This window comes from Streptomyces sp. cg35, assembly GCF_050410835.1.
Lineage (GTDB): Bacteria > Actinomycetota > Actinomycetes > Streptomycetales > Streptomycetaceae > Streptomyces.
Genome location: NZ_CP191268.1, coordinates 3629488 through 3858157, shown reverse-complemented (window position 1 = coordinate 3858157; position 228670 = coordinate 3629488). Strand labels below are relative to the sequence as shown.

Sequence of the window (228670 nt, the reverse complement as noted above, 5' to 3'; positions counted from 1 at the left end):
TGGGGCTACGGCACCCGCAGCCAGCGGATCACCGACCTGATCAAGTCGAAGATCGACGGCGGCGGCAAGATCTCCACCGACGACATGCGCAGCATGCAGATGGACAACAGCAGCGAGATCGCCAAGCTCCTGGTGCCCAAGCTGCTCAAGCTCGACGTCAAGGACAAGTACGTCCGTGAGGCGCAGCAGCTCCTGGAGAACTGGGACTACACCCAGAACCCGGACTCGGCCGCGGCCGCGTACTTCAACTCGGTCTGGCGCAACATCCTGAAGCTCGCCTTCGGCAACAAGCTGCCCATGGAGCTGCGGGTCAAGGGGCAGTGCCTGAGCGTCACGCCGGTCGACAACTCGGGTCCGGCCGACGAGGACCGCAAGGTGCGCGAGTGCGGTCAGCGGGACGCGGACTCGGCGCAGCCGGACGGCGGCGACCGCTGGTTCGAGGTCGTCCGCAAGATCATCAACGACGAGGACAACGACTGGTGGAAGGCTCCGGCGACCCGCACCGACAAGGCCACCGTCAACCGTGACCAGCTGTTCGACCGGGCCATGGAGGACGCCCGCTGGGACCTGACGGCCAAGCTCGGCAAGGACATCGACACCTGGAGCTGGGGCCGCCTGCACAAGCTGGAGCTGAAGAACCAGACCCTCGGCACCGAGGGCCCGGGCTGGCTGCAGTACGTGCTCAACCGCGGCCCGTGGAAGCTCGGCGGCGGCGAGGCGGCGGTGAACGCGACCGGCTGGAACGCGGCGGGCGGCTACGGGGTCGACTGGGTGCCGTCGATGCGCATGGTGGTCAACCTGGCCGACCTCGACAAGTCCAAGTGGATCAACCTCACCGGCGCCTCGGGCCACACCTACAGCTCCCACTACACGGACCAGACCGACAAGTGGGTCCAGGGTGAGCTGCTGCCCTGGCACTTCACCGAGAAGGCCGTCTCCGACAACACGTCGGACACGCTGGTCCTCAAGCCGTAGGACAGCACAGCACTGAAAGGGGCCCCCATGCGCGTGGGGGCCCCTTTTCGCTTCTCCAGCGCTACCCGCGGGTCTACGTGAAGCGGTGGACTCCCGAGGGCGTCACGACGGCGTGCACGGCCTTGTCGTGCGCCTCCTCGGGGAGGTGTGCGACGACTTCGGTGTCATGGAGCAGCACGACGAGGGCGGCGGGCGCGCCGGCCGCCTCGAGCCGCGCGAGGACCCTGTCGTACGAGCCGCCGCCCCGGCCCAGCCGCATCCCGCGCGCGTCCACGGCGAGCCCGGGCAGCAGCACGACGTCCGCCGCCGTCACGGCACCGGGCCCGAGCCGCTCGCCGCCCGGCTCCAAGAGGGCCATCTTTCTCGCGTGTTGTACGCGGACGAGCGAGGAGGCCCCCTCGTACGTCCCCCAGTCCAGGTCGTTGTCGGGCAGCAGCACCGGCAGCAGGACCCGCACCCCACGCGCGCGGAGCGCGTCGAGCAGCAGCCCGGTCCCCGGTTCGCCGCCCACGGAGACGTACGCCGCCACGGTGCGGGCCGCCGCCACCTCCTCGACCTCGAAGGCCCGCTCGGCGAGAACTTTTTCCGTCTCCCGTGCGTCATCCATTGGCAACGCTTTCCTCACCGCGAGGAACTCCCGTCGCAATGTGCGCTTGTCAGGGTGGGCGCCACGCGGGTCACTTGTGTGCGGGCTCACAGTCGGCTCACAAACCTCTCCTAATCCACGCATATATGTGCCAACAAAGCGGACCCACAGATTCCGCCCATAGGCGCCGGATATGGTGACGGGCATGACTGACTCGCACACCAGGATCACCAAGGCTGTCATCCCTGCCGCGGGCCTCGGCACCCGGTTCCTGCCCGCCACCAAAGCCACTCCCAAAGAGATGCTTCCGGTGGTCGACAAGCCGGCGATCCAGTACGTGGTCGAAGAGGCCGCCTCAGCGGGTCTCGACGACGTCCTCATGATCACAGGCCGCAACAAGCGCCCCCTGGAGGACCACTTCGACCGCAACTACGAGCTGGAGTCCGCCCTTCAGAAGAAGGGCGACGCCAACCGCCTCGCCAAGGTCCAGGAGTCCAGCGACCTCGCGACCATGCACTACGTGCGCCAGGGCGACCCTAAGGGCCTCGGCCACGCGGTCCTGTGCGCGGCCCCGCACGTGGGGCACGAGCCCTTCGCGGTCCTCCTCGGCGACGACCTGATCGACCCGCGCGACCCGCTGCTCGCGCGCATGGTCGAGATCCAGGAGCGCCACGGCGGCAGCGTCATCGCCCTCATGGAGGTCGAGCCCTCGCAGATCCACCTCTACGGATGCGCCGCCGTCGAGGTCACCGAGGACGGCGACGTCGTCAAGGTCACCGACCTCGTGGAGAAGCCGGACCCGGCCGACGCCCCCTCCAACTACGCGATCATCGGCCGCTACGTCCTGGACCCCCACGTCTTCGACATACTGCGCAAGACCGAGCCGGGCCGCGGCGGCGAGATCCAGCTCACCGACGCCCTGCAGCAGCTCGCCGCGGACGAGAAGATCGGCGGCCCCGTGCACGGCGTCGTCTTCAAGGGCCGCCGCTATGACACCGGCGACCGCGGCGACTATCTGCGTGCCATTGTCAGACTCGCGTGCGAACGTGAGGACCTGGGACCGGACTTCCGGACCTGGCTTCGCAGTTACGTCACCGAGGAGATGTAGCACCTTGAGCAGCGCGACCACACCGTCCACCAGCCACGGCCAGCTCTGGTCGGTGGACGAGCACCTGGAGGACATCCTCAGCACCGTCCACCCGCTCGACCCCATCGAGCTGCAACTCCTCGACGCCCAGGGCTGCGTGCTCGTCGAGGACGTGACGGTGCCGGTCTCGCTGCCCCCGTTCGACAACAGCTCGATGGACGGGTACGCGGTGCGCGTCGCCGATGTCGCGGGCGCGAGCGAGGAGTTCCCCGCCGTCCTCACGGTGATCGGCGACGTCGCGGCCGGGCAGGGCGAGCAGCCCACCGTCGGTCCCGGCCAGGCCGCCCGCATCATGACCGGCGCCCCGCTCCCGCCCGGCGCCGAGGCCGTCGTCCCCGTGGAGTGGACCGACGGAGGGCTCGGCGCGGGCCCGGTCTCCTCGATGCCCGCCCACAGCACCGCCCCCGAAGGCGCCTCGGGAGAGGTCCGGGTCCACCGCCCCGCCGAGGCACGCGCGCACGTACGCGCGCAGGGCAGCGACGTCCAGGCCGGCGACCGCGCCCTCACCACCGGCACGGTGCTGGGCCCGCCGCAGATCGCGCTGCTCGCCGCCATCGGCCGCGGCACCGTCCGCGTACGCCCGCGCCCGCGCGTGGTCGTCATCTCCACCGGCAGCGAACTCGTCCAGCCCGGCGAGTCGTTGGCCCAGGGCCAGATCTACGACTCCAACAGCTTCGCCCTCACGGCCGCGGCCCGGGACGCCGGAGCCATCGCCTACCGGGTCGGTGCCGTCTCCGACGACGCCGAGACGCTCCGCTCCACCATCGAGGACCAGCTCATCCGCGCCGACCTCGTCGTCACGACCGGCGGCGTCAGCGTCGGCGCGTACGACGTCGTCAAGGAAGCCCTCTCCTCGATCGGCGACCCCGACGAGGAGGACGGCATCGGCGCGGGCAGCGGCGTCGAGTTCCGCAAGCTCGCCATGCAGCCCGGCAAGCCGCAGGGCTTCGGCTCCATCGGCCCCGACCACACCCCGCTGCTCGCCCTGCCGGGCAACCCGGTCTCCTCGTACGTCTCCTTCGAACTCTTCGTCCGGCCCGCGATCCGCGCCCTGATGGGCCTGCCCGGCGACTCCGTGCGGCGCCCCACCACGCGCGCGGTGCTGGCCACCGACAAGGCGCTGACCTCACCGGACGGGCGCCGCCAGTTCCTGCGGGGCGCGTACGACGCGGCGGCGGGCGAGATCGCACCCGTCGGCGGCTCCGGCTCGCACCTGATCGCGGCGCTCGCCCACGCGGACGCGCTCATCGTGGTGCCCGAGGACGTGACGTCGGTGGAGCCCGGCACCGAGGTCGACGTGGTCCTCCTGCGCTGAGCGCCGGTGAACAGGCGCTCACCGGTCCGGCTGTCCGGGGCTCGCGATACCGTGTCGCGCACAACAGTCCGGCGCGCCGCACCGCGCACGGCTCGGATCGGGAGCGCCACAGCACCATGAGCACTTCGCAGGACCGACTGACCCACATCGACGAGGCGGGCGCCGCCCGGATGGTCGACGTGTCGCAGAAGGACGTCACCGCGCGCACCGCCCGCGCCAGCGGTCGCGTCCTCGTCTCGCCGCGCGTGGTCGAACTGCTGCGCGGCGAGGGCGTGCCCAAGGGCGACGCTCTCGCGACGGCCCGTATCGCCGGGATCATGGGCGCCAAGCGCACCCCCGACCTGATCCCGCTCTGTCACCCGCTGGCCGTGTCCGGCGTGAAGCTGGACCTGTCCGTGGCCGACGACGCGGTGGAGATCCTCGCCACCGTGAAGACCACGGACCGTACGGGCGTCGAGATGGAGGCCCTCACGGCGGTCTCGGTCGCCGCGCTCACGGTCGTCGACATGATCAAGGCGGTCGACAAGGGAGCGGTCATCACGGACGTCCGCGTGGAGGAGAAGACGGGCGGCAAGTCGGGCGACTGGAGCCGGGCATGACTCCGGGCCGGCTCGCGCAGTTCCCCGCGCCCCCGCAGGGGCGCGCACCCGAAGGAGTCCGCGCATGAGCGGGAATTACCGCGCCCTCGTCGTCACCGCCTCCAACCGGGCCGCCGCCGGCGTCTACGAGGACAAGGGCGGGCCGCTCATCGCCGAAGGCCTCCAGAAGATGGGCTTCAGCGTGGAGGGCCCCCAGGTCGTGCCGGACGGCGCCCCCGTGGAGGCCGCGCTGCGGGCCGCGGTCGAGGCGGCGTACGACGTCGTCGTCACCACCGGCGGCACCGGCATCTCGCCCACCGACCGCACGCCCGAGGCGACGGCCCGCGTCATCGACACCCACGTACCGGGCATCCCCGAGGCCATCCGCGCGTACGGGCGCGAGAAAGTGCCCACCGCCGCGCTCTCGCGTGGCCTCGCCGGGGTCGCCGGGCGCACACTGATCGTGAACCTGCCGGGTTCGAGCGGCGGGGTGAAGGACGGCCTGGCCGTCCTGGAGCCGCTGCTGACCCACGCCGTCGACCAGATCCGCGGCGGCGACCACCCCAGACCCGATGCCCATGCCGCCGGGGGTGCGCACTGAACAGCCCATCCTGGCCCGTCGTCCTGGCGGAGGGCGATGTCGTCCTCCGCCCCATAAGGCTGCGCGACCAGCGCGCCTGGCGCGAGGTCAACCGCCGCAACCGCGACTGGCTGCGCCCCTGGGAGGCGACGATCCCGCCGCCCACGCCCAGCGGCCCGATCGCGCACCGCCCGACGTACCGTCAAATGGTGCGCCATCTGCGCTCGGAGGCGAACGCGGGCCGGATGCTGCCCTTCGTCATCGAGTACCAGGGCCGCCTCGTGGGCCAGCTGACGGTCGCCGGGATCACCTGGGGCTCGATGTGCTCGGGCCACGTCGGCTACTGGGTGGACCAGGGCGTGGCCGGGCGCGGAGTGATGCCCACGGCCGTCGCGCTCGCCGTCGACCACTGCTTCCGCACGGTGGGCCTGCACCGCATCGAGGTCTGCATTCGCCCGGAGAACGGGCCGAGCCGTCGCGTCGTGGAGAAACTCGGATTCCGCGAGGAGGGGCTGCGTCCACGGTATCTTCACATCGACGGTGGCTGGCGCGATCATCTCGTCTTCGCGCTCACCGCCGAGGAGGTCCCGGAAGGGCTCCTGAAGCGCTGGCGCCGCGAGCGGCCGGGCAACAGCGCAGGTCCGGGTGCTCCCAACGCCGTGGATCCCGGGGCGCCCTCGAAATAAAATAAATGTTCGAAATTGATCGGTGAACGACCGTCGGAGCCATTAAATTCGCGCCCCGGTCAGCCAGTTGATCGCACCAGTCGCAAAAAAAGCTCGAAATATCAGCCAGATCGTGCGACACACCGGCCCAATTGGCGGATGGCCTCACGCAAACCCCTCTACGGTGTGAGGCGTGAGCAGCAGCGGCCTCATCTACGCAGTCATCGTCGGGGCCTGGGCCGCCTACTTGGTGCCGATGTGGCTCCGTAGGCAGGACGAGCTGAACGAAGCCCGTCCGACGGAACGCTTCAGCACCGCCATCCGTCTTCTCTCCGGACGAGCGGGCATGGAGCGCCGGTACGCCAAGGACCTGCAGGCGCGCTCGCCCGAGACGGACGAGTGGCGCGGCGCCCCGGCCGACCCGGACGCGACCACCGACACGGTGGACGTCCGGGCCCTCGTCGCGCCCCCGGCCGGCGAGCGGGAACACCCGGAACCCGTCCACGAGCCCGAGCCCCGGCCCGCGCCCGAACCCGCGGCCCCGGCCAAGCCCCGCCCCCCGCGCGTCACTTCCGCGGAGGCACAGGCCCGTGCCCGGCGCTCCAAGGTGCTCGCGCGCCGCCGCCGCACGACCGTCCTCCTCTTCGCCGCCTTCACCGTCGGCGCCGTCGTGGCCGGGGTCGGCGGCGTCGCGTTCCTGTGGGCGCCCGCCGCGCCCGCGCTCCTGCTCAGTACGTACATCGTCTATCTGCGGGCCCAGGAGCGACGCCGCTTCGCCTACGTCATGGACCGCCGCCGCGCCGAGATCGCCGCGCAGCGCCTGCGGGACCGGCAGCCGCGCCGCCGCCAGCCCGCCGCGCAGCGCGCCGCCGCGGAGGACCCGGAGGAAGGCCCGGGCGCCGAGCCGGCCACCGACCCCGGCCTCGAGGCGCTCGCCGCCGACCGGCGCGCGCTCGTCGAGCAGACCGACCACGCGGAGTGGGTCGACCAGCAGCGCGAGCGGCAGCGCCGCCCGGGCCCCGGCGAGAGCTGGGACCCCGTCCCGGTACCGCTGCCCACCTACGTGACCGCGCCGGTCGCCCCCCGGGCCGGCGGCGGCGTCGACTACGGCGCCCCCGAGACCTGGAGCGCGGCCCGCTCCTCGGCGGCGGAGCAGTCCGCCGCCGAGGAGCGGCAGGAGCAGCCGGAACAGGAGCAGACGGCCGACGGCGGACGCAGCGACGCCCGCCGCGCCGCCTCCGCCCGGCGCTCCCGCGAGCGCGGCCGCACGCCGCTCTTCGACCAGTACGACGACGGCGCCGACGGCCGTCCGCGCGCCGCCAACGAGTGACCGGCTGACCAGCCAGGGAACGGATTTCCACGTACCCGGATCGGGATGCTAGAGTTTCACTCGTTGCAAGGGCCTGTGGCGCAGTCTGGTAGCGCACCTCGTTCGCATCGAGGGGGTCTGGGGTTCAAATCCCCACAGGTCCACCGCAATTGAGAACCCCGCCGGGAAACCGGCGGGGTTCTTGCTTTGCCCGGACGACCGCGGCCCGGGCCCGGGAGCGGACGGTTCCCCCCGGGGCCGGGGCGGCGCGACTAGCGCGACTGGAGCGGCTTGGCGAAGCAGCGGCTCAGGTTCTCGAAGCGGTAGTGGCCGAACTTGTCGCACGGCTCGTAGGCGCTCGACAGGTACAGCGCTATGGCCTCCGGCTGCTTCGTGCCCGTCTCCAGGACCATGCGGGTGCGGCCCGCCGCACGCGCGTCCTCCTCCAGGGCCGCGAGGATGCGCCGGGCCAGGCCCAGGCCGCGCGCCTCGGGTGTGACGTACATCCGCTTCAGCTCGGCGTCGCCGTCCGAGTAGTTCTCCTCGTTCTCGTCCTGCGCGCGCCAGCCGCCGGTCGCGAGCGGGGTGCCCGACGCGTCGTACGCGATCAGGTACAGGCCCTGCGGCGGGGTGAACATCGTCGGGTCGAGCGGGGTGACATCGCCCTCGTCGCCGTAGCGCTCCGCGTACTCGAGCTGGACGCGGTCGTTCAGCGCCACCGCGTCCGGGTGGCCGAAGGAGACGGGGCGCAGGGTGATCGCGGCGGCGGGCGCGGGTTGAATAGTCATGCGTCTGATCGTAACTCTATGCTTCAGGGTGCGGCTTACCTGTCAAGTGTGCCGGTACGGTGGCCCGGTGCTGACTGTGACCTCTGTGAACGTGAACGGGCTGCGAGCCGCCGCCAAGAAGGGCTTCGTGGAGTGGCTCGCCGAGACCTCCGCCGACGTGCTCTGCCTGCAGGAGGTGCGCGCCGAGCCGGAGCAGCTGCCCGCCGGGGTGCGGGAGCCCGAGGGCTGGCACGTCGTGCACGCCCCGGCCGCCGCCAAGGGCCGGGCCGGCGTCTCGCTGTACACGCGGCGCGAGCCGGAGCGGGTCCAGATCGGCTTCGGGTCGGCGGAGTTCGACGGCAGCGGCCGGTACGTCGAGGCCGACCTGCCCGGTGTCGTCGTCGCCAGCCTCTACCTGCCCTCCGGCGAGGTCGGGACCGAGCGCCAGGACGAGAAGATCCGCTTCATGGCCGAGTTCCTCGAATACCTGAAGGGGCTGCGCGCGCGGGCCGCCGCCGAGGGCCGCGAGGTCGTCGTCTGCGGCGACTGGAACATCGCCCACGCCGAGGCCGACCTCAAGAACTGGAAGGGCAACAAGAAGAACTCCGGCTTCCTGCCCGAGGAGCGGGAGTGGCTGAGCCAGGTCTTCGAGGCGGCGGACGGGGGCTACGTCGATGTCGTGCGGGCCCTGCATCCGGGCGTCGAGGGGCCGTACTCGTGGTGGTCGTACCGGGGGCGGGCCTTCGACAACGACGCAGGTTGGCGCATCGACTATCACGCCGCGACGCCCGGGCTCGCCGGTCGGGCGGTCAAGGGGTTCGTGGAGCGGGCCGCCACGCACGAGGAGCGGTGGTCGGATCACGCTCCTGTGACGGTCGTCTACGAGTAGGCGCGGAGTTCGGTCCGGGGCTTACGTCCCCTCGAGCACGGTGATGGCCGCCGCTCTCACGCTCACGAACCGGGCGGCGCTCCCAGTTTGCGGTCCAGGGCCATGGAGAGTTCCGCCTCCACGACCGACTTGGCCAGGGGGCGCAGGCGCTGGACGTCCTTCTCGGTGCCGTGCGCGAGGATCATCTCCGTGAAGAGCGTGGCCAGGGCGTCCGCGTGGTCGCGCACCCGGGCCCCCGCCGCGAGGACGTCCGCCAGGGGGATGCCCTCGCGCACCAGCGCCGCCGAGACCTCCAGGAGGCGGCGGCTGATGTGCACGATCTCCTCGCCGTCGGTGCCCAAGTAGCCCAGGTCCAGGGCGGCTTGGAGGTTCTCGGGGGTGACCTCCCCCGCGAAGTGGTCGGCCAGTTCCGTGGCGGAGAGGCGGACCGGGGTCTCCTCCGTGGGTTCGCCGAGGCCGAGGAGCTCGCCCACGTCGCGGCCGCGGTCGAAGGCCTCGGAGAGTTCGGCGATGCCGGTGAGGGTGTGGCCGCGGTCGAGGAGGGCGGCGATGGTGCGCAGGCGGGTCAGGTGGCTCTCGTCGTACCAGGCGATGCGGCCCTCGCGCCGGGGCGGCTTGATCAGGCCGCGTTCGCGGTAGAAGCGGACGGTGCGCACCGTGATGCCGGCCGCCCTGGCCAGCTCCGCCATGCGGAACTCGCGGTGCTCGTCGCCCCGGCCGCCTTCGTCTCCCGGTTCCGCCGCTTCTTTCGCCACGTCGGAAACCCTAGGGCAAGCATCGGGGGCCGAGGGATCCCGGTGCGGGGCGGTGGCCGGACGACCGGTGGCTGTACCGGCGGTAACTTTCCTCGGCACGACCCCTACCCATCAGTACGGTGCTGCTCTACCCTCCAATTGTGCCAGTGTTCACTGGCAGAGTCGCGCGGCAAGGGAGGCGCCGGGATGGCCGAGCAGGAGCACGAGCACGTACGGGTGGCGGTGATCGGGTCCGGCTTCGGCGGGCTGGGCGCGGCGGTCAGACTGCGCCGCGAGGGCGTCACCGACTTCGTGGTCCTGGAGCGGGCCGGCGCGGTCGGCGGCACCTGGCGCGACAACAGCTACCCGGGCTGCGCCTGCGACGTGCCGTCCCACCTCTACTCGTTCTCGTTCGCGCCGAACCCGGACTGGCCGCGCACCTTCTCCGGACAGGAGCGCATCCGGGAATACCTGGAGCACGTCGCCGACACCTTCCGGCTGCGGCCGCACATCCGCCTCGACTCCGAGGTGACGCAGCTGCGGTGGGACAACGACAGGCTGTGGTGGGAGATCGACACCGCGAGCGGCACCCTCACCGCCGATGTCGTCGTCTCCGCCACCGGGCCGCTGTCCGACCCGAAGACGCCGGACATCGCCGGGATCGACACCTTCCCCGGCAAGGTCTTCCACTCGGCGCAGTGGGACCACGACTACGACCTGCGCGGCAAGCGCGTCGCCATGATCGGCACCGGCGCCTCCGCCATCCAGATCGTGCCCGCCATCCAGAAGGAGGTCGGGCGGCTCACCCTCTTCCAGCGCACGCCTCCGTGGGTCATGCCGCGCGCCGACCGGAACATCACCAAGGCCGAGCGCTGGCTGCACCGCCAGCTGCCCTTCACCACTCAGGCGCGGCGCGGACTCCTGTGGGGCATCCGGGAGTTGCAGGTCCAGGCGTTCACCAAGCGGCCCGATGAGCTGGGCCTGGTGGAGAACCTCGCCAAGCGGAACATGCACCGGGCGATCAAGGACCCGGCGCTGCGCGCCAAGCTCACCCCGGACTACCGCATCGGCTGCAAGCGGATCCTGCTGTCGAACACGTACTATCCGGCGCTCGCCCAGCCGAACGTCGACGTCGTCGCGTCCGGGCTGAGCGAGATCCGCGGGAACACCCTCGTCGCCGCCGACGGCAGCGAGGCCGAGGTCGACGCGATCATCTTCGGTACCGGGTTCCACGTCACCGACATGCCGATCGCGCAGCGGGTCATCGGCGCGGAGGGCGTCAGCCTGGCGGAGAGCTGGAAGGGCGGCATGGCCGCGCTGCGCGGGGCGACCGCCGCCGGGTTCCCGAACTTCATGACGGTCATCGGGCCGAACACCGGACTCGGGAACTCCTCGATGATCCTGATGATCGAGTCCCAGCTGAACTATCTGGCCGACTACATGCGGCAGTTGAACGTGCTGGGCGGCCGCGTCGCCCTCACCCCGCGCGAGACCGCCGTCGCCGGCTGGAACAACCGCGTGCAGGACCGGATGAAGCGCACCGTGTGGAACACCGGTGGCTGCAACAGCTGGTACCTCGACGAGAACGGGGTCAACACCACCGTGTGGCCCGGCACCACGACCGAGTTCCGGCAGGCCACACGCCATGTGGACGTGGGGGAGTACGAGGTGGTCCGCGCTCCCGCCGGCCCGCCGGAGCCGCGTACCGGGCGGGGCAGGAAGAAGACGGTGGAGGCGAGCGCCGCATGAGCCGGCTGATGCACATGGCCACCGGGCCCTTCGCGCCGCCGGTCGCCGCCGAGGAGCTGACCGCCGTCTCGGCCGACGGGGCGCGGCTGCACGTCGAGGTGCACGGGCCCGCCGACAGCGGCGACGCGCCCGCCGTCGTGCTGTCGCACGGCTGGACCTGCTCGACGGCCTTCTGGGCCGCGCAGGTGCGCGCCCTCGCCACCGACCACCGCGTGATCGTGTACGACCAGCGGGGGCACGGCCGCAGCCCGGCCTCCGCCCGGCTGCCGTACACCGCGGACATGCTGGCCGACGATCTGGAGGCCGTGATCGGCGCGACGCTCGCGCCGGGCGAGCGGGCGGTGTTCGCCGGGCATTCCATGGGCGGCATGACGATGATGGCCTCGGCGGGCCGGCCGGTGTTCCGGGAGCACGCCGCCGCGGTGCTGCTGTGCAGCACGGGTAGTTCGGAACTCGTGGCCGAGGCGACGGTGGTGCCGCTGCTGCCCGCGGGCGCGCTGCGGACCCGGGTGACCCGCTCGGTCCTCGGCTCGAAGGCGCCGCTCGGCCCGGTCACGCCGGTGGCCAGGCGGATCCTGCGGTTCGCGACGATGGGCCCGGGATCGGCGCCCGGCAAGGTCGAGGCCTGCGCGCGGATCGTGCACGCGTGTCCGCGCGGGGTGCGGTACGGCTGGTCGCACGTACTGGAGAGTCTCCAACTGGACGCCAATGTGCCGGAGTTGGCGATGCCCGTGGCCGTCCTCGCCGGGACCGTGGACCGGATGACGCCCGTCGTGCACGCCCGGCGGATCGCCGCCGCGCTGCCGAACTGTGTGGGCCTGACCGAGCTGGCGGGCCTCGGTCACATGACGCCCGTCGAGGCGCCGGAGGCCGTCACGGCGAAGATCCGTGAACTGACCGGGGCATACCTGGAGTCGGAGCCCCCGTCGCAGTCGCAGTCGCAGTCGGATTCGGAGAAGGGAGCGGATGTCGCATGAGCAGGGTCAGCCTGGAGGGTCAGGTCGCGGTCGTCACGGGTGCGGCGCGCGGTGTGGGTGAGCTACTCGCCCGCAAGCTGTCGGCGCGCGGCGCGAAGATCGCGCTGGTCGGTCTGGAGCCGGACGAGCTGAAGCAGGTCGCGGGCCGGCTGCACGCCGACGCGGACTGGTGGCACGCCGACGTCACGGACCACGAGGCGATGGCGCGGGTCGCGCAGGAGGTGAAGGAGCGGTTCGGGAAGGTCGACATCGTCGTCGCGAACGCCGGTGTGGCGACGGGCGGCCCCTTCGTGGACTCGGACCCGGTCGCCTGGCGGCGCGTCATCGAGGTCAACCTCATCGGCTCGGCGGTGACCGCCCGCGCCTTCCTGCCCGTCCTCATGGAGTCGCGCGGCTACCTGCTGCAGATCGCCTCGCTCGCCGCGATCACGCCCGCGCCGATGATGACCGCGTACTGCGCGTCGAAGTCGGGCGTGGAGGCGTACGCGCACAGCCTGCGCGCCGAGGTCGGCTACAAGGGCGTACGCGTCGGCGTCGGTTACCTGTCCTGGACCGACACCGACATGGTGCGCGGCGCCGACCAGGACGACGTGATGCGCGAGCTGCGCCAGCGGCTGCCGTGGCCGTCGAACAAGACGTATCCGCTGGGCCCGGCCGTCGACCGGATCGTGGCGGGCATCGAGCGGCGCTCCTCGCACGTGTACGCGCAGTGGTGGCTGCGCGGCATGCAGGGCATCCGCGGACACCTGCCCGGGATCATCGGGGCCGTGGGGCAGCGCGAGATGCGGCGGTTCGAGCCGCGGCTCGGCAGCGTGTCGCGCGGTCTGGTGGGTGCGGGCGGTGCCGCCGATGAATCGGTACGCGGGGGCTGACCTGGGGTTTCGTCCGATGTGCACGGTCAGTCATTGATCGAAATGCGCCGAATGTCCATGCATGTCAGTCTGGTCGAGCCCGCATCCCCTCACCCACTACGGGAGTGAACAGCATGGGCATCATGGACCAGTTCAAGGACAAGGGCGAAGAGCTCTCCAACAAGGCCAAGGACGCCCTCGGCGGCGCCCAGGACGAGGCGAGCGAGCGCGCCTCGCAGGCCCAGGACGAGGCGAGTGAGCGCAGCTCGCAGGCCCCGGACCAGGCGAAGCAGGCCGCCCAGGACGCGCAGGACAAGTTCAACCAGGACTACGACGCCTGACGTCCGTCCGCAGGACTGATCGACCCCCGCCCGGGACGCCGGGCGGGGGTCGATTCCTGTTCCGGCCCCGGTGTTCCGGCCCCGGCCCCTCGAAGGGGCCGGGGCCGGCCGCCCTACCGGGGCGGCAGTCGGGGGCGTCGCCGGTCCGGTACGTCCGAGTGGTCCGGCGGGTTCTTCGCGCCCTGCTCCTTCAGCAGGTCGAGGGCGAGGTGCACCGCGTCGTCGAGCTGCGCGTGCCGGCCCTCCGCCCAGTCGAGCGGCGTGCGCAGCACCTCGATGTCGGGGTCGACGCCCCGGTTCTCGATCGACCAGCCGTACTCGGGGAACCACGCCGCGTTCATCGGCACCGTGATCACCGTGCCGTCGCCGAGCTTGTGCCGCCCGGTCATGCCGACGACCCCGCCCCAGGTGCGCTGGCCGACGACCGGGCCGAGCGCGAGCAGCTTGAAGGCCGCCGTGATCATGTCCCCGTCGGAGGACGTCGCCTCGTCGGCGAGCGCGACCACCGGTCCCCGGGGCGCGTTCGACGCGTACGACACCGCCTGGGCGTTGCGGGTCAGGTCCCAGCCGATGATCTTCCGGGTGAGCTTCTCGACGACCAGCTCGCTGATGTGGCCGCCCGCGTTGCCGCGGACGTCGACGATGAGCGCGGGCCGCGAGACCTCCATGCGCAGGTCCCGGTTGAACTGGGCCCAGCCGGACCCGCCCATGTCGGGGATGTGCAGATAGCCGCACTTGCCGTTGCTCAACTCCCGGACCACGGCCCGGCGTTTGGCCACCCAGTCCTGGTAGCGCAGCGGGCGCTCGTCGACGAGGGGGACCACGGCGACCCGGCGCGCGCGGCCCTCGCCCTCGGCGGGGGAGAAGGTGAGCTCGACGGTCGTGCCGCCCGCGCCGGCGAGCAGCGGGAACGGTCCGGCGACCGGGTCGACCGGGCGGCCGTCGACGTGCGTGAGGAACGCGCCCTCGCGGATGCCGGTGCCGGCCAGCGGGGAGCGGGCCCGGGAGTCGGACGAGTCGCCGGGCAGGATCCGGGCGAGCATCCAACCGCCCTCGCGGCAGAGGAAGTTGGCGCCGAGCAGGCCCTGGGCGCGCTGGTAGTGCGCGGGGCCCTCGTTGCGGCGGGCCGCGGAGACGTAGGCGTGCGAGGTGCCCAGTTCGCCGAGGACCTCGCGCAGCAGGTCCGCGAACTCGTCGGGGGACGCGACCCGTTCGACGAGCGGCCGGTACTGGGCGAGCACCCCCGACCAGTCGATGCCGCACATCGACGGCTCCCAGAAGTAGGCGCGGATGATCCGGCCCGCCTCGTCGAAGGCGCCGCGCCACTCGGCGGGCGGATCGGCCTCGTGCAGGATGCGGCGCAGGTCGATCCAGACGGTGGTGTCGTTGTCGCCGGCCTCGGTGGAGGGCACGGCGCGCAGCTCGCCCTCGTCGCCGACGACGAGCCGGGTGCCGTCGCCGCTGACCGCGAACCAGTCCATGTGGTCGACGAGCTGGGTCTTCTTGCCCTTGGCCAGGTTGAAGTGTTCGAGGGTCGGCTGGGACGAGGTGTCGGCCGGGTTCGCGAACGTCTCGCCGAGCGCGCCGGAGATCGGCCAGCGCAGCCAGACCAGGCCGCCGCCGGAGACCGGGTGCAGCGCGGAGTACTTGGAGGCCGCGACCGGGAAGGGCACCACGCGTTCGGCGAGGCCCTCGATCTCCACGGTCGGCGTGCCGTCGCCGGTGGCGTCCCTGTCGTCGACCGGGTCGAGGCCGCCCGCGGCGGTGCGCCCGTCCGGGGAGAGGGCGAACGGCGAGGAGGTCGCGGACGACAGGGGGACGAGATAGGGGCGGCAGCCCAGCGGGAAGGACAGATCGCCGGTGTGCACGTCGTAGACCGGGTCGAAGCCGCGCCACGACAGGAACGCGAGGTAGCGGCCGTCGCGGGTGAAGACCGGGTTCTCGTCCTCGAAGCGGCCGTTGGTGACGTCGACGATCGTGCGGTCCTTGATGCGGGCCATCTTGATCTGCCGCAGGGAGCGGCCGATGCCCGGGTGCGACCAGGTCAGCCAGGCGCCGTCGGGCGAGAAGGCGAGGTCGCGGACCGGGCCGTTCGTGGACCGGATCAGCTCGGTGACCTCGCCGTCCGACTCCTCCGTCGCGTCGATCAGCAGCAGCCGGCCGTCGTTCGAGGCGAGGGCCAGGCGCTCGCCGTCGGGGTCCGAGACCAGTTCCTGTACGCGGCCGAGGTCCCCGGAGGCGAGGCGGCGGGGCTCCCGGTCGCCGCTGGCCCGCGGCAGGTAGGCGATCTCGACGGTGTCCTCGCCCGCGGCGTCGGTGACGTACGCGACCTGTCCGCCGGAGCCGAGCATCTCGGGGAGGCGGACGCGGACGCCCGGGGTGTCGGTGATGGTGCGGGCCGGGCCGTCGCGGTGGGTCAGCCAGTACAGGCTGCCGCGCACCACGATCGCGCTGGCCCGGCCGGTCTCGTCCACGGAGAGGGCGTCGACGTGGTGGGCGGCCGGGACCTGGTAGCCGCGGCGGCCGGTGCGCGGGCCGCCGAGCCGGACCCGCAGCCTGCGCGGCACGGAGCCGGGGTCGAGCGAGTCGAGGATCCACAGCTCGCCCGCGCACTGGTAGACGACGCGGGTGCCGTCGGAGGAGGCGTGCCGGGCGTAGAAGGCGTCGTGGTCGGTGTGCCGGGTCAGGTCCGAGCCGTCGGGCAGGCAGGAGTAGACGTTGCCGATGCCCTCGTGGTCGGAGAGGAACGCGATGCGGCCGCCGACGAACATCGGGGCGTCGAGGTGTCCGTCCAGGTCGGCGAGGACGCGCCGGCCGTGCACCCACAGCCGGCCCTGGGCGCCGCCCCGGTAGCGCTTCCAGGCGGCCGGTTCGTGCGGCGGCGTCCCGGTCAGGAGCAGGGTCTGCCGCTCGCCGTCGATGTCCGCGACCTGGATGTCGGAGACCGGACCCCAGGGGAGCTTGCCGCCGGGGGAGCCGTCGGTCGGGACGCTGTAGGCGAAGGTGAAGTAGGAGAACGGCTCGCCGTGCGAGGCGACGGCGAGGATGTCCCCGTCGGGGGACCAGCCGCGCACCTGGGTGTCGACGCTGCCCCAGTACGTGAGCCGGCGCGCGGAGCCGCCGTCCACGGGCGCCAGGTAGATCTCCGGGTCCAGGCTGCGCCACGTCGTGTACGCGAGGTGCCGGCCGTCGGGCGAGAACCGTGGATGGCTGACCTTGGTGCGGTCGGCGGTGACCCGCCAGGCCCGCGCGGAGCCGTCGAGCGGGGCGACCCACAGATCGTCCTCGACCACGAAGCAGAGTCGCTCGCCGCTCAGGTGCGGGAATCGTAGGTAGGCCCGGGTCGTGTCTTCCTCAGTCACCACAGTCACCTCCTCATGCTTTTCCGTGATGACACCTCCGGCAACCGGGGCCCCGGAGATCCGCGGGACGCGACCGCGGGGCCGCATGTGGCGCACCCCACGTACGAAACGGTTTCGTTTCGTTAGGCGGCGGGGTATGTTCAGGGCGTACGAGACGGAGAGGCCAGGTGAGGATCATGGTCGCGGAGGCAACGACGCGTCGCAGCCGGATCACGCCCGAGCGCGAGGCCGAGCTGTACGGGGCCGTGCTCGACCTGCTCCGGGAGGTCGGTTACGACGCGCTGACGATGGATGCCGTCGCCGCCCGCACCCGGGCCAGCAAGGCGACGCTCTACCGCCAGTGGGGCGGCAAGGCCGAGCTGGTCGTGAAGGCGCTGCGGAGCCAGAAGCCGCAGTTCGACGAGATCGACACCGGGTCGCTCCGCGGCGACCTGCACGCGATGGTGCTCCGCGACGACGACTGTCACATGGAGCAGAACAGCGCGTTGATGCGCGGCCTGATGGTGGCCGTGCACGCCAACCCCGATCTGCTCGAGGCCTTCAAGGAATGGATCGTCGCACCCGAGCTGTCCGGTCTCGACCGGATGATGCAGCGGGCGGTGGACAGAGGCGAGGTCCGGGCCGACAACCCGGCGCTCGACTACATCATCCACATGCTGATCGGCGCGTTCGCCACGCGCACGCTCATCGACGAGCAGCCGCCCACCCAGGCGTACCTCGCCTCGTACATCGACGCTGTGGTCCTCCCCGCCCTCAGCTCCTGACCCCCCTTCCGCACCACCCAGTTCACCCCGCACACCTGACGCGACCGCTCACGTCGTCGGGCTGATCTTCCCTGCCCAGCATCAGCCAAGGCTGACCCTCGACCTGACCGGGAGTACGCCCTCGTGGCCACGTTCCTCTACAAACTCGGCAAGCTCGCCTTTCGCCGACGGCACTTCGTCGCCCTCATATGGGTGGCGCTGCTGACGCTCGCGGGCGTCGGCGCCGCCTCCGCGCCGACCGCCGCCTCCAGCTCCTTCTCGATCCCGGGCACCGAGGCCCAGAAGGCCTTCGACCTGCTCGACCAGCGCTTCCCCGGCTCGGCCGCGGACGGCGCCACCGCCCGTGTCGTCTTCAAGGCCCCGGCGGGCGAGAAGCTCACGGGCGCCGCGAACAAGGCGGACGTCGAGGACACCGTCGCCGCCCTCAAGTCCAGCTCGAAGCAGGTCGCCTCGGTCGCCGACCCGTACGTCGCGAAGACGGTGAGCAAGGACGGCACGATCGCCTACGCCTCGGCCTCGTACAAGGTCTCCTCGATGGAGCTGACCGACGACGACCGGGACGGGCTGCAGAAGGTCATCGACGAGGCCAAGAAGACCGGCCTGACCGTCGAGGTCGGCGGTGACGCGCTGCAGGCCATGCCGGAGACCGGCGCCACCGAGATCATCGGCATCGCGGTCGCGGCCGTCGTCCTGGTCGTCACCTTCGGCTCGCTGCTCGCGGCCGGGCTCCCGCTGCTGACCGCGCTGATCGGCGTCGGCATCGGCGTCTCGTCGATCACGGCGCTCGCCAACGCGCTCGACCTGGGCACCACCACCTCCACCCTGGCGATGATGATCGGCCTCGCGGTCGGCATCGACTACGCCCTGTTCATCGTCTCCCGCTACCGCGCCGAGCTCGCCGAGGGCCGCGAGCGCGAGGAGGCCGCCGGACGGGCGGTCGGCACCGCGGGCTCGGCCGTCGTCTTCGCCGGTCTGACCGTCGTCATCGCGCTGGTCGGCCTCGCCGTCGTCAACATCCCGATGCTGACGAAGATGGGCGTCGCCGCCGCCGGCACCGTCGCCATCGCGGTCCTCATCGCGCTGACCCTGATCCCGGCGCTGCTCGGCTACGCGGGCAAGCGCGTCCACGGCCGCAAGGCCCGCAAGGCGCTCGACTCCACCGAGAAGGCGGAGCCCAAGGTCAACATGGGCACCCGCTGGGCCCGCCTCGTGCTGCGCCGGCCGGTGCTGGTCCTGGCCGCGGGCATCGTCGGTCTCGGCGCGATCGCGATCCCGGTCGCCTCATTGGAGCTCGGCCTGCCCGACGACGGCGTCCAGCCCACCGACACCACCCAGCGCAAGGCGTACGACCTGCTCTCCGAGGGCTTCGGCCCGGGCTTCAACGGCCCGCTCATGACGGTCGTCGACGCCAAGGGCGCGGACGACCCGAAGGCCGCCGTCGACCGGGTCGTCACCACGATCAAGGACACGGACGGCGTCGCCGCGGTCACCCCGGCCACCTTCAACAAGGCCGGCGACACCGCCATCATCAACGTCGTCTCGAAGTACAAGCCGTCCTCCGTCGAGACCGAGGACGTCGTCCACGCCATCCGCGACGCGGGCCAGGACATCACGGCCGACACCGGCGCCGAGCTCGCGGTCACCGGCTCCACGGCCATGAACATCGACGTCTCGCAGAAGCTCAACGACGCGCTCGTGCCCTACCTGGCCCTCGTCGTCGGCCTGGCGTTCCTGCTCCTGATGGTCGTCTTCCGCTCGGTCCTCGTCCCGCTCAAGGCGGCCCTCGGCTTCCTGCTCTCGGTGCTCGCCGCGCTCGGCGCCGTCGTCGCCGTCTACCAGTGGGGCTGGCTCGGCTCGCTCTTCGGCGTCGAGCAGACCGGCCCGGTGATGTCGATGATGCCGATCTTCATGGTGGGCGTGGTCTTCGGCCTCGCGATGGACTACGAGGTGTTCCTCGTGACCCGGATGCGGGAGGCGTACGTCCACGGGGAGCGCCCGGCGCAGGCCATCGTCACCGGCTTCCGGCACGGGGCCCGGGTGGTCACGGCCGCGGCGATCATCATGATCGCGGTGTTCGCCGGCTTCATCGGAAGCTCCGAGCAGATGGTGAAGATGATCGGCTTCGGCCTCGCGATCGCCGTCTTCTTCGACGCGTTCGTCGTCCGCATGACGATCGTGCCCGCGGTGCTGGCGCTGCTCGGCAAGAAGGCCTGGTGGCTGCCGAAGTGGCTGGACCGCGCGCTGCCCAACGTGGACGTCGAGGGCGAGGGCCTCAACGCGGCCTCGGCCGACGGGCGCCCCGAGGAGGACCGGGAGCTCGTCAACGCCTGATCAGGGTGTGACCGTCGCCGGGGTGACGGCCGTGTACGTACGACGCAGGAAGCGGATCAGCGCCTTCACGTCGAACTGCACGACCGTCACCCCGTTCGGCTCTTCGGGCCCGTGGGCGTGGAACTCGATGACCGCCTGCACCCGCCCGCACGGCCAGATCCGCACGTCGCCGCCTGTCACCGGGGCGCGCAGCCCGCGCTCCAGCAGGTCGCGCGGAAAGATCCACTCGCCGGAGTCGGGAAGGGTGACGCGGACCCGCCCGTCGTAGCGCAGCACGACCGGCACGGCGCGGGCCGCGTCGGGGGAATCGGTGACGACGCGGGCGCGGGCGTACTGCTCCACGTACTGCTCGGCGGGGCTCATGTCATCCAATGTCCCATATGTCCGTCTGTACGGACCAGGTGTCATTGAACCCGAGGCGCTCTTGCAAGCCGTTCGCAACAAAGCACTATCATCGAACGGTTAACCAACTGCCCGAGCGCCGGAGAACCCTGCCATGCATGTACCCGACGGATTCATCAACGCCCCCGTGTCGGCGGCCGCCGGTGTCGTCGCCGCGGGTGCCGTCGCCGTCAGCCTGCGCGGCGCGCGCCGCGAGCTCGACGAGCGCACCGCGCCGCTGGCCGGCCTGGTCGCGGCGTTCATCTTCGCCGTCCAGATGCTCAACTTCCCCGTGGCGGCGGGCACCAGCGGCCATCTCCTGGGCGGAGCGCTGGCCGCGATATTGGTGGGCCCCTATACAGGGGTCCTCTGTGTGTCCGTGGTGCTCCTGATGCAGGGCGTGCTGTTCGCGGACGGCGGCCTGACCGCGCTCGGCGTGAACATCACGGACATGGCGATCACCACCACGGTCGTCGCCTACCTCGTCTTCCGCGGCCTGGTGAAGGTGCTGCCCCGCAGCCGCCGCTCGATCACCGTCGCGTCCTTCGTCGCCGCCCTGCTGTCCGTCCCGGCGGCCGCGGTCGTCTTCACCCTGGTCTACGCCATCGGGGGCACGACCGACGTCTCCATCGGCAAGGTCGCCACCGCGATGATCGGCGTGCACGTCCTGATCGGCATCGGCGAGGCCGTGATCACGGCGCTCACCGTCGGCGCGGTCGTCGCCGTGCGGCCCGACCTCGTCCACGGCGCGCGCGGCCTGACGCAGCCCCTCAAGCTGAAGGTCGGCGGTGAGCTGGTCGACGCCCCGGCCGCCGAGCCGGCCCCGGTCGCCGCCCGCTCGCACCGCAAGATCTGGATCACCGGCCTGGTCACGTCCCTCGTGCTCGCCGGGTTCGTCTCCTTCTACGCCTCGGCCAGCCCCGACGGCCTGGAGAAGGTCGCCCACGACAAGGGCATCGACCGGAAGACCGAGGCGCACGCCTCCGCCGACTCGCCGCTCGCCGACTACGGCGTCAAGGACGTCACCGACGCCCGCCTCTCCGGCGGCCTCGCCGGGATCATCGGCGTCGGCGTGACCGTCGTCGCCGGATCCGGCATCTTCTGGGCGCTGCGCAGGCGGCGGACGAGCGACGCGGCCTCCACCGAGGTCCGCGCACCGGAATCGGTCTGACATGGGCGCGGGACACGCGCACCGGCTCTACCGGCACGGGCACTCGCCCGTGCACGCCCTGCCGCCGCACACGAAACTGGCCGCGGTCTTCTGTTTCGTCGTGGTCGTGGTCTCCACCCCGCGTGAGGCGATGTGGGCGTTCGCGCTGTACGCCGTGCTCCTCGCGTCGGTCGCGTACCTGGCGCGGGTGCCCGCGGGGTACCTGCTCAAGCGGCTGCTGATCGAGGTGCCCTTCGTCGCCTTCGCCGTGCTGATGCCGTTCGTCGCGGAGGGCGAGCGGGTGCAGGTGCTCGGCCTCTCGCTGAGCGAGAGCGGTCTGTGGGGCGCGTGGAACGTGCTGGCCAAGGGCACGCTCGGGGTCGCCGCGTCGGTGCTCCTCGCCTCCACGACGGAGCTGCGGGAACTGCTCCTCGGACTCCAGCGCCTGAAGCTGCCCCCGCTCCTCGTCCAGATCGCCTCGTTCATGATCCGCTACGGGGACGTCATCACCGACGAGATGCGGCGGATGAGGATCGCGCGGGAGTCGCGCGGCTTCGAGGCCAGCGGCGTACGCCACTGGGGAGTCCTCGCCAAGTCGGCGGGGGCGCTGTTCATCCGCTCCTACGAGCGCGGTGAGCGCGTGCATCTGGCGATGGTCAGCCGGGGGTACGCGGGTTCCATGCCGGTGATCGACGAGGTGACGGCGTCGCGGGCCCAGTGGTCGTACGCGCTGGCCCTCCCGTGTGCCGCGCTCGTGGTGTGTCTGCTGGGATGGGTGCTGTGACTGCTTCTCTAGAGGTTTCCGGACTGGCCTTCGCCTATCCCGACGGGCACCAGGCCCTCTTCGGTGTCGACCTGACGATCGGGAAGGGCGAGCGGGTCGCCCTGCTCGGCCCGAACGGCGCGGGCAAGACGACCCTCGTCCTGCACCTGAACGGCATCCTGACCGGCGGCGCGGGCACCGTCACGGTCGCGGGCCTGCCGGTCGACAAGCGGCACATGGCCGAGATCCGGCGCAAGGTCGGCATCGTCTTCCAGGACCCCGACGACCAGCTGTTCATGCCGACGGTCCGCGAGGACGTCGCGTTCGGCCCCGCCGCGGCGGGCATGAAGGGCCCCGAGCTGGAGGCCCGGGTCCGCAAGGCGCTCGCGTCGGTCGGCATGGAGGAGTACGCGGACCGGCCCCCGCACCACCTCTCCTTCGGCCAGCGCAGGCGGGTGGCGGTCGCGACGGTCCTGGCGATGGAGCCCGAGATCCTCGTCCTGGACGAGCCCTCCTCCAACCTCGACCCGGCCTCCCGCCGTGAACTGGCCGACATCCTGCGGTCGCTGGACGTCACCGTCCTCATGGTCACGCACGACCTGCCGTACGCCCTCGAACTGTGCCCGCGCGCGGTGATCCTCAGCGAGGGCGTCATCGCGGCGGACGGCGGCACCGGCGCGCTGCTCATGGACGAGGACCTGATGCGGGCGCACCGCCTGGAGCTGCCGTTCGGCTTCGACCCGAAGTCCGTTGCGGGGAAGTCGGGTTGAGCCCGGCGGCGGCCGAGACCGTCAGCACCGCCCGGCTCGACCTGCTGCCGCTGCGCGTGGCGCACGCACGGGAGATGGCCGCCGTGCTGTCCGACCCGGCGCTCCACACGTTCATCGGCGGCGCCCCGGACACCCCGGACGCCCTGCGCGCCCGCTACGAGCGCCTCAGCGCGGGTTCCCCGGACCCCGGCGTCACCTGGCTGAACTGGGTGATCCGGCTGCGGGCCGACGGATGCCTGACGGGCACGGTCCAGGCGACGGTCGGCCGCCCCGCCGCAGAGCCCGCTGAGGTCGCCGAGATCGCCTGGGTGGTGGGCACCCCGTGGCAGGGCCGGGGCATCGCCGTCGAGGCGGCCCGCGGCCTCGTGGGCCTGCTGGACCGGCAGGGCGTGCGCTCGGTCGTCGCCCACATCCACCCCGACCACCACGCGTCCGCCGCCGTGGCCGCGGCGGCCGGGCTCACGCCGACCGGCGAGGTGCACGACGGCGAACTGCGGTGGAGCCGCCGCCTGGGCCGCTGAGGGGCCACTGAGGGGGCGCTGAGGGTGCCTCCCACCGCACACGAGCGGAATCAACCGGCATCGTTGCCTGTTGCACTCACCGTGGATACAGCAGTGAACGGCACGACCGCCCCCGGATTCGAAGGCGTCCGTCCCGCCTTCGCCCGCAATTTCGCGGAGGGCGGCGAGCGCGGCGCGGCCGTCGTCGTCTACCAGGACGGCCACAAGGTCGTCGACCTGTACGCGGGGACGCGCGACGTGGACGGCGGCGAGGCCTGGCAGCCCGGCACCGCCCAGATCATGCGCTCCGCCACCAAGGGCCTGGCCGCCGCCGCGCTGCTCCTGCTCCACCAGCGCGGGGAGCTCGACCTGGACGCGCCGGTCGGCGCGTACTGGCCCGAGTTCAAGGCACGGGGCAAGGAGGCCGCGCTCGTCCGGCACGTGCTCGCCCACCGCGCGGGCGTCCCCGCCCTGGACCGGCCGCTGACGCCGGCCGAGGCCGCCGACCCGGACCGCGGCGCCGCGGCCGTCGCCGCGCAGACCCCGGCCTGGGCCCCGGGCACCGAGCACGGCTACCACGCCCAGACGTACAGCTGGCTCACCGGCGAACTCGTGCGCCGGGTCACCGGACGCTCCCTCGGCGCGTACGTCGCGCAGGAACTGGCCGGGCCGGCCGCCGCGGACGTGTGGATCGGCCTGCCCGCGGCGCAGGCCCACCGGGCCGGCCGGGTCGGCCCCGTCGAGGCCCCGGCCGTGCCCGGCGGCCCGCGCTCGCGCCCCAAGCGGGCCCTCGTCGAGGCGTACACGGACCCGGCGTCCCTGACCCGGCGCGCCTTCGACTCGATCAGCCCGTCGCCGGACGAGAACGACCCGGGCTACCGCGCCGCCGAGCTCCCGGGCTCGAACGGCTTCGGCACGGCCGAGGGCCTGGCCCGCTTCTACGCCGCGCTGACCGGTGAAGTGGACGGCGGGACACGGCTGTTCACGCCGGAGACGGTCCGGCTGGCCCGCACGGAGGCCTCGTCGGGCCCCGACCGCGTCCTCGCCGTTCCCTCCCGCTTCGGCCTCGGCTACATGCTGCACGGCATCGCCTCCCCGCTGCTGACCCCGCACTCCTTCGGCCACCCGGGCCGCGGCGGCGCCCTCGGCTTCGCCGACCCGGAGACGGGCATCGCGTTCGGGTACGTGACCAACGGGATGCGCAAGGGCGTCACCGCCGATCCGCGCGCCCAGGCGCTGGTGAAGGCGGTACGGCAGGTGCTGAACTCCGGCTGACGGGCTACCGTCCCGGCATGAACCGCTTCGAGGGACACGGAGTACTGATCACGGGCGCGGGCCGCGGCATCGGCGCCGCCGTGGCCCACCGCCTCGCCGCGGAGGGAGCTCACGTCCTGATCACCGACATCGACGTGGCGTCCGCCGAGAAGGTGGCCGGGGAGATACGCGAACAGGGCGCCGTCGCCCGGGCGTTCTTCTGCGACGTGGGGGACCGGGCCGCCGTCGAGGCCGCCGTGGCCCACGCCGTCGAGGAGTTCGGCCGCCTCGACGTCCTCGTCAACAACGCCTACGCCTGCCATCCCGACGCCGACCTCTTCGAGGACGAGGACGACGAGGCGTGGGCCCGTGACCTGGACCTCTCCCTCACCGGCGCCTACCGCTGCTGCAAGGCCGCCCTCCCGCACCTCGTCGCGTCCGGCCGCGGGGCGGTCGTCAACATCGGCTCCGTCAACGGCGTCCAGGACTTCGGCAACCACGCCTACAGCGCCGCGAAGGCGGGCCTGATCTCACTGACCCGGACCCTCGCGGGGCACGCGGGCCCGCGCGGCGTGCGCGTCAACCTCGTCGCCCCCGGCACCGTGCGCACCCGCGCCTGGTCCGAGCGCGGCCGCAACCCGGACGCCGTACGGGAGTTGTACCCGCTCGGCCGGGTCGGGGAGCCGGCCGACATCGCGGCGGCGGTGGCCTTCCTGGCATCGCGGGACGCGGCCTGGGTGACCGGGGCCGTGCTGCCGGTGGACGGCGGGATCACGGCGGTCAACACCGGGTTCAGGCGGACCGCCCCGTAGGGGGCACACCGCTCAGCCCGCGTGCAGCATCAGCCCGATCCCGGCCACCATCACCGCCGCCGCGACCATCCGCGGCAGGCCGAACCGCTCCTTGAAGAAGACCGCCCCGATCGCCGCCCCCACGATGATCGACGACTCCCGCAGCGCGGAGATCGGGGCCAGGTCCGCCCGGGTCTGGGCCCACAGCACGAGCCCGTACGCCGACACGGACAGAGCCGCGCCCAACAGGCCGAGCGGGGCGAACGGCCGGATCCTCGTGACCAGTTCACCGCGCCAGCGGTACGCCGCGAACACCGGCACCACGAGCCCTTGGAGGACCATCAGCCAGGCGATGTACCCCGCCGCGGACCCGGAGGCGCGCACTCCGAGACCGTCCACCACCGTGTACGCGGCGATGGACACCCCCGTCGCGAGAGCCGCGCCGAGCGCCCGCCAGTCGGGCCGGCGCCCCGAGCCGCGCAGCCCCCACACCGCGAGCCCGGTGAGCCCCGCGCAGGACACCGCGACGCCCGCCGCCTGCCAGCCGCCGGGCACCTCGCCCGCGAACACCGCCGCGAGCACGGTCACCACGAGCGGCGCCGTGCCCCGTGCGATCGGATAGGCCTGGCCGAAGTCGCCCAGCCTGAACGACGTCATCAGCAGCACGAAGTAGCCGATGTGGATGACCGCCGACGCGATCAGGTACGGCCAGGCGCCCGCCGCCGGGACCGGCGAGAACAGCGCGATGGCGAGCCCGATGAGGGTGCCGCCGCCGGAGATGAGCGTGAAGGCGACGAGCTTGTCGGGGATGTGGTGCGCCAGCGCGTTCCACGACGCGTGCGTGACGGCGGCGAGCAGGACCGCCGCGGCGACTATCGGGGTCATTCCCGGACGTCCACGAGCGTGGCGCCCGCCTGCGCGGCGAGGTCCTCGGGCGCCATCGGGAAGACGGCGTACGGGGTGCCCGCCGCCGCCCACACGATGTCGTGCCCGAGCAGCGAACGGTCCGCGAGCACCCGGGTCCGGGTGAGGTGGCCGAAGGGTGGGACACCGCCGATCGCGTACCCGGTGAACTCCCGCACCACGTCCGCCTTGGCGCGGGTCACCTTCTGGGCGCCCAGCTCCCGCCGGACCAGCTCGACGTCCACCCGGGACGCGCCGTCCATGAGGACCAGCACCGGCACCCCGTCCGCCGCGAAGATCAACGACTTGCAGATGGCGCTCAGTTCGCAGCCGATCGCGTCCGCCGCCTCCTGCGCGGTGCGGGTCGCCTCCGGGAAGCGGCGTACCCGCGGCAGGAGTCCGGCCAGGCCGAGCTCGGTGACGGCCTCGGCGAACCGGGGATGTGCTGCGCTCTCGTCTGTCGTCATGAGCGGCACGCTAACGGTCGATGTACCGCCCAAGCGAACTGGTTTGCGGGGTCACCCTGCGCCGTTGAGGAGCATCTCCCGGACGATCGGGCCCGCCGAGTCGCCGCCGTGCCCGCCCTGCTGCACCACGGCCGCCGAAGCGAGATCGCCGCGCCAGGCCGTGAACCAGCCGTTGGGCTCCTTCTGCCCGTCGACCTCCGCCGAGCCGGTCTTCGCGCCCATGTCGGAACCGAGCCCGGACATCGGCTTCACCGCCGTGCCCGCGACCGCCGTGTAGTGCATCAGTTCCCGCAGATCCGCGACCGTCCTGCCGGACAGCGTCCGGGACGCCTTCGCGAGCGTGCGGTGGTCGAACTCCGGCGACACCAGGTACGGCTGGTGGAAGGTGCCCGACTTCACGGTCGCCGCGACCGACGCCATGTTCAGCGGGTTCATCCGCACGCCGCCCTGCCCGATCAGCGAGGCCGCCATCTGCGCCTGCGACTGCACCGGCACCGCGCCGTCGAAACTCGGCACGCCGATCGCCCAGTTGTCGAGGCCGAGACCGAAGACCTGCTGCGCCTGCTTGGTCAGCGAGTCGTCCTGCAGCTTCGGGGCCTGGCTGATGAAGGCCGTGTTGCAGGACGCGGCGAAGCTCGCCTTGAACGTGCCGTTCTTGATCTGGAACTTGTCGTCGTTCTGGAACTTCCAGTGCCCGTACGTGAAGTACTTCGGGCACGGGTGCTCCTTGTTCACGTCCGCGAGCCCCTTCTCCAGAAGCAGCGACGACGTGATGACCTTCATCGTGGAGCCGGGCGCGAGGGACCCCTGGAACGCGGTGTTGAAGCCGGGGCTGGAGTTGGCCACGCCGAGGATCTCGCCGGTCGACGGCCGGATCACCACGACCGAGGCCCGCTCCTTCGAGGCGACCTGCTTCTCGGCGGCGGCCTGCACGGCCGGGCTGATCGTGGTCCTCACCGTGCCCGGGGTGCCCTCGGAGAGCGTGAGCAGCGTCTTGTCGGGCAGCGCGTTCTTCTCGTCGCCCTTCGCGGACTCCTTGCGCGCGATGCGCAGTTCGACGCCGGCCGTGCCGCCCGCCTTCTTGCCGTACTTCTCGCGCAGCCCGTCGATGACCGTGCCGAGCGAGGGGTACTTCTTCGCGGTCAGCTCACCGCCCGAGCGGTCCACCGCCTTGACGGGCGGATCGCCCGCCTCACCGGTGACGAGCCGGTCCCCGTCCTTCAACTCCGGGTGCACGACCGACGGCTGCCACGAGACGAGGACCTTCCCGTCGCTCTTGCGGCGCACCGCCGTGAGCGAGGAGTCGTACGCGTACGGCTTGCTGAGCTTCTTCGCGTCGGCGCCCTTCTCCTCGTACGAGACCGTCGACGTGACGTGGAAGGGGACCTTGGCGCCGGCCCGCTTGCCCGGGGCCAGCTTCACGCCGGAGAGGTGGGCGTCCTCGGCCAGGGCGGTGAGCGCGGCCTGCGCGGCGCCCGGATCGTCCGTGTACGCGGCCGCCTTCGCCGGGGAGCCGGACTGCCAGGCCGTGAGGAACCGGTCCGCCGCGGTGCGCACCTCGGCGGCGGACGGCGGGCCCGACGGCACCTTCGGCTTCTCGTCCGCCGACGCCGACGACCCGTTGCCGCTGTCCATCAGGGCGTACGCGCCGACGCCCGCCCCGACGACGGCGACCACGACGGCCGCGCCGATCACCAGGGCATGGTTGTTCTGGCGCGCGGGAGCCTTGCGCTTGCCTCTGGTGCCCAACGTCGTCCTCCGGTGGTTCTGCGGGTGGCCCAGATTACGGGGTGCCCCAAGTCGCTTTCGTCGTAGGACAGAACGCCGTACAGGGCCCTGCGGTTTCGTTACGATCCGGCGCGCAACACGGACGCCACGATCGGGCCGGCCGCGTCGCCGCCGTGGCCGCCGCCCTCGACCATCGCGGCGGCCGCGACATCGCCGCGGTAGCCGGTGAACCAGGAGTTGGACACCGCCTGGCCGTCGACCTCCGCCGACCCGGTCTTCGCCCCGAAGTCACCCGTGAGACCGGACATGGCGCGCGTGGCGGTGCCGATGGACGAGGTCGCGGTCAGCCGCATCATCTGCTTCAGCTGGGCCACGGTCGAGGACGGCAGGCCCTGGGCGGTGGCCAGTTGCCGGTTGCCGAGCTTCGGCGCGACGAGGACCGGCTGCCGGAACGCACCGGTGATCGCGGTCGCCGTCACCGACGCCATGTTCAACGGGTTCATCGTCACCTTGCCCTGGCCGATCATCCCGGCCGGGCCGTCCGAGTCCTCGGTGACCGGTACGGAGCCGTCGTACGAGACGATCCCGGTCTGCCAGTCCTTGCCGAGGCCGAACCGGTTCTGCGCCTCGGCCGCGAACCGGTCCGGACCGAGGTCGTCGGAGAGACCGATGAAGGCGGTGTTGCAGGAGCGGGCGAAGCTGTCGGCCAGTGTCGCGCCCTCGTTGGGCGGCATGCCGGTGAGGTTGTGGAAGGTCTGGCTCAGCGCGACCTTCGAGGCGGGGCAGGGCGCCGCCCGGTTCATCGACGTGACACCGTTGTCGATGAGCGCCGCGGCGGTGATGATCTTCATCGTGGAGCCGGGGGCCACCTTGGCCTCGAACGCCGCGTTCCAGTCGCCGTACCCGTGGTTCGCGACCGCGAGCACCTCGCCCGTGGACGGTCTGACCGCCACCATGGCCGACTTGGAGAACTTCGTCACCGACTGCTCGGCCGCCGCCTGGGCGCTCGCGCTGATCGTCGTCTGCAGCCTGCCCGGCTTGCCCTTGGCGAGCGTGAGCAGCGTCTTCGCGGTCGTGGGGCCGTCGGCGCCCTCACGCCTGATGAACGTCTCGATGCCCGGCGAGCCGCCCGCCTCGTCCCCGTACCGGGAGCGCAGCGTCTCCAGGACAGGCCCGAGCGAGGGGTACTTCTTCGCCGTCAGGACGGTCCCGGCGCGGTCCACGGCCTCGATCGGCGGCACCGCCGACTCGCCCGTGACGAGCTCGTCGCCCTCCTTCAGGTCCGGGTGCAGCACGGACGGCCGCCAGCGGACCAGGGCCCGGCCGGTGGTGTCGCCGCGCACGACCGTCAGCGACGAGTCGTAGGAGAGGGTCCTACTGGCCTCACCGAACCGGACCGTGGCCTTGACCTTGAACGGGACCTTGCTGCCGCTCGGGGTGCCCGCCGTCAGGACGGTGCGCGTGATGTGCGCCTCGTCGTGCCAGCCGGCCAGCGCGGTCCGCGCGGCGCTCGCGTAGTTCGTGTACGACGCCGCCCCCGCCGCGTCGTTCTTCGCCCAGGCCGCCAGGAACTTCGCCGACGCCTCCTTGACCTCGCCGGCCGACGGCGGACCGGTTCTGCGGTGCTCCGCGTTCGACCCCGACAGTGACGAGCCGTCGCCCGACACCGCCGAGACGATGTTGTAGGCCCCGTATCCGGCACCGCCCACCATGACGGCGAACACCCCGCCGACGATGGCGACCTTGGCCCCCTTGCGCATGTGCGCCCCTCCCCAGGTTGACGGAAGGGACTGTAGGCATGTCAGGAGCGCCGGGTGAGGGGAGTTTTCCAGATGGTGCCCGAAGGTGTCCGAAGAGAGATCACAAATCCGGCCGAATGCACCCCGGTCCGTCGATGAGCCCGGCTAGACCCAGGTGTCCAGCCACATCCGCGACCGCCAGGAGTCGATCGGGATGGCGTGGCCCGTGTAGATCGGCCAGAAGTAGACGAAGTTCCAGGTGATCAGCAGGACCAGCACACCCGCGCCCGCCGCGCCGACCACCCGCCGCCGCTCGGACGATCCGGGGCGTCCGACGATCGCGCCCAGCATCATCGCCAGCGCCAGGCAGAGGAACGGCGCGAAGACGACCGCGTAGAAGTAGAAGATCGTCCGCTCCTGGTAGTTGAACCAGGGCAGATAGCCCGCCACGACGCCGCAGACGATCGCGCCCGCCCGCCAGTCGCGCTTGAAGAACCAGCGCCACAGGACGAACAGGAGCGCGAGACAGGCCGCCCACCACAGCAGCGGGGTGCCGAGGGCGAGCACCTCGCGGGCGCACTTGTCGGCCGCGTCCGCCGGGCAGCCCTCCCGGCCCGCCGACGGGGACTCGTAGAAGTACGAGACCGGGCGGCCGTCGACCATCCAGCTCCACGGGTTGGACTGGTAGGTGTGCGGGGAGCTGAGGTTGGTGTTGAAGACCCAGACCTCGTGCTCGTAGTGCCACAGGCTGCGCACCCAGTCCGGCAGCAGCGTGAAGTGGCCGCCCTTGCCCGCGGTCGCCGCCCAGTTGCGGAAGTAGCCGCCCGTGCCGTCGGAGGGGGAGAGGATCCAGCCCAGCCACGACAGCACGTACGTGCCGACCGCGACCGGCACCGTCGACACGAAGGCCGGCAGGACGTCCCGCTTCAGGACCGCCAGGTACGGGCGCCGCGCCCCCGCCACGCGCCGCGAACCGACGTCCCACAGGACCGACATGAGCGCGAACGCGGCCAGATAGATGAAGCCGTTCCACTTCGTGCCGGCCGCGAGGCCGAGGCATAGCCCCGCCAGCAGCCGCCACGGGCGCCACCCGAGCCGCAGCGTGTCCGCGATGTGCGCGTCGGGGCGGACCAGGCCGTGCTCGTCGACCGGGAGCGCCGCCGCCAGCCGCTCGCGGGCCCTGTCCCGGTCCACGACCAGGCAGCAGAAGGCCGCCAGGACGAAGAAGACGAGCACCGAGTCGAGCAGCGCGGTGCGGCTCATCACGAACGCGAGGCCGTCCACCATGAGCAGCGCCCCGGCCAGGCAGCCGAGGAACGTGGAGCGGAACAGCCGCCGCCCGATCCGGCACACCATGAGCACGCACAGCGTCCCCAGGACCGCCGTCATGAACCGCCAGCCGAACGGGTTGAAGCCGAAAAGCCACTCGCCGATCCCGATGACGTACTTGCCGACCGGCGGATGCACGACATACGACGCGTCCGTCGGAATCGCGACGTGGCCGTTCTTCTCCAGGATCAGGTCATTGGCGTTCTTGGCCCAATTCACCTCGTATCCGCGGTGGATGAGCGCCCACGCGTCCTTGGCGTAATACGTCTCGTCGAATATCACGGCCTTCGGGCTGCCGAGATTCCAGAAGCGCAGCACACCGGCGACGAGCGTGACGAGCAGCGGGCCGGCCCAGCCGAGGATCCGGTTCGCCTGTTCGGCGGTGAACCGGCCCAGGCCGAACGACGCCCACAGCCGCGAGGACGGCGCGGGATACGGCGGCACGAGACGCGTGCCCACGTCACCGCTTCTGTCCTGCGGCGGCCGGTACCCGAACCGGCGCAGGCCGCGCAGCCACGACGACGGCTGCCGCTCCCCGGCGGGGGCCTGCTCGGGCGGGGCGCTGGTCGGGGTCGGGTGGGACGACGACGCGGTACTTGTCACCGCGCCATCGTAGGGAACCGCGCTGTGCGAGTCCCGTGTGCGGGCCCGACTCGGCCGGACACGCGTCCCTGCGAGGATGGATCCGTGACAGGAAGCCCTGATTCCCCCCAGTCCGCCGGAACGCTCGTGCTCGCCGGTACGCCCATCGGCGCCATCTCCGACGCGCCGCCCCGGCTCGCCCAGGAGCTGGCCGTCGCCGATGTCGTCGCCGCCGAGGACACCCGGCGCATGAAGCGGCTCGCGCAGGCGCTCGGCGTGCACGTCGGCGGGCGCGTCGTGTCGTACTTCGAGGGCAACGAGGCCGCCCGCACCCCGGAGCTGGTCGAGGCCCTGACCGGCGGCGCGCGCGTGCTGCTCGTGACCGACGCCGGCATGCCGTCCGTCTCCGACCCGGGGTACCGGCTGGTCGCCGCCGCGGTCGAGCAGGACATCCGGGTCACCGCCGTCCCGGGCCCGTCCGCCGTGCTCACCGCGCTGGCGCTGTCCGGGCTGCCCGTCGACCGGTTCTGCTTCGAGGGGTTTTTGCCGCGCAAGGCCGGCGAGCGCCTGAGCCGTCTGAAGGAGGTCGCGGACGAGCGCCGCACCCTCGTCTACTTCGAGGCCCCGCACCGCCTGGACGACACCCTCGCCGCGATGACCGAGGCGTTCGGCGCGTCGCGCCGGGCCGCCGTGTGCCGGGAGCTGACCAAGACGTACGAGGAAGTGAAGCGCGGGCCGCTGGCGGAACTCGCCGAGTGGGCCGCCGAGGGCGTCCGGGGCGAGATCACCGTCGTCGTCGAGGGCGCCCCGGCGAAATCGGCCGAGAACATCACCCCCGACGAGCTGGTGCGCAGGGTGCGGGTGCGCGAGGAGGCGGGGGAGCGGCGCAAGGAGGCGATCGCCGCCGTCGCCGCCGATGCCGGGCTACCCAAGCGGGAGGTCTTCGATGCGGTGGTGGCGGCAAAGAATGCGGCCCGGAGCACCCCATAGGCGCGTAAAGGACTAACCTGAAAAGCAAAGCGAAGACCGGGTGCCGCGGCCATTTCGACAGGGAAATGCCAAATCGGCTCCAACAGTCGACAGGTCTTTTGCGCTCGGCCCGGCGGAGGCGTCCACTGGTTGAAGGGACGCACCCGTCCCCACGCTGCCTCCGGGCAGCGCTTGTCCAGCGGACAAGAGGAGCTGGCATGAGCGAGTTCGCGGTCTCCAAGACGGCCACCGGTGCGCAGGCGCCCCCGCTTCCGAATCGCAGCGCGGCGATATCCATCGCCCACGAGTCGTATTCGTTCGCCTGCATGCGGTGCGGGCACGGCTGGGAGCAGTCGTACGAGATAGAGCACCACGTCGACGGTGACGGTGCGGAGTTCGTGATGTACGTGGCGGACGGTGAGCACGTGCCGTCGCCCCTGACCCGGCCCACCTGCCTGAACTGCGGCGGCAACGTCGTGCGGATCATGCGGGCGGGGCAGGTGTCGTCGGTCTCCTCGGCCCTCGCGGCCTTCCACCAGCGGCGCGCGACGCCCCGCACCGGCTCCGAGGCCGGCGAGGGCGCGGACGGGCCGGAGCCGCGACACCACCACTGGCACCTGTCCGACCTGCTGCACCCCTTCGGCCACCACAAGAAGGAGGCGTGAGCGCGGCTTCGTAGGATCGGGGTCATGAGCCCCGAGCGTTCCAAGGACGTCACCCCGCCGCCGCTGCCCGCACCGCTCGCGGTGGAGGTCGCCGACTCGCACACCCACCTGGACATGCAGGCGGGCACCGTCGAGGAGGGCCTCGCCAAGGCGGCGTCGGTGGGCGTGACGACCGTGGTGCAGGTGGGCTGCGACCTCGCCGGCTCGCGCTGGGCGGCCGAGACCGCCGAGGCCCACCCGCAGGTGCACGCGACCGTCGCCCTGCACCCGAACGAGGCGCCCCGCATCGTGCACGGCGACCCCGACGGATGGTCCCGGCAGGGCGCCCGCGAGCCGCTCGGCGACGCCGGGCTCGACGAGGCGCTCGCCGAGATCGACCGGCTCGCCGCGCTGGCGCACGTCAAGGGCGTCGGCGAGACCGGCCTCGACCACTTCCGCACCGGCCCCGAGGGCAAGGCCGCCCAGGAGCGCTCCTTCCGCGCCCACATCGAGATCGCCAAGCGGCACGGCAAGGCGCTGGTCATCCACGACCGCGAGGCCCACAGCGATGTGCTACGCGTCCTGAAGGAGGAAGGCGCCCCCGAGCGCACCGTCTTCCACTGCTACTCCGGCGACGCCGAGATGGCCCAAGTCTGCGCACAGAACGGCTACTTCATGTCGTTCGCGGGCAACGTCACGTTCAAGAACGCCCAGCCGCTGCGCGACGCCCTCGCCGTCGCCCCGCTCGAACTGGTCCTCGTGGAGACCGACGCGCCCTTCCTGACCCCGGCCCCGTACCGCGGTCGGCCTAACGCCCCGTATCTCATTCCGATCACGCTGCGCGCCATGGCGGCGGTCAAGGACGTCACCGAGGAAGCCCTCGCGACATCGGTCTCGGCCAATACGGCCCGCGCTTTTGGTTACTGACCCATAACGGTCGAACCCGCTCACCTTCGGGCAGAGTCGCGACACTGAGTAGTCGCGCTGCTTTGGAGAGTGACGGGCGCTCCGCTAGGTTCTGCTCGCCCGATCCGCCCCCGCCCGGGGACCGGACCCCTGGAGCGCCTGGAGCGTCGTCGTGAGCAATTCGCCGTACGAGACGTACGAGGACACGTACGAGGACACGTACGGGACGTACCGGCCGTACGCCGGAGGCGCACCGTACGAGCCCTCCCCGCAGGGCCCGTACGAGAGCGCCGGTGACGCGCACGACACGTACCGGCCCGCGTACGAGCAGGCCTCGACCGCCGTCCGCGAGCACGCCGCGGCCGACACCGAACCCCGGCTGCCGCGCCAGACGCCCGCCGTCCAGGACCGCCGCGGCGGCCCCGCCGAGCCCGGCGGCCGGGCCGCCGCCCGCCGCGCCGCCCGCCGCAAGAAGTCCGAGCAGCGGCCCGAGGCGCTGCGCCGGCTGCTGCCGCAGGCCCTCGTCGTCGCGTTCCTCGCGGGCGGCACCTCCGCGTTCGTCGCCAACGACAAGGCCATCCACCTCAGCGTCGACGGCAAGGAACGCACTCTGCACACCTTCGCCGACGACGTCACCGAACTCCTCGCCGACGAGGGCGTCGACGTCGGCGCCCACGACGTCGTGGCGCCCGGCCGGCACGCCGCCCTGGCCAGCGGCGACGAGGTCGCCGTCCGCTACGGCCGACCCGTCCGCCTCACCCTCGACGGCCGCCGCCGCCAGGTGTGGACGACCGCCCGCACCGTCGACGGGGCGCTCAGACAGCTCGGGGTGCGGGGCGAGGGCGCCTACGTCTCCACGTCCCGCTCCCAGCGCATCGAGCGGCACGGCCTGGAGCTCGACGTGCGCACCGAGCGCAGCGTCACGGTCATGGCCGACGGGCACCGCCGCACCCTGCGCACGAACGCCGCGACCGTGCGCGAGGCCGTCGACGAGGCCGGGCTCACGCTGCGCGGCCAGGACACCACGTCCGTCCCGCTCGACAGCTTCCCGCGCGACGGGCAGACGATCACGGTGATGCGGGTGACCGGCACGAAGGAGACCCGCGAGGAGTCCATCCCGTTCGCCACCGAACGCACCCGGGACGCGTCCCTGTTCCAGGGCACCGAGGTCGTCACCCGGGCCGGCGAGCCCGGCATGCGGCGGGTCACGTACGCGCTGCGCACCGTCAACGGCGTCAAGCAGAAGCCGCGCCGCGTCAAGGCCGAGGTGGTGCGCGAGCCGCGCACCCAGCTGATCAGGGTCGGCACGAAGCCGATGCCCACGTCCGTCGCCGGCGCCGACTCCCTGAACTGGTCCTCGCTGGCCGCCTGCGAGTCCGGCGGCCGCCCGGGCGCGACCGACGCCACCGGCACCTACGGCGGCCTCTACCAGTTCGACACCGGGACCTGGCAGAGCCTCGGCGGCTCCGGCCGCCCCCAGGACGCCCCGGCCGCGGAGCAGACGTACCGCGCGAAGAAGCTGTACGTGCGCCGCGGCGCGAGCCCCTGGCCGCACTGCGGGCCGCGCCTGCACGGGTGACCCGGGGGCGAAGGCGCCCCGTACTCTTGAACGGTGAGCACCACTGACCCCCAAGGCCCCCTCCTCGGCGCGGCCGACATCCGCGAACTGGCCGCCGTCCTCGGCGTACGCCCCACCAAGCAGCGCGGCCAGAACTTCGTCATCGACGCCAACACGGTCCGCCGGATCGTCCGCACCGCGGAGGTCACCGAGGACGACGTGGTCGTCGAGGTCGGCCCGGGCCTCGGCTCGCTCACCCTGGCGCTGCTCGACGTGGCCCGGCACGTGACGGCCGTCGAGATCGACGACGTGCTCGCCGCCGCGCTGCCCGCCACCGTCGCCGCCCGCATCCCGGCCAAGAAGGACGCCTTCGGCCTGGTCAACTGCGACGCGATGCAGGTGACCGAGCTGCCGGGCCCGGACCCGACGGCCCTGGTCGCGAACCTCCCGTACAACGTCGCGGTGCCGGTCCTGCTGCACATGCTCGACACCTTCCCGACCATCGAGCGCACCCTCGTCATGGTCCAGGCGGAGGTCGCCGACCGGCTCGCCGCGGGGCCCGGCTCGCGGGTCTACGGCGTGCCGTCCGTGAAGGCCAACTGGTACGCCGAGGTCAAGCGGGCCGGCTCCATCGGCCGCAACGTCTTCTGGCCCGCGCCGAACGTCGACAGCGGCCTCGTCTCGCTGGTCCGCCGCAGCGAACCGATCGCCACCACCGCGTCCAAGGAAGAGGTCTTCGCGGTCGTCGACGCCGCGTTCGCCCAGCGCCGCAAGACGCTGCGCGCCGCGCTCGCCGGCTGGGCCGGATCGGCCGCCGCGGCCGAAGCGGCCCTGGTCGCGGCCGGAGTCTCGCCGCAGGCCCGCGGCGAGGCGCTGACGGTGGAGGAGTTCGCGCGGATCGCGGAGGCCAGGATCCCGGAAGCCACGACCCCGGAGGACACACAGCAGTGACGTCGGTGACCGTACGCGTACCGGCCAAGGTCAATGTCCAGCTCGCGGTGGGCGCCGCCCGCCCCGACGGCTTCCACGACCTGGCCAACGTCTTTCTCGCCGTGGGCCTGTACGACGAGGTGACGGTGGAGCCCGCGGACTCCCTCCGCCTCACCTGCACGGGCCCGGGCAGCGATCAGGTCCCCCTGGACCGGACGAACCTGGCCGCCCGCGCGGCGATCGCGCTGGCCGGACGGCACGGCCTCGGAGACCCGAAGGTCCGCATCCACATCGCCAAGGACATCCCCGTCGCCGGCGGCATGGCGGGCGGCTCCGCGGACGCGGCGGGCGCCCTGGTCGCCTGCGACGCCCTGTGGGGGACCGGCGCCTCGCGCGAGGAACTCCTCGACATCTGCGCCGAGCTGGGCAGCGACGTGCCGTTCAGCCTGGTCGGCGGGGCGGCGCTCGGCACCGGGCGCGGCGAGAAGCTCGAACTCCTCGACGTGGGCGGCCAGTTCTGGTGGGTGTTCGCGGCCGCGGACGGCGGTCTGTCCACGCCCGCCGTGTACCGGGAGTTCGACCGGCTGAGCCCCAGCGCCCCCGAGCCCGTCGCGTCCCCCGCCCTGCTGGAGGCGCTGCGCACCGGCGACGCGACGGCCCTCGCCGCGACCGTCACCAACGACCTGCAGCCCGCGGCCCTCTCCCTCTTCCCCGCCCTGAAGGCCACGCTCGACGCGGGCACGACGGCGGGCGCGCTGGCCGCGCTCGTCTCCGGCTCCGGGCCGACGACCGCGTTCCTCGCGGCGGACGAGGCGGGGGCCCGGCGGATCGCCGACTCCCTGGCCGCGTCCGGCACGTGCCGCAGCGTCCGCGTGGCGTCCTCCCCGGCGCCGGGCGCGACGCTGCTCTGACGCTTCAGACGCGCGTACTCAGCCCGGGCTGAGTACGCACACGCTGCCGGGGAGCCCGTCCGGCGCGGCACGCTGGCCCCATGAAGACCTCCGGACGCCGTCGCCGCCAAGTGCGCCGGGCGGCACTCCCGCTCGGCACGGTCGCCCTTGTCGGGCTCCACGCGGCGATGGTGCTGCGCGGCCACCCGCTGCCCCCGCCGTCGCTGGGCGCGGGCCAGGGCCGCGTCGTGCGTCCCCGGGAGGTCGCCCCGCTGGTCCGTCGGGTCTCGCGCCGCCGCCTTCGGGGGCGCGGGGAACTGCGCGACCGGCCGCACTCCACCCGCACCCGCCGAACCACCTGACCCCCACGGCGCGATGGCCACCCCACGACCCCGACTACGCTTGAAAGCCGGCCCACCCCCGGAGGGCCCCGCGCAGTCCCCCTGGCAGGAGCGAAATGGCAGTCAATCTGGTCAACGTCGAGAACGTCACGAAGGTCTACGGCACCCGTGCCCTGCTCGACGGCGTCTCCCTCGGCGTGTCCGAAGGCGACCGGATCGGCGTGGTCGGGCGCAACGGGGACGGGAAGACGACCCTGATCCGGATGCTCGCCAAGCTGGAGGAGTCCGACAGCGGCCGCGTCACGCACAGCGGCGGCCTGCGCCTGGGCGTGCTCACGCAGCACGACTCGCTCGACCCGGCGGCGACCGTCCGGCACGAGGTGATCGGCGACCTCGCCGACCACGAGTGGGCGGGCAACGCCAAGATCCGCGACGTGCTGACCGGCCTGTTCGGCGGGCTCGACATGCCGGGCTTCCCGCAGGGCCTGGACACCGTGATCGGTCCGCTCTCCGGCGGCGAGCGGCGCCGTATCGCGCTCGCCCAGCTGCTCATCGGCGACCCGGACCTGATCGTCCTCGACGAGCCGACCAACCACCTGGACGTCGAGGGCATCTCCTGGCTCGCCCGCCACCTCCAGGCCCGGCGCTCCGCGCTCGTCTGCGTCACCCACGACCGCTGGTTCCTCGACCAGGTCTGCACCCGCATGTGGGACGTGCAGAAGGGCGACGTCTACGAGTACGAGGGCGGCTACTCGGACTACGTGTTCGCCCGCGCCGAGCGGGAGCGGATCGCCGCGACCGAGGAGGCCAAGCGGCAGAACCTGATGCGCAAGGAGCTGGCCTGGCTGCGCCGCGGCGCCCCCGCCCGCACCTCCAAGCCGCGCTACCGCATCGAGGCCGCCAACGAACTGATCGCGGACGTGCCGCCGCCGCGCGACAAGAGCGAGCTGATGAAGTTCGCGAACGCCCGGCTCGGCAAGACCGTCTTCGACCTGGAGGACGTGACCGTCCAGGCCGGGCCGAAGGTGCTGCTCAAGCATCTGACCTGGCAGCTCGGCCCCGGCGACCGCATCGGCCTGGTCGGGGTGAACGGAGCGGGCAAGACGTCCCTGCTGCGCGCCCTCGCCGACGCCGCCCGCACCCAGGGCGACGAGCAGCCCGCCGCCGGGAAGATCGTCGTCGGCAAGACCGTCCGGCTCGCGTACCTCTCCCAGGACGTGACCGAACTGCCGGGCACGCTGCGGGTCCTGGAGGCCGTGCAGCAGATCCGCGACCGCGTCGACCTCGGCAAGGGCCGGGAGATGACCGCGGGCCAGCTGTGCGAGCAGTTCGGGTTCGGCAAGGAGAAGCAGTGGACGCCGGTCGGTGATCTCTCCGGCGGTGAGCGCCGCCGGCTCCAGCTGCTGCGCCTGCTCATGGACGAGCCGAACGTGCTCTTCCTCGACGAGCCCACGAACGACCTCGACATCGAGACCCTGACGCAGCTGGAGGACCTGCTCGACGGGTGGCCCGGCTCCATGGTGGTCATCTCCCACGACCGGTTCTTCATCGAGCGCACCACCGACAACACCTTCGCGCTGCTCGGCGACGGCACCCTGCGGATGCTGCCGCGCGGCATCGAGGAGTACCTGGAGCGCAGGCAGCGGATGATCGAGGCCGCCGCCCCGGCGCCCGCCCCGGTGCAGGAGGCGAAGTCCGGCCCGTCCGCCGCGGACGCCCGCGCCGCCAAGAAGGAACTGCAGAAGATCGAGCGGCAGATGGACAAGATCTCCGGCAAGGAGTCCACGCTGCACACCCAGATCGCCGATAACGCCACAGACTTCGAAAAAGTGGCCAAGCTGGACGCCCAGCTGCGTGAACTCGTCGCCGAGCGCGAGGAGTTGGAGATGCGCTGGCTGGAACTCGCCGACGATGCGTGAAGGGCGCGTGCAAGGCGCGTAACGGACGCATCACGGGCCGGTCCTCCCTTGGGAACAGGGGGCGGACCGGCCCTGTGCATGTGTGTGCAGAGTGATAGAAAGGGCCGCTGGGGGCGGCCTGAGCGCACCCTGTGACCGACTTGAGAACGTCCGGAAAACACCCAGGCGTGCCGGTACATCAGCAGTGAAGAGGGGGGAGCGCTGATGACTCAGCCGCCCAGCCAGCCGCCGTCCGGCGGCTTCGGAGCACCACAGGATCCGCAGGCGTCGCCGAGCCAGGAGCCGGCCGGGACCCCGCCTGCGCCGCAGACGCCCCCGCCGGCCGCTCCGCCGCAGACGCCCCCGGCGCCGCAGCCCGGTTACGGATACCCCCAGCAGCAGCCCGGTCCGTACCAGCAGCCGGGCCCGTACGGTCAGCCGCAGCAGCCCGGCCCCTACGGCCAGCCGCCCCAGCAGCCCGGCCCCTACGGCTACCCCCAGCAGCCGGGCCCGTACGCCCAGCAGCCCGGGCCCTACGGGCAGCAGCCGCCGTACGGCCACCCGCCGCAGCAGCCGCCGGCCCCGCCGGGCGGCGGCGGCATCAAGGGGAAGACCTGGGTGATCGCCGCGGCGGCGGTCGCCCTGCTGGTCGTCGCGGGCGGTGTCGTGTTCGCCGTGGTCGGCGGCGACGACGGCGACGACAAGAAGGACACCGCCGACAAGAAGAACAAGGACCCCAAGGCCACCGCGTCCGCCCCGGTCAACCCGGGCGACGGGCAGGGCGACGGCCACGCCGGCGAGGAGGACCTCAACGCGGGCCGCCAGGACGGCGAGGCGAAGGTCCTCTGGTACAAGACGGCCCCCAAGGTCAGCAGCGACGGCGCCGACGCCCCCGGCATGTGGATCACCGGCAAGGTCGCGGTGAAGGCCGCGTACAAGGAGGTCCTGGGGTACGACGTCGCGGACGGCAAGGTCAGCTGGCCCGCGATCAAGCTGCCCCAGAAGATCTGCTCCGTGACGAAGCAGCCGTCCGACGCCGGCAAGATCGTCGTCGCGTACATGAGCGGCACCAGCTCCCGCGCCCACTGCAACCAGATCCAGGAGATCGACCTGGCCACCGGCGCGAAGGGCTGGACGGCGAAGATCGCCGAGCGCGAGGACAAGGACGACTTCTTCGACGGCACCGGCTCCAGCATCTCGCTCACCTACGTCGGCGGCGACACCCTGATGGTCGGCCGCCAGATGTCGGGCCTCGCCCTGGACGCCAAGACCGGCACGAAGAAGAAGTACGTCGTCGAGCAGTACGGCTCCGACTGCTTCCCCAAGGCGTACACCGGCAACAAGGACAAGCTGCTCTCGGTGGCGTCCTGCGGAGCGGGCGGCGACAACGCGCACGAGGAGCTGCGCCAGCTCGACCCGCAGACCGGCAAGGCCCTGTGGACGAAGAAGTTCCCCAAGGACTGGTCGATCTCGAACGTGTACTCCGTCAGCCCGTTGGTCGTGTACAGCACCAACGAGGACGACAAGAAGTACAACATCGCCTCCTTCAAGAACAACAGCAGCTCCGTGCAGTCCGAGGTCGGCGTCGACGGCCTCGACACCGGCTGCGGCTCCACCTTCTCCTTCCTCTCCCGGAACCTGAACGGCTGCGAGGGCGTGACCGTGGACGCCTCCACGCTCTACATGCCGACGAAGGGCAAGACCGGCGGGGCGAACGAGGTCGTCGCGATCAGCCTCACCAGCGGCAAGGAGCGCTGGCGGGTCAAGTCGCCACAGGACCAGTCGCTGGTGCCGATCACGGTCGAGAACGGCGCCGTCGTCACGTACATGGAGGCGTCGTACGGCGGCGCCGCGGGACGCGTGCTGTCCATCCCGGTCTCGGGCTCGCACACGCCGAAGACGCTGCTGCAGAACCCGGAGGGCACGGCCGAGATCGAGAGCGGCTTCTACTCGAAGGACATCGCCTGGGCCGACGGGCGCTTCTACCTCTCCGTCACCAACCTGTCCGGCAGCGCCAAGGGCCAGCAGAAACTGATGCTGGCCTACGGCGACTGACGTCGCGCACCGCTCCCCCCTCCCGTCCCCTTCCTCAGGCCCCCGAGGTACCCACGCCATGACCCAGCCGCCCCAGCCTCCCCAGCCGCCGAACGAGCCCCCGCAGGACGCGTTCAGCAAGAAGCCGGAGTCCCCGGCGACCCCCGCTGCTCCGGCCGAGCCGCCCGCTGCTCCCGCCGCTCCGGCCGAGCCGCCCGCCGGCGGTTTCGGCGCGCCCACGCCGCCTCCGCCCGGCGGCTTCGGCGCCCCGCCGCCGCCCCCGCCGCAGGATGCCCCCGGCTACGGCTATCCGCAGACGCCGCCCCCGCCCCCGCAGGGCGCACCGGGCTACGGCTACCCGGGCCAGCAGCAGCCGCAGCAGCCGCCCACGCCCGCGTACGGCCAACAGCCGCACGGGCAGCAGCAGTTCGGGCAGCAGCCCTATGGGCAGCAGCAGTACGGCCAGCAGCAGTACGGGTACCCGCAGCCGCCCACCACGCCGATGGCCGCACCCGGCGGCGGTGGCGGCAAGAAGCCGTCGCCGATCGTGTGGATCGTCACCGCGGCCGTCGTGGTCATCGCCCTGATCGTCGGCGGCGGCATCTTCTACGCGAGCTCCTCCGACGACGGCAAGGACGACAAGAAGACCTCCGCCGACGGCAAGAAGGGCGGCGGCAACGGCAAGGACGGCTCCGGCTTCGGCGGCGACGGCCAGGAGAAGGTCCCGGCCACCACCGCCGCGAGCATCGCCTTCCAGCTGCCCGCGCCGAAGGTCGCCAAGGACAACGTCGACAGCGTCAAGGGCTCCTGGCTGACCGACAAGACGTACGCCAAGGCGGGCGTCAACGAGATCGTCGGCTACGACCCGGCGAGCGGCCAGAAGAACTGGACGCTGCCGCTGCCCGGCCAGACCTGCGGCGCGACGGCGGATGTCACCAAGGACGCCCGGGCCGCCGTCGTCACCGAGGACGCCAAGCGGCCCAAGGACGGCAGCCACCAGACGTGCAGCCAGGTCACGGTCTTCGACGTGAACACCGGCAAGAAGCTCTGGACGAAGTCCATCGGCTCCGGGTCCCAGGCCCGGACCTTCGAGGAACTCTCCTTCTCCGGCGACACGCTGGCGGTCGGCGGCGGCCTGCGCGGCGGCGCCGCCTTCGACATCGCGTCGGGCAAGATCCTCTGGCAGCCGCAGACCGGCACCTGCGAGGACGTCGGCTACCACGGCGGCGAGCAGCTGGTCGCGGTCCGCAAGTGCGGCGACTACGGCAGCGAGAAGTACGAGGTCCAGCTGCTGGACCCGAAGAGCGGCCGCCCGCAGTGGACGTACAAGCTCGCCACCGGCGTCACCAACGCCAAGGTCCTGTCCACCGATCCGGTGGTCTTCGGCGTCGGCACGGGTGACAACGCGGCGGGCACCATCACCGACATCTTCTCGCTCGACGCCAAGGGCAAGCTCGTCACGAAGATCGCCATCGACGACGAGAAGTACGACTTCGACTGCGAGGTCGGCATGACCGAGGGCTGCTCGAAGGTCGTCGTCGGCAACGGCCGCGTCTACCTGGCCACCCGTCAGCACGACGCGGGCGGCGACCTCGGGATGACCAACGAGATCGTCTCGTTCGACCTGAAGACGGGCCGCTCCACGGGCGACCGGGCCGACGGCGGCGACTACGAGATCTTCCCGTTCCGCATGGACGGCGGGAACATCCTCGCCTACAAGGACGGCCCGTACGACAAGGGCAGCCAGATCGTCACCATCGCCCCCGAGGGGATGAAGCAGACGACGCTGCTGGAGACCCCGGCCACGCAGTCGGTCAAGAGCGCGATCAGCAGCATGGTCCCGGGCAACTCCAGCTCCGAACTGCGCTACTCCAACGGCCGGCTGTACTTCGGCAAGGGCCTCATCAGCCCGCCGTACTCGGCCGACGAGAAGTCCTACACGGCCGTCGGCTTCGTCACGAAGTAGCCGACGAGGCCTGTCGCCCGTACGTTCCGGCCCCGCACCCCGCACAGGGGGCGCGGGGCCGGCGCCGTTGTGCGCCCCGGTGCCCCATCACGTCTGAAAGGCGGGGATTTCAGCATTCGGGGCCGCTTCTCACCGGTAGGGGGCGCGCAACGTCGAACAAGCGTGTAGCTTCCGGGGGATGAAGGAGGACGGGGAGTCGGGGGGCTCGCCTGTACCTGGGGGGCCCGGGAGTCCATGGAGGTTCCTGGGGCGATTTGGGGGGTTGGCTCAATGGGTGTGCGGCTCATGGTGGTCGACGACCACCGATTGCTGGCGGAGGCACTTGCCTCGGCCCTGAAGCTGCGCGGGCACCGCGTGCTCGCCGCGGCCGCGCCCGCCGCGGGCGCCGCCGAACTGGTCATCTCCCGGGCGCCGGAGGTCTGCCTCATCGGCACGGCGACACCGGCCGAGCCGGGCACCTTCGACCCGGTGGTCCGGATCAAGCGCGAGCGTCCACAAGTGGCGGTGGTGGTCCTCGGGCCGGTTCCCTCCCCGCGCGGGATCGCGGCGGCCTTCGCGGCCGGCGCCTCCGGTTACGTCCGTCATGACGAGCGCATCGAGGGCGTCGAGCGGGCCCTGATGAAGGCGCGGGCGGGCGAGGCGGCGGTGGCCCCGGCCCTGTTGCAGGGCGCCTTCAGCGAGTTGCTGAACCCCGCGGCGCAGCCGGACGACGAGGGGCAGCGGCTGCTGCAGATGCTCACCCCGCGCGAGGTGGAGGTCCTGGTCCGGGTCGCGGACGGCGAGGACACCCGGCTGATCGCGGCGGGCATGGGCATCGCGCCGAGCACGGCACGCACCCATGTGCAGCGGGTGCTGATGAAGCTGGGCGTCGGATCCCGCCTGGAAGCGGCGGCGCTCGCGGCGCGCACCGGTCTCCTCGACCGGGCCGGGCCGGTCAATCCGCCCGCGGAGTCGACCGATCCGGAATCCTGAGCTATAGTCGATCTTGCACGCGGCACTCCAACTCGGAGCAAGCGTCGTTGCGTTGGTGGTCCAAGGAAAGACGCCCCGCTTCCTGCGGGGAAATGCAGGTGCAAGGCCTGCCCGGCGCTCCACTCGAAGTCCCGTCCCGCATCAGCGGGGCGGGACTTCTGCGTTGCGGCGCGGCAGGTGACGGGCCGTGCGACAAGGGCCTGCGACGGGAAAGGGCCGGAACCCAGCGCCCGCAGGTGCTGGATTCCGGCCCCGGCCGGTCCGTCGCGCGTTACTCGGACTCGTCCGGAAGGGGCGGTGTGGGCGGCGCCGTCGGGCGCAGCTTCAGCCAGACCAGGAAGAACACTCCGAGGATCAGCATGCCGATGCCGGTCCACAGGTTGATGTTGATGTCCTGGGCCTTCTTGAGGTCGGCGTCGGACGCCGTGATGCCCGCGATCGTGACGATGATCCCGTACACCACGAAGAGTCCGCCGATGATGCGGCGCACGTCGAAGAGGCGGGCCGCCGTCGCCGACTTGGCCTCCAGCTCCTTCACCTCGTCCACGTGCTGGTTCGTGTGGTCGCTCATGTCGTGTACCTCGGGCCTCAGAAGGAGAACGGGATGTAGCAGATGACGGCGAGGACGATCGCGCCCCAGCCCAGCAGGGCCGGCTTGCGGTACCAGGCGTCGTCACCCTCGGCCGGCGGCTCTTCCATGCCCGGCGACTTGGTGCCGTACACGAGACCGGCCAGTTCCTCGGCGGGCTTGGACTTGGTGAACATCGTGACCACGAACATCACGACCGCGCCGACCACGAAGGCGACGATCGAGGAGACGAAGTTGGCGCCCTGGTCCGAGGGGATCGAGATGACGCCCTGCTTGTAGAACCAGAAGTAGTTGACCATGGCGGCCACGGTGCCGGACAGCAGGCCCCAGAAGCCGGCCGCGGCCGTGGTGCGCTTCCAGAACATGCCGATGATGAACACCACGAACAGCGGGACGTTGAAGAAGGAGAACAGTGTCTGCAGGTAGTTCATGATGTTGCTGAAGCTGCCCGCGATGAACGCGGTGCCCATGCCGATGAACACGCCGACGGCGGTGACCACGCGGCCGGTCGACAGGTAGTACTTGTCGCTCTGGCCCTTCTTGATGTACGCGGCCCAGATGTCGTTGGTGAACACCGTGTTGAACGACGAGATGTTGGCCGCCATACCGGCCATGAACGCCGCCAGCAGACCGGTCACCGCGACGCCCAGGACACCGTTGGGGAGCAGGTCGCGCATCAGGACCGGGATGGCGTCGTTGTACTGCAGGCCGTCCTTGGACTTGCCGAGCGAGGGCTCCATCACCAGGGCGATCAGGCCCGGGATCACGACGACCATCGGGATGAGGATCTTCGGGAACGCGGCGATCAGCGGGGTGCGCTTGGCGGCGGAGAGGTTCTTCGCGGACAGGGCGCGCTGCACCTCGGCGAAGTTCGTCGTCCAGTAGCCGAAGCTCATCACGAAGCCGAGGCCGAGGACGATGGTGAGCCAGTTCGCGCCGAGCGGGTTCGACGAGCCGATGCCCGTGCCTTCCCACGCGGTCATGAACGAGCCGCCGTGCGACTGCGACAGCGAGTCGGAGATGCCGTCCCAGCCGCCGACGCGCTTGAGGCCGACGATCGTCAGCGGGATCAGCGCGGCGAGGATCACGAAGAACTGCAGGACCTCGTTGTAGATCGCGGACGACAGGCCGCCGATCGTGATGTACGCGAGGACGAACAGGCCGGCGATGACGATCGCGAGCCACTGGGGCCAGCCGAGCAGCGCCTGGAGCACCAGCGCCATCGCGTACAGGTTGACGCCCGCGATCAGCACCGACGAGACGGCGAAGATGATCGAGGACAGCAGGTGCGAGGACGGGCCGAACCGGTGCAGCAGGAACTCGGGGACCGAGCGGACCTTGGACGAGTAGTAGAACGGCATCATGACCAGGCCGAGGAAGACCATGGCCGGGATGGCGCCGATCCAGTACCAGTGGACGGTATAGACGCCGTACTGCGCGCCGTTGGCCGCCATGCCGAGGATCTCGGTGGCGCCCAGGTTCGCGGCGACGAACGCGAGACCGGTGACCCAGGCGGGCAGGGAACGCCCGGACAGGAAGAAGTCGAGGCTGGTCTTCACGGAGCGGCGGGCGGCGAAGCCGATGCCCAGGACGACCACGAAGTAGATCGCGAGGATCGCGTAGTCGAGGCCGTTGGTGGGCAGCCGTAGCCCCTCGGCCAGGGTTGTCGAGGCTGACGCCAGTGTGGGGGACTGCATAGGAACTCGCTTCGTTGCGCGAACTGAATCAGACCGGAACCTACGCCTCCTACTTCAATAAGTGAACACTTCGCATGATGTTCTTTGTTTGATTGTGATCGATGGCTCGCTGGAGACCCGCGGAGCAGCACAGAAAGCGCACAGGCGACTCCCGCCCGTTCCTCTTGACGCAGCTGTTGCCTTATGCTTTGTTGTGTTTGGTTCTGTTTGTTTGGTGTGACGAGGAGCATCGGACGTGAAGAAGACGTCGACCCGGCTTGCCGACGGGCGCGAACTCATCTACTACGACTCGCGCGACGACGTCGTCCGGGACGCGGTCGACCGCCGCCCCCTCGACCGCACCGTCACCACGTCGGAGATCCGCCGCGACCCGCTGCTCGGGGACGCCGTCGCGATCGCCTCGCACCGTCAGGGCCGCACCTATCACCCGCCGGCCGACGAGTGCCCGCTGTGCCCGTCCGAGGGCGAGCGCCTCAGCGAGGTCCCCGACTCCTCGTACGACGTCGCGGTCTTCGAGAACCGCTTCCCCTCGCTCGCCGGCGACTCCGGCCGCTGCGAGGTCGTCTGCTTCACCTCCGACCACGACAAGTCCTTCGCGGACCTCAGCGAGGAGCAGGCCGGGCTCGTCCTGGAGGCCTGGACCGACCGCACCGCCGAGCTGTCCCACCTGGACTCCGTCGAGCAGGTCTTCTGCTTCGAGAACCGGGGCGCGGAGATCGGCGTGACCCTCGGCCACCCGCACGGACAGATCTACGGCTACCCCTTCACCACCCCGCGCACGGCCCTCATGCTGCGCTCGGCCGCCCAGCACAAGGAGCAGACCGGCGGGCGCAACCTCTTCGCGGACGTCGTGGAGAAGGAGCTCGCGGACGGTTCGCGGATCGTCCTGGAGGGCGAGCACTGGGTGGCCTTCGTGCCGTACGCGGCGCACTGGCCCTACGAGGTGCACCTCTACCCCAAGCGCCAGGTGCCCGACCTGCTCGGGCTCGACGACGCGGCGCGCACAGAGTTCCCCAAGATTTATCTGGAACTGTTGAGGCGCTTCGACCGGATCTTCGGTGAGGGTGAGCCGCCGACGCCGTACATCGCGGCGTGGCACCAGGCCCCGTTCGGTTCGCTGGAGGAGTTCGAGGGCGTCAACCGGGACGACTTCGCGCTCCACCTCGAGCTTTTCACCATCCGCCGCACTTCCGGCAAGCTGAAGTTCCTCGCGGGTTCCGAATCCGGCATGAGCGTGTTCATCAATGACGTGCCGCCGGAATCCGCGGCCGAGCGACTGCGAGAGGTAGCGAGCAAGTAATGGGCAAGTACCTGGTCACGGGTGGTGCGGGATACGTCGGCAGCGTCGTCGCCCAGCACCTTCTCGAGGCGGACCACGACGTCACCGTCCTCGACAACCTCTCCACCGGCTTCCGCGAGGGCGTCCCCGCCGGGGCGTCCTTCGTCGAGGGCGACATCCGCGACGCCGCCAAATGGCTCGACTCCTCGTACGACGCGGTGCTCCACTTCGCCGCGTTCTCGCAGGTCGGCGAGTCGGTCGTGAAGCCCGAGAAGTACTGGGACAACAACGTCGGCGGGACGATGGCGCTGCTGGGCGCCATGCGCGCCGCGGGCGTCGGCAAGCTCGTCTTCTCGTCGACGGCCGCCACGTACGGCGAACCGGTCGACACCCCGATCACCGAGACCGACCCGACCGCGCCGACCTCCCCCTACGGCGCCTCCAAGCTCGCCGTCGACCACATGATCACGGGCGAGGCGGCCGCGCACGGACTGGCTGCAGTGTCCCTTCGGTACTTCAACGTGGCGGGCGCGTACGGCAGTTGCGGTGAGCGGCACGACCCCGAGTCGCACCTCATCCCGCTCGTCCTCCAGGTCGCCCAGGGCCGCCGCGAGGCCATCTCCGTCTTCGGCGACGACTACCCGACGCCCGACGGCACCTGCATCCGCGACTACATCCACGTCGCGGACCTGGCCGAGGCGCACCTCCTCGCGGTCGAGGCCGCGCGGCCCGGCGAGCACCTGATCTGCAACCTCGGCAACGGCAACGGGTTCTCCGTCCGCGAGGTCATCGAGACCGTCCGCCAGGTCACCGGCCACCCGATCCCCGAGATCGTCGCCGCGCGCCGCGGCGGCGACCCGGCGGTCCTCGTGGCCTCCGCCGCCACCGCGCGCGAGCGCCTCGGCTGGAACCCGTCCCGCGCGGACCTCGCGGGAATCGTCGCCGACGCCTGGGCGTTCGCCCAGGCGCGCCAGCAGTAGCAGGGGTAGGGAGCCGACTGATGTCCGTCGCCGCGCAGTTCGCCGATCTGTACGGGTACGAGCCCGCCGGGGTGTGGGCGGCCCCCGGCCGCGTCAACCTCATCGGTGAGTACACCGACTTCAACGAGGGCTTCGTCATGCCGCTCGCGCTGCCGCACACCGCGGTCGCCGCGGTGGCCCGGCGCGAGGACGGCCGGCTGCGGCTGCACTCCGCCGACATCGACGCCCCCGTCGCCGAACTGCGCGTCGACGAGCTGACCCCGCTCAGCAAGTACGGCCAGGGCGGCTGGGCCGCGTACCCGGCCGGCGTCGTCTGGGCGCTGCGTGACGCGGGCCACGCGATCACCGGCGCGGACATCCACCTCGCGTCCACGGTGCCGACCGGCGCGGGCCTGTCGTCCTCGGCGGCCCTGGAGGTCGTGACGGCGTACGCGCTCGACGAGCTCTTCGCACTCGGCCTGAACCGGCAGGAACTGGCGGTCCTCGCGCAGCGCGCCGAGAACGTCTTCGTCGGCGTGCCCTGCGGCGTCATGGACCAGATGGCGTCCGCCTGCGCGACCGAGGGCCACGCGCTGCACCTGGACTGCCGCGACCTGTCGATCCGTCAGGTCCCCTTCGACCTGACCGAGCACGGCCTGCAGCTCCTCGTCGTCGACACCCGCGTCAAGCACGAGCTGGGCGACGGCGCGTACGCGGAGCGGCGCGCGGGCTGCGAGGAGGGCGCGCGCGTCCTCGGCGTCTCGCACCTGCGTGACGTCGCGTTCGACGAACTGGCCGACGCGCTCGGCAGGTTGGAGACGTCGGGCGTCGACGAGAAGGTCGTCCGCTACGTCCGGCACATCGTCTCCGACGACCACCGCGTGGAGCGGGTCATCGATCTGCTCGACGCCGGGGACGTGCGTGCCATCGGGCCCGTCCTCACCGAGGGCCACCTCTCGCTCCGCGACGACCTGCGCATCTCCTGCCCGGAGCTGGACCTGGTCGTCGCCACGGCCAACGCCTCCGGCGCGATCGGCGCCCGGATGACCGGCGGCGGCTTCGGCGGCTCGGCCGTGGTGCTGGTGGAGGCGGGCGACGCGGAGGCGGTCACCAAGTCCGTCCTCGCCGCCTTCGAGGACGCCGGGTTCACGGCGCCCCGGGTGTTCCCCGCGGTGCCGTCCCCGGGCGCCCGCCGGGTGTCCTGAACCAGGCGGTTCAGCTCAGCCGTTTCGTCAGCGTGAACTCCTTGACCCCCGGCGGGTAGTCCGGCACCACGGCGACCACGTCGTAGCCGTGCTGCCGGTAGAAGCCGGGGGCCTGGAAATCCCAGGTCTCCACACGGGAGTTGACGCAGCCGTGGTCCTCGCGGGCGATGCGCTCCGCCTCCGCGAGGAGCCGCGAGCCGAGGCCCGCGCCACGGTGCCGGCCGTCGACCCAGAGCAGGTCCACATGCAGCCAGGTCGCCCAGGTGTGGGCGTCCAGGCCGGCGGCCAGGGAGCCGTCCTCCGCCAGCGCCCAGACCTGCAGCGGGGTTTCGCGCTCGGCCGTGGTGCCGCGCAGGTCACGCAGTGCGGGGGAGGCCGCCGTGTTGGTCTCCTGGAGCAGTGACCGGAGAAGAAGGCGGCGCTCTTTGTCGACTTCTGTCTCAATGCGAAACATGAGACTCACCATAAACGCGCTGGACAGTCGTCCGTCGGCCAACGGGTAACCAGTTCTGCGAATTGCCTTCCCCTCCGGGCCCGCGGCCCTACTCTGAGGGACAACACCGGTGGGGGCCGGTGTTGATCAGGGGGCGAGACAGCCGGGTACGACGCCCGGAGTGGGGGTAGCAGTGAAGGCGCGGCGGCGGCCGTGCGGCTGTGATGACCCGCACCCCGGGCGCCGTACCCGCGTTGGTCTGTTCCCCGACAATGGGGTCTCCCCTGCTCTTCAGGAGCGTGGGGAAGGGGGTTTTCACGTGGTTCGTATCCGGGTTCTGGTCGTCGACGACCACCGCATCTTCGCCGAGTCCCTCGCCGCGGCGCTCGCCGCCGAGCCGGACGTCGACGTGTCGGCCGCGGGCAGCGGTCCGGCCGCCCTGCGTTCCCTGGACCGGGCGGCCGCCGAGGGGCGCAGATTCGATGTGCTGCTGGTCGACGCCGACCTGGGCGCGGCGTCCCTGCAGGGCATGCGCCCGCCGACCGTCGTGCCCGACGGTCCCGCGCAGGACGGGCTCGTCGACGGCATCTCGCTGGTGGCGGGCGTCCGTTCGGGCCAGCCCGCGGTGCGCACGGTGGTGCTCGCCGAGCGGGACGACCCGCGCCGCGCCGCACTCGCCCTGCAGGCGGGTGCCTCGGGGTGGGTCGCCAAGGACTGTTCCCTGTCGCGCCTGCTCACCGTCATACGGGGGGTGCTGCGCGACGAGACGCATCTGCCGCCGGCGCTGCTGACGGGGGTGCTGCGGGAGCTGACCGCGGCCCGCAAGCACCGGACCGAGTCGGAGCGGCTGGTCGAGTCCCTGACCCCGCGCGAGCGTGAGGTGCTGCGCTGCATGGTGGCCGGGCTCGGTCGCAAGGCCGTGGCCGAGCGGCTGTTCCTGTCGCCGCACACGGTGCGCACGCATATGCAGAACGTGCTGGGGAAGCTCGGGGTCCATTCGACGCTCGCCGCGGTCGCGCTCGCGCGCCGGGCGGGGGTCGGGCCTGTCGATCTCGAGGCCGCCAGCTGATTCCGCCGGGGTGATCCGGGCGGGCGGCTGCGGGTCTCGTCGTGGCTGGTCGCGCAGTTCCCCGCGCCCCTGAGACGCGCACGTCGTGCGGTGTTTCAGGGGCGCGGGCCTGTGTCGAGCGTCAGCCGGGGATGTTGTCGAACGGGGCCGTCAACTGGCGGAGCAGCGCCGCGAGTTCGCCGCGCTGCGTCCGCGAGAGCTCGGCCAGGATCGCCCGCTCCTGCGCGAGCAGACCCGCCAGGGCCTGGTCCGCGCGGTCCCGGCCCTCCTCGGTGAGCCGGACCAGGACGCCGCGGCGGTCACTGGGGTCCGGGAGGCGCTCGACGAGGCCCTTCTTGGTGAGCCGGTCGATGCGGTTGGTCATCGTGCCGGACGTCACCAGCGTCTGCGTCAGCAACTGCCCGGGGGAGAGCTGATACGGCTCCCCGGCGCGGCGCAGTGACGTCAGGACGTCGAACTCCCACGGCTCCAACTGGTGCTCGGAGAACGCGAGACGGCGGGCGCGGTCGAGATGACGCGCCAGCCTGCTGACCCGACTGAGCACCTCGAGGGGCTCCACGTCGAGGTCGGGGCGCTCCCGGCGCCACGCTGCGACCAGACGGTCGACCTCGTCCTCCATGGCGATCAGTGTAGAGGGTGTGTCGACATGAAGTCTCTTGATCTCAAGTCTCTTGACATCGAGATATGTGGTGGGGACCCTGATCCCATGAACACGACCTCGCCCACCTGGGACCCGCAGCAGTACCTCCGGCACGCCGACCACCGCGGCCGCCCCTACGTGGACCTGCTCGCCCGCGTCCCCGCCCTGCCCCGCGAACCGGCCCGCATCGCCGACCTGGGCTGCGGCCCCGGCAACGTCACGACGCTGCTCGCCGAGCGCTGGCCCACCGCGCACATCACCGGCTACGACAACTCGCCCGAGATGCTGGCCAGGGCCGAGCCGTACGCCGGACCCACGGCCGGCGGCGGCCGCCTCGACTTCGCGCACGCCGACCTGACGCACTGGACGCCCCCGCAGACGTACGACCTGATCGCGTCGAACGCCACGCTCCAGTGGGTCCCCGGGCACGCCGACGCCTTCCCGCGGCTCCTGGACGCCCTCGCGCCCGGCGGCACCCTCGCCTTCCAGGTGCCCGGCAACTTCGAGGCCCCCAGCCACGCCCTGATGCGCGAACTCGCCGGGACCGCGCCATGGCGGGCCCGGCTCGCGGGCCTGCTGCGGCACGCCGACGCGGTCCTCGCGCCCGCCGCGTACCTGGAGCGGCTCGCGGACCTCGGCTGCGCGGTGGACGCGTGGGAGACGACGTACCTGCATCTGCTGGCGGGCGCCGACCCGGTCCTGGACTGGGTGAAGGGCACCGGCCTGCGCCCCGTCCTCACCGCCCTCGCGGACGACCCGGAGGCACGCGACGCGTTCGTCGCCGCGTACCGCGACCTGCTCCGCGAGGCCTACCCGACGACACCGCACGGCACGGTGCTGCCGTTCCGGCGGATCTTCGTCGTGGCGGTGAAGCCCGCGTGACCGCGGCCCTGGACCAACCCCGTCGGTGACCTGCTGGAGCTCTCGGATCAGCTCTTGCGGTGCCCTATCAAGCGGGGCTTGGGCTCCAGGCCGTCCAGGCCGTGCCAGGCCAGGTTCACCAGGTGCGCCGCGACCTCCGCCTTCTTCGGCTTACGGGCGTCCAGCCACCACTGGCCGGTCAGCGCGACCATCCCGACCAGCGCCTGCGCGTACAGCGGGGCCAGCTTGGAGTCGAAGCCGCGGGCCTTGAACTCGCGGCCCAGGATGTCCTCGACCTGCGTGGCGATGTCGGAGATGAGCGAGGCGAAGGAGCCCGTGGACTGCGGGATGGGGGAGTCACGGACCAGGATGCGGAAGCCGTCCGTGTACTCCTCGATGTAGTCGAGGAGCGCGAAGGCCGCCTGCTCGCACAGCTCACGCGGGTGCCCGGCCGTCAGCGAGCTGGTGACCATGTCCAGGAGCTGGCGCATCTCGCGGTCCACGACGACCGCGTACAGGCCCTCCTTGCCGCCGAAGTGCTCGTACACCACCGGCTTGGAGACCCCGGCCCTGGCCGCGATCTCCTCCACCGACGTGCCCTCGAACCCCTTCGCGGCGAACAGCGTGCGACCGATCTCCAGCAACTGCTGCCGGCGCTCGGCCCCCGTCATCCGGGTACGGCGCGCACGCCGTGTCTTGTCGGGCCTGTCACTGCCCGCGTTGCTCGGGGTGCTTGAGTCGGTCGCCACGACTCCCATCATGCCGTGTTGACGTCACGCCGCGTCGGCGGCCTGCGGCTTGCGCCGGGAGGCGATCCGGTCCTTCGAGGGCCAGCGCACGTCATGCGCCCAGCCCAGCTGCTCGAACCAGCGGATCAGGCGCGCCGAGGAGTCGACCTGGCCGCGCATCACACCGTGCCGCGCCGACGTCGGGTCGGCGTGGTGCAGGTTGTGCCAGGACTCCCCGCAGGACAGCACCGCCAGCCACCACACGTTGCCCGAGCGGTCGCGGGACTTGAAGGGGCGCTTGCCGACCGCGTGGCAGATCGAGTTGATCGACCAGGTCACATGGTGCAGCAGGGCCACCCGCACGAGCGAGCCCCAGAAGAACGCCGTGAACGCGCCCCACCACGACATCGTCACCAGACCGCCGATCAGCGCGGGCAGGAACAGCGACAGGATCGTCCAGAAGACGAACTGACGGGAGACCGCGCGGATCGCCGGGTCCTTGATCAGATCCGGCGCGTACTTCTCCTGCGAGGTCTGCTCCTCGTCGAACATCCAGCCCACGTGCGCCCACCACAGGCCCTTCATCAGGGCCGGCACGGTCTCCCCGTAGCGCCACGGCGAGTGCGGGTCGCCCTCCGCGTCGGAGAACTTGTGGTGCTTGCGGTGGTCCGCGACCCAGCGCACCAGCGGACCCTCGACCGCCATCGAGCCCATGACCGCCAGCGCGATGCGCAGCGGCCGCTTCGCCTTGAAGGAACCGTGCGTGAAGTAGCGGTGGAAGCCGATCGTGATGCCGTGACAGCCGAGGTAGTAGAAGAACACCAGCAGGCCCAGGTCCAGCCAGCTGACCCCCCAGCCCCAGGCCAGCGGCACCGCCGCGACCAGCGCCAGGAACGGCACGGCGATGAACAGCAGCAGCGTGATCTGCTCCAGCGAGCGCTTCTGCTCACCGCCCAGCGTCGCCGACGGCAGCGCGCCGGACGGTGATCCGGACGCCGCCTCGGGGGCGTCTTCGATCACATCGGAACGTGTGGTCATAGGAGTCCCCTGTAAGTCGAGGGTTGAGAGGGTCTGAGACGGGTCAGGAGATCCACGGAGATCCGCGGACAGAAAGCCTTCGCCATGCCTACGGTTCCGTAACCTACGGCGTCGTAAGTATGGCAGCGTGCAGCCGGGCGGCAAGAGGCCCCGGGGCGTGCTGCAGGTGCAGGCACATATCCTTGGAAACGGTCGGACAGCGCGGTCCGCTCTGAATCTCCACCCGGGACTTCTACCCGGTTCCGGGGTTCCCTCCCTCCAGACGAGCTTCACCACTGCAAGGAGCCGCACCTGTGAGCAGTGCCGATCAGACCGCTACGAGCACCAGCCCCGAGCTGCGCGCCGACATTCGCCGCCTTGGTGACCTGCTGGGCGAGACCCTGGTCCGCCAGGAGGGTCCCGAACTGCTCGAGCTGGTCGAGAAGGTCCGCCAGCTGACCCGCGAGGACGGCGAGGCCGCCGCCGAGCTGCTGCGCGGCACCGAACTGGAGACCGCGGCCAAGCTGGTCCGCGCCTTCTCCACGTACTTCCACCTGGCCAACGTCACCGAGCAGGTGCACCGTGGCCGCGAGCTGCGCGCCAAGCGCGCCGCCGAGGGCGGCCTGCTCGCCCGCACCGCGGACCGCCTCAAGGACGCGGACCCGGACCACCTGCGCCAGACGGTCGAGCACCTGAACGTGCGCCCCGTCTTCACCGCGCACCCCACCGAGGCCGCCCGCCGCTCGGTACTGAACAAGCTCCGCCGCATCGCCGAGCTCCTGGAGACGCCGGTCCTGGAGACCGACCGCCGCCGCTACGACACCCGCCTCGCCGAGAACATCGACCTCGTGTGGCAGACCGACGAGCTGCGCGTGGTCCGCCCCGAGGTCACCGACGAGTCGCGCAACGCGATCTACTACCTGGACGAGCTGCACGCCGGCGCCGTCGGCGACGTCCTGGAGGACCTCACCGCCGAGCTGGAGCGCGTCGGCGTCAAGCTGCCCGAGGACTCCCGGCCGCTGACCTTCGGCACCTGGATCGGCGGCGACCGCGACGGCAACCCGAACGTCACCCCGCAGGTGACCTGGGACGTCCTGATCCTCCAGCACGAGCACGGCATCAACGACGCGCTCGACATGATCGACGAGCTGCGCGGCTTCCTCTCCAACTCCATCCGCTACACCGGCGCCACCGAGGAGCTGCTCACCTCGCTCCAGGCCGACCTGGAGCGGCTGCCCGAGATCAGCCCCCGCTACAAGCGGCTGAACGCCGAGGAGCCCTACCGGCTCAAGGCGACCGCGATCCGGCAGAAGCTGGAGAACACCAAGGACCGGCTGGCGAAGAACACCCCGCACGTCGACGGCCGCGACTACCTCGGCACCGCCGAGCTGCTGCACGACCTCACCCTCATCCAGACCTCGCTGCGCGAGCACCGCGGCGGCCTGTTCGCCGAAGGCCGGATGAACCGCACGATCCGGACCCTGGCCGCGTTCGGCCTCCAGCTCGCCACCATGGACGTACGCGAGCACGCCGACGCCCACCACCACACCCTCGGCCAGCTCTTCGACCGGCTCGGCGAGGAGTCCTGGCGCTACACCGACATGCCCCGCGACTACCGCGGCAAGCTGCTCGCCAAGGAACTCCGCTCCCGCCGCCCGCTGGCGCCCACCCCGGCGCCGCTGGACGCGGCCGGCGAGAAGACCCTCGGCGTCTTCCACACCATGAAGAAGGCCCTCGACGTGTTCGGGCCCGAGGTCATCGAGTCGTACATCATCTCGATGTGCCAGGGCGCCGACGACGTGTTCGCCGCCGCCGTCCTCGCCCGCGAGGCCGGCCTCATCGACCTGCACGCCGGCTGGGCCAAGATCGGCATCGTGCCGCTCCTGGAGACCACCGACGAGCTCAAGGCCGCCGACACGATCCTGGAGGACATGCTCTCCGACCCGTCCTACCGGCGCCTCGTCGCGCTGAACGGGGACGTCCAGGAGGTCATGCTCGGCTACTCCGACTCCTCCAAGTTCGGCGGCATCACCACCTCCCAGTGGGAGATCCACCGCGCCCAGCGCCGGCTGCGCGACGTCGCCCACCGCTACGGCGTCCGCCTGCGCCTCTTCCACGGCCGCGGCGGCACCGTCGGCCGCGGCGGCGGCCCCTCGCACGACGCGATCCTCGCCCAGCCCTGGGGAACCCTGGAGGGCGAGATCAAGGTCACCGAGCAGGGCGAGGTCATCTCCGACAAGTACCTCGTGCCGTCGCTGGCCCGGGAGAACCTGGAACTGACCGTCGCGGCCACCCTCCAGGCCTCCGCCCTGCACACCGCGCCGCGCCAGTCCGACGAGGCCCTGGCCCGCTGGGACGCCGCCATGGACGTGGCGAGCGACGCGGCCCACGCCGCCTACCGCAAGCTCGTCGAGGACCCCGACCTGCCCTCGTACTTCCTCGCGTCGACACCGGTGGACCAGCTCGCCGACCTCCACCTCGGCTCCCGGCCCTCCCGCCGCCCCGGCTCGGACGCCTCGCTCGACGGCCTGCGCGCCATCCCGTGGGTGTTCGGCTGGACCCAGTCCCGGCAGATCGTCCCCGGCTGGTTCGGCGTGGGCTCCGGCCTGAAGGCGCTGCGCGAGGCGGGCCTGGACAGCGTGCTCGACGAGATGCACGAACACTGGCACTTCTTCCAGAACTTCATCTCCAACGTCGAGATGACGCTCGCCAAGACCGACCTGCGGATCGCCCGGCACTACGTCGACACGCTCGTGCCCGACGAGCTCAAGCACGTCTTCGCCGACATCGAGGCCGAGCACGAGCTGACCGTGCGGGAGGTGCTGCGGGTCACCGGCGAGCGGGAACTCCTGGACGCCCACCCGGTGCTCAAGCAGACCTTCGACATCCGGGACGCCTACCTCGACCCGATCTCGTACCTCCAGGTCGCCCTGCTCAAGCGCCAGCGCGAAGAGGCCGCCGCGGGCCAGGACCCGGACCCGACCCTCGGCCGGGCCCTGCTGCTCACCGTGAACGGTGTCGCGGCCGGCCTGCGCAACACCGGCTGACCTAGAAGCCGACGGCGACGAAGGCCGCCGTCAGCACCACGAAACCGGCGCCTCCCGTGATCCACGCGAGGCGCCGGTTCCGCATTCCGCCCGCGACCACCACCGACGCCAGCAGCAGCGCCCCGCCCAACGGCACCCACGCATGCAGAAAACCGGCCGTGCCCGCGCGCACGGCCGACGTGGAACCCGGCTTGAGCACCACCGGGAAACGGGCACCCTTCTTCTCGCCGATCGAGCGGTCGATCGTCACGCTCGCGTGCCGCTCCGCGGTCGGCGACGCCGGCGAGAACGGGCCGGTGCAGACATCGTCCGTGCACCGCGTCACCGCCATCGTGCCGCGCTCCCGGCCCGTCGGGAACATCACGTGCTGCGCATCGCCCCACGACGACCACACGCCGACGACCAGCAGCAGCGCGGCGAGCGCCGCCGCGGCGACCTGACGGGAGACCGAGAGAGCAGAGACCGCAGACGACATGGCCGGGATCCTTGGCCATGACCCTGCGGATGGTCAACTCCCGCCAGGGAAAAGTCCGTACAGGTCAGGAGTTGTACGTCGACTGCGCCCGCTCCAGGCCCTCGATGACGAGCGCCTCCACCGCGTCGGCCGCACGGTCCACGAAGTAGTCCAGTTCCTTGCGCTCCGCCGACGCGAAGTCCTTCAGCACGAAGTCCGCGACCTGCATCCGCCCCGGCGGCCGGCCGATCCCGAACCGCACCCGGTGATAGTCGGACCCCAACGCCTTGGTGATCGACTTCAGACCGTTGTGCCCGTTGTCACCACCGCCCAGCTTCAGACGCAGCACCCCGTAGTCGATGTCCAGCTCGTCATGGACGGCCACGATGTGCGCCGTCGGCACCTTGTAGAAGTCGCGCAGCGCCGTCACCGGACCACCGGACACGTTCATGTACGACATCGGCTTGGCGAGGATCACACGACGGTTCGCGGGCCCCGGCGGACCGATACGGCCCTCCACCACCTGGGCCTGCCCCTTGGTCGCCCGCTTGAACTTGGCGCCCATCCGCCGCGCCAGCAGATCGGCCACCATGAAACCGACGTTGTGCCGGTTCATCGCGTACTCCGGACCGGGGTTGCCGAGCCCGGCGATCAGCCAGGGGGCGTTGTCGTCGGACATGCAGATTCCTTTACGCGCGTACGTACGGGACGTCGATACAGCGGTACGGGGTGGCGGGCCGTGCCCACCACCCCGTACGACAGCTCAGACGCTGAAGGCTCAGGCCTCCGCGGCCTCGTCGCCCTCGGCCTCGGCCGGGGCCTCCTCGGCCTGCGCGGTCAGGACCTGCAGGACCACGGCGTCCTCGTCGACGGCCAGCGTGGTGCCGGACGGCAGCGTGACGTCCTTGGCGTGCACGGCGTCACCGGCGTCCAGGCCCGCCACGGAGATCGTGACCGACTCCGGGATGTGCGTGGCCTCGGTCTCGACGGCCAGCGTGTTCAGGACGTGCTCGAGCAGGTTGGCGCCCGGCGCCAGCTCGCCCTCGACGACGATCGGGAGCTCGACGGTGACCTTCTCGCCACGCTTCACGAGAAGCAGGTCGACGTGCTCCAGGAAGCCCTTCAGCGGGTCGCGCTGCACGGCCTTCGGGATCGCCAGCTCGTTCTTGCCGTCGATGTCCAGGGACAGCAGGACGTTCGGGGTACGCAGGGCGAGCAGCAGCTCGTGGCCCGGAAGCGTGATGTGGACCGGGTCGCCACCGTGACCGTAGACAACGCCGGGAACCTTGTTCTCGCGACGGATGCGGCGGGCGGCGCCCTTGCCGAACTCGGTGCGGGACTCGGCGGCGAGCTTGACCTCGGACATGTGCTCTCAACTCCTCGTAGATCAGGGGAAAGGGTCACCCGGCCACGAACGGCCTGCTACGAAGAGCGCGTCGATAACGGACAGTCGCACAAAAAGTGCGGCCTCCCTCGCCGAGCAACTTGTCCAGTCTACTCGGCGAGGAAGGCCGCACCCAAATGGATCTTCTACGTCAGGATCAGGCTTCGCCCTCGAAGAGGCTGGTGACCGAGCCGTCCTCGAAGACCTCGCGCACCGCGGAGGCGATCGTCGGGGCGATCGACAGGACCGTGATCTTGTCGAGCTCCAGCTCGTTCGGCGTCGGCAGCGTGTTCGTGAACACGAACTCGCTCACCTTCGAGTTCTTCAGACGGTCCGCCGCCGGACCCGACAGCACACCGTGCGTCGCCGTCACGATGACGTCCTCGGCACCGTGCGCGAACAGGGCGTCCGCGGCGGCGCAGATCGTGCCACCGGTGTCGATCATGTCGTCGACCAGGACACAGACGCGGCCCTTCACGTCACCGACGACCTCGTGCACGGTCACCTGGTTGGCGACGTCCTTGTCACGGCGCTTGTGCACGATCGCCAGCGGCGCGCCGAGACGGTCGCACCAGCGGTCGGCGACACGGACCCGGCCGGCGTCGGGCGAGACCACGGTCAGCTTGTCGCGGTCCACCTTCGCGCCCACGTAGTCCGCCAGGATCGGCAGCGCGAACAGGTGGTCCACCGGGCCGTCGAAGAAGCCCTGGATCTGGTCCGTGTGCAGGTCGATCGCGAGGATCCGGTCCGCACCGGCCGTCTTCAGCAGGTCCGCGATCAGACGCGCCGAGATCGGTTCACGTCCGCGGTGCTTCTTGTCCTGCCGCGCGTAACCGTAGAACGGCACGATGACCGTGATGGAGCGGGCCGACGCGCGCTTCAGCGCGTCGATCATGATCAGCTGCTCCATGATCCACTTGTTGATCGGAGCCGTGTGGCTCTGGATCAGGAAGCAGTCGGCACCGCGAGCGGACTCCTGGTAGCGGACGTAGATCTCACCGTTGGCGAAATCGAAGGCTTTGGTCGGGACGATCCCGACACCGAGCTGGTGCGCGACCTCCTCGGCAAGCTCGGGGTGGGCGCGGCCTGAGAAGAGCATCAGCTTCTTCTCGCCCTGCGTCTTGATCCCGGTCACAGCACTAGTCTCCTCAGACGAGTTCGTCCGCCGCAGCTGCCCGCGCGTCCCTATAGCAGCGAGCCAGGCGAATCGTGTGCACCTATCACGGTACGCCGTGTCGGACGCACCTGTTTCCGGTCAGCCCTCACTGTCCGGATTCCGGGAGGCCGCCTCGGCCGCCTTCGCGGCCGCGCTCCCCGGACGCTTCCGGGCCACCCAACCCTCGATATTCCTTTGCTGGCCCCGGGCCACGGCCAGCGAACCGGCCGGCACATCCTTCGTGATCACGGAGCCCGCGGCGGTGTACGCACCGTCCCCGACCGTGACAGGCGCCACAAACATGTTGTCCGAACCGGTCCGGCAGTGCGACCCGATCGTGGAGTGATGCTTGTCCTTGCCGTCGTAGTTCACGAACACGCTGGCCGCACCGATGTTGGTGAAGTCACCGATCGTCGCGTCGCCCACATAGGACAGGTGCGGCACCTTCGTGCCCTCGCCGATCGTCGCGTTCTTCGTCTCGACGTACGTGCCGACCTTCGACTTCAGACCGAGACGAGTGCCGGGGCGAAGGTACGCGAACGGGCCGACACTGGCCTGCGGGCCGACCTCGGCACTGTCGGCCACCGTGTTGTCCACCCGGGCGCCGGCGCCCACCGTGGTGTCCGTGAGACGCGTATTGGGGCCCACGACGGCGCCCTCGCCGATGTGCGTCGCCCCGTTCAGCTGCGTGGACGGCAGCACCGTCGCGTCACGGTCGAAGGTCACCTCGACATCGAGGAACGTGCTGGCCGGGTCCACGATCGTGACGCCGTCGAGCATCGCGCGCTCGAGAAGACGGTCATTGAGGATCCGGCGGGCCTGCGCGAGCTGCACCCGGTTGTTGATACCGGCGATCTCCCGGTGGTCGCGGGCCACCGACGCACCGACCCGGTACCCGGCGGAACGCAGGATCCCCAGCACGTCCGTCAGGTACTCCTCGCCCTGACTGTTGTCCGTACGCACCTTCTTCAGCGCGTCGGCGAGCAGACGGCCGTCGAACGCGAAGACACCCGAGTTGATCTCGGTGATCGCGCGCTGCGCCTCGGTCGCGTCCTTGTGCTCGACGATCGCCGTCACCGCGCCGGAGCCGGTGTCGCGCACGATGCGGCCGTAGCCGGTGGCGTCCGGGACGTCGGCCGTCAGCACGGTCACCGCGTTGCCGTCGGCGGTGTGCGTGGCGGCGAGGTCGGTCAGCGTCTCCCCGGTGAGCAACGGCGTGTCACCGCACACCACGACGACGGTCCCGTCGAGGGTGCCGTCGGGGACCAGGCCCTCCAGGCCCATCCGCACGGCGTGGCCCGTGCCGTTCTGCTCGGCCTGTACGGCGGTGCGCGCCTCGGTGTCGATGACGGTCACATGCCCGGCGACCTTCTCGCGCTCGTGGCCGACGACCACGACGAGCTGCTCGGGGTTCAACTCCCGCGCGGCGGCCAGCACATGCCCGACCAGGGAGCGGCCGCAGAGATCGTGCAGGACTTTGGGCGTGGCCGACTTCATGCGGGTGCCCTCACCCGCTGCGAGAACGACGACGGCGGCCGGGCGGATGGCGCTCACGGGTGTGCCCTTCGGCTTCGAGTGGGGTGGACATCCGCAGGATACCGGGGCGTTCTGGGGTGGAAACGGGTGCGGGGCCCGGCGATGACCGGGCCCCGCACCACGAAGCTCCCCCGCCAGGACTCGAACCCGGACAAATGGCACCAAAAGCCACGGTGCTGCCAATTACACCACGGGGGAATGAAGCCGCCGAAAAGCGGACATTCCTTCAACTCGTCGAGTGAGCACCCAACACTATGCCGTACCAAGTGCCTTCCATGCGACGGTACAGCTCAGCGCTCCGGCGGACGTAGATGACCAGGCAGCCGTGATAGGCCGCCCGCGTGTTCTTCCGTACTGTTCGCGGATTGTGCCTCTTGAGCGTGGCCTTGCTGAACGCGCTCACGTCGACACCGACGACGTCGGCCCAGAACGCCTCGGCGGCGCGCACGTCGGCGGATTCGTGGATGCTCAGACGCAGCGTCAGGCGGTCGGGTGTGACTCCCAGGAGTGCGAGCCAGCGCACGAAAAGGCGGATCACGTCGGGGTCGCTGTTGATGAACTGCAGTGCTTCGCTGCGGCGGTAGGGCTTGCTCTTGGTGCCTTCCGCCCAGTAGAGCGCGACGCCGGTCAGGAACAGATCGCGCTCCGACAGGCGCCCCACGGCGTCGGCCGCGGCCTGCCTCGCCGCCCGGCGTTCCTGATCCTGGGCGGAGCGCAGTTCCGCCAGTCCTGCGTTCATCCGCGCGCGCTGTTCCTCCGGTGTGCAGCGCGGCTGCGGTTTCGGCAGGTCCCGTACCCACAAGGAGACCGAACTCTTCGAGCAGCCCAGCTCGGCCTTGATCTCGTTGTACGTCAGGCCCTGGCGGCGCAGCTCGCGGGCCCGCTCTCGTACGTCGTCCTTCGCCCTCGGGCGCCCGGTCCGCCCCGCGGACTTCCCTGTGGTCTCCGTCATACGCCAAGGCTTGTCCGGAATGCGGGTGTCCGGTGGGGAAAGGGGTGTGGCTCAGCAGTTCGAGGGATACCGGCCGGTTTCGCTTCTGTTCGATGACGGGCAGTGGTGTAGGCCAGTAAGCAAAACTCGCCGGAAAGCGGGCGGCGTGCGCCCGTAGGCTGGAGGCATGACCACGACGGGGGAAGTTCACCGAGCCACGGCCGGGGGGCCGTGGTGGTGGGAGCGGCGGCGTGCTGCCGTGCTGGATGTGGGGCTCGCGGCGGCGTCCGCCGTGGAGTGCGCGTTCGAGGGGGTGCCCTTCGCGCACAAGGCGGGGCTGCCGGCCTCGGTGGGGATCGTCTTCGGGGTGCTGACCGGCGCGACGCTGCTGCTGCGGCGGCGCTGGCCGATCGCCGTGGTGCTGGTCTCGGTCGCGGTGACGCCGGCGCAGATGGGCGTCATGCTCACCGTCGTCGGGCTGTACTCGCTGGCCGCGTCGGAGATGCCGCGGCGGATCATCGGGGCGCTGGCGGGGATGTCGTTCCTCGGCACGCTGATCGTCTCGGTGGTCCGGGCCCAGCAGGACATGGTGCACAGCGACCGGCTGCAGGTGGGGGGCTGGCTCGTCCCGTTCGTCGCCATCACCACGTCGCTGGGCGTGACCGCCCCGCCGCTGCTGCTCGGGCTGTACGTGGGCGCGCGGCGCCGCCTGATGGAGAGCCTGCGGGAGCGGAACGAGTCGCTGGAGCGGGAGCTGTCGCTGCTCGCGGAGCGGGCCGAGGAGCGGGCCGAGTGGGCGCGGGGCGAGGAGCGCACGCGGATCGCGCGGGAGATGCACGACGTGGTGGCGCACCGGGTGTCGCTGATGGTGGTGCACGCGGCGGCGTTGCAGGCGGTGGCGCGCAAGGACCCGGAGAAGGCGGTACGGAACGCGGCTCTGGTCGGGGACATGGGCCGTCAGGCGCTGACGGAGCTGAGAGAGATGCTGGGGGTGCTGCGGGCCGGGGAGCCGGTGCCGGAGCGCGGCAGAGCTGTCGAGGCGGTGCCGCTGGCGGCGGTGGGGGTCGCGGCGGCCGCGGCGGCGTCCCGGGCCGAGGCGGAGGCCGGGGCGGTGGACGCGGGGCCGAGCCTGGCGGAGCTGGACGAGCTGGTGGGGCAGTCCCGGGAGGCCGGGATGGTGGTGGAGATGATCGTGGAGGGGGAGACCCAGGGGTACGCCGCGGTGGTGGAGCAGACCGCGTACCGGGTGGTGCAGGAGGCGCTGACGAACGTGCACAAGCACGCGGCCGGCGCGAAGACGTATGTGCGGCTGGCGCATCGCGGGGCCGAGGTGGCGATGCAGGTGGAGAACGAGCGGCCGCCGGTGCCCGCGGACGCGTCCTCGGTGGGGCTGCCGTCCGGGGGGAACGGGCTGGTCGGGATGAAGGAGCGGGTCGCCGGGCTCGGCGGTGTGTTCGTGTCCGGGCCGACGGACGCCGGGGGTTTCCGGGTGTCGGCGGTGCTGCCGGCCGCGTAGGCCGTGCCCGGCGCATCCTGCCGCGAGCGGGAGGCGTGGGCCGCCCGGGCGTGGCCTGATCCGCCGGACGGGCCCTACACGGCCTGGAGGCGGGGTGGCTGGACGCCGGTGATCAGGGTTTCCAGGGCCTGGTCGATGTCGGGGCCGAGGTACCAGTCGCCGCTGTGGTCGAGGGCGTAGACGCGGCCCTCGGTGTCGATCGCGAGCAGGGCCTCCGTGCCGGACTCCGCGCCGAGCGGGCTCACCTCCGTGTCGAGGGCGCGGCCGAGGTCGCCGAGCGTGCGGGCCATGTGGAGTCCGTGCAGGGGGTCCAGGTGGGGCTGGGACGGGGCTATCCGGCGGCCGGGCCCGGTGGGCGTGAGGTGCAGGCCGCCGAATTCCGCCCAGGCCTCCACCGCTGCCGGGAAGACGGCGTGCCGGTGGCCGGCCGGGGAGACGTGGGTGCGCAGTGCGTCGGCCCAGAACTCGGCCTGCTTGATGTCCCAGCGCCCCGGCTGCCAGCCGGCGGCGCGCAGTGTGGAGTCGACGAGCGTGGTGAAGCGGGTGCTCGAAGTGCGGTCCGCGGAGGCGGAGTTCGGCATCAGTGCGGGGCCTCGCTGTCGGCTGCGTCGGTGGAGGGGTCTACTACGTGCACGCCGAAGTGGGCCGTCAGTGCGGCGCAGGCGCGACAGGGCCGGGCGAAGCCGCCGTGCAGCGGGTCGCCGTCCTCGCGGATCCGGCGGGTGGTGAGCTTGGCGTGCTTGAGGGCCTTGCGGGCCTCGCTCATCGTCATGGGTCTGCGCCGGGCGCGCTTCGACTTCTCGGTGCGCTCGGCGTCGGTGGCCGCGAGGTGGCGGGAGATGAGGATGACCTCGGCGCAGCGTCCGGTGAACCGGTCGCGCTGCGCGCTGGTGAGCGTGTCCAGGAAGTCCTGGACCAAAGGGTGGAGTTCGGGTGCCTGTTCGCCCCGGGCGGCGGTGGACGTGAGTGTGCTGCCGCGCACCGAGAGCGCGGCGGCGACGGCGGGCAGGATGCCGTCGCGGCGGCCGCGCAGTACAGGGACGTCGGCGGAATCGGCGGCGCTCCAGCCGACGCGTGGGTCGTGGCCGGACGGCGCGTCCGTGGGTGCGGGTGACTCTGCGGTACCGCTGTGCATGTGGTGCTTCCCCTCCTGCAATCCCCCAGGTTGCCTGGACAGAGTGCCAAACGGGGCGGCTGGTGCGGAAGCCGGTACCCGCTGACACGCCCGATCGTCACGGGGTGGTGACAGTGGGGTGACTGCTGGTCATGGAACCGGAGGGCCGGTGACCGGTGTCGTACAACCGCATAGGCTGTCGTTGTCCGCGATCGATACGTGTCAGAAATCGGACCGAGAGTTCGGATCACGGGTTCGGTACGGATCAGGAACCGTCAACAGCGCCGCAGGGGGCAACCGCCATGACGACAGGTCGGCTCGGGCAGCAAGCCGCGCCGCCGAACGCGGCCTATGCCGGGCAGGTAGTGAATTTCCCTGACCCGGTCCGCGCCGCCCGGCATCCGAGAGGGGTGCGGGTGGACGCCGACGGCTATCCGGACTTCTCGGCGTACGCGCGGGCCGCGGCCGAGATCGCGGAGCCTCCCGAGGGATTCGGCGTCGACGAGCTGCGGCTCACGGACTATGTGTCGGCGAACGCGGCGCTGGCCGCGTCCGGGCACGAACTGTGGGACACGATCCCGGCGGTGGCGACCCCGCACGGCTGGACCTGGCACCACGTGCGCGGCTCGCGCCGTCTGGAGCTGGTGCCCGTCGAGGTGAAGGCGTTGCTGCGCCACCACGGCGGTCTCGCGACGGCGGCGGTGGACCAGCACAAGCGGGGCACGCGCCCGCTGCAGGACACCCGGCCCGCGCACTTCGGGCTGCCGAAGTCGGCGGTGGCGGTGACCGAGCATCAGGTGCTCGGCGTGGAGGAGGACCTGGGGTACCGGTTGCCGGGCGCCTATCGGTCGTTCCTCAAGGCGGGCGGCGGCTGTGCGCCCGTCGGGGCCGCGCTGGACGCCGAGTTGGGCCTGCTGATCGACCAGCCGTTCTTCACGGTCCGCGACGAGGCCGCGGTCAACGACGTGGTCTACGTCAACAAGTGTCTGCGCGATCACCTGACCAAGGACTATCTGGCGGTCGGGTTCGTGCAGGGCGGCATTCTCGCGGTGAAGGTGCGGGGCGCGGCGATCGGTTCCGTGTGGTTCTGCGCGTACGACGACGCGCGGGACGGCGGTGACACGGCGGGCTGGTCGGCGGCCGAGCGCGTGGAGCGGCTGCTGCTGCCGTGCGGCGACGACTTCGATGTCTTCCTGTCCCGGCTGGCCGGCAATCCGCCGGAGTTGGAGACGGTGGCGAACCTGATGGTGGACGGCGGCTTCGCGACCGCGGTCCCGGTCTCGACGTACTCGGACGAGGGGTGAGGGTCCGATGGTGACGTTCGCGCAGGCGCAGGAGCGCGCCGAGGAATGGATCAACGGCGATGTGCCCGGCTACCAGCACCGTGAGGTGCGGGTGCGGGAGTTCGAGCTCGGTTTCGTGGTGTGGGCGGAGGACCGGGAGGCCGGTCCGGTGTCCGACGGCGGCCGCCAGCGGCTGGTGATCGCGCGGGACAGCGGTGAGGCCACGCTGTGGCCGTCGCTGCCCGTGGGCGAGGTGATCCGGCGGTACGAGGAGGAGTACGGGCTGCCGGACGGGCCCGCCGAGCCGGCGGCGCCGCAGCCGCCCGAGCGGGTGGATCTGAACCAGACGTCCTTCCTGCTGAGTCCGCCGGAGTGGCTGCAGGAAGCGGCGGACAAGCTGGGCATCCCCGACCGTCGTCCGTCGTCCTCGGCCGCGTCGCCGGCTGCCGCGGCGCCGGAGCCGGCCGACGAGCCGCAGGACGCCCCGCCGGCCGCGCCGGTGGGCGCGACGCCGTGGGCCGGTACGGACACGAACGGCGCGGGTGACGAGGAGGACCGTTCGGTGCCGCTGCCCGACACGGTGTTCTCGCCGCCGCTGTCGGAGGACGAGCCGCGCCCCGGTGTCCCCGCGGACGCGAAGACGGCCCTGATCTCGGGCGGCAGCCAGCTGCCGTCGACGACGGTGTCGCCCGCGCTGGACGAGCCCCCCGCGCCGCAGTACGGCTATCCGCAGGGCGGCCCGGCCGCGCCCGCGGGGCCCGACATGCCGCCGCCTCCGGTGGGTTCGGCCGGTGCGCCGTTGCCGCCGCCGGTGCCGGGTTCGGCGGTGCCGGGGACGCCTCCGCCGGGTGCGCCGCAGTACGGCTATCCGCAGGGTGGTCCGGCCGCGCCGGCGGGGCCCAGCACGCCGCCGCCTCCCGCGAGTTCGACGGGTGCGCCGCAGTACGGCTATCCGCAGGGTGGACCGGCCGCGCCCGCGGGGCCCACTACGCCGCCGCCTCCGGTGGGTTCGGCCGGTGCGCCGTTGCCGCCGCCGGTGCCGGGTTCGGCGGTGCCGGGCACGCCTCCGCCGGGTGCGCCGCAGTACCCGCAGGGCGGTCCGGGCACTCCGCCGCCCGCTCCCGGTGCCGGGGACATCGCGGACGTCGCGACCAGCAAGGCCCAGGGACCGCAGCGCGGCGGTGCCGGGCACACCCCGCCACCGCCGGGTGCTCCCGGTGCGCCTGGTGCGCCCGGTGCGCCCGCGGGCGGTTATGTCCCGACGCAGATGGTGTCGTCGCTCGGGCCCGACGGGCAGCCGCAGGTCCCGGGTGCTCCCGGGGCTCCCGGCGCGCCGCAGCCGCCCGGTGCTCCCGGTGCTCCCGGTGCGCCGCAGCCGCCCGGTGGTGACGCTGTGCACCACGCCGCGACGATGCTGTCCGGGCCGCCGGTCGGCGGTCCCGGTGGTCCCGGTGGGCAGGCCCCGCCGCCGCCCGGCCCGCCCGGTGCCCCGGGGGCTCCCGGCGCGCCCGCCGCGCCCAAGCCGCCCGCCGCGCCGCGGCCGCCCGGCAGCACGCCTCCGCCGCCCGGTGGCGTCCACCACGCCGCGACGATGCTCGCGGGCCCCGGCCCGGCCCAGGGTCCGCAGGGTCCCGCCGGTCCGCCGCCCCCGCCGCCCGGCGCGATGCCCCCGCCCATGCCGGGGCAGCAGATCCCGGGTGGTCCGCCCCCGGCCGGGTACGGCTATCCGCAGCAGGCCGGTCAGCCGACCGTCGGCCCCGGCTACCAGGCCGTGCTGCGCTACCGCGCGCCCGACGGCTCCGAGCAGCAGCTCATCCGGCGCTCCGCGCCCGGTGTGCCGCACCCGGAGTGGCAGATCTTCCACGAGCTGCGCGGCATGAACATCCCGCCGGACCAGGTCCTCGAACTCCACACGGAGCTGGAGTCCTGCGCGCTGCCGGGCGCCTACTGCTCCCGCATGATCCAGGAGCAGTGGCCGCAGGCACGGATCACGTCGATCGCGCCGTACGGCACCGATCACGCGTCCCGTCAGCAGGGCATGCAGCAACTCATCGCGCACCAGGGCGAGCTGCACCAGGTCGCCGACGGGCCCGCGCGCCCGGCGCCGGTCCGTGCGCCGCTGCCGCCCGCGCAGCCCGCGCCGCCGGTCCCGCCGGAGGGCATCGCGCAGGAGCTGGCCGCCGCGTTCGGGCCCGGGGTGTTCCGGTTCGACCAGCGGGCCGTGTCGCGGCAGGGCGTCCCGGACGTCGTGGCGCACACGCTCGTCGTGGCCGGGCTGCCCGCCGACTTCGGGCCGTTCTTCTGGGCGCAGGCCCAGCCGGGCCGCCCGGTGCCGACGCTGGCCGAGCTCGCGCAGGAGCGCGGGGTGCAGCCGTCCTCGGACGCGGGCTCGTACCTCGTGATGGGCAGCGACTTCGGCAAGGCGGTCTGCGTCCAGTACGGGACGGCGCACATCGTGGCCGTGCCGGTCGAGGGGGGTCCGGGCGGCGCCCCGGTGCCGCCGCAGTTCGTGAACAGCGGGCTGCCCGAGTTCGCGCGCTCGCTCGCCCTGCTCGGCCGGATGTGGCGGCTGCGCTACGGCCTGAACCAGGAGCAGGCGGGCCGCTGGACCGTCGACTTCCAGGCACAGCTGAACGCGATCGACCCGGCGGCGCTCGGCTCGCCCGAGACCTGGTGGTCGGTGCTGCTGGAGCAGATGTGGGACGGGCTGCTGTAGCCGCGTAGAGACGCGTGCCATCGGGGCGCTCGACCTGCGGTATCGGTCGGGCGCCCCGATCATGCGCTCATGGCGGGCACCCGGGCACAGGCGAAGGCGGCGCGGCGGCGGCGCTGGCCGCGGCGCGTCCTGCTGACCCTGCTCGTGGTCCTCCTGGTGCTCGTCGGGTACGGCACGGGCCTGTACTTCTGGGCGGGTTCACGGCTGCAGACCACCGGCGCGTTCACCGGATACGAGGGCCGTCCGACGGCAGGCCGGGGCACGGACTGGCTGCTCGTCGGCTCGGACTCGCGCGCGCACCTGACGCCCGAACAGCGCAAGGAACTCCACGTCGGCAACGACCAGGGCCTGAACACCGACACGATCATGGTCCTGCACTACGGGGCCGCCGGGCCGTATCTGATCTCCGTTCCGCGCGACTCGTACGTGCCGATCCCCGGCCACGGCAAGAACAAGATCAACGCGGCGTACGCGCTGGGCGGCGCCGAGCTGCTCACACGGACCGTCGAGCAGGCGACGGGGCTGCGCCTCGACCACTACGCGGAGATCGACTTCCTGGGCCTGGTGAACGTCGTCGACGCGCTTGGCGGCGTCACGCTGTGCGTACCGGACGGCGGCCTGCACGACGAGAAGTCCGGGGCCGACTTCGACGCGGGCTGCCAGCACATGGACGGTGTCCAGGCCCTGCAGTACGCGCGGGCCCGCTACTCCGACCCGCGGGGCGACCTCGGCCGGGTCGAGCGCCAGCGGCAGCTGGTCGACGCGATCGCCGACGAGGCGCTGAGCCCGGCCGTGCTGGTCCCGCCCTGGCGGCTGATCCCGTTCCTGAGCGCCTCGCTCGACGCGCTCACCGTCGACACCGGGACCGGGGTCGGCGCGCTGGCCGCGATGGGCCGGAAGGCGGCCGGTCTGTCCGGGACGGCGACGGTGCCGGTGGCGAGCGAGCCGTACGTGCCCGGGGTCGGGGACGTCGTGGAGTGGGACCCCGACGAGGCCGAGCAGCTCTTCGCGGCACTGCGCGACGACACCGCGATTCCGACTTTCGACAGCAATTGACGCATCCTTGACCGAGTAGGCCGGGCGGTGTGTCACGTGTGTCGCGTTATGGACGCTTCCGCTTGATCGAGAAAGATGTGCGCCAATCGCGCAGTACGTCGCGCCTCGCACGGCGCACGTCGCACGTCGTGTTTGTCGTCGTCGGGTTGGAGAGGGGTTCCAGATGAGCGGTGCAGGTGCATCGGCGTCGCCGCACGGTTTCGTCGTCGTACGAGGCCGTGGTTACCGCCCCGAGCAGGTGGAGGCCCTCGCGGCGGACCTGTCCGGGGCCCGCGACGACGCGTGGGAACGGGCCGCGCGGCTGACCGTCCTCGCCAAGGACATGGAGGCGGAGGCCGAGCGGCTGCGCGAGGCCGTCGCCCGGCTCGCCCCGCAGACGTACGAGACGCTCGGCCGGCGGGCGCAGTACTTGCTGGAGCTGGCCGAGGAGGAGGTCGCCGCCGTGCGGCACGCGGCGGCGAACGACGCCCACGCCGCGAACGAGGCCGCCGAGGCGGCGGGGCGTGCGGCGCGGGAGGCCGCGCAGGCGTACGCCGACGAGGTGCGCGACGAGGCCGAGGAGCGGGCCCGGCGCCGGGAGGACGAGGCGCGGGCCGCCGCCGACGAGATCCGGGTCGCCGCGCGGCGCGACGTGAAGGAGGCGCGGGGCGAGTCGCTCGCGGCGCTGCGCGAGACGCGGCGCCACGGTGAGGAGACCCTCGCGGGGCAGGCCAAGGAGCACGCCGAGCGGATCGAGGCGTTCGAGCGGGAGGCCGCCGAGCGGGAGTCCGCCGCGGACGAGCGGGAGGCGGCCGCCGTCGCCGCGGCCGAGGAGCGGCTGTCCGAGGCGAAGCGGGCGTTCGCCGAGGCGCAGGAGGCGGCCCGGCACGGGCAGGAGGACGCCGAGGCGACCGCGGCGGAGCTGCTGGCGCAGGCCCGGGCCCGGGAGGAGCGGGCCGCGCGGGAGACCGAGCGGGTGCTGCGGGAGCACGGGGAGGCCTGGGACGAGGTGCGGGCCCATATGGACCATGTGCGGAGTTCGCTGGCGGCCCTGACCGGGCGGGCCGCGGCGGAGTAGTCGTTCGGGTCGCGGGGCTCCGCCCCGGGCCCCGCTCCTCGGTCGCCGGAGGGGCTCATGCGTCGGCGGAAGCGCCCGGTGCGCGCACCTTTGCCGCCGGGGCGCGGAGCCGGTCGCGCTCGTCCGGCGTCAGCGGCCCGGTGAGCTCGTCGATCCGCCGCTCCACCTCCGCCGCGCTCCGGTCGACCAGGGAGCGGATCGTTCTCGTGCCCTGCGTGCCCGCGGCGCCGGAACCGCTCAGGCCGGTGTCCCGCCGGGCGGCAGGGGGCGCAGCCGGGTGACGGCCGACACCGGGACCGCGCCCGCCGGATGGTGCCGGCGCCGCTCATAGGGTGCGGTCAACTCCGCGATCCGTCGCGCCAGTTCGTCGGCCTCGCCGGGGGTCAGATGCAGTACGGCGTCGAGGGTCCGCGCGGTGACGCGGACCGACTGCCGAGGGTCGTCCCAGCGCAGCCGCCACGGCCGCACCCGCCCGCCGCTGTGCGAGGCCTCCTCGATAAGTCCGTGCCGGGCGAGCTGGCGCAGATGGAACGAGCACAGCCCCGAGCTGTACCCGAGACGGGTCGCCGCCTGCGAGGACGTGACGGTGCCGAGCTCGGCCAGCAGGTCGAGCAGGGCGACGCGGACGGGATGGTCGGGGAGCGGGCGGGCGGCCCGGCCCGTGGTCTCTTCGGTCAGATCTTCCTCGGTCACTTTGCAAAGGATGCTACTTTGCAAAGAGATTGGTCAAGTGTCGTCAGGAGACGAGGAGTTGGCGGGCGATGGGCGAGGGACTGCTGCCGGAGGTCGAGCGGGGCGCGGTGCGGCGCATCACGGTGGTCGGTGAGGAGGTGCTGCACCGCCGCTGCGCGCCGGTCGCCGACGCGGACTTCGGCACGCCCGGACTGGCCCGGCTGATCGACGACATGTTCGCCACGAACCATGTGGCGCACGGCGCGGGCATCGCCGCGAACCAGGTCGGTGTGGACCTGCAGGTGTTCGTGTGGGACATGGAGGACGACTGGGGCGTGCGGCACGTCGGCCACATCATGAACCCGGTGCTGGACGAGGAGCCCCTCGCAGGGCGCCGGCTCGTCGAGGAGCCGGAGGGCTGCCTGTCGGTCCCCGGCCCGCACAAGATGCTGGCGCGCGCCGATCACGCGGTCGTCCGGGGCCGGGACAAGGACGGCCGCGAGGTGGTCGTCGAGGGCCGCGGCTACTTCGCCCGCTGCCTCCAGCACGAGACGGACCATCTGCACGGCCGCCTCTACATCGACCGGCTCGGCAAGCGCGAACGCCGGGACGCCCTGCGGGAGATGGCGGAGCTGCGGGACGAGGTGTTCGCGCGGCGGGCGGCCGCGGCCGAGCGGCTCGGCAAGTGAACTCCCCGACCGCACCCGAGCAGGTCAGCAGGCTCGGGGCACGTCGTCACCGGCCCGTGCCGAGGTCCCGGGACCGCCGCGCGCCTTCCTGGCGTACGGCACCGGCCAGGATCCACTCCTCCACCGCCTCGTACTGCCGCCGCTGCTCCGCCGCCCGGCGGGGCGACGTCAGCACCGTGCCGAGCCAGCCGAAGAGGAAACCGAGCGGGATGGAGACCAGGCCCGTCGTGGTGAACGGGAACCAGTTGAAGTCCCGGCCGGGGAAGGCCGACGTGGGGGAGCCCGACACCAGGTTGGTGCCCGTCATCAGGATCAGGCACGCCGCCGTACCGCCCAGCAGCGTCCACATCAGGCCGGCCCGCGTGTAGCGGCGCCAGAAGAGGCTGTAGACCAGGGCGGGCGCCAGGGCCGACGCGCCCAGGCAGAAGGAGAGCGTGACCAGCGGCTGCAGGTTGCGGTGCTGGACCAGGGTGGCCAGGAGGATCGCGGGCACCCCGACCGCGAGCGCCGCCACCCGCGCCGTCTTCAGCTCCCCGCGCCTGGTCAGCTTCGGTCTGCCGTACGCGAACACGTCGTGCGCCAGCGAGTTCGCGCAGGCCAGGATCATGCCCGCCACCGACGCCAGCAGCGTGAGGAACAGGGCGGTCGTGACCGTGGTGAACACCAGCGACTCGGTGGTGGACGTCGTCGGGCCGAACGCCGCCCGCGCGCCCAGCAGATACGCCGTGTTGCCCTGCGCGTCCGCCGCCGCGATCGTCGTACGCCCCACGAGGGCCGTCGCGCCGATGCCGACGACGGAGATGATCAGCGCGAAGACGCCCACCGACGACACCGCCCAGGACATCGAGCGCCGCACCTCGCGGGCGTGCCGCGCCGTGTACATGCGCATCGTCACGTGCGGCAGGCAGGCCGCGCCGAGGACCACCGTCAGCTGTGAACTGATCATGTCCATACGGGGGTTGGGGCCGCCCGCGAACTCCAGGCCCGCGCTCAGATAGGCGCGCCCCTCCCCGCTCCGCCGCGCCGCCGTCGCGAGCAGCGTGCCGGGGTTCCAGTCGAATCGGTGCAGGATCAGGGCCGCGACCACGGCGCCCGAGCCGAGCAGCATCACGATCTTCACGATCTGGATGACGGCCGTGCCCTTCATGCCGCCGATCGCCGCGTAGCTGATCATCAGGGCGCCCAGGGCGATCACGCAGCCGGTCTTGAAGCCCTCGCTGGTGAACCCGAGCAGGAACGCCATCAGGTCCCCGGCGCCCGCCAGTTGGACGAGCATGAGCGGGGTGAGCGCCGTCAGGGTCGTGCCGCAGGCCGCGATCCGCACCGCTCTGCCCGGCATCCGGCGGGCCAGCGCGTCGCCCAGCGTGAACCGGCCCGCGTTGCGCAGCGGTTCGGCCAGCAGGAACATCAGCAGCAGCAGGCTGAGCGCCGTGCTCAGGGCCAGGACGACCCCGTCGTAGCCCATCAGCGCGATGACGCCGCCGGTGCCGAGCACCGTCGCCGCGGAGATGTAGTCGCCCGCGACGGCCAGGCCGTTGCGCATCGGCGTCAGGCGGCCGAAGCCGGTGTAGAACTCCTCCAGGTCGTCGCGGTCGGGCCCGGTCATGATGCACAGCAGCAGGGTGACGGTCGCGACCGCGGTGAACGCCACCAGCGACATCGACTCCGAGGAGAGGCCGGTCATCGCCGGCCGCCCTGCGGACCGCGGCCCTGCCGGCGCAGCCGGTGGGCGAGCGGGTCGACGCGGTGCCGGGCCGTGTACTCGTACAGCAGCAACGCGACGCCGGTGACGGGGATCTGGCACAGGCCGATGAGCATGCCGGTGGAGAGGCCGCCGCCGGCCGAGCGGTTCATCACGGACGGGGCGAAGGCCGACAGCAGCAGGAAGAGCGTGAAGTAGCCGAGCGCGGTCAGCGTGGCGACGCGGCGCTGCCAGCGGTACGCCGTGCGCAGCAGCCGCAGTTCGGCGCTCGGCCCGCCGGGCGGCGGCAGATCGGGGTGACGGGGGAGGCGGTGGGCCGGGGCGCGGTGGGTCGGTGAGCGGTAGGCGTGGGAGGGGTGGGAGGGGTGCGGCATCCCGTTCTCCTTGCGTGGCTCGGGTCCGCCGGGGACGGGCGGACCGCAGGGAGTGCGTGGGGAGCCGGAACGTTACTCGTAGGTAGGGGAGTTCGGCGAGGGTTTGCGCGAACTCGTCAGTCGGTACGTCGCGGGTTTTCTTGTACCTGAGGTGAGCGTTGCTGGTGGGGAAGTTGTGCCGCGGATGACTGGTCTTCCGCGGCGTCCTTCTGCGCGGGGTCCAGGACCGGGAAGCGGCGGGGCGCCAGCAGCAGAAGGACGAGGAGGGCGAGCGCGGCCGCGCAGGCCGCCCCGATGTAGACGGAGTCGACGGCCGCGTCGACCGCCCGGCGCACCCCGTCCGCGCCGGGGTCGCGGGCCACCGAGTCGAGGTCGGTGCCGCTGCCCAGACGGGCGGAGATCACCCCGTTGGCGACGGCGCCGAAGACGGCCGCGCCGACCGTCTGCCCGATCTGCCGGTAGAAGAGGATCGAGGCGGTCGCCGTGCCGCGCTCGGCCCAGCCGACCGTGGACTGCACGCCCACGATGAGCGGGAGCTGGAACAGGCCGAGGGCCGCGCCGAGCAGCAGGCTGAGCAGGGTGGGCTGCCAGACCGCGCCCGGGAAGGGCAGCAGCGGGAACACGGCGAGGATCACCAGGGCCGCCGTCATGCCGAGCGCGGCCGTGTCGCGGAAGCCGATCCTGCGGTACACGTGCTGGCTCAGCGCCGCCGACACCGGCCAGCTCAGCGTCATCACCGACAGCACGAAGCCCGCCGCGGTGGGGGACAGACCGAGCACCGACTGCGCGTACGTCGGCAGGAACGTGGTCGGCGCCACCATCAGCAGGCCCATCGCGCCGAGCGCGAGATTGACCGCGGCGATGGTGCGCCGCCGCCACACCCAGCCCGGCAGGATCGGTTCGGGGGCCCGCCGCTCGACGGCCACGACCCCGCCGATCAGCGCGACTCCCGTACAGAGAAGGGCGATCGAGGGCGTCGACGCCCACTCCCAGACCACGCCGCCCTGCACCAGCCAGGTCAGCAGCACCCCGCCGGCCGCGAACACGGCGAGCGCGCCCGCCCAGTCGATCCGGGGACGCGGGCCGCGCTCGCGGCGCGGCTCGTGCAGATGGCGGACGACGAGCAGCAGCGCGACGGCGCCGATCGGCAGGTTGATGAGGAAGATCCAGCGCCAGCCCGCGTAACTGGCGAGCAGCCCGCCGAGCGCCGGGCCGAGGACCGACGACGTGGCCCACACCGTCGACAACCTGGCCTGGATCCTGGGGCGTTCCTTCAGCGGGTACAGATCGGCGGCGAGCGTCTGCACCGTGCCCTGGATCGCGCCGCCGCCGAGCCCCTGCACCACCCGGAAGGCGATCAGGGAGCCCATGTTCCACGCGGACGCGCACAGCACCGAGCCCACCAGGAACAGCACGCTGCCCGCGATCAGGACGGGCTTGCGGCCGACGGTGTCCGACAGCTTGCCGTACACGGGCAGGGTCACCGTGACCGCGAGCAGATAGCCGGAGAACAGCCAGGAGAAGACGGAGAACCCGCCGAGTTCGCCGACGATCTGCGGGACCGCCGTGGAGACGATGGTGGAGTCGAGCGCGGCCAGTGCCATGCACAGCATGAGCGCGGCGACCACCGCGGTCTTCTTCCCCTGCATATGTTCCCCCTGCACGTATCTCCGGACAGGAGCTTATGCGGGTGGAGGCGACCCTGAGTAGGCCTCCACCAAGGGGTGGACCTCCCCTAGGGGGACCTCCGTACAACGGACCGGGGGCGGTTCCTCCCCCTGGAGGACGAGGGGTGCGGGGGGTTCTTCCTACCTTCGAGGGGTGGGGTTTTCCCCCGGGAAAGACGGTGACTTCCACCAGCGCGCCCGGGGCCCCGCATCACCAGACTTGAACGCGCAGCGCGGACAGCTGTGGATCCGCGTGACCGACATAGGAGAATGACCGTGACATCGGCTGTGACCATTCCCAGGACCGGGGGCACTGGAGAGCGTTCGGCCGTTGCCGCGCGGGCGCGGCAGGTCGTGAAGGCGTACGGGTCGGGGGAGACCCGCGTCGTCGCGCTCGACCAGGTCGACGTGGACATCGTCCGCGGGCAGTTCACCGCGATCATGGGCCCGTCGGGCTCCGGCAAGTCGACGCTCATGCACTGCCTCGCCGGGCTCGACACCGTGACCTCCGGCCAGATCCACCTGGACGAGACCGAGATCACCGGCCTCAAGGACAAGAAGCTCACGCAACTGCGCCGGGACCGGATCGGGTTCATCTTCCAGGCGTTCAACCTGCTGCCGACCCTGAACGCCCTGGAGAACATCACGCTCCCGATGGACATCGCGGGGCGCAAGCCGGACCGGGCGTGGCTGAACCAGGTCGTGGAGACCGTCGGTCTCGCCGGACGGCTCAAGCACCGGCCCACCCAGCTCTCCGGCGGACAGCAGCAGCGCGTCGCCGTGGCACGCGCGCTGGCCGCCCGGCCCGAGATCATCTTCGGTGACGAGCCGACCGGCAACCTCGACTCCCGCGCGGGCGCGGAGGTCCTCGGCTTCCTGCGCCGTTCCGTCGACGAGCTCGGCCAGACGATCGTCATGGTCACGCACGACCCGGTCGCCGCCTCGTACGCCGACCGCGTCCTGTACCTGGCCGACGGCCGCATCGTCGACGAGATGCTCCGGCCGACCGCCGACGCCGTCCTGGACCGGATGAAGCACTTCGACTCGCGGGGCCGCACGTCATGAGCGCCAACACCGTCATGAAGACGTCCCTGCGCAACTTCTTCGCGCACAAGGGCCGCATGGCCCTCTCCGCGGTCGCCGTGCTGCTGTCCGTCGCGTTCGTCTGCGGGACGCTCGTGTTCACCGACACGATGGACAAGACCTTCGACAAGCTCTTCACGGCCACCGCCTCCGACGTCACGGTCTCGCCCAAGGACTCCGAGGCCGAGGGCAGCGCGACCGGACGGCCCGAGTCGCTGCCCGCGTCCACCCTGGACACCGTCCGCACGGCCGCAGGCGTCAAGTCGGCCGAGGGCGCGGTCAGTTCGATGAACGTGACCGTCGTGAACGCCGACAACAAGAACATGGGCTCCGAGAACGGTGCCCCGACCATCGCCGGCAACTGGACCAAGAACGACCTCCGCTCCATGGAGATCATCTCGGGCCACGCGCCGCGCGGCCCGACCGAGGTGATGGTCGACTCCGACACGGCGAAGAAGCACCACCTGAAGAGGGGCGACGAGCTGCGCACGATCGCCGCCACCGGTGACTTCAAGGCGAAGATCGTCGGCATCGCCGCCTTCAAGGTCACCAACCCGGGCGCGGCCGTCATCTACCTCGACACCGCGACCGCCCAGCGCGAACTCATCGGCAGGACAGGGCAGTTCACGCAGATCAACGTCGCCGCCGCCAGTGGCGTCAGCGACGCGCAGCTCAAGCGGAACGTCGCCGACACCCTCGGTACCCCGTACAAGATCCAGACGCAGCAGGAGGCCGCGGACGCCAACGCCGCCGACGTCGGCTCCTTCATGGACGTCATCAAGTACGCGCTGCTCGGCTTCGCCGGGATCGCCTTCCTCGTCGGCATCTTCCTGATCATCAACACGTTCTCGATGCTCGTCGCGCAGCGCACCCGCGAGATCGGCCTGATGCGGGCGATCGGCTCCTCGCGCAAGCAGGTCAACCGCTCCGTCCTCGTCGAGGCCCTGCTGCTCGGCGTCGTCGGCTCCGTCGTCGGCGTGGCCGCCGGGGTCGGGCTCGCGATCGGCCTGATGAAGATGATGTCGGCCGCGGGCATGGACCTGTCCACCGACGACCTCACCGTGAAGTGGACGACGCCCGCGATCGGCCTGCTCCTCGGCATCGTCGTCACCGTCCTCGCCGCGTATCTGCCCGCACGACGGGCCGGCAAGGTCTCCCCGATGGCCGCCCTGCGCGACGCGGGCACCCCCGCCGACGTCAAGGCGGGTGCCGTCCGCGCCGCCATCGGCACCGTCCTCACGGCGGGCGGCGGCTACGCGCTCTACCTCGCCGCGCAGGCCGACAAGGCGAGCGAGGGCTCGCTGTGGCTGGGCGCCGGGATCGTCGGCTCGCTCATCGGGTTCGTGGTGATCGGGCCGCTGCTCGCGGGCGTCGTGGTGCGCGTCATCAGCGCCGTCCTGCTCCGCTTCTTCGGACCGGTCGGGCGGATGGCCGAGCGCAACGCACTGCGCAACCCGCGCCGCACCGGCGCCACCGGCGCGGCCCTGATGATCGGCCTCGCGCTCGTCGCCTGCCTGTCCGTCGTCGGCGCCTCGATGGTCGCCTCGGCCACCGACCAGCTCGACAAGTCGGTCGGCGCGGACTTCATCGTCGAGCCCGGCAACGGCGCCATCACGCCGCAGGCCGCCGCCGCCCTGAAGAAGGTCACGGCGACCGGGGACGTCGAGCACGTCACCGAGGTCAAGTACGTCAAGACGACGCTGACCACGCCCGACGGCGAGAAGGAGGAGGAAGAACTGGTCGCGGCCAGCCCGTCCTACGCCCAGGACCTGCGGCGCGAGGCCACCTCCGGCGAGCTGACGGCGGCGTACGGGAAGAACGCCATGTCGGTCGGCTCCGAGTTCGCCGAGAAGCACGGCCTCAATGTCGGCGACACGATGACCGTCGCCTTCGACCACGGGCGGACCGCGAAGCTGAAGCTCGCGGCGATCACGTCCGACGACACCGTGTTCGACAAGGGCGCGATGTACACCGACATCGCGACCGCGACCCGGTACCTGCCGAAGGACCGCGTCCCGCTGAACGGCATGATGTTCGCCAAGGCCGCCGACGGGAAGGCCGACCAGGCGTACGCGGCGCTCAAGAAGTCCGTCGCCGCCGACCCGACCGTCAAGGTCAAGGACCAGACCGACTACAAACAGACCCTCAAGGACCAGATCGGCCAGCTCCTCAACATGATCTACGGGCTGCTCGCCCTCGCGATCATCGTGGCCGTCCTCGGCGTGGTGAACACCCTGGCCCTGTCGGTGGTCGAGCGGACCCGGGAGATCGGCCTGATGCGTGCCATCGGCCTCTCGCGCCGCCAGCTGCGCCGCATGATCCGCCTGGAGTCCGTGGTCATCGCCCTCTTCGGCGCCCTGCTCGGCCTGGGGCTCGGGATGGGCTGGGGCGCGACGGCCCAGAAGCTGCTGGCCCTGGAAGGCCTGGGCGTCCTGGAGATCCCGTGGCCGACGATCATCTCGGTCTTCGTCGCCTCGGCCTTCGTGGGCCTGTTCGCGGCGCTGATCCCGGCGTTCCGGGCCGGGCGGATGAACGTGCTGAACGCGATCGCGACGGAATGACGCGATTCTCACCCGGGGGACGGCTCCCGACGCACACACCGTGCGTCGGGAGCCGTTTTTCCGTCCCGCAGATTCGTTCTGCCGGAGAAAACCCCTGCTGACGGGAAACCGCCCGTTTTTCGGACATGCGCAATTAGTAGCCATATTTCAATTCTTCTGGCCTGTCGGGGCGTTCAGGCCCTAACGTCTGACATGGAGGGGGCGAACGCCCAAGGGCGTTCAACGTTCATGTAATTCAGGGGGGTTGAGGGGGAGTGCTCTCGTCTTCGGCCGCGGTCGACCGCGCCGCCGACAACGTCGGCCTCGAGCTGCGGGAATCCGGGGGAACGAGAGCACGCGCAGCGGACGAGCCGAGAGCGGACCGGCGCTGAGCCGTCGCTTTCGCGTCCGCACCAGCACTTCTTCTTTCTGTGCTCGCGGGCCGGTTCTCTCCGGTCCTCACCGGTTCTGCTCGGCCCTTTCCGGCCGGCCGTGAGCGCATTCCCTGTGACGTTTCCGCATGCGGGTGCCAGGGGGCACCCGCATCCGACCGGGAGACGAACTCACTATGTCAAGGATCTTCATCGTCGGTTCCGGCGTCGTCGGCACCGCCACCGGAAAGGGACTGCTTCGTGCCGGGCACGAAGTGACCTTCGTCGACATCGCACGCCAGCGCCTGGACCAGCTGCGTTCCGAGGGACTCGACGCCCATGAGGCGCTCGACCTGCGGGGGGCGCCCGAAGCGTTCATCTTCCTCACCCTGCCCACGCCGAGCACGGGGCACGGCTACGACCTGTCCGCCTTCGAGGACGGCACCGCCTCGGTGGGCCGCGCCCTGGCCGACGCCACCGCGTCCCACGTCGTCGTCGTCCGCTCGACCGTGCCGCCCGGCACCGCCGAGGGCCTGGTGAAACCGCTCCTGGAGAAGTACTCCGGCCGCACGCTCGGCGAGGACTTCACCCTCGCCGGCAACCCCGAGTTCCTGCGCGCCGCCTCCGCCGTCGAGGACTTCCGCCACCCGTGGATGACGGTGATCGCCTCCCGCAGCGCGCGCACCCGGGAGCGGCTCGCCGCGCTGCTGGCCCCCTTCGGCGGGGAGACCCGCTTCTTCACCGACCCGGCCGAGGCCGAGTTCGTGAAGTGCGCCCACAACATCTACAACGCCACGAAGATCAGCTTCTGGAACGAGATGTGGCTGGTCAGCCAGTCCCTCGGCCTCGATCTGGACCCGATCGCGCAGACCGTGGCCCGCTCCGCCGAGGCGTCCTACAACCCGTACTACGGCATCCGCGGCGGCAGCCCGTACGGCGGTGTCTGCCTGCCCAAGGACACCCGCGGGTTCCTCGGCCTCGCCGATGCGATCGGGGTGGACATGCCGCTGCTCTCGGCGGTCGTCAAGGTCAACGAGACGCTCGCCGGGCAGACCGGGGAGGCCGACGCACTGGCCGCCTCCGGCGCCGGCCGGCCCTGACGGCCCCCGCGCGGGCATGCCCACGCTCACCGCAGGTACGGCCACGAGGACGGACCGACCATGAGCAGATTCTTCGAAAGCGCCTTCGGCGACCTCCGCTACTACCTCGTCTACCTGCCGCTGGGCCTGATCGGCCTGGTCCGCTGGGCCTCCTGGCTGGTGCGGCGGATCCCGGCGGCCCTGTACCGGCCGGCGCGGGGCGGCTTTCGCGCCTCGCTGGGCGTCGTCGTCCCCGTCTACCAGGAGGACCCGGAGATCCTGGGCCTCGCCATCGAGTCCTGGCTGGCGAACGAGGTCGACGAAGTGGTCCTCGTCATCGACGTCACCGACGACGTCTGCCGCCGGGTCGCGGAGCGCTACCCGGTCACCGTCGTCGTCACCGACGTCCCCGGCAAGCGTGACGCCCTGCGCCGGGGCTGGGAGGTCTGCAGATCGGAGCTGGTCGCGCTGGTCGACTCCGACACGATCTGGGCCGAGGACGTGGCGGCCGAGGTCCGCAAGCCGTTCGCCGACCCGCGCGTCGGCGGCGTCGGCACCCGGCAGAACGTCTACAACCCGCGCGGCTTCCTGCAGCGGGTCAACGACATGTTCCTGGACTACCGGTACTTCGACGAGAACGCGGCGCAGACCGTGCTGGGCCGCGCGGTCTCCTGCCTGTCGGGACGTACCGCCGTCTACCGCCGGGCCCTGCTCCTGGAGGTGTCCGACGACTTCATGAGCGAGACGTTCATGGGGGTGCCGTGCATGTCCGGCGACGACAAGCGCCTGACCACGCTGATCCTGGAGCGCGGGCACCGCACCTACATGCAGCGCTCCGCCCGGGTCTGGTCGACGTTCCCGGGCAGCCTGCGGGTCTTCTGCAAGCAGCGGCTGCGCTGGGCCCGCAACACCTGGCGCTCCGATCTCAGAGCGCTGTCCCGCCGCTGGGTCTGGCGGCACCCGTTCCTCGCCTACACCATGATCGACAAAGGCGTCAGCAGCTTCACCCTGCTGCTGTCGCCGTGCTTCATGACGTACGCGATCGTCCGCCAGGACTGGTTCTTCGTCGCCTGTCTGGCCGCCTGGTGGTGGGTCAGCCGGTCGATGAAGATGCTGCCGCACCTCGTGCGGCGGCCCACGTCGGTCCTCCTGGTCCCCGGATTCGTGGTGATGTCGTTCCTGATGGCCGTGATCAAGATCTGCGCCCTGGCCACCGTCCGCCGGCAGCGCTGGCTCACCCGGCAGGTCTCGGTGGAGAACGGTGTCGTGGTCCGCACGGCTCCGGCCCTCGAACCGGCCGAGCCGTCCTCCGGGGCGGAGGCGGCCGCCTGATGCCCGGATCCGTCCGCCCCCGTACCGGCCGCGCAGGCGCGGCCGTGCGGGGTGCGGTGCTCGGGGCCGTGGCCGCCGCCCTGCTGACGGTTCAGGCGGTGGCGGTTCCGGCCGCGACACCGCCGGGGCCGGGGGCTGCCGCCGCGACCGCACCGCCGCCCGCGGAGACGTCGCCTCCGACGGAGCCGACGTCGGCTCCGTCGGAGGCGACGTCCCCGCCTGCGGAACCGACCTCGGCTCCGGAGCCTCCGACTTCGCCACCGGTGGAACCGACCTCGCCTCCGGTGGAACCGACCTCGCCTCCGCCGGAGCCGACCTTGCCTCCGCCGGAGCCGACCTCGGCTCCACCCGAACCGACGTCGGCTCCGCCGGTTCCCACGTCGGCTCCTGCGGTTCCGACCTCGCCTCCGGTGAAACCGACCTCGCCTCCGGCTGCCCCGACGTCGGCTCCGGCGCCCCCGACCTCGGCCCCGGAACCGGCGCCTCCGACCCTGGCCCCGACGCTGCCTCCGACCCTGGCCCCGACACTGCCTCCGACCCTGCCCCCGGCGGAACCGGCCCCGGACCGTGTCTCGCAGCCCGGTGCCCGGTCGGACCGTGACCCGGACGTCGCGGCCTGGCGGCGCAACGGCAGGCCGGACCGGCTGATCGTGCTGCGGCCCGGCACCGTCGCCCTGGTCCGGCACGGGAAGGTGGTGCGCCGGCTGTATCCGGGCCCCGGCACCGTCACCCCCGGCTGGCTCTCGGCGAACGCCGGGCGCGGCTGGGTCACGTACGAACCGGGCAGGCGCCCCACGATGCGGGTGCTCTCGGCGATCCTGCTCGCGCCGGGCAGCGCCCTGCAGATCGGACCCGCCGACGGCACCGTCCTGCTGACCGCCGGACGGACCGCCGCCGCCGGCACCTGGATCAAGGGCTCCCGCGCCGTCCTCGACCTGGAAGGCGCCACGCTCCGCTCGGTGGCCGCGGGCACCGGCGGCGGTCCGGCGGCGGACTCCACCGCCGGGCGGCCGTACCTCGCGATGGGCGCGGGCGGCCGGATGGACGTCGTGCGCTCGACCGTCACCGGGTTCGGCCGCCCCGGCGCCGCCCCGGGCGGGGAGTCCGGAGTCACCTGGGGCCGGGGCAGCACCGGCCGCGCGGTCGCCTCGACGTTCCGCGGCAACCGGACCGGGCTGCGTCTGACCGGCGCCCACGGCGTCCGGCTCGACCGGGTCACCGTGGCGGGGTCGGCCGAGGACGGCGTCGTCCTGAACGGGGACCGCGGCACCACGGTGCGCCGGCTGTCCGCCGGGACCAGCCGGCGGCACGGCGTCGTCGTGGGCGGGACCGACGGCCGCGTGCTGGCCGACGTCACCACCACCGCCAACCGGGGCGCGGGCATCCGGGCCACGCCCCAGCGCCGCCTCACCCTGACCGATCCGGTCTCGTACGGCGACGAGGGCGGCGGCATCCGGCTGATGTCCTGCGCCTCCTGCACCGTACGGCGGCCCGTGGTGCGCGTGACGCCGACCGCGCTCGCCGTGCTCGGCGCGGGTTCCCGGGTGACGGTGAGCAGGCCGGACCTGGCCGGCGACGGCAGCGGTACGGGGATGTCGCTGGCCGCGGGCATCGGCGGCGTGACCGTCCGCGGCGGCGAGGTGACCGCTTTCGCACGCGGCATCGAGGTTGCCGGATCGCAGGTCCTCGTCGACGGCACCGTCCTGCGCGACTCCGTCACCGGAGTCGCCGTCCGCGGCGAGGCCGGGCAGGTCGCGCTGCGCGACCTGGACATCCGTGCGCGGCAGTTCGGGATCACCGCCTCCGGGACCACCCGCGGCGTGTCCCTGTCCGGGGTGCGGATCGGCGGCGCGTCCCGCAAGGGCCTGTCCTCCGCGTCCCCGGGCCTGCGGGTCAGCGGCACCTCGGTCACCGGCGCGCTCACCGCCGTCGACCTGCGCGGGCCGGCCAGCCTGGACCGGCTCACCGTCGGCGGGGCCCGCCGCGGGGTGCACCTCGCCCCACGGACGCGGGTGACCGCCGTCGGCCTGGACGTGCTGGCGCGGCGCAAGGGCGTCGACGCCGAGGCGGGCGCCCGGCTCGACCTGACCGACTCCCGGGTGCGGGCGCCCGTCGCGCTCGCCGGGGACGGCGCGGTGCACCGGCACGGTGCCACCGAGGTCAGCCTGCCGCCCTTCCCCTGGCTCGGCCTCGCGGCGCTGGTCGCACTCGGTCTCGCGGCCCTGCTGCAGACCGTCCACCAGGTCCGGCACCGCAGGACCGCGCCGCCGAAGGTCGCACGCCACGTCCGCAACACGGCGTGACGCGGTGCGCAGCGAGCCAAGGAGGAAGAGCCATGCGCAGGCGCCAGTTCATGGTGGCGGGAGCCGCCGCGGCCGGGGCGGTCCTCGTCGGCTGTTCCTCCGGCTCGAAGCACGACGAGGACGACGACGCGGACGACCGCACACCGTCGCCCGGTACGCCGTCGCCCGGCACCCCGTCGGGCCCGCGGCCCACCGGCGGCCCGGGCGCCGTGGCCGGGTTCTTCGGCGCGCAGGTCAGCGCCCGCCGCGCCGGTTCGTTCGGCCTCGACCGCGCCGAGCTGCTGCCCGGCGGCGGCCCGGGGCCCGGGCCGGTGCTGCGGGTGCGCTACCCGGCCGGCTCGGCCAGCCCGACGGTGGCGCGCACCTACGACCGGCCCGAGGGCGGCACCCAGCTCTACCTGCCGCTGCGCACCGGGCCGGTCGACCGGCTGCACCTGCGGTACTGCCTGCGCTTCCCCGCGGGCTTCGACTTCGTGAAAGGAGGCAAACTGCCCGGCCTGTACGGCGGGACGGCCACCAGCGGCGGCCGCATCCCCGACGGCGCCGACGGGCTGTCCACCCGCTACATGTGGCGCTCCGGCGGCCGCGGCGAGGTGTACGCGTACCTGCCCACCTCGAAGGTGCACGGCACCTCGCTGGGCCGCGGCTCCTGGTCCTGGCCGGTCGGCCGCTGGGCGTGCGTGGAACAGGCCGTGACACTCAACCGGTCCGGGCACTCCGACGGCTCGGTGACCGTCCACGTCGACGGCCGCCGGGTGCTGCACAGCGACGGCCTGGTGTTCCGGACCACCGACGAGCTGCGCATCGCGGGCGTCTTCTTCTCGACGTTCTTCGGCGGCGGCGACCCCAGCTGGGCCACTCCGCGCACGCAGTACGCCGACTTCGCCGCGTTCGCCGTGGCCAACCGCGCCCTCGGCCCGCCGCCCGGCACGGGGCGCTGAACCGGGGGAACGGGCGCCGGTCGGCGGGTGTCGGCGGGGCGACGTAGTCTGGAAACCCCGGCCCGTGAGACGTGCCGGGCCGTTTGCGTTGCCCACCCCCCTGGACCGGGAAGGCCAAGGCCCCCATGAGTCTGTACGGACTGCTCGACGCCGTCGTCAAGGACGCGGCCCTCACCGAAGCGGTGAAGGCCGCCGGCGACGGCAACCGGATGCACATCGACCTGGTGGGCCCGCCCGCGTCCCGCCCCTTCACCGTGGCCGCCCTCGCCCGCGAGGCGAAGCGTCCCGTGCTGGCGGTCACCGCCACCGGACGCGAGGCCGAGGACCTGGCCGCGGCGCTGCGCTCGCTGCTGCCGCCGGACGGCGTCGTCGAGTACCCGTCGTGGGAGACGCTGCCGCACGAGCGGCTCTCCCCGCGCTCGGACACCGTGGGCCGCCGCCTCGCCGTACTGCGCCGCCTCGCGCACCCGCGCCCCGACGACCCCGAGACCGGCCCGGTGTCGGTCGTCGTCGCGCCTGTGCGCTCGGTGCTGCAGCCGCAGGTCAAGGGGCTCGGTGACCTGGAGCCGGTCGCGCTGCGCAGCGGGCAGAGCGCCGATCTGGGCGAGACCGTCGAGGCGCTGGCCGCGGCCGCGTACGCCCGGGTCGAACTGGTCGAGAAGCGCGGCGAGTTCGCCGTCCGCGGCGGCATCCTGGACGTCTTCCCGCCGACCGAGGAACACCCGCTGCGCGTCGAGTTCTGGGGCGACGACGTCGAGGAGATCCGCTACTTCAAGGTCGCCGACCAGCGGTCCCTGGAGATCGCCGAGCACGGACTGTGGGCGCCGCCCTGCCGGGAGCTGCTGCTCACCGACGACGTACGCGCGAGAGCGGCCGAGCTCGCCGAGCAGCACCCCGAGCTGGGCGAGCTCCTCGGCAAGATCGCCGAAGGGATCGCGGTCGAGGGCATGGAGTCCCTCGCGCCCGTCCTCGTCGACGACATGGAACTGCTCCTCGACGTGCTGCCCGCCGGGTCCATGGCCGTGGTCTGCGACCCCGAGCGGGTGCGCACCCGGGCCGCCGACCTCGTCGCCACCTCCCAGGAGTTCCTCCAGGCGTCCTGGGCGGCGTCGGCGACCGGCGGTGACGCCCCCATCGACGTGGGCGCCGCCTCGCTCTGGTCCATCGCGGACGTCCGGGACCGGGCGCGCGAGCTCGGGATGATGTGGTGGTCGGTGTCGCCGTTCGCGGCGGACGCCGCCGGCTCGGACACGGACACGCTCCAGCTCGGCATGCACGCCCCCGAGACGTACCGCGGCGACACCGCCAAGGCGCTGGCCGACACCAAGGGCTGGCTGCAGGACGGCTGGCGCACCGTCTACGTCACCGAGGGGCACGGCCCCGCGAGCCGCACCGTCGAGGTACTCGGCGGCGAGGGCATCGCGGCCCGCCTCGACAAGGACCTCGCCGAACTGGCCCCGGCCGTGGTGCAGGTGGCCTGCGGCAGCCTCGAAGTCGGCTTCGTCCACCCCGAGCTGAAGGTCGCCGTCCTCACCGAGACCGACCTGACGGGCCAGCGGACCGCCGGCAAGGACGGGCAGCGGATGCCCGCCCGGCGCCGCAAGACCATCGACCCGCTCACCCTCGAATCGGGCGACTACATCGTGCACGAGCAGCACGGTGTCGGCCGCTACATCGAGATGGTGCAGCGCACGGTCCAGGGCGCGACCCGCGAGTACCTCGTCGTCGAGTACGCGCCCGCCAAGCGCGGCCAGCCCGGCGACCGGCTCTACATCCCCACGGACCAGCTGGAGCAGATCACCAAGTACGTCGGCGGCGAGGCCCCGACGCTGCACCGGCTCGGCGGCGCCGACTGGACCAAGACGAAGGCGCGCGCCAAGAAGGCGGTCAAGGAGATCGCCGCCGACCTGATCAAGCTGTACTCGGCGCGCATGGCGGCGCCGGGCCACGCGTTCGGCCCGGACACCCCCTGGCAGCGGGAGCTGGAGGACGCGTTCCCGTACGCGGAGACGCCCGACCAGCTGACCACCATCGCCGAGGTCAAGGACGACATGGAGAAGACGGTCCCGATGGACCGCCTCATCTGTGGTGACGTGGGCTACGGCAAGACCGAGATCGCGGTGCGCGCCGCGTTCAAGGCGGTCCAGGACGGCAAGCAGGTCGCCGTCCTCGTCCCGACGACGCTCCTCGTGCAGCAGCACTTCGGCACGTTCTCCGAGCGGTACTCCCAATTCCCGGTCAGCGTGAAGGCGTTGAGCCGCTTCCAGACGGAGACGGAGTCCAAGGCGACCCTGGAGGGGCTGCGCGACGGCTCCGTCGACATCGTCATCGGCACGCACCGGCTCTTCTCCTCCGAGACCAAGTTCAAGGACCTCGGCCTCGTCATCGTCGACGAGGAGCAGCGGTTCGGCGTCGAGCACAAGGAGCAGCTGAAGAAGCTGCGGGCCAACGTCGACGTGCTCACCATGTCCGCGACCCCCATCCCCCGTACGCTCGAAATGGCGGTCACCGGCATCCGCGAGATGTCGACGATCACCACGCCGCCCGAGGAGCGCCACCCGGTGCTCACCTTCGTCGGCCCGTACGAGGAGAAGCAGATCGGCGCGGCCGTCCGCCGCGAACTGCTGCGCGAGGGCCAGGTCTTCTACATCCACAACCGCGTCGAGTCCATCGACCGGGCGGCGGCCAGGCTCCGCGACATCGTCCCGGAGGCGCGCATCGCGACGGCCCACGGCCAGATGTCCGAACAGGCCCTGGAGCAGGTCGTGGTGGACTTCTGGGAGAAGAAGTTCGACGTGCTCGTCTCGACGACGATCGTCGAGTCCGGCATCGACATCTCGAACGCGAACACGCTGATCGTGGAGCGCGGCGACAACTTCGGCCTGAGCCAGCTCCACCAGCTGCGCGGCCGCGTCGGCCGAGGCCGCGAGCGCGGCTACGCCTACTTCCTGTACCCGCCGGAGAAGCCGCTCACGGAGACGGCGCACGAGCGCCTCGCGACGATCGCCCAGCACACGGAGATGGGCGCGGGCATGTACGTCGCGATGAAGGACCTGGAGATCCGCGGCGCGGGCAACCTGCTCGGCGGCGAACAGTCGGGTCACATCGCGGGCGTCGGCTTCGACCTCTACGTCCGCATGGTCGGCGAGGCGGTGGCGGACTACCGCGCCTCGCTCGAAGGCGGCGTCGAGGAGGAGCCGCCGCTGGAGGTCAAGATCGAGCTGCCGGTCGACGCGCACGTCCCGCACGACTACGCGCCCGGCGAGCGGCTCCGGCTCCAGGCCTACCGCGCCATCGCCTCCGCGAACACCGAGGAGGACGTCAAGCAGGTCCGCGAGGAACTCGTCGACCGCTACGGCAAGCTGCCCGAGCCGGTCGAGAACCTGCTGCTCGTCGCGGGTCTGCGCATGCTGTCGCGGGCGTGCGGGGTGGGCGAGATCGTGCTCCAGGGCGCCAACATCCGCTTCGCCCCGGTGGAGTTGAGGGAGTCGCAGGAACTGCGGCTCAAGCGGCTCTACCCCGGCACGGTGATCAAGGCGGCCACGCACCAGATCCTGGTCCCGCGCCCGAAGACGGCGAAGGTGGGCGGCAAGCCGTTGGTCGGGCGGGAACTGCTGGCCTGGGTCGGCGAGTTCCTGGCGTCGATCCTGGGGTCGTAGCGAGTTTGGGGTCGTAGTGAGCTGAAGCGGCGAGGGGCCGAGGTCACGGGGCTCTGCCCCGGACCCCGCTCCTCGATCGCCGCAGGGGCTTGTGCGTTCCGGTGGCGTTCATGGTGTCCGTACGGGGATCCTCTGACCGGCCATTCCGAGCACGCCGACAGGGGAGGGGCACCACCATGTCCGACGCCAGGGTCCGCCAGATGTGGCACCTGCTGGAACCGCTGCACGCCGTGCTCTACTACGCGCCCGAGGTCTTCGAGGAGGCCGCCGCGCTCGGCTACGAGGTGGGGGAGCGGTGGCCGAGCTACTTCGCCTGGCGGTCCGCCCCGCTGGGCGCGCCCGGCGCCCGGCGCGTCACGTCCGCGTTCTACAGCTTCAGCCCGGACAGGGTCGCCGAGCACGTCCCGGGCGCCTGGAAGGTGGCCTCGCCCGAGGACGTCCTGGCCGGGCGGCTGCGCGGCATCGACCGGGCCTACCGGGCGCTCTTCGGCGACGTGCTCGACACCCCCGAGGTGATGCGGGCCGCCGCGCTCGCCCGGCGCGCCGCCGAGGCCGTGAACACCGAGGGCCGCCCGCTCGCCGCCGCGAACGCCGAACTGCCCTGGCCCGACGCCCCGCACCTCGTCCTGTGGCAGGCGGCGACCGTGCTGCGCGAGCACCGCGGCGACGGGCACCTCGCCGCGCTGCTCACCGCGGAACTCGACCCGGCCGAGGCGCTCGTCTCCTTCGCGGCGATCGGCGCCGCCCCCACCGAGACCTTCGCCGGCCGTGGCTGGGCCGACGAGGACTGGCACGCGGCACGCCAACGGCTCGCCGGGCGTGGCCTGTTGGACGAGAAGGGGGCGGCCACCGAGGCCGGACGCGCCCTGCGCGCGGAGGTCGAGTCCCGCACGGACGCGTTCGCGGCGCGCCCCTGGCGCGCCGTCGGCTCCGAGGCGACCGCCGAACTCGCCGAGTTGCTCGGCCCGTTGTGGGTAACTGTGCTGGGATCGGGGCTGCTGCCGTCGGTGACGACCCTGGGGATCGGCAAGGTGTGATCTTGTCTCAGGTACGGTGAGCTGGGTCGAAATCGAACAAAAGGGGAGGTAGCTCCGTGCTGCGAGGCGCTGGGCGGGGAGCGGCCGTCGTGCTGATGGCCGCCGTGGCCGTCACCGGATGCAAGGCCGAGACGGACAAGGCGGGCGGTGAGGCGGGGCCCGAGCCGCAGGGCAAGTCGGGCAGCGCGCTGGCCGCCGTCGACGGGCTGACCGTCAAGGGCCGCGCGCCCAAGACCGGTTATGCGAGGGAACGGTTCGGCAGCGCCTGGGCCGACACCGACTCCAACGGCTGCGACACCCGCGACGACATCCTCAAGCGGGACCTGAAGTCCGTCCGCTTCTCGGACGGGGACTGCAAGGTCACCGCCGGCTCGCTCACCCCGGACCCGTACGGCGGCAAGGACATCACCTTCACCCGCGGGCGCAGCAAGGTGGACATCGACCATCTGGTCGCCCTGTCCGACGCCTGGCAGAAGGGCGCCTTCCGGTGGGAGCCGAGCAAGCGCATCGCGTTCGCCAACGACCCGCTGAACCTGCTCGCCGTCGACGCCACCCCCAACCGCAGCAAGGGGGACGGCGACACGGCCACCTGGCTGCCGCCCAACAAGGGCTACCGGTGCACCTACGTCGCCGGGCAGGTCGCGGTGAAGAAGAAGTACGAGGTGTGGGTGACGGCCGCCGAGCGCGACGCCATGAAGAAGGTGCTCGGCACCTGCCCGGACCAGAAGCTGCCCACCGGCGGAAATCCGACTGCGGCGCCGTCCCGTTTCCATGCACGATGACTCCATGAACGCACCGCCCGCCCCCGACCTGACCATCACCACGCTCGCCGAGCGGCCCGAACTGGCCGAGGCGATGTGGGGCATGCCGGACACCTGGCCGCTCTTCGCCGTGCAGGACCCGGTCGCCGTGCTGCTGATGCCCCGCATCCGCGACGAGCTGCCCGAGTACGTGCTCGTCGCCACCGACGCCGAAGGGGACGTGGTGGCCCGGGGCTTCAGCGTGCCGTTCGCCCTGCACGCCGAGGGGCGCGGGCAGCTGCCGGACCGGGGCTGGGACCAGGTGCTGCAGTGGTCGTTCGCCGACCGGCGAGCCGGGATCGCCCCGGACACCGTCAGCGCGATCGAGATCACCATCGTCCCGGCGATGCAGGGCAAGGGCCTGTCCGGGATGATGCTCGCGGCGATGCGGGACAACGCGCGCGGCCGCGGCTTCCGCGAGGTCGTCGCCCCCGTGCGGCCCAGCGCCAAGCACCTGGAGCCGAACGTGCCGATGAGCGAATACGCCTACCGCGTACGGGAGTCGGACGGGCTGCCGAGCGACCCGTGGCTGCGGGTGCACGCCCGCGCGGGCGCCGTCATCGACAAGGTCGCGCCGGCCTCGATGACCGTGTCCGGCTCGCTGGAGCAGTGGCGGGCGTGGACCGAGCTCCCCTTCGACACCGCCGGGCCGGTGCAGGTGCCCGGCGCGCTGGCGCCGGTGCGCTGCGAGCCGGAGAGCGACCACGCCGTGTACGTCGAGGCGAACGTGTGGATGCGGCACGCGCTGTGAGCGCGTGCCGCATCCGATGACCCCCCTCGGGACGGTTACAGCTTCAGGTCCCACTGCGTGGCGTCGTACTCGAAGCTCGGCGTGACCTCGACCGTCAGGTTCTTGGCGGCGGCCGGGGTGTCGAAGGCGTAGACGACCGTGGCCTTCTTGCCCGGCAGGATCGTGCCGTCGAAACCGGTGCCGACCTTCTCGTCGAAGACCTGCTCGGCGTCGACCCCGTCCTTGCCGGCGCGGGCGTCGGCGGTGAGCAGGGTCGAGTCGAACTTCTCCTTGCTGTCGTTGGTGACCGTGACGGTGACCTTGTACGCGTGGTTGCCCTTGGTGTGGCCCGCCGCGAACTCGCTCGGGCTGTACGCCACCGCGTTGGACACCGTCACCGTCAGGTCGTCGTCGTAGACCACGGAGTCGCCCGCTTCGAGCGCCTTGCCGGCGTCCGGCTTCTCGTCGCTCTTCTCGCCCGTGCCGCTGTCGGACGTCCCCTTGTCCTTCGCGTCGCCGGACGTCTTGGTGTCCTTGGCCTTCGTGTCCGACACCGACTTGTTGATCTCGTCCACCGCGTCGCCGACGGCCTTGAACGTGGTGTACGCGCCGAAGGCCGCGAGGCCGAGGGACAGCACCGCGAGGATCACGCCCGCCAGCGCCACGCCCTTGTTCGTGGCCTCGCCCCGCTTGGCGCGGCCGCGGCCCGTCAGCCCCAGGATCAGGGCGACCACGCCGAGGACGCCGGCCAGCCAGAACATGATCGGTATCAGACCGGACAGGGCGCCGATGATGCCGAGGATCAGCGCCGCAGTCCCCAGACCGTTGCGCGCGATCTGCTGCTGCGGTTGCTGCGGCGGCTGGAACGGCGGGTACTGGGGGTGCTGCTGGGTCTGGGACATGGATTCCTCCGTGATGAGAGACGCCAACCTCCCCCCGGCTTTCCGTGTATCCGGCGGTTGGCTGGGTTAAGCAGACCATGTTGTGTGAACCGAGTCAACCGCGTTCACGCGAAACAACGTCTGCACACTTGTGAACCGGGTTCTTATGCGGAAGTCGCTAAGGTCGGGCGTACACACCAATGCCACGAGGGGAGCCGACGCGGTGCAGGACAACGCGACAGAGGTGACGGCGGCCGGGATCGCCCGGCTCGCCGGGGTGGGCCGGGCCGCGGTCAGCAACTGGCGGCGGCGGCACGCCGACTTCCCCAAGCCCGTCGGCGGCACCGAGACCAGCCCCTCCTTCGCCCTCGCCGAGGTCGAGGACTGGCTGCGCGCCCAGGGCAAGCTCGCCGAGGTCCCGCTGCGCGAACGCGTGTGGCAGCAGCTCGCCGGGCACCCGGCGGGCCCGGTCACCGCGCTGCTGCACGCCGGGAGCGCCCTGCTGCTCGTGCACGACCGGCCCACCGAATGGCTCGCGCTCACCGCGACCGACGACGACCACGCCCTCGCCGAGCGGCTGCCCGCCGCACTCGAAGGCGTCCTCACCCCGCGCTTCGGACACGCCACCGAGCGAGCCCTCGCCACCCCGGCGTCCACCGACCTGCTGCCGTCCGTGCCGCTGCTGCGCGCGGCCGCCGACCTCGCCGCCGAGCTGGGCGCGCGCGGCACCTTCACGTTCCTCCTCGGCCGCCAGCTCGACGCGAACCCGCGCCAGTACACGCTGACCCCGCCGGGCCCCGCGGAACTGATGGCCGCGCTCGCCGGACCCGCCGGCACGGCGCTCGACCCGGCCTGCGGCACCGGCGCCCTGCTGCACGCCGTGCGCGCCCTCGACGTCCGCCCCGGACAGCGCCTCTACGGCCAGGACGCCGCCGCCGAGCTCGCCGCCCTGACCGCGCTGCGCCTGGCCCTCGACGGGCAGGACGAGCAGAGCTCCGCGCCCGCCGTCCGCACCGCCGCCGCCGACACCCTGCGCGGCGACACCCTCGGCGACGTACGGGCCGACGTGGTCCTCGCCCACCCGCCGTTCAACGAGCGCGGCTGGGGCCACGACGAGCTGGCCTACGACCCGCGCTGGGAGTACGGCTTCCCGGCCCGCACCGAGTCCGAACTGGCCTGGGTGCAGCACGCGTTGGCCCGCCTCAAGGACGGCGGGACCGCCGTGCTCCTGATGCCGCCCGCCGTCGCCTCCCGCCGCTCGGGCCGCCGCATCCGCGCCGACCTGCTGCGCCGCGGCGCCCTGCGCGCGGTGATCGCCCTGCCCGCGGGAGCCGTCCCGCCGAACAACATCCCGCTGCACCTGTGGGTCCTGCGCCGGCCGGCCGCCGCCGTCCCCGCGGCACCCGAGCTGCTGCTCGTCGACACCACGGGCACCGCGTCCGGCGACGTACGGGAGAAGCAGGCCTGGGCCGCCGTGCAGGAGGCCGTGCTCGACGCCTGGCGCACCTTCGACCGCGCCGGTTCGCTGGCGGAGCGCCCCGGGCTCGCCCGCTCCGTGCCGGTCATCGAGCTGCTCGACGACGAGGTCGACCTCGCGCCCGCCCGCCGGCTGCCGCCCCCGGTCGCCGCGGGCGGCGCCGGCGAGCTGACCGCCGTGCGCGAGCGGCTCGCCGACACCCTGCGCCTGACCACGAAGCTCGCCCCGAAGGACGCGCCCGCGGCCGCGTCCCCCGCACGCTGGCCGCAGACCACGGTCGGCGAACTCGCGCGCGCGGGCGCCCTCACCCTGCGCACCGCCGCCACGACCGGCGGCGTCGGCGGGCACGCGCGCGTGCCCGCGCTCACCGACCACGACGTGCTCACCGGCACCGCACCCTCCGGCACCTACACCGGAGACGACGAACCCGTCCTCCTGGCGGCCGGGGACGTCGTCGTGCCGGTCGTCGGCGGCGGCGCCACCGCCCGCGTCGTCGACGAGGCCACCGCGGGCGCCGCCCTCGGCCGGGGCCTCGCCCTGCTGCGGCCCGACCCGGCCGCGCTCGACCCCTGGTTCCTCGCCGGGTTCCTGCGCGGCACCGCCAACAACCGGCAGGCCAGCAGCTACGCCTCCACCGCGACCCGGCTCGACGTGCGGCGCCTCCAGCTGCCGCGCCTGCCCCTGGCCGAACAGGCCGGATACGGCGCGCGGTTCAGGTCGCTGGCCGCCTTCGAGGACGCGCTGCGACTGGCCGGCCGACTCGGAGAGCAGCTCGTCCAGGGACTTCACGACGGTCTGACGGACGGCACCGTCGCGCCGGAATGAGAACCGGAGCCCGCGGCCCCGGAATCGCTACGGCAACGGTTCGGCACAACCGATGCCCGTGGCCCGAATCGGCCTATACGCTCGAAGGAACCAGGACGGCACCGTCGTACGTCCCACACAGTCCGAGCGACCAGGAGCAGACATGTACGGGCCCGGCGCGGCGCCGCCCTCGCGCAATGAGGGCACGGTCATCACCCTGAGGGTGCTGTTCCCCGCGCTGTCCGTGCTCAGTTGCGGTCTGCTGGCGTGCGTCCCGCTGTTCCGGGTCGCCGTGCTGCGCGGCAAGCCGCTGGACTGGGTGGCCGCGTGGATCGCGCTGCCCGTCACCCTCACCCTGCTCGCCATCGTGGGTTCGCTCCCTGAGGACGACCACCGCACGGACGTGGCGCTCGCCCTGGTCCTGATCATCGCCGCGGCCAGCGCCGCGCACTTCCTCGTGTTCGACATACGCCGACCGCGGCCGGCGCCCGTGGCCCCGGCCCCCTACCCGCCGACGGCCCCCACGGTCGGCTACGGATACCCGCCGGTGCAGCCCCGGCCCTACGCGCAGCAGGCGCCCACCGCACCGACCCAGGCCCCGGGCCCGGCACCCACGCCCACCCCGCCGCCCGCTGCGCAGAACCAGAACCAGGGCCAGCCCCCGCAGCGCATCGACCAGGTCCGCGCCGAGCTGGACGAACTGAGCGACTACCTGCGCAAGCAGGACGGCGGCCGGTGACCGCACAGCCCTCCCGCGCGGCGAGCGTCGGCCGCATCGTCGCCGAGCGGTACGAACTGTCCACACTCATCGGCCAGGGCGGCATGGGCCAGGTCTGGACGGCCTACGACCAGCGCCTGGACCGCCGCGTCGCCGTGAAACTGCTGCGCCCCGACCGCGTCGCCGGAGCCGAGGCCGACGAGCTGCGCCGCCGCTTCCTGCGCGAGTGCCGGGTCACCGCACAGGTCGACCACCCCGGCCTGGTCACCGTGCACGACGCGGGCAGCGACGGGGACGAGCTGTACCTCGTCATGCAGTACATCGACGGCTCCGACCTCGCCGACCACCTCGCCGAGCACGACCCGTACCCGTGGCCGTGGGCCGTCTCGGTCGCCGCCCAGCTGTGCGCCGTGCTCTCCGCCGTGCACGCGGTGCCGATCGTGCACCGGGACCTCAAGCCGCGCAACGTCATGGTCAAGAAGGACGGCACCGTCACCGTCCTCGACCTCGGCGTCGCCTCCGTCCTCGACACCGACACCACGCGCCTCACCCACACCGGTTCGCCCATCGGCACGCCCGCCTACATGGCACCCGAGCAGGCCATGGGCGGCGCGGTCGGCCCGTACACCGACCTGTACGCGCTCGGCGTGCTGCTGCACGAACTGCTCAGCGGCGACGTCCCGTTCGCCGGCACCACCGCCCTCGGCATTCTCCACCGCCACCTGTACGAGGCGCCGGTGCCGGTGCGTCAGCTGCGCCCCGAGGTACCGGAGGCGCTGCAGCACCTCGTCCTGCGCCTGCTCGCCAAGGACCCGCAGCACCGCCCGGCCTCCGCCCAGCAGACGTACGAGGAACTGCTCCCGCTGCTGCCCGCGCGCGGCGTGCCCACCGGCCATCCGCTGGACCCCACCCGCCCGTTCCTGCGCCCGCACGCCCCCTGGCCCGACCGGGCCCGCACGCCCGCGCCGCAGCCCGCCGGGTCCGACCTGCAGGGCGAGCGCCCGGACGTCGCGCGCGCCGTCGACGAGGTCAAGCGCCTGCTCGGCGAGGGCCGCATCACGCAGGCCGTCGACATCCTCGGCGCGATCCTGCCCGCCGCGGCCGCCCAGCACGGCGAGCACTCACCCGTCGTGCGCACGCTGCGCAAGCAGTACGCGGCCACGCTCATGGACGACGGCCAGTACCGCCGCGCCCTGCCCGAGCTGCGCCGCCTCGCCGACGAGCGCGCCGCCGAGGCCGGCCACGCCGACCCGCAGTCGCTCCAGTTCCGCTACGAGTCCGCCCAGTGCCTGGAAGCCCTCGGCGAACCGGCCGCGGCACTCGCCGAGTACCGCTCCCTGCTGCCGTACTACGAGAACCAGTACGCGACCACGGACCTGCGGCTCGCCCTCGAAGTGCGCCGCCGCATCGGCCAGTTGCTGCTCGCCGTCGGAGACCGGGGCGCCGCCCACGAGACCCTGGTCCGGCTGCTGCACGACTCCGAGCGGCTGCACGGGCCCGGGCATCCGTTCCCGGCGGAGGTCCGCCGCACGCTCCAGTGGCTCGGCCAGGTCCGCGGCTGACCCCGCGCCCGACCGGCAAAGATCGGGTCAACGCCCGCCCAAAACCCGCTTCCTGGCTGGCCCGCACCGCCGTGACCAGGCAAGATCAGCTCGCTTGCTGTGCGCTTCCCCCACCGGCGTGCCCGTGCCCTGCCCTTCCCCCCCCATCAGGGTCTGCAGCGACTTCACGTACGCCGATCAAGGAACGTCCCCTCATGCGCCTCACCACCCGTGCCGCGGGCCTGCTCGCCGTGGCCGCCGCCCTCCCGCTCGCGCTCACGGCCTGCTCCTCCTCCGACGGGTCCGACGGGTCCGGCACGGCCGGTTCGTCCGGCGGCGCCACCGCGTCGGCCGCCGCCAAGAGCCCCGCACCGCTCACCGGGGCCCGGTTGAAGAAGGCGCTGGCGCCCGCGTCGTTCTTCGGCGCCGGCTACGCCGTCGATCCGTCCGGCGCCCGCGACACCGGCACCGACTACCAGGAGCCGAGCAGCGACCCGGCCGCCCTCGCCAAGCCCGACTGCACGAAGTTCGGCGGCACCAGCTGGCTCGCGATCACCGGCGACGAGGGCGTCTCCTTCGCGCAGAACGACTACGTGAACAGCGCGACGACCACGGACATCGCCCAGCAGATCGACACCTTCCGCGGCACCGGCGCCCGGACCGTGCTCACGCACCTGCGCAAGGCGGCCGAGGCCTGCCCGACGTACCGGGACGCCGACACGAAGTCGACGGTGAAGGTCACCGGCACCGCGACGGCCGCCCTCGGCGACGCCGCGTACACCCTCACCCTCACCGACCCCACATGGGAGAACGGCACCACGCTGATCGCCGTCCGCGTGGGCCCGTCCGTGATCAGCGTCATGTCGACGGACGGAAAGGACAACGGGGCCGCCACGGCCGGGAAGCTGGCGGCGAAGATCTCCGACGCGGTCTCCGCGGCGCAGCACTGACACGACGTTCAGCACCGGGCCGTCCGCACCGGCCGGCCCGGTCGAGGCAACAGCCGCAGCAAGAACCGACGCAACAGCCGACGCAACAGTCCGAGCGACAGGGGTGGGGAACAGCATGTCCAGAGCGGGATCCGGCAGTCACCGGCTCTCCAAGCGCAACCGCTATGTCGCGTGGGGCGTCGCGGGCGCCGTCGTCGCGGCGGGGGCCGCGTTCGCCGCGACCAGCGCCTCCGCGGCGACGACGTGGCCCGCGCAGAAGACGTTCACCGGCCGCGCCTTCGACACCTGCACAGCGCCGTCCGTCGCCGCGATGAAGGCCTGGCACACCGGCTTCTACGGAGCCGCCGCCGTCTACATAGGCGGCAAGAACCGCGGCTGCGCGCAGCCCAACCTGACCAGGTCCTGGGTGACCTCGGTCAACTCCCAGGGCTGGAAGCTGATCCCCCTCTACGTAGGCGCCCAGCCGCCCTGCCAGACCGGCACCCGCAACGAGAAGATGACGACGTCGAACGCCGCGTCCCTCGGCGCGGCCGACGGCAAGGACGCCGTGGCCAAGGCCTCCGCGCTCGGCATGAAGGCGGGCAGCGCGCTCTACCTGGACATGGAGCCGTACGACATCAAGAACGCGTCCTGCAACAAGGCCGTGCTCACCTACGTACGCGCCTTCGACAAGGCGCTGCGCGCCAAGACGTACCGCGCGGGCTACTACGGCTTCAGCAGCTCCAGCGCCGCGGCGATCGCCACCGAGAAGGACCGCACCGACCTGCCGGGCAACCTCTGGTACGCCAAGTGGGACAAGGTCAACACGACGACCTCCGACTGGCCCTGGTCGAAGTCCCTCTACACGAACCACAGCCGCGCCCACCAGTACATGGTCAACAGCAAGGAGACGCGCGGCGGTTACACGATCACCGTGGACCGCAACGCCTGGGACGCCCCGGTCGCCCTCGTCGGCTGACCCGGGCGGGGCGGAGCGAGTACCTCAACTCGCGGCGAATCGTTGTCGAATAGGTGGCCGAGCCTGCGGCCACCTCCTACCATCGATCATCGGACTTTGTGCACCGACGCACAAACTCGCCGCAGGGAGGCTCACCTTGCACCGCCGCAACAGCAGCCGTCGCCGTACCGCGCTCGTCCTGTCCGCCGCCGCCATCGCCGCGGTCCCCGCTCTCACCGCCTGCGGTGGCGACGCGCACCCCGGCGCCGCCGCCGTCGTGGGCGGCCAGCGCATCACGGTCTCCCAGCTGGAGAGCCGGGTGAACGAGGTGCGGGACGCCCAGCAGGCCGTCACCACCGACAGCGAGTACGAGCAGGCCATCGCCAAGACCGGCGGCCTCACGCGCAACACGCTGCACACGATGGTCTTCGACCGGGTGCTGCACCGCGCCGCCACCGACCAGGGCATCACCGTCACCCGCAAGGAGATGCAGGACATGCGGGCCGGCCTGGAACAACAGGCGGGCGGCGCCAAGCAGTTGGAGACCGCCTGGCTGGCGCGGTACAGCGTGCCGCCGAAGCGGCTGACGGAGAGCCTGCGCACCGAGATCGAGGCGCAGAAGCTGGCGACCGCGCTCGGCGCCGACACGCAGACGCAGGAGGGCCAGGCCGTGTTCTGGAAGGCCCTCGGCGCGGCGTCCAAGGAGCTGCGCGTCGATCTGAACCCGCGCTACGGCGCCTGGAAGGTGACCCCCACCAGCCGCCTCGTGGAGGCCGAGACGCCCTGGCTCAAGCAGATCACCAAGGAGCCCGCCGAGACCCAGCAGACGGCCTAGGGGAGGGGGACGGTCGCGGCCTGCGTTACGTTCGAGTGGTGAAGGATCGAGAGGTGCACGGCACCACCAGCGACACCACCGGCGCGGCAGGCCGCATCGTCCTGCTCACCACCAGCCACCGGGTCGCCCCCGGACTGCTGTCCTGGCAGGCGTGGGCGGCCCTGCGCGGCGCCGACGCGGTGCTGTGCGCCGACGCCGCGCACCCCCAGCTCCCCTACCTCGAGGAGGCGGGGGTCGAGGTCACCGTCGCGGCGGCGCCGCTCACGGCCCGCGATCTCGTCGACCGCTGCGCCGACGGCGGCCGCACCGTCGTCGTCCTGGCCACCGCCGAGGGCGACCGCCGGCTCACGGACGGCCTCGCGACGCTGGCCGGCTCGGGCCGCGAGCAGATGCCGTCCCTCGAACTGCTCCCCGGCTCGTACGACCTGCCGGGCGCCCGCCTCCTCGACCTCGTCCAGGTCATGGACCGCATCCGCCGCGAGTGCCCCTGGTCCTCGCTGCGCACGCACGAGGACCTGGCGAAGTACGCGATCGAGGAGGCGTACGAGCTGGTGGAGGCCATCGAGACGGGGAACAGGGACGAACTGCGCGAGGAGCTCGGCGACGTGCTCCTCCAGGTCGTCTTCCACGCACGCATCGCCGAGGAGTCGGCCGGCGAGGCCGACGAGGACACCGCGCCGTTCTCGATCGACGACGTGGCGGGCGGCATCGTCACCAAGCTCATCCACCGCCACCCGCACGTCTTCGGCGACGACACCGCGTCCACGCCGGAGGAGGTCAAGGAGCACTGGCTGCGCACGAAGGCCGAGGAGAAGCAGCGGGCCTCGGTCACGGACGGCGTCCCGGTCGGCCAGCCCGGCCTGGCCCTGGCCGCGAAGCTCGGCTCGCGCGTGCGCACGGCGGGGCTCGACGTACCGGTGCCGACGGGATCCGGTGTGGGGTACGAACTGCTGGCGCTCGCCCTGCGGGCGGAGGCGGACGGGGTGGACCCGGAGGCGGCGCTCAGGGCAGCGGCCCGGGTGTACCGGGACGCGGTGCGGGCGGCCGAGGGCCTGGCGGGGTAGCCGGCGCAGCGCCCCTGGCGGGGCGGATACCGTCGGGGAGTGACCGAAAGCCCCGCCCCGCACGACGCACCCGCCCCGCACGACGCCCCCGCCGCGATGCCCGAACTCTTCACCTGGGAGTTCGCGAGCGACCCGTACCCCGCCTACGCCTGGCTGCGCGAGCACGCCCCCGTGCACCGCACCACCCTGCCCAGCGGCGTCGAGGCCTGGCTGGTCACCCGGTACGCGGATGCCCGGCAGGCCCTCGCCGACCAGCGGCTCAGCAAGAACCCGGACCATCACGACGGGTCGTCGCACGCCAAGGGCAAGACCGGCATCCCGGGCGAGCGCAAGGCCGATCTGATGACGCACCTGCTCAACATCGACCCGCCGGACCACACCCGGCTGCGCCGCCTCGTCTCGAAGGCGTTCACCCCGCGTACGGTGGCCGAATTCGCGCCCCGGGTGCAGGAGTTGACCGACGACCTGATCGACCGGTTCGCGGCGAAGGGCGAGGCGGACCTGATCCACGACTTCGCCTTCCCGCTCCCCATCTACGCCATCTGCGACCTGCTGGGCGTTCCGCGCGAGGACCAGGACGACTTCCGGGACTGGGCGGGCATGATGATCCGGCACGGGGGAGGGCCGCGCGGCGGCGTCGCCCGTTCCGTGAAGAAGATGCGCGGCTATCTCGCCGAGCTGATCCACCGCAAGCGCCACGACCCCGGCGACGATCTGATCTCCGGCCTGATCCGCGCCTCCGACCACGGCGAGCACCTCACCGAGAACGAGGCCGCGGCGATGGCCTTCATCCTGCTCTTCGCCGGCTTCGAGACGACGGTCAACCTCATCGGGAACGGCACGTACGCCCTGCTCACCCACCCCGAGCAGCGCGCGCGGCTGCAGCGGGCGCTGGCCGAGGGCGACACCGGGCTGCTGGCGACCGGCGTCGAGGAACTGCTGCGCTTCGACGGCCCGGTCGAGCTGGCGACCTGGCGGTTCGCGACCGAACCCCTCACCATCGGCGGCCAGGACATCGCCACCGGGGACCCGGTCCTCGTCGTGCTCGCCGCCGCCGACCGCGACCCGGCGCGCTTCGCCGCACCCGACACCCTCGACCTCGCGCGCCGCGACAACCAGCACCTCGGCTACGGCCACGGCATCCACTACTGCCTCGGCGCCCCCCTCGCGCGCCTGGAGGGACAGACCGCGCTCGCCACCTTGCTGACGCGCCTTCCGGACCTGCGACTTGCCCAGGATCCGGCCGATCTGCGGTGGCGCGGCGGTCTCATCATGCGTGGACTGCGCACGCTGCCGGTGGAGTTCACGCCCCACCAGAACTGACGAGCCGTCACATCTGTGACTTTCACGTGATCTGCGCTGCATCGACTTGTGACAAGCGTTCGAGTCCCGCTACGTTCACCAGTCATCGCGACATGTGCACATCCTGCACTCCCGCATCACCCGTCGCGTGCAGCAGCATCAGCCTCGCGAAAGGGAACCGCATGCTCTCCGGGAACGGTCGTCACCGTCGCCCCCGTCAGGCACCCGCTCTCGTTGTCGCCGCCGGTGTCACCGGCAGCGCCATCGCGATCCCGCTGCTCGCCGCGACCAACGCGAGCGCCGCCTCCACCAGCACGTGGGACAAGCTCGCCGAGTGCGAGTCCGGCGGCCAGTGGAGCCTGGACGCGGGCAACGGGTACTACGGCGGACTGCAGTTCTCGCAGGAGATGTGGGAGCAGTACGGCGGTCTCGACTACGCCGCGCGCGCCGACGAGGCCAGCAGATCCCAGCAGATAGCCGTCGCCGAGAAAGCGCTCGACGACCGCGGGCCGAGCGCCTGGCCGAGCTGCTCGATCGTGGCCGGTCTCACCAAGAGCGACGACTCGGCCGATGTCGACCCGGGCGCGAGCGCCTCCCCGTCGGACGACTCCTCGGACGGCTCCTCGGACTCCGCCGACGACTCCGCCACGGATTCGGGAGACAAGAATCACGACGGGTCCGGCACATCGGACACCCCGTCAGCCGACGCGACGGGCGATACCTCCGGTAACACGTCGAGCGACGACCCGAGCGACACGGCAAGCGACAAGTCGGACAAGTCGGGGCAGTCCGCCGACGATTCCGGCACCGACCCCAGCGCCGACGCCTCCGGCTCGGCGGCCGATCAGGAGCCCTCGGACGCGGCCACCCCGTCCGCCCCGGCCTCGGACGACGCCTCCGCCGGCGGCCGTCACCGCGGCGACCGCGCCACGGACGACACCTCCGACTCCCGTACGGGAGAAGGCCGTCACGCCTCCCGCGAGGAGCGGCGCGACGAAGGGACGTACACGGTCCGCTCCGGCGACAACCTGTGGGACATCGCCGACGCCCATGACGTCGACGGCGGGTGGGATGCGCTCTACGACCTGAACAAGAAGACGGTCGGCTCCGACCCCGACCTCATCCTTCCTGGTCAGAGTCTGGATCTTGGCCTCGAATCGGGCGAAAAGTAGCGGGAGTTCAGGGCTGGTTGGGGCGCGTATGTCCACTTTTGCGCGAGTGAGACATGAGTCTCAAAGACCCTGATCGTCTTTGAAATCGGGCGGATCCACTGCTTAACGTCGTCACCGCTCGCCACTGCGGGCCCCGACGGACGTCACGCCGAATCCTGCCAACGTCCGTACGGGAACAGTCGACGCGTCAGCGCCGTAGGCAGGAGCGGGGGACCCAGGTAAGTGCCGTTCAGGGAGACCGAGACGGCTTGGGGTTAAGCCGCGCACAAGGATGCGCGGCCGGGCACTCACTGGCCCGAACCCGACAGCTCACCTCGTAGGCGTCGGTGAGGGGATCTCTCCATGCTGCTTTCCAGCAAGGGCAAGCACCGCCGCCCGTCCAAGGCCGTCCGTGTCGCCACGCTCGCCGGCGTCGCCGGTGCCGCTGTCGCCGTCCCGCTGATGGGCGCCACCTCCGCCTCCGCCGCCTCCACCTCCGAGTGGGACCAGGTCGCGCAGTGCGAGTCCGGTGGCAACTGGTCCATCAACACGGGCAACGGCTACTACGGCGGCCTCCAGTTCTCGTCCTCGACCTGGGCCGCGTACGGCGGCACCGCCTACGCCTCCTCCGCCGACCAGGCCTCCAAGGCCCAGCAGATATCGGTCGCCGAGAAGGTCCTCGCCGCGCAGGGCAAGGGTGCCTGGCCGAGCTGTGGTGTGGGCCTGTCCGGCGCCTCCACCTCGAACTCCGCCCCGGCTCCCGAGCAGCCGAAGCAGCAGCAGGCTCAGCCGCAGCAGCGCTCCGAGTCCTCCACGACCACCCGCTCCGAGCAGCGCCAGGCGCCGCAGCAGCAGGAGTCGAAGAAGACCGTCACGACCCCGACCGGCAAGAAGGTCAAGAAGGGCGACGGCGAGTACAAGGTGAAGCACGGCGACACCCTCAGCAAGATCGCCGAGGCGCACGGCACCACCTGGCAGAAGGTGTTCAAGCTCAACAAGGACATCGTCACCGACGCCGACCTGATCTACCCGGGTCAGCAGCTGCACCTGAAGTAAGCCGCACGTATAGAGGGGAGCCTCGGCATCGGCGGACGCCGAGCTCTTTCGACCCGTCCCCATGTAACGGGCCGCTCGCATCGGCGCCCCATCCCGGCATCCGGGGTGGGGCGCCTTGCTGTCCGCCGACTGCGGCACCGTCGCGGCTGCCCGCGACCCGCACCCGGCGCTCGGCCCGGACACGGCGGACGGGATTCCGTCACCCGCACGCCACCACCCCGTTTTGTTCCAGTTGGGAACATTTCGCTAACGGCGTTGTCCACGAGACGGGCGGTCGGCTGGCCGATGCCCCGGAGCCGGTTAGGCTCATGGGTGCGGGAATGCGTTACCGAGGCAGCCCGCCCAGTTGCGTCACATCCCAGAAGGAGATGCTCGTGCCGTCCATCGACGTCGTCGTAGCCCGGGAAATCCTGGACTCCCGAGGCAACCCCACGGTCGAGGTCGAGGTCGGCCTCGACGACGGCAGCACGGGTCGTGCTGCCGTTCCGTCCGGTGCCTCCACCGGTGCCTTCGAGGCCATCGAACTCCGTGACGGTGACCCCAACCGTTACCAGGGCAAGGGTGTCGAGAAGGCCGTCCTCGCCGTCATCGAGCAGATCGGCCCGGAGCTCGTCGGCTACGACGCCACCGAGCAGCGCCTGATCGACCAGGCGATGTTCGACCTGGACGCCACGGACAACAAGGGCTCCCTCGGCGCCAACGCCATCCTCGGCGTCTCGCTCGCCGTGGCCCACGCCGCCTCCGAGGCCAGCGACCTGCCGCTCTTCCGCTACCTCGGCGGTCCGAACGCGCACCTGCTGCCCGTCCCGATGATGAACATCCTGAACGGTGGGTCGCACGCCGACTCCAACGTCGACATCCAGGAGTTCATGATCGCCCCGATCGGCGCGGAGTCCTTCTCCGAGGCGCTGCGCTGGGGCACCGAGGTCTACCACACCCTCAAGAAGGTCCTGAAGGCCAAGGGCCTGTCCACCGGCCTCGGCGACGAGGGCGGCTTCGCCCCGAACCTGGAGTCGAACCGCGCCGCCCTCGACCTCATCCTCGAGGCCATCAAGGAGGCCGGCTACATCCCCGGCCAGCAGGTCGCGCTCGCGCTGGACGTCGCCGCCTCCGAGTTCTACAAGGACGGCAAGTACCAGTTCGAGGGCAAGGAGCGCTCGGCGGCCGAGATGACCGAGTACTACGAGGAGCTCGTCTCCGCGTACCCGCTCGTCTCCATCGAGGACCCGCTGTACGAGGACGACTGGGCCGGCTGGAACGTCATCACCGAGAAGCTGGGCGACAAGGTCCAGCTCGTCGGCGACGACCTCTTCGTCACCAACCCGGAGCGCCTGGCCCGCGGCATCGAGGAGAACTCGGCGAACGCCCTCCTCGTCAAGGTCAACCAGATCGGCTCGCTGACCGAGACCCTGGACGCCGTCGAGCTGGCCCAGCGCAACGGCTTCAAGTGCATGATGTCGCACCGCTCCGGCGAGACCGAGGACGTCACCATCGCCGACCTGGCCGTCGCCACCAACTGCGGCCAGATCAAGACCGGCGCCCCGGCCCGCTCCGAGCGTGTCGCCAAGTACAACCAGCTCCTTCGCATCGAGGAGATCCTGGACGACGCGGCGGTCTACGCCGGTCGCAGCGCATTTCCCCGCTTCAAGGGCTGACCGGCCCCGACGCCTGCTGAGGCAGTAGTTCCGTACGTCCCCGCACTCGGTCCCGTACCGTGTGCGGGGACGTACGCACGTAGACGGGTGCCGCCAGGTGCCGCAGGCAGACGGGGAGGCCCAGAGGCGATGCCGGGAAAGCTCCGAAGCAGGGGCCGCGACGACGCCGCCCGCTTCTCCACGGCCACCCGCCTGCGCCTGCTCGGCGAGCAGACCGCGGAGCGCGTCTACCGCTCGCAGAACAAGCGCCAGGCCCGCCGCTCCCGCCTCACCGGCCGCGCGGCCCTGCTCGCCCTCGTCGTCTGCACCCTCGTGGTCGCGCTCGCGTACCCGATAAGGCAGTACGTCTCCCAGCGCGGCGAGATCGCGGACCTGCAGCGCCAGCAGCAGGAGGCCAGGGACCGGGTCGACAGGCTGCGTGACGAGAAGGCCCGCTGGCAGGACGACACGTACGCCGAGCAGCGCATCCGCGAACGGCTGCACATGGTGATGCCGGGCGAGACCGGGTACGTGGTGCCCGATCCGCGCTCCACTGAGTCGAGCCGCGCCGAGCAGGGCGAGGCCGACCGCCCCTGGTACTCGAACGTCTGGGACGGCGTCGACAAGGCCGACCGGGCGGACGGCTGAGCCGCCGCCCCGCCGCACCCCCTCCACTGATCCACGTACACGAAAGACACTCAGAGACAGCCATGGAAACGCCCCCGCCGCAGACCGCGCCCACCGCGCCCACGGACGCCGACATCCACGCGTTCCAGGAGCAGCTCGGCCGCCCGCCGCGCGGCCTGCGCGCCATCGCGCACCGCTGCCCCTGCGGCAACCCGGACGTGGTCGAGACGGCCCCGCGCCTGGAGGACGGCACGCCGTTCCCGACGACGTACTACCTGACGTGCCCGCGCGCGGCCTCGGCCATCGGCACGCTGGAGGCCAACGGCGTCATGAAGGAGATGACGGAGCGCCTGCAGACGGACCCCGAGCTGGCCCAGCAGTACCGGGCGGCCCACGAGGACTACATCGCGCGCCGTGACGCCATCGAGGTCCTGGAGAACTTCCCGAGCGCCGGCGGCATGCCCGACCGCGTGAAGTGCCTGCACGTCCTCGTGGCCCACTCCCTGGCCGCGGGGCCCGGTGTGAACCCGCTGGGCGACGAGGCGATCGAGATGCTGCCCGAGTGGTGGAAGAAGGGCGCGTGCGTGAGCGCGAAGCCCGCCGAGGAGGCCGTGTGACCAGGGTCGCCGCGATCGACTGCGGTACGAACTCCATCCGCCTCCTCGTCGCCGACGCGAACCCGCAGACCGGCGAACTCGTCGACCTGGACCGCCGGATGACGATCGTCCGGCTCGGCCAGGGCGTCGACCGGACGGGCCGCCTCGCCCCCGAGGCGCTGGAGCGCACGTTCGCGGCGTGCCGCGAGTACGCCGCCGTGATCAAGGAGCACGGGGCCGAGAAGGTCCGCTTCGTGGCGACCTCGGCGTCCCGCGACGCCGAGAACCGCGACGAGTTCGTGCGGGGCGTCCTGGACATCCTGGGCGTCGAGCCCGAGGTGATCACGGGTGACCAGGAGGCCGAGTTCTCCTTCACGGGCGCGACGAAGGAGCTCACCGGCCGCGCCGACCTGGACAAGCCGTACCTGGTCGTCGACATCGGCGGCGGCTCGACCGAGTTCGTGGTCGGCGACGACACCGTGGGCTCGGCCCTCTCCGTGGACGTCGGCTGCGTCCGCATGACCGAGCGTCACCTGGTCGACGACGAGGGCCGGGTCACCGACCCGCCGACCCCGGCCCAGATCGAGGCGATCCGCGAGGACATCGCCGAGGCCCTCGACAAGGTCACGCAGACCGTCCCGATCCGCTCCGCCCGCACCCTGGTCGGCCTGGCCGGCTCGGTGACGACGGTGGCGGCCCTGGCCCTCGGCCTGAGCGCGTACGACTCCACGGCGATCCACCACTCCCGGATCCCGTTCGAGAAGGTCGCCGAGCTCACCGACTGGCTGCTGACCTCCACCCACGACCAGCGCGCCCTGAAGCCGGTCATCCACCCCGGCCGCGTCGACGTCATCGCCTCCGGCGCCCTCGTCCTGCGACTGATCATGGAGTGGATCGGTGCCCGCGAGGTGGTCGTCAGCGAGCACGACATCCTCGACGGCATCGCCTGGTCGATCGCCTGAGGCGGAATCCGCGGAGCCGAGGGCCTCGAAACGAGCTCGCCTGAGCGTGTACGGTGCCGCCTGAGCACGGTCGAGACCGGTTCCGACACGCCCCGGCGACACTCCGTCGGGAAAGTTCGTGAAGTTCTTCACAAGGAATTCGGTCCCGTTGGACGCGGTTTTGGGGCCTTGGGCCCGTTCGGGGCCGTCCATGGGCCCTACCGGAAGGGATCCGTGGGGTTCCGCGCGTGTTACGCGGGGGTGAAATCCGGGAGTGGTCCAGTGCTTCCGAAGGCTCACTGTGGCTGCTCAAGAGGGGTGAGCAACGACTGGCGGTGCACCGTGGTTCCCCGCGTCGACCATGACTTGGGTCACGTGGGCGGCGAAGTGTAGCAGAGGCCCCACCCGTCCTTGTGAAGGGGCGCACGAGCGACCCCCTCCACTCGGGTGGATACTCGATGGCATGAGCACCACGGAGCGTCCCAGGATCCTCATTGTCGGGGGTGGGTACGTAGGCCTGTACGCGGCGCGACGCATCCTGAAGAAGATGCGTTACGCGGAAGCGACCGTCACGGTCGTCGACCCGCGCTCGTACATGACGTACCAGCCCTTCCTCCCCGAGACCGCCGCCGGCAGCATCTCGCCGCGCAACGTCGTCGTCCCGCTGCGACGCGCTGTGCCGGGAGCCGAGATTCTCACCGGCCGCGTCACCACCATCGACCAGGACCGCAAGGTCGCCACGGTCGCCCCGCTCGTCGGCGAGGCGTACGAGGTGCCCTTCGACTACCTGGTGATCGCGCTCGGCGCGGTCTCCCGCACCTTCCCGACGCCGGGCCTCGCCGAGGTCGGCATCGGTATGAAGGGTGTCGAGGAGGCCATCGGCCTGCGCAACCACGTGCTCGAGCAGCTCGACAAGGCCGAGTCCACGACGGACGAGGAGATCCGCCGCAAGGCGCTCACCTTCGTCTTCGTCGGCGGTGGCTTCGCGGGCGCCGAGACGATCGGCGAGGTCGAGGACCTGGCGCGCGACGCGGCCAAGTTCTACAAGAACGTGAAGCGCGAGGACATGCGCTTCATCCTGGTCGACGCCGCCGACAAGGTGCTGCCCGAGGTGGGCCCGGAGCTCGGCGTCTACGGCCGCAAGCACCTGGAGTCCCGCGGTATCGAGGTCTACCTCAGTACCACGATGCCCTCCTGCGTCGACGGTCACGTCGTGCTCAGCAACGGCCTCGAGGCCGACTCCAACACCATCGTGTGGACCGCCGGCGTCAAGCCGAACCCGGCGCTCGCCCGCTTCGGTCTCCCGCTCGGCCCCCGCGGCCACGTGGACACCAGCGAGAAGCTCCAGGTCCAGGGCACCGACTACATCTGGGCCGCGGGCGACAACGCCCAGGTCCCGGACCTGGTCGGCCGTGCCAACGGCAACCCGAACGCCTGGTGCCCGCCGAACGCCCAGCACGCGATGCGCCAGGCCAAGGTCCTCGGCGACAACGTGGTCTCCGGCATGCGGGGCTTCCCGCAGGGCGACTACAAGCACGCCAACAAGGGTGCGGTCGCCGGTCTCGGCCTGCACAAGGGCGTCGCGATGATCGTCATGGGCAAGATGAAGATCAAGCTCAAGGGCCGTCTCGCCTGGTACATGCACCGCGGTTACCACGGTCTGGCCATGCCGACCTACAACCGCAAGATCCGGGTGATCGCCGAGTGGACGATCAACATGTTCCAGAAGCGCGACATCACCGCGCTCGGCGCCCTGGAGACTCCGCGCGAGGAGTTCTACGAGGCCGCCAAGCCGGCTCCGGCGCCCAAGCCGGCCGCGGAGAAGACCGAGGAGAAGGTCGAGGAGAAGGCCAAGGCCTCCTGACCTCGCGGTAGTTCTGTCCCCGAAGGGGTCGCCCGCCATCCGTGGTGCGGGCGGCCCCTTCGGGTTTTTCCGCGCCAGATACATGGTGGCTACAAGTATTTTGCCTGTTCGTGACGCAATAACGGGACTGCGGGACCGCCGTCTTGGTGTTTACGTGGTGTTGGACCGTTCCGGGATCCGCCTGTCACGGAGGTGTGCGCCATGCAGGACGCCGCACAGCGGCTGAAGAATCTTGCCGAGCAGCTGCTCGGCGCCGAGCTCCCGGTGCGGCTGCGCGCCTGGGACGGCTCGGAGGCCGGCCCCCCGGACGCCCCCGTGCTGGTCGTGCGGGGCCGCCGCGCCCTGCGCCGCCTGCTGTGGAAGCCGGGAGAGCTGGGCCTGGCCCGCGCCTGGGTGGCCGGGGACCTGGACGTCGAGGGCGACCTCTATGAGGTGCTGGACGCCATGGCCGGGCTGATCTGGGAGCGTGACGACGACGAGCGCAGGAGCCTCGTCGAGGCGCTCAGGGACCCCCGGGTGCGGGCCGGTGCCGCCGAGCTGGTGAAGCTCGCAGGACCGTTCCTGCCGCCGACCCCGCCCGTCGAGGAGATGCGCCGCAAGGGCCGCCTCCACCTGCACACCAAGGGCAGCGACAAACAGGCCATCAGCCACCACTACGACGTCGGCAACGACTTCTACGAGCTGGTCCTCGGCCCCTCGATGGTCTACTCGTGCGCGTACTGGGAGTCCCCCGGGGCCACGCTCGAATCCGCCCAGCGCGACAAGCTGGAGCTCATCTCCCGCAAGCTCGACCTCAGGCCCGGCATGCGCCTGCTCGACGTGGGCTGCGGCTGGGGCTCCATGGCCATCCACGCCGCCCGCGAGCACGGCGTGAGCGTCGTCGGGGTCACGCTCTCCCAGGAACAGGCCGCGTTCGCCAGGAAGCGCGTCGCGGACGAGGGGCTCACCGACCGCGTCGAGATCCGGGTGCAGGACTACCGCGACGTGCGCGACGGGCCGTACGACGCCATCTCCTCCATCGGCATGGCCGAGCACGTCGGCTCGGAGCGGTACCTGGAGTACGCGAGCGATCTGTACGCGCTGCTGAAGCCGGGCGGCCGGCTGCTCAACCACCAGATCGCGCGGCGGCCGCAGGAGGACGAATCGGCGTACCAGGTCGACGAGTTCATCGACGCCTACGTGTTCCCCGACGGGGAGCTCGCACCGGTCGGCACGACCACGAGCCTGCTGGAGCGGGCCGGATTCGAGGTGCGGGACATCGAGGCGATCCGCGAGCACTACGCGCTCACCCTGCGCCAGTGGGTCCGCAATCTCGAGGCCCGCTGGCCGGAGGCCCTGAGGCTGGTCAGCCCCGGCCGGGCCCGCATCTGGCGGCTCTACATGGCGGCCTCCGCGCTCAGCTTCGAGCGCAACCGCATCGGGGTCAACCAGATCCTCGCGGTGAAGACGCCGCAGGGCGGCGCGTCGGGCATGCCCCTGCGGGCGCGTACCTGGAACTGACGTCCACCCGCGCGTGGGGCGCACCGGCGGTCGTGCCGCCGGTGCGCCCCACGCGCGCAACCACCCTTGCGCTACTCGGCCTTGATCGCCGCGAGCATGTTCAGGCGGGCGGCGCGGCGGGCCGGCCACAGGGCCGCCAGGATGCCGACGACCGCGGCGAGCGCGAGGAAGACGCCCATCCGGCCCCAGGGCAGGATCAGTTCGTACGTCGACATGCTGTTGCCGATGAGCTGACCCGCGGCCCAGCCGAAGAACACGCCCAGGCCGATGCCGAGCACGCCGCCGAACAGCGAGATCACCAGGGACTCCAGGCGGACCATGCGCTTGATGCCCTTGCGGTCGATGCCGATCGCGCGGAGCATGCCGATCTCCTGCTGGCGCTCGAAGACGGACATCGCCAGGGTGTTGATGACGCCGAGCACGGCGACGATGACCGCCATGGCGAGCAGGCCGTAGAGCATGTTCAGCATCAGCGTGAACATCTGGGCGATCTCGTTGGAGATGTCCTGGCGGTCCTGGATCTTGATCGCCGGGTTCTCGCCGAGGGCCTTGGTGAGCTTGTCCTTGGTGGCGTCGGAGGTGTCGCCGGACGTCTTCAGCATGACCTGCATGTCGGAGGCGTCCTCGGTGAGGTGCGGGGCGAGGGTCGGGGTGTCGACCATGATGCCCCGGACGATCTCGTTGGCCCGGTAGACGCCCGCGACGGTCAGCCGCTGCTTCTTGCCGTCCTCCCAGGCGACGTCGAAGGTCGAGCCGGCGGACCAGCGGTGGTCCTTCGCGGTCTTGTCGTCGACGACGACGTTCGTGCCGCCGACGTCGAACCGGCCCTTGTCGAGGGGGAGATCGACGAGATCGTTGATCTTCTTGCCGTTGACCCCGGTCAGGTACTCCGTCTGCCCGCCGATGCGGGCCGGGGAGTCGACCATGCCGCTGGTCGCGGTCACGCCGTCCGTCGTGTCGAGGGTCTTCAGGACGTCGGGGGAGAGCGCGCTCCCGTTCGCCATGGAGACGACGTAGTCCGCCTTGAGGGAGTCGGCCGCCATCTTGTCGATGGCCGACTGGACGCTGCCCGCGATCACCGTGAGCCCGGTGATCAGGGTCAGCCCGATCATCAGGGCCGAGGCGGTGGCCGCCGTACGGCGCGGATTGCGCACGGAGTTCAGGCGGGCCAGCTTGCCGGAGACGCCGAAGACGCGCAGCAGCGGGGCCGCGGCGGCGATCAGCGGGCGGGACAGCAGCGGCGTCAGGATGAAGATGCCGATGACGAGCAGCGCGGCACCGAGCCCCATCGGCATCTGGCCGTCGCTGCCGCTCATGGTCGTCGCGGCGAGCACGGCGGCGGCACCGGCGGCCGAGACGAGCGCGCCGAGCGTGTTGCGCAGGACCAGGGACTTGGCGGTCGGGGCGGCGTGCACCGCGTTCATCGCGGCGACCGGCGGGATCTTCGCGGCGCGGCGGCCCGGCAGCCAGGCGGCCAGCATCGTGATGAGGACGCCGACGACCAGCGCGGAGACGACCGTGCCGACGGAGACGACCAGCGGCCCGTCCGGGATGATCGCACCCGTCGAGTTCATGATCGACCGCATGCCCGCGCCGATCCCGATGCCGACGGCCAGACCGGTCACGGCGGCGACGGCGCCCACGAAGAACGCCTCGAGCAGCACGGAGCGGGTGACCTGGCGGCGGGAGGCGCCGACGGCGCGCATCAGGGCCAGTTCCTTGGTGCGCTGGGCGACCAGCATGGTGAAGGTGTTGGCGATGATGAAGATGCCGACGAAGAGCGAGATGCCGGCGAAGACCAGCAGCATCGTCTTCATGGAGCTCATCGACTCCGAGATCGTCCTGGCCTGGTCGTCGGCGAGCTGCTGACCGGTCTCGGTGTGCACGGCGGCGTCGCCGAGGGCCTTGTCGATGCCGGCCCGCAGCTGGTCCTCGCTGGTGCCCGCGGCGGCCGTCACGTCGATCTCGTCGTACGCGCCCGGCTTGTGGAACAGCGTCTGCGCGGTCTTCGTGTCGAACAGGGCGAGGGAGCCGCCTGCCGCGACGTTGCCGTCGTCGGTGGTGAAGATGCCGGTGACGGTCGGCGTGAGGACCGGCCCGTCGATCGACATCCGCACCTGGTCACCGATCTTGTACCCGGCGCGCTTCGCGGTCTCGGCGTCGAGGGCGACCTGGTTCTTCCCGTGCGGGGCCGCGCCCTCCTTGATCGGGTAGCGCGGGTCCTCGGTGCCCCAGTAGTTGCCGCCCTTGGTGGAGAAGCCGTTGCCGACGAGCTTGCCGTCCTGGTCGGCGACGGCGGCGTACCCGCTGACGACGCCGTACGCGGAGGCGGCGCCCGGCACGCTCCCCGCCTTCTTCAGGGTGGCGTCGGTCAGCTTCACCTCCTTGCTGACCTTGTCGCCCTCGGCGGCGGTGGCGCCGGGGGTGAGGGCCACGTCGACGTGGTCGAAGCCCTTGGAGGACGACTTCTCCAGGGCGGAGGAGATGGTGTTGGTGAAGACGAGGGTGCCGCTGACGAAGGCGACGCCGAGCATGACGGCGAGCACCGTCATGAGGAGGCGGGCCTTGTGCGCGAACACGTTGCGCAGGGCTGTTCGGAACATGGGTTTCTGCCAGTCCAGGGTTCGGCGGGGCTGTGCCCCAGGTGCCTAGGCGCCGTAGGGGCTCGTGGGTCGGTGGCCTGCGGGCCGTGTGTGGTTGCTCGCGCAGTTCCCCGCGCCCCTTACAGGGCGCTTCTGCGCGGGACGGTCAGCTCGTGCGGCCCTTGGCGTCGAAGCGCTTCATGCGGTCGAGGACCGAGTCCGCGGTCGGCGCGTGCACCTCGTCCACGAGGCGGCCGTCGGCCAGGAACACGACGCGGTCCGCGTAGGCCGCCGCCACCGGGTCGTGCGTGACCATGACGACGGTCTGGCCCAGTTCCCGTACGGAGTTGCGCAGGAAGCCGAGGACCTCGGCGCCGGAGCGCGAGTCCAGGTTTCCGGTGGGCTCGTCACCGAAGATGATGTCGGGCTTGGAGGCCAGGGCGCGGGCCACCGCCACGCGCTGCTGCTGGCCGCCGGAGAGCTGCGCGGGCCGGTGCGAGAGGCGGCCGGACAGGCCCACCATCTGGATCACGTTCTCCAGCCACTGCTTGTCGGGCTTGCGGCCCGCGATGTCCATGGGGAGCGTGATGTTCTCCAGAGCCGTCAGCGTCGGCAGCAGGTTGAACGCCTGGAAGATGAAGCCGATCTTGTCCCGGCGGAGCTTGGTGAGCTGCTTGTCCTTGAGGGAGCCCAGCTCCGTCTCGCCGATCCGGACCGAGCCGGAGGAGAAGGTGTCGAGGCCCGCGACGCAGTGCATCAGCGTCGACTTGCCCGAGCCGGACGGGCCCATGATCGCGGTGAACTCGGCCTGCCGGAACTCGATGGAGACGCGGTCGAGCGCGACCACCTGGGTCTCGCCCTGTCCGTAGACCTTCGAGAGATCCGTGGCGCGGGCGGCCGCGGTGGTGGTCCGGCCCGCGAGAGGGGTGGTGGTCACGGGAGGGTGCTCCTGTCGGGACGACTGCTGGGGACCGTCCCATCGTCTCCGCGGATCGGGCCCGTGAAGTCAGCCGCAGATCCCGTTCCGAGGGGCGACTCCGGTCGGACCGGGAGCGCCTGTGTCATACCTGGGGATGACACGGGACCCTGAGAGGGCGCCGCTCGGCCGGACGCGCGACGGCAGGTGAAATTCCGTCAATCCACGGGACCTGGCATGTGCCGATGGAAGGGCCTCCGGCAAGTGCGTATGGCTCCTGCTGTGTGCTGATGCACCCTCAGACGTCAATAAAATAAGACAACATCGTGCTGTTGTTCCGCTGATCGGGGGATGCCGCCGGATAGGCTCGGAGGGTCGAAGCGGAGCCCCACAGCCTGCCCGGATGGTGGAATGCAGACACGGCGAGCTTAAACCTCGCTGCCCTTCGCGGGCGTACCGGTTCAAGTCCGGTTCCGGGCACCTCCGATCCACTTCTTCGCCGCCGCATCCTCGCTTCTCCCTCGCTTCCCTCGCTTCCCTGGCTTTCCTTCACTTCCCCGCGCCTGCCTCCTGGCGCCCGGGGCGTGCCGTGATGCCCGCGCACCCATTGACACCCGTGTGACAGCGGGCGAGGATCCGCAGGAGCCGCCTCAATGAACGAAAGTTCACCAGGCGAACGGGATGCACGCAATGACGCGAGAGGGATCCGTATGCGCACCACCGTCGGCATCATCGGAGCCGGCCCGGCAGGGCTGCTGCTGGCCAGACTGCTGGACAACGCCGGGATCGCCTCCGTCGTCCTGGAGAGCCGCGACCGGGCCTACGTCGAGCGCCGCCAGCGCGCCGGAATCCTGGAGCAGGGCACCGTCGACGTGCTGCGCGCCGCCGGCGTCGGCGCCCGCATGGACCGCGAGGGCCTGCCGCACGACGGCATCGAGCTGCGCTTCGACCGGCGCCGCCACCGGGTCGACTTCCCGGCCCTGACCGGCGGCCGGTCGGTCATGGTGTACGCGCAGACCGAGGTCTGCAAGGACCTCATCGCGGCCCGGCTCGCCGACGGCGGCCCGCTCCTGTTCGAGGCGGAGGCCCTCGCCGTGGAGGGCGCCACCACGGACAGCCCGCGCGTCCGCTTCCGCCACGAAGGCGTCGAGGACGTCCTGGAATGCGACTACGTGGTGGGCTGCGACGGCTTCTGGGGCGTGGCCCGGGCCGCGATACCCGAGGCGCTCTCGCGGACGTACGAGCGCACGTACCCCTTCGGCTGGCTCGGCATCCTCGCCGACGTCGCCCCCTCCCACGACGAGCTGGTCTACGCCCGCAGCGACCGCGGCTTCTGCCTGCTGTCCATGCGCTCCCCGTCCGTGACCCGCGCCTACCTCCAGGTCCCGGCCGGCACGGACGCCGACGACTGGAGCGACGAGGAGATCTGGGACGAGCTCGACCGCCGCCTGGAGGTCGACGACCCGGGCTGGCGGCTCGCGCGCGGGCCGGTCACGTCCAAGTCCGTCACGCCGATGCGCAGTTACGTCCACGAGCCGATGCGGCACGGCCGGCTCTTCCTCGCCGGGGACGCGGCGCACATCGTCCCGCCCACCGGAGCCAAGGGCCTCAACCTCGCCGTCGGCGACGTCGTCACCTTCGCCCGCGCCCTGACCGCCCGCCTCGACCAGGGCGACTCCGGGCCGCTCGACGCGTACTCCGCGACCTGCCTGCGGCGCGTGTGGCAGGCCGAGCGGTTCAGCTACGCCATGACGACCATGCTGCACCGCACGCCCGACGCGACCCCCTTCGACGACCGGATCCAGCTGGCCCGGCTCGACCGCGTGACCAGCTCCAAGGCCGCGGAGGCCGATCTCGCGGAGGCCTACACCGGCTTCCCCCTGTGAGCGGAACATCACGGGGCTCTCCTGCGTTCCTCGTAACAGGATGGGAAAGATCCTCCCTGAGCAGTAGGGTCGGATCTTTGCCAAGCCATTACTCTTGTGGCAAGGCCATACACGGTGGCCATGGAGGAGTGAAATGAGGAGCAGTAACCCGGTCTTCTCGCGACGGGGGTTCAGCCGCGACAACGGCTACGCGCAGTTCAACGCGCAGCAGCCGCAGGCCGGGAGCCCCGCCGTAGGGACGCAGGCCAATCCGTACGGCCAGGCCCCCGCCGGCAACCCGTACGCGCAGAATCCCTACGCCCAGCAGGATCTGCAGTACGGCGCTCCGCAGGCGCCCGCCACCACCGGCCGCATGACGATGGACGACGTCATCATGCGCACGGCCACCACGCTCGGCACGCTGATCGTCACCGCCGCCCTCGCCTGGGCGCTGCTGCCGGTCGACGCCGACAACCTGCCGAAGTCGTACGGCATCGCCATCGGCGCGGGCCTCGTCGCGATGGTCCTGGGCTTCGTCCAGGCCTTCAAGCGCAAGGCGTCCCCGCCGATCATCCTGGCGTACGCGGCGCTGGAAGGTGTCTTCCTCGGCGTCGTCTCCAATGTCGTCGACACCCACATCGCGGACGGCGCGGCCATGCAGGCCGTCATCGGCACGATGGCCGTCTTCGCCTCGGTCCTCATCGCCTACAAGGCGGGCTGGATCCGGGTCAACCGTCGCTTCTACGGCTTCGTGATGGCCGCCGCGATGGGCTTCATCCTGCTCATGGCCGTGAACCTGCTGTTCGCGGTGTTCGGCGGCGGTGACGGCCTCGGCTTCCGCAGCGGCGGCCTCGGCATCCTGTTCGGCGTCATCGGCATCCTGCTCGGCGCCTGCTTCCTGGCCCTCGACTTCAAGCAGGTCGAGGACGGCATCGCCTACGGCGCGCCGAAGGACGAGGCGTGGCTCGCCGCGTTCGGTCTGACCATGACGCTGGTCTGGATCTACCTGGAGTTCCTGCGGCTCATCGCGATCCTGCAGGGCAACGACTAGCGGATCGCCGGACAGACAGTCCTGGGCCCGCGCACCCCTCGGGGTGCGCGGGCCCTTGTCGTGTGCGGGGGAGTCGGGGCGTCAGCCGAACCGCCGTGCGGCGCGCCTCAAGTCGTACTCATGGATGATCGCCTTGGCGTGGCCGTACGCGAGGTCGTGCTCCCCGCGGAGCCAGCTGACCTTCTCTTCGAAGCGAAGGAAACAAGGGCCTTCTTCGACGGTGCGCAGCCAGTCGGAGACTTCACGACCGGTGCAGTGGGGGATGCGAGCCAGCAGATTGCGGTGGGTCTCCTCGGAGAAGACTTGGGACATCGGCGCCTCCGGAACGCTTCGACGTGGCCGGTCCTTCACGCCACCGTGCCTGAGCGCCGGGCCCTTGTAAACAGCTACAGTCGCCAGGTGCTTGATACGACGCCATTGACTGCCGCGGTGGATCAGTTCGCGGATCGGCTGCGGGCCGCTCCGCAGAGTCGGCTGCAGCGGGGAGCTGCCGCGGAGGCGCTGGCTCTGGCCAGGGAACTCTCGGCGCGGGCCCAGCGGTTGGAGGATCCGCGGGGGGCCGTGCGGGAGATGCCGGATGCGGGGATGTTCGCGGCGGCTGACCAAGTGACGGTCGCTGCGCGGGACTTGGCGGTCGTTCTTCCCTCGGCGGATGACCTGGCCCGGGCCGTCGATCTGGTCGAGGCGGCCATGAAGCGGGCCGGTGTCTGAACCGAGCCCCTCCGGTTCTTCGAGCCCCTCCGGCGATTGAGGAGCGGGGGCCGCGGCGGAGCCGTATACCGGCGCAGCCCCGCGCCCCTGGCGGGGCGCTCAACGCCGGCGTTCGAAAGGTCAGGCCGAGGCTATGACCCGGTCCGCCAGGATGTACACGTTGTCGCCGGCGCACTCGAAGGTCAGGGCGTACGCGCCGGAGACGCCGGAGCCGCCGAGGAGGACCGGGGTCTGGCCGTCGCGCAGGGCCGCGGCGAGCTGTTCCGCCGTCTCGCGGTGGCCCGGGGTCATACAGAGCGTCGTGCCGTCGACGAAGACGTAGACGTCGAGCGTGCCGAGCGGGCCCGGGCGGACGTCGGACAGGGCGGTGCGGGTGTGCGCCAGCTCCTCCAGGCACGCCACCGTGCGCTCGTGGTCGCTGGTGACCGGCGACTGGACCGGCACGAAGTCGGGGTGCGAGGGGTGCCGGCGCCGGGCCGCGGCCAGCTCGGGCGACTCGCCCGCGAACTCGTCCTCCGGCTCCAGGGCCGACTCGACGACGGGCTCCAGGCCCGCGAAGTCGGCCTGCCGCGGCAGGAAGAACTCGTCGCTCAGCGCGCTGCCGCCGGTCAGGAACGGCGGCAGCTCCGAGCTGTCGCGCGCCTCCTGCGCGGCCCAGAACGCCCGTGCCTCCGCCAGCTCGCGCTCCCGCTCCTCGGCGAGGGCCTCGGCGACGGCGCCGCGTATGGCGTCGGTGTCGGAAGTGGTGCGCGCGGCGGGCACGCCGGGGTGCGCGCCGGTGGCGGCGGCACGCACCACCTCCTCGCGCAGTTCCGCGATCTGCCGACGCAGACCCCGGACGTTGTGCAGGGTGGCGGCGCCGACGGCCGTGGCAGCGGCCGTGGCGAGCAGCAAAGCAAAGGGGATGGCGCTCACTGACGTACTCCCGGTTTCAAGTCGACCCCCGACTTCCTACATCAGCTTGAAGCCTGGACGAACCAGCTGTCAGTGCATTACGTCACGAATTGGACAGGTCTTTTGGCCGGGTGTTTAGCCCCCATATGGCCTGGGTACGGGCTGACCTGCGAAAATCCATCTCCCCCGAGACGCACGTCACATCCTGGGGGAGATTGGATCACGATTGGGTAGCCGGCTCAGGTCAGCTGAGGCGCTCGATGACCATGGCCATGCCCTGACCGCCGCCGACGCACATGGTCTCCAGGCCGAACTGCTTGTCGTGGAACTGGAGGCTGTTGATCAGCGTGCCGGTGATGCGGGCGCCGGTCATGCCGAAGGGGTGGCCGACGGCGATGGCGCCACCGTTCACGTTCAGCTTGTCCTCGTCGATGCCCAGGTCGCGGGCGGACGGGATGACCTGCGCGGCGAACGCCTCGTTGATCTCGAACAGGTCGATGTCGCCGACGCCGAGACCCGCGCGCTTGAGGGCCTGCTTGCTGGCCTCCACCGGACCGAGGCCCATGATCTCCGGGGACAGGCCGGAGACGCCGGTCGAGACGACGCGGGCGAGCGGGGTCAGGCCGAGCTCCCGGGCCTTCGTGTCGGACATGATCACGAGGGCGGCGGCGCCGTCGTTCAGCGGGCAGCAGTTGCCCGCCGTGACCAGGCCGTCGGGGCGGAAGACGGGCTTGAGGCCCGAGACGCCCTCCAGGGTGACGCCGGCGCGCGGGCCGTCGTCCTTCGACACGACCGTGCCGTCGGGGGTGGTCACCGGGGTGATCTCGCGCTCCCAGAAGCCGTTCTTGATGGCTTCCTCGGCGCGGTTCTGCGAGCGGACACCGAAGGCGTCCATGTCCTCGCGGGTGATGCCCTTCAGGCGCGCCAGGTTCTCGGCGGTCTGGCCCATCGCGATGTACGCGTCCGGGACCAGCCCGTCCTCGCGCGGGTCGTGCCAGCTGGTGTTCTCCTGCGTGGCGACCTCGGCGGTGCGGGCCTCGGCCTCGGCGAAGAACGGGTTGCGGGTGTCGGGCAGCGAGTCCGAGTTGCCCTTGGCGAAGCGGGAGACCATCTCGACGCCGGCCGAGATGAAGACGTCCCCCTCGCCCGCCTTGATGGCGTGCAGGGCCATGCGCGTCGTCTGCAGGGACGACGAGCAGTAGCGGGTGATCGTGCAGCCGGGCAGGTGGTCCATGCCCATCTGCACGGCCACGATGCGGCCCAGGTTGTTGCCCTGCTCGCCGCCGGGCAGACCGCAGCCGAGCATCAGGTCGTCGATGTCGCGCGGGTCCAGCTCGGGGATCTTGGCGAGGGCGGTCTGGATGATCGTCGCGGTCAGGTCGTCCGGGCGCAGATCCTTCAGGGAGCCCTTGAAAGCGCGGCCGATGGGGGAGCGGGCGGCTGAGACGATTACGGCTTCGGGCATCACGGCTCCAGGGGTTTCTGGCGAACGGCAGGACCGCTTGGGAAGTTACCCGTACGTATGGCATAGGTCACCGGTGTGGCCGTGTGACCCCTGACGCATTTTCCTAAGCGCTTGCTCAGGGGGTGCGGTGGGTACGGGAAACAGGCCTCAGGCACCCAGGTCGACCTCCGTGCCCACGCCCCGCTCCCGTGCCGCGTCGACCAGCAGCCGGGCCGCGGCCAGGTCCTGCAGGCCCACGCCCACCGAGTCGAACAGCGTGATGTCGCCGTCCGCGGTGCGGCCGGGACGGCGGCCCGCCAGCACGTCGCCGAGCTCCAGCCGGACGTGGTCGTCGCCGAACGCGCCCTCGGCGAGCGGCACGCAGACCTCGCCGGACTTCGCCCGGGCCGTGGCGTACGAGTCGACGACGACCAGGGACCGGGCGACGCCCTCGGTGTCGATCTCCCGGTGGTCGGCGCGCGGCGGGGCCCCGACCGCGTTCACGTGCAGTCCCGGCGCGAACCAGGCGCCCAGCACGAGCGGCTCACGGGACGGGGTCAGCGTGCACAGGACGTCGGCGGCCTCCGTGACCTCGCGCGGGGTCGCGAGCACCTCGGCCTTCACGTCCAGTTCCGCGGCGATGCGGGCGGCCAGGTCCCGGGCCCGCTCGGGGGTCCGTCCCCACAGCACCACCCGCTCGTAGGGCCGGTGCGGCAGCAGCGCGCGGGCGTGCGCCAGCGCCAGCGGGCCGGTGCCGACCAGGCCGAGCACCCGGGAGTCGGCCCGCGCCAGGGCACGGGTCGCCACGGCGGTGGCCGCCGCGGTCCGCACCCGGGTGAGCGCGGCCCCGTCGAGGAGCGCCTCGCACGCGCCGGTGTCCGCCGCGACGGCCAGCACGGCCGAGCGCTGCACGGGCAGGCCGCGGGCGCGGTTGCCCGGCAGGTCGCTGAGCAGCTTCACCGTCGCGAGCCCGGCGGGCGCGGAGGCCGCGGCCATCGCGAGGTACGCCCCGTCCGTGCCGGGCAGCCGCATCGACGGGGGAGCGGGCAGCGCGGCCCGGCCGAGCGCCAGGTCGACGTGGGCCCGTTCCACCGCCGCGACGACCTGGTCGCCGACCCCGTCGTGGGCGAGCAGCGACAGGATCTCGGAGCGGGTCAGGATCAGGGTCATCCGGCGGGCCTTCCAGAAGAGTCGAGCACGGGGTGCGGGTGCGGGTGCGGTCAGGTGCCGCGTACGAAGGGGACGGTCAGGCCCGAAGGGGCGCGGCTGCGTCCCACCAGGCCGCTCACCGCGAGCAGCGCGAAGACGTACGGCAGCGTCGTCAGGAGCGGCGCCGACAGATGCAGGCCGAGTGCGGGCGCGGCGAACTGCAGGGCCTGCGCGACGCCGAAGAACAGGCAGGCGACGAGCGTCGGCCAGGCCCGCCAGCGGCCCGCGATCACCGCGACGACGGCGAGATAGCCGATGCCGCCCGTGATGTTGTCGCTGAACGCGTGCACCTCGGACAGGGCCAGCTGGGCACCGGCGAGGCCGGACACGGCGCCGGTCAGCAGCACGGCCGCGTACCGGACGGTGCGGACCGGCAGGCCGCAGCGGTCGGCGGTCCCCGCGTCCTCACCGACCGCGTCCAGGGCCAGGCCCCAGGGCGTCCGCCGGGACAGGCCGAACGCGAGCGCGCCGGCGATCACGAACGCCCCGTAGCCCAGGACCGTCTGCTCGAAGAGCGCCGGGCCGAGGACCGGGATGCGGTGCAGTCCGGGCACGGGCAGCGGCGCGAAGCCGGACACGTCGTCTGAGGTGCCGGACGTGCCGTCGCCGAACAGCAGGCGCGAGCCGTAGGTGGTGGCGCCCAGCGCGAGGGCGTTCGCGGTGATGCCGGTGACGATCTGGTCGGCCCGCAGCGTGACGCTCAGCAGGGCCTGCAGCGCCGCGAACAGCAGCCCCGCCACGAGCGCCGCCAGCACGCCGACGGCCGCGCTGCCGGAGGCCAGGGAGCCCGCCGCGCCCGCGAAGGCACCGGTGAGCATCATGCCCTCGACGGAGAGGTTGAGGACCCCGGCGCGTTCGCTGACCAGCTCCCCGGAGGAGGCCAGCAGCAGCGGCACGGCCAGGCGCACGCCGCCCGAGGCGAGTTCGTCGAGTACGGCGCTCATCGGGTTCCTCCCCGCTGCCCGCGCGCGGTCCAGAGCATGGCCGCGGCGATGAGCAGCACCAGCAGGCTCTGCACGATCTGCACGGACGAGGCGGGCACCCCGGCCGCGAGCTGGAGGTTGATGCCGCCGTTGGTCAGGAAGCCGAAGAGCAGCGAGACGGCGGCGACCGCGGTCAGCGAGCCGCGTGCCAGCAGGCCGACGACCAGGCCCGAGAAGCCGTAGCCGGACGAGAAGTGCTCGGCGAGCACGTACGGGGCGGTGGCGACCAGGGCCGCGCCCGCCACGCCCGCGAGACCGCCGGCCACCGCCAGGCCGCCGCCCTCCAGGCGGGCCACGGGCAGCCCGAGCCGTGCGGAGGCGGCGGGCGAGTGGCCGACCGACTTCAGGCGCAGGCCCACGGCGGTGCGGCGCAGCACGACGCCCGCCACGACGGCGGCGACCGCGGCGACCAGGACGACGGCGGTCGCCGGGGACTCGACGCCCGCGATCAGCGGGAGCCGGGCGCCCGCCGGCAGCGGCGCGGACTGCGGCAGCGTCTCCGACGAGGTGACGGGCTGGCGCAGCAGCGCCTCCTCGTGGACGGCGACCGAGACGAGACCGACGCCGACGAAGTTCAGGAGCAGCGTCGTGATCACCTCGCTGGTGCCGCGCCGGGTCCGCAGCCAGGCCGCGATCCCGGCCCAGGCGGCGCCCGCGGTAAAACCGGCGACGAGCACGAGCGGGACGCCGACCGCGCCGGGGACCTGCGCGGGCAGGGCCAGCCCGACGGCCGCGGCGGCGACGCCACCGGCGCACAGCTGGCCCTCGCCGCCCACGTTCACCAGGCCCGCCCGGTGCGCGACGGTGAAGCCCGTGGCGATCAGGGCGAGCACGGCCGCGGAGTTCAGCGAGCTGCCCACGGCGTACGGGCTGCCGAACATGCCCTCGTCCAGGGCGGCCCAGGCGGTGGCCGGGTCGGTGCCCGCCGCGGCCGCCAGGACCAGTCCGGCCCCGGCGGCGAGCAGCGCGGCGAGGGCCGCCACGGTGACGGGATGGCGCAGCAGGGCGGCGGCCGTTCGCCGCCGCGCGGGCCGCGGGCCGGCCGGGGCCGGAGCCGTGAGGGTGGGCGTCATCGGGGGTCCTTCGACGGGAGAGGAACGGGAGGAGCGTCATCGGGGGACTGGGGCGCGGCGGCGTCGCCGGCCTCGTGGGCCGGGGCGGCGGTGCCGAGCATCAGGTGGGCGATCCGGTCCCGCGCCCCCGGCTCCCGCGGGTCCACGGGGCCGAGCAGACGGCCCCGGTAGGCGACGGCCACGCGGTCGCACAGGGCGAGCAGTTCGCCGAGTTCGCTGGAGACGAGCAGGACGCCCGCGCCCGCCCGGGCCGCCTGGCGGACGCGGGTGTGCACGGCGTCGACCGCGCCCACGTCGAGGCCGCGGGTCGGCTGGGCGGCGGCCAGGCAGCGCAGCGGGTCCAGACCCAGCTCCCGCGCCATGACGGCCTTCTGCTGGTTGCCGCCGGAGAGCGAGGACATGGGGGCGGTCGGGCCCGCCGCGCGGATGCCGTGCGCGGACATGACCTCGGCGGCCGCCCGGTGCAGCGCGGCACGGTCCAGGAACACCCCGGCCCTGCGGAACTCGCCGAGTCGGCCCAGGAACAGGTTCTCGGCGACCGACAGCGCGGGCACGCAGCCCTCGTGGTGCCGGTCCTCGGGGACGACGCCGAGCCCGGCGCGGGTGCGCTCACGGGGCGCGGCCCGGGTCAGATCCCGCCCGGCGAGCTCCAGGCAGCCGCCGTCCGGGGCGAGCGAGCCGCCGAGCACCGCCATCAGCTCGCTCTGCCCGTTGCCCTCCACACCCGCGACGCCGACGACCTCGCCCGCCCCGACGTCGAGCGTCACGTCCTGAAGGGCGTACGACCCGTCGGGGCGCCGCACGGTCAGCTCGCGCAGCCGCAGCACGGGCGGTGCCGCCCCCTCGACGCCGCCCGTCCGGGCGGGAGCCGGGCCGGCCGCCGCGAGCCCGATCGTCTCCGCGAGCGACGTGTCCAGGTCCTGCGCGGGCCGCCCGATCATCAGCGGCACGAGGCGGTCCGGCGGCAGCTCCGCGAGGGGCCCGCCGCCCGCCACCCGGCCGCCGCGCAGCACCGTCGCCGCGTCGCCCGCGCGGGCCACCTCGCCGAGCTTGTGCGTCACCAGGACCACGGCCCGGCCCGCGTCGGCGATCCGCCGGCACGTCGCGAGGAGCGCCTCCACCTCGGGCGCCCCGAGGACGCCGGTCGGCTCGTCGAGCAGCAGCAGCCGCGGCTCGCGCAGCAGCGCCTTCACGATCTCCACCCGCTGGCGCACCCCGACCGGCAGGGCCGACACCCGGGCGTCCAGGTCGAGCGCGAGCCCGTACTCCTCGCGCACCCGGGCCAGCCGCCCCGGCAGGTCCCGCAGCCGCAGCAGCCGCAGGTTCTCACCGACCGTCAGGGTCGGTACGAGGCTGAAGTGCTGGTGGACCATGGCGATCCCGGCGGCGAGCGCGTCGGCGGGACGGCGCGGCGCGTACGGCTCCCCGTACAGCGTGAGCGCGCCCGAGTCCGGCGCCAGCGAACCGCCGATGACATGGCACAGGGTGGACTTGCCCGCGCCGTTCTCGCCGAGCACGCAGTGCACGGTGCCCGCGGCGACGGTGAGACGGACGTCGTCGAGGGCGCGGACGGCGCCGAACGACTTGCCGAGCCCGGTGATGTCCAGGGCGGCCGGGGAGGGGGCGGCCGTGCTCATCGGGTCGTGATCTCCCCGTCGGCGATCTTCTTCTTCAACTCGTCGAGCTTCTTGGTGACGTCGGGGCCGGCGTCCGCCGAGTCGCACAGCACGATGTCGTTCTGCGGGTCCTCGAAGGTCAGCCCGAAGTGGACGGCCTCGGCCTTCCAGCTGCCCGCGGCCAGCTGGTCGACGGCGTACTCGATCTCGGCGCCGATGTCCGTCTCGACGTATCCGGCGTACGCCGAACCCGCCGCGCACGTGTGGGCGACCGGGCCGCCGATCAGCGTGCCCTTGCGCTGGGCCGCGGCCTGGGCGACGCCCTTGTGGCCGAGGTTCAGGATCTGGCCGAGGACGTCGGCGCCCGCGCCGTAGTCGGCGAGCGCGGACTGCTTGGCCTTCGCCACGTCGTTGAAGTCGCCGACGTACTGCGGCGCGAGGACCTTGACCTTCGGGTCGGCCGCCTTGGCCCCGTTCTCGTACTCCTTGGCCGCGTTGACGATGGCGGGCAGCTCGGCGCCGCCGACGAACGCGACCGTGCCCTTCTCGGAGAGCAGCGCGGAAGCCGCCCCGGCGAGGAACGCGGCCTCGGCCTGCTGGGGGTCGTACAGCGCGAGATTGGCGAGCGGCTTGCCGTCCGCGGGGCCGCCGATCTCCACGAACTTCACCTTCGGGAAGCGCGGCGCGACCTTGCGCACGGCGGCGTCCGTCTGCCCGCCGAGCGAGATGACGAGGTCGGAGGTGCTCGCGAAGCGGACCAGGGCGCTCTCGTAGTCGGCGGCCTGGACCTGCTCGACCTTGCGGAAGGACGCCTTCCCGGCGTGTGTCTTCGCGGCACGCTGGTAGCCGAGGTACGCCGACTGCATGAAGCCGTCGTCGGAGAGCGAACCGGGGAAGAGGACACCGACCTTGAGGTCGTCGCCGGTACTGCTGCCGGCGGCGGAGGACGCGTCGCCCCCGCAGCCCGTGAGCAGCGCGAGTCCTGCGGTGACCGCGACGGCGGCCGTGAGGGTGGTGGTGCGGGGACGGGAACGGAGCGGACGGGAGTGCGCCACTGCTGTGCCTCCAGGGGACGGGGCCCGCGAGCCGGTTAGTGGTATACCGTTGCGCGGCTCAGTTTCGGGTCGCCGTGTTGCCGTGGTGTCACGGGGCGGTTAGCAGTGGCGGCACACCCCCGCGGGCCGCCTACTGTGGACGCGAACCGGCAGGTCGGGAGGGACCGTGGTGACAGCAGTCGGAGTGCCCCGTACGGAGCGCGGCTCCCTGCGGGACCGTGCGTACGAAACGCTGCGGCGGCGCATCGTCGAGGTCGAACTCCAGCCGGGCGAGCGCCTGGTGGAACGCGACCTCGCCGCCGACCTCGACGTCTCCCGCATCCCCCTGCGCGAGGCCCTGCGCCTGCTCGCCGCCGAGGGACTCGTGCTCCTCGTGCCGCACCGGGGCGCGCTCGTCGCCCCCTTCACCCCCTCCGACGTCCGCGACCTCTTCGACGTACGGGAGTCACTGGAGGCCCTCGCGGCACGACTGGCCGCGGAGCGCGGCGACACCGCGGGACTCAGCCGCCTGGAGCGGCGCCTGCGGCAGGCACGGGCCGCCACCCGTACGGGTGACCGCAAGGGCATCGCCGCCGCCAACGCGGGATTCCACACGGACATCGTGGAACTCGCCGCCAACCCCCTGCTCAGCAACATGATGCGCCCCCTCGAAGCGCGCACGCACTGGCTGTTCCGCCTCACCGCCCAGCGCGACCCGGCCCAGCAGTGCGCCGAGCACGAGGAGCTCTACGAGGCGATCGCCTCCGGCGCGGGCGAGCGGGCCGGCGAACTGGCCATGGCCCACGTCACCAGCGGCCGCGCCACCAGCCTGGCCCTGGCCGAGCAGTGGTCCCGCCCCGAGGTCGACCCCCAGGCGGTGGCGGCCCGCCGACGCCGCAAGGCTCCCTAGGAGGCCCCCGGCGCGCCGGAGGAGCTGAACCCGGCCGGCGCCGGGTCCTGGGTGGGCGTGCGGCGCCGCCGCCTGCGCTTCAACAGGGCCCACGGACCGCGCGGGCCCGTCGGCATCGCCGCCGTCACCTCCGTGCCGCCCTCCTCGACCGCCTTCGCCGCCGCACGGGCGACCGGCAGGAAACCCTCCGCGCGGGAGACGTCCGGGCGCTCCTCGTCCGGCCAGACGCCGAGCGCCGCGCACAGGGTCGGCAGCAGCGCCATCGCCGCTGTCTGGTACCCCTCCGCCGACGGGTGGTAGTTGTCCGGGCCGAACAGCTCGCGCGGGTTCGCCGAGAACTCGGGACCCAGCAGATCGCCCAGCGACACCGTCCGCCCGCCCTGCTCCACCGTGCCGATGGTCTGCGCCGCCGCGAGCTGCCGCGACGCACGCCGGGCCAGCCAGCGCAGCGGCTGCTGCACCGGCTCCACCGAACCGAGATCCGGACAGGTGCCGACCACGACCTCCGCACCGGCCGTGCGCAACCGCCGTACCGCCGCCGACAGATGACGCACGGACTTCGTCGCGGGGATCCGGTGCGTCACGTCGTTCGCGCCGATCATGATCACGCAGACGTCCGGCTGCCAGTCCGGATCCGCGAGGATCAGCGCCACCTGACGGTCCAGATCGTCCGACTGGGCCCCGGGCAGCGCCACGTTGCGCAGCTGCACCGCGCGCTCCGCGACCGCCGCGAGCCCCGACGCGAGCAGCGCCGCCGGGGTCTGCCGGGCCCGGTGCACGCCCTGTCCCGCCGCCGTGGAGTCGCCCAGCACGGCGAACCGCACCGGCTCGGCGCCCACATCGGCGTACGCCCTCCCGTACAGGCCGTCGGCCGAGGGGACATGGACCGGCTCGGTGCCGTGGTTGCCCACCTGGCGCCGTGCGATCTGCACCTCGGCCAGCACCACCCCGACCGCGGCCGCGCCCAGCAGCCCGATCCCGCCGCCGCCGTACGCCGCCCCCGCGGCGATCCGCCGTGCCACCCTCGCCCTGCTCGACATGTTCCGCGGCCACCTGCCTCTGCTACGCGACTCTTCACCGGCTTCAAGAAGTCCTTGCCCCGTAATCACCGTCGGCCAATCGCAACGGAACATGAAGGGCCGGTACGCGGCATACGCTGACCGCAACCCTCTGTAGGAGACCCGGAGACAACGTGCAGATCCACGACTCGATGATCAGTCTCGTCGGCAACACCCCGCTGGTGAGGCTCAACAAGGTGACCGAAGGGCTTCGGGCGACTGTCCTGGCCAAGGTCGAGTACTTCAATCCCGGCGGTTCCGTGAAGGACCGCATCGCGCTGCGCATGATCGAGGCCGCCGAGAAGAGCGGCGAGCTCCGCCCCGGCGGCACGATCGTGGAGCCGACCAGCGGAAACACCGGGGTCGGGCTCGCCATCGTGGCGCAGCAGAAGGGGTACAAGTGCATCTTCGTGTGCCCCGACAAGGTCTCCACGGACAAGATCAACGTGCTGCGCGCGTACGGCGCCGAGGTGGTGGTCTGCCCGACCGCCGTCGACCCCGAGCACCCGGACTCGTACTACAACGTCTCCGACCGGCTCGTCAGGGAGACCCCGGACGCCTGGAAGCCCGACCAGTACAGCAACCCGAACAACCCCCTCTCCCACTACCACTCGACCGGCCCCGAGCTGTGGGAGCAGACCGAGGGGCGGATCACGCACTTCGTCGCCGGCGTCGGCACGGGCGGCACCATCTCCGGCACCGGCCGGTACCTGAAGGACGCCAGTGACGGGCGGGTCCGCGTCGTCGGCGCCGACCCCGAGGGCTCGGTGTACTCGGGCGGATCCGGGCGGCCCTACCTCGTCGAGGGCGTCGGCGAGGACTTCTGGCCGACCGCGTACGACCGCGAGGTCGCCGACGAGATCGTCGCCGTGTCCGACAAGGACTCGTTCCAGATGACGCGCCGCCTCGCCAAGGAGGAGGGCCTGCTCGTCGGCGGCTCCTGCGGAATGGCGGTCGTGGCGGCCCTGCGGGTCGCGGAGGGCCTCGGCCCGGACGACGTCGTGGTCGTGCTGCTGCCGGACAGCGGGCGCGGGTACCTCAGCAAGATCTTCAACGACGAATGGATGGCTGACTACGGGTTCCTGGAGGACTCCGGGCCCAGCGCGCGCGTCGGCGACGTCCTGCGGGACAAGGACGGCGGCGCGCTGCCCGAACTCGTGCACATGCACCCCGAGGAGACGGTCGGTCAGGCCATCGACGTGCTGCGCGAGTACGGCGTCTCGCAGATGCCGATCGTCAAGCCGGGCGCCGGTCACCCGGACGTGATGGCCGCCGAGGTCATCGGCTCGGTCGTGGAGCGGGAGCTGCTCGACGCGCTGTTCGCCCAGCGGGCCTCCCTGGGGGACCCGCTGGAGAAGCACATGTCGGCGCCGCTGCCGCAGGTCGGTTCCGGTGAGCCGGTGGCGGACCTGATGGCCGTGCTCGGTACGGCCGACGCCGCGATCGTGCTGGTCGAGGGCAAGCCGACGGGCGTGGTCAGCCGGCAGGACCTGCTGTCCTTCCTGGCCAAGGGCGTCGCCAAGTAGGTTCGCGAAAACGGTACGAGCACGTCACGTGCGCGCAGCACCGGCTTAACACGCGACCGGCAGATTAGGGGATGTCGGAAGGGGCGGGAGCGGCTCCCCGCCCCACCCGGCACCAAGCGGCGTCAAGGAACCTCCGGAGCGGCTCCCGGACCTCCATGGACGCCCTGGACGTGGCGACCCGGCCCTGACCCGGTTCCGCGTCCCTCGCGGGGACCGCCGTCGTCCCGCCCCCCGTCACAGGGGGTGCGGCGGTCCCCGCGCAAATCTCTTTCCGCGCCGGACGGGCTCCGGGCGGCTCTCACTCCACGAACAGGCCGCGCTCCGCCGCCCGTACGTCGAACTCCTCCAGGCGTGCCTGTGCCTGGGGGAGCCCGTCGCACATCGCCTCCAGGAGCACCCGTCCGAGCAGCATCGGCGCGCATGCCGTGTCGAAGGCGAGGCCGGTGCCGACCGCGGCGGGCAGCAGGAGGTCGGAGTGCCTGGCGACCGGTGCGAACGCGGAGTCGGCGACCGTGACCACGGTCAGGCCGGCCTTCTTGGCGTGGGCGAGGGCGTCGACGACCTCGCGCGGATGGCGCGGCAGCGCGAAGCAGAGCAGGGTCGTGGCCCCGGCCCGGACGGCGGCGTCGATCCGGTCGGCGAGCATCGTGCCGCCCTCGTCGAGGAGGCGTACGTCGGGGTGGACCTTCGCCGCGAAGTAGGAGAAGCCGTACGCCTGGGAGGCCGCGGCCCGCAGGCCCAGCACCGGCAACGGCCGTGAGGCGGCGAGGAGTCGGCCCGCCCGCTCGACGGGGGACGGGTCGGCGAGCAGGTCCGCCAGGTGCCGCAGGTTGGCGATCTCGGCCTCGACGGCCTGCTGGTACTCGTTGGCCTGGGCGGCGGCGGCCGGTTCGGCGGGGGCCACCTCGCGCAGGTGCCTGCGCAGTGCCGGGTAGCCGTCGAAGCCGAGGGCGACCGCGAACCGGGTCACCGAGGGCTGGCTGACCCCGGCCAGCTCGGCCAGTTCCACGGACGACAGGAACGGCACGTCGGCCGCGCGCCGCACCATGCAGTGGGCGATGCGCCGCTGGGTGGGTGTGAGGCGGTGGCCCTCGAAGAGGTGCTGGAGGCGGGCGGCGGGGCTGTGCCCGCCCGTGCCGTTGTCCGTGTCGCTCATGACTCCCCGTCGGTCCATTCAACGATCCCTTGGCATGCATGAGTTTATTCAGGGCGAGGGCGGGGCGCCAGGTTTCGGCCATGCCCGCTAGTGTGCATCGCGAGTTTGTGTGGCACGCCTGAGGGGCGTGTGCCTGCTGAACACATCGATACGCAACGGGGGTTGCCCATGGGATCCGGCAGTGGCGGCGAGCAGACGCTCGCCAGCTCGGCGAGCGACAAGAAGCGCGCGGCCAAGTACCTGGAAGAGACCCTCATGCCGGACACCGGGTCCGCGTCCCGGATGGGCGACGGCGGTGGCGCGCGCCCGCCGCTGCTCGTCGCCCCGACCGCCCCGGCGAGCCCGCTGATCGTCAAGCAGGACACGGGCCTCAAGGGGCTCGGCAACTGGGCCTCCGACCAGGGGATCTCCGATGCGCTGGTCGCCTGGCAGGGCTCGGCGGGCAAGCTGATGGGGCGCCTGCAGATGGAGCTCAGCGGGCTGCACGGCACGAAGAACCTGCTCCAGGGCACGGACGTCGGCGTCGGGTCGCAGGCCGGAGCGGTCCGCCCGCCCAGCAGCTTCGACGGAATGTGACGGGGCGGGCACCGGCATGGCGCTGACCTATGACGACGTGATGACCGCGGACCTGTCGCCGTTCTCGGACGTGTCCGAGGCGTGGAAGAAGATGGGCAACCGTTTCGGCGAGCTGAAGACCGACTACGAGAAGAACGTCCAGAGCGTGCTGGGCAACGGCAACTGGCAGGGCCTCGCCTACAGCACCCAGCAGCAGACCGCCTCGGCCACGGCCTTCGAGTACGGGGCGGCCAAGGCGGAGGCGCTGGCGATCGCCTCGCTCCTCTCGGACGCGCACACCACGCTGACCCGCCTGCAGAAGGCCGTCAAGGATCTGGTCGACGAGGCGGAGAAGAAGGACTACAAGGTCGACAGCCACGGCAAGGCGACCTATGTCGGCTTCGACAAGCTCGACGAGCAGGCCAAGTTCGCCCTGCACCACGACCCCGACTATCCGCGGCTGCTGGCCGACGCGCGGGAGAAGGCGCAGGGCTTCACCGACGACATAGCCAAGGCGGTCAAGGCCGTCGACGACGCGGACCAGAGCGTGAAGCGGGCGCTGTCCCGTGCGACGAGCGACGTGTCCGGGGACGGCATCGGGTTCGGCGGGTTCAACGCGCATGCCGACGGTGACCTGGCGAAGGCCGGGAAGCCGGAGCCGAAGGAGAAGAAGAAGGACGGCGGCTGGGTGTCCGACGGCGAGGCCGAGGCGACCGGCCCGGGCGCGGACGCGTCGGCCACCGGCCCCGATGTCGGCTCGGGCAAGCTCGGCGAGGCAGAGGCCCACGCCGACCTGGGCCGGGCGACCGCGGAGGGCTCGCTCACCAACGGGCCGTTCAAGCTGGCCGGTGAGGCGGAGGCGTACGCCGGTGCCAAGGCCGGGATCAGCGGCGGCATCACCAACGAGGGGATCAACGGCGAGGCCAGTGTCTTCGTCGGCGGTGAGGCGTCGTCCAAGGGCAGCGCCTACGCCGGACCCGTCGGGGTCTACGGCCGAGCCGAGGCGAAGGCGGGCGCCGAGGCGACCGCCGGGATCGACGTGGGCAAGGACGGCTTCCACGCCGGTGGCGAGGCGTTCGCCGGCGCGAAGGGCGGCGTGACCGGCGGCGCCGACATCGGCGGTATCGGCGCGGGTGTCACCGCCGAGGGGTACGTGGGGCCCGGCGCCGAGGCCAATCTGGACTTCGGCAAGAACGAGCAGGGCGTCTGGAAGTTCACGTCCAAGGTCGGCGCCTCTCCGATCGTCGGCGGCGGCCTGGGCTTCGAGTTCACGGTCGACCCGGGGAAGGTCGCCGACACCGCGGGCGACTTGGTCGGCGCCATCGGGGATGGCGCGAGCTCTCTCGGGCACGCGATCGGCGGTCTGTTCTGATGCGGGCCGTCGCAGGCCGCCGTGTCGCCGTAGTAAGGAGCACCTGAGATGTCCACGATCCTTCCCGTGCCGATCACGTTCAAGCTGCCGGACGGCTGGCATGCCGCGGCGCCGGACAAGGCCGGGGCCCCGGGGGCGGCGTTCGTCGCGCTGCACCCCTACCCGGACGCGGGGTTCACCGCGAACATCACCATCGACGGCGAGTACCGGCCGGACGGGTCGACGCTCGCGCAGATCGCCGACGAGTCCGTGGAGCGCCTGCGCCAGGCCGTGACCTCGGTCGAGGTCAGGGACCGGCAGGAGGTCGGCTCGGCCGAGGCCCCCGGTCTGGCCCAGACGCTGGAGATCGCCACCGTGGCCGGAGGCGTGGACCGCGATCTGGTGCAGTCGCAGGTGTACCTGGCCCTGCTGGACGTCGCCGACGGGACCAAGCGGGCGGTGACCCGGCTGGTCCTGACGGCCACGGCGTCGCAGTTCCCCACGGTCGTGGGCGACTTCCAGGAGTTCATGAGCACGGTCCGACCGGACACCGACACGGCATAGGTTGAACGCATGGGACTCTTCGACAAGCTGACCGGATCCAGGCGCCCCGAGAGCGGGGTCGCGCCCGGCACGGCCGACGACGTGCGGGCGGCGCTGCTCGCCCTCAACACGGACGACGTCCCGTACGTCGTGCGGAACGGGGACGGCACGGACGGGGTGGACCTGGTGGCGGAGTGGCGGATCGCGGAACCGGCCTGGCACACCTTCTTCGCCCGCACCCAGACCACGCACAACGTCCGGATCCGGATGCGCCTCGACCACGAGAACCACGAGGTGCGCGCGGTCGAGGAGCAGTGGGAGTTCGAGTGGGTGGGCAACCCGCCGCGCCCGCAGCTGTCGACGGAGTACTCGCGGGGCCCGGACCGGACCGTGACCCGGCAGTGGACCATCGAGCGCGGCGACAACGGACGCCTGCAGGCCACGGAGGACTTCCGCTTCGACGCGTCGGACCTGCGCAGGCCGCTGCGGGACGCCGCGCTCACGACGGGCTGGGGCTGGCGGGGCCTGGTCTTCGGCAAGCTCTGAGGAGGCCGGCGCCTCAGTCCGCCAGCCGGTCCAGCAGACCGGTCGCCCGCTCCACGTCGAGCGTGAGCGGCCGGTCCGTCAGGTCCGGTTCCAGCTCCGCGTCGGCCGTGGCGAAGGCCCGGCCCACCGGGACGGACAGGTCGGGGCGGAAGTCGCGCAGCCGCAGGGCGCGGACCGCCGCCACCAGTTCGCAGGCCACGACCTGGCGGTAGGCGGTGCAGGCGCGCAGGCTCTGGCGGGCGGCCAGGGACGCGAAGCTGGCCTGTTCCTCGACGCCGCGGGAGAGGACCGCGTGGCCCAGGGACGCGGGGGCCGAGAAGGCGCGGAGATCGCCGAGGGCGGCCCCGGCGGCGTACTCCAGGATCATCACGCCCGAGGCGCCCGGCTCGCCGTCCGCGAGGAAGGGGCGCAGGCGCGTGTAGGCCGGCTCGTTGAGGGTGGACAGGCGGGACGTCGAGAGCCGGGCCACCTGGGTGACGGAGAGCCTGAAGTGGTCCAGGGCCAGGGCGAGTTGTGCCATGTAGAAGCCGCCGTGGTGGTACGCGGCCATGTCCTCGGCGGAGATCAGCGGGTTCTCGGCGGCCGCGTTGATCTCGACCGTGAGGACGTCCTCCAGGGCGTCCGCCGCGTCCTGCGCCGGGCCGTGGATCTGCGGTACGCAGCGGAATCCGTACGGGTCCTGGATGCGGCCCAGCGGCGGGGTGGGGCGGTCGGGGGCGCCCAGGATCGCGCGCATCCGGGCCGCCACGTCGTAGGACCCGTGGTGGTGGCGGGCCTCGTGGACGGGGAGCGCGTACGCCTCGTAGGAGCCGTCGACGGCCAACAGGCTGAGGGCGGCGACCAGTTGGGTCGCGGCCAGCAGCGAGCGCAGCTCGTGCAGGGCCAGTGCCGACTGGCCGAGGGTGAGGGCGTTGCTGGAGATCAGGGCCAGCGCGTCGTTGTTGTCGAGCGGCTGGGCGGCCGGCGGTGTGCCCTTGCCGCGCCACGGGTGTTCGCCCGCGAGTGCCAGTCCCATCTGGGCGAGCGGCGCGATGTCGCCGGTGCCGACCGAGCCGTGCTCGTTGACCGCCGGGTGCGCGCCGTTGCCCAGCGCCTCGCACAGGGCCGTCACGACGGTGGGGCGCAGGCCGGCGCCGCCCGCGAGCAGCTGGTTCGCGCGGACCGCGAGCATCGCGCGGACCTCCCGCTCGGGCAGCTCGTCGCCGATCGCGCCCGCGTGGCTGCGCAGCAGGCGCAGGCCGTGGTCGGCGGCGGCCTCGGTGGGCACGTCCTCGGAGCGGTTCGCGCCGACGCCGGTGGAACGGCCGTAGACGCGGCCCCACGCGGCGATCTCGCGGGCCGCGTTCCAGGACTCCTCGACCCGCTTCATGGCGTCGGTGCCGGGGACCGGGCGGGCGCTCGCGTCGGCGAGGCGGACCACGTCGGCGACCGGGAGGCCGTGGCCGTCGAGCACGACGACGGGGGGCATCGCGCTCGATGCGCTCACCGAATGGGGCATCACGTGCTGTTCCTCCTCGAACCGTTCTCTCTCGCCCGCAACGGGGCAGCGCGTCTCACACTTCGGGCAGCCCGTGGGGATTTACCGGTGATTTACGCCGGGGCATTGACAAGTTATTCACGCACCAAGAACTCTGCATGACGATATGCAGGCCGGGCAAGAGGACTCCAGAGGCGCTCCATGATCCAGTTCGAAGCGGTCCACAAGCGATTCCCGAACGGCACGACTGCGGTGCACGATCTCTCGCTCGACATGCCGGAGGGAGGCGTGACCGTCTTCGTCGGGTCGTCCGGCTGCGGCAAGACGACCAGTCTCCGGATGATCAACCGGATGGTCGACCCGACCTCCGGCACCATCCGGGTCGGCGGCCGCGACGTCCTGGAGCAGGACGCCGCCGAGCTGCGCCGCTCCATCGGCTACGTCATCCAGCAGGCCGGCCTGTTCCCGCACCGCACCGTCCTCGACAACGTCGCCACCGTGCCGCTGCTGCTCGGCTGGGGCCGCAGGAAGGCCCGGGCCGCGGCCGGTGACCTCCTCGAACGGGTCGGCCTCGCCCCCGAGATGGGCAAGCGGTACCCGCACCAGCTCTCCGGCGGCCAGCAGCAGCGCGTCGGCGTGGCCCGGGCGCTCGCCGCGGATCCGCCGGTGCTGCTGATGGACGAGCCGTTCGGCGCCGTCGACCCGGTCGTGCGCGCCCAGCTCCAGGACGAACTCCTGCGCCTCCAGACGGAGTTGAACAAGACCATCGTCTTCGTCACCCACGACATCGACGAGGCGGTGCGGCTCGGCGACCGGATAGCCGTCTTCCGCGAGGGCGGCCACCTCGTGCAGTGCGCCGAGCCCGCCGAACTGCTCGCCCGCCCCGCCGACGACTTCGTGGCCGACTTCCTGGGCGCCGAGCGGGGCCTGAAGCTGCTGTCGCTGACCGCGCTCGCCGACGTACCGCAGGCGCCCGCGCCCGACGGCGGCCCCTGGGAACTGGTGCTGGACGCGGGCCGCAAGCCGGTGCACTGGCGGGAGCGGGACGGCGGCGGCGAGGCTCCGGTGCGGGCCCTTCGCGACACGGATTCGCTGCTGTCCGCGCTGAACGAGTCCGTCGCGTCGCCGGTCGGACTCGTGGCCCGGGTCGACGCCGAGGGGGTGCTCACCGGGGTCACGTCCCGGGACGACATCCACGACCGGGCCGGGGTCGCTCATGCACAGGCCCTGACCGGCGTGCCGTCACGGGGCGCCGCCCCGGACCCCGCTCCCCGATCGCCGCAGGGGCTCGAGAAGACCGGCGGTGCCGCATGACCATCGACTGGGAATGGATCGGTGAGCACAGGTCCGATCTCGCCACCCTCACCGCCTCCCACCTCCAGGCCGCCCTCAGCGCCGTCCTGTTCGGGCTCCTCATATCCCTGCCGCTGGCCGTGATCGCCCACCGCGTCCGGCCCCTGCGCGGCTTCCTCCTCGGGCTGTCGAACGTCCTGTTCACCATCCCGTCCATCGCCGTCTTCGTCCTGCTGCTGCCGGTCTCCGGCCTCACCCGCACCACCACCGTCATCGGCCTGACGATCTACACCCTCGTCGTCCTGCTGCGGAACACCGTCGAGGGCCTCGACTCCGTACCGCACAAGACCAAGGAAGCCGCGAAGGCCATGGGCACACGGCCGCTGCGCACCCTGCTCACCGTCGAGCTGCCGCTCGCGCTGCCCGTGATCATGGCGGGGGTGCGGATCGCGACCGTCATGGCCATCTCCCTGGTGTCCGTGGCGACCTACATCGGCGACGGCGGGCTCGGCCAGCTCTTCACCGACGGCTTCCAGCGCAACTTCCCGACCCCCGTCATCGTCGGCGTCGTCCTCACGCTGCTGCTCGCGCTCGTCGCGGACGCGGCTCTCGTCGCCGTCCAGCGGCTGCTCACGCCGTGGACCCGGACCAGGAAGGCCTGAGCCGCCATGTACGAACTCTTCAAGAACCTGGGCTCCTGGCTGGTCAGCGGCGAGCAGTGGGCCGGCGGCGACGGCATCGGGCACCGGCTCGCCGAGCACCTCCAGTACTCGCTGCTCGCCACGCTCATCGCCGCCGCGATCGCGCTGCCCGTCGGCCTGCTCATCGGGCACACCGGACGCGGCGCCTTCCTCGCCATCAACCTGTCCTCGTTCGGCCGCGCGCTGCCGACCGTCGGCCTCGTCGTGCTGGTCTTCCTGGCCAGCGGACTGTCGATGTGGCCCGTCTACATCGCCCTCGTCGCGCTCGCCGTGCCGTCCATCGTCACCAACACGTACGCGGGCATGACCGCCGTCGACCCCGAGGTGAAGGACGCCGCGCGGGGCCAGGGCATGCGGGCCCACCAGGTGCTGTTCCAGGTCGAGCTGCCGCTCGCCCTGCCGCTGATCATGACGGGGCTCCGGCTCGCCCTGATCCAGGTCGTCGCGACCGCCACCATCGCCGCGTACGTCTCCTTCGGCGGGCTCGGCCGCTACGTCTTCGACGGGCTCGCCCAGCGGGACCTCGTGCAGGTGCTCGGCGGCGCCGTCCTCGTCGCGGTCGTCGCCGTCGTCCTCGATCTGGCGCTCTCCGGCCTGCAGCGCCTCCTCTTCCGTCACCGTCCCGCCGCGCTCAAGTCCGCCTAGGAGCAAGCAAGATGACCAACCTCAACCGACGTGCCGTCATCGGCGGACTCTTCGCCGCGGCCTCCGTGCCCGCCCTCGCCGCCTGCTCCAGCGGCATCACCTCGCTCGACGGGCAGGGCTCCGGCGGCTCCGGCGGCGGCTCCAGCAAGAACGGCGTCACGATCGGCACCGCCAACTTCACCGAGAACCAGGTGCTCGGCTACCTGTACGCGGCCGTGCTGGACGCGGCCGGGGTGAAGACGACCGTGCGGCCCAACCTCGGCACCCGCGAGATCCTCATCCCCGCCCTCAAGGGCGGCGACATCGACCTGCTGCCCGAGTACCAGGGCGCCCTGCTGCACTACCTCGACACCAAGTCCACCGTCACCGAGGAGGGCGAGATGCAGAACGCCCTCGCCGTGGCGCTCCCGGCCGGGCTGCAGATCCTGCCCTACGGGATGGCCGAGGACTCGGACGCCTTCGTGGTCACGCGCGAGACCGCCGAGAAGTACGGCCTCAGGTCGCTCGCCGATCTGGCGAAGCACAACGGCGACCTCGTCATCGGCGCGGCGCCGGAAGTGAAGAAGCGGCAGGTCGGCGCCGTCGGCCTGAAGGACGTGTACGGCGTCGAGTTCAAGGAGTTCAAGTCCCTCGACTCGTCCGGGCCGCTGGTCAAGGGCGCCCTGAAGAAGGGCGACGTCGACGTGGCGAACCTGTTCACCACCGACACCGACATCGCCGCCAACCACTGGGTCGTCCTCACCGACCCCAAGAACCTCGTCCCCGGCCAGCACGTCGTCCCGCTGATCGCGGACCGCAAGGCCGACTCGACCGTCCGCAAGGCGCTGGCCCGCCTCGGCAACGTCCTCACCACCGAGCAGCTGACCGAGCTGAACCGGCTCGTCGACAAGGACAAGAAGGACCCCGAGGACGTGGCGAACGACTACGCGCGTCAGCACGGGCTGGCGAAGAAGTAGCGGAACAGCGGCAAGGAGCACCACCATGGCAGCGGTAGTGGAGAAGCACTCCATCGACGTCGTCCCGGACAGCGAGCGGCACGGGCGCGCCTTCCACCAGTTCACGCTCTGGCTCGGCGCCAACCTCCACATCACCGCCGTGGTCACCGGCGCCCTCGCCGTCGTCTTCGGCGGCGACGTGGTCTGGTCACTGGCCGGGCTCGTGCTCGGCAACCTGTTCGGCGGCGCCGTCATGGCGCTCCACTCGGCGCAGGGCCCCAAGCTGGGGCTGCCCCAGATGATCCAGTCGCGGGCCCAGTTCGGCGTCAAGGGCGCCGTCGTGCCGCTGCTCCTCGTGATCCTCATGTACGTCGGCTTCTTCGCGAGCGGGACCGTCCTCGCCGGACAGGCCACCGCCGAGTTGACGCACACGGACGAGAGCACGGGCATCATCGTCTTCGGCCTCGTCACGGCCGTCATGGCGGCCGTCGGCTACCGCGTCATCCACGTCCTCGGCCGGGTCGCGAGCGTCGTCTGCGCGCTCGCCTTCGTGTACCTGGGCGTGCGCCTCCTCGGCCGCGTCGACCTCGGCGACCTGCTCTCCGACGCGCACTTCTCGCTCCCCATGTTCCTGCTGGCCATGTCGCTGTCGGCGTCGTGGCAGCTGGCGTTCGGCCCTTACGTCGCCGACTACTCGCGCTATCTGCCGCGGACCACGAGCGCCAAGGCCACGTTCTGGTGGACCCTGTCCGGCTCGGCGATCGGCTCGCAGTGGGCGATGACGTTCGGCGTGCTGGTCGCCGCGAGCTCGGGCGGCGCGTTCCTCGACAACCAGGTCGGCTACGTCGTCTCGCTCGGCGGCGCGGGCCTGGTGGCATCGTTCTTCTACTTCGTGATCGCGCTCGGCAAGCTGACCATCAACGTGCTCAACACGTACGGCGGCTTCATGTCGATGGTCACCGGCATCAGCGGCTTCCGCGGCCAGCGGGCCCTGTCGCGGCGCGGCCGGGCCGTCTACATCGCGATCATCATGGTCGCGGGCACGGCCGTCGCCCTGGCCGGCAAGGACAGCTTCCTGTCGTCCTTCAAGGACTTCCTGCTGTTCCTGCTGACGTTCTTCACGCCGTGGAGCGCCATCAACCTGGTCGACTACTACCTGATCTCCCGCGAGCGCTACGACATCCCGGCCCTCGCCGACCCGAACGGCCGCTACGGCGCCTGGCGCGGCGACGCCCTCGTGGTCTACGGCGTCGGGGTCCTCGCCCAGCTCCCCTTCCTGGCGACCGCCTTCTACACCGGCCCGTTCGTCGGCCCGCTCGGCGGCGCCGACATCTCCTGGATCGTGGGGCTCGCCGTCCCGGCCGTCCTGTACTGGCTGCTCGCCCGGCGCGACACCTCGCACGTACCGGAGCGGACGATCCTGGACGACCGGCCGGCCGAGCCCCTGGTGTCGTCCCCGTCGTGAGCCGGCACCGGAGCCGGGGGACCGGCCCCGCACCAAGAGGGGGGCTAGCCCCACTGCCACAGGCGCCCCCACTCCGTACCGTGAATTGGTATGGAAGCCCGCGAACAGGCACGTGACGCCGAACTCAAGAAGGAACTCGACGCCACCCTGCACGCCCGCAGGGAACTCGGCGAGGAGTACGAGACCGCGCTCGTCGATTCGTTCCTCGACAAGGTCGAGCAGCGCCTGGACTCCGTCGTGGACCGGCGGGTGCGCAGGCAACTGGCCGAACAGCGGATGTCCGTCGCCCGCGACGCCCGCGGCGGCCGCGGCGACGGCGACGGCTGGGGCGAGCGCTTCGGCTTCGCCGTCGTCACCCTCGTCCTCGCGATCCCGCTGTCCGCGATCGCCGTGGTCAACGCCGGCCTGCCCGGACTGCTGATCGCCTGGGGCGGCATCGTCGGCGTGAACGCCCTGCACGCGGGGCACTGGTCGCCGCGGTTCGGGAAGCGGCGGCGCGCGGGGCAGGACTCCGAGTGGGAGGAGTGAGTCACGCCTGCCGGGTCGGCAGGACGATTGCCTGACGCAGGTTCACGTGGCGGGGGCGGCTCGTCGTGTAGGCGATCAGGTCCGCGATGTCGTCGGACGACAGCCCGGTCAGCGCCTCGAACATGCCGTCCAGCTGGCCCGAGAGCTCCGCGTTGTCGACGTGGGAGGCCAGCTCCGACTCCGTCAGGCCCGGCTCGATGTTCGTGACCCGCACATCGAGCGGACCCAGCTCGGTGCGCAGCGACTGGGAGAGATAGGTGAGGGCGGCCTTCGTCGCCCCGTACACCGCGTAGTTCGGGAACGGGACGTGCGCGCCGATGGACGAGATGTTCACCAGGTCCGCCGTGCCGCCCGCCGCGGCCGTCGCGATCAGGTCGGGGGTGAGGGCGCGGATGACGCGCAGCGCCCCGGCGACGTTCGTGTCGAGCATGCGCTGCCACTCGTCGGCGCGGCCGTCGGCGACGGGGTTCGGCAGCATCACGCCCGCCGCGTTCACGACGAGGTCGACCCGCCCGTACGCGGCGTGCACGTGCTCGGTGGCGGCGTCGACCGAGGCCTGGTCCGTGATGTCCGCGGGCAGTGCCAGGGCCTGCCCGCCGTCCGCCCCGATCTTCGCGGCCAGCGCGGTGAGCCGGTCGGCGCGCCGGGCGAGCAGGGCGACGCGGGCCCCGTGGGCGGCGAGCAGCCGGGCGGTGGCCTCGCCCATGCCGCTGGCCGCGCCGGTGACGAGGGCGGTGCGGCCGATGAGGGCGTCGTACGTCATGGGAACTCCTCGGGATGCGGTGCGCCGTTCGGTGGGCACCAGCCTGCGGCGGGCCGCGCGGCCCACCCAGGGCAGAGCTTTTCCTGGGTCCGGCAGTACCAGGACGCAAGCGTGTCCGGTGCCTAGGATCGGAGCCATGAGCGAACCGGCCGACGGCATAGGCGACTTCCTGCGCTCACGGCGCGCCCGCATCCGGCCCGAGGAGGTCGGCCTGCCGGGACACGGCCGCCGCCGGGTACCGGGCCTGCGCCGCGAGGAGGTCGCCCAGCTCGCCGGGGTCAGCGTCGACTACTACATCCGCCTGGAACAGGGGCGGGGCACCTCGGTGTCGGACGCCGTGCTCGACGCCGTCGCGCGCGTCCTGCGCCTCGACGACACCGAGCGGACGTATCTGAGCGCGGTCGCCCGCCCCGCCGAGACCCACCGCCGGGCGGCGGCCCGCCCGGCGGCCCAGCAGGTGCGGCCGGGCCTGCGGCTGCTGCTCGACACGATCGAGAAGGGCCCGGCGTTCGTGCTCGGCCGCCGCATGGACGTACTGGCCTGGAACGCGCTCGCCGACGCCCTGCTCGGCTTCTCTGCGATGCCCCCGAAGGACCGCAACATGCCGCGCCAGGTCTTCCTCGACCCGGCCGCCCGCGACCTGTACCCGCAGTGGCCGGCGGTCGCCGCCGAGACCGTCGCGTTCCTGCGCCTCGACGCGGGCGCGCACCCCCAAGACCCCCGGCTGGCGGCGCTCGTCGGTGAACTCTCGCTGGCGAGCGCGGACTTCCGGCGCCTGTGGGCGGACCACCAGGTGAAGGAGAAGACCTCGGGCGCCAAGCGCCTGCTGCACCCCGTCGCCGGTGAACTCACCCTGCCCTACGAGACGTTGAGGGTCACGGGAGAGCCCGACCAGGCCCTGGTGGTGTACACGCCCGAGCCCGGCTCGGTGACGGAGGAACGGCTGCGGATGCTGGGCAGCTGGGCGGCGACACCGCGCTGACGGACGCTTCAGGGCGCTCTCACACAACCCTCAGAAACCGTCGCTAATCTCCGGCCCCGGACGGACGGACGCCGGAGGAGGGCGACACGGTGACGCGCGGAGCACAGGGGCTGGTCAGGACGGCTGTCGTGGTGCGGGCCGGAGCCGCGCCGATGGGGTGGCTCGGGGTCGTCGCGGCGGGGATCGGGGTGCTGCCCGACGGCCTCACCGGGCGGCGGATCGGCGTGCTCGGCGGGGCCGTGCTGTTCCTGGTGGTCGCGGCGGCGGTCGCGTACGGCCGCAGGCAGCGGTACGCCCGGCTCACCCGCGGGGCGACCCGCGCCGGGAAGTTCGACGTGCTCCAGGACCGGCGGATCACCGTACGGAACTGGCGGCGCGGCCACCGGTGGTGGCTGGCGCTGGCGTTCCTGGCGGCGGTCGGGAGCTCCTTCGTGGTGCCCGCGGCCGGCGGGATGGCCCTGGCCGGGGCGGGCGCCGGACTGTGGCTGAAGGCGGCCTGGCTGGGACGGCGCGAACGGCAGGACGAGGCGCTGCTGTGGCTGCGCGTCGACTGGCTCGGGTCACGGGCGGGCGCGCCCGCGGGCAAGCAGGTCAAGGGGTACCGGTCCACCGGCACGGCAGCGGGCGACGCCGCGCCCGGCGGGGCGCGACGTCGCTGATCTCGCGGTGAACTCCCTTGTTCAGACTTCGAGTTCGTTCTCGATCGACTTCAGCTGATGGCGGGCCATCGCCAGGTTGGCGCGCGCTGAATCGAGCACCAGGTACAGGAACAGCCCGTTGCCGCTGCGCCCCTTCAGGAGGCGGATCAGGTGGTACTGGGTGCCGAGTGTGATGAGGATGTCCTCGATCTCGTCCTTCAGCCCGAGGTGTTCCATGGTGCGCAGCTTGGCGCGGACGACGTCGGTGTTGCCCGCGGCGGCGACCTCCAGGTCGAAGCTCTTGGAGCCGCCGATGGTGCCGAGGGCCATGCCGCTGTTGTAGTCGACCAGTGCCGCGGCGCTGGCGCCCTCGATGGAGGCGACGGCGTCCTTGAGAGCGGTCTCGGTGTTGGCCATGATGCTGGGTCCTTTCCTGTGCTGCCTCAGCGGGCAGTTCGAGGTTGCAATTTGGGCTCGGAGAGCTCGGATCTGGGGGTGCGGACCGGCAGTCCGCTCTCGGTGGAGGCAACGGGCGGCGAGGGCGCGGTGCGGGCGCGGGAGCGCCCGCGGCCGCGGGCGACCGGCTCCGCGGCGGCCGCGTCGACCAGCTCGCCGATCCGGGTCCCGGAGCGGCGGCCCTCCAGATGCAGCCGCCCGACGTTGACCCGGTCCTCGGCGAGCAGGGTGAGGACCGCGCTGCCCCCGGCGGCGTACGTGGCGACATAGCCGTCCGTACCGCGCACCAGGAGTTCCCGGAAACCGCCCTGCCCGGTGGCGTCCGAGAGGCGCTGGGCCACGCCGAGCGCGGCGGCGGTCAGCGCGGCCATGCCCTCCGGCTCGATGCCGGGGGTGTCCTGGGCGAGCACGAGTCCGTCGACGCTGGCCGCGAGGGCCCCGGTGACCTGGGGGACCCGGACTCTCAACCTGTGTAGTTCGCCGAGGACTTCGGCCTCGTCGGCCATCGGCGGTCTCCTTCCGGGAGTTGCGGGAGTGACAGGAGGTACGGAGCCGGCGCGTCCGGCGCGGCGCAGGCGCTTCACAGGGCCTCCAGTGCGGCGCGCAGCCGGCGCAGCAGCGCCACGTCGGGATCCTCGACGGCGGCGTGCGACATCCACGCGGGCACCGGGGTCGTGATGGCGGGCTCCGGGGGAGCGGTGGTCACCAGGCCGCCCGCGGCGAGGCGGCGCAGATCGACCAGGGTGTGGAAAGCGGGCCTGCCCAGGGCGAGCGCGATCTGCGACGCGGTGCGCGCCCCGTCGACCAGGTCCAGGACCCGGCGCCGCCGCGGCGGCACCGGCTGTTCGCGGCCCGTGGCCCGGGTCAGCGGGGCCGTGTCGGTGTCCGGCTCGGGCCAGATCCGCTGGAGCAGGTCGCGGCGGCGCAGCGTCTCGCGCTCGACCGCCGCCACCGGCACCGGACGCACCGCGCCGAACCAGTGCGAGACCCCGTAGCGGAACCGGGTGGGTCCGCTGCTCGGCGCGAGCGTGAAGTACGCGGCGTCGAACACCGCGGCCAGATGGCACAGTTCGAGCGCGCCGTCCGACAGCCGGCCCTGTTCGACGAGGTAGCGGCCGACGCGCTGCCCGGCCCCCGCCCGGTCCACGGCCTCCCACCAGCGGTCGGCGTGCACCGCGCCGCCCGCCGTGAGCAGCACGTCCATGCCGGGGGTCGCGGGCGACTCCGCGTGCACGATCCGCCCGTCCGCCAGATAGAGGGTGCCGTGTTCGCGGATCAGCGCCCCGGTGGCCCGTTCGTCCGCGAGCCGGCCGAGCATCGGCGAGACGCCCGCGGTGGCGCTGCTCATCCGAGGACCAACCGGTCGGCCAGGCCGGTGAGATGGAGCCGGGCGTACGCGAGGTTGCCCTCGTCCCGGTCGAGCCACAGGTGGAGGAAGACGCTGCTGTCGAAGCTGGTCCGGACGAAGCGGAGCAGGTGGTAGCCGTCGCGGTTGGTGACGATGACGTCCTCGACGGGCGGTTCCTTGTCGGCCTCGGTCCAGTCGCTGCCCTCGGCCGGGGAGAACGCGCGGTGCTCGGCGGCCAGCCGGGCGAGTTCGGCGGCCTCGGCGGCGGTGGCCTCGTGGTCCCCGTTGGGCGAGTCGCCGATGGTGCCCAGGGCCAGACCGCTGGTCCAGTCGACGACGGAGGCGCCGCGGGCACCCGGCAGCCGCATGACCTCAAGCAGGCACTCGTCGATTCCGGGCACGCCTGAAACTCCCCACTTGGTCGCCGTTCTCGTGCACCCTTGGTGCTGGTGTGACGGAGACGCTACGCACGGTACGGCGACCTGGTGAGCGTTCTGGCATTTTCCGGTGGAACATTCGAAGGGGGGATAAAATCCGCCAACTCAGCTGGAAAGAGGGGTCCTGTGCGCCCGGCGCACGCCTCCGCGCGCCCGGCGCGCGGAACCCCGCCTCACGCCTCACTCCCGTGCGCTCAGACCTCTGCGCGCGGGCGCTCCCGGAGGCCGAGGGGCCCGGGAGGCCGAGGAGTCCCAGAGGCCGTGTGGTCTCAGAGGTCGAGCAGGGCGCCCCGCCGGTCGCCGCCCGCCTCCGTCACGATCTCCGCCACCGTCTGCGGAGCCCGTACGGTCGCGAACCGCACGCCGTCGACCGGGTCCGCGGTGAATCCGTACACCCCGGGCCGGGTCAGCGAGTTGTAGGAGTAGTGCTGGGCGAAGTTGTACGCGCCGGTGTCGAGCGCGGCCACGTGGTCGCCGGCCTCCAGCGGCGGCAGCGGGCGGTTCTCGGCGAGCAGGTCCCCGGCGAAGCAGGCGGGGCCCGCCACGTCCTGCGCGACGGCCGGGCCGGTCCTGGGCCGGCCCTGCGCGTCGTACGCGGCGATCCGCAGCGGCCAGGACGCGGGCGCGTACACGGTCCGGGTCGCGACCTGGACTCCCGCGTGCGTCACGGCGATCGGGCGCCCGCCGCTGCGCTTGGCGTACTCGACGCGCGCCAGGATCAGGCCGTGCTTGGCGAGCAGTGACCGGCCGAACTCGGTGACCAGGCCGTAGCGCCCGTCGAAGAGGCCCGGGACGGTCTCGGCGAGCAGCTGCGCGTACGCGGCATGGCCCGGGCTCTCCTCGTCGGAGGCGAAGTTCACCGGCAGACCGCCGCCGATGTCGAGCGTGTCGATCTGCCGCCGGCCCGCCGACCGGTTGATCTCCTCGGCGAGTTCGTACGTGGTGCGCACCCCCTCGGCCATCAGCTCCAGCGGTACGCCCTGCGATCCGGAGTGCGTGTGCAGGCGGGTCAGCCACGGCCGGTCCAGGAAGGCCCGCACGACCCACTCGCGTGCGCCCTCGTCGCGCAGCGCCACCCCGAACTTGGAGGTGGCGGTGGCGGTCGACAGGGCGCCGATCGAGCCCGCCCCGATCTGCGGGTTCACGCGCAGGCCCACGGGGGAGCGGGTGGGCGCGGAGGCGACGAGGGCGTCCAGGCGGGCCAGCTCCTGCGGGTTGTCGGCGTTCACGGCGATGCCGAGGGCCAGGGCCTCGCGCAGTTCGGCGGCGGTCTTGGCGGGGGAGTCCAGGACGGTGCGGGCCGGCGGCACCCCGGCCGCGCGGGCCAGGGCCAGCTCGCCCGGGCTCGCGACCTCGGCCCCGATGCCCGCGTCGTGCAGCAGCCGCAGGACCGGCACGAGCGGCGTCGCCTTCACGGCGAAGGAGTGCAGCACCTCCGTGCCGGGTGCGACGACCGCGTCGAAGGCGGCGTGCAGCGCGGCGGCCGAGGCGCGGATGCCGGTGACGTCGAGGAGTCCGGCGACGGGCCGGGCCGGGCCGACGAGTGCCTGGTCGACGGCGGCGCGTACGGCCTGGTCGCGGCGGGCGGAACGGTCCGGGGAAGCGTCCGTGGGAGCCATGTGGTCCAGACAACCACTCGGACCGCTGTCAGGGGAATGTATTGACTAGCCCTATTCAGGAAGTCAGGATGTGAATAACCGCATCAACATGGAGCACTCCAGGAGGCCGCCGATGTCAGGACCCCGCGCCGTACGAGCCCCGCGCGGCACCGAGCTCAACACCCTGGGGTGGCAGCAGGAGGGCGCCCTGCGGATGCTCATGAACAACCTCGACGCGGAGGTCGCCGAGCACCCCGACAAGCTGGTCGTCTACGGGGGCACCGGCAAGGCGGCCCGGTCCTGGGAGGCGTACGACGCGATCGTGCGCACGCTCAAGACGCTGAAGTCCGACGAGACGCTCCTCGTCCAGTCCGGCAAGCCGGTCGGCGTGCTGCGCACCAGCGAGTGGGCGCCGCGCGTGCTGCTCGCCAACTCCAACCTGGTCGGCGACTGGGCCAACTGGGAGGAGTTCCGCAAGCTGGAGGCCGAGGGCCTCACCATGTACGGCCAGATGACGGCCGGTTCATGGATCTACATCGGCTCGCAGGGCATCGTCCAGGGCACCTACGAGACCTTCGGCGCCGTCGCCCGCAAGAAGTTCGACGGCACCCTCGCGGGGACGATCACCCTCACCGCCGGTGTCGGCGGCATGGGCGGCGCCCAGCCGCTCGCGGTCACGATGAACGAGGGCGTCGCGATCTGCGTCGACGTCGACGAGACCCGCATCGACCGCCGCATCGGCACCCGCTACCTGGACGTCAAGGCCGACAGCCTCGACCACGCCCTGGAGCTGGCGGTCCAGGCCCGCGACGAGCGCCGCGGCCTGTCCATCGGCGTCGTCGGCAACGCCGCCGAGGTCTTCCCCGAGCTGCTGCGCCGCGGCGCCCCGATCGACATCGTCACCGACCAGACCTCCGCCCACGACCCCCTCGCCTACCTGCCCGTCGGCATCTCGGTCGAGGACTGGGACAAGGAGCGCGAGGCGGACCCGGCCGGCTTCACCGACAAGGCCCGTCAGTCGATGCGCCTGCACGTCGAGGCCATGGTCGGCTTCCTGGACGCCGGCGCCGAGGTCTTCGACTACGGCAACTCGATCCGCGACGAGGCCCGCAAGGCCGGCTGCGAGCGCGCCTTCGACTTCCCCGGCTTCGTGCCCGCGCACATCCGCCCGCTGTTCGAGGAGGGCCTCGGCCCGTTCCGCTGGGCCGCCCTGTCCGGCGACCCGGAGGACATCCGCAAGACGGACGCCGCGATCAAGGAGCTGTTCCCGGAGAACAAGCACCTGCACCGCTGGCTCGACATGGCCGCCGAGCGCATCTCCTTCGAGGGCCTCCCGGCACGCATCTGCTGGCTCGGCTACGGCGAACGCCACCTGGCGGGCCTCAAGTTCAACGAGATGGTGGCCTCCGGCGAACTCTCCGCCCCGGTCGCCATCGGCCGCGACCACCTCGACTCCGGCTCGGTCGCCTCCCCGTACCGCGAGACCGAGGCCATGAAGGACGGGTCCGACGCGATCGCCGACTGGCCGCTCCTGAACGCCCTGGTCAACACTGCCTCCGGCGCTTCCTGGGTCTCCCTGCACCACGGCGGCGGCGTCGGCATGGGCCGCTCCATCCACGCGGGCCAGGTCTGCGTCGCCGACGGCACCGACCTCGCCGCGCAGAAGATCGAGCGCGTCCTCACCAACGACCCGGCGATGGGCGTCATCCGCCACGTCGACGCGGGCTACGAGCACGCGGCGCAGGTCGCGGCGGAGCGCGGCGTCCGTGTCCCCATGCGTGAGGGCGACGACGCGTGAGCGCCTTCCTGGAGATGTGGCGCGAGCTGCGTCCCATCGGCCGGAACCAGGACAGCGGCGGCTACCGCCGCTACGCCTGGACCGGCGCCGACACCGACTGCCGCGCATGGTTCGAGGCGCAGGCCACGTCCCGCGGCCTGACCTACGAACTGGACCGCAACGGCAACCAGTGGGCCTGGCTCGGCGACCCGGAAGCCGGGGACGCCGTCGTCACGGGCTCCCACCTGGACTCCGTCCCGGACGGCGGCGCCTTCGACGGCCCGCTCGGCGTCGTCTCCTCGTTCGCCGCCCTGGACGAACTCCGCCACAGGGGAGCGGAGTTCACCAAGCCGTTCGCGATCACCAACTTCGGCGACGAGGAGGGCGCCCGCTTCGGCCTGGCCTGCGTCGGCTCCCGCCTCAGCGGCGGCCACCTCACCCGCGAGCAGGCCCACCGGCTCACCGACGCCGACGGCATCACGCTGCCGCAGGCCATGGAGAGCGCCGGGTACGACCCGGAGACGATCGGCCCGGACCCCGAACGCCTGGCCCGCATCGGCGCGTTCGTCGAGCTGCACGTCGAACAGGGCCGCGCCCTGGACCTGTCCGGCGACGCGGTCGGCATCGCCAGCGCCATCTGGCCGCACGGCCGCTGGCGCTTCGACTTCCGCGGCGAGGCCAACCACGCGGGCACGACCCGGCTCGTCGACCGCAGGGACCCGATGCTGCCGTACGCGGAGACGGTCCTGGCGGCCCGCCGCGAGGCACAACTGGCGGGCGCGGTCGCCACGTTCGGCAAGATCGCGGTCGAGCCGAACGGCGTCAACGCCATCCCGTCCCTGGTCCGCGGCTGGCTCGACTCGCGCGCCGCCGACCAGGACGCCCTCGACCGGACCGTCACGGCCATCGAGAAGGCGGCCCGCGCATACGCCGACGCGCACGGCATCGACGTATCGCTGACCAGGGAGTCGTTCACACCGGTCGTCGACTTCGACCACGCGCTGCGCGACGAACTGGCCCGGATCCTCGGCACGAAGGGCGCGTCGGCCGGCCTGACGGTCCCCGTGCTGGGGACGGGGGCGGGACACGACGCGGGGATCCTCGCCTCGTCGGTCCCCACCGCCATGCTGTTCGTACGCAACCCCACGGGCGTCTCGCACTCCCCGGCCGAGTCCGCGGCCGAGGACGACTGCCTGGCCGGGGTGGCGGCACTCGCCGACGTACTGGAAGGACTGGCCTGCACGTGACGACGCAGACGACGTACTGGCTGGAGCACGCCTGGCTCGACCCGAACGTCGAGCCCGGCGTGGCCGTGGACGTCACGGCGGACGGCCGGATCGCGGCCGTCCGCACGGGGACCGAGACCCCGCCGCCCGGCGCGACCGTGCTGCGCGGCCTCACCGTCCCCGGCCTGGCCAACGCCCACAGCCACGCCTTCCACCGGGCGCTGCGCTCGACGGTGCAGGTCGGCTCGGGCACGTTCTGGACCTGGCGCGAGGTCATGTACGGGGTCGCGGACCGGCTCACCCCCGACACGTACCACGCGCTCGCGCGGGCGGTGTACGCGGAGATGGCGCTGACCGGCATCACGGCGGTCGGCGAGTTCCACTACCTGCACCACCAGCCCGGCGGCACCCCGTACGAGGACCCCAACGCGATGGGCGAGGCGCTGATCGCGGCGGCGGACGAGGCGGGCATCCGCATCACGCTGCTCGACACGGCGTACCTCTCCGCGGGCTTCGGCACGGAGCCGGACCGCCACCAGCGGCGCTTCTCCGACGGCACGGCCCAGGCGTGGGCCGAGCGCGCGTCCCTGCTCAAGGAACGCCCGCACGCCCGGATCGGCGCGGCGGTCCACTCGGTGCGCGCGGTCCCGGCCGACCAGCTCGGGACGGTCGCGCAGTGGGCGGCGGACCGCCGGGCGCCCCTCCACGTCCACCTCTCCGAGCAGACCGCGGAGAACGACGCGTGCCAGGCCGCCCACGGCTGCACCCCCACCCAACTCCTCGCTGAGCACGGCGTGTTGAGCGCGCGCACGACGGGCGTCCACAACACCCACCTCACCGACGCCGACATCGCGCTGATCGGCCGCTCGGGCACCGGCACCTGCATGTGCCCGACGACGGAACGCGACCTGGCCGACGGCATCGGCCCGGCGGTGGCCCTCCAGAAGGCGGGCTCCGCGCTCTCCCTCGGCTCCGACAGCCACGCCGTCATCGACCTGTTCGAGGAGGCGCGGGCGATGGAACTGAACGAACGCCTGCGCTCCCGCACCCGCGGCCACTGGACCGCGGCGGCCCTGCTCCGCGCGGCCACGGCCGACGGCCACGCGGCGCTGGGCTGGTCCGACGCGGGCACCCTGGAGACGGGCGCGGTGGCGGACCTGGTCACGATCACCCTGGACTCGGTCCGCACGGCGGGCGCGCTGCCCCGCCTCGGCGCGGAGACGGCGGTGTTCGCGGCGAGCGGGGCGGACGTGACGGACGTGATCGCGGGCGGCCGCAGGATCGTCCGCGACGGGGAGCATGTGCTGGTCGGTGACGTGGCAGGAGCCTTGACCTCGGCCATTGCGGCGCTGCACTAGTCCAAGCCCCTCCGGCGCTTGAGGAGCGGGGTCCGGGGCGCAGCCCCGTGACCTCAGGAAGAGGAACCATGACGACCACCACGGCCATCACCGACATCGGCACCCTGGTCACCAACAACCCGGACCTCGGCGACGGCCCCCTGGGCCTGATCGAGAACGCCGCCCTGGTCATCGAGGGCGACAGGATCGCCTGGGCGGGCCCGGCGGCGAAGACCCCGGCCACCGACACCCGGCACGACGCCGGGGGCCGCGCCGTCGTCCCCGGCTTCGTCGACTCCCACTCCCACCTGGTCTTCGCGGGCGACCGCACGAAGGAGTTCAACGCCCGCATGTCGGGCCGGAGTTACCAGGCCGGCGGCATCCGCACCACGGTGGCGGCGACCCGGGCGGCCACGGACGAGGCCCTGGAGGCGAACCTCACCCGCTACCTCGCGGAAGCGCTCCGCCAGGGCACGACCACCTTCGAGACGAAGTCCGGCTACGGCCTGACCACCGCCGACGAGGAACGCGCCCTGCGCATCGCGGCGGCCCACACCGACGAGGTCACCTACCTCGGCGCCCACATCGTGTCGCCCGACTTCGCCGACGACCCGGCCGCGTACGTGGAGCTGGTGACCGGCGAGATGCTGGACGCCTGCGCCCCGCACGCCCGCTGGATCGACGTGTTCTGCGAGAAGGGCGCCTTCGACGGTGACCAGGCCCGCGCGATCCTCACGGCGGGCCGGGCGAAGGGCCTGCACCCGCGCATCCACGCGAACCAGCTCTCCTACGGCCCGGGCGTCCAGCTCGCCGTGGAACTGGACGCGGCGAGCGCCGACCACTGCACGCACCTCACGGACGCCGACGTCGACGCCCTCGCGAACAGCGACACGGTGGCCACGCTGCTGCCCGGCGCCGAGTTCTCCACGCGGGCCCAGTGGCCGAACGCCCGCCGCCTGCTGGACGCGGGCGCCACGGTCGCGCTGTCCACGGACTGCAACCCGGGCTCGTCCTTCACGTCCTCGGTCCCCTTCTGCATCGCCCTGGCCGTACGGGACATGGGCATGACCCCGGACGAGGCGCTGTGGTCGGCGACCGCGGGCGGCGCGCGGGCGCTCCGCCGCACGGACGTCGGCCACCTCGCGCCGGGCGCCCGCGCGGACCTGGCGTTCCTGGACGCGCCGAGCCATGTGCATCTGGCCTACCGGCCGGGCGTCCCGCTGGTGCGGGAGGTGTGGCGGGCCGGGGCACGCGCCGTCTGACGGCACCCGCGTCCCGCCGGCCGCCGGCTACGGCGCCAGGGACTCGGCGACGAGCCGCCAGATCTCCGCGGCCAGGTCCATGTTGCCGCTCTGCTGGGCCTGGCCGGCGAGGTCCCGCAGTCCGGTGAGCGCCCGGTCCCGCTCGCCCTCCAGGAGCAGCACGCGGTTGCGCAGCACGTCGAGCCTGATCCGGTCCTGGTACGGCAGCAGATCGTCGAAGCCGACCAGCTGGTCGAGGACCTCGCGCGCCTCGTCGGGGCGGCCGGTGGACACGGCGATCCGGGCACGCAGCGCGAGCAACTGCTGCTCGATGGTCGGCGTGCCCGCGAACGGCAGGGCCGCCCGGACCTCCTCGACGCGCCGCTGGGCGGACTCCGCCCGCGGCGGATCGCCCCTGAGGTCGAGCCGGGCCGCACTGATACGCACGCGCATCCACATCGTCAGGTCGTCGCGGCCGTCGAAGCCGCGGACGGCCTGGTCCATCAGCTCCGACGCGGCGTCCAGATCCCCCTGGCGGGCCCGGGTGTTGGCAGCGGCCCACAAGGCCTGCGCCCATTCCGATCCGGAGGTCTCCTTCGCCACGGTGAGCAGTTCGTCGGTGTAGCGCGAGGCGTCGGGCATCCTTCCGGCCTCGGCCAGCGCCGCCACCAGAGCGAGCAGCGTCGAGGTCAGCACGCGCGGCGGCAGCCCCTCGCTCTTCGCCAGTTCGTAGGCGTGCATCGCGGTGTCGACGGCGTCGGTGATCTCACCGGCGGCCCGCATGGTGCGAGCCACCTCGGCCAGCGCCCTGGCCTGCAGCTCGGGCTGCCCGAGCGCCACGCTGAGCGCGACCAGTTCGTCGAGGCACGCCCGCTGTTCGGCATACTCCTGCCGCCGCCGACGCCACTCGGAGACCTGCCAGAGCGCCTGCCAGCGCAGCTGCGGGTCCTCGCCCTCCGCGGCCTTCAGGGCTTCGCTGAGCACCTCGCCGGCCTCGTCCCGGCTCAGCCCGGTGGCCAGCGTCAGGCTCTGGGACAGCGAGGTCGCGGTGGATTCCGTGAGCTCGGCCGGGCTGATACCCAACTGCGTGGCCAGATGCGCGACCGCCCGATCGGTGGGCCGGCGCGCACCGGACTCGAGGCGGGACAGGTACCCGGCCGACATGCCCTCGCCCGCGAGCGTGGCGAGCGACAGGCCGCGCTCTGTCCTCAGTTGCCTGAGCCGACGGCCGAAGACTGGCTGCTCGAGCATGTCCGAACTCCTGGGTAGTGCTGATGCCTTCCGGCACCCGAAGGGGTGTTTCCCTCCCGAGCGTAGCCGACTTGCCCAGATCGGGGCAATCTCTTGCCAGCGTGAGCGCGACTCCAGTCCCTGCTTGGCAATTCTTGTTGGCAATCTCTTGCCAAGCCGGTGGCAACAGCCGTACGTTGCTGCTGTCCGCGGATGAACCTCGCCGGCGGACGGCCCGAAAGGTGGGGGCGGATATGCGCGACGTGGCATTCACTTCCACTTCATTGCAATGAATGCATCACCCTTTGTTGCGTTACATCGCGAACCATTGCAACGTTTTTTCATTTCTGAGCTGCAATGATGGCGTTTTAGCGCAACAAGTATGTTGCCGGATTCTTGAACGCAACGTAGCGTTTCACTCATCGGAAACGGCGAGCCGCACAGGACTCACCGCCACGGACAAGGAGAGAACGATGCAGAAGTTCGACACCACCGCCCCGGTCACCGCCGAGCTGAACATCCCCGCGGGGCGCATCCAGGTCGTCGCCGCCGACCGCACCGACACCACCGTCGAGGTCCGGCCCGCCGACCCCGCCAAGTCCCGTGACGTGAAGGCCGCCGAGCAGCTCCAGGTCGCCTTCGCCGACGGTGTCCTGCGCATCGAGGCCCCGGCGGCGGCCAACCGGCTCCTCGGCAGCGGCTCCGGCTCCGTCGAGGTCACCGTCCAGCTGCCGGCCGGCTCCCGCATCGAGGCGAAGGCCGCCGCCGCCGAGTTCCGCGGCGCGGGACGCCTCGGCGATGTCACCTTCGACGGCGGTCACGGCCAGGTCCAGCTCGACGAGGCCGACAGCGTCCACCTCACCGGCCTCGACGCCGACATCAAGGTCGGCCGACTGAACGGCCCCGGTCGGATCAGCACCCAGAAGGGCGACCTGACCGTCGGCGAGGCCGTGCGCGGCACGCTCACGCTGAGCACCCAGATGGGAGACATCACCGTCGTGGCCGCCCCCGGGGTCTCCGCCTCCCTCGACGCGGGTACCGGCTCCGGCCGGATCGACAACGCACTGAAGAACGCCGACGCCACGCCCGAGCTCACCGTCCACGCCACCACCGGCCACGGCGACATCACCGCCCGCAGCCTCTGACCCGCAGCCCTCAGAAGGAGCCCTCCTCATGACCAGCCTGGCCATCGCGGCGAACGAGCTGCGCAAGTCCTACGGCGACAAGACCGTGCTCGACGGCATCGACCTGCGCATCCCGGCCGGCTCGGTCTTCGCGCTGCTCGGGCCGAACGGCGCCGGGAAGACCACCACGGTGCAGATCCTGTCCACCCTGATCACCGCCGACGGCGGACAGGCCCGGGTCGCGGACCACGATCTGGCGGCCGAACCGCAGGCGGTGCGCGCCGCGATCGGGGTGACCGGGCAGTTCTCCGCCGTCGACGGTCTGATCACGGGGGAGGAGAACATGCTCCTGATGGCGGACCTGCACCACCTCTCCAAGGCCGAGGGCCGGCGGGTCACCGCCGAACTCCTGGAGCGGTTCGACCTGGTGGAAGCCGCGAGAAAGCCCGCCTCCACCTACTCCGGCGGCATGAAGCGCCGCCTGGACATCGCGATGACCCTGGTCGGCCGCCCGCGGATCATCTTCCTCGACGAGCCGACCACCGGCCTGGACCCGCGCTCGCGGCACAACATGTGGCAGATCATCCGCGAACTCGTCACCGACGGCGTCACCGTCTTCCTCACCACCCAGTACCTCGAAGAGGCCGACCAGCTCGCCGACCGGATCGCGGTGCTGAACGACGGGAGGATCGCCGCCGAGGGCAGCGCCGAGGAACTCAAGCGCCTCGTCCCCGGTGGACACATCCGCCTGCGCTTCACCGACCCGGACGCCTACCGCTCGGCGGCCGCCACCCTCGACGCGGCGACCCGCGACGACGACGCCCAGGCCCTGAAGATCCCCAGCGACGGCAGCCAGCGCGAACTGCGCTCCATCCTCGACCAGTTGGACATCTCCGGCATCGAGGCCGACGAGCTGACCGTGCACACCCCCGACCTCGACGACGTCTTCTTCGCCCTCACCAGCGGCACCGCCCGGCCCGCCCTGTCCGTCGTGAACCCCCAGCCCAGCCAGTCCGAGGAGACCGTCCGATGAGCTCCCTCTCCCTCGCCGTCCGCGACTCGTCCACCATGCTGCGGCGCAACCTGCTGCACGCCCGCCGCTACCCCTCCCTCACCCTGAACCTGCTGCTCACCCCGGTGATGCTGCTCCTGCTGTTCGTCTACATCTTCGGCGACACGATGAGCGGCGGGGCGGGCCGCGACGCCTACATCGCCTACATCGTCCCCGGCATCCTGCTCATGACGATCGGTTCCACCGTCATCGGTACCGCGGTGTCGGTGTCCACCGACATGAGCGAGGGCATCATCGCCCGCTTCCGCACCATGGCCATCCACCGCAGCTCGATCCTGTTCGGCCACGTCGTCGGCAGCGTCCTGCAGACCCTGGTCAGCGTGGTCCTGGTCGGCGCCGTCGGGGTGGCGATGGGCTTCCGTTCCACGGACGCCACCGTGCTGGAGTGGTGCGCCGCCTTCGGGCTCCTCGCCCTGGTCGCGCTGGCCTTCACCTGGATCGCGGTCGGCATGGGGCTGGGCAGCCCGAACGCGGAGGCGGCCAGCAACAACGCGATGCCGCTGATCCTGCTGCCGCTCATCTCCAGCGCCTTCGTCCCCCTGGACTCGATGCCGGGCTGGTTCCAGCCGATCGCCGAGTACCAGCCCTTCACCCCGGCCATCGAGACCCTGCGCGGCCTCCTGCTGGGCACGGAGATCGGCAACAACTGGTGGATCGCGCTGGTCTGGTGCCTGGCCCTGACCGTCCTCGGCTACCGCTGGTCCAAGGCCCAGTTCAACGCCGACCCCAAGTAACCGCCGTGCCGGCAGCCGAAGCAGATACGCGAACGGGCCCGCCTCCTGGGGATCAGGGAGGGCGGGCCCGTTCGCGTAAGGGGCCTGAAGGCGGGCTCACTCCTCCACCGTCAGTCCCTTGCGCAGGCGCACGAGGGTGCGGGACAGGAGCCGCGACACGTGCATCTGCGAGATTCCCAGCTCTTCGCCGATCTCCGACTGGGTCATGTTGGCGACGAAGCGCAGAGACAGGATCTTGCGGTCGCGCGGCGGGAGTTCGGCGATCAGCGGCTTGAGGGACTCGACGTACTCGATGCCCTCCAGACCGTGGTCCTCGTACCCGATGCGGTCCGCGAGCGCACCCTCGGAGTCGTCCTCCTCGGGCTGGGCGTCGAGGGAGCTGGCGGTGTAGGCGTTCGACGCCGCCATGCCCTCCACGACCTCTTCGTTCGACAGGCCCAGGCGTTCGGCGAGCTCGCCCACCGTGGGGGCGCGGTCGAGCTGCTGGGCGAGTTCGTCGCCCGCCTTGGCGAGGTCGAGACGGAGTTCCTGAAGGCGCCGCGGTACGCGCACCGACCAGGAGGTGTCGCGGAAGAAGCGCTTGATCTCACCGACGATCGTCGGCATCGCGAAGGTGGGGAACTCGACGCCGCGGCTCAGCTCGAAGCGGTCGATCGCCTTGATCAGGCCGATGGTGCCGACCTGGATGATGTCCTCCATCGGCTCGCTGCGGGAGCGGAACCGGGAGGCCGCGAACTTCACCAGGGCGAGGTTGAGCTCGACCAGTGTGTTGCGGACGTAGGAGTATTCGTGCGTGCCCTCCTCGAGGGACTCCAGGCGCTCGAAGAGCGTCTTGGAGAGGGCTCGCGCGTCGAGCGGCCCCACCTCGTCGAACGGCGGGATCTCAGGGAGTCCGTCAAGTCCTTCCAGAGCGTCGGACTCGAAGTCGGCGTGGCGTTCCGGTGGGGGTGTCGACGTCGCCTGGTCAGTACGCGATTCGTCGAGCCGGGGTGACATGATGTCCTCCATCGTTCTCGGCATATGGCTGCCGATGCCCATACGTGCACTTGCGGAGTGCGGCGCCTCCAAAGCCGGCCGTGTCGATTGCTGTCCTTACTAGGCCTACCCGCTTTCCTTACCGCGCCGCAAGTGCGATCTGTGGTGAAATGTCCGATTCTTAGGGGTTGTTCGGGTACCGAGGGGCGTAGAGAAGGCGTAGGGTTCGAGGGCGTAAATCGGCACGTCGAAGGCAGCGAGAGAGAGACGTCATGGACCGCGGGACAGTCGGCAGCGCGCATCGGGGCCGGCTTCTGGTCGAGGTGCGGCACGAGGGCACCAGCGCCGTGGTGACCCCGGCGGGTGAGCTGGATCACCACACCGCCGATCTGCTGCGCGAACCCCTCGAGGAATGCCTGGCCGGCGGGCTTTCCCGGCTGGTGGTCGACTGCGCGCGCCTCGAGTTCTGCGACTCGACGGGGCTGAACGTACTGCTCGGTGCCCGCCTCAAGGCCGAGGCCGCGGGCGGCGGAGTCCATCTGGCCGGGATGCTGCCGGTGGTGGCCCGGGTCTTCGAGATCACCGGCGCGGAGGCCGTGTTTACGGTGCACGAATCCCTGGAGGCGGCACTCGCCGCGGAGTGACCCGAATGACCGCGTACTTGCGGCCGCAAGAAGTTACGCTCCAGTTGTCTCTACGTGATCGAGGCGTTACCAGCGTCACAGGGTTCGCGCCGAACAGATGGGTGTTCTCGTCGTTCGGCCGGGCAGGAGACACCCGACCGCCACTGCAACCCTGAATCCTGAAGCTGAATTGGTAAATCGGTGAGGTGAAGTGCTGATGAGCACCACCCGGCCTTACTCGCCGGGCGACCACGGCCCCGAGTCCGGAGACGTACCGGCTGCCGGGGGCCGACAGGTCCGCAGGCTGAGCCTCGCTGGGGCCAGTGGCATCGTGCCGCTGTCCCGCGACTTCACCCGTGAGGCGCTGCACGCCTGGGGCTGGCTGCCGGCCGCGAGCGCGGACCGCCGCGCCGCCGCGGAGGATGTGCTGCTCGTAGTCTCCGAGCTGGTCACCAACGCCTGCCTGCACGCCGAGGGCCCGGACGAGCTGATCGTCTCCCTCGACAACAAAGTGCTGCGCATCGAAGTCGCCGACCGCGGCGCCGGTCAGCCCGCACCGCGCACCCCGCACCGCGCCGGCCGCCCCGGCGGTCACGGCATGTTCATCGTCCAACGCCTCTGCCTCGACTGGGGAGTTGTCCGCGCCCCCGGGGTCACCGGAAAAACCGTCTGGGCCGAGCTGGGCGCGCCCGCCTAGTCGCTGGGGCCTGTTACGGCCTGATTTCCTTCGCAGTTCCGAGCACGCCGGATCGTCTTCGATCCGGCGTGCTCTTTGTCTTCCCTCCGCAGGACCCCGGGCGTACCTTGAGCCACCCGCATCTGATGAACCGTCAGTAACCGTCGGTCTGAAGGGATCTCGAGGTGTCGTACCGGACGTACCAGAAACGAACCGCCGCGTTCGCGCTCAGCGCGGCACTGGCGGGCTCGGCGGTGCTGATGGCCGCCCCCGCAGCGCAGGCCACGGTCCAAGACGTCAACTACAAGTGCAAGACGCCGATCGGGGACAAGAGCGCCGTCTCCCCGATCGACATGAAGAGCGTCAAGAGCGGCAGCGGCTACAAGATCACGATGTCCTTCCAGAAGGGCGTCTCCTCCAGCCCGGTCGAGCTGGGCAAGGGCGCGATGAACCCCAGCGCGGTCATCAAGCTGGGCGGCGCGGACAGCGGCTCCGTCCCGGTGTCCGGGCCGCCGAACTCCGAGGCGATCCCCGCCAACACCCCGATCAAGATCAGTGACCTGTCGGGGACGTACACGCCGAAGAAGAGCGGCAAGGTGACGTTCACGGCCGGCGTCCTGACCATCAAGGCGCTCGGCACGACGACCACGTGCACGCCCGGCAACAACCCGAAGCCGTCCCTGGAGCTGGACGTGAAGGCCGCGGGCGGCGGCGGTGGCGGTGGCTCGACCGGCGGCTCCGGCTCCTCGGGTTCCTCGGACTCCGCGCCCTCCGGCGGCGACCAGCTCCCGCAGACCGGCCCGCAGGACTCGGCGATCGCGCTGGGCACGCTGGGCGGAACGGTCCTGCTGGCCGGTGCCGCGGGCGCCTTGTGGCTGACCCGCAGGAACCAGTCGGCGCGGTAGATGGCGCCCTGTAAGGGGCGCGGGGAACTGCGCGGGCGACCACGCACGACCCGCACCCGCAGGAAGATCCGCGGCCTGTGCGGCGCAGGGGCGACGGGCGCGGCCCTGGCCGCGCTCGTGCTGCTGTCACCGGCGGCCACGGCGGCCCCGCAGGCATGGACGATCGCCCCGTCCGCGGGCGGCGGGTCACGGCCCGCCGCCCAGGACGGGCGCCCGTACATCTACGCGGAGGGCACCCCCGGCACCGTCCTGGAGGACAAGGTGGCCGTCACGAACCCGACCGCCCGGTCCCTGCGGATCGCGCTGCGCGCCGCCGACGCCGACAACAGGGCCGACGGCGCCCTCGACGTCCGGACCCGGGCGAAGGACACCGGGGCCTGGATCAGATTCGCCGAGAAGTCCGTACGGATCCCGGCCCGCACCCGCGCCGAGATCCCGTTCACGGTCACCGTCCCGGCGGGCGCGACACCGGGCGACCACCCGGGCGCGATCCTGGCCAGCGACGGCGGCCGCACGTCCGGGGTCAGCGTGCACCTGCGGGTCAGCGGCCCCACCCTCTCGGCGCTCACCGTCGAGGACGTCCGGATCGTCGGCGGGGACCGGATCGCGTACGACGTCGTGAACCGCGGCAACACGACACTCACCCCCCGCCTCGCCGTCCAGGCCGACGGGATCTTCGGCAGCGTCCTCGACAAGGGGCCGCGCACCCTGCCGGTGGAGCTGCTGCCCGGCCGCCGGGTCAGTCTCACCGAACCCTGGCACGGCGCCCCCTCGCTCGACGCGGTCGACGTGAAGGTGACGGTCACGGCGGGCGGCGGCGCCAAGGACTCCGCGACGGCCACGGCCCGGTTCGTGCCCTGGGCGCCGCTCGGCGGGGCCCTCGCCGTGCTCGCGGGCGCGGCCTGCGCCGCCTACTGGGCCCTGCGCCGTCGACGGCGACAGGACACCGGCAACCTAAGGAGTGCGCCATGACTCGCCGCAGCGCGCCGGCCACGCGGCTGCTGACCGTTCTCGCCCTCGTGGCCGCGCTCCTCGCGGGCACGGCACCGTGGGCCACCGCCGCGGACAAGCCCACCGTCACCCTCTCCAGGACCCAGGCGGGCACCGGCGGATCGATCACCGTCAAGGGCTCCGGCTGGCGGCCGAGGACCCTGCTGATGATGCTGATCTGCGGGCAGTCCAGCCCGTCGCGCGGTGTCATCGGCGGCACCAACTCCTGTGCCAACGCCGACGGCCTGGCCGTCACCAGCGACGCCGACGGGGCGTTCAGCAAGCGGCTCCCGGTCGCCGAACCGCCCAGGCCCTGCCCGTGCGTCGTCCACGTGGCGACCGTGACCGGCGCCGAGAAGGCGCAGGCGGACGCCGAGTTCAAGGTCGCGGGCCACCCGGTGAAGGCGCTGCCCGCCGAGTCCGGCGACGGACAGCTGTCCATGGTCACCGACACCCGCCTCGACGGATCGAGCGGCGTCCTCACCTGGTTCGGCGCCCCGCCCGCGCGGACGTTCACCTTCACCGTGGGCAACGTCGGCTCGACCCCGGTCAAGGACCCGGTCTTCCAGGTCGGCACCTCCCACGGGGTGTTCGCGCCGCAGTGGGAGGAACAGCAGTGGCGCGGCACGATCCGGCCCGGCCGCAAGGCGCGGATCGAGCTGCCCGTCGAGCTGACGGCCGGCGCCCACGGCAGCTATCTGGTGTCGCTGAAGTACGGCGGGAAGGTGCTGGCCGAACAGCCCTGGGGCGTGGGCCGCCCCTGGGGCGTCACGCTCTTCTGGATCCTGCTGTGCGTCGTCGTGCCCGCCGCCGTCTTCCGCATCGGCATGGCCGTCGTGGACCGGCTGCGCCCGCGCGACCGGCCCTTCCAGGGACGGCACCGCGGCTCCCAGCGCCTGGCCGAACTCACCGTGAGAATGCCCCGGTTGAGGGGTGCGCGGCAGGACGCGGACACCCCGGCCCCCGCCCCGCGTACGGCCGCGGACGCCGCCACGACGACCACCCTGCCCTGGTTCACCCCGGACACCGGTCCCGGCGTGCCCGCGGCCGGACAGCTCTCCGCACCGCCCGACAACAGCCAGACGACGAAAGGAACCACGTGAGCAGGCAACGGAGAGCCGGTGCGGCCGGCTGCGCCCTGATCCTGTCCGGTGCGGGGCTGTGGCTGGCCGCCGCGCCGGCGCACGCGGCCGAGTCCAGCTTCAAGACGGAGTGCATCCCGCCCTCCATCTCGGGGCTGCCGCCGGTCGAGGGCACCACGGTCGCCGACATCACGGCCCCCGCGACCGCGAAGGTCGGCGACGAGATCGACGTGGTCTGGAAGACGACCCAGGCCGCCTCGAAGAACCCCGACGTGCTCGACCTCGACGCCAACACCGTCCAGCCGACGGGCACGGTGAAGGTGGGCGGCGCGCAGACCGGTGACCTGAAGCTCACCGGCGCCCGGGAGAACCCGGCGATCAAGAAGAACAGCCCGATGGTGCTGTCCGACATGAAGGGCAAGCTGAAACTGACCAAGGCCGGGGACGTGACGCTGACCCCGGACGCGTACAACATCAACGTCAACAAGCCGATCTCCACGGACACCAAGTGCACGCCGAAGGAGACGGTCAAGCCCGCCGTGACCATCAAGGTGACGGACGGCGGCGGCGCGACCACCGGCGGGACCTCCACCGGCGGCACCACCAGCGGAACGACCGCCGGCACCACCGGCGGGAGCACGACGGGCGGGTCGACCACGAGCGGCACCTCGGCCGGCTCCACCGCCGGCGGGTCCGACTCCGGGGGCGCCACGACCGGTGGCGGCGGTGGCGGCCAGACCGACTTCACCGGCAAGGAAGTCCAGATCCCGTACGCCTGCAAGACCCCCATCGGCGACAAGAACGCCACGTCCCCGGTGCAGATCAACGCCAAGAAGGACGGCGGGAACTACGCCCTGACGGTGAAGTTCAAGAAGTCGGTCATGGACAGCCCCGCCGACATCCCGGCCGACTCGGTCAAGCCGTCGATGGCGGTCAAGCTGGGCGGCGCCGACAAGGGCACCGTCGCCGTCGAGGGCCCGACCAACAAGGAGCCCATCAAGTCCGGCGACCCGATGACGATCCCGGACCTGACCGGCACCTACAAGCCGGGCGCCGACGGCAAGTCGACCCTGTCGCCGGGCGTCCTCACGGTGAAGGCGCTGGGCACGACGACCACCTGCACGCCGACCAAGACGGAGGTCTCCCTGGAGATCGACACCACGGCGGTGGAGGGCGGCGCGTCCGGCGGTTCCACGGGCGGTTCGGCCGGCGGCTCCACCACGGGCGGCTCGGACGCCACCGGCGGCGGCCTCGCCGAGACGGGCGCCTCGAACGACGGCGCCCTGCGCGCCCTCGGCCTGGTGGCCGGCACGGTGATCCTGCTGGGCGGGGCGGTGTTCACGTTCCTGCCCAAGCGGCGGGCGGCCAGGACCCGCTGACGCGACAGGGCCGCCGCACCGGACGATCGGTGCGGCGGCCCTGTCACGACGGCCGGGCGGGGTGCGTCAGTTGACGCTGCCCATGAGCTCCTTGACCTTCTTGCGGTTCAGCCAGAAGCCGACACCGGCGAGGATCGCGATGGCGGCCTCGGCCGTGACCGCGCCGGTGGTGTTCAGGTTGACGCCGGCCGTCGAGAGCAGACCCGTGACGGAGTCGCCCGCGGTGACCGCGAGGAACCAGACACCCATCATCTGGGAGCTGTACTTGGCCGGGGCCATCTTCGTGGTGACCGAGAGGCCGACCGGGGAGAGGCACAGCTCACCGACGGTCTGGATGAAGTAGATCGCCACGAGCCACATCGGCGAGACGCGGCCGCCGTTGTTGGCGGTGTCGATCAGCGGCATCAGGAAGACGGCGAAGGAGATGCCGATCAGCGCCAGCGACGACGCGAACTTCACGGCCGTGCTCGGCTCCTTGCCGCGCTTGTTGAGCGCGATCCAGATCGAGGCGACCACAGGGGCCAGCGCCATGATGAAGATCGGGTTCAGCGACTGGTACCAGGACGTCGGGAAGTGGAAGCCGAGCAGCTGGTTCGTCGTCGAGCTCTCGCCGAAGATCGACAGGGTCGAGCCGTTCTGGTCGTAGATCATCCAGAAGATGGCGGCGACCACGAAGAACCAGATGTAGCCGGAGAGCTTGGACTGCTCCTCGCCCGACAGCTCCTTGTCGCGCTTCATCCGGGTCAGGACCGCGACCGGGATGATCAGGCCGATCAGGGTGAGCGGGACCAGGATCCAGTTCAGCGTGTAGTGGCCGGTGGCGACGACGATCACGTAGAAGACCGCGGCGACGACCGCCCAGATCAGGCTCTGCCGGAGCGTCTTCGCCTTCTCCTGCGCGGTGGCCGGCTTGACGACGAGGTCGCTCTCCGCGCTCAGGTGGCGGCTGCCCAGCATGAACTGGGCCAGGCCCAGCGCCATGCCGATCGCGGCGAGCGCGAAGCCGAAGTGCCAGTTGACGTTCTCGCCGACCGTGCCGATCGTCAGCGGCGCGAGGAAGGCACCGAGGTTGATGCCCACGTAGAAGACCGTGAAGCCACTGTCGCGGCGCGGGTCCTCGGGGCCCTTGTAGAGGTGGCCGACCATCGTGGAGATGTTGGCCTTGAGCAGACCCGAACCGATCGCGACGAGCCCGAGGCCCGCGAAGAAGGAGCCCGAGCTGGGCAGGGCCAGCGTGATGTGGCCGAGGATCACGACCGCGGCACCGATGGCCACCGTCTTGCGGGGGCCCCAGAAGCGGTCCGCCACCCAGCCGCCGGGCATGGCGAGCAGGTAGACCAGCGACAGGTAGACCGAGTAGATCGCCGTCGCCGTGGCCGCGTTCATGTGCAGACCGCTCGGGGCGATCAGGTACAGCGGGAGAAGGGCCCTCATGCCGTAGAAGCTGAAACGCTCCCACATCTCGGTCATGAAGAGAGTGGCCAGTCCGCGGGGGTGGCCGAAGAAGGTCTTCTCAGAGCCAGGGGTACTGGCCGAGTCCTTCGTCAGGCTGGACGCCATGGTCGATCCTCGTGGGGTGTCGGGACGCGCCGCGCAGAGCGAGTACGCGCCCGGTGGGGGGCGGCCGGCACCGGAGTCCTACCGTCCTCCCCACGCCCGGGGGGATGTGCCCGACGAGAGTTCGTGCGGGACGAGGTACGGCGGACCCGAGATCCACACCTCGCGCGCTTCGTTACGCGCGGGGCCCGGCCACAGGTCATTCCTTTCAACGCTGACAGCAGTCAGCTCACACATGAAAGGGACCTTCGGTGCGCAGTACGCTCCAAAGGTCCCCCAGTAGTGCATCAGGCGTTCGGTCACCATACGACACGACAGTGCGGCATATGGAAGGACTTGAGAGATGGATCACAGGTCCTCGTGGAACCGGCGCGCTGATTCAAAGGCGTTCTTCAGGATCGCACCCCACAGCCGCAGGACGCGAACCCGGAGGTAGAGGTTCCGTTTCGGTCGGGCGCGGCGCGGAGGGCCGCACTCGCCGATCACCCCACAGCCGTCGTCCGGCGCGGACTACCATCACTCCATGACTCGTGTACTGCTCGCCGAGGACGACGCGTCCATCTCGGAGCCGCTGGCCCGCGCCCTGCGCCGGGAGGGGTACGAGGTGGAAGTGCGCGAGGACGGACCCACCGCCGTCGACGCCGGACTGCAGGGCAGCATCGACCTCGTCGTGCTCGACCTGGGCCTGCCCGGAATGGACGGCCTCGAAGTCGCCCGCCGGCTGCGCGCCGAGGGGCACACGGTGCCGATCCTGATCCTCACCGCGCGCGCCGACGAGGTCGACACGGTGGTCGGTCTCGACGCCGGCGCCGACGACTACGTCACCAAGCCGTTCCGTCTCGCCGAGCTGCTCGCCCGGGTCCGGGCCCTGCTGCGGCGCGGCTCCGCCGAGCCCAAGGAGGCGCCGGCCACGCACGGCGTGCGGATCGACGTCGAGTCGCACCGCGCCTGGATGGGCGACGAGGAACTCCAGCTCACGGCCAAGGAGTTCGACCTGCTGCGGGTGCTCGTGCGCGACGCGGGCCGGGTCGTCACCCGCGACCAGCTGATGCGGGAGGTGTGGGACACCACCTGGTGGTCCTCCACCAAGACGCTGGACATGCACATCTCGTGGCTCAGGAAGAAGCTGGGCGACGACGCGGCCAATCCCCGGTACATCGCCACGGTGCGCGGGGTCGGGTTCCGCTTCGAGAAGAGCTGACGCCTCTCGTCCGCGGGGTGCGGGGCGGCGCTCCGGGACGGTGACCTCGGCGCAGGGTCCTTATCCGGGACACTGAGAGCATGCGCCGCCGACTCATCAACTCCACCCTCGCCGTCGTCCTGGTCGTGATCGCCGTCTTCGGGGTCTCCCTCGTCATCGTGGAGACCCGGACCATCAGCAACAGCGCCCAGGACCGCGTCGAGTCGGAGGCGGTGCGGCTCGCCTCCATCGTGGACAGCCGGCTGCTCAGCGGCGAGCAGGTCAACGGCGGCATCCTCGCCGACCAGGTGGCCATCGAGGAGCGCTACGCGGTCGTCGACATCCCGGGCCGCGGCCCCATCGAGCTCGGCAGCAAACCCGAGGGCGACGTCATCACGTACACCGCCGAGGGCGAGCGGGGCGAGAAGGTCACCGTCGAGGAACCCCGCTCGGCCGTGACCCGCGAGGTCGGCCGGACCCTGCTGATCATCGCGGGCGTGGCGCTGCTCGCGGTCGTCGCCGCCGTGCTCCTCGCCGTACGCCAGGCCAACCGGCTCGCCTCCCCGCTCACCGACCTCGCCTCCACCGCGGAGCGCCTCGGCTCCGGCGACCCGCGCCCGCGCCACAAGCGCTACGGCGTGCCCGAGCTGGACCGCGTCGCCGACGTCCTGGACGGCTCCGCCGAGCGCATCGCCCGCATGCTGACCGCCGAGCGGCGCCTGGCCGCCGACGCCTCGCACCAGCTGCGCACGCCCCTCACGGCGCTCTCGATGCGCCTGGAGGAGATCACCATGACCGAGGACCTGGCGGAGGTGAAGGAGGAGGCGACGATCGCCCTCGCCCAGGTCGAGCGGCTCACCGACGTCGTGGAGCGGCTCCTCACCAACTCCCGGGACCCGCGCACCGGTTCGGCCGTCAGCTTCGACCTGGACGAGGTGATCAAGCAGCAGCTGGAGGAGTGGCGCCCGGCCTACCGCAGCGCGGGCCGCGCCATCGTCTCCTCCGGCAAGCGGCATCTGACGGCCGTCGGCACGCCGGGCGCGGTCGCCCAGGTCCTCGCCGCGCTGATCGAGAACTCGCTGATGCACGGCGGCGGCACCGTCGCCCTGCGCACCCGCGTCACCGGCAACCAGGCGGTGATCGAGGTCACGGACGAGGGCCCCGGCGTCCCGTCCGAGCTGGGTTCGCGGATCTTCGAGCGGACGATCAGCGGCCGGAACTCGACGGGCATCGGCCTCGCCGTCGCCCGCGATCTGGCCGAGGCGGACGGCGGACGGCTCGAGATGCTCCAGGCGAGCCCGCCCGTCTTCGGCCTGTTCCTGTCGCGCACGCCGCTGAAGAAGGCCACGGACGGCACGGACCCCGAGACGATCAGGTAGACGATCCGGCGGCGGTCACTTCACGCGCTGCACGGGCTCCGCGGCCGACGCGTCGAGGAACGATTCCGCGCGGGCGACGGCCTCGCGGGCGGGCAGCGCCTTGAAGACCCAGGTCCGGTACGACCAGAAGCGGAACAGGGTCGCCAGGCCCATCCCGAGGAACTTGAAGACGTTGCTCTGCAGCGGGCCGTCCCAGCCGAAGCCGTACGTCGCCGCGTACAGGACCCCGTTCTCGATCACCAGGCCGACCACGCTGAACAGCAGGAACAGCGTGAGTTCCTTGGCGCGGCCGCTCTTGTCGCGGTCGCGGTAGGTGAAGTAGCGGAACCCCACGTAGTTGAAGGCGATGGCGACGACCGTCGCGATCACGCTGGCCCGCACGACCTGCAGGTCCGTGCCGTGCCGCATCAGGTTGAAGACCGCGAAGTTCACGAGGACGCCCAGGGCGCCGACGACGCCGAACTTGGCGATCTCGCGGGCCAGGGCCGCGAAGCGCAGCCGCAGGGCGCCGACGCGGGTCGGAGCGCCGCTCGCCGTACCGGATCGTCGGCCGGTGGTCGCCTTCATAGTGGTCGCCTCAGCCCCCGTCGTCCCCGTCGTGTGGTCGCGCGGCCCCCGTGAGGACCGACCCAGCCATGCTAACCACGCGCCCCCGCGGACGCCCGTGGACGGCGTACATGGAGGTTCGTACAGGAAGAGGGCCGTACGTGTACCGGTCATATGGCCGATACTCTGGGGGTGTGACGTTCCCGGTGGTAGGCATGGTCGGCGGGGGCCAGCTCGCTCGTATGACACACGAGGCGGGCATCCCGCTCGGCATCAGATTCAAGCTCCTCAGTGACACTCCGCAGGATTCCGCGGCGCAGGTCGTCGGCGATGTCGTCGTCGGCGACTACCGCGACCTGGACACGCTGCGCGACTTCGCGCGCGGCTGCGACGTGATCACCTTCGACCACGAACACGTACCGACCGAGCACCTGCGGGCCCTGGAGGCGGACGGCATCCCCGTGCGCCCGGGGCCCGACGCGCTGCTGTACGCCCAGGACAAGGGCGAGATGCGCGCGAAGCTCAGCTCGCTCGGTGTGCCGTGCCCGCGCCACCGGATCGTGACCGATCCGGCCGACGCGGTCGCGTTCGCCGAGGAGGGCGACGGTTTCCCCGTCATCCTCAAGACGGTGCGCGGCGGCTACGACGGCAAGGGCGTGTGGTTCGTGCGCTCCGCGGCGGACGCCGCCGAACCCTTCAAGGCCGGCGTGCCGGTCCTGGCGGAGGAGAAGGTCGACTTCGTCCGCGAGCTGGCGGCGAACGTCGTCCGCTCGCCGCACGGCCAGGCCGTCGCCTACCCCGTGGTCGAGTCCCAGCAGGTCGACGGCGTGTGCGACACGGTGATCGCCCCGGCGCCCGGCCTCTCCGAGTCCCTGGCGGGCGAGGCGCAGGAGCTCGCGCTGCGCGTCGCCCAGGAGCTCGGTGTCGTCGGCCACCTCGCCGTCGAGCTCTTCGAGACCCGCGACGGGCGGATTCTGGTCAACGAGCTGGCGATGCGACCGCACAACTCCGGCCACTGGACCCAGGACGGCGCGGTCACCTCGCAGTTCGCCAACCACGTCCGCGCCGTGCTCGATCTGCCGCTGGGGGACCCCCGGCCGCGCGCCCCGTGGACCGTGATGTGCAACGTCCTGGGCGGCGACTTCCCGGACATGTACAGCGCGTACCTGCACTGCATGGCCCGCGACCCGCAGCTGAAGATCCACATGTACGGCAAGGACGTGAAGCCCGGCCGCAAGGTCGGTCACGTCAACACCTACGGCGAGGACCTGGACGAGGTGCTGGAGCGCGCCCGTCACGCAGCCGGATACCTGAGAGGCACGATCACCGAATGAGTCCTGTGAGCCCCGTAGTCGGCATCGTCATGGGGTCCGACTCCGACTGGCCCGTCATGGAGGCCGCGGCGAAGGCCCTCGACGAGTTCGAGATCCCGTACGAGGTCGACGTCGTCTCCGCGCACCGGATGCCGCACGAGATGATCTCCTACGGCGAGCACGCCGCCGGGCGTGGCCTGAAGGCCATCATCGCGGGCGCCGGCGGCGCCGCCCATCTGCCCGGGATGCTCGCGTCGGTGACGCCGCTGCCGGTCATCGGTGTCCCGGTGCCCCTGAAGTACCTCGACGGCATGGACTCGCTGCTCTCCATCGTGCAGATGCCCGCCGGCGTCCCCGTCGCCACCGTCTCGGTCGGCGGCGCGCGCAACGCCGGACTGCTCGCCGCGCGCATGCTCGCCGCCCACGACGAGGAACTCCTCGGCCGAATGCGGGAGTTCCAGCAGGAGCTGAACGACCAGGCCACCGAGAAGGGCAAGCGGCTGCGCACCAAGGTCGAGGGCGCCGGCTCCGGTTTCGGCTTCGGCAAGTGAGCGGGGAAGTGAGCGACATGACGGACGCGTTGCAGCAGGCCCGGGCGATACTCGCCGAGTTCCCCGTCGTCGACGGGCACAACGACCTGCCCTGGGCGCTGCGCGAGCAGGTCACGTACGACATCGACGCGCGGGACATCGCCGCCGACCAGAGCGCCCACCTGCACACCGACCTGGCCCGGCTGCGGTCCGGCGGCGTCGGCGCGCAGTTCTGGTCCGTGTACGTACGCACCGACCTGACCGGGGACGCGGCGGTCAGCGCCACCCTCGAACAGATCGACTGCGTCGACCAGTTGATCGCGCGGTACCCGGGCGACCTGCGGGCCGCCCTGACCGCCGCCGACATGGAGGCCGCCCGCGCCGAGGGGCGGATCGCGTCGCTGAAGGGCGCCGAGGGCGGCCACTCGATCAACAACTCGCTGGCCACGCTGCGCTCGCTGTACGCGCTCGGCGTGCGCTACATGACGCTCACCCACAACGACAACATCGCGTGGGCGGACTCGGCGACGGACGAGCCGGGCGTCGGCGGTCTGTCGGCGTTCGGCCGCGAGGTCGTCCGCGAGATGAACCGCGAGGGCATGCTCGTCGACCTGTCGCACGTCGCCGCGACGACGATGCGCGCGGCCCTCGACACGACCGAGGCGCCGGTGATCTTCTCGCACTCGTCGTCCCGCGCCGTGTGCGACCACCCGCGCAACATCCCGGACGACGTGCTGGAGCGGCTCCCCGCCAACGGGGGAGTGGCGATGGTGACGTTCGTGCCGAAGTTCGTCCTGCAGGCCGCGGTCGACTGGACGGCAGCCGCCGACGAGAACCTGCGCGCGCACGGCTTCCACCACCTGGACACCTCGCCCGAGGCGATGAAGCTGCACCGCGCCTTCGAGGAGGCCACGCCGCGCCCCGTCGCCACGGCCTCGACGGTCGCCGACCACCTCGACCACATGCGCGAGGTCGCCGGCGTCGACCACATCGGCATCGGCGGCGACTACGACGGCACGGCGTTCACCCCGGACGGCCTCGACGACGTCTCCGGCTATCCGAACCTGATCGCCGAGCTCATCGGCCGCGGCTGGTCCCGCGCCGACCTCGCGAAGCTGACCTGGCGCAACGCGGTGCGGGTGCTCGGCGACGCGGAGTCGGTCGCCCGGGACCTCCAGGCCCGGCGCGGTCCGTCGAACGCGACGCTGGAGCAGCTGGACGGCTGAGAGTCCGCACCACGGCGGACAGCTGAAGGGGCGCCCTGCAGGGCGCCCCTTTCGCGTTCCTCCGCGCCCCGGCGGCCCGGTGGTCCCCCGATCGGCGCACCGTTCCCCCGAACGGAGCCGCCCACCGCGTAGCCGCTCCGCGCCCGTGCCACGGTGGTCCGAACGCTTGTCCCCACATTTTGGCCGGAGCAGTGCCATGGCAGACCTGCAGGATCAACTGAACGCCCCGACGGAAGCGGGCGAGCTCGACCGGCCCGCCCCGCTCGCCGCGTCCCCCGCCTCCCCGACGCCCCCGGCGTCCCCGTCCCCCGAGTCGTCCCCCGAGTCCGACCCCGAGCCGACCGCGGCTCGCGACCTGCTGGCCCTGCACCCCGTCGCGGACGGCTACTGCGGTCTGCCCGGAACCCTGCGCGCGCTGCCCTACTACGACCTGGAACTCGGCGAGAGCTCCGTCGAGGCCGATCTGCCGCGGCTGCGCGCCGGCGGCACCGGGGCCCTGCTGTGGGCGCTGCACGTCAGCACCGACCGGCCGGTCACCTCGGCGCTCGAACAGATCGACCTCGTCAACCACGTCGTCGCCCGCTACCCGGAAGGCCTGCGCCTGGCCCGCTCCGCCTCCGAGACGGCGGACGCCCGCTCGCACGGCCGGATCGCCGTGATCATCGGCCCGGCCCCGGCCGCCGCGGCGGGCGACTCGCTCGGCACCCTGCGCGCCCTGCACGGCCTGGGACTGCGCGCCCTCACGCTGAGCGGCGCGTCCTGGGCGTCCGAGGACGGGCTGACCCCGTTCGGCGAGGAGATCGTCCGGGAGCTGAACCGGCTCGGCATGCTCGTCGACCTGACCGGCGCCTCCGAGGCCACGGCCGTCCGCGCCCTCGCCGTGTCCAAGGCCCCGACGATCCTCAGCCGCTCCGGCGCCCGCGCCCTCAACAGCCACCCGGACAACCTCTCCGACGAGCTGCTCGCCGCGCTCGGCGCGAGCAAGGGCCTGTGCCTGGTGCCCTGCTCGGCGGCCCGCACCGGACCCGCCCTGCGCGACGTGGCCGACCACCTCGACCACGTACGCCGCGTCGCGGGCCCCGAGTCGGTCGGGCTCTCCGGGATGTACGACACCGGGGACGCGCACCCGGAGGGACTCACCGACGCCGCCGGCTACCCGGCGCTGATCGCGGAACTCCTCGACCGCGGCTGGCCCGAGCCCGACCTCGCGCTGCTCACCTGGGGCAACGTCCAACGGGTGCTGCGCGGGGCCGAGTTCACCGCCCGGGCGGCCCGGCAGCGCCGGGGGCCCTCGACCGCGACGCCCTGACCGGCACGGGCTCTCAGCAGGCGCAGAGGCAGAACGGGTGCCCGGCCGGGTCCGCGTAGACCCGCCAGCCGCGGCCGCGGTCCTCGGCGTCGAGCACCGTCGCGCCGAGCGCCAGCACCTCCTTCTCCGCGACGTCCAGGTCCGGCACGGTCAGGTCGAGGTGGAACTGCTGCGAGGCGTCGGCCGCGGGCCAGGCCGGCGCCGCCAGGCCGGGTGCCTTCTGGAACGCCAGCGGGTGCCCGCCCGGCACCTCCAGATCGACCCAGTCGCCGTCGTCCCCGGTGACGGTGGCGCCGAGGACCGCCGCGTAGAAGTCCGCGAGCCTGCGCGGTTCGGGACAGTCCAGGACGACGACGCCGAGCTTCGCGATGGCCATGGCTCCTCCTTCAGTTACCCCTATACGGGCCCTATCGGTAACACCGTTACCACATGGTCCCGTACAAGGGGTAACGTCGCAACCATGAATGACCGTGCGCCCGCACCCGGCGGCCTGGCCCTGGTCGAGGCCCTCGTGAACACGCTGCTCGACATCACGACGGGCGAGGACGCGCTGGACACGGTGGAGGGCAGGGAACGCTTCGGCATCACGGCGGCCGGGGTCGACGCGGCGCGTGAGCTGCGCGAGTCGCTGCGCGCGGCGTGCCTGGCCCACGCGGGCCACCCGCCGCACCGGACGGTGACCCCGCTGAGCGAACTGCTCGCGCGCGCCCCGCTGCGCGTGGCGGTCGACGACCGGGACGGTTCGGCCTCCCTGGTCCCGCTGGACGGCGCGGCACTGGTCTCCCGCGTGGCGAGCGCCATCGCCGAGGCCCGGGCCGACGGCACCTGGCCCCGCCTCAAGGCCTGCGAGGCTCCCGACTGCCACGGGGTGTTCTACGACCGCAGCCCGGCCGGCCGGGGCCGCTGGTGCGACATGCGGGTGTGCGGCGCCCGGGCCAAGATGCGCCGCTACCGGGCGAAGTAGCGTCGCGTCAGGCGGACGGCCGGCCCATCGCCCGGTACGTCCAGCCGGCCTCGCGCCACAGCGAGGGGTCCAGCGCGTTGCGGCCGTCCAGGATGACCCGCTCCGCGGCGACGGCGCCGAGCTCCGCCGGGTCCAGCTCCCGGAACTCCCGCCACTCGGTGAGGTGCAGCACGACGTCCGCGCCCCGCACCGCGTCCAGCGCCGTGTCCGCGTACCCGAGCGTCGGGAAGAGCCGCCGCGCGTTCGCCATGCCCTTCGGGTCGTACACCGTCACCTGGCCGCCCTGCAGGTGGATCTGCCCGGCGACGTTCAGCGCGGGGGAGTCCCGTACGTCGTCGGAGTCCGGCTTGAACGCGGCGCCGAGCACGGCGACCCGCTTGCCCAGGAACGCCCCGCCGCCGAGCGCCTCGCGCGCCATCTCCACCATCGCGCCGCGCCGCCGCATGTTCACGGAGTCGATCTCGCGCAGGAAGGTCAGCGCCTGGTCGGCGCCCAGCTCGCCGGCGCGCGCCATGAACGCCCGGATGTCCTTCGGCAGACAGCCGCCGCCGAAGCCGATCCCGGCCCGCAGGAACTTGTGCCCGATCCGCTCGTCGTAGCCGATCGCCTCGGCCAGCTTCGCGACGTCGCCGCCGGCCGCCTCGCAGACCTCGGCCATGGCGTTGATGAAGGAGATCTTGGTGGCGAGGAAGGAGTTCGCCGCCGTCTTGACCAGCTCGGCGGTCGGGAAGTCGGTCACCACGAAGGGCGTGCCCTCCGCGACCGGCTTCGCGTACACGTCCCGCAGCAGCTTCTCGGCGCGCTCGCTGCCCACGCCGACCACGATCCGGTCGGGGTGCAGCGTGTCGTTCACGGCGAAGCCCTCGCGCAGGAACTCCGGGTTCCACGCCAGCTCCGTGCCCTCGGGCAGCAGTTCGGCCAGCCGCTCCGCCGAGCCGACCGGCACCGTCGACTTGCCGACGACGAGCGCGCCCGGCTTCAGGTGCGGGGCCAGCGAGGAGAAGGCGGCGTCCACGTAGCTCATGTCGCACGCGTACTCGCCGTGCTTCTGCGGCGTGTTCACGCACACGAAGTGCACGTCGCCGAAGGCCGCGGCCTCCGCGAAGTCCATCGTGAAGCGCAGCCGGCCGCTGGACCCCTCGATCCCCGCGACGTGCCGGCGCAGCAGCTCCTCGAGACCGGGCTCGTACATCGGGACCTCGCCCCGCGTGAGCATCTCGATCTTCTCGGGTACGACGTCCAGACCGAGCACCTCGAAGCCGAGCTCGGCCATGGCCGCGGCGTGCGTGGCGCCGAGGTAGCCGGTGCCGATCACGGTGATCTTGAGGGCCATAACGGGGGCTCCAGAGGTGTCGGTGCTGCGTGCGCTGACCGAGCATAGTCGGGGCATGCGCGGGCCCTTCAGCGGGCAACTTTCCCGTTGTCGCGTAACTCACGTATCCCTGGCGTGAGCAGAGATCTAAAATTTGGGTTACTTAACGGTAATTAGCATCGCTTGGAGCGTGAGACACCTTGGCCGGATCGGCTTCCACCCCGGAGTTCGACCTGTACCGCCCGTCCGAGGAGCACGACATGCTCCGGGAGACCATCCGCGCGCTGGCCGAGGCGAAGATCGCCCCCTTCGCCGCCGCGGTGGACGAGGAAGCCCGTTTCCCGCAGGAGGCCCTGGACGCCCTCGTCGCCTCCGACCTGCACGCGGTGCACGTACCGGAGGAGTACGGCGGCGCGGGCGCCGACGCCCTCGCCACGGTCATCGTGATCGAGGAAGTGGCGCGCGCCTGTGTCTCCTCGTCCCTGATCCCGGCCGTGAACAAGCTGGGCTCGCTGCCCGTCATCCTCTCCGGCTCCGAGGAGCTGAAGAAGAAGTACCTGGGCCCGCTCGCCAAGGGCGACGGCATGTTCTCGTACTGCCTCTCCGAGCCGGACGCCGGTTCGGACGCGGCCGGCATGAAGACCCGCGCGGTGCGTGACGGCGACACCTGGGTCCTCAACGGCGTGAAGCGCTGGATCACGAACGCGGGCGTCTCCGAGTACTACACGGTCATGGCGGTCACCGACCCCGACAAGCGCTCGAAGGGCATCTCCGCCTTCGTCGTCGAGAAGTCCGACGAGGGCGTCTCCTTCGGCGCCCCGGAGAAGAAGCTCGGCATCAAGGGCTCGCCGACCCGCGAGGTCTACCTCGACAACGTCCGCATCCCCGCCGACCGCATGATCGGCGCCGAGGGCACCGGCTTCGCCACCGCGATGAAGACCCTCGACCACACCCGCATCACGATCGCCGCGCAGGCGCTCGGTGTCGCCCAGGGCGCCCTCGACTACGCCAAGGGCTACGTCCAGGAGCGCAAGCAGTTCGGCAAGCCGATCGCCGACTTCCAGGGCATCCAGTTCATGCTCGCCGACATGGCGATGAAGATCGAGGCCGCCCGCCAGCTCACGTACGCGGCCGCCGCCAAGTCGGAGCGCGGCGACAAGGACCTCACCTTCCAGGGCGCCGCCGCCAAGTGCTTCGCCTCGGACGTGGCCATGGAGGTCACCACGGACGCCGTCCAGCTGCTCGGCGGCTACGGCTACACCCGTGACTACCCGGTCGAGCGCATGATGCGCGACGCCAAGATCACGCAGATTTATGAAGGCACGAACCAGGTCCAGCGGATCGTTATGGCAAGGAACCTTCCGTAGCCGAACCCTCCGAGCGAGTACGCACGCCCCCGCCCATGCCGGCGGGGGCGTGCGTGCGTGTGGGGCGGACGGCGCCCCTGGGGAACCTGACACGGCACCTCGTACGTCCTTGTCCGTGGACAGCGGAAGGCGCCACGGAGGGGGAAGCGGCGTGGAGCAGTCGAGGTCGGCGCTCGCCGAACAGATCACGGAGCGCAGAAGAGGCGTCGGCGACCCGCGCGCACTGGTCGGTGAGATGAGGCGCGCGGTCCTGCTGGTGCCGGTGTCCGGCGGCGGACTCTGGTCGGCGCGATCGGGCGGGGTGCGGTGGGTGTGCGGGTTCACTGACGAGGCGGCGCTCGCCCGGTTCGCAGAGCTGCGCACAGGTCCCGATCAGCCCATGGACTACGCGGCGCTGCTCGGTGCGCGCATCGTGGACGAGGTCGTTCCCTCCCTGGGCGAACCCGCGGGCCTCGCCGTCGACATCGCGACCGAGGACGGATCGATGTTCTTCCCGCCGGTCGTCGGCATCGTTCCGGACAGCGCCGCCGTCGACGCCGCCGAGCGGCAGGGGGGACACGGTCATGGGCGGTGAAGCAGCCGACCTGCACTTCGGCAAGGAGGCGGTCGCCAAGTTCACCCAGGGCGTCGGCGCGACCATCGATCAGCTCGGCGAGCTGGGCGGGGCCACCGGCTCGGTCATGGGCAAGGGCTTCTCGGAACTGTCGACGACGGGCATGGAGACCGGACACCACGGTCTCTCCGTGGACTTCGAGGACTTCTGCGAGCGCTGGGAATGGGGTGTGCGGGCCCTGGTGCACGACGCCAGTGAGCTCGCGAACCGCCTCGGTCTGGCCGCGGGCACCCAGTGGGAGCACGACCAGTACGTCCAGGGCGCGCTGAAGGTGGGCGTCAACTCCGTGATGGGCGGCAGCCCGTACGCCAGCGAGGAGGAGATCGCCCGGCAGGAATGGGGCGAGGTGTTCACGCCCGATGCCCTGGACCCGGACTGGAGCGCCGAGTCGTGGGACCGGGCCGGTGAGGAGATGGGGCAGACCTGGAAGGACACCGGTCGCACCGTTCTCACCGAGGGGCAGGGCGGCCGGCAGTCGGACGTGCTCAAGGGCGCGCTCGGCATATCCGACGATCAGTGGGACCGGGCGCTGGACGACACCTTCGGCCCGTCGCCGGAGGAACGCGCCCGACAGCAGAGTGAATCCGGGGGGAACTGACGGTGGGTTTCGGCGACATCATCAGCGACATCACACCGGATGTCGTCGAGGACGCGGTCGAGGACGGCGTCGAGTGGGTCGGCAACCGGGTCGAGGACGCCGGCAACTGGACCGCCGACAGGCTGGACGACGTCGGCTGGGAGTCCGGCGCGGACTGGGTGCGCGAGCAGTCCCGCTCGGTCGCCAACCGGATGGGCGCAGAGGTCGACGAGATGGACCTCGGCCAGACCGAGGACAAGACCAAGCTGATCTACGGCAGCCCCGACACGCTCCTCGACAGGGCCAGGCAACTACGCGGTTTCCAGAAGGCCTTCGACACCACGGGCGACGGCATCAAGGGCCTCTCGTCCGACGAGCTCAAGGGCGAGGCGGCCGAGGCGCTGCGCACCGCCGTGAGCAAGCAGCCCCCCAAGTGGTTCACCGGCGCCGACGCCTGCGAGAAGGCGGCCGGCGCCCTGGAGAACTTCGCCGGCACCGTCACCTGGGCCCAGGGCCGGGCCCAGACGGCGATCGACAAGTGGAAGGAGGGCACCAAGGCGTCCGAGGACGCCGCCGACGCCCACCGCAAGAAGGTCGACGACTTCAACAAGGCGGTCGACAAGTACAACGCGCAGCCCGCCGACAAGCGCGACCCGTCGAGCCTGCCGCCGCGCCCCGCCGCCACGTTCGACGACCCGGGCAAGAAGCTGATGCAGGACGCGCAGGACATCCTCGCCGAGGCGCGCAAGCAGCGGAACACCGCCGCGGAGACCGCGTCCACAGCGGTCCGCGCCGCCCGGGACCTCGCCCCGAAGAAGCCCTCCTACGGCGACCAGCTGCGCGACGGGGCCCAGGAGATGCAGCTCGTGGGCGACCACGTCGGCGGCGGCATCATCAAGGGCACCGCGGGGCTGCTCAACTTCGTCCGCGGGCTCAACCCCACGGACCCGTACAACCTCACGCACCCGGCCGAGTACGTGACCAACCTCAACAGCCTGGCCGCGGGACTGGTGATCGCCGCCAACGACCCGGTGGGCACCGGCAAGCAGATGGTCACCGACTTCATGAAGGACCCCGCCGAGGGCGTCGGCCGGCTGATCCCCGATGCCGTGCTGACCGCCGCCACCGGCGGTGGCGGCGCCGCCGTCAAGGCCGCGCGCCTCGCGAAGGACGCGGCCGGCGCCGCGAAGGCCGCGCGCGTCGCGGACGACGTGGCGGACGCCGGGAAGGCCCGCCGGATCGTCGACGACGAACCGGAGGGCACCCACACCCGGCCGGACGGCGACCGCGAAAAGGGCGGCGACCCGGTCGACCTCGCCACCGGCCGGATGTTCCTGCCGCAGACCGACGTCACGCTGCCCGGCATCCTGCCGCTGGTGTTCACCCGTCGTACGGAGTCCGGCTGCGCGGTGGGCCGCTTCATGGGGCCCGCGTGGACGTCCACGGTCGACGAGCGGCTGGAGGTCGACGCGGTCGGTGTCCTCCATGTCACCGCCGAGGGCCTCCTGGTCGCGTACCCGCACCCGGTGCCCGGCGCGCCCACCCGGCCCGGCACCGGGACCACCCGTACCGAACTGGCCAGGGACGCCGACGGCGACTACACCCTCAGCGACCCCGACAGCGGACTGACCTTCCACTTCGACGCCCCCGCGGGCAGCGAACCGGGGGAGGACGGAACCGCCTGGCTGACCGCGATCAGCGAACGCAACGGCCACCGCGTCACCGTCGACCGCGACGAGGACGGCACGCCGAGCGCCCTCGTCGACTCGGCGGGCCGCCACCTGCGGCTGACCGTCACCGACGGCCTGCTCACCGCCCTGTCCCTGGCCGGCGCCGCCGCGGACGGCACGGACCTCCCCCTGATGAACTACGGCTACGAGGACGGCAACCTCACCACCGTCACCAAGCCGTCCGGTGCCGTCACCACCTTCGTCTACGACGACCGACGACGCGTCACCGCCTGGATCGACTCCAACAACAGCCGCTACGACTACGTCTACGACGACCGTGACCGCGTCGTCGCCGAGGGCGGCGAGGCCGGCCACGTCCAGATCACCCTCGCCTACACCGACCCGGACCCGGAGACGGGCCACAGCACCACCACGCTCACCACCGCCGACGGACACGCGACCCGCTATGTGTACGGCCCCGGCCGCCGCCTGGTGACGCTCACCGATCCGCTGGGCCACACCACCCGGTACACGTACGACGCGCGCGGCCACCGGCGGACCCGCACCGACGCGCTGGGCCGTACCACCTCCTTCACGTACGACGAGGACGGCCGGATCGTCTCGGCCACCCGCCCCGACGGAAGCGAACTGCGCACCGTACGCGGCCCGTTCGGCCTGCCGGTGGAGGTCGTGCAGGCGGACGGCACCCGCACGGTCCACACGTACGACGAACGCGGCAACCGCACGACCACCACCGATCAGGCCCGCGCCACCACGCACCACACCTACGACCACGCCGGACGGCTCACCTCCGTCACCGACGCCCTCGGCGCCACCACGGCGGTGGTGTGCGACGCGGCCGGGCTGCCGGTGGCGGTCACCGGACCCGCGGGCGACCTCACCCGCACGGAGCGCGACGCCCTCGGCCGTCCGGTGCGGATCACCGACCCGGTGGGCGGCGTCACGTCCTACGTGTGGGACGCCGACGGACAGCTCGCCCGCCGCACGGGACCCGACGGCGCCACCGAGTCATGGACGTACGACGGAGAGGGCAACTGCCTGACCCACACCGACGCGTCGGGCGGCGTCTCCCGGTTCGAGTACACCCACTTCGATCTGCCGCTGGCCCGCACCGGACCCGACGGCGTCCGCTACGAGTTCACGCACGACGCGCACCTCCACCTCACCCGCGTCACCAACCCGCAAGGGCTGACCTGGGACTACACGTACGACGCCGTCGGCAACATCGTCTCCGAGAGCGACTTCGACGGACGCACGCTCACCTACCGGATGGATGCCGAGGGCCACCTGGCCGCGCGCACCGACGCGCTCGGCGGCACCGTCGCCTTCGAGCGCGACGAGCTCGGCCAGGCGATCCGCAAGGACGTCGACGGCCGGACGACGAGGTACACCTACGACGGCGCGGGACGCCTCCTCGAAGCGGTCGGCCCGGACGGCGAACTGCGCTACCAGTACGACCGTCGCGGCCGGGTCAAGACGGAACTGGTCGACGGCCGCGCCATCGCCTACACCTACGACAAGCTGGGCCGCCGCACGAGCCGCACCACCCCGACCGGCCACGTCACCGGTTACGCCTACGACGCGGGCGGCAGGACCGAGCGGCTGACGACGGGCGGACGCCAGGTCGCCTTCACCCACGACGCCGCGGGACGGGAACTCACCCGCGTCCTCGGGGGAGCACTCACGCTCGCCTCCGCCTGGGACGAGGCCGGACGCCTTGCCGAGCAGCACATCACCGCAGGCGAACGCGCCGTCAACAGCCGCGCCTACTCCTACCGCGCCGACGGCCATCTGCTCGCGGTGGCGGACCGGCTGGCCGGCACCCGCACCTTCGACCTCGACCGGACCGGCCGGGTCACCGCCGTCCACGCCCGCGGCTGGACGGAGCGGTACGCCTACGACGAGGCGGGCAACCAGACCGAGGCGTCCTGGCCGTCGCGGCACCCGGGCAACGAGGCCACCGGAGAGCGCGTCTACACCGGCACCACGATCGCCCGGGCCGGAGCGGTGCGTTTCGAGCACGACGCGCTCGGCCGGATCACGCTCCGGCAGAAGACCCGCCTCTCCCGCAAGCCCGACACCTGGCGCTACACGTGGGACACCGAGAACCGCCTCACCGCCGTGACCACCCCCGACGGCACGCGGTGGCGCTACCGGTACGACCCTCTGGGACGTCGCACGGCCAAGCAGTGCCTGGCACCCGACGGCGAGCACGTCGTCGAGGAGACCAGGTTCACCTGGGACGGCCTCACCCTGTGCGAACAGACCAGCCACCAGCCGGACGGCCCGTCCGTGGTCGCCCTCACCTGGGACCACCAGGACGTCGTCCCGCTGGCCCAGACCGAGCGCATCCTCGACGCCGAGAACGGCCGGGCGGAGATCGACCGCCGGTTCTTCGCCATCGCCACGGACCTCGTCGGCACGCCCACCGAACTCATCGACGAGTCCGGCGACATCGCCTGGCGGTCCCGGTCCACCCTGTGGGGCACCACGGCCTGGGCCCGCGACAGCGGCGCGTACACGCCGCTGCGCTTCCCCGGCCAGTACTACGACCCCGAGACGGGCCTCCACTACAACTACTTCCGCCACTACGACCCCGAGACCGCCCGCTACACCTCGCCCGACCCCCTGGGCCTCGCTCCCGCGCCGAACCCGCTCGCGTACGTGGGCAATCCGCACGCCGGGTCCGACCCGCTGGGGCTCATGCCCAAGTACACGAAGGAGGAGAAGGCCGCCCAGGCCAGGGTGAAGGCCCACGAGACCGCGGAAGACGTCATCAAGCGGGCCGAGGACGGCAAGTTCAAGAAGAGCGGCGCCTACCACGGGGACACCCGGCACGGCTTCAGCGACGAACGGGTGCTGGAGATCCTCAAGAACCCCGACGCGGTGTACCACTCGACCGCGGGCAGTGGACGGCTGGTCTTCCGCCAGGGCGAGGACGTCGTGGTGACCGAGGGCGGCGGCGCCGGGGCGGGCAACGCCATCACGGCCTACGGACCTTCCGGGATCAAGGGTGAATCAGGGGCGAAGGCGCTCGGCGGCCTGCCCAGCGATCCCGGCAGCCCGATTACCCATGCCGACGTCGTGGAAGGCAGGATTCCGGCGAAGAACGGCTTCGTGGCTCCGGCCGAACAGATTCGATGAGGCGGCATTCACCGTGAAACTCACCTTCGACGACAACTGGACCGCGACGGTCACGGGGGAACCGCTGCCCATCACCCCGCGCTTCGACTTCGCGGGGCAGCGGGTGCGCGTCGCGACGTACGGGAGCGCCGAGGAGCAGGAGCGTTTCCAGCTGGACACCTTCGGCAGTCAGGACTGGCTCTGGGACGCGCCCGACGAGGCCAGGTTCGACCCGACGGACCGTCAACTGGTCGGTCTCCAGTTCCAGTTGCCGTACGAGATCGCCGGTGCCGAGGACTGCGCCCGTGTCCCGGACCTGCCCCTCGCCCGTCCGGGCGGCCTGCGTGCGGACGAGGCGCGGGATTTCCGCCTCGAGGCGGCGACCGAGCTCTGCCGCGCTCCGGGCGACAGGGTGCTGACCTGCCTGCGCGACCTCGACGTCCTCGACGAGCCGTTGGAGGCCCGCATCGGCGTCGCCCAGGACGTGGCGCTGCTCGTCCAGCACGGCACCGTCGTCGGCTGGAGCCTGACCGACCCGGTGCGGTACCTGACCAGCGGGTTCGCCGCCCCTGACTCGGCTCCCGCCGCCCAGTCCACTCGGCTGCTGTTCACCGAGAGCCTGGATCTGACCACCTCACCGCTGCTGGACGACGTGAGGCACCGGGACCCGTCGGCCGTGGAGCGGCTCCGGGCACTCCATCAGGCCCTGCGCGCTCAGCGTGAGGACCGCCGCCGGGCCGATGCCCTCCTCGCGCTCATCGGCGACCTGGCCGAGGACTACGGGAGCGGGTGACGCCCCCGGCCGTCAGCTGCCGGAGACGGTGACCTTCTCGTCGTTGTTGAACTGGTCGACGAGCTGCTTGACCTTGGTCTTGTCCCAGAGCAGGTTGCCGTTGACCGAGCCGTTCGTCGGCATGTTCATGGACTTGCCGTCACCGCCGGAGACGCTCTTCATCGCCAGGAACATCGAGCCCAGGTCCCACAGGCTCATGTCCTTGTCGACGACGAGCGAGTCCAGGCCGGCGCCCAGCGTCGGGTACAGCTTGAACGGGTTCATGACGGTCGACGGGGACGCCACCTTGTGGGCGAGCGCCGCGAGGAACGCCTGCTGGTTCTTGGTGCGCTGCAGGTCGGACGCGGCGAAGGCGTGCCGGGTACGGACGAAGGCGAGGGCCTGCTGGCCGTTCAGCGTCTGCTTGCCCGCCTTGAAGTCGGCCCCGGACCACTTGTCCTTGAAGCCTTCCTTCAGGTTCATCTCGACGCCGCCGACCGCGTCCACGATGCTCGCGAAGCCGCCGAAGCCGATCTCCGCGTAGTGGTCGATGTGCAGGCCCGTGTTGGCCTCGACGGTGCGCACGAGCAGCTCGGGGCCGTCCTCCGCGTACGCGGCGTTCAGCTTCACCTGGCGGCCCGTGCCCGGGTAGAGCTTGCCGGACTCGGCGCCCTTGAAGCTCGGGATCGTGACGTTCGAGTCACGCGGCAGCGAGACGAGGGTGTCCCCGTTGCCGCCGACGTGCAGGATCATCATCGTGTCCGTGCGCTTGCCCTCGGCGGAGCCCGTGTGCAGCTCCTTCTTCTGGGCGTCGGACATGCCCTCGCGGCTGTCGGTGCCGACGATCAGGTAGTTCGTGCCGTCGCCCGACTCCGGCCGTTCGATGACCTTGGACAGGTCCACGTCCCGGTTGAGCTTGGAGTCGGCCCAGAAGTACGTGGCGATGCTGGTCACCGCGACCACGCTGACCACGATGATCGCGGTCCACTTGATGCGCTTGCGCCAGTTCGGCGCCGGGCGCGCGGGGCGGCCGGTGGGCGGCCCGTAGTCGCCGCCCCCGCCTCCGCCCCCGCCGTTCCCGGCACGGCTGGGCTGGCCGTACACCTGGCCCGTGTTGTAGCCGCTGTCGTACCCGTTGTCGTACGAGCCCTGGCCGCGCTGGTCGCGGTACAGGTCGTCGTACCCGTCGTCGTACGCGGGCTGCTGCTGCGGGACGGGGCGCTGCACGTGCGGCATGACCCGCGCACCCTCGGGGCGCGCGCTGCCGCTGCCGCGGCCGTAGCCGCCGCGGCTGCCGCCGCTCTGCCTGTCGCTCCGCCCCTCGGGCCAGTCATTCATAAATCCAGTGTGCCGTGCGCGGCTGTGTGCCTTACAAGAGTGGATGGGAAATCGGACCAGGGCTGTTGCAGAGCTGACACAATCGGCGCGCGCATATGGTGGGTGGCATGACAGACCTGGCCCACGGCACGGAGTCCGATATTCCGGGCAAGCCGACCGCTGCTTCCCGTACGACGTTGTCGCACATCATGACGCACAACGACACCAACCTCCTGGGCACGGTGCACGGTGGCGTGATCATGAAACTGGTGGACGACGCGGCGGGCGCCGTGGCCGGCCGGCACTCCGGCGGCCCGGCCGTGACGGCCTCCATGGACGAGATGGCGTTCCTGGAGCCGGTCCGCGTCGGCGACCTCGTCCACGTGAAGGCCCAGGTCAACTGGACCGGACGGACCTCGATGGAGGTCGGCGTGCGGGTCCTGGCCGAGCGCTGGAACGAGTCGACGCCCGCGCAGCAGGTGGGCTCCGCCTACCTGGTCTTCGCCGCGGTGGACTCCGACGGCAAGCCCCGTGCCGTGCCGCCGGTGCTGCCGGAGACCGACCGTGACCGGCGCCGCTACCAGGAGGCCCAGATCCGCCGCCAGCACCGGCTGGCGCGCCGCCGGGCCATCAAGGAGCTGAGGGCCCAGTCGGCCGCCGCATCAAGCCCCTCCGCATCGTCAAGCCCCTCCGGCGATTGAGGAGCGGGGTCCGGGGCGGAGCCCCGAGGCCCGCGCCTCTTTCAGGAGCACGCCACCTGATCCCCGGTGATCGCCCCGTACTCCCCCTGATACGCATCCTCGGCCCGCACCGCCCGCACCCCCTTGTAATCCGCCCCGGCGAGCACCTTCAGCACGGCCCCCTGCCCCTTGACGGCCCTGAGCTGCGCCCCGGGCACCGCCGTGGCCAGGGACTTCGCGGAGCGGTCCCAGCGCGGGTCGTACAGCACGACGGTCTGCTTCGCGGTCCGGCTGTCGGCGTTCACCGGCGCCCGCGTCGTCCGGAACCCGGTGCCCCGCAGCGCGGTGTCGACCTTCTTGCCGAGCCCCGCCGTCATCGTCCCGTTCTCCACCTGCACCCGGATCTGCTGCGGCGAGACACCGACGACGGTCGCCTTCTTCCGGGCATGGTGCGCGGCGAGCGGCTTGTCGTCGCGCAGCGCCTGGAACAGCTTCCCGGACTTCTTCGGGTCCCACTTCACGGTGGAGCCGATGCCCTTGACCGGATAGCTGATGTCCCCGATCGGCACGGTCGTGAACTCCGACGACGACGGCGTGAACGAGCGCATGGCCCGCGCCAGGTCGACCATCTCGTCCGTCCCGAACCCCTTGTCGGCCCGGACGGAGCTGAGCAGCGTCCGCGCCACGTTGCGGAACCTGACCGGGTTGAGCAGCACCCCGGACGACGTCGTCTTCGCGATCAGCGACGCCAGGAAACGCTGCTGGCGCTGCATCCGGCCCAGGTCACCGGCGCCGTCGGTGTGCCGGGCCCGTACGTACTGGAGCGCCTCGCCGCCGTCCAGCTGGTGCGTGCCGACCCCCAGGTCGAGCCCGGTGTAGGAGTCCTTGAGCGGGCGGGCCGTGCAGATCTCGACGCCGCCCAGCACGTCGACCGTCTTCATGAAGCTGGTGAAGTCGACCTCCAGATAGTGGTCGATCTTCACGTGCGTCATGTTCTCGACCGTGCGGACGGTCAGCTGCGGGCCGCCCTCCGCGTACGCCGCGTTGATCTTGACCGGGTGCTCGTGGTGCTTGTCCCCGGTGGTCTGGTCGGTGTGCGGCGGCATCATGGCGTACGAGTCGCGGGGCAGGGAGACGACGGACGCGCGCTCGTGGTCGGCCGAGATGTGCACGATCATGATCGTGTCGGTGCAGTGGCAGGGCGCCCCGCCGAGCCGGTACTTCCGCCGCTCCTCGTCGCTGATCTTGTCGCGGCCGTCGGTGCCGACGAGCAGGACGTTCACGCCGTGTCCGGCGGCCGGGCGGTTCTTCATGTCCTTGAACGGGTCGATCCGGTCGATGCCGGTGTCGATGCCCGTGACGAGCGCGTGCCCGATCCCGGCCGCGGCGAGCACCGTGACGGAGAACGTCGTGGCCACCCGCATGGCCCACCGGGGCTTCTTCCTGCGCAGGGGTTCGCCCGGACGGCGGCCCTGCGCGGGCCGCGGGGGACGCTGCGGACGGGCGGGGGAGCGGGGCGGCGTGGGCACGTGGGGACACCTCCGCGAAGGCGGGCGTGGGACAGGGCCTGTCGTCTCCACAGGCCTTGGCACCGTAGGCCGATACGATCTCCCGACCGCGGTAGTGACTCGGGCGGCGCGCGCCGGTGTCCCCCATTAGCGGTAACGTGACGCCTGATGAACGCGAACTCCGACATGCAGCTTCCGGCCGTATCCGTGATCATGCCCGTCCTCAACGAGGAGCGGCATCTGCGGGAGGCCGTCGAGGCGATCCTGGCGCAGGAGTACGACGGCGAGATGGAGGTCGTGGTCGCTCTCGGCCCGTCCACCGACCGCACGGACGAGATCGCCGCGCAGCTGGTCGCCGAGCACCCCAGCGTGGTCACCGTCCCGAACCCGACGGGCCGCACCCCCGCCGCGCTGAACGCCGCGATCAAGGCCTCCCGCCACCCGGTCGTGGTCCGCGTCGACGGCCACGCCGCGCTCTCCCCGGGCTACATCGCGACCGCCGTCCGCCTCCTGGAGGAGACCGGCGCGATGAACGTCGGCGGCATCATGCACGCCCAGGGCACCAACGCCTGGGAGCAGGCCGTCGCCGCCGCGATGACCTCGAAGATCGGTGTCGGCAACGCGGCCTTCCACACGGGCGGCGAGGCGCAGCAGGCCGAGACGGTCTACCTGGGCGTCTTCCGGCGCGAGGCACTGGAGCAACAGGGCGGCTACAACGAGGAGTTCATCCGCGCCCAGGACTGGGAGCTGAACTTCCGGATCCGCGAGGCCGGCGGCCTGATCTGGTTCTCGCCCGACCTGCTGGTCTCGTACCGCCCGCGCCCGAGCGTCAAGGCGCTCGCCAAGCAGTACAAGGACTACGGCCGCTGGCGCCACGTGGTCGCCCGCTACCACTCGGGCTCCATCAACCTGCGCTACCTCGCCCCGCCGACCGCCGTCGTCGCGATCGCGGCCGGCGTCGTGGTCGGCGCGGCCCTCACGCCGTGGGGCTTCGTGATCCCGGCCGGCTACCTGGCGGCCATCGCCGCCGGTTCCGTCCCAGCGGGCAAGGGCCTGTCGCTCAAGGCGCGCGCCCAGATCCCCGTCGCCCTCGCGACGATGCACATGTCGTGGGGCTGGGGCTTCCTGACCAGCCCGAAGTCGCTGGCGAAGCGCGTCATCGCGTCGCGGCGGCCGGCCGTGCGCAACCCGGAGACAGCTGCCAACTGACGCCTGCAGCGCGGGAGTCGGCCTCCCGCGCCGCAGGCGTGTCGTGTGTCGTTCTTCGCCGACGCTCGTCAGCCGCAGGAATGCGGTGCCGCCGCCTCGCCGAAGAAGATCTGCTTACCGCTCGGGTTGTCCATGATGAGCATTTCGCTGACACAGACTCCGGGGGCCTTGATGCGCACGGGGCCCGCGTAGCTGGAGAACTTGCCGGTATCCGAGTCGTAGCTGGCGTAATCAGGGCCCTTGTAGATGGAGAAGTCCATCTGCGTGGGTGTGCCGACGTACGCGGACTTCACGAAGACGGAACAGTTGTAGGTCCCGTCGTAGTAGTCGTACACCGTGCCGATCAGGTTGGTGTAGCCGCTTCTGTTGGCGTAGACGGACTTCGAGTACACCAAGTTGCCGGCGCATCCGTAACCGGCGGCCGAGGCGGGTGATGCCGCCACGACGGGCGCCACGACACCGACTCCGGCCAGCAGGGCCGCGCAGGTGAGCCATCGGGTGAGCTTGATCATCGGTGCTGGTCTCCTGTCCGGCCGCAGCCGTCAGCCGCAGTGGAAGTAGCCGCCCGCCGGCCACCGGTCCTGGAGGAAGTTCGCGCCACCCGGCCGCCACATGTCCAGTTCGGTGGCGATGCACGTGCCCTTGCCGTTGACCTTCACCGGCCCGGCCTGGTACTTGAAGTACCCGGGGTCCGATGCCTGTCCGCCCTTCTGGGACATCAGCGTCAAGTTCATGCGCGAGCTCACACCGTAGTAGGAGCCGGCCTTGATGGAGATGGCGCAGTTGTAGGTGCCGTCCCAGTACAGGTACGTGGTGGCGACGTGCTTGTGCGGTGAGGTGGTGTAGTCGTAGTTGTTGAGCTGGTCGATCAAGGTCCCGCTGCAGCTGGTGGCGGCCGATGCGGCGGGTGCGACGGCGACCGGTACGGCGATCCCGAAGCCGAACATGACCGATGCGACGCTGATCCAGCGGGCGAGTCTGAACTTGCCGTTCTTGAACATGAGTTGGGTTTCCTGTCTCTCGCCCGGGGTCAGCCGCAGTGGAAGTAGCCGGAGTACGGCACGTGGTCCTGGATGATGTTGTTGCCGCTGAAGTTCCACATGTCGGTCTCGACGGCGACGCAGCGTCCCTTGCCGTAGAACTTGTAGTTCGCGTAGTACAGGTAGTGGCCGTCGTCGTTTCCTATGTATCCGTCGACGTTGGTGTAGCCCTCCACGCGGATGCGCGACGACTTGCCGTAGTACGAGCCACGCTTCACGGCGGCAACGCAGTTGTAGGTGCCGTCCCAGAACAGATACGTGGTCGCGTAGGTCGTGCCGTTGTAGGTGTTGTCCCAGCTGTCGATCTGCGAGCCGTTGCAGCCGTAGGTGGCTGCACTCGCGGTGCTGACAGGCCCCAAGACGCAGGCGGCCGCGGCAGTTGCCAGTACAACTCCGATACGGCCGAGTACCTTGCGCATCGTCTCTCCCCATGGGCATGACGGATCGGCCGACGGACCCGTCGGCGTTCCGTGAATTTCCTGTGAATGGCGAAGGAGATCTTGGCATGAGCACGCCGCATAGTTGCGGATCAAGTGCCAAGTGGCGCAAAAATGGGGGAAGTTGACCGGAAACCGCGCGGGCCCCTCCTCGGAGTGAGGAGGGGCCCGTAGCAGCGAGGGTGGCCTGCCTACCAGCGGTAGGGCTTGTACACGTCCATGCAGGCGTCCTCGTCGGATCCGTTCAGGGCGTCCGCGGTGTCCGGGATGTCGCCCGGCTTCACGGCCTTCTGCTTCGGATACGTACTTCCCTCGCGCCAGTCCGCGCCGACGCTCAGCGTGACGGCCGTGACGCCGTCGGATGCCTGCACCGCGCTCTGGGGAATCCCGAGGGACTGCGCCACCAAGGTCGCGTTCTCCTTGGCCCGGGAACCGGCGTTCTCGGGGTACGCCACCACTGTCGTCCTGAGCGGGAAGGCGGTCGAGTCGGCGGCGGCCCGGGTGAATCCCTTCTGTTGCAGAGTCTGCGCGAGGGCGTTCGCACGCCGGGGCACCGCCGCCTGCCCGGCGCCGTTCGTACCGTTCCTGACCAGCACGGGGAAGGAACCCGCGGTGTCCGCGTCGGCGCTGGGCGACGGCGAGGCGGTCTGCTTGCCGCCGTCGTCCGCGGCATCGTCACTGTTCTTGTCGAGCGCGATGTCGTCGCGGAGCATCGCCCAGATCTTCTCGGCGTCGGCCGTCGCGGGTACCAGATGATTCCGGTTCTGCGGATCTTCGGCCGTCGGCATGGTCAGCGTGGTCATGCGCTTGGCGGGAACCTGCTTGAGCTGCATGGAGAGGTCGTAGAGCTTCTTCACCGTACCGACTTCCTCGGAGACCTTGAGGGCCTTCGTGGCGGACTCCGCCAGGTTCAGGAGCCGGCCGCTGTCGGAGAACGCATTCTGCTCTCTGAGCGTCCGGAGCATCGAGCTCATGTACATGTGCTGCGCTTTGGCGCGGCCCAGGTCGCTGTAGAAGGCGTGCCGGGTACGGAGCCACTGAAGTGCCGACTTGCCCTTGACCTTGTGATCCCCGGCAGTCAGCTTGAGGCCGGAGCCACCCGGAACGCCGGGCAGCGGGCGGTCCCAGACGTTCTGCTTGACGCACACGTTCACCCCGCCGACGGCGTCGGCCATCGTGACGACACCGGCGAAGTCCACCATCATCCAGTGGTCGATGTACAAGCCGGTGAGCTTCTCCCACGTGGCCAGGGTGCATCCGGGGCCGCCGCGCTGGAGGGACTCGTTGATGATGGTGTTCGTCGCCGCGTACTTGGTGTGGGATTCCCGGTCTTCGCACGCGGGGATGTTCACCCGGGTGTCCCGCGGGATGCTGACGATCGACGCGTTCTCGCGATCGGCGGAGATGTGGATGAGCATCTGCACGTCGGCCAAGGGCTTGCTGCCGACGCTCCCTTTGCTTCCGCCCAGTTTCACGTTCTCGGCCGAGTTCCGGCTGTCGGATCCGATCAACAGGATGTTGATCGGCGTCTGCCCGGCGGCGTTCGGCTCAGCCTTCTTCACGCCCGTGTCGGCGCTGCTCCGCTCGCCCTTCTCGATGTTGTTGTTGAGGTGTTGGTACCAGAGGTAGCCGGCGCCGGCCGCGCCCAGTATGAGCACGGCAAGGGTGAGCGCGGTCCAGCGCAGTACCCGGCGTGCCCGTCGGCGCCGCGGGCGGCCGGTGGCTCTGCGCCGTCCACTGCCCTGTGCGTCGTCCCCTTTGGTGGGCCGTCCGTCGGCGTCCGGCCGGGAGCCGTCCGCGTACAAGGTCTCGTCCCAGCCCAATTCTCCAGCCGCGGACGACGGTTCTCTGTGCTTGCCGTTCGGTCGTGAGCGCTCCCCGCGCACACTGCTTCGCCCCATGCCCCGCCCCACCCTCCCGCCCTGTGGCCATAACTCGGCCGCCCCGACTGTCGGTTGGTTAGACAGTCAAGGGGCGGCTGAGGTTGGTCACTTGGCGCACACAGTCTTGTCCGCTGTTGTTTTGTCCACGTCCGGCGCCGATGCCGAACCGCTGATGGGTGTCCCCGCACCCTTGAAGTCGGAGCCGAGGACGAGAATCATCGCCGGCAGCCCCTGGTCGTTCGTCTCGCTCTTGCCCTCCTTGAGGGCAGAGGCCGACAGGCCCATGATGTCGGCCAGCCGCCGTGCCTGGTCGGCTTGGTCGGGCGAGTACTCCAGGGTCGTCCGGCTCTGCTTCTGAGGCGCGTTGCCCAGTTGGCTGGACTTGCCGACACCCTTGTCGTTCTGGAGCCAGGTGACGGTCGCCTGAGCCGCTCCGGGCGTGGAGCTGCCGTTGTAGATGTCGACACGCACGTCGGATGCCGCCGACTTGGGGCCCTTCAGCTTGGCGGACTCGGCGGCCTTCTGCTTCTTCTTCGTCTCCGTCAGCGAGACGTCGTCCTTGATCGCGCTGAACACCTGAGGCGCGGCCGATTCGTTGAGCACGACGGTGGCGTGGATCTTCTCGGCCGGGTTGTCGATGACCGGGGTGGTCACGAACGAGAGGTTCTTGGTCGGCACCTTCTTCAGCTCGAGGGCCACATCCTTGAGCTTGGTCAGACTCCCTATGCCCTTGTCGACCGTGAGCGCCTTGGTCGCGGCCTCGGCGAGGTTCGTCAGCTTCCTCGGGTTCGTGAGGGTGTCGCCCGAACTCATCTTGCGAGCCAGAGAACTGAGGAACTGCTGCTGCACCTTGATGCGGTCGAGGTCGCCCTTGTTCCCCCAGCTGTGCCGGGTGCGCAGGAACGCGAGCGCTTCCTCGCCCATCAGATTGTGCTCACCCGCCTTCAGGTCGAGATGCGAGTCGTCGTCGTTGACGTCCTTCGCGAGACAGACGCCCACGCCGCCCACTGCCGTCGACAGGGTCTTCACCGCGTTGAAGTCCGCCATCATGAAGTGGTCCACGGTGATCCCGGTGACCGCTTTGATGGTCGCCATGGTGCAGCCGGCGTCCCGGCCGTCCTGTCCCAGGCTGGTGTTGAAGCGGACGTTCTCCGTACCGGGGATGGTCTTGAGCTGACCGTTCTCGTCCTTCACCTGGCAGTCCGGCACGTCCACGATCAGGTCGCGCGGGATGCTCAGCGCGGTGGCGTTCGAGCGGTCCTTGGAGACGTGCAGCAGCACGTTCGTGTCGGCGTGGCCGACGCTGCCCTTGTCGCCGTAGCCCTCGTTGCCCTTACCGGTGCGCTTGTCGGTGCCGATGACGAGGATGTTGAACGCCTCGTCCTTGCTGAAGCCGTTCTTGGCGCCGACGACGTCCTGCGTGGTGATGTTGCCGTTGAGGTGCTGGTAGTAGAAGTAGCCGCCCGCCGCGGTGGCGAGGACCACGAAGGCCAGGCTGCCGGCCGACCACAGCAGCACCTTCTTGCCCGTCGACTTCTTCTTCTTGGCCTTCGAGCGGCGCCGGCCCGGCCCGGAGGCCTGTGCCTGCGGCTCGCGCCGCCTGCGCTGCGGGGGCACGTCCTGCTGATCCCGCTGATTTCGCTGGTCCCGTTGATCCCGTCCGCCGCCACGGGGTGCGGAGCGGCGGGGCCCCGGTACCGGCGACTGCCCTCCGGAAGGGCTCAGTCGCAGTTCGTAATCACCGGTCTGCGGGTTCAGGACCCACTGGTCTGCGGGGTCGATGTTCTCCGCCCGCCCACGGCCTTGCGCGTCCACGGTTGTCTGCGTCCTCCGTCGGGGCCACGCGGCGCCCCACCCCCCTCAAAGCGGGCGCCCGGTCAGTCGATAAGCAGTGCGCGACCGCGCCAGGGCAGCAGGGCCGGGTGCACCGGATCGCTCACACTATCCGCCCAGTTCAGCGTCAAGCGACGACGGTGACAAATTCCACTCCCCTACAACTGGGCAATCCGGACCATTTTCAGAACCTGTGTGCCACCTGATGACTTCTGCTTTACCCAGAGGCTGTTGAGGCGACTCAACCGCACGCATCCTGCCGGGCGGTGTTGCCGCGGAACGTGGGGGTGGGGGAGGGCTCGGCGGACGGCGAACCGGACGCCGACGGTCCGGCGCCGGGCTTCCCGTCGTCCCACTCGCCGTCCTCGTCGGAGTAGTACTCCTCGTCGTACTCGCCCTCCTCGTACGACGCTTCCTCGTCCGAGATGTCCGACCCGTCTCCGTTGTCGGTGGATTGATCGGTCTCGGCCTGTACGTCGGCGGGGGTCTCCTTCGAGACGACGAGCGGGGCGTCGGTGCGCAGCCGCGTGAACAGCCGCTCCGCGGCGGGCTGGACGAGCTGGTCGCGGTTGGCGTTGTAGATGTACGACTGCCGCGGCACGGTCAGGAACTGGATGCGGTCGGCGGGGATGTCGCGCATCCCGCGGACGAGGTCGTACAGCCCGCGCAGGCTCGCCAGGCCCGGGTCGGTGGTGAGGGAGGAGGTGGCCGCGTCGAGCACCGGGTAGAGCTTCGTCGGATTCAGCAGCACACCGCTGCTCTGTACCTTCTCCACCAGCGCGCCGAGGAAGCGCTGCTGGCGGTCCATCCGGTCGGTGTCGCTGCCGTTGCCGATGCTCTTGCGGGCGCGTACGTAACCGAGGGCCTGCTCGCCGTTCAGGACGTGCCGGCCCGGCGCCAGCTTCAGATGCGCGTCGGCGTCGTCGATCGGCTTGTCCAGGCACACCTCGACGCCGTCGACGGCGTCGACCATGTCCTTGAACCCGTCGAAGTCGACGACCATGTGATGGTCGATGCGCACGCCCGTCAGCTTCTCGACCGTACGGATGGTGCAGGCCGAACCGCCCACCTCGAACGCGTAGTTGAACATGGCGAACATCGGCTCGATGCGGTCGCCGTTCTGCTTGCGGCAGGCCGGTACGTCGACCATCAGGTCCCGCGGGAACGAGACGGCGGTCGCGCTCTTCCGGTCCGCCGCGACGTGCAGCAGGATCGTGGTGTCCGAGCGCTGGGTGCCGTCGTTGCGGCCGTACTTGCTGTTCGCCCCGGCCCGCGAGTCGGACCCGATGAGCAGCAGGTTCTGCGCCCCGTCGACCAGGACGGTGGGGCGCTCCTTCTCGTAGCGGGCGAGCTCCGCGGCGGTCGCCGAGTCCTCGGTGATGTTCCCGCTGAGCTTCTCGTACGCGATCCAGCCCGCGCCGCCGGCCACGAGCACCAGCAGCGCCGCGGCGATCGCCGAGTACCGCAGCCATCTCCTCCGGCGCCGGACCCGCCCGGCACCGGTCGGGGACGAGCCGCCGCCCGGGCCGAGCGGCGCACCGCCGTCGCTCGACGGAGGCACGGCTGCGGAGTCGGTCACGGGTCCCCCTCGTGGTGACGTAGAAGACGTGTCAGTCATGACGTCTGCGTCGTGGGCGGACGCATGCGTCTCTACGACCATGGACCCCGCCGCGGCGGGGGGCCGGGAGAGCTGAGCCGAACGGGGTACGCGGCTCTACCGCGCGGTGGCGGTGACCCGTTCGCTCTCGACGCGCTTGGCGAGGGCCTCCTCGTCGAGCCGGTCGAGGTTGCGGCACAGCACCACGGAACCGCCGGTCGCCAGCGGGGCGAGGAGTCCGGCGCTCAGGCCCTGCCAGCTGTCGTACGGGAGTCCGGACAGCAGGCGCGCGCCCGGCCCGGTCAGACCGAGCCCCGGAGCGTCGGCGGTCGCCTTCTCGACGACCTCGGCGCCGGACCACTCGGCCCCGGCGACGACGAGCGCGGGCTCGTCCGGGGCGACGGGGGAGAACGGCGCGAACCGGTCGCCCTGCCCCGGCACCTCCACGGCGTAGTCCACGAACCCCTCGGGCGGCTGCGGGAACCGCCCGCCCAGCGGCCGCAGCGCGAGCGCGACCCGCTCACCGGAACAGGCGCGGGCCGCGTCCAGCGTGTCCGGCCCGCTGACCACCAGATCGGCCCGGGCCGGATCCCCGCCGACCTCGGCGACGACCCCGACCGACGAACAGGCCAGCAGCCACACGGCGGTCTGCCAGTGCGCGGGCAGCAGCACGGCGACCCGGTCCCCGGGCTCGGCGTTCAGGTCGCCCTGCAGCAGATTGGCGGTCTTGGCGACCCAGTTCGCGAACGTCGCCACGGACAGCTCCACGCGTTCCCCGGTGGCGTCGTCGTAGAAGGTGACGAGCGGCCGCCCCGGATCATCGGCGAGAGCGGCCTGGAGCAGAGCGGCGGGAGTACGGTTCGCGGCATTCACCCGAGCCACCCTACGCGGGGTGCCTCCGGCGGTTGAGCGACCCCGACGCGCGACGGCGCGGGCCGCGCCGACCGGGTCATCCGCGTCTCGGTCCCGGTCGCCCGCGCCCTCCCGCGCCCGGCATCCGCCCAGCCCCCGCACCCGACGCCCAGTCATCCGCGTCCCGCCCCCGACACCCGCCCCCACCTGCCGACCCGCTGCATCCGAGTGGCGTCGCCCCCCGACGCCCCGTCACGGCCCCACCCCGCCCCCGGACTTCACCCCAACACTCGTATGACACTCCCCGATGGCCGGAATCATCCCGGTATGGCCACGATCGTGGGCATGCGTGGTTTCCTTGCTTCCTCGATCGGCGTCACCTGCGCGGCCGCCCTCGCCCTCCCGCTCACCCTGCCCGCCGCCTCACACGCCGCGCCGGCCCCGGCGCGGGAGTCGGTCCCGGGCAGCACCCAGTCCCTCGCCCTCGGCTCCCTCGCCGCCGACCGCGCCGTCGGCGCGGCCCGGGAACAGGGTCTGCCGCAGCGCGACGTCCGCCCGTTCTCCCTCGTCGGCGTCGTCTGGGACGACCCGAACACCGAACTCCACGGCCAGGTCCAGGTCCGTACCCGGACCACCGGTACGACCACCTGGTCCGCCTGGCAGGACGTGGAGACCCACAACGACGACGCCCCGGACCTGGACAGCTCCGAACACACCTCCGGTCACGTCCGCGGTTCCACCGCTCCCCTCTGGGTCGGCGACTCCGACGGCGTGGAGGTGCGGGTGAAGGCCGACGAGCCCGCGGCCACCCGCGCCGCCGCCGAGCCCCTCCCCAAGGGCCTGCGCCTCGAACTCGTGGACCCGGGCGCGGAGCCCCCGCCCCAGGGCGCCCCCGTCGACGCCGCCCGCGCCACCACCCTGACCGCGGAGACCGCCGCGTCCTCCGCCGTGAACGCCGAGCTCGCCCCGCTCGGCGCCACCGCCGTACCCGCCCTGACCAAGAAGGCGACGGAGGACGAGCTGATCGAGGCCCGCGGCGGCGACGCGAGCGCCACGAAGGCCCGCCCGTACGTCGGGGCCCGCCCGCGCATCATCACGCGCAAGGGCTGGGGCGCCGACGAGAAGCTGCGCGAGAAGCAGTTCGGCTACACGAAGACGGTGAAGGCCGCCTTCGTGCACCACAGTGCTTCCGGCAACAACTACCGCTGCTCACAAGCCTCTTCGGTCATCCGCAGTATCTACCGCTACCACGTCAAGAGCAGTGGCTGGCGTGACATCGGCTACAACTTCCTCGTGGACAAGTGCGGAAACATCTACGAAGGCCGGGCGGGCGGCGTCGCCAAGCCGGTGATGGGCGCACACACCCTCGGCTTCAACACCAACAGCATGGGCATCGCGGTCCTGGGCTCCTTCGGCGGCTCCAACCCGCCCGCCGCCGCGGTGAACGCCATCGCCAGGCTCACCGCCTGGAAGCTCGGGCTGTACGGGGCAAATCCGCGCGGTACGACATATCTCAAGTCGGGTGGTGGCAATCTGTACCGCAAGGGAAAGAATGTACGACTACATGTGATCTCCGGCCACCGGGACGGGTTCGCAACCGAATGCCCGGGACGCCGTCTCTACAACAAACTCGGCAAGGCCCGCTCCAGCTCCGCCCACCTCCAGGGCCGCTGACGCCGGCCGGCCCGGGTCTCGCACGGTCTGCATACACTGGCCGGCCGAAAGACAGTTCGGCCGGCCCCAGCAGGAAGCAGAGACGACAGGTGACAGAAGCGATCCTCCTGGTCGGCGGCAAAGGCACCAGGCTGCGCCCGCTCACGGTGAACACCCCGAAGCCGATGGTCCCGGCGGCCGGCGTCCCGTTCCTCACCCACCAGCTGGCGCGGGCCAAGGCGGCGGGCGTCGACCACATCGTCCTCGCCACGTCCTACCTGGCGGAGGTCTTCGAGCCGTACTTCGGCGACGGCTCCCGCCTCGGGCTCCACCTGGAGTACGTCACCGAGGTCGAGCCCCTCGGCACCGGCGGCGCCATCCGCAACGTCGCCTCGCACCTGCGCTCCGGGCCCGACGACCCGGTCCTGATCTTCAACGGCGACATCCTGACGGGCCTGGACATCCGGGCCCTCGTCCACGAGCACGAGACGACCGGCGCGGACGTCTCGCTCCACCTCTCCCGCGTCGAGGACCCGAGGGCGTACGGCCTGGTCCCCACCGACGCGACGGGCCGGGTCCAGGCCTTCCTGGAGAAGCCGCAGACTCCCGAAGAGATCGTCACGGACCAGATCAACGCGGGCGCGTACGTGTTCCGCCGCTCGGTCATCGACACGATCCCGACGGGCCGCCCGGTCTCCGTCGAGCGCGAGACGTTCCCGGACCTCCTCGCCTCCGGAGCCCACCTCCAGGGCATGGTCGACTCCACGTACTGGCTCGACCTCGGCACCCCGCAGGCCTTCGTCCGCGGCTCGGCCGACCTGGTGCTCGGCCGCGCCCCGTCCCCGGCCGTGCCCGGCCGCTGCGGCGACCGCCTGGTCCTGCCGACGGCGACCGTCGCCCCGGACGCCAAGCTGACCGGCGGCACCGTCGTCGGCGAGGGCGCGCAGGTCGGCGAGGGCGCCCGGATCAGCGGCTCCACGGTCCTGGACGGCGCGGTGATCGAACCCGGCGCGGTGATCACGGACTCCCTGATCGGCCGGGGCGCCCGCATCGGCGCCCGCACGATCCTCACCGGCGCGGTGATCGGCGACGGCGCCCACGTGGGCCCCGACAACGAACTCCAGACAGGCGTACGAGTCTGGTGCGACGCCCACCTCCCGGCAGGCGCGGTCCGCTTCTCGTCGGACCAGTGAGACGTATCTCAAGCCCCTCCGGCGATTGAGGAGCGGGGTCCGGGGCCTGAGCCCCGCGACTCGGCCCATGATCCCTGGAGGGGCGTTTCGGGGAAGGGGCGGGGAAGGGACAGGGAAGGGGAAAAACCCCTACCCTCAAGGGGAACACCCGCCCCGACCGAGGACCCCCGTGGCAGGCCGCCGATACACCCCCCGTACGCAGACCCACCCGCCGGCCACCCGCACCACAGTGCGCGGCGGCGAAACCCGCGTACCCCCGCCCGCCCCGTCGATCCCGCACCAGGCGCCGGCCACCCGCACCTACACGCCCCCGGCCCCCCTCCACCTGGGCCTCACCCTCGGCCCCCTGCGCCGCGGCCCCGCCGACCCGACCTTCCGTACGACCCCCGACGGCGCCCTGTGGCGCACGAGCCGCACCCCGCAGGGCCCCGCCACACTCCGGGTCGCCGAGCGGGACGGCACCGTCCAGGCCCAGGCCTGGGGCCCGGGAAGCGACTGGTTCCTGGACCAACTCCCCGCCCTGCTTGGTGAGTTGGACGATCCGGCCCCGTTCGAGCCGCGGCACCGCCTGGTCGCCGAATCGGCCCGCCGCCGTACCGGCCTGCGCCTGACCCGCACGGGCCTGGTCCTGGAGTCCCTCATCCCGTCGATCCTGGAACAGAAGATCACGACGGACGAGGCCTACCGGGCCTGGCGCCTGCTGCTCCACAAGTACGGCGAGACCGCCCCGGGCCCGGCCGGCCAGGACCTGCGCATGCGCGTCATGCCGGACGCCCGCGCCTGGACGCTGATCCCGTCCTGGGAGTGGCACCGGGCGGGCGTCGACAACAAGCGGGCCTCGACGATCATCCGCGCCGCCAAGGTGGCCCGGCGCCTCGAAGAAGCGGCCGGGATGGAGCCGGTCCGGGCCCGCGCCCGGCTCGAACTGGTCCCCGGCATCGGCCCCTGGACCTCCGCCGAGACGATCCAGCGCACGAACGGCGCCCCCGACGAGGTCACCACCGGCGATCTGCACCTGCCCCGCACCATCGGCTACGCGCTCGCCGGCAACCGCGACGCCACCGACGAGGACATGCTGGAACTCCTCGCCCCCTACGAGGGCCAGCGCCACCGGGCGGCCCGCCTGATCCTGCTGAGCGGTGTCGCACCGCCCCGCAGGCAGCCCAAGATGCGCCGGGTGAACATCGCCGAGTGGTGACGGCTCCCGCGGGCCTCAGCGCACCTCGATGAAGTCCGCGGCGTCCCGCGCGGGCCGCGCCACGGGCGGCGCGGCGGCATGCCCCACCGCGACGGCCCCCATCGGGTCCCAGTCCTGCGGCAGCCCCAGCACGTCCCGCACGACGTCCCGGCAGAACATCGTCGACGACACCCAGGCCGACCCGAGCCGCTCACCGGCCAGCGCCACCAGGAAGTTCTGCACCCCGGCCCCGGCGGCCACGACGAACATCTCCCGCTCGGCCGCGTCCCGGCGCGCGTGCCCGTACGTGTGCGAGCCGTCCATCACCAGGCAGGGCACCACGAGATACGGCGCGTTGCGCAGCACGTCCCCGCGCCGCACGCGCTTCGCGATGGACTCCTCGCTCTTGCCGTCCCGCCGCAGGTCCGCGATCCACGCGTCCCGCATCGCGTCGAGCAGCCGCCCCCGGGACTGTGCCGACTCCAGCAGCACGAACCGCCACGGCGTCGTGTGATGCGGCGCGGGCGCGGTGACGGCCGCGGCGACGGCCCGCCGCACGGCCCCCGGATCGACCGGCTCGTCGGTGAACGCCCGCACGGTACGCCGCTGCGTGACGGCCTCCCGTACGGCCTCCGAGGTCCCCAGCCGGAACATGTCGTCCCGTGCGACCCGCACCAACTCCCTTGCGGATCCGCCCTGTTCGCCCACGACGCCGCCGAGGCCGCGCACGACGGCGACCGGCAGCCCGCCGGCCTTGCCCTTCACGAGGTCCCCGGCGGCGGCCAGCTCGTCGGCGGTCGCCACCACGGTCGCGCTCAGCGGATTGCCGTACGCGTCGACGCCGCCGCGCAGATCGTCGAGGACGCGGACACCGGCGGCGCCGATGGCGACATCGGTCAGCCCGTTGCGCCAGGGGCGCCCGAAGGTGTCGGTGACGACGACCCCGACCTCGACGCCCAGGGCGTCCCGCACCCCGTCGCGGATCGCGGCCGCGGACGCGTCCGGGTCCTCGGGGAGCAGCAGTACGGTCCCGGCCGCGGTGTTGGACGCGTCGACCCCGGCCGCGGCCATCACCAGACCCAGCTTGTTCTCGACGATCCGCAGGGTGCCGCGCCGCGCCACGACCCGTACGGTCTCGGCGTCGATCGCGGCCTCCCGGTCGTCGGCCAGGACGACACGCCCCTCGGCCTTGCTGACGATCTTCGAGGTGACCAGGAGGACGTCGCCGTCGGCGAGCGACGGCTCGGCGGCGACGATCAGCTTGGCGAGGTCGTCGCCCTCCCGGACCTCGGGGATCCCGGCGACGGCCCAGGCCCGGAAGGCGGGCGCGGCGGCACTGCTCACGAGACCCGGACCTCCTCCGCGAGCCGCAGCGCCTCGCGCGCCATCGCGGCCGCGGCGGTGCCCTCCTCGGGGTCCGTCATCATCAGCGGCACGGCCCGGCAGCGGATCCCGGCCGCCTCGACCCGCTCCACGACCCCGGCGTCCACGGTGTCCACGAGCCATCCGTCGAGCAGCCCGGACCCGTAGTGCTCGGCGACGGCGGCGGCGCTCGACTCCACGCCCACCGCGGCCAGCACCTTGTCGGCCATGCCGCGCACCGGGGCGTCGCCGACGATCGGCGAGAGCCCGACGACGGGCACGCCGGCCTCGGCGATGGCCTCCCGGATCCCGGGCACGGCCAGGATCGTGCCGACGCTCACCACCGGGTTCGACGGCGGGAACAGGATCACGTCCGCCTCCGCGATGGCCTCCAGCACGCCCGGGGCGGGCTTGGCCTGCTCGGCACCGACCGGCACCACGGCCTGCGCGTCCACGGAGGCCCGCAGCTTCACCCAGTACTCCTGGAAGTGCACGGCCCTGCGCTCGCCGTCGACGTCGACGGCGACATGGGTCTCGACGCGGTCGTCGGACATGGGCAGGAGCCGCACGCCCGGCTGCCACCGCTCGCACAGCGCCTCGGTGACCGCGCTGAGCGGATAGCCGGCGGCCAGCATCTGCGTACGGACGATGTGGGTCGCGAAGTCCCGGTCGCCGAGCCCGAACCACTCGGGTCCGACCCCGTACGCCGCGAGCTCCTCCTTGACCTTGAAGGTCTCGTCGGTACGCCCCCAGCCCTGTTCCTCGTTGATGCCGCCGCCCAGCGTGTACATCACCGTGTCGAGGTCCGGACAGACCTTCAGGCCGAAGAGATGGATGTCGTCACCGGTGTTGCCGATGACCGTGATGTCCGCGTCCGGTGCCGCCTGCTTGAGACCGCGAAGGAACCGGGCACCACCGATGCCGCCTGCCAGAACCACAATGCGCATGGCCCCAAGCATCGCAGGCAGCACCGACAGCGCGGCAGCCGGTCTCAGACAGCGGCCCGGTCCACCGTGGAGCAGACGGGGGAGTGCATCGGCATCGCGGTCAGGCCCGGGTGGTAGACGTGCAGGCTGACGGCCGGTTCCAGGGAGTCGTTGACGACCTCGTGGACGTAGCCGGGCGCGAACACCCGCTGCGCGCCCGGAGTCAGGGACCGCGTGCCGCGCTCCGTACGCTCCGTCAGTTCGCCCTGGAGCAGCGTCAGTACGCCGCTGGAGCGCCCGTGGTCGTGCAGTCCGCTGCCCTGACCGGGCACCCAGGACAGCAGCCACACCTCGTAGCCGGGCCCGGTGCGCAGGCGGCGGTACCAGCGGGTCGTGGCGTCGTACTCGACGAGGTGCTCCCACTGGGAGCGGTCGGCGGCGATGGAGCGCGCGAGCCCGACGAACTCGGCCACCGTCTCGGGGTGTTCACGAGCGGGCTGCAGCAGGTGCGGTACTTCGAGGATGTCGCCGGCGATCTGGAGGTCGCTGTCGCTGTTCATGGGTGTGGGGATTCCTCGGCGGAAGAGTGCGGAGCGCCCCGGCGGGGGCTAGGGCCGTACGGAGAGGAGAAACACGGTCGGAGCTCGGTGGCTCAACGACTCAACAGCTGGAACAGCAACAGCTACAGCACGCGCGGGCAGCGGAGACGGACCCGGCGGTGCGGGTCGTCATCGGTGCCAAGTTCGCGAGCATGCCCACCAGGACATCGGTTCATGCGTCCCGTGTCAACTCAATGTCCGGATGGTGGGAAATGTTTCACCTCATCCGGTATCTCTGGCAGGCGAAAGGTTTGTTCACCCGTCGTCCCGGACATGTGGCGCTGCAACCCGGCGCGCAAACGCCGTTGCGATCCTGTGATCCGAATGTGATCCGGTTCGCTTCTGTGAGCGGGTCGGAACGAGATCAAACTCCGCGGCGTCCTCCCTTGTAGTGATTCAGAGGGGGTAGGGCATCCACATGGGCCACTGGCAAGTGTCACGGTTTTTGCCGATTTGAACACTTTCCGCATAGCCTTGGTTCCGCAGAGTGAATAAGGGGCCCAATAGCAGATCCCGGCTTGACTGCCCCGGATCGGCACACTTGTAATTTCACTCGTGTCGTTCAGCCGAAATCGGTAACGGCAACATCACGGGGACGCACGGACGGACGAGGGGCGCACTATGACCGAGTCGTTTCAGGATCTGCTGGTCGAGGACGCGGAAGAGGAACTCGGCTGGCAGGAGCGCGCACTGTGCGCCCAGACCGACCCCGAGTCCTTCTTCCCCGAGAAGGGCGGCTCCACGAGGGAGGCCAAGAAGGTCTGCCTGGCGTGCGAGGTCCGCTCCGAGTGCCTCGAGTACGCGCTCGCCAACGACGAGCGGTTCGGCATCTGGGGAGGACTGTCCGAGCGCGAGCGCCGGCGCCTCAAGAAGGCCGCTGTCTGACCACTGTTTTCGCGTCACGTTCGGCTCGTCGTCCGTGGGTTGTCCACAGGCGGCGGGCCGCTGCTGTTGCCAGCCGTTAGTGTGGGGCCCCGTCCGAGACGCCACCGTGTCCCCTACGGCCACGGGCGTCCACCGCAGTCCAACGAACCGGGGCCCGTACCTCGATGTCCGTGCACAGCCACCCGGCAGACCAATTCGGTACTGCCGCCGCCGCGTTCAACCCGGGGCACGCCACAGGGCTCGACCCGGGCAGCGCCCCCGAGTTCCCCAGGCATGTCGTCACCGCCGTCCTCGTCTCGCACGACGGCGCCCGCTGGCTGCCCGACGTGCTGTCGGGCCTGCTCGGCCAAGAGCGCCCCGTGCAGAACGCGGTGGCGGCCGACACCGGCAGCGCCGACGACTCCGCGGCCCTCGTCGGCCAGGCCCTCGGCGACGAGCGGGTGCTGCACCTCGCCCGCCGCACCGGCTTCGGCCAGGCCGTCGAGGAAGCCGTGCGCGGCGCCGGGGTGCTCACCCCGGACGAGCTGCCCTACTTGAAGCGGCCGAGCGGCTGGGACCCCGTCAGCCGCTCCTGGCGCGACGACGCGTACGACATGCCGGACCTGCCGCACGGCGAGCCCGAGCAGTGGCTGTGGCTGCTGCACGACGACTGCGCACCCGAACCGGACGCGCTCGCCCAGCTGTTGCGCGTCGTCGAGACGGAGCGCGAGGCCGGCGCCGACGTCGCGATCGTCGGCCCCAAGCTGCGCGGCTGGTACGACCGCAGGCAGCTCCTGGAGGTCGGCGTCTCCATCGCCCACTCCGGGCGCCGCTGGACCGGCCTCGACCGCCGCGAGCAGGACCAGGGCCAGCACGACCACGTACGCCCCGTGCTGTCCGTGTCCACCGCCGGCATGCTGATCCGGCGCGATGTCTTCGAGCAGCTCGGCGGTTTCGACCGCCGGCTGCCGCTGATGCGCGACGACGTCGACCTGTGCTGGCGCGCCCAGGCCGCCGGCCACCGGGTCCTCGTCGCCCCCGAGGCCGTCGTGCGGCACGCCGAGGCCTCCTCGCGCGAGCGCCGCACCGTCGACTGCGTGGGACGTACGGCGTCGTCGCCGCACAAGGTCGACAAGGCGGGCGCCGTCTACACCCTGCTCGCCAACGCGCGCGGGGCGACGCTCCCCTGGATCCTGCTCCGCCTCGTCTTCGGCACCCTGCTGCGTACGGTCGCGTATCTGGTCGGCAAGGTGCCCGGACAGGCCTTCGACGAGATCGCCGGCCTGATGGCGACGCTGCTGCGGCCGGGCCGGATCCTCGCCGCCCGCAAGCGGCGCGGCAAGGGCATGGTGGACGCCAAGGAGCTGCGGCCGCTGTTCCCGCCGCCCGGCGCGACCGTGCGGCTCACCGTCGAGCAGGCCGCGGGGAACCTCTTCGGCGGCTCCGAGCCCGAGACCTCCACGGCCGGACGCCACGGCGGCGGCGGTCTGGAGTCCGGGCCCGGCGGCGACGACGCCGACTTCATCCAGGTCGAGCAGTTCGCCCGCCTCAAGCGCATCGCCCGCAAGCCCGGGCCGATGCTCTTCGTCGTCCTGCTCTTCGTCTCCCTGATCGCCTGCCGAGGCCTGCTGGGCAGCGGCGCGCTCGCGGGCGGGGCCCTGCTGCCCGCGCCCGGTGACGCCTCCGCACTCTGGTCGCGCTACCTCGACGCCTGGCACGCCACCAGTACGGGCGGCACCCAGGCGGCGCCCCCGTACCTCGCGCTCATCGCCGCGTTCTCCTCCGTGCTGCTCGGCTCCACCGGCCTCGCGATCACCGTGCTGCTCGTCGGCTCGGTGCCGCTCGCCGGGTTCGCCGCCTACTTCGCCTCCCGCCCGCTCGTCGAGTCCCGGCTGCTGCGCGCCTGGGCGGCCGTCGCGTACGCGTTCCTGCCCGCCGCCACCGGCGCCCTCGCGGGCGGCCGCGTCGGCACGGCGGTGCTCGTGATCCTCCTGCCGCTCATCGCGCGCGCGGCCCTGTCCGCCTCCGGCCTCATGAACGACCGGGGCGCGCGCGGCAGTTGGCGGGCCACCTGGGCGTACGCGCTGTTGCTCACGATCACCACGGCCTTCACGCCGATCGTGTGGCCCATCGCCCTCGTCCTCGGCATCGCGCTCCTCGTGGTGCGCCGCGGCGACATCACCGCGTACGGACTGCGCTTCCTCGCGGTGCTCGGCACACCGCTGCTGATGCTCGCGCCGTGGTCCCTGACGCTGCTCCCGTTCGGCTTCTTCAAGGAGGCCGGACTGCCGTACGGCGAGGGCTCCGCGACCGCGACGAGCCTGCTCGGCGCCTCGCCGGGCGGCCCCGGCACCACGGGCAGCCTGCTGCTCATCGGCATCGTGCTGGCCGCGCTCGCCGCCCTGCTGCGCCAGGAGCGCCGCCTCGCCGTCCTCACCGCCTGGACCGTCGCCCTCGTGGCCCTGGTCTTCGCGGTCCTGTCGAACAACTCGACGTGGGCCGGCCCCGCCACCCTCGTGTACGGCATCGCGCTGCTCGCCGCCGCCGCGCTCGGCGCCGACGGCGCCCGCTCGCGCGTGGCCGAGCAGAGCTTCGGCTGGCGCCAGCCGGTGGCCGCGCTCATCGCGTTCGCCGCGGCCGCGGGCCCCCTGCTGCTCGCCGCGGGCTGGATGATCGCCGGCGCGGACGGGCCCCTGGAGCGCCGCGACCCGGTGCAGGTGCCCGCGTTCGTCGCCGAGGAGGCCGGCACCCGCGACCAGGCCCGCACGCTCGTCCTGGACGGTTCCACCGGCCAGGTCTCCTACTCGCTGGTCCGCGGCGCGGGCGCCCGGCTCGGCGACGGCGAACTGACCGCGGCCGCGGGCGAGAACAAGGGCCTCGACAAGGTCGTCGCCAATCTGGTCGCGGGCTCCGGCGCCGACCAGGCGGACCAGCTCGGCGGCTTCGCCGTGCGCTACGTCCTCGTCCGCGACGGGGCGCCGCGCCAGATGGGCCGCGTCCTGGACGCGACGCCGGGGCTGACCCGGCTCAGCCAGCAGGACGGCACCGCACTGTGGCGCATCGACCGGCAGGTGGCGCGGGCCGTCATCCTGCCCACGGCCGACACCGGTTCGACGTCGGAGGAGGCCAAGCCGGTCGCCGCCGGCCCCGTCGAGCTGCACACGAAGGTGCCCCAGGGCAGCGAGGGGCGCGTGCTGCGCCTCGCCGACCAGGCCGCCGAGGGCTGGACCGCCACGCTCGACGGCGCGCCCCTGACGAAGACCACGATCGACGGCTGGGCACAGGGCTTCGAACTGCCCGCGTCCGGTGGCACGCTCGACGTCACCTACGACACCCCGATCACGCACACCGCCTGGTTGTGGGCCCAGGGCGCGCTCGCCCTCGTCCTCGTGGTGCTCGCCCTGCCGGGCCGGCGCACCGACGTCGACGACGACCTCCCGGAGGAGCCGGTCGTGCCCGCCCAGGCCGTCGCGGGCGAGGGCCGCAGGGCCCGCCGCCTGCGCGCCCAGGCCGAGGCCGAGCAGACCGACGACGCCGCCGTACCGCCTCCACCCCCGGAGGAGGCCCCGGTGGCCGACATCCCCCAGCAGCAGACGTACGGCGAGTGGGAGCAGCCCAGCTACGCGGGCGCCGAGTACGGCACGTACACCGTGGGCGAGCAGCAGTACCAGGGCGGCGGTTACGGCTACGACCCGCAGGCGGACCCCTACCAGGCGGATCCCTATCAGGCGGGCCAGTACGACCCGTACGCCTATGGGGGCACGTACGACCCGCAGGCGCAGTACGACCCCACGTACGAGCAGCAGCACGGCCACGGCAACGGCGCCGAGAACGAGCGCCCCGACGGGAGCCAGCAGTGAACCGCACGACCCTGTCCCTGATCGCCGTGGCGACGGCCCTGGCCGCCGTCACCGGGTTCGCCGCCGCCACGACACCGGGCGGCGCGGACGACGCGCCCGCCAAGGCGGCCGCCCAGCTGCCCGTGGAGCGCTCCAGCCTGCTGTGCCCTGCGCCCAGCCAGTCCGACCTCGCGGAGACGGCGTACACGTCGTACACGCCGTCCTCGAAGAGCGCCGAAGGCGCCGACGACTCGGCGGGCAAGGCGCAGCTGATGCCCGCGGAGACCGGGTCGAGCGACAGCGGAGCGTCCAAGAACAAGGCGAAAAAGCCCAAGGCGGTCGTCACCCCGAAGGAGCCCGGCAAGCCGGCCGCGGGCGAGGCCTCGGGCGCCGACGCGCCCGCCCTGATCGGCACCGCCGACGGCGCCCTGGCGCCCGGCTGGACCGTCCAGCAGACCACCGCGGTCGACGTCGGCACGGGACGCGGCCTGCTCGGCCTGAACTGCTCGGCCCCGGACACCGACTTCTACTTCCCGGGCGCGAGCACCGCCAAGGACCGCAGCGACTACATCCACCTCACGAACCCGGACGACCAGGCCGCGGTCGTGGACGTCCAGATGTTCGGCCCCGAGGGCGCCGTGAAGTCCGATGTCGGCGAGGGCATCCAGATCGGGCCGCACGCCAGCGTCCCGGTCCTGCTGTCGACGCTGACCGACAAGCCGTACACGAACCTGACGCTGCATGTGACCGCGCGCAGCGGCCGGGTCGCCGCCGCGGTGTCGGCCGCCGACGACAAGCTGGGCGGCGACTGGCTGCCCGCCTCCGCCGACCCGGCGGGCTCGCTGGTGCTGCCCGGCATCCCGAAGGACGCGACGAACGCCCGCCTGGTCGTCTTCGCGCCGGGCCAGGACGACGCCGACCTGAAGGTCCAGCTCGCCACCCCCAGCGGCACGATCACGCCCGCGGGACACGACACCCTGCACGTGAAGTCCGGTATGACGTCGGCCGTCGACCTCGGCGACGTGACGCGCGGCGACGCGGGCTCGCTGTACCTGACGCCCACCGACGCCTCCGTCCCGGTGGTGGCCGCCCTGCGTGTCACCCGCGGTAAGGGCCCCGACCAGGAGACCGCGTTCATCCCGGCCACCCGTGACATCGGCGCGCGCGCCACGGTCGCCGACAACCGCGCCAAGGGCTCCACGCTCGCCCTGACCGCCCCCGGCGCCACCGGCAAGGTGAAGGTCACCGCGTCGGCGGGCACCGGGGGAGGCACCGCGGCCACCAAGGAGTACACCGTCAAGGGCGGCACGACGCTCTCCGTCCCCGCGCCCGTCCCGGACGGTCTGAAGGGCTCGTACGCGCTGACGGTGGAGCCCGTGTCGGGCGGCCGGGTCTACGGCTCGCGGATGCTGGAGGAGAAGCAGGGCGACGTGCCCGCGTTCACGGTCCAGACGCTGCCCGACGACCGGGGCACGGTGTCCGTGCCGGAGTCCGACGAGGACCTCTCCGTCCTGCAGAAGTAGCCCGTACGGGGACGGTCAGTCCTCGCCGTCCTCGTAGCGGGGGTCGACGGTCTCCGGGGTGAGCCCGAGGACCTCGGCGACCTGCTCCACGACCACGTCGTGGACCAGCGCCGCCCGTTCGTCGCGCCCCTTGGTGCGGATCTCCACGGGGCGCCGGTAGATGACCACGCGCGCGGGCGTCCCGTCCCGCGCGGGGATCGTGCCGCCCAGCGGCACCGTGTCGGCGCCCCAGGCCTCGTCCTCGGCCGTCAGCCGCGGCACCTCGAGGACGAGGAAGTCGACCTCGGCGAGCTGCGGCCAGCGCCGCTCCAGACGCTCCACGGAGTCCTGTACGAGGTCCGCGAAGCCCTCGGCGCGGCTCGCCGCCAGCGGCACCTGCGGCGGCGCCACGGGACCGCGCATGCCGCGGCCGTGCCGGTCGCGGCGGCGCGGCGGGCGCGGCTCGGCGGGGGAGCGCGGCGGTACCTGGCCTTCGGGCGGTACCGGGTTCTCAGCGTTCGCGGGCCTTTCCATCACCGACGCAGCGTAGTCCTCCGGGGCGTCCGGGGCGGGGCCGCTCCGTATGGAGCACGGCATGTCGGATCCTGACCGATCAAGCCAATCTTGGGCCTGATTCCACGTCTTTCCCGGACCGCTGATCTCGTGACACTTGAAGGTATTTGTCCTGAGTGGTGACAGATTTCAACTGCCCGCCGGGGCGTGCGACCCCCGGTCCCCGCAGGTCACGAGCGCGCCCGCGCGCACCGGTGTGCGCCGTCTCACACCACGACACGGTGGGGTGACCTCGGGGAGAGTCGTCGCGGCCCGCTCAGGAGTGCGGTACCGTCCAACGCTGTGAGCCCTGTACGTCGCTGTTCGCGCACCGCTTGCGGCCGTCCCGCCGTCGCGACGCTGACGTACGTCTACGCCGACTCGACCGCGGTCCTCGGCCCCCTCGCCACCTACGCCGAACCCCATTGCTACGACCTGTGCGCCGAGCACTCCGAGCGCCTCACCGCGCCGCGCGGCTGGGAGGTCGTCCGGCTCGCCGGCGGCAGCGGCCCCGCCCGCCCCAGCGGTGACGACCTGGAGGCCCTCGCCAACGCCGTGCGGGAGGCGGCCCGCCCCCAGGAGCGCGCGGCCGAGGCCGGCGGCTCGGGGGCGCGCACCGCGGACCCCATGGAAGTAGCCCGCCGCGGCCACCTCCGCGTGCTCCGCTCGCCCGACAACTGAGCGCATACAGGGCGTAGTAAGCGCCTTCACGGGATCTTCGCCGTCATCTCTGTCACGCGCGTTGACGCGCGTTTGTTGAGGACAGAACAATTCGCCACCCTGACTCCGGGATTCCGGGAGGCGCTCGTGTTCGTCCAGCAATTGGAGCCCGTCGGCGGCTCACTCGGCCTGTCCGCCCTCGTCGCGGCCCTGCCCCTCGTCACCGTCCTCGTCCTGCTCGGCGCCGTCCGCATGAAGGCCCATGTCGCCGGCCTGATCGGGCTCGGCGTCGCCGTCCTCGTCGCCTGGCTCGCCTACGGCATGCCGCTCGGCCAGACCGTCTCCAGCGGCGCCCAGGGCGTGCTGTTCGGTCTCTTCCCCATCATGTGGATCGTCGTCAACGCCCTGTGGGTGTACCGGATGACGATCCGCACCCGGCACTTCGACATCCTGCGCCGCTCCTTCGGGCGGCTCTCCGACGACCCGCGCATCCAGGCCCTCGTCATCGCGTTCTGCTTCGGCGCGCTCCTGGAGGCCCTCGCCGGGTTCGGCGCGCCCGTCGCGATCTGCTCGGTGATGCTCGTCGCGCTCGGCTTCGACCCGGTGAAGGCCGCGGTCGTCGCCCTCGTCGCCAACACGGCTCCCGTCGCCTTCGGCGCCATGGGCACCCCCGTCGTGACCCTCGCCCAGGTCACCGGGCTCCCGCTGGACGCCGTCGCCTCCGTAGTGGGCCGGCAGACGCCGCTGCTCGCCCTCGTCGTCCCGCTGGTGCTCGTCGGGCTCGTCGACGGGCGGCGCGGGCTGCGCGAGACCTGGGTGCCCGCCCTCGCCTGCGGAGTCGCCTTCGCCGTCGCCCAGTTCGTGGCCTCCAACTACGTCTCCGCCCAGCTCGCCGACATCGGGGCCGCCCTGATCGGCGCGGGCGCCCTGGTCGCCGTCCCGCAGGCGCGCAGGCCGGCCGCCGAACCCGTACGCGCCGCGGTCCTCACCGGCGTACGCAGCGAGGACCTGGACGAGGAGGACCCGAAGCCCGAGGTGCTGCGCGCCTACGCGCCGTACGCCCTCATCGTCGTGATCTTCTCCGTGGCGCAGATCCCCGCCGTCAAGGACTGGCTGGCCGAGGCCAACCGGGTCTTCGACTGGCCTTTTCTCGACGTCGCCAACCCGGACGGCGACCCGGTGAGCGGCAATGTCTTCACGCTGCCGCTCGTCTCCACCGGAGGCACGCTCGTGCTGCTGGCCGGCGTGCTCACGGCGATGGTCATCGGGGTGCACGCGCGCGTGGCCGTGCGCGAGTGGTTCGGGACCGTGCACGAGCTGCGGTTCGCGATCCTCACCGTGACCAGCGTGCTCGCGCTCGCCTACGTCATGAACCTGTCCGGCCAGGCCGCCACCATCGGGCACTTCGTGGCCGCGGCGGGCGCCGGGCTCGCCTTCCTGTCGCCGGTCCTCGGCTGGTTCGGCGTCGCCGTCTCGGGCTCCGACACCTCGGCCAACGCCCTCTTCGGCGCCCTCCAGGTGACCGCCGCCCAGCAGTCGGGCCTGTCACCGGAACTCCTTGCTGCCGCGAACAGCTCCGGCGGCGTCCTCGGCAAGATGATCTCGCCGCAGAACCTGACCATCGCCTGCGCCGCCGTCGGGCTCGCCGGCCGCGAGGGCGACCTGCTGCGCAAGGTGCTCCCGTGGAGCCTGGGACTGCTGCTCGTGATGTGCCTGATCGTCTTCGCGCAGAGCACGGTGGTGCTGTCCTGGATGCTGCCCTGACCAGTAAGGACGCGCTGAGCCGGGTTCTTTGAGAGGAATGAGGGGTTCACGGCCGGTTGCCGGTGCGGCCAGGTAGTTTGTGGGGTCCGTGAAGGACTCCAGGAGGGCTGGGCCGGCCGTGGCTGCTGATCTGTCGCAGATCGTGAAGGCGTACGACGTGCGAGGGGTGGTCCCGGACCAGTGGGACGAGGAGCTCGCCGCGCTGTTCGGCGCGGCGTTCGCGCGTGTGACCGACGCCTCCGCGATCGTCGTCGGGCACGACATGCGGCCCTCCTCGCCCGGCCTCTCCCGGGCCTTCGCGCGCGGCGCCGCGGCCCTCGGCGCGGACGTCACCGAGATCGGCCTGTGCTCCACCGACCAGCTCTACTACGCGTCGGGCGCCCTCGGCCTGCCCGGCGCCATGTTCACCGCCTCGCACAACCCCGCGCAGTACAACGGCATCAAGATGTGCCGGGCCGGCGCGGCCCCCGTCGGCCAGGACACCGGCCTGGCCGAGATCCGCCGGCTCGCCGAGGAGTGGAGCGGATCCGGCGCGCCCGAGCCGGCCGCGACGCCGGGGACGTTCACGCGGCGCGACACGCTGGAGGACTACGCGGCGTACCTGCGCGGCCTCGTCGACCTGACCGCCATCAGGCCCCTGAAGGTCGTCGTCGACGCGGGCAACGGCATGGGCGGGCACACCGTCCCGACCGTCCTCGCGGGCCTGCGGCTGGACGTCGTACCGATGTACTTCGAGCTGGACGGCACCTTCCCGAACCACGAGGCCAACCCGCTGGACCCGGCGAACATCGTGGACCTCCAGGAGCGGGTCCGCGCCGAGGGCGCCGACCTCGGCCTCGCCTTCGACGGCGACGCCGACCGCTGCTTCGTCGTCGACGAGAACGGCGACCCGGTCTCCCCGTCCGCCATCACCGCCCTCGTCGCCGCCCGCGAGCTCGCGCGCAACGGCGGCACGGGCACGATCATCCACAACCTGATCACGTCGTGGTCCGTGCCCGAGGTCGTCAAGGAGAACGGCGGCACGACCGTGCGCACCCGTGTGGGCCACTCCTTCATCAAGCAGGAGATGGCCACCAGCGGCGCGATCTTCGGCGGCGAGCACTCCGCGCACTACTACTTCCGCGACTTCTGGAACGCGGACACCGGCATGCTCGCCGCCCTCCACGTCCTCGCCGCGCTGGGCGGCCAGGACGGCCCGCTGTCCGCGCTGGTCTCCGCCTACGACCGCTACGCCGGCTCCGGTGAGATCAACTCCACGGTCGCCGACCAGGCCGGCCGTCTCGCCGCGATCAGGGCCGCGTACGGGGACCGCGAGGGCATCACCCTGGACGAGCTCGACGGCCTCACCGTCACCTCGGCCGACTGGTGGTTCAACGTCCGCCCGTCCAACACGGAGCCGCTGCTGCGCCTGAACGCGGAGGCGCGGGACGAGGCGACGATGGAGAAGGTGCGGGACGAGGCACTGGCGATCATCCGGGCCTGACCGTCCCGCCGGCCGTCCCGCCGGGCCGGAGCGCCGCCGACCCGCGGCGCTCCGGCCCGGTCCGGCCATGATCCACCGGGCCCGCCGCGCCGCCCCGGCGGTACGCTGACCGGGCTGAACCGAAGCACCCGTACCCCGAAGGGAACCCCCATGCCGCTCGAAGCCGGCCTCCTGGAGATCCTCGCCTGCCCGGCCTGCCACGCCCCCCTCAAGGAGGCCGACGCCGAGCTGCTCTGCACCGGCGAGGACTGCGCTCTGGCCTATCCGGTCCGCGACGGCATCCCGGTCCTCCTCGTCGACGAGGCCCGCCGCCCCGCGTAACCGTTCCCGCGATTCCCGCGAGCAGGAGACCCGACGCCATGTTCGACGAAACGCTCCTGGACGACACGGAGGCGCTGGCCAGGGCCGACCGCCGTGGCCTGCTGCGCGGCGCGGCCGAGGCGGGCGCCCGCGTCCGCACGGCGGCCCGGCACGCGGCCGAGGCGGGCATCACCGACCTCAAGCCGGACGGCCGCCCGCGCGCCGTCCTGATCGCGGGCCCCGGCACCGCGGCCGCCGGCGTCGCCGACCTGCTCGCCCGGCTGGCCGGCGCGGCCTGCCCGGTGGTCCGGCTGCGCCCCACCGGCGTCGCCCCCGCCGCCGGCGCCCTGCGCTGGGACCTGCCCGGCTGGGCCGGCTCGGTCGACCTGCTCCTGATCGCCTCCCCGGACGGCACCGAACCGAGCCTCGCCCTCCTGGCCGAGCAGGCGTACCGGCGCGGCGTCACCGTCGTCGCCGTGTGTCCCACCGGCGCCCCGCTGACCGAGGCGGTGGCCGGCGCGCACGGCCTGCTCGTGCCGATGGCGACGGCCCCCTACGAGCAGGACGAACCGGCCGCGGCCTCCGCGCCGGGCGCCCTCTGGGCCCTGCTCACACCGCTCCTCGCGCTCCTGGACCGCACCGGACTGCTGGCCGCGCCCCCGGACGTCCTGGAGAAGGTCGCCGACCGCCTCGACCGCACCGCCGAGCGCTGCGGCCCGGCCATCGCGACGTACAGCAACCCGGCCAAGACCCTCGCCTCCGAGCTCGCCGAGGCGCTCCCGCTGATCTGGACCGAGGGCGCGGCCGCGGGCCCGGCGGGCCGCCGTTTCGCCGCCGCCCTCGCCGAACTGGCCGGGCGCCCCGCGCTCGCCGCCGACCTGCCCGAGGCGATGCCCGCCCACGGCGCGCTGCTCACCAGCGACCTCGCCGCGGGCGCCGACCCCGACGACTTCTTCCGCGACCGCGTCGAGGACGCCCAGGCCCTGCGCGCCCGCGTCGTCCTGCTCCGCGACCGGCCCACCGGCGGCCTGACCGCCGCCCCCGCCGCCCGCGAACTCGCGCTGTCCCACGACACCCCCATCAGCGAGCTGGAACCGGAGGAGGGCAGCGAGCTGGAGACCCTCGCGGAGCTGATCGCCGTCACGGATTTCGCCGCCGTTTACCTGGGCCTCGCCTCCACGGCGTGAGCTGAACCCGCGCCGTACTCATCGCCGTACGCATTGGAAGACTGGACGCATGGACCGCCTCACCAACACCATCCGCCCCTACGCCTGGGGCTCCACCACCGCCATCCCGCACCTCGTCGGCGCCGAGCCGACCGGCGAACCCCAGGCCGAGATGTGGATGGGCGCCCACCCCGGCGCCCCCTCGCACACCGAGCGCGGCCCGCTCGACGAGGTCATCGACGCGGACCCGGCGGGACAGCTCGGCGAGGCGGCCGTCGCCAAGTTCGGCCCGCGCCTGCCGTTCCTCCTCAAGCTGCTCGCCGCGGGCGCACCCCTCTCCCTCCAGGTGCACCCCGACCTCCGGCAGGCGAAGGAGGGGTACGAGGCCGAAGAGGCCAAGGGCGTCCCGATCACCGCGCCCGACCGCAACTACAAGGACGCCAACCACAAGCCCGAGCTGATCTGCGCGCTCACCGAGTTCGACGGGCTGTGCGGCTTCCGCGCGCCCGAGGAGGCCGCCGCGCTGCTCGAAGGCCTCGGCGTCGACAGTCTCAAGCCGTACGCCGACCTGCTGCGCGCCCACCCCGAAGAGGCCGCGCTGCGCGAGGTGCTGACCGCCGTCCTGAGCGCCGACCGCACCGAGATGGAGCGCACCGTCGCCGACGCCACGGCCGCCGCCCGGCGCCTCGGCGGCGCCTACGAGCCGTACGCGGGCATCGCCCACCACTACCCCGGCGACCCGGGCGTCATCGCGGCCATGCTGCTCAACCACGTCCGACTGCAGCCCGGCGAGGCCCTGTTCCTCGGCGCCGGCGTCCCGCACGCGTACCTGAACGGCCTCGGCGTCGAGATCATGGCCAACTCCGACAACGTCCTGCGCTGCGGCCTGACCCCCAAGCACGTCGACGTCCCCGAACTCCTGCGCATCGTCCGCTTCGCGGCCACCGACCCCGGCGTGCTGCGCCCGGAGGCCTCCCCGGACGGCGAGGAGGTCTACGACACCCCCATCGACGAGTTCCGCCTCTCCCGCTACGTCCTGCCCGCGGACGCCCCCGCCCACGACCTGACGGCCGCGACCCCGCAGATCCTGCTCTGCACGGCAGGCTCGGTCCGCGCGGGCGACCTCACCCTCGCACCCGGGCAGTCGGCCTTCGTCCCCGCGGGCGAAAAGGCCCAAGTGTCCGGTGACGGCACGATTTTCCGGGCGACCGTCGTGGCCTGACTCCCGCCTCACGCGTCCCGTGCTGCAACAATGACCCACCGCAAAGGCCGGGCAAAGCGGCAGCGCGACTCGCAGCGGCACGGGACATACGAAGGGACACCAGGAACAACATGAGTGCTTCAGGCGGAGCAAAGGCGATCGTGGCGGCGCTCGCCGCCAATCTCGCGATCGCGGTGGCGAAGTTCGTGGCGTTCCTCTTCAGCGGCTCGTCGTCGATGCTCGCTGAGTCGGTCCACTCGCTCGCCGACTCGGGCAACCAGTTCCTGCTGCTCATCGGCGGCAAGAAGGCCCAGCGCGAGGCGACCCCGCAACACCCCTTCGGCTACGGCCGCGAGCGCTACATCTACGCCTTCCTCGTCTCCATCGTCCTCTTCTCGGTCGGCGGCATGTTCGCCGTCTACGAGGGCTACGAGAAGATCAGCCACCCGCACGACCTGGAGCACTGGTACTGGCCGGTCGGCGTCCTCGTCTTCGCGATCATCGCCGAGGGCTTCTCCTTCCGTACGGCCATCAAGGAGTCCAACGCCCTGCGCGGGAAGCTCTCCTGGGGCCAGTTCATCAAGCGCGCCAAGGCCCCCGAGCTGCCGGTCGTCCTCCTGGAGGACTTCGGCGCGCTCATCGGTCTCGTCCTCGCCCTCCTCGGCGTCGGCCTGACCCTCGCCACCGGCGACGCCGTCTGGGACGGCATCGGCACGCTCTGCATCGGCCTCCTGCTCATCGCCATCGCCATCGTCCTCGCACTGGAGACCAAGTCCCTGCTGCTCGGCGAGGCCGCGGGCACGGACGAGGTGCGGAAGATCGAGGAGGCCGTCGTCGACGGCGACACCGTCACCGGCCTGATCCACATGCGCACGCTCCACCTCGGCCCCGAGGAGCTCCTCGTCGCCGCGAAGATCGCCGTCCAGCACGACGACACCGCGGCCGAGGTCGCCCGCGCCATCAACGAGGCAGAGGCCCGCATCCGCGCCGCCGTCCCGATCGCCCGCGTCATCTACCTCGAGCCCGACATCTACAGCGAGACCGAGGCCGCGAAGGGCCCGGACCGCGAGGCGAGCCCGGGCGGCCCGACGCCTTCCCCGACGCCGGATCACTGATCTCTCTTCCTGTACGCGGAGGGGCCCCACCGAGAATCTCGGCGGGGCCCCTCCGCGTACAGGGGCGCGGGAACGGCGCGACCAGGCCCCCTCCCGACGACACCACCCCCATACGCGAACGGGGCCGGTGAGCGCGAACTCACCGACCCCGTTCACATGAACGGCCCCGGGCTACCGAACCTCGGCCAGCACCCGCAGGATCGCGGCCTCGTCCGGCGCCGCCTGCAACCGCGCCCGGAACTCCGTGTCCATCAACTTCCGCGACAACAGCGCCAGAATCCGCAGATGCTCGTCCCCGGCGGCAGCCTCCGGCACCGAGATCATGAAGACGAGCTTCGCCTTCGTCCCGTCCAGCGAACCCCACTCGATGCCCTCGGCGGACCGCGCGAACCCGACGACCGGCGACGTCACCGCATCCGTCTTCGCGTGCGGAATGGCGATCTCCTCGCCGAGCCCGGTGGTCCCCTGCTCCTCACGCCGCAGCGCGGTGCGCACGAGCTCCTCGACATCGGCCACCTTGCCGGTGCCCGCGAGCATCCCGGCCATCTCACGGATGGCCGCTTCCTTGTCGCCGGCATCCAGCTCGACCTTGACGGTCTGCTCGGTGAGATAGCCGGAGAGCACCTCGGGCTCCGCGGATTCCTCGGGAGCGGGCGCGGCGACCTGAGCCGCGGCCACGGCGGCCTGCGCGGCACCACCGGTGGCCCCGGCACCGACGCCCACGGCGGCGAGGGCGGGCTCGGGCCCGACCGGCACGCTCACCAGCGCCTCCCCGCGCCGCTTGCGCTCGCTGAAGTCGACCAGCGCGACGGTGGCCAGCGCGGTCACGACCGAACCGATGATCACGGCCACGAAGAACATCGGCACACCGCCCACGGCACCGAGCACCGCGACGATCGGACCACCGTGCGGCACCGCGTCCTTCACGCCCGCCATGCCCGCGATGGCACCGGCCACGGCGCCGCCGAGCATGTTGGCGGGAATGACCTGCGCGGGCCGCGCCGCGGCGAACGGGATCGCGCCCTCCGAGATACCGAAACAGCCCATGAACAGTGCGGCGAGACCGGTCTCCCGCTCCTGCTCGCTGTAGAGCCGCTTGCGGATGAGCGTGGACAGCCCCTGGCCGAGCGGCATGACCGGGATGGCGGCGGCACACATGCCCATGACCGTCTGGTTGCCGGTGGCGATGAGCCCGGCGCCGAACAGGAACGCCGTCTTGTTGACCGGCCCACCCATGTCGAACGCGATCATCAGCCCGAGAATCGCGCCGAGCAGGATCGCGCTCGTGCCGGTCATCCCGCTGAGCCAGCTGGTGAGGTGCTCGAAGACCCACGAGATGGGCTTGCCGATGACGTAGATGAAGAACAGGCCGAGCGACGTCGTGGCCACGATCGGGATCACGATGATCGGCATGATCGGCTGGGCGAACTTCGGGACCTTGACCTTCTTGATCCACACGACCAGATAACCGGCGAGGAAGCCGGTCACGATCGCCCCGATGAAGCCGGCCCCGGCCTTCGAGTCGTACAGGTCGCCGGTGTTGGCGATCCAGCCGCCGATCATGCCCGGCACGAGCGCGGGCCGGTCACCGATGGCGTACGCGATGTAGCCGGACAGGATCGGCACCATCAGCGTGAAGCCGATGACACCGATCTGGTTGACGTGCATCCAGAAGGAGCCGTCCGGGATGACGAGACCGCCCTTGGGGTCGGTGTGCCCGCCCAGGGACAGCGAGATGGCGATGAGCAGCCCGCCCACCACCACGAACGGGATCATGTAGCTGACGCCGTTCATCAGCGCCTTGTACGCGACGCTCCGCTCCTTGCCGCCGCCGCCGGACGACGAGGGCGGCTCGGCGCTGCCGCCGCCACCTCCGGCCCCGTGCACGGGTGCGCTCCGCACCTGCTCGATCAGCCGCTCGGGGTGGCTGATCCCTTCGGACACCCCGACCGACAGGACCCGCTTACCGGCGAACCGGCTGCGGTCGACGTCCTTGTCGGCGGCGATGATGATGCCGTCGGCGTCTTTGACATCGTTGTCAGTCAAGACGTTCTCGGCCCCGATGGACCCTTGCGTCTCCACCTTCATGTCGATACCGGCGGCCTCGGCCGCCTGCTGCAGCTTCTCCGCCGCCATGTAGGTGTGCGCGATGCCGGTCGGACAGGCGGTCACCGCGAGCAGCTTCAACCTCTTCTGCTGCTCGACGGCCCCTCCGCCCGCGTGGGGGTCGGCCGGACTGGTCACGTGGCTCTCCTTTGCGCCTTCGCATTACAAGACCGCGCAAGTGTTCGCGGTCTCACTCGCATCCTGCAACACGTCTGCACAGGTTCAAAAGCGCAAAGGTCCCGAATTGCCTGGTCTGACGCCACTTCTGCTTACGTGCGTCGGCCACTCAAAACCAGCCATGCCCCCGTCCCCCGGGGCCGGGACGGGGTGGGGCCCACTGGGCCGATCGGTGTAGATTCGTAACGAGCCAGACGTCGCTGCTGATGGCGGTCGGGCGGCCCGCACGCCGGGTCGGCCGAGGGAGAGAGGGCCTCCGACGGACTGCGCTGCGAGCGCCAGGGGACACCTGTGTCCCAGGGATGCCGCAGATCAGCCATGCGTGTACCCGTACCTGGGCATGCGCACCAAGCCCACCTCGACCGATCGCAACTGCACCGAGGAGCAGCTCACTTATGACTTCTGTCGCCAACCGACAGGACCAGGACTTCAAGGTCGCCGACCTCTCCCTCGCCGAGTTCGGGCGCAAGGAGATCACCCTCGCCGAGCACGAGATGCCCGGCCTGATGGCGATCCGCAAGGAGTACGCCGAGGCGCAGCCGCTCGCCGGCGCCCGCGTCACCGGCTCCCTCCACATGACGGTCCAGACGGCCGTCCTCATCGAGACCCTGGTCGCCCTGGGCGCCGAGGTCCGCTGGGCGTCCTGCAACATCTTCTCCACCCAGGACCACGCCGCCGCCGCCATCGCGGTCGGCCCGAACGGCACGCCGGACAACCCCCAGGGCGTCCCGGTCTTCGCCTGGAAGGGCGAGACCCTCGAGGAGTACTGGTGGTGCACGGAGCAGGCCCTGACCTGGCCGAACACCCCCACCGGCGGCCCGAACATGATCCTGGACGACGGCGGTGACGCCACCCTCCTCGTCCACAAGGGCGTCGAGTACGAGAAGGACGGCAAGGTCCCCTCGGTCGACACCGCCGAGTCCGACGAGCACCGCGTCATCCTCCAGCTCCTGAACAGCACGATCTCCAACGGTTCGCAGAAGTGGACCCAGCTCGCCTCCGAGATCCGTGGCGTGACCGAGGAGACCACGACCGGTGTCCACCGCCTGTACGAGATGCAGCGCGAGGGCTCCCTCCTGTTCCCCGCGATCAACGTGAACGACGCGGTGACCAAGTCGAAGTTCGACAACAAGTACGGCTGCCGCCACTCCCTGGTCGACGGCATCAACCGCGCCACGGACGTCCTCATCGGCGGCAAGACCGCTCTCGTCTGCGGTTACGGCGACGTCGGCAAGGGCTGCGCCGAGTCGCTGCGCGGCCAGGGCGCCCGAGTGATCGTCACGGAGATCGACCCGATCTGCGCGCTGCAGGCCGCGATGGACGGTTTCCAGGTCGCGACGCTGGACGAGGTCGTCGACAAGGTCGACATCTTCGTCACGACGACCGGCAACAAGGACATCATCATGGCCAGCGACATGGCCAAGATGAAGCACCAGGCGATCGTCGGGAACATCGGCCACTTCGACAACGAGATCGACATGGCCGGCCTCGCGAAGATCGAGGGCATCGTCAAGGACGAGGTCAAGCCGCAGGTCCACACGTGGACGTTCCCCGACGGCAAGGTCATCATCGTGCTGTCCGAGGGCCGCCTGCTGAACCTGGGCAACGCGACCGGTCACCCGTCCTTCGTGATGTCCAACAGCTTCGCGGACCAGACGCTGGCCCAGATCGAGCTGTTCACCAAGCAGTCCGAGTACCCGACCGACGTCTACGTGCTGCCCAAGCACCTCGACGAGAAGGTCGCGCGCCTGCACCTGGACTCGCTCGGCGTGAAGCTCACGACGCTCCGCCCGGAGCAGGCCTCGTACATCGGTGTCGAGGTCGAGGGCCCGTACAAGCCGGACCACTACCGCTACTGAGCACCGCGCACACCGCACCGCTCCAGTCGCCCGGCGACTGACCCGGCTGACAGGACAGGCCCCCGCACCCCCGTGCCGGGGGCCTGTCCCGTGCCCGGTCCACCGCGTGATCACGGTGGACCCGCCCACCGCTGGTTACGGTGGACCGCTCATCAGCCGCGCAGGTCACCAACCCCCAGGTCACCCGCAGGCCGACCGTCAGCAGGCCAGACAGAGGACCCCACGAATCCCATGCCCCGCGGCCGATATTCGCTCCACGATCCGCACGATCACACCCCCCTCGGTGAAGAGCACTTCCACTGCGCACCCGGCCCTTCCGGCTGGCGCTACGTAGCCCAACGGACCACCCCCTCCGGCGACCACGCCGGCTCGATCGACCTTGCCCTCGACGAGCTCGGCCGCCCCATCCGCCTCGAAGTGAACGCCGCGAGCTGGCAGGTGAGAGGCGCCGCCATCGACGGCGTCACCTGGGTGCGCACCGACCCCACCGGCACCCACGCCACCGAAGGAAACGCCCCGGCCCACGCCTTCACCGGTACATCCCCCGCGTTCCTCATCGCCACCACGCGTCTGCTGAACCTCACCCCCGCTTCCCCCTCGACCCGTGTCCGCCTCGTCGCACTGACGGATCCCGTCCTGGCCTCCCGCACCCTGGACCAGTCCTGGACCTTGCTGAACAGCGAAGCACACGCCACTGACAACGGACCCCTCACCGTGGACGAATACCAGGTCACAGCCCTGGACACGGGGGAGCAGCACTCCGTCCACATCAGCGGCGACGTGGTCCTGGCGGCCCCGGGCATCGAGCTGGAGGACCTGGAGACGCCCCCGTCCACGTTCGGCTGATGCCGGCAGGAACAGCGTCGACGTCAGGCAGGCGGGGCGAACCCGGTGGCCGGCGGCTCCGAACTCCCGGAATCCGACGCGGAGCTCCCGGCCGGCGACGCCTCGGCGGCCGAGGGACCGGAAGCTGGAAAGGCACCGGGCGCCGGAGCGACCTGCGGGCCGTACGCTCCCGGCACCGGGGCGGGCGGAACCGGCGCGACCGCCGGCGGCACGCCGACCCCGGGCCGCCCATGACCGCCGTACGCCCCGGGAGCACCGCTCTGCGGTCCCGCGCCGAAGGCCCGCTGAGCCTCACGCGACTGCCGCTCGTGCACCACCGCGGCCAGGAACGCCGCAGGCGGCACGTCGGTCGGCGCGGGCGCACCGGTGTGCGCGGCGAGATCGGCGGCGAGGCGCTCGGCCATGCCCCATCCGACCTGCGGATCCAACTGCCCCATCCGCGTGAGGTACTGACGCACCGCGAGCCACAGCCCCTCGGGCACAGCGGACAGATCCAGCTGCGCGAACCGTCCCACCAGCCACGGCGGCGGAGGCGGCACGAACGCCGCCTGCCCGGTCGGCACCCGCTCGCGCACCACGAGAGTCCCCGCGAACACGTCCCCGACCCGTCGCCCCCGAGCCGACACCAGCGAGGCGATGCACGCCACGACGCCGAAGGTCATCAGGATCTCCACGACCCCGACGGCCCCGCGCACCAGCGCATGACGGAACCGGATCGGCCCCCCGTCGTCCCGTACGACCCGCAGCCCGCACGCGAGCTTCCCGAGCGACCGGCCATGGCTCAACGTCTCCACCGCGATCGGAATCCCGACCAGCACCAGCAGGAACAGCGCGACAGAGAGAGCGGCGGCAGCGGCATCGTCCAGCGACGCGGTGGCAGCCACCACGGCGATCGTCACGACGATATAGACGGCGAACGCCACCACCAGATCGATGAGCACGGCGAGCGCCCGGCTCGGCAGCTTCGCGGGCCGCAGCTCCAGTGCCACGGCCTCACCCGTCACCAGCTCACTCACGCCGGCCACCCACCCTTCCCTGACCTGCCCTAGGAACCGCCAGTCTGCCAAGCTGAGGGCACATCGCGCCGCACAGGTGCCGGAAAGCGAGGAGCAGCAGACCGGATGGACCTCGATGTCTTCGTGTCCGCCCACCGGGCCGAGTGGGACCGACTCGACGCCCTGCTGCGCCGCCGACGCCGCCTGACCGGCACGGAGGCCGATGAACTGGTCACCCTCTACCAGCGCACGGCCACGCACCTTTCCCTCATCCAGTCGAGCGCCCCTGACCCCAGGGTCATCGGCCGCCTCACTCAACTCGTGGCACGCGCGCGTAGTGCCGTGACCGGCACCCGCCGTGCCTCATGGCGCGACGTCACCCGCTTCCTGACCCACGGATTCCCGGCAGCGGTCTACAAGGCACGCCACTGGTGGGTCCCCACTGCCCTCGTGTCCACGGCGATAGCCGCCCTCATCGGCTGGTGGATCGGCACTCACCCCGAAGTTCAGGCGTCCATAGCCGCCCCGTCCGAGCTCCGCGAGATGACCCGCCCGGGGGGCCAGTACGAGACGTACTACTCGAGCCACCCGGCGTCGTCCTTCGCGGCCCAGGTCTGGACGAACAATGCCCAGGCCGCCGCCATGTGCCTGGTCCTGGGCATCTTCCTGGGACTGCCGGTCCTGTGGATCCTCTTCCAGAACATGCTCAACGTCGGGGTGGGCATCGGCCTGATGACCTCCGTCGGCCGGCTCGACACCTTCCTGGGCCTGATCCTCCCGCACGGCCTCCTCGAACTGACCGCGGTCTTCGTAGCGGCAGGCACCGGACTCCGCCTCGGCTGGACGGTCATCGACCCCGGCCCTCGCACCCGTAGGACAGCCCTCGCGGAGGAGGGCCGCGCAGCCCTCGGCATGGCCATCGGCCTGGCCCTGGTCCTCTTCGTCTCCGGAGCCATCGAAGGCTTCGTCACCCCCTCCGGCCTCCCGACCTGGGCCCGCATCGGGATCGGCATCGCCGCGGAACTCGCCTTTCTCACCTACGTCTATGTCCTCGGGGCCCGCGCGGTCCGTGAAGGCGAAAGCGGCGACCTGGAGACTGCCGAGCGCAGCGCGGTCCTGCCGACCGCTGCCTGATGTGCATCCGGCCTCGCTGACCTGCTAGTCTCCTCTTCGCCCCGGAAAGACCGTTGACACGGCCCGACTGGGGAGGTAGATTCGAACAGTTGCCCCGAACTCGACAAGTTCGGCTGCGGCGGTTAGAATCTAGCGCGCTTCACGAAATAACATTCATTCGCGAAGCCCCCGATTAATCGGAAAGCAAGAGCCGGTCAGACCGGTCCGAAACTTCTGATAAAGTCGAATCAGCCGAAAGGCAAAGGCCCTCCAACGGCCACCGGAAATGAATTCCGAACCGGAAACGGAACGGAAAACGGATCTGGTAAGGTTGGAAACACGAAATACCGAAGGGAAGCGCCCGGAGGAAAGCCCGAGAGGGTGAGTACAAAGGAAGCGTCCGTTCCTTGAGAACTCAACAGCGTGCCAAAAATCAACGCCAGATATGTTGATACCCCGACTCACCTCGGTGAGTTGAGGTTCCTTTGAAAAAGTCCTGCCGGTCCTGGTGGCTGGTAGGCGCACAGCGAGGACGCTGTGAACAAGGGGATTATTCCTCTCCTTGTTCCGCTCTCGTGGTGTCACCCCGATCACGGGGAAACATTCACGGAGAGTTTGATCCTGGCTCAGGACGAACGCTGGCGGCGTGCTTAACACATGCAAGTCGAACGATGAAGCCCTTCGGGGTGGATTAGTGGCGAACGGGTGAGTAACACGTGGGCAATCTGCCCTGCACTCTGGGACAAGCCCTGGAAACGGGGTCTAATACCGGATGACACTCCTTCAGGCATCTGAGGGGGTTGAAAGCTCCGGCGGTGCAGGATGAGCCCGCGGCCTATCAGCTTGTTGGTGAGGTAGTGGCTCACCAAGGCGACGACGGGTAGCCGGCCTGAGAGGGCGACCGGCCACACTGGGACTGAGACACGGCCCAGACTCCTACGGGAGGCAGCAGTGGGGAATATTGCACAATGGGCGAAAGCCTGATGCAGCGACGCCGCGTGAGGGATGACGGCCTTCGGGTTGTAAACCTCTTTCAGCAGGGAAGAAGCGAAAGTGACGGTACCTGCAGAAGAAGCGCCGGCTAACTACGTGCCAGCAGCCGCGGTAATACGTAGGGCGCAAGCGTTGTCCGGAATTATTGGGCGTAAAGAGCTCGTAGGCGGCTTGTCGCGTCGGTTGTGAAAGCCCGGGGCTTAACCCCGGGTCTGCAGTCGATACGGGCAGGCTAGAGTTCGGTAGGGGAGATCGGAATTCCTGGTGTAGCGGTGAAATGCGCAGATATCAGGAGGAACACCGGTGGCGAAGGCGGATCTCTGGGCCGATACTGACGCTGAGGAGCGAAAGCGTGGGGAGCGAACAGGATTAGATACCCTGGTAGTCCACGCCGTAAACGGTGGGCACTAGGTGTGGGCAACATTCCACGTTGTCCGTGCCGCAGCTAACGCATTAAGTGCCCCGCCTGGGGAGTACGGCCGCAAGGCTAAAACTCAAAGGAATTGACGGGGGCCCGCACAAGCAGCGGAGCATGTGGCTTAATTCGACGCAACGCGAAGAACCTTACCAAGGCTTGACATACACCGGAAAGCATTAGAGATAGTGCCCCCCTTGTGGTCGGTGTACAGGTGGTGCATGGCTGTCGTCAGCTCGTGTCGTGAGATGTTGGGTTAAGTCCCGCAACGAGCGCAACCCTTGTTCTGTGTTGCCAGCATGCCCTTCGGGGTGATGGGGACTCACAGGAGACCGCCGGGGTCAACTCGGAGGAAGGTGGGGACGA

The 228670-nt window shown here is 71.7% G+C and carries 199 protein-coding genes, 3 tRNA genes, 1 rRNA gene and 1 riboswitch (2 of these 204 running past the window's edge); of the genes, 132 read left to right on the top strand and 71 right to left on the bottom strand.

What is annotated here, in order from left to right; genetic code table 11:
* A protein-coding gene (locus tag ACQUQD_RS17475) for a penicillin acylase family protein (RefSeq protein ID WP_428953019.1) crosses the window boundary here: on the top strand, positions 1–975 show its final stretch. 1785 nt of this gene lie to the left of the window's left edge; 975 of the gene's 2760 nt are visible here — the last part of the coding sequence; the start codon falls outside the window, past its left edge; the stop codon is at positions 973–975.
* 73 nt (positions 976–1048) lie between these two features.
* Here ACQUQD_RS17475 and ACQUQD_RS17470 read toward each other — a convergent pair whose 3' ends face one another.
* Entirely contained in the window at positions 1049–1705 is a 657-nt protein-coding gene (locus ACQUQD_RS17470; RefSeq protein ID WP_428957587.1) for a 5-formyltetrahydrofolate cyclo-ligase, read from the bottom strand.
* Between the two features lie 61 nt (positions 1706–1766).
* On the opposite strand from ACQUQD_RS17470, the gene galU reads away from it, so the two are divergent.
* The 7 genes from galU to ACQUQD_RS17435 all read left to right on the top strand — a co-directional run bounded on the left by galU (position 1767) and on the right by ACQUQD_RS17435 (position 7319).
* On the top strand, positions 1767–2669 hold the full coding sequence (gene galU, locus ACQUQD_RS17465; protein ID WP_428953018.1) for a UTP--glucose-1-phosphate uridylyltransferase GalU: 903 nt from the start codon (positions 1767–1769) through the stop codon (positions 2667–2669).
* A gap of 4 nt (positions 2670–2673) precedes the next feature.
* Positions 2674–4023, top strand: coding sequence for a molybdotransferase-like divisome protein Glp (gene glp, locus ACQUQD_RS17460; protein WP_428953017.1), 1350 nt, complete (start codon positions 2674–2676; stop codon positions 4021–4023).
* Between the two features lie 116 nt (positions 4024–4139).
* A complete protein-coding gene (moaC, locus tag ACQUQD_RS17455; protein WP_428953016.1) occupies positions 4140–4622 on the top strand; it encodes a cyclic pyranopterin monophosphate synthase MoaC in 483 nt (160 codons plus the stop codon).
* 64 nt (positions 4623–4686) lie between these two features.
* Positions 4687–5202: a MogA/MoaB family molybdenum cofactor biosynthesis protein gene (locus ACQUQD_RS17450; protein ID WP_428953015.1), complete on the top strand. Its 516-nt coding sequence runs from the start codon at positions 4687–4689 to the stop codon at positions 5200–5202.
* On the top strand, positions 5199–5867 hold the full coding sequence (locus ACQUQD_RS17445) for a GNAT family N-acetyltransferase (protein ID WP_428957586.1): 669 nt from the start codon (positions 5199–5201) through the stop codon (positions 5865–5867). The genes ACQUQD_RS17450 and ACQUQD_RS17445 overlap by 4 nt, the downstream gene beginning before the upstream one ends.
* Positions 5868–6039: 172 nt before the next feature.
* Complete coding sequence (gene sepX, locus ACQUQD_RS17440) at positions 6040–7176, top strand: divisome protein SepX/GlpR (protein WP_428953014.1); 1137 nt, start codon at positions 6040–6042, stop codon at positions 7174–7176.
* Positions 7177–7245: 69 nt separating this feature from the next.
* Positions 7246–7319 (top strand) — tRNA-Ala (locus tag ACQUQD_RS17435).
* 108 nt (positions 7320–7427) lie between these two features.
* Here the strand turns inward: ACQUQD_RS17435 and ACQUQD_RS17430 are convergent.
* Positions 7428–7943: a GNAT family N-acetyltransferase gene (locus ACQUQD_RS17430; protein WP_428953013.1), complete on the bottom strand. Its 516-nt coding sequence runs from the start codon at positions 7941–7943 to the stop codon at positions 7428–7430.
* A gap of 67 nt (positions 7944–8010) precedes the next feature.
* Here ACQUQD_RS17430 and ACQUQD_RS17425 point away from each other — a divergent pair, with 67 nt between their 5' ends.
* A complete protein-coding gene (locus ACQUQD_RS17425) occupies positions 8011–8811 on the top strand; it encodes an exodeoxyribonuclease III (RefSeq protein ID WP_428953012.1) in 801 nt (266 codons plus the stop codon).
* Positions 8812–8873: 62 nt separating this feature from the next.
* On the opposite strand, the gene ACQUQD_RS17420 is transcribed toward ACQUQD_RS17425, so the two are convergent.
* Entirely contained in the window at positions 8874–9500 is a 627-nt protein-coding gene (locus tag ACQUQD_RS17420; protein WP_428957585.1) for a MerR family transcriptional regulator, read from the bottom strand.
* Positions 9501–9752: 252 nt separating this feature from the next.
* Here ACQUQD_RS17420 and ACQUQD_RS17415 point away from each other — a divergent pair, with 252 nt between their 5' ends.
* The 4 genes from ACQUQD_RS17415 to ACQUQD_RS17400 all read left to right on the top strand — a co-directional run bounded on the left by ACQUQD_RS17415 (position 9753) and on the right by ACQUQD_RS17400 (position 13463).
* Entirely contained in the window at positions 9753–11294 is a 1542-nt protein-coding gene (locus tag ACQUQD_RS17415; protein ID WP_428953011.1) for a flavin-containing monooxygenase, read from the top strand.
* On the top strand, positions 11291–12271 hold the full coding sequence (locus tag ACQUQD_RS17410) for an alpha/beta fold hydrolase (protein ID WP_428953010.1): 981 nt from the start codon (positions 11291–11293) through the stop codon (positions 12269–12271). The genes ACQUQD_RS17415 and ACQUQD_RS17410 overlap by 4 nt, the downstream gene beginning before the upstream one ends.
* The gene (locus tag ACQUQD_RS17405; protein ID WP_428953009.1) at positions 12268–13143 is read left to right on the top strand and encodes an SDR family oxidoreductase; all 876 of its coding nucleotides are present in this window, start codon (positions 12268–12270) and stop codon (positions 13141–13143) included. The genes ACQUQD_RS17410 and ACQUQD_RS17405 overlap by 4 nt, the downstream gene beginning before the upstream one ends.
* A 113-nt stretch (positions 13144–13256) precedes the next feature.
* Complete coding sequence (locus ACQUQD_RS17400) at positions 13257–13463, top strand: hypothetical protein (RefSeq protein WP_428953008.1); 207 nt, start codon at positions 13257–13259, stop codon at positions 13461–13463.
* Between the two features lie 113 nt (positions 13464–13576).
* Here the strand turns inward: ACQUQD_RS17400 and ACQUQD_RS17395 are convergent, their stop codons facing one another.
* Positions 13577–16825 carry a S41 family peptidase gene (locus ACQUQD_RS17395; RefSeq protein ID WP_428953007.1) on the bottom strand — a complete coding sequence of 1083 codons (3249 nt, stop codon included), beginning with the start codon at positions 16823–16825 and terminating at the stop codon, positions 13577–13579.
* A 176-nt stretch (positions 16826–17001) separates the two neighbouring features.
* On the opposite strand from ACQUQD_RS17395, the gene ACQUQD_RS17390 reads away from it, so the two are divergent.
* Entirely contained in the window at positions 17002–17589 is a 588-nt protein-coding gene (locus ACQUQD_RS17390) for a TetR/AcrR family transcriptional regulator (RefSeq protein ID WP_428953006.1), read from the top strand.
* 123 nt (positions 17590–17712) lie between these two features.
* Positions 17713–19920: an MMPL family transporter gene (locus tag ACQUQD_RS17385; protein WP_428953005.1), complete on the top strand. Its 2208-nt coding sequence runs from the start codon at positions 17713–17715 to the stop codon at positions 19918–19920.
* Here ACQUQD_RS17385 and ACQUQD_RS17380 read toward each other — a convergent pair whose 3' ends face one another.
* The gene (locus tag ACQUQD_RS17380; protein WP_428953004.1) at positions 19921–20283 is read right to left on the bottom strand and encodes an SsgA family sporulation/cell division regulator; all 363 of its coding nucleotides are present in this window, start codon (positions 20281–20283) and stop codon (positions 19921–19923) included.
* 133 nt (positions 20284–20416) lie between these two features.
* Between ACQUQD_RS17380 and ACQUQD_RS17375 the strand changes: the two genes are divergently transcribed.
* The 6 genes from ACQUQD_RS17375 to ACQUQD_RS17350 all read left to right on the top strand — a co-directional run bounded on the left by ACQUQD_RS17375 (position 20417) and on the right by ACQUQD_RS17350 (position 25550).
* Positions 20417–21472, top strand: a complete 1056-nt coding sequence (locus ACQUQD_RS17375) for an energy-coupling factor ABC transporter permease (protein WP_428953003.1) — start codon at positions 20417–20419, stop codon at positions 21470–21472.
* A 1-nt stretch (position 21473) separates the two neighbouring features.
* Positions 21474–22235 (top strand): cobalt ECF transporter T component CbiQ, encoded by a 762-nt coding sequence (gene cbiQ, locus ACQUQD_RS17370; protein ID WP_428953002.1) that lies wholly within the window; start codon positions 21474–21476, stop codon positions 22233–22235.
* Complete coding sequence (locus ACQUQD_RS17365; protein ID WP_428953001.1) at positions 22223–22984, top strand: energy-coupling factor ABC transporter ATP-binding protein; 762 nt, start codon at positions 22223–22225, stop codon at positions 22982–22984. The genes cbiQ and ACQUQD_RS17365 overlap by 13 nt, the downstream gene beginning before the upstream one ends.
* Positions 22981–23505 carry a GNAT family N-acetyltransferase gene (locus ACQUQD_RS17360; protein ID WP_428953000.1) on the top strand — a complete coding sequence of 175 codons (525 nt, stop codon included), beginning with the start codon at positions 22981–22983 and terminating at the stop codon, positions 23503–23505. Before ACQUQD_RS17365 ends, ACQUQD_RS17360 begins: the two co-directional genes overlap by 4 nt.
* A gap of 93 nt (positions 23506–23598) precedes the next feature.
* Positions 23599–24759, top strand: coding sequence for a serine hydrolase domain-containing protein (locus ACQUQD_RS17355; RefSeq protein ID WP_428952999.1), 1161 nt, complete (start codon positions 23599–23601; stop codon positions 24757–24759).
* A gap of 17 nt (positions 24760–24776) precedes the next feature.
* On the top strand, positions 24777–25550 hold the full coding sequence (locus ACQUQD_RS17350) for an SDR family NAD(P)-dependent oxidoreductase (RefSeq protein WP_428952998.1): 774 nt from the start codon (positions 24777–24779) through the stop codon (positions 25548–25550).
* A gap of 12 nt (positions 25551–25562) precedes the next feature.
* Here the strand turns inward: ACQUQD_RS17350 and ACQUQD_RS17345 are convergent, their stop codons facing one another.
* The 5 genes from ACQUQD_RS17345 to ACQUQD_RS17325 form a co-directional block, all read right to left on the bottom strand.
* The gene (locus tag ACQUQD_RS17345) at positions 25563–26414 is read right to left on the bottom strand and encodes an EamA family transporter (protein WP_428952997.1); all 852 of its coding nucleotides are present in this window, start codon (positions 26412–26414) and stop codon (positions 25563–25565) included.
* The gene (locus ACQUQD_RS17340; protein WP_428952996.1) at positions 26411–26899 is read right to left on the bottom strand and encodes a YbaK/EbsC family protein; all 489 of its coding nucleotides are present in this window, start codon (positions 26897–26899) and stop codon (positions 26411–26413) included. Before ACQUQD_RS17340 ends, ACQUQD_RS17345 begins: the two co-directional genes overlap by 4 nt.
* A gap of 51 nt (positions 26900–26950) precedes the next feature.
* Positions 26951–28648, bottom strand: coding sequence for a penicillin-binding transpeptidase domain-containing protein (locus tag ACQUQD_RS17335; RefSeq protein WP_428952995.1), 1698 nt, complete (start codon positions 28646–28648; stop codon positions 26951–26953).
* 98 nt (positions 28649–28746) lie between these two features.
* A complete protein-coding gene (locus ACQUQD_RS17330) occupies positions 28747–30387 on the bottom strand; it encodes a penicillin-binding transpeptidase domain-containing protein (protein WP_428952994.1) in 1641 nt (546 codons plus the stop codon).
* 144 nt (positions 30388–30531) lie between these two features.
* The gene (locus ACQUQD_RS17325; RefSeq protein WP_428952993.1) at positions 30532–32298 is read right to left on the bottom strand and encodes a dolichyl-phosphate-mannose--protein mannosyltransferase; all 1767 of its coding nucleotides are present in this window, start codon (positions 32296–32298) and stop codon (positions 30532–30534) included.
* Positions 32299–32382: 84 nt separating this feature from the next.
* Between ACQUQD_RS17325 and rsmI the strand changes: the two genes are divergently transcribed.
* From rsmI to ACQUQD_RS17270, 11 genes are all read left to right on the top strand, one after another.
* Positions 32383–33267 (top strand): 16S rRNA (cytidine(1402)-2'-O)-methyltransferase, encoded by an 885-nt coding sequence (gene rsmI / locus ACQUQD_RS17320; protein WP_428952992.1) that lies wholly within the window; start codon positions 32383–32385, stop codon positions 33265–33267.
* 197 nt (positions 33268–33464) lie between these two features.
* Entirely contained in the window at positions 33465–33911 is a 447-nt protein-coding gene (locus ACQUQD_RS17315; RefSeq protein ID WP_428952991.1) for a hypothetical protein, read from the top strand.
* Between the two features lie 24 nt (positions 33912–33935).
* Positions 33936–34817, top strand: coding sequence for a TatD family hydrolase (locus tag ACQUQD_RS17310; protein WP_428952990.1), 882 nt, complete (start codon positions 33936–33938; stop codon positions 34815–34817).
* 151 nt (positions 34818–34968) lie between these two features.
* Positions 34969–36375, top strand: coding sequence for a ubiquitin-like domain-containing protein (locus ACQUQD_RS17305; RefSeq protein WP_428952989.1), 1407 nt, complete (start codon positions 34969–34971; stop codon positions 36373–36375).
* A gap of 33 nt (positions 36376–36408) precedes the next feature.
* Entirely contained in the window at positions 36409–37305 is an 897-nt protein-coding gene (rsmA, locus tag ACQUQD_RS17300; protein ID WP_428952988.1) for a 16S rRNA (adenine(1518)-N(6)/adenine(1519)-N(6))-dimethyltransferase RsmA, read from the top strand.
* Positions 37302–38195, top strand: a complete 894-nt coding sequence (locus ACQUQD_RS17295; RefSeq protein WP_428952987.1) for a 4-(cytidine 5'-diphospho)-2-C-methyl-D-erythritol kinase — start codon at positions 37302–37304, stop codon at positions 38193–38195. The genes rsmA and ACQUQD_RS17295 overlap by 4 nt, the downstream gene beginning before the upstream one ends.
* Positions 38196–38275: 80 nt before the next feature.
* A complete protein-coding gene (locus ACQUQD_RS17290) occupies positions 38276–38536 on the top strand; it encodes a hypothetical protein (RefSeq protein ID WP_428952986.1) in 261 nt (86 codons plus the stop codon).
* Positions 38537–38631: 95 nt separating this feature from the next.
* Positions 38632–40434, top strand: a complete 1803-nt coding sequence (locus ACQUQD_RS17285; RefSeq protein WP_428952985.1) for an ABC-F family ATP-binding cassette domain-containing protein — start codon at positions 38632–38634, stop codon at positions 40432–40434.
* A 204-nt stretch (positions 40435–40638) separates the two neighbouring features.
* Positions 40639–42468 (top strand): PQQ-binding-like beta-propeller repeat protein, encoded by a 1830-nt coding sequence (locus tag ACQUQD_RS17280; protein WP_428952984.1) that lies wholly within the window; start codon positions 40639–40641, stop codon positions 42466–42468.
* 58 nt (positions 42469–42526) lie between these two features.
* Positions 42527–44413 carry a PQQ-binding-like beta-propeller repeat protein gene (locus ACQUQD_RS17275; protein ID WP_428952983.1) on the top strand — a complete coding sequence of 629 codons (1887 nt, stop codon included), beginning with the start codon at positions 42527–42529 and terminating at the stop codon, positions 44411–44413.
* Positions 44414–44683: 270 nt separating this feature from the next.
* Entirely contained in the window at positions 44684–45385 is a 702-nt protein-coding gene (locus tag ACQUQD_RS17270) for a helix-turn-helix transcriptional regulator (protein WP_428952982.1), read from the top strand.
* A gap of 271 nt (positions 45386–45656) precedes the next feature.
* Here ACQUQD_RS17270 and ACQUQD_RS17265 read toward each other — a convergent pair whose 3' ends face one another.
* Together ACQUQD_RS17265 and ACQUQD_RS17260 are read right to left on the bottom strand one after the other, a co-directional pair.
* Positions 45657–45956 (bottom strand): hypothetical protein, encoded by a 300-nt coding sequence (locus ACQUQD_RS17265; RefSeq protein WP_428952981.1) that lies wholly within the window; start codon positions 45954–45956, stop codon positions 45657–45659.
* A gap of 17 nt (positions 45957–45973) precedes the next feature.
* Positions 45974–47671, bottom strand: coding sequence for a sodium:solute symporter family protein (locus ACQUQD_RS17260; RefSeq protein WP_428952980.1), 1698 nt, complete (start codon positions 47669–47671; stop codon positions 45974–45976).
* Between the two features lie 235 nt (positions 47672–47906).
* Here ACQUQD_RS17260 and galT point away from each other — a divergent pair, with 235 nt between their 5' ends.
* From galT to galK, 3 genes are read left to right on the top strand one after another with little or no spacing between them, the layout of a single operon-like run.
* On the top strand, positions 47907–48971 hold the full coding sequence (galT, locus tag ACQUQD_RS17255) for a galactose-1-phosphate uridylyltransferase (RefSeq protein WP_428952979.1): 1065 nt from the start codon (positions 47907–47909) through the stop codon (positions 48969–48971).
* Positions 48971–49930, top strand: coding sequence for a UDP-glucose 4-epimerase GalE (galE, locus tag ACQUQD_RS17250; protein ID WP_428952978.1), 960 nt, complete (start codon positions 48971–48973; stop codon positions 49928–49930). Before galT ends, galE begins: the two co-directional genes overlap by 1 nt.
* Positions 49931–49950: 20 nt before the next feature.
* Entirely contained in the window at positions 49951–51114 is a 1164-nt protein-coding gene (gene galK, locus ACQUQD_RS17245) for a galactokinase (RefSeq protein WP_428952977.1), read from the top strand.
* A 10-nt stretch (positions 51115–51124) separates the two neighbouring features.
* Here the strand turns inward: galK and ACQUQD_RS17240 are convergent, their stop codons facing one another.
* Positions 51125–51580 (bottom strand): GNAT family N-acetyltransferase, encoded by a 456-nt coding sequence (locus tag ACQUQD_RS17240; protein WP_428952976.1) that lies wholly within the window; start codon positions 51578–51580, stop codon positions 51125–51127.
* 286 nt (positions 51581–51866) lie between these two features.
* On the opposite strand from ACQUQD_RS17240, the gene ACQUQD_RS17235 reads away from it, so the two are divergent.
* Positions 51867–52616 (top strand): LuxR C-terminal-related transcriptional regulator, encoded by a 750-nt coding sequence (locus ACQUQD_RS17235; RefSeq protein WP_428952975.1) that lies wholly within the window; start codon positions 51867–51869, stop codon positions 52614–52616.
* 121 nt (positions 52617–52737) lie between these two features.
* On the opposite strand, the gene tamR is transcribed toward ACQUQD_RS17235, so the two are convergent.
* Positions 52738–53235, bottom strand: coding sequence for a MarR family transcriptional regulator TamR (tamR, locus tag ACQUQD_RS17230; protein WP_428952974.1), 498 nt, complete (start codon positions 53233–53235; stop codon positions 52738–52740).
* A gap of 87 nt (positions 53236–53322) precedes the next feature.
* On the opposite strand from tamR, the gene ACQUQD_RS17225 reads away from it, so the two are divergent.
* Complete coding sequence (locus tag ACQUQD_RS17225; protein ID WP_428952973.1) at positions 53323–54138, top strand: trans-aconitate 2-methyltransferase; 816 nt, start codon at positions 53323–53325, stop codon at positions 54136–54138.
* Between the two features lie 47 nt (positions 54139–54185).
* On the opposite strand, the gene ACQUQD_RS17220 is transcribed toward ACQUQD_RS17225, so the two are convergent.
* The gene (locus tag ACQUQD_RS17220) at positions 54186–54878 is read right to left on the bottom strand and encodes a TetR family transcriptional regulator (RefSeq protein WP_428952972.1); all 693 of its coding nucleotides are present in this window, start codon (positions 54876–54878) and stop codon (positions 54186–54188) included.
* Between the two features lie 12 nt (positions 54879–54890).
* On the bottom strand, positions 54891–55883 hold the full coding sequence (locus ACQUQD_RS17215; protein WP_428952971.1) for an acyl-CoA desaturase: 993 nt from the start codon (positions 55881–55883) through the stop codon (positions 54891–54893).
* A 293-nt stretch (positions 55884–56176) separates the two neighbouring features.
* On the opposite strand from ACQUQD_RS17215, the gene ppc reads away from it, so the two are divergent.
* A complete protein-coding gene (ppc, locus tag ACQUQD_RS17210) occupies positions 56177–58909 on the top strand; it encodes a phosphoenolpyruvate carboxylase (RefSeq protein ID WP_428952970.1) in 2733 nt (910 codons plus the stop codon).
* 1 nt (position 58910) lies between these two features.
* On the opposite strand, the gene ACQUQD_RS17205 is transcribed toward ppc, so the two are convergent.
* The 7 genes from ACQUQD_RS17205 to ACQUQD_RS17175 all read right to left on the bottom strand — a co-directional run bounded on the left by ACQUQD_RS17205 (position 58911) and on the right by ACQUQD_RS17175 (position 64391).
* On the bottom strand, positions 58911–59384 hold the full coding sequence (locus ACQUQD_RS17205; protein WP_428952969.1) for a hypothetical protein: 474 nt from the start codon (positions 59382–59384) through the stop codon (positions 58911–58913).
* A 64-nt stretch (positions 59385–59448) separates the two neighbouring features.
* Positions 59449–60042 (bottom strand): aminoacyl-tRNA hydrolase, encoded by a 594-nt coding sequence (gene pth, locus ACQUQD_RS17200; RefSeq protein ID WP_428952968.1) that lies wholly within the window; start codon positions 60040–60042, stop codon positions 59449–59451.
* Between the two features lie 99 nt (positions 60043–60141).
* Entirely contained in the window at positions 60142–60729 is a 588-nt protein-coding gene (locus ACQUQD_RS17195; protein ID WP_428952967.1) for a 50S ribosomal protein L25/general stress protein Ctc, read from the bottom strand.
* A gap of 175 nt (positions 60730–60904) precedes the next feature.
* Entirely contained in the window at positions 60905–61882 is a 978-nt protein-coding gene (locus tag ACQUQD_RS17190) for a ribose-phosphate diphosphokinase (protein WP_018529824.1), read from the bottom strand.
* A 120-nt stretch (positions 61883–62002) separates the two neighbouring features.
* Positions 62003–63457, bottom strand: a complete 1455-nt coding sequence (gene glmU, locus ACQUQD_RS17185) for a bifunctional UDP-N-acetylglucosamine diphosphorylase/glucosamine-1-phosphate N-acetyltransferase GlmU (RefSeq protein WP_428952966.1) — start codon at positions 63455–63457, stop codon at positions 62003–62005.
* 108 nt (positions 63458–63565) lie between these two features.
* Positions 63566–63637: transfer RNA gene (locus tag ACQUQD_RS17180), tRNA-Gln, on the bottom strand.
* A 28-nt stretch (positions 63638–63665) separates the two neighbouring features.
* Positions 63666–64391 (bottom strand): hypothetical protein, encoded by a 726-nt coding sequence (locus ACQUQD_RS17175; RefSeq protein ID WP_428952965.1) that lies wholly within the window; start codon positions 64389–64391, stop codon positions 63666–63668.
* 166 nt (positions 64392–64557) lie between these two features.
* Here ACQUQD_RS17175 and ACQUQD_RS17170 point away from each other — a divergent pair, with 166 nt between their 5' ends.
* On the top strand, positions 64558–65886 hold the full coding sequence (locus ACQUQD_RS17170) for a sensor histidine kinase (RefSeq protein ID WP_428952964.1): 1329 nt from the start codon (positions 64558–64560) through the stop codon (positions 65884–65886).
* A 74-nt stretch (positions 65887–65960) separates the two neighbouring features.
* Here ACQUQD_RS17170 and ACQUQD_RS17165 read toward each other — a convergent pair whose 3' ends face one another.
* Together ACQUQD_RS17165 and ACQUQD_RS17160 are read right to left on the bottom strand one after the other, a co-directional pair.
* A complete protein-coding gene (locus ACQUQD_RS17165) occupies positions 65961–66467 on the bottom strand; it encodes an SUKH-3 domain-containing protein (RefSeq protein ID WP_428952963.1) in 507 nt (168 codons plus the stop codon).
* Entirely contained in the window at positions 66467–67021 is a 555-nt protein-coding gene (locus ACQUQD_RS17160) for a YwqJ-related putative deaminase (RefSeq protein WP_428952962.1), read from the bottom strand. Before ACQUQD_RS17160 ends, ACQUQD_RS17165 begins: the two co-directional genes overlap by 1 nt.
* Before the next feature lie 281 nt (positions 67022–67302).
* Between ACQUQD_RS17160 and ACQUQD_RS17155 the strand changes: the two genes are divergently transcribed.
* The 4 genes from ACQUQD_RS17155 to ACQUQD_RS17140 all read left to right on the top strand — a co-directional run bounded on the left by ACQUQD_RS17155 (position 67303) and on the right by ACQUQD_RS17140 (position 73112).
* Entirely contained in the window at positions 67303–68304 is a 1002-nt protein-coding gene (locus ACQUQD_RS17155; protein ID WP_428952961.1) for an HNH endonuclease, read from the top strand.
* Between the two features lie 7 nt (positions 68305–68311).
* On the top strand, positions 68312–70999 hold the full coding sequence (locus tag ACQUQD_RS17150; RefSeq protein WP_428952960.1) for an SUKH-4 family immunity protein: 2688 nt from the start codon (positions 68312–68314) through the stop codon (positions 70997–70999).
* A 69-nt stretch (positions 71000–71068) separates the two neighbouring features.
* Positions 71069–72055: an LCP family protein gene (locus ACQUQD_RS17145; RefSeq protein ID WP_428952959.1), complete on the top strand. Its 987-nt coding sequence runs from the start codon at positions 71069–71071 to the stop codon at positions 72053–72055.
* Positions 72056–72218: 163 nt separating this feature from the next.
* Complete coding sequence (locus ACQUQD_RS17140) at positions 72219–73112, top strand: cellulose-binding protein (protein WP_428952958.1); 894 nt, start codon at positions 72219–72221, stop codon at positions 73110–73112.
* A 237-nt stretch (positions 73113–73349) separates the two neighbouring features.
* Here ACQUQD_RS17140 and ACQUQD_RS17135 read toward each other — a convergent pair whose 3' ends face one another.
* Positions 73350–73805, bottom strand: a complete 456-nt coding sequence (locus ACQUQD_RS17135; RefSeq protein WP_428952957.1) for a helix-turn-helix domain-containing protein — start codon at positions 73803–73805, stop codon at positions 73350–73352.
* A gap of 68 nt (positions 73806–73873) precedes the next feature.
* On the opposite strand from ACQUQD_RS17135, the gene def reads away from it, so the two are divergent.
* On the top strand, positions 73874–74473 hold the full coding sequence (gene def / locus ACQUQD_RS17130; RefSeq protein WP_428952956.1) for a peptide deformylase: 600 nt from the start codon (positions 73874–73876) through the stop codon (positions 74471–74473).
* A gap of 46 nt (positions 74474–74519) precedes the next feature.
* Here the strand turns inward: def and ACQUQD_RS17125 are convergent, their stop codons facing one another.
* The 3 genes from ACQUQD_RS17125 to ACQUQD_RS17115 form a co-directional block, all read right to left on the bottom strand.
* A complete protein-coding gene (locus tag ACQUQD_RS17125; RefSeq protein WP_428952955.1) occupies positions 74520–76157 on the bottom strand; it encodes a cation acetate symporter in 1638 nt (545 codons plus the stop codon).
* Positions 76154–76549: a DUF485 domain-containing protein gene (locus ACQUQD_RS17120; protein ID WP_428952954.1), complete on the bottom strand. Its 396-nt coding sequence runs from the start codon at positions 76547–76549 to the stop codon at positions 76154–76156. Before ACQUQD_RS17120 ends, ACQUQD_RS17125 begins: the two co-directional genes overlap by 4 nt.
* A gap of 116 nt (positions 76550–76665) precedes the next feature.
* Positions 76666–78198 (bottom strand): MDR family MFS transporter, encoded by a 1533-nt coding sequence (locus ACQUQD_RS17115; RefSeq protein ID WP_428952953.1) that lies wholly within the window; start codon positions 78196–78198, stop codon positions 76666–76668.
* 294 nt (positions 78199–78492) lie between these two features.
* On the opposite strand from ACQUQD_RS17115, the gene ACQUQD_RS17110 reads away from it, so the two are divergent.
* The 4 genes from ACQUQD_RS17110 to ACQUQD_RS17095 all read left to right on the top strand — a co-directional run bounded on the left by ACQUQD_RS17110 (position 78493) and on the right by ACQUQD_RS17095 (position 84621).
* Positions 78493–79281, top strand: coding sequence for an ABC transporter ATP-binding protein (locus ACQUQD_RS17110; RefSeq protein ID WP_428952952.1), 789 nt, complete (start codon positions 78493–78495; stop codon positions 79279–79281).
* A complete protein-coding gene (locus ACQUQD_RS17105) occupies positions 79278–81860 on the top strand; it encodes an ABC transporter permease (protein WP_428952951.1) in 2583 nt (860 codons plus the stop codon). Before ACQUQD_RS17110 ends, ACQUQD_RS17105 begins: the two co-directional genes overlap by 4 nt.
* A gap of 547 nt (positions 81861–82407) precedes the next feature.
* Positions 82408–83310, top strand: coding sequence for a 2-dehydropantoate 2-reductase N-terminal domain-containing protein (locus ACQUQD_RS17100; protein ID WP_428952950.1), 903 nt, complete (start codon positions 82408–82410; stop codon positions 83308–83310).
* 60 nt (positions 83311–83370) lie between these two features.
* Positions 83371–84621 (top strand): glycosyltransferase, encoded by a 1251-nt coding sequence (locus ACQUQD_RS17095; RefSeq protein ID WP_428952949.1) that lies wholly within the window; start codon positions 83371–83373, stop codon positions 84619–84621.
* A 91-nt stretch (positions 84622–84712) separates the two neighbouring features.
* Here the strand turns inward: ACQUQD_RS17095 and ACQUQD_RS17090 are convergent, their stop codons facing one another.
* A complete protein-coding gene (locus ACQUQD_RS17090; RefSeq protein WP_428952948.1) occupies positions 84713–85000 on the bottom strand; it encodes a hypothetical protein in 288 nt (95 codons plus the stop codon).
* A 31-nt stretch (positions 85001–85031) separates the two neighbouring features.
* Between ACQUQD_RS17090 and ACQUQD_RS17085 the strand changes: the two genes are divergently transcribed.
* The 6 genes from ACQUQD_RS17085 to ACQUQD_RS17060 all read left to right on the top strand — a co-directional run bounded on the left by ACQUQD_RS17085 (position 85032) and on the right by ACQUQD_RS17060 (position 94112).
* The gene (locus ACQUQD_RS17085; protein ID WP_428952947.1) at positions 85032–86924 is read left to right on the top strand and encodes a right-handed parallel beta-helix repeat-containing protein; all 1893 of its coding nucleotides are present in this window, start codon (positions 85032–85034) and stop codon (positions 86922–86924) included.
* Between the two features lie 32 nt (positions 86925–86956).
* Entirely contained in the window at positions 86957–87865 is a 909-nt protein-coding gene (locus ACQUQD_RS17080) for a polysaccharide lyase (protein WP_428952946.1), read from the top strand.
* A 125-nt stretch (positions 87866–87990) separates the two neighbouring features.
* Positions 87991–91524 carry a transcription-repair coupling factor gene (mfd, locus tag ACQUQD_RS17075; RefSeq protein WP_428952945.1) on the top strand — a complete coding sequence of 1178 codons (3534 nt, stop codon included), beginning with the start codon at positions 87991–87993 and terminating at the stop codon, positions 91522–91524.
* A gap of 176 nt (positions 91525–91700) precedes the next feature.
* Positions 91701–92561 (top strand): SCO6745 family protein, encoded by an 861-nt coding sequence (locus ACQUQD_RS17070; RefSeq protein ID WP_428952944.1) that lies wholly within the window; start codon positions 91701–91703, stop codon positions 92559–92561.
* Positions 92562–92656: 95 nt separating this feature from the next.
* The gene (locus ACQUQD_RS17065) at positions 92657–93343 is read left to right on the top strand and encodes an HNH endonuclease family protein (protein WP_428957584.1); all 687 of its coding nucleotides are present in this window, start codon (positions 92657–92659) and stop codon (positions 93341–93343) included.
* 4 nt (positions 93344–93347) lie between these two features.
* The gene (locus ACQUQD_RS17060) at positions 93348–94112 is read left to right on the top strand and encodes an N-acetyltransferase (RefSeq protein ID WP_428952943.1); all 765 of its coding nucleotides are present in this window, start codon (positions 93348–93350) and stop codon (positions 94110–94112) included.
* A 35-nt stretch (positions 94113–94147) separates the two neighbouring features.
* Here the strand turns inward: ACQUQD_RS17060 and ACQUQD_RS17055 are convergent, their stop codons facing one another.
* Positions 94148–94993: a DUF4190 domain-containing protein gene (locus tag ACQUQD_RS17055; RefSeq protein WP_428952942.1), complete on the bottom strand. Its 846-nt coding sequence runs from the start codon at positions 94991–94993 to the stop codon at positions 94148–94150.
* Positions 94994–95195: 202 nt separating this feature from the next.
* Here ACQUQD_RS17055 and ACQUQD_RS17050 point away from each other — a divergent pair, with 202 nt between their 5' ends.
* The 16 genes from ACQUQD_RS17050 to ACQUQD_RS16975 all read left to right on the top strand — a co-directional run bounded on the left by ACQUQD_RS17050 (position 95196) and on the right by ACQUQD_RS16975 (position 113969).
* Positions 95196–97274 carry an N-6 DNA methylase gene (locus tag ACQUQD_RS17050; protein WP_428952941.1) on the top strand — a complete coding sequence of 693 codons (2079 nt, stop codon included), beginning with the start codon at positions 95196–95198 and terminating at the stop codon, positions 97272–97274.
* 142 nt (positions 97275–97416) lie between these two features.
* Entirely contained in the window at positions 97417–97992 is a 576-nt protein-coding gene (locus ACQUQD_RS17045; protein ID WP_428952940.1) for a hypothetical protein, read from the top strand.
* The gene (locus ACQUQD_RS17040; RefSeq protein WP_428952939.1) at positions 97989–99533 is read left to right on the top strand and encodes a protein kinase domain-containing protein; all 1545 of its coding nucleotides are present in this window, start codon (positions 97989–97991) and stop codon (positions 99531–99533) included. Before ACQUQD_RS17045 ends, ACQUQD_RS17040 begins: the two co-directional genes overlap by 4 nt.
* 194 nt (positions 99534–99727) lie before the next feature.
* A complete protein-coding gene (locus ACQUQD_RS17035; protein WP_428952938.1) occupies positions 99728–100462 on the top strand; it encodes a hypothetical protein in 735 nt (244 codons plus the stop codon).
* Between the two features lie 115 nt (positions 100463–100577).
* Positions 100578–101420, top strand: coding sequence for a glycoside hydrolase domain-containing protein (locus tag ACQUQD_RS17030; RefSeq protein ID WP_428952937.1), 843 nt, complete (start codon positions 100578–100580; stop codon positions 101418–101420).
* Positions 101421–101556: 136 nt separating this feature from the next.
* Positions 101557–102234: a SurA N-terminal domain-containing protein gene (locus tag ACQUQD_RS17025; RefSeq protein WP_428952936.1), complete on the top strand. Its 678-nt coding sequence runs from the start codon at positions 101557–101559 to the stop codon at positions 102232–102234.
* A gap of 38 nt (positions 102235–102272) precedes the next feature.
* Positions 102273–103298, top strand: a complete 1026-nt coding sequence (locus ACQUQD_RS17020) for a nucleoside triphosphate pyrophosphohydrolase (protein WP_428952935.1) — start codon at positions 102273–102275, stop codon at positions 103296–103298.
* Between the two features lie 96 nt (positions 103299–103394).
* Positions 103395–104621, top strand: coding sequence for a cytochrome P450 family protein (locus ACQUQD_RS17015; RefSeq protein ID WP_428957583.1), 1227 nt, complete (start codon positions 103395–103397; stop codon positions 104619–104621).
* Between the two features lie 161 nt (positions 104622–104782).
* Complete coding sequence (locus ACQUQD_RS17010; protein WP_428952934.1) at positions 104783–105772, top strand: transglycosylase family protein; 990 nt, start codon at positions 104783–104785, stop codon at positions 105770–105772.
* A 181-nt stretch (positions 105773–105953) separates the two neighbouring features.
* Positions 105954–106110: riboswitch (cyclic di-AMP (ydaO/yuaA leader) on the top strand.
* Between the two features lie 4 nt (positions 106111–106114).
* Positions 106115–106807 (top strand): transglycosylase family protein, encoded by a 693-nt coding sequence (locus ACQUQD_RS17005; RefSeq protein ID WP_428952933.1) that lies wholly within the window; start codon positions 106115–106117, stop codon positions 106805–106807.
* A 368-nt stretch (positions 106808–107175) separates the two neighbouring features.
* Positions 107176–108462, top strand: coding sequence for a phosphopyruvate hydratase (gene eno, locus ACQUQD_RS17000; protein WP_164559084.1), 1287 nt, complete (start codon positions 107176–107178; stop codon positions 108460–108462).
* A 129-nt stretch (positions 108463–108591) separates the two neighbouring features.
* On the top strand, positions 108592–109089 hold the full coding sequence (locus tag ACQUQD_RS16995; RefSeq protein WP_428952932.1) for an FtsB family cell division protein: 498 nt from the start codon (positions 108592–108594) through the stop codon (positions 109087–109089).
* Between the two features lie 62 nt (positions 109090–109151).
* The gene (locus ACQUQD_RS16990) at positions 109152–109685 is read left to right on the top strand and encodes a DUF501 domain-containing protein (protein ID WP_428952931.1); all 534 of its coding nucleotides are present in this window, start codon (positions 109152–109154) and stop codon (positions 109683–109685) included.
* Entirely contained in the window at positions 109682–110626 is a 945-nt protein-coding gene (locus ACQUQD_RS16985; protein WP_428952930.1) for an exopolyphosphatase, read from the top strand. Before ACQUQD_RS16990 ends, ACQUQD_RS16985 begins: the two co-directional genes overlap by 4 nt.
* Before the next feature lie 442 nt (positions 110627–111068).
* Positions 111069–112469 (top strand): NAD(P)/FAD-dependent oxidoreductase, encoded by a 1401-nt coding sequence (locus ACQUQD_RS16980; protein ID WP_428952929.1) that lies wholly within the window; start codon positions 111069–111071, stop codon positions 112467–112469.
* 201 nt (positions 112470–112670) lie between these two features.
* Positions 112671–113969 (top strand): class I SAM-dependent methyltransferase, encoded by a 1299-nt coding sequence (locus ACQUQD_RS16975; protein ID WP_428952928.1) that lies wholly within the window; start codon positions 112671–112673, stop codon positions 113967–113969.
* A gap of 71 nt (positions 113970–114040) precedes the next feature.
* On the opposite strand, the gene ACQUQD_RS16970 is transcribed toward ACQUQD_RS16975, so the two are convergent.
* Positions 114041–116572, bottom strand: coding sequence for an ABC transporter permease (locus ACQUQD_RS16970; protein WP_428952927.1), 2532 nt, complete (start codon positions 116570–116572; stop codon positions 114041–114043).
* Between the two features lie 145 nt (positions 116573–116717).
* Positions 116718–117488: an ABC transporter ATP-binding protein gene (locus tag ACQUQD_RS16965; RefSeq protein WP_428952926.1), complete on the bottom strand. Its 771-nt coding sequence runs from the start codon at positions 117486–117488 to the stop codon at positions 116718–116720.
* A gap of 376 nt (positions 117489–117864) precedes the next feature.
* Here ACQUQD_RS16965 and ACQUQD_RS16960 point away from each other — a divergent pair.
* From ACQUQD_RS16960 to ACQUQD_RS16950, 3 genes are all read left to right on the top strand, one after another.
* Positions 117865–117947, top strand: a tRNA-Leu gene (locus tag ACQUQD_RS16960).
* A 230-nt stretch (positions 117948–118177) separates the two neighbouring features.
* A complete protein-coding gene (locus ACQUQD_RS16955; RefSeq protein ID WP_428952925.1) occupies positions 118178–119353 on the top strand; it encodes a 4-hydroxybenzoate 3-monooxygenase in 1176 nt (391 codons plus the stop codon).
* A gap of 133 nt (positions 119354–119486) precedes the next feature.
* Entirely contained in the window at positions 119487–120383 is an 897-nt protein-coding gene (locus ACQUQD_RS16950) for a Bax inhibitor-1/YccA family protein (protein ID WP_428952924.1), read from the top strand.
* A gap of 81 nt (positions 120384–120464) precedes the next feature.
* Here ACQUQD_RS16950 and ACQUQD_RS16945 read toward each other — a convergent pair whose 3' ends face one another.
* The gene (locus ACQUQD_RS16945; RefSeq protein WP_365566309.1) at positions 120465–120695 is read right to left on the bottom strand and encodes a DUF4287 domain-containing protein; all 231 of its coding nucleotides are present in this window, start codon (positions 120693–120695) and stop codon (positions 120465–120467) included.
* Positions 120696–120782: 87 nt separating this feature from the next.
* On the opposite strand from ACQUQD_RS16945, the gene ACQUQD_RS16940 reads away from it, so the two are divergent.
* Positions 120783–121094, top strand: coding sequence for a hypothetical protein (locus ACQUQD_RS16940; RefSeq protein ID WP_428952923.1), 312 nt, complete (start codon positions 120783–120785; stop codon positions 121092–121094).
* A gap of 120 nt (positions 121095–121214) precedes the next feature.
* Here the strand turns inward: ACQUQD_RS16940 and ACQUQD_RS16935 are convergent, their stop codons facing one another.
* From ACQUQD_RS16935 to ACQUQD_RS16905, 7 genes are all read right to left on the bottom strand, one after another.
* A complete protein-coding gene (locus ACQUQD_RS16935; RefSeq protein WP_428952922.1) occupies positions 121215–122009 on the bottom strand; it encodes a hypothetical protein in 795 nt (264 codons plus the stop codon).
* A gap of 223 nt (positions 122010–122232) precedes the next feature.
* Positions 122233–123453 carry an acetyl-CoA C-acetyltransferase gene (locus ACQUQD_RS16930; RefSeq protein WP_428952921.1) on the bottom strand — a complete coding sequence of 407 codons (1221 nt, stop codon included), beginning with the start codon at positions 123451–123453 and terminating at the stop codon, positions 122233–122235.
* Between the two features lie 147 nt (positions 123454–123600).
* Entirely contained in the window at positions 123601–124602 is a 1002-nt protein-coding gene (locus ACQUQD_RS16925) for an ornithine cyclodeaminase family protein (RefSeq protein ID WP_428952920.1), read from the bottom strand.
* Between the two features lie 50 nt (positions 124603–124652).
* Complete coding sequence (locus ACQUQD_RS16920) at positions 124653–125585, bottom strand: ABC transporter permease (protein ID WP_428952919.1); 933 nt, start codon at positions 125583–125585, stop codon at positions 124653–124655.
* Positions 125582–126697, bottom strand: a complete 1116-nt coding sequence (locus ACQUQD_RS16915; protein ID WP_428952918.1) for an ABC transporter permease — start codon at positions 126695–126697, stop codon at positions 125582–125584. Before ACQUQD_RS16915 ends, ACQUQD_RS16920 begins: the two co-directional genes overlap by 4 nt.
* Positions 126694–128334 carry an ABC transporter ATP-binding protein gene (locus ACQUQD_RS16910; RefSeq protein WP_428952917.1) on the bottom strand — a complete coding sequence of 547 codons (1641 nt, stop codon included), beginning with the start codon at positions 128332–128334 and terminating at the stop codon, positions 126694–126696. The genes ACQUQD_RS16915 and ACQUQD_RS16910 overlap by 4 nt, the downstream gene beginning before the upstream one ends.
* Complete coding sequence (locus ACQUQD_RS16905; protein ID WP_428952916.1) at positions 128331–129368, bottom strand: BMP family ABC transporter substrate-binding protein; 1038 nt, start codon at positions 129366–129368, stop codon at positions 128331–128333. Before ACQUQD_RS16905 ends, ACQUQD_RS16910 begins: the two co-directional genes overlap by 4 nt.
* A gap of 166 nt (positions 129369–129534) precedes the next feature.
* On the opposite strand from ACQUQD_RS16905, the gene ACQUQD_RS16900 reads away from it, so the two are divergent.
* Complete coding sequence (locus tag ACQUQD_RS16900) at positions 129535–130257, top strand: GntR family transcriptional regulator (protein WP_428952915.1); 723 nt, start codon at positions 129535–129537, stop codon at positions 130255–130257.
* Here the strand turns inward: ACQUQD_RS16900 and ACQUQD_RS16895 are convergent.
* A complete protein-coding gene (locus ACQUQD_RS16895; RefSeq protein ID WP_428952914.1) occupies positions 130254–131297 on the bottom strand; it encodes an SGNH/GDSL hydrolase family protein in 1044 nt (347 codons plus the stop codon). The genes ACQUQD_RS16900 and ACQUQD_RS16895 overlap by 4 nt on opposite strands.
* 152 nt (positions 131298–131449) lie before the next feature.
* Here ACQUQD_RS16895 and ACQUQD_RS16890 point away from each other — a divergent pair, with 152 nt between their 5' ends.
* Complete coding sequence (locus ACQUQD_RS16890; RefSeq protein WP_428952913.1) at positions 131450–132841, top strand: cystathionine beta-synthase; 1392 nt, start codon at positions 131450–131452, stop codon at positions 132839–132841.
* A gap of 298 nt (positions 132842–133139) precedes the next feature.
* Here ACQUQD_RS16890 and ACQUQD_RS16885 read toward each other — a convergent pair whose 3' ends face one another.
* Complete coding sequence (locus ACQUQD_RS16885; RefSeq protein WP_428952912.1) at positions 133140–133997, bottom strand: MurR/RpiR family transcriptional regulator; 858 nt, start codon at positions 133995–133997, stop codon at positions 133140–133142.
* 168 nt (positions 133998–134165) lie between these two features.
* Here ACQUQD_RS16885 and ACQUQD_RS16880 point away from each other — a divergent pair, with 168 nt between their 5' ends.
* Genes ACQUQD_RS16880 through ACQUQD_RS16865 form a run of 4 tightly spaced genes read left to right on the top strand, consistent with a single transcriptional unit; the run spans position 134166 to position 136992 of the window.
* A complete protein-coding gene (locus ACQUQD_RS16880; protein ID WP_428952911.1) occupies positions 134166–134573 on the top strand; it encodes a hypothetical protein in 408 nt (135 codons plus the stop codon).
* Between the two features lie 16 nt (positions 134574–134589).
* A complete protein-coding gene (locus tag ACQUQD_RS16875; protein ID WP_428952910.1) occupies positions 134590–135924 on the top strand; it encodes a hypothetical protein in 1335 nt (444 codons plus the stop codon).
* A 48-nt stretch (positions 135925–135972) separates the two neighbouring features.
* Positions 135973–136467, top strand: a complete 495-nt coding sequence (locus ACQUQD_RS16870; RefSeq protein ID WP_428952909.1) for a hypothetical protein — start codon at positions 135973–135975, stop codon at positions 136465–136467.
* A 9-nt stretch (positions 136468–136476) separates the two neighbouring features.
* Complete coding sequence (locus ACQUQD_RS16865; RefSeq protein ID WP_428952908.1) at positions 136477–136992, top strand: hypothetical protein; 516 nt, start codon at positions 136477–136479, stop codon at positions 136990–136992.
* A gap of 13 nt (positions 136993–137005) precedes the next feature.
* Here ACQUQD_RS16865 and ACQUQD_RS16860 read toward each other — a convergent pair whose 3' ends face one another.
* A complete protein-coding gene (locus tag ACQUQD_RS16860; RefSeq protein WP_428952907.1) occupies positions 137006–138490 on the bottom strand; it encodes an aromatic amino acid ammonia-lyase in 1485 nt (494 codons plus the stop codon).
* A gap of 180 nt (positions 138491–138670) precedes the next feature.
* On the opposite strand from ACQUQD_RS16860, the gene ACQUQD_RS16855 reads away from it, so the two are divergent.
* From ACQUQD_RS16855 to ACQUQD_RS16830, 6 genes are all read left to right on the top strand, one after another.
* On the top strand, positions 138671–139783 hold the full coding sequence (locus ACQUQD_RS16855) for an ABC transporter ATP-binding protein (RefSeq protein ID WP_428952906.1): 1113 nt from the start codon (positions 138671–138673) through the stop codon (positions 139781–139783).
* On the top strand, positions 139780–140424 hold the full coding sequence (locus ACQUQD_RS16850; RefSeq protein WP_428952905.1) for an ABC transporter permease: 645 nt from the start codon (positions 139780–139782) through the stop codon (positions 140422–140424). Before ACQUQD_RS16855 ends, ACQUQD_RS16850 begins: the two co-directional genes overlap by 4 nt.
* Positions 140425–140430: 6 nt before the next feature.
* Positions 140431–141108 carry an ABC transporter permease gene (locus tag ACQUQD_RS16845; protein WP_428952904.1) on the top strand — a complete coding sequence of 226 codons (678 nt, stop codon included), beginning with the start codon at positions 140431–140433 and terminating at the stop codon, positions 141106–141108.
* 11 nt (positions 141109–141119) lie between these two features.
* Positions 141120–142064, top strand: a complete 945-nt coding sequence (locus ACQUQD_RS16840) for an ABC transporter substrate-binding protein (protein WP_428952903.1) — start codon at positions 141120–141122, stop codon at positions 142062–142064.
* 25 nt (positions 142065–142089) lie between these two features.
* Positions 142090–143508 (top strand): purine-cytosine permease family protein, encoded by a 1419-nt coding sequence (locus ACQUQD_RS16835; RefSeq protein ID WP_428952902.1) that lies wholly within the window; start codon positions 142090–142092, stop codon positions 143506–143508.
* Positions 143509–143598: 90 nt separating this feature from the next.
* On the top strand, positions 143599–144036 hold the full coding sequence (locus ACQUQD_RS16830) for a hypothetical protein (RefSeq protein WP_428952901.1): 438 nt from the start codon (positions 143599–143601) through the stop codon (positions 144034–144036).
* 1 nt (position 144037) lies between these two features.
* On the opposite strand, the gene ACQUQD_RS16825 is transcribed toward ACQUQD_RS16830, so the two are convergent.
* Complete coding sequence (locus ACQUQD_RS16825; protein WP_428952900.1) at positions 144038–144799, bottom strand: SDR family oxidoreductase; 762 nt, start codon at positions 144797–144799, stop codon at positions 144038–144040.
* Positions 144800–144935: 136 nt separating this feature from the next.
* Here ACQUQD_RS16825 and ACQUQD_RS16820 point away from each other — a divergent pair, with 136 nt between their 5' ends.
* Both ACQUQD_RS16820 and ACQUQD_RS16815 read left to right on the top strand, forming a co-directional pair.
* Positions 144936–145781 (top strand): helix-turn-helix transcriptional regulator, encoded by an 846-nt coding sequence (locus ACQUQD_RS16820; protein WP_428952899.1) that lies wholly within the window; start codon positions 144936–144938, stop codon positions 145779–145781.
* A gap of 89 nt (positions 145782–145870) precedes the next feature.
* The gene (locus ACQUQD_RS16815; protein ID WP_428952898.1) at positions 145871–146440 is read left to right on the top strand and encodes a hypothetical protein; all 570 of its coding nucleotides are present in this window, start codon (positions 145871–145873) and stop codon (positions 146438–146440) included.
* A 21-nt stretch (positions 146441–146461) separates the two neighbouring features.
* On the opposite strand, the gene ACQUQD_RS16810 is transcribed toward ACQUQD_RS16815, so the two are convergent.
* The 5 genes from ACQUQD_RS16810 to ACQUQD_RS16790 all read right to left on the bottom strand — a co-directional run bounded on the left by ACQUQD_RS16810 (position 146462) and on the right by ACQUQD_RS16790 (position 150279).
* Positions 146462–146836: a hypothetical protein gene (locus ACQUQD_RS16810; protein WP_428952897.1), complete on the bottom strand. Its 375-nt coding sequence runs from the start codon at positions 146834–146836 to the stop codon at positions 146462–146464.
* Between the two features lie 26 nt (positions 146837–146862).
* Complete coding sequence (locus ACQUQD_RS16805; RefSeq protein WP_428952896.1) at positions 146863–147381, bottom strand: roadblock/LC7 domain-containing protein; 519 nt, start codon at positions 147379–147381, stop codon at positions 146863–146865.
* Between the two features lie 74 nt (positions 147382–147455).
* On the bottom strand, positions 147456–148223 hold the full coding sequence (locus ACQUQD_RS16800) for a DUF4388 domain-containing protein (RefSeq protein ID WP_428952895.1): 768 nt from the start codon (positions 148221–148223) through the stop codon (positions 147456–147458).
* Entirely contained in the window at positions 148220–148624 is a 405-nt protein-coding gene (locus ACQUQD_RS16795) for a hypothetical protein (RefSeq protein WP_428952894.1), read from the bottom strand. Before ACQUQD_RS16795 ends, ACQUQD_RS16800 begins: the two co-directional genes overlap by 4 nt.
* A 305-nt stretch (positions 148625–148929) precedes the next feature.
* A complete protein-coding gene (locus ACQUQD_RS16790; protein WP_428952893.1) occupies positions 148930–150279 on the bottom strand; it encodes a diaminopimelate decarboxylase in 1350 nt (449 codons plus the stop codon).
* Between the two features lie 112 nt (positions 150280–150391).
* On the opposite strand from ACQUQD_RS16790, the gene hutU reads away from it, so the two are divergent.
* From hutU to hutI, 4 genes are all read left to right on the top strand, one after another.
* A complete protein-coding gene (gene hutU, locus ACQUQD_RS16785) occupies positions 150392–152056 on the top strand; it encodes a urocanate hydratase (RefSeq protein WP_428952892.1) in 1665 nt (554 codons plus the stop codon).
* A gap of 14 nt (positions 152057–152070) precedes the next feature.
* On the top strand, positions 152071–153282 hold the full coding sequence (locus ACQUQD_RS16780; protein WP_428957582.1) for an allantoate amidohydrolase: 1212 nt from the start codon (positions 152071–152073) through the stop codon (positions 153280–153282).
* On the top strand, positions 153279–154619 hold the full coding sequence (locus ACQUQD_RS16775; protein ID WP_428952891.1) for a formimidoylglutamate deiminase: 1341 nt from the start codon (positions 153279–153281) through the stop codon (positions 154617–154619). The genes ACQUQD_RS16780 and ACQUQD_RS16775 overlap by 4 nt, the downstream gene beginning before the upstream one ends.
* Before the next feature lie 68 nt (positions 154620–154687).
* Positions 154688–155860: an imidazolonepropionase gene (gene hutI / locus ACQUQD_RS16770; protein WP_428952890.1), complete on the top strand. Its 1173-nt coding sequence runs from the start codon at positions 154688–154690 to the stop codon at positions 155858–155860.
* Between the two features lie 27 nt (positions 155861–155887).
* Here the strand turns inward: hutI and ACQUQD_RS16765 are convergent, their stop codons facing one another.
* Positions 155888–157090: a helix-turn-helix domain-containing protein gene (locus ACQUQD_RS16765; RefSeq protein ID WP_428952889.1), complete on the bottom strand. Its 1203-nt coding sequence runs from the start codon at positions 157088–157090 to the stop codon at positions 155888–155890.
* A 452-nt stretch (positions 157091–157542) separates the two neighbouring features.
* Between ACQUQD_RS16765 and ACQUQD_RS16760 the strand changes: the two genes are divergently transcribed.
* Genes ACQUQD_RS16760 through ACQUQD_RS16750 form a run of 3 tightly spaced genes read left to right on the top strand, consistent with a single transcriptional unit; the run spans position 157543 to position 159999 of the window.
* The gene (locus ACQUQD_RS16760) at positions 157543–158214 is read left to right on the top strand and encodes a DUF4097 family beta strand repeat-containing protein (protein ID WP_428952888.1); all 672 of its coding nucleotides are present in this window, start codon (positions 157543–157545) and stop codon (positions 158212–158214) included.
* A 28-nt stretch (positions 158215–158242) separates the two neighbouring features.
* Positions 158243–159226, top strand: coding sequence for an ATP-binding cassette domain-containing protein (locus ACQUQD_RS16755; RefSeq protein ID WP_428952887.1), 984 nt, complete (start codon positions 158243–158245; stop codon positions 159224–159226).
* Positions 159223–159999, top strand: coding sequence for an ABC transporter permease (locus ACQUQD_RS16750; protein ID WP_428952886.1), 777 nt, complete (start codon positions 159223–159225; stop codon positions 159997–159999). Before ACQUQD_RS16755 ends, ACQUQD_RS16750 begins: the two co-directional genes overlap by 4 nt.
* 96 nt (positions 160000–160095) lie before the next feature.
* Here the strand turns inward: ACQUQD_RS16750 and ACQUQD_RS16745 are convergent, their stop codons facing one another.
* Positions 160096–160995, bottom strand: coding sequence for an RNA polymerase sigma factor SigF (locus ACQUQD_RS16745; protein WP_428952885.1), 900 nt, complete (start codon positions 160993–160995; stop codon positions 160096–160098).
* 251 nt (positions 160996–161246) lie between these two features.
* Between ACQUQD_RS16745 and ACQUQD_RS16740 the strand changes: the two genes are divergently transcribed.
* From ACQUQD_RS16740 to ACQUQD_RS16715, 6 genes are all read left to right on the top strand, one after another.
* Positions 161247–161618 carry an STAS domain-containing protein gene (locus tag ACQUQD_RS16740; protein WP_428952884.1) on the top strand — a complete coding sequence of 124 codons (372 nt, stop codon included), beginning with the start codon at positions 161247–161249 and terminating at the stop codon, positions 161616–161618.
* Between the two features lie 196 nt (positions 161619–161814).
* Positions 161815–162294, top strand: coding sequence for an ATP-binding protein (locus ACQUQD_RS16735; RefSeq protein ID WP_428952883.1), 480 nt, complete (start codon positions 161815–161817; stop codon positions 162292–162294).
* 164 nt (positions 162295–162458) lie between these two features.
* Positions 162459–163178 carry an LPXTG cell wall anchor domain-containing protein gene (locus tag ACQUQD_RS16730; protein ID WP_428952882.1) on the top strand — a complete coding sequence of 240 codons (720 nt, stop codon included), beginning with the start codon at positions 162459–162461 and terminating at the stop codon, positions 163176–163178.
* Positions 163179–164150: a hypothetical protein gene (locus ACQUQD_RS16725; RefSeq protein WP_428952881.1), complete on the top strand. Its 972-nt coding sequence runs from the start codon at positions 163179–163181 to the stop codon at positions 164148–164150.
* Positions 164147–165271, top strand: coding sequence for a hypothetical protein (locus ACQUQD_RS16720; RefSeq protein ID WP_428952880.1), 1125 nt, complete (start codon positions 164147–164149; stop codon positions 165269–165271). Before ACQUQD_RS16725 ends, ACQUQD_RS16720 begins: the two co-directional genes overlap by 4 nt.
* Positions 165268–166629, top strand: a complete 1362-nt coding sequence (locus ACQUQD_RS16715; protein ID WP_428952879.1) for a hypothetical protein — start codon at positions 165268–165270, stop codon at positions 166627–166629. Before ACQUQD_RS16720 ends, ACQUQD_RS16715 begins: the two co-directional genes overlap by 4 nt.
* A gap of 66 nt (positions 166630–166695) precedes the next feature.
* On the opposite strand, the gene ACQUQD_RS16710 is transcribed toward ACQUQD_RS16715, so the two are convergent.
* Complete coding sequence (locus ACQUQD_RS16710) at positions 166696–168189, bottom strand: peptide MFS transporter (RefSeq protein WP_428952878.1); 1494 nt, start codon at positions 168187–168189, stop codon at positions 166696–166698.
* A gap of 520 nt (positions 168190–168709) precedes the next feature.
* Between ACQUQD_RS16710 and ACQUQD_RS16705 the strand changes: the two genes are divergently transcribed.
* Complete coding sequence (locus ACQUQD_RS16705; protein ID WP_428952877.1) at positions 168710–169387, top strand: response regulator transcription factor; 678 nt, start codon at positions 168710–168712, stop codon at positions 169385–169387.
* A gap of 80 nt (positions 169388–169467) precedes the next feature.
* Positions 169468–170745, top strand: coding sequence for an ATP-binding protein (locus tag ACQUQD_RS16700; protein ID WP_428952876.1), 1278 nt, complete (start codon positions 169468–169470; stop codon positions 170743–170745).
* A gap of 15 nt (positions 170746–170760) precedes the next feature.
* Here the strand turns inward: ACQUQD_RS16700 and ACQUQD_RS16695 are convergent, their stop codons facing one another.
* Entirely contained in the window at positions 170761–171312 is a 552-nt protein-coding gene (locus tag ACQUQD_RS16695) for a GtrA family protein (protein WP_428952875.1), read from the bottom strand.
* Positions 171313–171422: 110 nt separating this feature from the next.
* Between ACQUQD_RS16695 and ACQUQD_RS16690 the strand changes: the two genes are divergently transcribed.
* The 4 genes from ACQUQD_RS16690 to ACQUQD_RS16675 all read left to right on the top strand — a co-directional run bounded on the left by ACQUQD_RS16690 (position 171423) and on the right by ACQUQD_RS16675 (position 175669).
* Positions 171423–172625, top strand: a complete 1203-nt coding sequence (locus ACQUQD_RS16690) for a 5-(carboxyamino)imidazole ribonucleotide synthase (RefSeq protein ID WP_428952874.1) — start codon at positions 171423–171425, stop codon at positions 172623–172625.
* Entirely contained in the window at positions 172622–173155 is a 534-nt protein-coding gene (gene purE, locus ACQUQD_RS16685; RefSeq protein WP_428952873.1) for a 5-(carboxyamino)imidazole ribonucleotide mutase, read from the top strand. Before ACQUQD_RS16690 ends, purE begins: the two co-directional genes overlap by 4 nt.
* Before the next feature lie 17 nt (positions 173156–173172).
* Positions 173173–174360: a dipeptidase gene (locus tag ACQUQD_RS16680; protein ID WP_428957581.1), complete on the top strand. Its 1188-nt coding sequence runs from the start codon at positions 173173–173175 to the stop codon at positions 174358–174360.
* 196 nt (positions 174361–174556) lie between these two features.
* A complete protein-coding gene (locus tag ACQUQD_RS16675) occupies positions 174557–175669 on the top strand; it encodes a membrane dipeptidase (RefSeq protein WP_428952872.1) in 1113 nt (370 codons plus the stop codon).
* 13 nt (positions 175670–175682) lie between these two features.
* Here the strand turns inward: ACQUQD_RS16675 and ACQUQD_RS16670 are convergent, their stop codons facing one another.
* Positions 175683–176045, bottom strand: coding sequence for a VOC family protein (locus ACQUQD_RS16670; RefSeq protein WP_428952871.1), 363 nt, complete (start codon positions 176043–176045; stop codon positions 175683–175685).
* 84 nt (positions 176046–176129) lie between these two features.
* On the opposite strand from ACQUQD_RS16670, the gene ACQUQD_RS16665 reads away from it, so the two are divergent.
* On the top strand, positions 176130–176633 hold the full coding sequence (locus ACQUQD_RS16665) for a CGNR zinc finger domain-containing protein (RefSeq protein ID WP_428952870.1): 504 nt from the start codon (positions 176130–176132) through the stop codon (positions 176631–176633).
* A gap of 7 nt (positions 176634–176640) precedes the next feature.
* Here ACQUQD_RS16665 and ACQUQD_RS16660 read toward each other — a convergent pair whose 3' ends face one another.
* Positions 176641–177966, bottom strand: coding sequence for a UDP-glucose dehydrogenase family protein (locus ACQUQD_RS16660; protein WP_428952869.1), 1326 nt, complete (start codon positions 177964–177966; stop codon positions 176641–176643).
* Between the two features lie 179 nt (positions 177967–178145).
* On the opposite strand from ACQUQD_RS16660, the gene ACQUQD_RS16655 reads away from it, so the two are divergent.
* The 5 genes from ACQUQD_RS16655 (at position 178146) to ACQUQD_RS16635 (ending at position 186109) form a co-directional block, all read left to right on the top strand.
* On the top strand, positions 178146–179312 hold the full coding sequence (locus ACQUQD_RS16655) for an acyl-CoA dehydrogenase (protein WP_428952868.1): 1167 nt from the start codon (positions 178146–178148) through the stop codon (positions 179310–179312).
* A 151-nt stretch (positions 179313–179463) separates the two neighbouring features.
* Positions 179464–179886 carry a hypothetical protein gene (locus ACQUQD_RS16650; RefSeq protein WP_428952867.1) on the top strand — a complete coding sequence of 141 codons (423 nt, stop codon included), beginning with the start codon at positions 179464–179466 and terminating at the stop codon, positions 179884–179886.
* Positions 179876–180523: a hypothetical protein gene (locus tag ACQUQD_RS16645; RefSeq protein WP_428952866.1), complete on the top strand. Its 648-nt coding sequence runs from the start codon at positions 179876–179878 to the stop codon at positions 180521–180523. The genes ACQUQD_RS16650 and ACQUQD_RS16645 overlap by 11 nt, the downstream gene beginning before the upstream one ends.
* Positions 180524–180525: 2 nt before the next feature.
* Complete coding sequence (locus ACQUQD_RS16640) at positions 180526–185337, top strand: putative T7SS-secreted protein (protein ID WP_428952865.1); 4812 nt, start codon at positions 180526–180528, stop codon at positions 185335–185337.
* 13 nt (positions 185338–185350) lie between these two features.
* On the top strand, positions 185351–186109 hold the full coding sequence (locus tag ACQUQD_RS16635) for a hypothetical protein (protein ID WP_428952864.1): 759 nt from the start codon (positions 185351–185353) through the stop codon (positions 186107–186109).
* Between the two features lie 12 nt (positions 186110–186121).
* Here ACQUQD_RS16635 and ACQUQD_RS16630 read toward each other — a convergent pair whose 3' ends face one another.
* Positions 186122–187426 carry an LCP family protein gene (locus ACQUQD_RS16630; RefSeq protein ID WP_428952863.1) on the bottom strand — a complete coding sequence of 435 codons (1305 nt, stop codon included), beginning with the start codon at positions 187424–187426 and terminating at the stop codon, positions 186122–186124.
* A gap of 107 nt (positions 187427–187533) precedes the next feature.
* Between ACQUQD_RS16630 and ACQUQD_RS16625 the strand changes: the two genes are divergently transcribed.
* A complete protein-coding gene (locus ACQUQD_RS16625; RefSeq protein WP_428952862.1) occupies positions 187534–188106 on the top strand; it encodes an acyl-CoA thioesterase in 573 nt (190 codons plus the stop codon).
* A gap of 41 nt (positions 188107–188147) precedes the next feature.
* Here ACQUQD_RS16625 and ACQUQD_RS16620 read toward each other — a convergent pair whose 3' ends face one another.
* Positions 188148–189614 (bottom strand): LCP family protein, encoded by a 1467-nt coding sequence (locus ACQUQD_RS16620; RefSeq protein ID WP_428952861.1) that lies wholly within the window; start codon positions 189612–189614, stop codon positions 188148–188150.
* Positions 189615–189761: 147 nt separating this feature from the next.
* Between ACQUQD_RS16620 and ACQUQD_RS16615 the strand changes: the two genes are divergently transcribed.
* The gene (locus tag ACQUQD_RS16615; RefSeq protein ID WP_428952860.1) at positions 189762–190802 is read left to right on the top strand and encodes a glycosyltransferase family 2 protein; all 1041 of its coding nucleotides are present in this window, start codon (positions 189762–189764) and stop codon (positions 190800–190802) included.
* Positions 190803–190870: 68 nt separating this feature from the next.
* Here ACQUQD_RS16615 and ACQUQD_RS16610 read toward each other — a convergent pair whose 3' ends face one another.
* The 7 genes from ACQUQD_RS16610 to ACQUQD_RS16580 all read right to left on the bottom strand — a co-directional run bounded on the left by ACQUQD_RS16610 (position 190871) and on the right by ACQUQD_RS16580 (position 198465).
* Positions 190871–191314, bottom strand: a complete 444-nt coding sequence (locus ACQUQD_RS16610; protein WP_428952859.1) for a hypothetical protein — start codon at positions 191312–191314, stop codon at positions 190871–190873.
* Positions 191315–191344: 30 nt separating this feature from the next.
* Positions 191345–191803: a hypothetical protein gene (locus ACQUQD_RS16605; RefSeq protein WP_428952858.1), complete on the bottom strand. Its 459-nt coding sequence runs from the start codon at positions 191801–191803 to the stop codon at positions 191345–191347.
* 29 nt (positions 191804–191832) lie between these two features.
* The gene (locus ACQUQD_RS16600) at positions 191833–192261 is read right to left on the bottom strand and encodes a hypothetical protein (protein ID WP_428952857.1); all 429 of its coding nucleotides are present in this window, start codon (positions 192259–192261) and stop codon (positions 191833–191835) included.
* A 209-nt stretch (positions 192262–192470) separates the two neighbouring features.
* Positions 192471–194180, bottom strand: coding sequence for an LCP family protein (locus ACQUQD_RS16595; protein WP_428952856.1), 1710 nt, complete (start codon positions 194178–194180; stop codon positions 192471–192473).
* Between the two features lie 87 nt (positions 194181–194267).
* The gene (locus ACQUQD_RS16590; RefSeq protein ID WP_428952855.1) at positions 194268–195977 is read right to left on the bottom strand and encodes an LCP family protein; all 1710 of its coding nucleotides are present in this window, start codon (positions 195975–195977) and stop codon (positions 194268–194270) included.
* A 259-nt stretch (positions 195978–196236) separates the two neighbouring features.
* Complete coding sequence (locus tag ACQUQD_RS16585) at positions 196237–197574, bottom strand: LCP family protein (protein WP_428952854.1); 1338 nt, start codon at positions 197572–197574, stop codon at positions 196237–196239.
* A 135-nt stretch (positions 197575–197709) separates the two neighbouring features.
* Complete coding sequence (locus ACQUQD_RS16580) at positions 197710–198465, bottom strand: TIGR03089 family protein (RefSeq protein ID WP_428952853.1); 756 nt, start codon at positions 198463–198465, stop codon at positions 197710–197712.
* Between the two features lie 306 nt (positions 198466–198771).
* Between ACQUQD_RS16580 and ACQUQD_RS16575 the strand changes: the two genes are divergently transcribed.
* From ACQUQD_RS16575 to ACQUQD_RS16565, 3 genes are all read left to right on the top strand, one after another.
* Positions 198772–200118 (top strand): peptidoglycan recognition protein family protein, encoded by a 1347-nt coding sequence (locus ACQUQD_RS16575; RefSeq protein ID WP_428952852.1) that lies wholly within the window; start codon positions 198772–198774, stop codon positions 200116–200118.
* Positions 200119–200207: 89 nt separating this feature from the next.
* The gene (locus ACQUQD_RS16570) at positions 200208–201290 is read left to right on the top strand and encodes a sugar phosphate nucleotidyltransferase (protein ID WP_428952851.1); all 1083 of its coding nucleotides are present in this window, start codon (positions 200208–200210) and stop codon (positions 201288–201290) included.
* Between the two features lie 169 nt (positions 201291–201459).
* On the top strand, positions 201460–202488 hold the full coding sequence (locus ACQUQD_RS16565; RefSeq protein ID WP_428952850.1) for a DNA-3-methyladenine glycosylase family protein: 1029 nt from the start codon (positions 201460–201462) through the stop codon (positions 202486–202488).
* Positions 202489–202503: 15 nt separating this feature from the next.
* Here the strand turns inward: ACQUQD_RS16565 and ACQUQD_RS16560 are convergent, their stop codons facing one another.
* From ACQUQD_RS16560 to ACQUQD_RS16550, 3 genes are read right to left on the bottom strand one after another with little or no spacing between them, the layout of a single operon-like run.
* Positions 202504–203811 (bottom strand): coenzyme F420-0:L-glutamate ligase, encoded by a 1308-nt coding sequence (locus ACQUQD_RS16560; protein ID WP_428952849.1) that lies wholly within the window; start codon positions 203809–203811, stop codon positions 202504–202506.
* Positions 203808–204776 carry a 2-phospho-L-lactate transferase gene (cofD, locus tag ACQUQD_RS16555; protein WP_428952848.1) on the bottom strand — a complete coding sequence of 323 codons (969 nt, stop codon included), beginning with the start codon at positions 204774–204776 and terminating at the stop codon, positions 203808–203810. The genes ACQUQD_RS16560 and cofD overlap by 4 nt, the downstream gene beginning before the upstream one ends.
* Before the next feature lie 44 nt (positions 204777–204820).
* The gene (locus ACQUQD_RS16550; protein ID WP_428952847.1) at positions 204821–205315 is read right to left on the bottom strand and encodes a cysteine dioxygenase; all 495 of its coding nucleotides are present in this window, start codon (positions 205313–205315) and stop codon (positions 204821–204823) included.
* A 660-nt stretch (positions 205316–205975) separates the two neighbouring features.
* Here ACQUQD_RS16550 and ACQUQD_RS16545 point away from each other — a divergent pair.
* From ACQUQD_RS16545 to ACQUQD_RS16535, 3 genes are all read left to right on the top strand, one after another.
* Positions 205976–206239 carry a WhiB family transcriptional regulator gene (locus tag ACQUQD_RS16545; protein WP_127831770.1) on the top strand — a complete coding sequence of 88 codons (264 nt, stop codon included), beginning with the start codon at positions 205976–205978 and terminating at the stop codon, positions 206237–206239.
* Between the two features lie 164 nt (positions 206240–206403).
* The gene (locus ACQUQD_RS16540) at positions 206404–210078 is read left to right on the top strand and encodes a glycosyltransferase (protein WP_428952846.1); all 3675 of its coding nucleotides are present in this window, start codon (positions 206404–206406) and stop codon (positions 210076–210078) included.
* Entirely contained in the window at positions 210075–211580 is a 1506-nt protein-coding gene (locus tag ACQUQD_RS16535; protein ID WP_428952845.1) for a DUF5719 family protein, read from the top strand. Before ACQUQD_RS16540 ends, ACQUQD_RS16535 begins: the two co-directional genes overlap by 4 nt.
* Before the next feature lie 15 nt (positions 211581–211595).
* Here the strand turns inward: ACQUQD_RS16535 and ACQUQD_RS16530 are convergent, their stop codons facing one another.
* Positions 211596–212093: a metallopeptidase family protein gene (locus ACQUQD_RS16530; RefSeq protein ID WP_428957580.1), complete on the bottom strand. Its 498-nt coding sequence runs from the start codon at positions 212091–212093 to the stop codon at positions 211596–211598.
* Between the two features lie 321 nt (positions 212094–212414).
* Between ACQUQD_RS16530 and ACQUQD_RS16525 the strand changes: the two genes are divergently transcribed.
* From ACQUQD_RS16525 to ACQUQD_RS16495, 7 genes are all read left to right on the top strand, one after another.
* On the top strand, positions 212415–212792 hold the full coding sequence (locus ACQUQD_RS16525) for a DUF3499 domain-containing protein (protein ID WP_428952844.1): 378 nt from the start codon (positions 212415–212417) through the stop codon (positions 212790–212792).
* A gap of 126 nt (positions 212793–212918) precedes the next feature.
* Entirely contained in the window at positions 212919–214535 is a 1617-nt protein-coding gene (locus ACQUQD_RS16520) for an L-lactate permease (protein WP_428952843.1), read from the top strand.
* Between the two features lie 118 nt (positions 214536–214653).
* Positions 214654–216018 carry a phosphomannomutase/phosphoglucomutase gene (locus ACQUQD_RS16515; RefSeq protein ID WP_428952842.1) on the top strand — a complete coding sequence of 455 codons (1365 nt, stop codon included), beginning with the start codon at positions 214654–214656 and terminating at the stop codon, positions 216016–216018.
* Positions 216019–216168: 150 nt separating this feature from the next.
* Positions 216169–216339 (top strand): Trm112 family protein, encoded by a 171-nt coding sequence (locus ACQUQD_RS16510; protein WP_428952841.1) that lies wholly within the window; start codon positions 216169–216171, stop codon positions 216337–216339.
* 38 nt (positions 216340–216377) lie between these two features.
* The gene (locus ACQUQD_RS16505) at positions 216378–217505 is read left to right on the top strand and encodes an SIS domain-containing protein (RefSeq protein WP_428952840.1); all 1128 of its coding nucleotides are present in this window, start codon (positions 216378–216380) and stop codon (positions 217503–217505) included.
* Positions 217506–217554: 49 nt separating this feature from the next.
* Positions 217555–218706, top strand: a complete 1152-nt coding sequence (manA, locus tag ACQUQD_RS16500; RefSeq protein WP_428952839.1) for a mannose-6-phosphate isomerase, class I — start codon at positions 217555–217557, stop codon at positions 218704–218706.
* 110 nt (positions 218707–218816) lie between these two features.
* Positions 218817–219800, top strand: a complete 984-nt coding sequence (locus ACQUQD_RS16495; protein ID WP_428952838.1) for a cation diffusion facilitator family transporter — start codon at positions 218817–218819, stop codon at positions 219798–219800.
* Positions 219801–219971: 171 nt separating this feature from the next.
* On the opposite strand, the gene ACQUQD_RS16490 is transcribed toward ACQUQD_RS16495, so the two are convergent.
* Positions 219972–222044: a fructose-specific PTS transporter subunit EIIC gene (locus tag ACQUQD_RS16490; protein WP_428952837.1), complete on the bottom strand. Its 2073-nt coding sequence runs from the start codon at positions 222042–222044 to the stop codon at positions 219972–219974.
* 434 nt (positions 222045–222478) lie between these two features.
* Between ACQUQD_RS16490 and ahcY the strand changes: the two genes are divergently transcribed.
* Both ahcY and ACQUQD_RS16480 read left to right on the top strand, forming a co-directional pair.
* Positions 222479–223942: an adenosylhomocysteinase gene (gene ahcY / locus ACQUQD_RS16485; protein WP_428952836.1), complete on the top strand. Its 1464-nt coding sequence runs from the start codon at positions 222479–222481 to the stop codon at positions 223940–223942.
* Positions 223943–224173: 231 nt separating this feature from the next.
* Positions 224174–224788 carry a hypothetical protein gene (locus ACQUQD_RS16480; protein WP_428952835.1) on the top strand — a complete coding sequence of 205 codons (615 nt, stop codon included), beginning with the start codon at positions 224174–224176 and terminating at the stop codon, positions 224786–224788.
* Between the two features lie 23 nt (positions 224789–224811).
* On the opposite strand, the gene ACQUQD_RS16475 is transcribed toward ACQUQD_RS16480, so the two are convergent.
* The gene (locus tag ACQUQD_RS16475; RefSeq protein WP_428952834.1) at positions 224812–225804 is read right to left on the bottom strand and encodes an RDD family protein; all 993 of its coding nucleotides are present in this window, start codon (positions 225802–225804) and stop codon (positions 224812–224814) included.
* A gap of 105 nt (positions 225805–225909) precedes the next feature.
* On the opposite strand from ACQUQD_RS16475, the gene ACQUQD_RS16470 reads away from it, so the two are divergent.
* Both ACQUQD_RS16470 and ACQUQD_RS16465 read left to right on the top strand, forming a co-directional pair.
* Positions 225910–226917, top strand: a complete 1008-nt coding sequence (locus ACQUQD_RS16470) for a stage II sporulation protein M (RefSeq protein ID WP_428952833.1) — start codon at positions 225910–225912, stop codon at positions 226915–226917.
* 582 nt (positions 226918–227499) lie between these two features.
* Positions 227500–228670: ribosomal RNA gene (locus tag ACQUQD_RS16465) — 16S ribosomal RNA — on the top strand (it continues 355 nt past the right edge of the window).

What these genes read in the sequence shown, in the direction of transcription:
- ACQUQD_RS17100 (WP_428952950.1), top strand. Translation starts at nt 82,408, where the DNA reads ATGTCAAGGATCTTCATCGTCGGTTCCGGCGTCGTCGGCACCGCCACC.
- ACQUQD_RS16830 (WP_428952901.1), top strand. Translation starts at nt 143,599, where the DNA reads ATGGAAGCCCGCGAACAGGCACGTGACGCCGAACTCAAGAAGGAACTC.
- mfd (WP_428952945.1), top strand. Translation starts at nt 87,991, where the DNA reads ATGAGTCTGTACGGACTGCTCGACGCCGTCGTCAAGGACGCGGCCCTC.
- ACQUQD_RS16705 (WP_428952877.1), top strand. Translation starts at nt 168,710, where the DNA reads ATGACTCGTGTACTGCTCGCCGAGGACGACGCGTCCATCTCGGAGCCG.
- ACQUQD_RS17285 (WP_428952985.1), top strand. Translation starts at nt 38,632, where the DNA reads ATGGCAGTCAATCTGGTCAACGTCGAGAACGTCACGAAGGTCTACGGC.
- def (WP_428952956.1), top strand. Translation starts at nt 73,874, where the DNA reads ATGGGCGAGGGACTGCTGCCGGAGGTCGAGCGGGGCGCGGTGCGGCGC.
- ACQUQD_RS16755 (WP_428952887.1), top strand. Translation starts at nt 158,243, where the DNA reads ATGACCAGCCTGGCCATCGCGGCGAACGAGCTGCGCAAGTCCTACGGC.
- ACQUQD_RS16870 (WP_428952909.1), top strand. Translation starts at nt 135,973, where the DNA reads ATGTCCACGATCCTTCCCGTGCCGATCACGTTCAAGCTGCCGGACGGC.
- ACQUQD_RS16790 (WP_428952893.1), bottom strand. Translation starts at nt 150,279, where the DNA reads ATGGCTCCCACGGACGCTTCCCCGGACCGTTCCGCCCGCCGCGACCAG.
- ACQUQD_RS17030 (WP_428952937.1), top strand. Translation starts at nt 100,578, where the DNA reads ATGTCCAGAGCGGGATCCGGCAGTCACCGGCTCTCCAAGCGCAACCGC.
- ACQUQD_RS17225 (WP_428952973.1), top strand. Translation starts at nt 53,323, where the DNA reads ATGAACACGACCTCGCCCACCTGGGACCCGCAGCAGTACCTCCGGCAC.
- ACQUQD_RS16980 (WP_428952929.1), top strand. Translation starts at nt 111,069, where the DNA reads ATGAGCACCACGGAGCGTCCCAGGATCCTCATTGTCGGGGGTGGGTAC.
- ACQUQD_RS16600 (WP_428952857.1), bottom strand. Translation starts at nt 192,261, where the DNA reads ATGCGCAAGGTACTCGGCCGTATCGGAGTTGTACTGGCAACTGCCGCG.
- ACQUQD_RS16660 (WP_428952869.1), bottom strand. Translation starts at nt 177,966, where the DNA reads ATGGCCCTCAAGATCACCGTGATCGGCACCGGCTACCTCGGCGCCACG.
- ACQUQD_RS16765 (WP_428952889.1), bottom strand. Translation starts at nt 157,090, where the DNA reads ATGCTCGAGCAGCCAGTCTTCGGCCGTCGGCTCAGGCAACTGAGGACA.
- ACQUQD_RS16835 (WP_428952902.1), top strand. Translation starts at nt 142,090, where the DNA reads ATGGCAGCGGTAGTGGAGAAGCACTCCATCGACGTCGTCCCGGACAGC.
- ACQUQD_RS16510 (WP_428952841.1), top strand. Translation starts at nt 216,169, where the DNA reads ATGCCGCTCGAAGCCGGCCTCCTGGAGATCCTCGCCTGCCCGGCCTGC.
- ACQUQD_RS17045 (WP_428952940.1), top strand. Translation starts at nt 97,417, where the DNA reads ATGTACGGGCCCGGCGCGGCGCCGCCCTCGCGCAATGAGGGCACGGTC.
- ACQUQD_RS16735 (WP_428952883.1), top strand. Translation starts at nt 161,815, where the DNA reads ATGAGCACCACCCGGCCTTACTCGCCGGGCGACCACGGCCCCGAGTCC.
- ACQUQD_RS17170 (WP_428952964.1), top strand. Translation starts at nt 64,558, where the DNA reads ATGACCACGACGGGGGAAGTTCACCGAGCCACGGCCGGGGGGCCGTGG.
- pth (WP_428952968.1), bottom strand. Translation starts at nt 60,042, where the DNA reads ATGTCCGACGACAACGCCCCCTGGCTGATCGCCGGGCTCGGCAACCCC.
- ACQUQD_RS16865 (WP_428952908.1), top strand. Translation starts at nt 136,477, where the DNA reads ATGGGACTCTTCGACAAGCTGACCGGATCCAGGCGCCCCGAGAGCGGG.
- ACQUQD_RS16955 (WP_428952925.1), top strand. Translation starts at nt 118,178, where the DNA reads ATGCGCACCACCGTCGGCATCATCGGAGCCGGCCCGGCAGGGCTGCTG.
- ACQUQD_RS17420 (WP_428957585.1), bottom strand. Translation starts at nt 9,500, where the DNA reads ATGGCGGAGCTGGCCAGGGCGGCCGGCATCACGGTGCGCACCGTCCGC.
- ACQUQD_RS17175 (WP_428952965.1), bottom strand. Translation starts at nt 64,391, where the DNA reads ATGACGGAGACCACAGGGAAGTCCGCGGGGCGGACCGGGCGCCCGAGG.
- ACQUQD_RS17070 (WP_428952944.1), top strand. Translation starts at nt 91,701, where the DNA reads ATGTCCGACGCCAGGGTCCGCCAGATGTGGCACCTGCTGGAACCGCTG.
- ACQUQD_RS17450 (WP_428953015.1), top strand. Translation starts at nt 4,687, where the DNA reads ATGAGCGGGAATTACCGCGCCCTCGTCGTCACCGCCTCCAACCGGGCC.
- ACQUQD_RS16690 (WP_428952874.1), top strand. Translation starts at nt 171,423, where the DNA reads ATGGAGGTTCGTACAGGAAGAGGGCCGTACGTGTACCGGTCATATGGC.
- ACQUQD_RS17160 (WP_428952962.1), bottom strand. Translation starts at nt 67,021, where the DNA reads ATGCACAGCGGTACCGCAGAGTCACCCGCACCCACGGACGCGCCGTCC.
- cofD (WP_428952848.1), bottom strand. Translation starts at nt 204,776, where the DNA reads ATGCGCATTGTGGTTCTGGCAGGCGGCATCGGTGGTGCCCGGTTCCTT.
- ACQUQD_RS17115 (WP_428952953.1), bottom strand. Translation starts at nt 78,198, where the DNA reads ATGCAGGGGAAGAAGACCGCGGTGGTCGCCGCGCTCATGCTGTGCATG.
- ACQUQD_RS16925 (WP_428952920.1), bottom strand. Translation starts at nt 124,602, where the DNA reads ATGACCCTGATCCTGACCCGCTCCGAGATCCTGTCGCTGCTCGCCCAC.
- ACQUQD_RS17315 (WP_428952991.1), top strand. Translation starts at nt 33,465, where the DNA reads ATGAGCGAGTTCGCGGTCTCCAAGACGGCCACCGGTGCGCAGGCGCCC.
- ACQUQD_RS16605 (WP_428952858.1), bottom strand. Translation starts at nt 191,803, where the DNA reads ATGTTCAAGAACGGCAAGTTCAGACTCGCCCGCTGGATCAGCGTCGCA.
- eno (WP_164559084.1), top strand. Translation starts at nt 107,176, where the DNA reads ATGCTCGTGCCGTCCATCGACGTCGTCGTAGCCCGGGAAATCCTGGAC.
- ACQUQD_RS17240 (WP_428952976.1), bottom strand. Translation starts at nt 51,580, where the DNA reads ATGGTGAGTCTCATGTTTCGCATTGAGACAGAAGTCGACAAAGAGCGC.
- ACQUQD_RS17055 (WP_428952942.1), bottom strand. Translation starts at nt 94,993, where the DNA reads ATGTCCCAGACCCAGCAGCACCCCCAGTACCCGCCGTTCCAGCCGCCG.
- ACQUQD_RS16920 (WP_428952919.1), bottom strand. Translation starts at nt 125,585, where the DNA reads ATGAGCGCCGTACTCGACGAACTCGCCTCGGGCGGCGTGCGCCTGGCC.
- ACQUQD_RS16550 (WP_428952847.1), bottom strand. Translation starts at nt 205,315, where the DNA reads ATGAACAGCGACAGCGACCTCCAGATCGCCGGCGACATCCTCGAAGTA.
- ACQUQD_RS16695 (WP_428952875.1), bottom strand. Translation starts at nt 171,312, where the DNA reads ATGAAGGCGACCACCGGCCGACGATCCGGTACGGCGAGCGGCGCTCCG.
- ACQUQD_RS16915 (WP_428952918.1), bottom strand. Translation starts at nt 126,697, where the DNA reads ATGACGCCCACCCTCACGGCTCCGGCCCCGGCCGGCCCGCGGCCCGCG.
- ACQUQD_RS17155 (WP_428952961.1), top strand. Translation starts at nt 67,303, where the DNA reads ATGACGACAGGTCGGCTCGGGCAGCAAGCCGCGCCGCCGAACGCGGCC.
- ACQUQD_RS16820 (WP_428952899.1), top strand. Translation starts at nt 144,936, where the DNA reads ATGAGCGAACCGGCCGACGGCATAGGCGACTTCCTGCGCTCACGGCGC.
- ACQUQD_RS16845 (WP_428952904.1), top strand. Translation starts at nt 140,431, where the DNA reads ATGTACGAACTCTTCAAGAACCTGGGCTCCTGGCTGGTCAGCGGCGAG.
- moaC (WP_428953016.1), top strand. Translation starts at nt 4,140, where the DNA reads ATGAGCACTTCGCAGGACCGACTGACCCACATCGACGAGGCGGGCGCC.
- ACQUQD_RS17005 (WP_428952933.1), top strand. Translation starts at nt 106,115, where the DNA reads ATGCTGCTTTCCAGCAAGGGCAAGCACCGCCGCCCGTCCAAGGCCGTC.
- hutI (WP_428952890.1), top strand. Translation starts at nt 154,688, where the DNA reads ATGACGACCACCACGGCCATCACCGACATCGGCACCCTGGTCACCAAC.
- ACQUQD_RS17140 (WP_428952958.1), top strand. Translation starts at nt 72,219, where the DNA reads ATGAGCGGTGCAGGTGCATCGGCGTCGCCGCACGGTTTCGTCGTCGTA.
- ACQUQD_RS17105 (WP_428952951.1), top strand. Translation starts at nt 79,278, where the DNA reads ATGAGCGCCAACACCGTCATGAAGACGTCCCTGCGCAACTTCTTCGCG.
- ACQUQD_RS16745 (WP_428952885.1), bottom strand. Translation starts at nt 160,995, where the DNA reads ATGTCACCCCGGCTCGACGAATCGCGTACTGACCAGGCGACGTCGACA.
- ACQUQD_RS17330 (WP_428952994.1), bottom strand. Translation starts at nt 30,387, where the DNA reads ATGCGCAAGGGGGCCAAGGTCGCCATCGTCGGCGGGGTGTTCGCCGTC.
- ACQUQD_RS16645 (WP_428952866.1), top strand. Translation starts at nt 179,876, where the DNA reads ATGGGCGGTGAAGCAGCCGACCTGCACTTCGGCAAGGAGGCGGTCGCC.
- ACQUQD_RS16805 (WP_428952896.1), bottom strand. Translation starts at nt 147,381, where the DNA reads ATGGCCGACGAGGCCGAAGTCCTCGGCGAACTACACAGGTTGAGAGTC.
- ACQUQD_RS16595 (WP_428952856.1), bottom strand. Translation starts at nt 194,180, where the DNA reads ATGGGGCGAAGCAGTGTGCGCGGGGAGCGCTCACGACCGAACGGCAAG.
- ACQUQD_RS16995 (WP_428952932.1), top strand. Translation starts at nt 108,592, where the DNA reads ATGCCGGGAAAGCTCCGAAGCAGGGGCCGCGACGACGCCGCCCGCTTC.
- ACQUQD_RS17165 (WP_428952963.1), bottom strand. Translation starts at nt 66,467, where the DNA reads ATGCCGAACTCCGCCTCCGCGGACCGCACTTCGAGCACCCGCTTCACC.
- ACQUQD_RS17290 (WP_428952986.1), top strand. Translation starts at nt 38,276, where the DNA reads ATGAAGACCTCCGGACGCCGTCGCCGCCAAGTGCGCCGGGCGGCACTC.
- ACQUQD_RS16875 (WP_428952910.1), top strand. Translation starts at nt 134,590, where the DNA reads ATGGCGCTGACCTATGACGACGTGATGACCGCGGACCTGTCGCCGTTC.
- purE (WP_428952873.1), top strand. Translation starts at nt 172,622, where the DNA reads ATGAGTCCTGTGAGCCCCGTAGTCGGCATCGTCATGGGGTCCGACTCC.
- ACQUQD_RS16975 (WP_428952928.1), top strand. Translation starts at nt 112,671, where the DNA reads ATGCAGGACGCCGCACAGCGGCTGAAGAATCTTGCCGAGCAGCTGCTC.
- ACQUQD_RS17010 (WP_428952934.1), top strand. Translation starts at nt 104,783, where the DNA reads ATGCTCTCCGGGAACGGTCGTCACCGTCGCCCCCGTCAGGCACCCGCT.
- ACQUQD_RS17265 (WP_428952981.1), bottom strand. Translation starts at nt 45,956, where the DNA reads ATGAGCGACCACACGAACCAGCACGTGGACGAGGTGAAGGAGCTGGAG.
- ACQUQD_RS17345 (WP_428952997.1), bottom strand. Translation starts at nt 26,414, where the DNA reads ATGACCCCGATAGTCGCCGCGGCGGTCCTGCTCGCCGCCGTCACGCAC.
- ACQUQD_RS16800 (WP_428952895.1), bottom strand. Translation starts at nt 148,223, where the DNA reads ATGAGCAGCGCCACCGCGGGCGTCTCGCCGATGCTCGGCCGGCTCGCG.
- ACQUQD_RS16930 (WP_428952921.1), bottom strand. Translation starts at nt 123,453, where the DNA reads ATGCCCGAAGCCGTAATCGTCTCAGCCGCCCGCTCCCCCATCGGCCGC.
- ACQUQD_RS16480 (WP_428952835.1), top strand. Translation starts at nt 224,174, where the DNA reads ATGCCCCGCGGCCGATATTCGCTCCACGATCCGCACGATCACACCCCC.
- cbiQ (WP_428953002.1), top strand. Translation starts at nt 21,474, where the DNA reads ATGGGCGCGGGACACGCGCACCGGCTCTACCGGCACGGGCACTCGCCC.
- ACQUQD_RS16575 (WP_428952852.1), top strand. Translation starts at nt 198,772, where the DNA reads ATGGCCACGATCGTGGGCATGCGTGGTTTCCTTGCTTCCTCGATCGGC.
- ACQUQD_RS17390 (WP_428953006.1), top strand. Translation starts at nt 17,002, where the DNA reads ATGGTCGCGGAGGCAACGACGCGTCGCAGCCGGATCACGCCCGAGCGC.
- ACQUQD_RS16860 (WP_428952907.1), bottom strand. Translation starts at nt 138,490, where the DNA reads ATGCCCCATTCGGTGAGCGCATCGAGCGCGATGCCCCCCGTCGTCGTG.
- ACQUQD_RS17270 (WP_428952982.1), top strand. Translation starts at nt 44,684, where the DNA reads ATGGGTGTGCGGCTCATGGTGGTCGACGACCACCGATTGCTGGCGGAG.
- ACQUQD_RS16710 (WP_428952878.1), bottom strand. Translation starts at nt 168,189, where the DNA reads ATGGCGTCCAGCCTGACGAAGGACTCGGCCAGTACCCCTGGCTCTGAG.
- ACQUQD_RS17275 (WP_428952983.1), top strand. Translation starts at nt 42,527, where the DNA reads ATGACCCAGCCGCCCCAGCCTCCCCAGCCGCCGAACGAGCCCCCGCAG.
- ACQUQD_RS17220 (WP_428952972.1), bottom strand. Translation starts at nt 54,878, where the DNA reads ATGATGGGAGTCGTGGCGACCGACTCAAGCACCCCGAGCAACGCGGGC.
- ACQUQD_RS16850 (WP_428952905.1), top strand. Translation starts at nt 139,780, where the DNA reads ATGACCATCGACTGGGAATGGATCGGTGAGCACAGGTCCGATCTCGCC.
- ACQUQD_RS17125 (WP_428952955.1), bottom strand. Translation starts at nt 76,157, where the DNA reads ATGACCGGCCTCTCCTCGGAGTCGATGTCGCTGGTGGCGTTCACCGCG.
- ACQUQD_RS17365 (WP_428953001.1), top strand. Translation starts at nt 22,223, where the DNA reads ATGGGTGCTGTGACTGCTTCTCTAGAGGTTTCCGGACTGGCCTTCGCC.
- ACQUQD_RS16495 (WP_428952838.1), top strand. Translation starts at nt 218,817, where the DNA reads ATGAGTGCTTCAGGCGGAGCAAAGGCGATCGTGGCGGCGCTCGCCGCC.
- ACQUQD_RS16505 (WP_428952840.1), top strand. Translation starts at nt 216,378, where the DNA reads ATGTTCGACGAAACGCTCCTGGACGACACGGAGGCGCTGGCCAGGGCC.
- ACQUQD_RS16610 (WP_428952859.1), bottom strand. Translation starts at nt 191,314, where the DNA reads ATGATCAAGCTCACCCGATGGCTCACCTGCGCGGCCCTGCTGGCCGGA.
- ACQUQD_RS17430 (WP_428953013.1), bottom strand. Translation starts at nt 7,943, where the DNA reads ATGACTATTCAACCCGCGCCCGCCGCCGCGATCACCCTGCGCCCCGTC.
- ACQUQD_RS16780 (WP_428957582.1), top strand. Translation starts at nt 152,071, where the DNA reads ATGTGGCGCGAGCTGCGTCCCATCGGCCGGAACCAGGACAGCGGCGGC.
- ACQUQD_RS16810 (WP_428952897.1), bottom strand. Translation starts at nt 146,836, where the DNA reads ATGGCCAACACCGAGACCGCTCTCAAGGACGCCGTCGCCTCCATCGAG.
- ACQUQD_RS16665 (WP_428952870.1), top strand. Translation starts at nt 176,130, where the DNA reads ATGAATGACCGTGCGCCCGCACCCGGCGGCCTGGCCCTGGTCGAGGCC.
- ACQUQD_RS17350 (WP_428952998.1), top strand. Translation starts at nt 24,777, where the DNA reads ATGAACCGCTTCGAGGGACACGGAGTACTGATCACGGGCGCGGGCCGC.
- ACQUQD_RS16855 (WP_428952906.1), top strand. Translation starts at nt 138,671, where the DNA reads ATGATCCAGTTCGAAGCGGTCCACAAGCGATTCCCGAACGGCACGACT.
- ACQUQD_RS17215 (WP_428952971.1), bottom strand. Translation starts at nt 55,883, where the DNA reads ATGACCACACGTTCCGATGTGATCGAAGACGCCCCCGAGGCGGCGTCC.
- hutU (WP_428952892.1), top strand. Translation starts at nt 150,392, where the DNA reads ATGTCAGGACCCCGCGCCGTACGAGCCCCGCGCGGCACCGAGCTCAAC.
- ACQUQD_RS16825 (WP_428952900.1), bottom strand. Translation starts at nt 144,799, where the DNA reads ATGACGTACGACGCCCTCATCGGCCGCACCGCCCTCGTCACCGGCGCG.
- ACQUQD_RS17405 (WP_428953009.1), top strand. Translation starts at nt 12,268, where the DNA reads ATGAGCAGGGTCAGCCTGGAGGGTCAGGTCGCGGTCGTCACGGGTGCG.
- ACQUQD_RS17035 (WP_428952938.1), top strand. Translation starts at nt 99,728, where the DNA reads ATGCGCCTCACCACCCGTGCCGCGGGCCTGCTCGCCGTGGCCGCCGCC.
- ACQUQD_RS16990 (WP_428952931.1), top strand. Translation starts at nt 109,152, where the DNA reads ATGGAAACGCCCCCGCCGCAGACCGCGCCCACCGCGCCCACGGACGCC.
- ACQUQD_RS16675 (WP_428952872.1), top strand. Translation starts at nt 174,557, where the DNA reads ATGGCAGACCTGCAGGATCAACTGAACGCCCCGACGGAAGCGGGCGAG.
- ACQUQD_RS16880 (WP_428952911.1), top strand. Translation starts at nt 134,166, where the DNA reads ATGGGATCCGGCAGTGGCGGCGAGCAGACGCTCGCCAGCTCGGCGAGC.
- ACQUQD_RS16545 (WP_127831770.1), top strand. Translation starts at nt 205,976, where the DNA reads ATGACCGAGTCGTTTCAGGATCTGCTGGTCGAGGACGCGGAAGAGGAA.
- ACQUQD_RS16895 (WP_428952914.1), bottom strand. Translation starts at nt 131,297, where the DNA reads ATGTCGAGCAGGGCGAGGGTGGCACGGCGGATCGCCGCGGGGGCGGCG.
- ACQUQD_RS16680 (WP_428957581.1), top strand. Translation starts at nt 173,173, where the DNA reads ATGACGGACGCGTTGCAGCAGGCCCGGGCGATACTCGCCGAGTTCCCC.
- ACQUQD_RS17065 (WP_428957584.1), top strand. Translation starts at nt 92,657, where the DNA reads ATGGCCGCCGTGGCCGTCACCGGATGCAAGGCCGAGACGGACAAGGCG.
- ACQUQD_RS16740 (WP_428952884.1), top strand. Translation starts at nt 161,247, where the DNA reads ATGGACCGCGGGACAGTCGGCAGCGCGCATCGGGGCCGGCTTCTGGTC.
- ACQUQD_RS16530 (WP_428957580.1), bottom strand. Translation starts at nt 212,093, where the DNA reads ATGGAAAGGCCCGCGAACGCTGAGAACCCGGTACCGCCCGAAGGCCAG.
- ACQUQD_RS17310 (WP_428952990.1), top strand. Translation starts at nt 33,936, where the DNA reads ATGAGCCCCGAGCGTTCCAAGGACGTCACCCCGCCGCCGCTGCCCGCA.
- ACQUQD_RS17015 (WP_428957583.1), top strand. Translation starts at nt 103,395, where the DNA reads ATGCCCGAACTCTTCACCTGGGAGTTCGCGAGCGACCCGTACCCCGCC.
- galU (WP_428953018.1), top strand. Translation starts at nt 1,767, where the DNA reads ATGACTGACTCGCACACCAGGATCACCAAGGCTGTCATCCCTGCCGCG.
- ahcY (WP_428952836.1), top strand. Translation starts at nt 222,479, where the DNA reads ATGACTTCTGTCGCCAACCGACAGGACCAGGACTTCAAGGTCGCCGAC.
- ACQUQD_RS16670 (WP_428952871.1), bottom strand. Translation starts at nt 176,045, where the DNA reads ATGGCCATCGCGAAGCTCGGCGTCGTCGTCCTGGACTGTCCCGAACCG.
- ACQUQD_RS17095 (WP_428952949.1), top strand. Translation starts at nt 83,371, where the DNA reads ATGAGCAGATTCTTCGAAAGCGCCTTCGGCGACCTCCGCTACTACCTC.
- ACQUQD_RS17410 (WP_428953010.1), top strand. Translation starts at nt 11,291, where the DNA reads ATGAGCCGGCTGATGCACATGGCCACCGGGCCCTTCGCGCCGCCGGTC.
- manA (WP_428952839.1), top strand. Translation starts at nt 217,555, where the DNA reads ATGGACCGCCTCACCAACACCATCCGCCCCTACGCCTGGGGCTCCACC.
- ACQUQD_RS16615 (WP_428952860.1), top strand. Translation starts at nt 189,762, where the DNA reads ATGAACGCGAACTCCGACATGCAGCTTCCGGCCGTATCCGTGATCATG.
- ACQUQD_RS16720 (WP_428952880.1), top strand. Translation starts at nt 164,147, where the DNA reads ATGACTCGCCGCAGCGCGCCGGCCACGCGGCTGCTGACCGTTCTCGCC.
- ACQUQD_RS17260 (WP_428952980.1), bottom strand. Translation starts at nt 47,671, where the DNA reads ATGCAGTCCCCCACACTGGCGTCAGCCTCGACAACCCTGGCCGAGGGG.
- ACQUQD_RS17205 (WP_428952969.1), bottom strand. Translation starts at nt 59,384, where the DNA reads ATGTCGTCTGCGGTCTCTGCTCTCTCGGTCTCCCGTCAGGTCGCCGCG.
- galK (WP_428952977.1), top strand. Translation starts at nt 49,951, where the DNA reads ATGTCCGTCGCCGCGCAGTTCGCCGATCTGTACGGGTACGAGCCCGCC.
- ACQUQD_RS17400 (WP_428953008.1), top strand. Translation starts at nt 13,257, where the DNA reads ATGGGCATCATGGACCAGTTCAAGGACAAGGGCGAAGAGCTCTCCAAC.
- ACQUQD_RS16910 (WP_428952917.1), bottom strand. Translation starts at nt 128,334, where the DNA reads ATGAGCACGGCCGCCCCCTCCCCGGCCGCCCTGGACATCACCGGGCTC.
- ACQUQD_RS17415 (WP_428953011.1), top strand. Translation starts at nt 9,753, where the DNA reads ATGGCCGAGCAGGAGCACGAGCACGTACGGGTGGCGGTGATCGGGTCC.
- ACQUQD_RS17375 (WP_428953003.1), top strand. Translation starts at nt 20,417, where the DNA reads ATGCATGTACCCGACGGATTCATCAACGCCCCCGTGTCGGCGGCCGCC.
- ACQUQD_RS17280 (WP_428952984.1), top strand. Translation starts at nt 40,639, where the DNA reads ATGACTCAGCCGCCCAGCCAGCCGCCGTCCGGCGGCTTCGGAGCACCA.
- ACQUQD_RS17195 (WP_428952967.1), bottom strand. Translation starts at nt 60,729, where the DNA reads ATGTCCGAGGTCAAGCTCGCCGCCGAGTCCCGCACCGAGTTCGGCAAG.
- ACQUQD_RS16885 (WP_428952912.1), bottom strand. Translation starts at nt 133,997, where the DNA reads ATGAGCGACACGGACAACGGCACGGGCGGGCACAGCCCCGCCGCCCGC.
- ACQUQD_RS16700 (WP_428952876.1), top strand. Translation starts at nt 169,468, where the DNA reads ATGCGCCGCCGACTCATCAACTCCACCCTCGCCGTCGTCCTGGTCGTG.
- ACQUQD_RS17080 (WP_428952946.1), top strand. Translation starts at nt 86,957, where the DNA reads ATGCGCAGGCGCCAGTTCATGGTGGCGGGAGCCGCCGCGGCCGGGGCG.
- ACQUQD_RS17380 (WP_428953004.1), bottom strand. Translation starts at nt 20,283, where the DNA reads ATGAGCCCCGCCGAGCAGTACGTGGAGCAGTACGCCCGCGCCCGCGTC.
- ACQUQD_RS16970 (WP_428952927.1), bottom strand. Translation starts at nt 116,572, where the DNA reads ATGTTCCGAACAGCCCTGCGCAACGTGTTCGCGCACAAGGCCCGCCTC.
- ACQUQD_RS17145 (WP_428952959.1), top strand. Translation starts at nt 71,069, where the DNA reads ATGGCGGGCACCCGGGCACAGGCGAAGGCGGCGCGGCGGCGGCGCTGG.
- ACQUQD_RS16625 (WP_428952862.1), top strand. Translation starts at nt 187,534, where the DNA reads ATGACAGACCTGGCCCACGGCACGGAGTCCGATATTCCGGGCAAGCCG.
- ACQUQD_RS16760 (WP_428952888.1), top strand. Translation starts at nt 157,543, where the DNA reads ATGCAGAAGTTCGACACCACCGCCCCGGTCACCGCCGAGCTGAACATC.
- ACQUQD_RS16945 (WP_365566309.1), bottom strand. Translation starts at nt 120,695, where the DNA reads ATGTCCCAAGTCTTCTCCGAGGAGACCCACCGCAATCTGCTGGCTCGC.
- ACQUQD_RS16540 (WP_428952846.1), top strand. Translation starts at nt 206,404, where the DNA reads ATGTCCGTGCACAGCCACCCGGCAGACCAATTCGGTACTGCCGCCGCC.
- ACQUQD_RS16630 (WP_428952863.1), bottom strand. Translation starts at nt 187,426, where the DNA reads ATGAATGACTGGCCCGAGGGGCGGAGCGACAGGCAGAGCGGCGGCAGC.
- ACQUQD_RS17060 (WP_428952943.1), top strand. Translation starts at nt 93,348, where the DNA reads ATGAACGCACCGCCCGCCCCCGACCTGACCATCACCACGCTCGCCGAG.
- ACQUQD_RS17470 (WP_428957587.1), bottom strand. Translation starts at nt 1,705, where the DNA reads ATGCGTGGATTAGGAGAGGTTTGTGAGCCGACTGTGAGCCCGCACACA.
- tamR (WP_428952974.1), bottom strand. Translation starts at nt 53,235, where the DNA reads ATGGAGGACGAGGTCGACCGTCTGGTCGCAGCGTGGCGCCGGGAGCGC.
- ACQUQD_RS16725 (WP_428952881.1), top strand. Translation starts at nt 163,179, where the DNA reads ATGGCGCCCTGTAAGGGGCGCGGGGAACTGCGCGGGCGACCACGCACG.
- ACQUQD_RS17120 (WP_428952954.1), bottom strand. Translation starts at nt 76,549, where the DNA reads ATGCCGCACCCCTCCCACCCCTCCCACGCCTACCGCTCACCGACCCAC.
- ACQUQD_RS16840 (WP_428952903.1), top strand. Translation starts at nt 141,120, where the DNA reads ATGACCAACCTCAACCGACGTGCCGTCATCGGCGGACTCTTCGCCGCG.
- ACQUQD_RS17340 (WP_428952996.1), bottom strand. Translation starts at nt 26,899, where the DNA reads ATGACGACAGACGAGAGCGCAGCACATCCCCGGTTCGCCGAGGCCGTC.
- ACQUQD_RS16470 (WP_428952833.1), top strand. Translation starts at nt 225,910, where the DNA reads ATGGACCTCGATGTCTTCGTGTCCGCCCACCGGGCCGAGTGGGACCGA.
- ACQUQD_RS16950 (WP_428952924.1), top strand. Translation starts at nt 119,487, where the DNA reads ATGAGGAGCAGTAACCCGGTCTTCTCGCGACGGGGGTTCAGCCGCGAC.
- galE (WP_428952978.1), top strand. Translation starts at nt 48,971, where the DNA reads ATGGGCAAGTACCTGGTCACGGGTGGTGCGGGATACGTCGGCAGCGTC.
- ACQUQD_RS17150 (WP_428952960.1), top strand. Translation starts at nt 68,312, where the DNA reads ATGGTGACGTTCGCGCAGGCGCAGGAGCGCGCCGAGGAATGGATCAAC.
- ACQUQD_RS16750 (WP_428952886.1), top strand. Translation starts at nt 159,223, where the DNA reads ATGAGCTCCCTCTCCCTCGCCGTCCGCGACTCGTCCACCATGCTGCGG.